Source organism: Psychrobacter sp. 1Y1, from assembly GCF_051847395.2.
Lineage (GTDB): Bacteria > Pseudomonadota > Gammaproteobacteria > Pseudomonadales > Moraxellaceae > Psychrobacter.
Window position 1 is genome coordinate 3,056,585 of sequence record NZ_JBPYDF020000001.1, and the last position, 210,818, is coordinate 3,267,402.

Consider the following 210,818-nt stretch of genomic DNA (forward strand, 5'->3'; position numbering starts at 1 on the left):
CATCTGGGTGGCGATACCCGCATGATCCGTACCTGGTTGCCACAACGTATTGTCGCCATCCATACGGTGATAACGGGTGAGCGCATCCATAATAGCGTTGTTAAAACCGTGACCCATGTGTAGCGAGCCCGTGACGTTTGGCGGTGGTAGCGCAATAGAAAACGATTCGTCTTTATCAAAAGTCGGCTGAAAATAGCCGCTTTCTTCCCAGCCTTGATACATACCTGCTTCGACATCGCTTGGATTGTAGGCGTTTTCTAATTGGCTTAAGGCAGCTTGAATCGATTGGGTCAGATTAGTTTTCGCATTGCTATCAATGCTGGTATCGGTATTAGGATTGCTCATAATAGGGTGATCTTATTGTTGATAATGAATGTGGTCAAAATGAGATAGCGCAAAACGCTATAAAAACAGGAAAAATAGTTGATAGTGTGATTTTAACGCAGATAGGCAGATTTTGTTAGATGGTAAGGCAATTTATAAAGCCTGAAGGCGATTTATTACTCAAATCGTTAATCAATTAACAACAGCAATCCGAAGAATGGGAAATATAATAGAGATTACTTATGCAGCAAAATCATTAGCCTATAACCAGCGAGCCAACCGTGTCCCAAGATACCGAGCATGACCATGATTCTCAGGCTAATCGACCAAACGATGAGCGTACAAATGCGAGTACCACTACTCCTGTGCCTGAAAGTGACGGTACGCTAGAAAAAAGCAGCAGCCCTTCCAAAGACGATGAGGTAGACAAGGAAGCAGACGACACTACAGACAGTCATGCAAACGAAACTTCAGATAGTGACGCAGACGAACCTATCAAAGCCACTGAAGACTTAGAAAGCGACGACCTGCCAGAAGAAATTAGCGACGAAGATAAAGAAACCATCAAAAAGGTCGCCAGTGACGACAATCTAAGCCAAGCGAAAAGCTACGCCAGTATCTTAGTCGAGCAAGTTATTCACGCAAAAGAAACCTTTGAGCGTTCACTTGGCTCGCTCTTTACCAGTGCCTTTACGGCTGGGCTAGAGATTGGCATCAGCTTTTTTATGATTTTATCAGCGTTTGCCCTACTTAATGATGTGATACCAAGTCGCTATGCCATGGTGCTGTCGTCACTGCTGTATCCGATCGGCTTTATTATCGTAGTGATTGGTCAGTCGTTATTATTTACGGAGCAGACTTCTCTCTTAAGCTTGCCTGTCTTAAATAAAATTGAACCGCTGCACAAACTGCTGCGGCTATGGGGCATTGTTATCGCTGGTAATATCGTTGGTGGCTGTATCTTTGCGGCACTAATGATTGGTCTAGGACTGCATATGCACCTGTTTACAGACCAGGCTATCGATGTTTATGCCGAGCATATCTTAGGTTTTGAGTGGTGGGTTATCTTTGGCAGCGCCGTGCTAGCAGGCTGGATGATGGGCGTGGCCGCATGGCTGGTGACCTCCGCACGTGACACACTTAGCCGTATCGTATTGGTGACGCTTATCACTGGTAGCATTGGGTTTTTAGGCTTGCATCATAGTATCGTGGGCAATATCGAAGTATTTTCAGCGCTGCTGTATGGCAATACCGTCAGTCTCTGGCGCTACTTGGTATTTTTAGTCGTGGTACTGGTGGGCAATACAGTCGGCGGCGTGGTATTCGTCGCGGTGCTTAAAAATCGTACGTTCTTATTTGAAATTGAAAAAGTCAAAGAGCAAGCTGCCGAGGCAAGAGCGAAAATGGACAGACGAAGATTCTAGACTTGAGATAAACTGGTTTGAGCTAAACTGATTTGAGTTAAAACGAGCACTAAACACAAAAGCCCATAACCTGCTTCATTATACAAAGCGGATTATGGGCTTTTTTTATTGCATCATACATTGTTGATTTTTGCCAAGTACTGTCTCAACGGGCGCAACAGTGCGTTACTACGGTTATTTTAAACCTCTTACATTCTACGTGCTGCCAATACACTGTTTTCTATCTCGGTTCTTTTGGCTTTATTATGCTGGGCAGTAAATACTCTGACCATGATACCAGCGGTCAAGAACATGATTAGCGTATAAATGGCTGGCGTCATCGACATCTTATAGTTAGCCAATAGCGTCAGTGCCATAAACATTGAAAGCGTACTGTTTTGTAGGCCGACTTCCATAGTAATCGAGCGTCTTTGTGCAGGATTTAGACCGAACCATTTACTGGTGTAATAACCAAGCGCCATCGTCGATACGTTCAATATCAATGCCACAGGGCCAGTAGCGATTAACGCTTCAACGATAATGTCTCGTTGCACATAACTTAAGAAAAGTACCAAGAAGCTCAAAAATATCACGCCAAAACGAGACACCATCACCTGTCCCTTGTCTGCAGCATTAGGGGCGTAGCGTTTGATCAACATACCAATACTGACGGGTAAGATAGTCAGAGCAATTAGGCTGATCATGGTCTTGACCACTGGCAGCTGGAACTCACTACCCGCACCCATAAAGTATACGAGCGAAAAACTAAGAACGATAGGAATGGTAAATACGGTAATGACACTGGCAATAGCGGTCATGGTGACCGAAAGTGCGACGTCACCTTTGGCTAAATAGGTAAATAGATTCGATGTCGTGCCACCAGGACACAGTACTAGCAACATAACCCCAACGGCATACTCTGGCTCGAGAGACATGGTGGTTGCCAAAGCAAAACCTACGAGCGGCAAAAATATTAGCTGATTGGTCAAGCCTATGGCGACTGCTTTAGGGTATTTGACGACTCTCTTAAAATCATTGGTAACTAAGGACAATCCCATCCCCATCATAATCAAAAAGATACTAATGGGAATGACTTTTGCATTTATAAACGTGACTAACTCAACACCTTCCATAACTACATCCTTGTAGATAGAGCCCTTACACGGGCAGGTTTATGACAATCTCGTCATGCTCAATCAGCCAATCCTGCTGATATCTTGGGTAAAAGCCACCGACGTTGTCAGCTCTTTATATGACACTTTTTCATACAGTCGTGTTTTTAAACCGACAATTTTTGATAAAACTGGTTACTACGAACCGAAATAATAACGGAACGGCAAAATTCAGTATATCGTTGTAAAAGTGTATGGTTTTGATTTTTCTGACTACTCGTCAGTCAATTATAGGTTTTTACACTTGATAAAAAAGTAGAAATGATTTAGGCGGGGATTTTATGATTTATAGCAGATGTAGAGTGAATATGGTTAATACTGATAACAGCTGTACCGTAGGCGATGGCTTCGACCATACTGCCTAATTGGTTGACATTGGTTACCTCAAGGCGTAACCCATAGATATGTGTGTAGCCTTTGGCTTTTGCCTCAGTCCGCATACGAACAATGGCTTCGCGGCGCGCACGATCTAGCAAAGTCTCATAGGTGGTTAAGTTTTTGCCAAAGACACTTAATACGCGAGCGATAATCATTTTGAAATAATCTTGAGCGATGACGACACTACCAAGTACCAGCTCGCCTTCACTACCCGCTGCTAACTTGGGACGGTATAGACGTTCGCTTGAGACAGTAATATCGCCCAATGCTTGCTCTGCTACTGTTAACTGTGCCAAATGCTGACGCTCATGACGCGATCCGAAGAACCAGCCAGCCGCGAATAAGAAGACAAACGGCCCATAGTTGATGAGCACTTGCGTGAGTGAATCATTCATAGCACGTTTCTCATCGTAAAAAGCATCGGTGCTTTTAGCATTATAGGATTCGGTATTGTAGTTTTTAGTATTGTAGCTTTCAGTATTATAGGACTAACCAAAAGGGTTGAAACGCGGTAAGTCATCAGGTGCGACTTGGGTCTGAGTACTCAAATTTTGACTAGAATGGTTGTAACCATCGCTTGGTGGGTTTTGATATTGCTCCTGTGATATCGGCGCGACCTTGACCGCCGTACCATAGACAAACAGCTCTGAGGCACCTTGGGCGATACTAGAAGTCGAAAAACGCAGACCGACCACCGCATCGGCACCTAACGCCTCTGCTTTGACAATCATGCGATCGATTGCTTCTTGACGTGACTCTTCTAATAGCTCGGTATAGGCCGTCAGCTCACCGCCAACGATGTTTTTTAACCCAGCAAACAAGTCTTTACCGACGTGCTTTGAACGCACGGTACTACCGTACACCACGTCTAGGCGCTCGGTAATTTGATAGTTAGGTAAGTGTTCAAGGTTAGAGAGTTGCACAGTCATAGGATGACCTTATCGGTGACTTATAAAACGTATAGTAAATCAAGACGCTGCGATACAGCATAGACAAGACAAAAACAGCACTGCTAGCAGCGCTGTTTCTTAATATTATTAATCGTTGGTATGAAACAACAAAAACAATTCAGTCAAATTGCCTTCGATGCTATTGGCCATCTGTACCATTTTATCTTCGTCTTTACGCATCTCAGACAGCTCTGGATCTTCATCATCGATACCGCTTAGTACGATCATTGGCAAAGTCAATACCGCGACGTCTTCTGCCGTTTCTTGATCTTCAAACCAGTCGCTTGCTTCATCACCATACATGGCATCGACGAAACCGATTGACCAAGCAACGATGTCTGACTCGTCAGAGAAATCAACCGCCACTTCTTCGTTGCCAGCATCTTCACCAAATGGTAATTCAATAGGCGTCTCGTTTTTTAGCTCAGCCATAATCGAATCACGCCAGCGTTTTATGCCGTCGATGACGTTGTCTGGAATCTCACTCACGTGACCTTCAAAGAGGGCATCCATCCAGTTAGGCAATGGACGACCGATGACTGTCGCCGTCAAAAAACCATGCGCTGCGACACTATCTAGCACGAACTGGCTTTCTTGATTGTCCAAATAGTCTAGTAATTCATCAAAACTTAGTTGGTTACTCATAATTTGGTTTTCCTTAGCAGATAGATGTCATCAATCGCAGTGGGCGATCGGTTAAATAAAAGAGGACGAGTACTTATTTTAAGACTAAAGGCTGCTTAGTTAATCAAACTCAAGCAACCTCCATCAGGTAGGTATTATCGAGATGAACTGGTTGCGAGCAACCCTAGAAAATTAGAAAAGTAACAAATAGCAGGCAACCAATTCGACTGGCTAAATAATTTTAGTCATTAAAATAGCCACTGCTGTCAAAGTAGCCACTAAAGCACTTTAGTCCACTGAAACGACTGATGCTGACAAATTAAAAATCGTCATCATCCCAATCATCGCCGTCTTCATCGAAGTTGTCTATGTCGTCTAGATCGTCTTTTAACTCTTTAGCCAAACGCTTTTCTTCTAGCAAATTATCGATTAGCCGACGTTTTTCAAGACTACTTAAACGTGTGCGTACGCTCGTCTCAGCTTCTTCAACCATCTTTGCATCATCATCGTCGACAAAATCATCATCAAAATCGTCGTCAATATCAGCGTCACTCATGACAAACTCCTATCATTTTTAGGCAAGGGTATTAAGAATACATCAATATATATATGCCTTATAAAGTCTCTATTGAATGTTGTCAATCCTTTTTCGCAATATGGTACATTTCAACTCTACGATTAAGATAGTCCAGTAGGCTATATAACAGACAATTGTAATATAAATGACCAAATACAGTCGGCATTAAATGTGTAGCTCATCCTCATCTTCAATCATAAGAACTGCGTTGCGCACATCGGCCAAACGCTGAATCAATGAGTCGTTAGCCCCATCAAATATCGCACACTCGCGCTCATAGACAGTGGTTGGACGCATGATGTTATGTACTTGTACATGATTGCTTATTTGCTTGAGGCCGGCATTTGGCAATAGTATTAATAGCTGCTCTTTTTTGCCGATACTCTGGAGCAGGTGAGTCATTGGCTCTGACTGCGCGTCATCACTCACGCCTGCTTTCGCTGGCAAAGCAAAACGCGACAGCTCAATATGCTTATCATGGATAATTTTGTTGAGCATTAAATATAGCTTGGCAAGCATTACGCCTGCGAGTGCCACTTTTGCATGGCTATTATCAGCCTTTAGTACCACACTTGCGCCATTATCTTCGAAGTGCGCTTCATTCATCGCACTCACGCCCAGTAGCAATGGTTGTCTTAGCAACTCAGTCACGGCTTGATTCAGCAGCTGAGTGCAGAGCGCTAGATATGGAAGACGCTGCGCAGGTGCAAGGCGTTCAAGCATATTGAACTCATCATGGAATACAATTTGAACTTTGACGCTATCAACAGACCGTGTGGCAGACAGTTTAGACGTATGGCTGGTAACTTGAGAAGCAACACCGTCTGTATCCGCTATTTCGCTACCTTCACTCGCACTCGCTAGATTGTCAGTATCGCTACCTGTCTCTTGGTTTTGCTGGGTTCTAAGATACTCGTTCACTTCGTTATGCACATTAAATTTGCGCGCATTAGTCACTTCGTCATCTGTAGCATTAGCTGTATTATCAGTCGCTACTTGACTGTCTGCTAACTGGGACGCTGACTGGCGCTCAAGTTCACGGTCATAGCCGCGTTGATCGACTGGTTTATATTGGTCACGATACAGCTCTTGGATATCTCGACTTAATGCATTGATTTGCTCTTTGGTCGGACGAGCGAGGTAACCGTAAATCAACCAAAGCAGTAAATGTAGCAGCATGGTGCCGATAACAAACGGCCATTGCATGGCGATAATTTCGCCTTTGCTAACGTCTTTTAGAGTCAGTGCAACGCTACCGATGACTGCATCGCCATTGGTAGCGATTTGACGAATGGTGTCGCCTTGCTGCATCGGCGCATTGCCTACTGGCACCAAGATATCATCGTTGTTGTCCTTAATCAGTATCCGTGTGACGTCTTGCTCGCTGGTATAGCGGTTGGCAATAACGCTTAAACTCACACGGTCTTTATTTTCTAAAGACAACCTCGCTTCATCAATCAGCTGGGCGACCATCTGCTCGCCTTTTAACGCACGACTATTGCTCAGCTGTTGGTCAGTACTAATGACCAATAACAGCGTCTGCAAACAAAAACTAACCAGAAGAATAATGGCAAACAACCCTTGCCGCGGCGCTAAATACGTCATGATATGTTAAACTTTTTTGGAGAGAAGAAATTAAAAAACGAGGCTACTGCTCATTTTTTGGCTAATTTTTAAACAATTTTAATATGTGCCAACTATGCTTCGCACATAGTTGTAAAACGATACTGATTATTAGCGACTATCGACACCATCAATATTGTTGCCAGCTTCGCTATCTTCTGCCTTGCAATCTTTTGCGAAGGCATCGTTAATAAGAAAGCACCGTCGATAAACAGCCAGCTTATCTCATCTACTATATCACCATAATAAGCCTTATAGCGTGAGCGCTTTATAAATTTATCATAATAACTTTATTGCATTTTCTATGGCTTCTTACGCCATAAAATCTGTTTTTTAGCATCATTGTTACTTTGCGCGTCATCTATAGGCGCTGCCCAGTAAAACTGTTATTATTCCTAATCTTATATGAGCATACAAGGGACAATTGAGCCATGCCAAAAAATACATCTTATTCGTTACCAAAAGACAGCAAAGCATGGCAACAAGCCGTTGATTCTATTGCGGCATTATTACCCGAAGATACCAATTTGCAAGACTTTGATGCGCTACAGTCGCTACCTGTTTTTGCGCTCATCGTCGTACTGCCGACTCAGGTATCTGCATTAGATATTCATCAGTACGTTCAGTCGTGGGTCGATGAACAGCCAAGCTGGCATCTAGTAACGGTTGCCGAAGATACTGACGCTAGCTTCGTCAATATCACGGTGTCTGATACAGAGCCTACAGCAGCATACGCACAGCGCCTACCCTTTACCCATACTCAGGTCTACCGTTATCTGCTGGTACCAGTCACTGACACACTAATGCACCCTGGCAAAAAAACCGCAGCCGCTCACATTATTGATGATCAGCTGACCGCTCGCCTGCGTCGTGACCTAACTGAAGAATATAACAATACACGCAGTGCAGATAGCACAGGCAACATAAACGTCGTAGACTGTCATATCTTGTCTGTCGGTCATATGCTACGGACGCACAAACTTGCCTGCTTCGATATGGATTCAACCTTGATCGAGCAAGAAGTCATCGTAGAGCTAGCAAAAACGGCTGGGATTGGTGAAGAAGTCGAAGCCATCACTGAAGCAGCAATGCGCGGTGAAATTGATTTTGATGAATCGTTTGCTCAGCGTGTGGCTTTGCTAAAAGGTACTTCTACTGATGTGCTGGATGATATCTGTAGCCGCTTAACGTTATCGACTGGTGCGCGCACAACGATCAGTGCGCTAAAAGCATTGGGCTATCATACGGTGCTAGTATCAGGCGGCTTCACTTATTTTGCTCGTTACATCGCTGAGCAGCTGGGTATCGATGAAGTACATGCCAATGCTTTAGATATCGAGGAAGGTGAAGTTACTGGTCATGTACAATGGCCTATTGTCAATGGTGCTAAAAAAGCTGCTATCGTTGAGCATACTGCTGAGCGCTTAGGCATTGAGATGTCACAAGTGGTCTGTGTCGGTGACGGTGCTAATGATTTACCGATGATGGCATTGGCCGATCTGGGTGTGGCCTATCATGCCAAACCAATCGTTCAAGCACGTGCTGATGCCGCTATCAACGTGACCGGGCTTGAAGGTACTCTGTACGCTCTTGGCTATCCAGCACTAGCGCCTACTGAGTAATTGCAGAACGCTTTATACCATTCGATAAGCTAGGTTAATGTTTTGTCATTAATCTGGCTTTTATGCTTTAGGATGTGGCTTAAACAAGAAAAGTAGCGTAGATAGTACCGATATATTAACTAGCTATTTGACGATGTTTGGTAAGATTTTGCTCATTTCTGGTCCACTTAGATGACTACCAAGTGAATGGAAGACACGCCCTAATACGTTACGATCATTAATAAAATCTGCTATGCACACTGATGTTTAGCTAACGCCCGTTTTTATCTAATGCTTACTTTCAGATAACACTTATTTTTAAACGATAAAGGAATACCCATGACGGCACCACAATCTCCACGGCCAACTCAGCCGTCAGCGCCAACGCCACTAGAACAAGATACGGCACCTGTACGTACCGATAGTCCAAAGCAGCTGGTAGGTATCTACGTCAGAGGTATGGCTATGGGAGCAGCTGATATCGTACCTGGTGTCTCTGGCGGCACTATTGCGCTGATTGCAGGGATTTACGAGCGCTTGATTAACGCACTTGGCAGTATCGGCCCCAATCTTTGGACGATATTTCGACAAGAAGGTGGCATCAAAGGATTCGCGGCGATTTGGCGACAAGTAGACGCGACGTTTCTATTGTGTTTGCTACTGGGTATTGCCACTAGCTTTGCAACCTTAGCCGGTATCATTAAGCATTTATTGGACAACCAACCATTGTTTATTTGGTCGTTCTTTTTTGGATTGGTCGTCGCAACGGTATTTATCTTACTTAGTGAAATTAAGCGCTGGAATATAGGACGTGTCGCACTGTTCGCGACTGGGCTTATTGCCGCCATAGTCATCAGTAGTATGCCGTTGCTTACGACCACGCCTAGCTTACCGTATTTGTTTTTTGCAGGGGCAATTGCTATTTGTGCCATGATCCTACCAGGGATATCAGGGTCGTTTATTTTGCTTTTGTTAGGTGCTTACGACGCGGTATTAGAAGCGGTCGACACGATGAATCTGAGTGCCATTTTCACAGTCATTGCGGGTATGGCGACTGGGCTATTGTTATTCACGCGCGCACTTAAGTGGCTACTGTCGCATTATTACCAAGCTACTTTGGCATTGCTGACAGGCTTTATCGCAGGCTCTCTAATAAAAGTATGGCCATGGAAAGTAGATGCGCTAGGCTCGCTCAACACTGAAGCTGTTCATAATGTCATGCCGTGGCAATACCCTACTGGCGCACAGTGGTCAACGACAGTAGGACTTATGCTACTCGGTGCCATCTTAGTTTCGTTATTATCTTGGTGGGGTAATCGTACCAATCGAGTCTAAGTATTTAGCAAACTGTCAATCCTGTTTGCTATTTTACTTTGCTAGCTAATAAACACCCTCCCGAGCAAACACAACCATTTCCATATCACTCAAAATAAGCGCCACTCCTTACGGCGCTTAGCCTAACATCTAGCCATCAAATATCGCAAAACAAGCCAAAAAAACCAAACGTCAACGGTTGTCGCAAAGTCGCCTGTACCCTCTTCAGCTTTACTCAATAACCTCTCATAATAGTCTTATTGGAATTCACCTTATGAATAGCGAGATGAATGATGTTAATGACTATATTTTCTTTTATCGGTGTAGAGGCATGGAGCGGCGCGGCATGGCTTGGTTATGGACTGCTAGCCAGTTTAGTAATGGTGCTAGCTTTGTCGTCATATCGTTGGCTACTGCTATATTTGTTTGGCGGTATGGCTTACTGGTTCACCGTTGAATTGATTCAAAATATATTAGCAGGTCGCCCTATGTTGATGGAGCTATCGTCATGGCATCGCTATATCATCGCTATGGGCATCAGTTGGTTACCGTTGGCAGCTTGGGTACTATATCGGGCATTACGCTATGATGACGTGAGTCAGACAGTTAGCCAGCAACGTGAGCTAGAAGCCGCACGTTATATCGAACACACTCCTGTCTACGATGATAACTATCAGCCACGTTTCCGTTAAAACCGTCCTATTTATACCTCTGTTTTTTATATCAACACCTTACTTACGTCAGTGACATCGAATGTTACAAGATACTTAACGCTCTCTACTTAACTCCTAAAGAGTTGATACCCTGTGATAGTTTATAATCCAGTTATATATTTGTCATAAAAACTGGTATAAAGTACGCTTTATTTTTATGCCTCATTTTTTTAGGAGTTCTGCTATGTTTACTGTTCCTGTATTAGATATCAAATCTGATCCATTAGATGCTTTATTGGCTGTTGTTGGCTATCGTTTGTCTATGTTAGCTGATAGCGATAACGAAGATGTCAAAGCATTATTCGCTGATCGTCAAGTTACGATTGAGTTTGCTAGTACTGAGTCTGATATCGCCCGTTCTTTTAGCTTTGACAATGGACAATTCAGTCAACAAAGCGGCCATGCAAAAGAAGCCGATTTGACCATCACTTTCAAAGATTCTATGACTGGCGTTAGACTGCTAACCAAAGGTAGCTTGCCTGCCTTTATGACTGCTGTACAAGAAGGTAACTTGAGCATTGAAGGCGACTATAGCTTAATGATGTGGTTCAACAAACTTGCTAAGCATATCGTTCCAGCTATCCCAGAAGAGTGCAAACCATATATTCAAAAAGCCAAACCTTACGCTTATAAAGCACAGAAACTTGCTGAGCATTGGGTTGGTATCGCCAAGCACAAACTTGGCAAATAAAAAGAATGATGCACTGAGCGATAGGCATTGGTAGAATGGATGATATAGAACTAGATAGCCAAACGTATAGTTACTATTTATATGCGCTACTGTGACAATTATACATACTGTCTAGCAGTGTTCTGATTTTCTAAAAAGGTTGCGGTATACTATACGGCAACCTTTTTTGTTACCTTATAAATGACAATAGATAAAAACATTGGTTTTATTTAATACCCTCTAATTCTTATAAAAGGACTTACCTTATGGCAGGATTGCTTAGCATCTCCGAACCTGACGCCACTCAGCCAACTGATGTAGCCACTCAGCCAGATACGATCAACAGTGATTTTTTGGCCAGTCTAGCCACAGACGCAACTCAAACTGATAGTAAAGTTGCCACCACGTATAGCCGTGAAGAAATCGCGCAACTGTTTGATTTACCTTTGATGGACTTGCTGTTACAAGCACAGACCATCCATAGAAAGCATTTTACTGCCAATGAAGTACAAATCAGCACGCTACTCTCTATCAAAACGGGCAACTGCCCCGAAGATTGCGGCTACTGCTCGCAGTCAGGTCATCATCGCGACACTACCAAACTACAAGCAGAAAAACGCATAGAAGTTGATAAAGTCATCGCAGCGGCCAAACGCGCCAAAAACAGTGGCTCATCGCGCTTCTGCATGGGTGCCGCGTGGAAACACCCAAGTGCTAAAGACATGCCTTATGTGGTTGAGCTGATCAAAGAAGTGAAAGCATTGGGACTTGAGACTTGTATGACACTGGGTATGCTTGATACCAATCAAGCAACGCAGTTGGCCGATGCAGGGTTAGATTACTACAACCATAACCTAGATACTTCGCGCAGCTACTACGAGCAAGTCGTCAGCACGCGTAGCTATGATGAGCGTTTAGATACGATAGAAAACGTGCGTAACTCTGGCATTAATGTCTGTAGTGGCAATATCGTTGGTATGGGTGAGAGCCGTGATGACCGCATCGATTGGGTACTTGAGCTACTAAAAATGCCAAAAGCGCCTGAATCAATTCCAGTCAACTTACTGGTGCCTATTGCAGGTACACCAATTGGTGACAAAGTACTGGCCGAAGGTCAACTGTCTGTACTTGAATGGATTCGTACTATTGCGGTCGCCCGTATTTGCTGCCCGACTAGCTACGTGCGTTTATCTGCTGGCCGCGAAAGCCTGTCAGATTCTGAGCAAGCGTTGGCATTTATGGCAGGTGCTAACTCATTCTTTTATGGTGACAAGCTTCTTACTACTGGTAACGCCAGCCAGTCAGGTGACGACAGACTCATGCGTGAGCTTGGCCTAACCAAACAGTTTGCCGCACCAAGAGCGCCTAAAGTACTGCCTGTAATGGATGCGATGAATGGTCATCAAACACAAGTTGTATTGGCAGATTAAGCCCACGCTAAAAAATACAAGTTAAGCAAGAGAAACTATGATGGCAGATTATTTTAACTGGATTAAAGCCGCGCACATTATCTCGATGGTCTGCTGGTTTGCAGCGATATTTTATTTGCCGCGCCTGTTCGTCTATCATGCGATGAGCGACGATAGCATCAGTCATGAGCGCTTTGCCATTATGGAGCGCAAGCTGTATCGCGGCATCATGACACCCTCGATGATAGCGACATGGGTCTTTGGTCTATGGATGTTGGGGCTGGGCTGGGATGTGTACAAAACCCAAGGTTGGCTACACGTTAAATTGCTCTTAGTCGTGCTACTCTCAGGCTATCATGGTGCTTGCGGCTTTTATCGTAAAAAGCTGATCGATAATCCACATTATAAAACGCATAAGTTTTGGCGCTGGTTTAATGAAGTGCCTGTCTTCGCCTTAGTTATTATCGTGATTCTAGTCGTGGTAAAACCGTTTTAGGTTCAGAAAAACCATCTAACCTGCAAAAAAGCGTCCGTAACTTCAATGAGTTGCGGACGCTTTTTTATTCAATTATAGAACATGTTGTCAAACTGGAAATATCAAACACTAAACACTAGGGCGCATAATTTGATAAACATTACTTAAATCGTAAACGCGGTAACGAGCTGGTTCACGGCGATTTTCGCCAGCATAGCTCAGTATCAATGCTTGCTTGGCATGCTCATCGACCCAACCGACAAACAGGCCGCTATGCTCGACGCCATTGTAGCCATGGTTAATATAATAGAGCCAGTCGCCTGCTTCAATCTCGCTGCTACTAGCATAGGGCCCTTGCGCATAAGTGCCTTTGTGTATGGTATTACGCAATACCCCTGCCCGATTAAATACAGCATTTAAATAGTCCCAGCAGCCACCCTGAATAATCGTGCGCTCGTTAAGTGCCATTTTGCGGGCGGTACTGACCACCTCACGTGCTGCCATACTACTCTGCGTCTCTGCATTGCTCAGCAGCGGTAGGTACTCGCTATCAACATTGTCATAGCTGCCTGATAAAAACGCCGGTAAGACTGTAGGCGCTTGACGTGTTACCTCAGGATAACGATAGAATGTATTCGTCGTTGATTGAGCTGATTTCTGAGCGATAAGCATACTCATACTATCTGCATGGGCTTGCCCTACCATGCCGCAGGTAAATAGTAATAAACCGCTTGACGCGGCGACTGACGGTATAGACAAACGCAGCATGACTAACTCCTTGTCAATCAGATCTCAATGACAGTGTCGATAATAGTAAGAATGAACTTTATAATCCTACTTATAAACCATTTGCGCACAAATCTGCAAGCACTATTCGCCTGCGATAGGTGATAGACGGTATAAGTATACTGATGAATGACAATATTGGGGAGATGCGCTAAGTGAAATTTAAAACGATATTCGAATTAGAAGTTTGGATAGCACAAAGATAATAGCTATGCTTTCATAAAGTATAAAATTGAGAAAAGATACTAATTACTCTTCATTTTGATATTTACATGACGTTTCGTTAGCGCCTGCCCTTCTAAGATAGCTTTCGCAGCTTTTGCTTCTTGAGCACTCTCGAAACCAGTAATATGATATTTGCGCACGTCACTGCTATCGACAATCTGTAATTGCTCGCCAATCAGCGTTATCTTATCACCATCCGTTAAATGAATATGCTCACGCTTACCTAGATTGTCATGGACCAACTCGCCAGCCCTTACCCATAATGTGCCACTGCTAATCATACCGCTCATGGCTTTTTTATGCTGTTGGCGCTTTTTATTAAAAATGAAGCTACCAATGATAAGCAGGGCAAGCGCACCGATGGCTAGACGCTCAGGCAATAGGCTCATCGCCATGGCGACTGCGACGGCCCCGACCAATAATGCAGAACCAAACCAAAACATGCCATTATCAGCAGCATTTGATTGCCCTTGTAAGGTGATTTTGGCGCCATCATCAGTCAGCTTTAGCATGTGTTGTTACCTATTAAGTAATGTACGAATATTTTCTATTAAAAAACTGCCTATTAGCAGCTAACAGGCAGTTATTGACACTAAAAACAAAGACAGTGTGTTGTATTTAAACGCTAGTCTACCAACCAAGCGCCGTCTGTTGCATTTTGATCAATTCAGCAATGCCTTTTTCAGCTAACGACAGCATAGCATCTGCTTGTTCACGAGTGAACGGCTTTTCTTCAGCAGTACCTTGTAGCTCAATGTACTCGCCTTTTTGGGTCATCACAACGTTCAAATCGGTATCGCAGCTAGAGTCTTCTTCGTAGTTCAGATCAAGATACGCTTCGCCATCTTTCATACCAACAGAAACCGCAGCAACCAGTCCGATTAGCGGATCTGCTTTGAGTTTCTTGGCTTTTTGGATACTCTCTAGCGCATCGATAAGCGCAATTGCAGCACCAGTGATACTCGCCGTACGAGTACCGCCATCCGCTTGCAACACATCGCAATCTAGATAGATGGTGTTTTCACCAAGTTTACTCAGATCAATCATGGCACGTAAGCTACGACCGATCAAACGTTGAATCTCTTGCGTACGACCTGACTGCTTACCGCGAGCCGCTTCACGCTGATTACGCGTGTTGGTCGCACGTGGCAACATACCATACTCAGCTGTGATCCAACCTTTGCCTTTACCCTTGAGCCAGCGCGGCACACCAGATTCTACACTGGCAGTACATAGTACCTTGGTATCGCCAAAACTTACCAGTACTGACCCTTCAGCATGCTTCGTATAATGGCGCTCAAAGCTGATCGAGCGAAGTTGGTCAAGCTCACGATTGTCAATACGCATAAAAATTCCTAGTACAATGTTATAAAAGCAGTGTCATAAAAATACCTATCAGTTGTCAGTAAACACATTGATAGATATGTAGTCGACTAAAATCTTAAGATATCCTAACGTGACAACGGCGCAATAGCAAGATTCGCTCCTGCCATTACGCCACCGTTATCAACAGAATGTCAGATATAAACTATTCTAACCCTTCCATCTTACGCAATTCCTTACGTAGGATTTTGCCAACGTTCGACTTTGGTAATTCGTCAACGAACTGTATATGACGTGGGCGCTTATAGCCAGTCAGTTGTTTTTTGCCATATTCTAGTAGCTCTTTTTCAGTCACGTCGCCTTTTTTAACCACAAACAGTTTTGGCTCTTCGCCGCGATCATCGTTCGGTACACCAATAGCACCGCATTCTACGACTGCTGGATGCTCACTCATCGCCTCTTCAATTTCGTTGGGATAGACGTTAAAACCAGACACCAAAATCATGTCTTTTTTGCGATCGACAATTTTGATAAAGCCTTTTTCGTCCATGATGCCGATATCGCCAGTTTTTAAGTAACCACTAGCCGTAAAGGATTCAGCAGTTTCTTTCGGACGATTCTGATAACCAATCATGACCTGTGGACCTTTTACGCAGATTTCACCGCGATCGCCCATGGCTACTATATTTTCGTCATCATCAATGAGTACGATATCGGTACTAGGCGCAGGAATACCGATTTTTCCGGTAAATTCTGCAATAGTCATCGGATTAAATGCTACGACAGGTGAGGTCTCAGACAAGCCGTAACCTTCAACGATAGGCAGACCAGTGATTTTATGCCATTCCTTCGCTACGCTAGGTAATACTGACATACCGCCGCCGATAGATGCTTTTAGATTAGAAAAGTCCAAATCAGCAAAGTTATCTTTGTGTACTAAGCCGTTAAACAAAGTATTCACGGCAGGGATAAACGCCGGCTTGTATTTAGCCATCTCTTTGATAAGCCCATCAAGATCGCGCGGATTCGGAATGAGTAGCGAGGCATAACCTTGGTACATGCTACACATACCGCAGACCATAAATGAGAATACATGATATAGCGGCAGTGCGGTCAAAATCACATCTCTACCATCTATATCATCATCAAATGCACTGTTCATCAGCGCACTGACCTGTAGCATGTTGGCGACTAGATTACCATGAGACAGCATTGCGCCTTTCGCTACTCCTGTCGTACCACCGGTATATTGCAGCAAGGCCACATCGCTTAAGTTCAACTCAGGGCGCTGGTACTTACTGGCTGACTCAGCATTTAAGGCATGCTTAAAACTCATGCTATTCGGTATGCTATAAGCAGGAATCATCTTTTTGACATGGCGAGCCACGAGGTTGACCACAGCTCCTTTAATCGTACCTAGCATATCACCAATGGTACACACGACTACATGCTCTACCTGACCTTTGTCTTCGGCATCTTGATACGTTTTGGCAAAGTTTTCAACGATAAATAGCGCTTTCGCACCACTGTCATGCAACTGATGTGACAGCTCACGGCTGGTGTATAGAGGGTTTACATTGACCAACACCATCCCTGCACGAATGATACCCAAAGCAACTACTGGATACTGCAAGACGTTGGGCATCATTACCCCAACTTTATCGCCTGCGACCAGTCCTATTGACTGCAAATAGCTAGCAATCTGTCGGCTATATAGATCTAATTGCTTAAAAGTAATCGATGAGCCCATGCAGATATAGGCAGGTTTTTGACCATAACGGCTAAAATTACGCTCGAACACATCAAGTAGAGAGGTATTGTCTTCTGGCATCTCGATAGTAGCATCGATGCTATAGCGCTCATAAGCGCTCAGCCACGGACTATCACTGTCGATGGTCGGCATAGTAGGAAACGCATTGCTTTGATAAACGTCGTTAGTAGTATTGGCTTTATCATCAGTTGCAGCGCTATTATCTGTCGTTTTTTTATTAATATTATCCGTCATAATTTTCCCTAAATGTTACTGTTAAAAACATTGAATATGCTAATGGAAACACCATTTTTTATGATTATTGCTGACAGCAGAAGCTTATGAATAAGAAATAGATAAGTATGATCGGGTTTATCATTCATAAGCTTTGCAAATTAAAGTGTGTTACTGGGTCTATGATAAATAATACTACCACTTAGCACGACCAAGTCGAAAATGATATTTACTACTATGATTTCACTAGTTGTCTTAAGTAAAACTAGTACGATTTTTTGGATAAAAACAAAAATACGTCGATGGGCACTATAGCAGTTTTAATAGATATTCTCTATTAATAGTAGCTGTCATCCGCAAATGTCAAAAGCGATAAAGACAAAAAAATGATAAGACAGCATGGTTGCAGCCTTATCATTTTTGGTTACTACTTTACTTACTACAGTATCTAATCGAGCGACACTTTCACATGTGTCTTTGGTCAATACACGCAGCTATCAAACAACTATCTAGGTGCGTGTATCAGCAAATTAACCGTGGTTTTTTTCTTCAAGTACGCGTAGATCTTTACGCAAAATCTTACCAACGTTCGATTTTGGTAGCTCATCAATAAATTCAACACGACGAGGACGTTTATAACCTGTTAGGTTCTCTTTACCGTACTCAAGAACTTCTTCGGTAGTCAGGCTAGGATCATTACGGACAACATAGATCTTAGGAATCTCACCACTTTTCTCGTCTTCGATACCGATGACGCCACATTCTAAAATCTTAGGATGTCCAGCCATGACTTCTTCGACTTCATTCGGATAGACGTTAAAACCAGACACCAAAATCATGTCTTTTTTGCGGTCAACGATGGTCACATATCCGTTGTCAGCCATGATACCGATATCACCAGTACGGAAGAATCCATCTGCTGTCATGACTTCGGCAGTAGCATCTTCGCGGTTCCAGTAACCTTTCATGACCTGTGGACCACGAACACTAATCTCACCGCGCTCACCAAGTGCTACTTCATTACCTGCATCATCTAAGATCGCCACATCGGTTGCTGGCATAGGGACACCAATAGTGCCAGTGAATGTCTTGCTGTTGCTAGGGTTAGCGGTCGCGACTGGTGATGTTTCAGACAAGCCATAACCTTGAATAATAATATTACCTGTCACTTGGCGCCATTTTTCGGCTGTTGGGCTCAGTACCGCCATGCCACCACCCATCGACTGACGCAGCTTGCTATGATCCATCGCTATAAATTCTTCGTTATTGGCAAGTGCGTTAAACAACGTGTTGACCGCTGGGAAGAACGCTGGTGGATTGGCTTTATATGCTTTTAACAAGCTATCAAGATCACGTGGGTTTGGTACTAATAGCACCACACAACCGCGATACAGACCGAACATACCACATACGGTGAATGAGAAAATATGATACATCGGCAATGCCGTCATAATCACAGGTTGCTCACCTCTTTGATCGAAATCATCAAAAGCGGTGCCCAAAAAGGTATTAGACTGAATTAAGTTTGCCACTAAGTTTTTGTGCGTTAGCATCGCACCTTTCGCCACACCTGTCGTACCACCGGTATACTGTAGGACAGCGATATCATCAAGCGTGATATTGGTTGGGCGCTTATATTTGCTAGCCGTGACTTGCTTTAATGCACTTTTGAAACTAACGCTATTAGAAATACTATAGTCTGGCACCATTTTTTTGACATGGCGGACGACCGTATTGACCATAAAGCCTTTGAGCGTACCCATCAAATCGCCCATACCCGTAATCACGACTTTATCGACCACATTGCGACCGATGTCTTGATAGGTTTTGGCAAAGTTTTCGACCATGATTAGCACTTTGGCTTCTGAATCAGTCAATTGATGCTCGAGCTCTCTGGTAGTGTACAGAGGGTTGACGTTGACTAAGGTAAAGCCTGCACGCAGTACAGCGATGACAGAGATTGGTAACTGCAAAATGTTGGGCATCATGACCGCAACTTTATCGCCTTTGACCAATCCTAATGACTGTAGATAAGCGGCCATTTGACGGCTGTATAAATCTACTTCTTGGAAGCTTAACGATGAACCCATGCAGATATAGGCAGTTTTATCAGCATTTTCAGCGAAGCTTTTTTCGAAAATATCGATAAGTGACGTATTGTCGGCTGGCAATTCAATGTCATACTCCAGACCAAGTTCTTCATACGTTTTTAGCCAAACTTTATCGTCACGACGGGTTAAGTTTCCTTGATTTTCCATAATCTTTTCTCTCCTAGTAATAATACATTACCGTCAACCCACGCCAATCACAGTGTGATAAATATACAAAACGTCAGAGTCTTGCCTATCGTTATGATAACAAGCAAGGCTGCGACATATTTGTATAGTGCTGAGCGAACAATATAGCGGTAAATAGCCCTTTGTTCATTAACATACACACTTTATACATAGTACTCAATACAAAAGATTGCTACACCAGTTCTCAAATAGGCTTGACGCTCAATATCCCTATAAATATCAATATATTAGATTAAAAATCTCAGTCGTACCATTAGAAAATATGACCATTGACTTTTGCTCCCTAATGACCATCCCGACACGATATCTGTTCACTATCGGCTGTTTTTTAGCGCACTCGCCAGCTCAGTCAACGTCACAAAGTTGCGACGAGTACCATTAGTATCGCTACTTGGTCTATCTGCGATACTACTTTTGGCAAGCTTAGTGCTATCGCTGTACTGCCAGTCATTAATATAATCGCTTTGAATCAAGCGTTGACCGAACCCTGCTACTGCCATCGCAAACTGAGTATCGATACTGGCTTTATTTAAAGCGTGGCTAGCTTTATTAATCGGTTGGCTAATCAGTTTAGAGCTACCACCTGTCGGTGCTTTATAACGAATTTTTAGATAGCCAAGCTCATTAGAGTTCTGTTTGTTATTCGAACTAATACTGGCATTGCTAGCAGCATAACGGCGATCGCTATATAACCCTTTTTGTCCTTTTGGAGTTACCTCAAACAAAGCGATAACCGCCTTACCTGCCCCAAGCTCACCTGCATCAATTTTGTCATTATTGAAATCTTCTTCAGCCAGTACGCGATTTTCATAACCAATCAAGCGCCACTCACTTACCACATCGGGATTAAACTCAACTTGGACTTTTACATCTTTAGCAACAGTGTTAAATGTCGCAGCTAACTCATCCCCAAAGACTTTTTTTGCTTCAGTTAAGCTGTCAATATAACTGTAATTACCATTGCCGTTGTCCGCCATCTGTTCCATCATGTGATCATTCAGATTACCGCGACCAAAGCCAACGGTAGACAAAGAGATACCGCGATCGCGATTGGCCTTGACCAAATCTAACATCTCATCGACGTCACTAATACCGACATTAAAATCGCCATCCGTTAACATCATGATTCGATTGATACCATTCTTTTTCAGTCCCTGCTCAGCTTGTCTATAGGCCAATTTCAGAGCATCTTCCCCATTGGTTGAGCCTGAGGCATTTAATCCCTCGATTGCAGCCAATATTTTTGCTTTTTGGTCACCATTGGTCGCAGGCAATGCCACACTAGTACTACCTGAATAGGTCACGATGCTGATACTGTCTTGGGCGCGCATTTGCTCTGTCAACAACTTAAGCGAAGACTGTGCCAATGGTAGCTTATCGCGCGACGACATAGAGCCTGACACATCTACTAAAAATACGAGATTGGCAGGTGGCATAGATTGCTTATCTGTTTTTTGCGACCAGCTACTATCAACGGCTTTGATACCAACTTTGACGATTTTATTATCCTGATCTGCTCTATCCCAAGGCGAGTCCACTACCTCAGTTGATACAACAAACGGGGCACTACCTAAGCGTTTGCCATCATCAAATTGATAGTTAAAATAATTAATCAATTCCTCTACCCGTACGGCACCAACAGGTGGTAGTTGACCCTCGTTTAGGTAGCGGCGCACATTGGCGTAGCTGCCCGTATCGGTATCGATAGACAAAGTGGATACCGCCATATCCGTAGTTCGATGTACAGGATTGGCTGCGTTTTTTTGATAGTTGTCTTTTGCCTCTGGCGTGACTATGATGCTCGGTGATGGGCGTACGATACCTGTCTGTGCCACAGAACGTACCATCATCTGTTGGCTGATGACGGATGACCTCACACTGGGTGACGCCATGATAGACTCTGACACCATTGCTGCATCTTGATTGACTGTGCTGCTTGTCTCGGCCGGTAGCGTTTTGCTCATTTGTGAAGGGCTACAGGCTGTCAATCCTAGACTGGTTATAGCAGTAATCAATAGTACATTTATAGTAGTGTTTTTCCCTAGGTGCTTACTTTCGTTTTTTAGCATTGTAGAGGCAGAAACTTGAGATAAAGGGTCACATGACATAACAGAAATTCCTTATTGTAAGATAATTCAGTAGCGACTTGTCCGTGTCAATATATGGTTAATGCTATTTAAATAGGCAAAGCAGCCGTCTTATTTAGTCTATTAGCTGTCATACTTTCAGTTGTTAATTTTGCATTAAAGCTATTCTGTACCTACTTTCTTTAGACTAATAGTAGATAAAATATCCTAAATAAAAACGATTAAATATTAAGATATTTATTAACCCTATAAAAAACAAATATTAGATTTACTATACTTAACTTGATCTATAAAAGCTATGAATCACCATACTATAAAAGGCCTTTATAAGCGCTTGTTTTAAGCACGTCACGAGATGTCGTATATTCTGACATACGTCTTTTTAATTGGTGCAATATCCTTTACGATAGCACTATCCTATTTGTATGCTTGAACCAATTATCTATACCTATTAAAACTGATAAGTGAATCCTATTTTATGTCTGATGTTATTGATCATACGATCGCCCCAATTATTCCCAATGAGCCGATGGATACTCGTTCAGTCGCAGAGTTCACTGAGCAGGCCTATCTCAACTATGCCATGTACGTCATCATGGATCGGGCGCTACCAAATATCGCCGATGGTCTAAAACCTGTCCAGCGTCGCATCGTCTATGCCATGAGCGAGCTTGGGCTAAAGTCCTCTGCCAAGGCGAAGAAATCCGCGCGTACGGTCGGTGATGTATTGGGTAAATACCATCCGCATGGTGACAGCGCTTGTTATGAAGCCATGGTACTGATGGCTCAACCGTTCAGCTATCGCTATCCACTCATCACTGGTCAAGGTAACTGGGGTAGCCCAGATGATCCGAAATCCTTTGCCGCGATGCGTTATACCGAAGCTAAAATGTCGGCTTATGCCAATACGTTGCTCGCAGAATTGGGACAAGGCACGGTCGATTGGCAAGATAACTTTGATGGCACTATGCAAGAACCAACGACCCTACCTGCCCGCCTGCCTAATATTTTATTGAACGGTACGACAGGTATCGCGGTTGGTATGGCAACCGATATTCCACCGCATAATCTTAATGAAGTGGTACGTGCGGCTATTCGATTGCTTAAAAACCCAGAGCTATCGGTTAAGCAGCTTACCCAATCGATACCTGCACCTGACCTACCGACACCAGCGGAAATCATCACTAGCAAAAAAGATTTGCAAGCGATGTATGAGACTGGACGCGGCAGTTATAAGATGCGTGCCACCTTTCATGTTGACCCTAAAGAAAAAAACCTCGTCATCATTGATGCGCTTCCTTACCAAGTGTCAGGCAACAAAATCCAAGAGCAAATAGCTAAGCTTATGACCGATAAAAAGCTGCCTTGGGTGACGGATATTCATGATGAATCAGATCACGAAAATGCCTGCCGTATCGTCCTTGAGTTGCGCTCAACGCGAGTCGATGTCGATCGTGTCATGAGTCACCTGTTTGCCAGTACTGACCTAGAAAGCAATTACCGCGTCAATATGAATATGATTGGCTTAAATGGTAAGCCGCAGGTCAAAAACTTAAAAGAAGTCTTGGAAGAATGGTTAATCTGTCGCCGCTCGGTGGTCACGCGACGCTTGCAATATCGCCTAGATAAAATCGATAAACGCTTACATATCTTGGCGGGCTTACTGATTGCTTATCTGAATATTGATGAAGTGATTCGCATCATTCGTGAAGAGGATGATCCAAAAGCGACCTTGATGCAGGATTATGACCTGACTGACATTCAAGCCAATGCTATCTTGGATATTCGTTTGCGTCAGTTGGCAAAATTAGAAGAGATTGAGCTGCGCCGCGAGCAAGATGAACTTGCTGCCGAACGTGCCATCATTCAAGAATACTTAGACAATCCAGACAGTCTAACCAATCTGATGATCGATGAGCTTACTGCCGATATGAAAGAACATGGCAATGAGCGTGTATCACCATTAGCAGAGCGTGAAGAAGCGCAAGCATTAAAAGAGTCAGACCTCGTACCAAGTGAGCCGGTCACTGCCATCTTATCGAAAGCGGGTTGGATTCGCGCAGCTAAAGGTCATGATGTCGATGCTGCTGGTATGAGTTACCGCTCAGGTGACAGCTATCAAGCGCACGTGCGCGGCAAATCAAACGAAAGGATTTACGTACTCGACAGTACAGGACGCAGCTATAGTATCGATGCGCATAATTTAGCATCTGCACGTGGTCAAGGTGATCCATTGACTAGCGTATTAAAGCCGCCAGCAGGTGCCAGCTTTGAGCAGCTACTAACGGGTGATAACGAGCAACGCATTATCCTTGCCAGCTCAGCAGGTTATGGTTTTATCAATACCATTGGTAATCTCGATAGCAACCAAAAAGCTGGTAAAAACGTTATTAACTTAGCAACTGATAGTCGCTTGCTCCCTGTTGCACGTATCGACGTACCAGTAGAGACGGCCGCTAATACAGAAGGTGAAAATAGCAATATACGCGTGACACCTGATCATGTTGCCGTTGCAACCAATGCAGGGTATCTACTGATATTTGCCCTCGATGATTTGCCTGAACAAGCTCGCGGTAAAGGGAACAAACTTATCAAACTGAAAGACGGTGAGGAAGTACTTGCTATCACACCACTTAGTCAGCAAGACAGCCTTGTCATTACTGCTGGCAAACGCCATGTGACACTCAAGCCAAATGATTTGGCTAACTATACGGGTGTTCGCGGTAATCGTGGTGGACAGCTGCCAAGAGGCTTTCAGAATGTGACGAGTGTTGAAGTTGGATAACTTAGATAAATCCTCAAACATATTAAACGTTTAGCTCGCATGTTCGTAGTGTTGCATATCATAAACTTCACCCAGCCTACGCGATATCGAATATTTTCTTAGCAAATTAAATATAAGCAGAAACCTATGAAAACAGGACGTAATGATAAGTGTTGGTGCGGTTCAGGAAAGAAATTTAAACGTTGCCACTATGGACGTGAAAACGAAACTCCTGTGAGTAAAGGCGAGGCTATTGGTCATAGTCAGAAAAATGCTTCACGAAAATATTGTTATGCCCCCGCTGATTTAAAACATGAGTGTAGTCAAAAAATCATTAATGCTCATACTGTCTCAAAAAGCAGTAGCCTAAAAGAAATTGCAGATGAAAGTAACCATGTTTTAGGGTTAAAAATAAACTTCGCAAATATAGCAAGAAACAAAGGGGAGTTAATTCCAGAAAAAATAGGAATTAATAAAGCTTCTACCTTTAAGGGTTTCTGTTCCAAACATGATAAGTCCCTTTTCTCTTGTATTGAAGATAGAGAGTTTATTGGAGATGAAGAACAGTGTTTAGCTCTAATGTGCCGTTCAGTAGCAAAAGAGATTTATGCTAAAGAAGGAGGGCTTCACACCTCTGATTTCGCTAAAAATAGTGATAAAGGTAAGAGCCTATTAGTTCAAATGTTGATTCAAAAATTTGCTGCAAATCATGAAACAGGAACTAATGCTGCTCTTGCAGAATTATCGAATCTTAAATCTCAACTTGATGACCAACTTCTAGGAAAATCAATTGGCAATTTAAGCCATCTTATTATTGATTCAACATCACCTATGCCTGTCGCTGTCTCTTCAATTATTGCCCCTATGAATGACTTTGATGGAAATTTAATCCAAGATTTAGGTGACTTAAATATTGTTGCTGAGCACTTAGTTTTTAATTCATTTTCTAGTGATGGCAAAGGGTATGTGGTTTTCAGTTGGTCTAAAAACTCTACCAAAGTATTAACCTTTATTGAATCATTATTAGCTTTAGAACCAAAGAAAATTTTTAGTGCGCTAATAAGGTTCTTTTTTGGAGTTGCTGAAAATACATTTATTTCACCTATATGGTGGGACAGTTTATCGGACGAACAAAAAGATAAAATAAATGGCCTTATCATGTCAGGGATAAGTCCGTTCGAGCCTAATAATGATAATTTACTAGTTGATGATGGTGTCAATTTTTCGGGGTGGAACATTGGTAGCATTAGGAAAATAAATTTTTAATAATAAATTCAATCGAACAAAAAGCCGTCTATACACAAGTATAGACGGCTTTCTTATGCTGGTTAGAGCAGACAGTCTTTATACTGAACGCATACTACGCATCTATAATTTCTGAATTAACCACCTTCAAATATCGCTGTCAAAAAGCTTTCAATCTGAGTACTTTTCATTAGATAAGGATTGAAGTCAAAACCTGCTGAGAAACTTTTTAAGGCATACTCCTCATCTTCGGCACTTTCCGTCAGGTGCTTGGTTGGTCGTTATATACATAAGAAAATCCATTTATATAATAGGTATATAAATTAATATACACTTTATCATAAAGTATAATCAATAAAACTCTTGAGAATTGACCAGCTTCTTATCATCCATAGCTTAAAATAACATGGCAAAAACAGGTATCACTAGGTCATTTTTAGTAGTTAAATCCTACAAGAGTCAGGTATGAATAGTCACTTATGAACATCCGCCAATATTCTGTCCAATTGCTAAGAAAACATCCTTTACCGCTACTGCTAACTTGCTTTCAACAAAAAGCCGCCTATACAAAACAAACGTATGGACGGCTTTTCTATTCTAGCTAGGGCAAGTGGCTATTACCTATTCTAAGAGGTAAATGCTTAAAAACTAAATGCTATTCATTTAAAGTTAATTAGATTCAGCATTTTCAAAAACTGCCTTCAAGAAGCTTTCAATCTGAGAGCTTTTCATTAGATAAGGATTGTAGTCGGAGCCTGCTGAGAAGTTCTTTAGAGCATGCTCTTCATCTTCAACGCTTGAGGTTAGATGTTTAACTAAAAACCCATTCCATTGGCGCGATTCTATTTCCTCTATATTCACAATATTATGGACAATAGTTGAATGCTCGTCAAGTATCTTTTCCAAGGCAGTATTGATAGCAGGTCTTGTTCCTTGAAAACTTTGAACGAAATAACCTTCACTAATGACTAAAGCTGAAACGATATCGTTTTCTTCAAAATATCTGCGCCAGTACTCAAGTGCGCGAGTCAGCTCAATCCCAGAATCTAGATCGACATTTTTGGCGATATATGTCATGTGGATAAGAATATGTTCGCCATGCCTTTTTCTATCTTCTGAAGGTTGGCTTGTCGTTATGTTCATAAGAAACCTTATTTATAAAAAATTCATTCAAATCAAGGTATACTTCAAGATAAAGTATAATTAATAACGTTTTTTACCATTTGCTATGATTTTTTTAGATTTATAACATAGAAGTTTCAATGATATAGCATACCGATATCCATAGTAGTAAAATTATACTACAAAGTTGTCACGTTCAGTATCTTGGCATTATTCCAATAGTTAACAAGCCTAATCTATATTCTCCTATAGCCCTGCCTCAACGCACTTATATGACTAAGTCATGTTTACTTATAGACTAAATTCTACAAGCATTTATCAGGGTCTTTAATGTCTGTTGAGTTAACGCATTTATAGGTATATAAAACATAACCTACCCTCAATAAACAGCCGTCTACGGCATGTATAAACAGTTTTGTATAGACGACTTTGTTGCATACTAATTGAATAGCTAACGTATCAATACCGTCCCATCTCAACTGTTGTTTCAGCAAGTACCGAGTCGCCTTGCCATGCTTGTACATCTACCGTATACAGATGGTTTTTGCCGCCAGAGCAAGGCGGCTTATATGCACCGCCCGCCTCACCTTTACGGTTACGGTATTCTGCGACCATCTCAATACCGACTGGTACTTCGTAAGTATGACCAAATACTCGTGGCACTTCTGCGCTCGTAGCACCCTCTGGTAATGCAAATTCCACGATACCATGTCCACCATGCTGCATACGTTTGTTGCTTACATCGTTGTAGACGAATACCAAGCTTTCAGCTCCTGTAGGAATGTTTGAAACAGTCATGCTAGGCGTGGCTGGACTTTTGCCATTATAATTTAGACATTGCTGACCTTCAGGTACTTTTTTGCCATCCCAAGCAGCATCATTAAATTTAACATCCATTGCAAAAGCATTAGCAGATAAAGCCACTGTTGCCAAAACTGTAACCGATTTTAAGGTAAAGAATTTCATACTTATTCCTTTAGGTAGCTGATGCATTAATAACGAGAGTCCATCTTATTTGGTAGATTGTTTTTGATAATTGAATATAACTTTATAATACATAGACACGGTTAAGTTAATCATATCGTTTAGCATTTTTGTTAATCCTCTGGACAAGCAATGAGCGGTTCTACAGGCTACATCCAAATACTGTCTCAATAAGCATACTTGTAGCATCATAGGTTACTCGATAGGTATTTATCTGATTGGGTATGTTGTAGTAGTATCTGAATCATTGTATCTACACGACTAAAAATAATAGGATCATCATGTTTATCGAAGATAAGATTGCCAAAGAAAGTATGACTACTAAGATCTCGACCCCAAAAATCATCTTTTTTGACATCGATGATACCTTGAGCCGTAACGGTGTTATCGCTGAACATAATAAAGCGACGCTTGAGCAGCTTGCAGATACCGATATTAAACTAGTGATTTCGACTGGTCGTTCTAAAGCCATATTGCCTGAAGATATTCTAGCGTTGCTTGATGCAGATATATTGGACGCCATTATTTGTATGAATGGACAATATAGTTTTGATAAAAGCGGCCGAATCAGCCACTACCCGCTAACGGCTGAACAGACAGATAAAATCGTACGCCTATGCCAGCAGAGTGATTTGATTCATAAGTTTGACTCTGCCACTCATATCGCTTGGTCAGGTGAAAATGAACGTTTGCGCGAGTTCAATGCGGTCACACCCAATTCGATCCTTGACCCTGAGTACTACAAAATAAATACCGTCTATCAATGCTCGGTATTTTTTAATAATCAGCAAGAAAAAATGCAGGATATCGACTTTGCTCAGTATGATTTAAAGTTGGTACATTGGCATCAGATTGGTGCCGATATCTTGCCAGCAGAGGCATCAAAAGCTCGCGGTATCAGAGATATGTGCGAGTACTATGCGGTAGATGCAAGCGAGTGTATGGCATTTGGTGATGGTATGAATGACTTAGAAATGTTCGACTTGGTTGGGTTTGCTGTGGCCATGGGAGATGCACAGCCAGCTTTAATAGAACGCGCTGACTTTGTCACTGGGACGATCGAAGAGTATGGTATTCAAACCGTGCTCAATCAGTTAGCAATAAAGTCGTAAGATTGTTCAGGCACATAAAGCCATTAATGTTTATTTAAAACAAGCCCTTACTAGCTGACTAGTATGGGCTTTTTGTTATGGGCTAGTTTTATATAGAAAATACAAATGAAAACTGTAGCGGTGATGATTTCATTACGTCGACGATCGTTTCTTTTCTTCTACAAATTTAATAGAACGTTAAGGCATTAGCTAAAGCCTCAATTAAGGCATGGTTAAGCCACCATCGACAGCGATAGATTGTCCAGTAATAGCCATGCTCAAATCAGATGCCATGAGCAATACTGAATTGGCAAAGTCAGCTACCGAAGTCGCTTGGCGCAGCGGCGTCGTAGTCGCGATATAGTCAAATACCTCTTCAGTGGTTAAGCTGCTTGCGTCGGTGGTTTTTAATAAGCCACCTGCTAGCAAATTAACCCGAATACCATACTGTCCAAGCTCGCTCGCTAGGTTGCGGGTCAGTCCAATCAATGCTGACTTGGCTGTGGTGTAATCGTAATAGGTCACCACTGGGTTGTAGACAAGATTGGTTGATATATTGATAATTTTGCCTACTTGCTGCGCTTTCATTTGCGGCAACACCGCTTGCACCGTATTGACTGCGCCTTTAACGATACCGTCCATTTGTTGTGAAAAATGCGACCACTTTACTGTTTCAATACTGGTGTACGCAGCGCTTGGATTGAACTGATAATTCGGCAAAGCATTATTGACCAATATATCGATACGACCATGACGAGTGATGACTTCAGCTGCCATGGCTTGTACTTGCTCAAGCTCAGTGACATCCGCCTGATAAGCAAATGCTTGACCGCCTGTCGCGATGATGTCAGCCACTACCGCCTCAGCAGCCTGTTTACTATTGAGGTAGTTGACGCAAACGATAGCGCCTGCTGCTGCCATTTGCTGTGCAATCTGTGCACCAAGCCCTCGACTGGCACCAGTGACTATGGCGACTTTATCCGTAAGCAATGCCGGTATAACTGAGTGGCTTTTATTCAAGGTGTTTTGAGTTGAGGTACTTTCGGTCATTGTGCTGTATCCTTTATTATTATGGTATGGTTGGTGTCTTAGAGCCAAAGGATGATATCTGCTTAAATGATGTTCGTCATACTTCGGCCTGCGCCAATCATAGCATGGTTATATGCTATCTTTTTTCGATTCGAGGTTAGCAGCTCGCTAGCAATTCTACTCAGAATTAGCTGTCATTCAGTTAGTCTTGCTACTCATCTCATTAGCCCAACTGGCTATTTTTATTAGTATTGTTAAGTATTACCTTAATAACAACCCTTTAAATTGTACAAATTAATGACCATAATAGTTTTATTGGCCATGTCAGGCTTTTATCTTTTTGGCTTTTTTATTGAATTTTTCTGATTTGCATTATCTTTATTTAGGAGAGATATTTTGACCCATTTATCATCGTCCCATCCAACTACTCACACCTCGGCTAGTATCGGTCGCATAGTGCCAAAAGCATTACTAGCTGTAGCTGTCGGCTTGGTGCTTGCCAGTTGTAGCAACTCTGACAATGCAGCGGATGGCAGCGCTGCGGCGAGCAATGAGACGCTGAACCTTTACAACTGGTCAGAATATATGCCGCAAGAGATTTTAGATGGTTTTGAAGAAGAGACTGGCATCTCAGTTAATTACACCACATTTGACTCTAACGAAGCGATGTATGCCAAGCTCAAACTATTGGATGATTCTAGTCAGTATGACTTAGCGATTCCATCGACTTATTACGTCGAAAAAATGGCGAAAGAAGGACTGTTGCAAGAACTAGATAAATCTAAATTGAGCAATTTCAAAAACCTTGATACCTCATTTACCAATACCAAAGTCGATCCTGACAACAAATACTCTATCCCTTATATGTGGGGCAGCACCGGTCTCGCTATTAACGGTGACAGTGTCGATCCGAAAACTGTCAATAGCTGGAATGACCTATGGGATCCTAAGTATAAAGGTCAGGTGATGCTGACTAACGACGTGCGTGAAGTATTCGGTATGGCACTGCTGACTCTTGGCTACTCAGGTAATAGTAGCAATCCTGACGAAATCGAAGCCGCTTACGATAAGCTCACCACGTTGATGCCAAACGTCAAAACTTTTAACTCTGATGCGACACGTATGCCGTATATTGAAGGTGAGACTTCGCTTGGTATGACATGGAATGGTGAAGCAGTCATGGCCAATGACGAAGGTTTGACTAGCTTGGTTTATAAGTATCCAACCGAAGGCGCTATCTTATGGATGGACAATTTTGTCATTCCAAAAAATGCTAAGCAAGTTGATGCAGCACATAAGTTTATTGATTATTTATTACGTCCTGAAAATGCAAAAATCGTCAGCGAAGAGATTGGCTACGCATCACCAAACATAGCAGCGCGTGAGCTGATGGATGAGAGCGTCCAAAACAATCCAACGATTTATCCTTCTAAAGAAGTATTAGCAAAAGCTGAGTTCCAAGAAGATGTAGGCGATGAAGCGTTGCAAGTGTATCAACAGTACTGGGATAAGCTAAAGACGGGTCGTTAATAGTTTTGATGTAGCACTTTAAAATAAAGTAGTCTTTGAAAAATAAAAACGCTGATCCTAAATGGTCAGCGTTTTTTTGCGTTATAAATGTAAATCTGTCTCGCCGCCCTGCTCTTTCATTCGGCGCTGCTCGCGGCGTTGATAGCCCAGACCAGATGCAGCAAACCAATGCGGTTTCGATGTTTGCAGTAAATCACTCAGCTGCTGCAACTGAGTTTGCAAGGTTTGGGTCAACCAAAAATAGCCCTGCCACTCAAATGCTAGGTGCTGTACGCTTGGATACTCCGAGACAGCAATACGAGTAATGGGTCGAAATACTTCATCGCTTGGACTACGTAACACCGCTGCCATATGTTGCATCGCTTGGGTTAGCTCATGCTGATAATGTACCAATAGAACGTGGTTTTCTTCATCAATTTCGATATTTGCCAAGCGCGGTGCCGCACTTAACAGTAGATCAATCGTTCCAATAATATTACGGTGGGTACGTTGAATCGTCTCTAGCGTTTCTTTTTCGATTCCTGACTCACTGGCTGTCGCCGCAATATGTGGACGCACAGCCAGTAGACGTTTATTAATCTGCTGTAACGCTGTGACCAACGCTCTATCAACGGGTACTTCCTTAACAGGAAAAGCCACGGGGTTTAATTTTTGAACAGAATCGTCCACTACTCCATCCGTTGCGTCAATATGATGGCCTACACCCGCGTAGAGGCTACTACAAGCGTCAAGGTTGCTACTCAATAAGAACCGCCACATTAACGTTGATTTGAGCGGCAAAATTAGCGTCACTGCTACCGAAACGCCTGTCCCCAGTAAGATATTTAAGGCGCGGTAGATACCATCTTGACCAATGCTATTATTGCCTAAATCAGAGACAATCATCAACATAGTGATGCCCGTTAGCAGCCCTGTATACCCAAGCTGCCTGACGGCTAAATATCCAATGATGCCGCTGAGCAGACCAATGAGCGCATAGTCCACCCACAACCATGCGCCTGCGTTCTGATTAAACCATAACACCCCAAGCGCAGTACCAATACCTAACAAAGTACCGATCACGCGCTCTTTCGCCTTAGTATAAATAGCGCCTTGGTATTGCAATAACCCTAGAATAATAAATACGGTAATAGTCGTCCATTCACCGTGCGGAAGATTGGTGATTTTATTGACCAATAGGGCCAATATCACAGCTGTGCCTAGGCGAGTGGCATGTAGGATATCTGCATGTTGGTAGCGAACATAAGGTTCGACAAATGGAGCAGTAATACGCTGATAAAGGGTGGGTTTCACGCAAGGCTACTCTTTTTGGGTGGAATGTTTAGGTGAGACATTTTAGTAAAGGATTATTAAAAATCTCAATAACTAGCGGTAAGTATAAGTTGATATTCTATCAGCAAAATGACGGGCAAAAAATAACGCCTTTTACCTATTATTCACAGGTAAAAGGCGTTATAAAAAATATCCTAGCACACTATATTGAAATCTACGCTATTGAAGATTACTTATTAAATGACTCGTCAAATTCTTCATTGAGAACTGCATCAGTATTAATGAGTAATAGTCTATTGCGCTAGCGTATTACACTTCAAGGTAGTCTAGAATACCTTCCGCAGCTTCGCGGCCTTCCCAAATCGCGGTCACAACCAAGTCAGAACCACGCACCATATCGCCACCAGCGAAGATTTTAGGATTTTGGGTCTGGAATTTGAAGGTTTGCTTTTCGGCTGCTAGTACGCGACCAGAGCTGTCCATCCCCACTTGCTGAGACTCAAACCAATCAGCAGGACTTGGTCTAAAACCAAAGGCCATGATGACTGCATCACATGGGATGATCTCTTCAGAATTGGGAATCGGTTCAGGGCGTTGACGACCGCGGTTGTCTGGTGCACCCAACTGAGTAGTAACGACTTTTACGCCGTTAACTTTACCATTTAAGCCGATGATTTCGGTTGGCTGACGATTGAATAAGAACTCGACGCCTTCCTCGCGAGCATTGACCACTTCGCGGCGTGAACCTGGCATGTTTTCTTCGTCACGGCGATAGGCACAAACTACTTTTTCGGCGCCTTGACGGATACTGGTACGGTTACAGTCCATTGCTGTATCGCCGCCACCAAGTACTACCACCTTTTTACCTTTAAAGTCGATGTACTCTTCAGCGTCTTTTTCCCAATCATTGCAACGGTTCACGTTGGCAATCAGGTAATCTAGTGCATCATAGACGCCTGTCAGCTCTTCACCAGCAAAGCCGCCGCGCATATAGGTGTATGTACCCATACCCATAAATACCGCATCATACTCAGCCAATAGCTCATCAATCGTGACGTCTGTACCAATCTCTGTCTCTAAACGGAATTCGATACCCATGTCTTCAAAGATCACACGACGATTGCGCATGACATCTTTTTCCATTTTGAACTCAGGGATACCGAATGTCAGTAAGCCACCAATTTCAGGGCGCTTATCAAAGACGACTGGTTTGACACCATTTCTGACCAAGATATCCGCACAACCTAAACCTGCTGGTCCTGCGCCAATGATAGCGACTTTTTTATCTGTCCAAACGACTTCAGACATATCTGGACGCCAACCAAGTGCAAACGCGGTATCGTTGATATATTTTTCGACATTACCAATGGTCACTGCGCCAAAACCATCATTTAACGTACAAGCGCCTTCACACAGACGATCTTGCGGGCAAACTCGTCCACATACTTCAGGTAAGGTATTGGTACGGTGACACAATTCAGCTGCCTGAAATATCTGACCTTCTGTGGCCAGTTTTAGCCAGTTAGGGATATAGTTGTGTACTGGACATTTCCACTCGCAGTACGGGTTACCACACTCAAGACAACGATGCGCTTGCTGGGCAACGGCTTCATTTTCGAAAGGTTTATAAATTTCAACAAACTCTGTTGAACGTGTTGCAATGTCTTTTTTGGTTGGATCAAATCTCGGTACATCTAAAAACTGGAAGTTATTTTCTAAGCGTTTTGCCATGGTGCTATCTCTTTTATATAAGGCTCTTTTGCAGTGGGTGGCGACAGTCAGCGATGTTTGGTTTGTCTAAAATTTAAGACATATATCGCTGCTGTCACGTACCTGCTGAAAACCTGTGAGTTAAAACGTCTCTAAAAACGGAACGCTGGCTAACCTAATCAAAGCGACTGCCGATCCATCAATACATTCTATCAATGCAATCCATTGATACGATAGGCAGTTACGTATCGGCTATTGTGGGTCGGCCATGGTAGTTTTAAGAAGGCTTGCAATGTTCGCCGCTTTTGGCTTAACCAAATAGAACTTACGAACATAGTGCTCAAAGTCATTCAGAATTGTCTGACCCCATGCACTGCCTGTTTTATCTACATGAGCTTCAATCACTTGTTGCAAATGAATGCGATGCTCTTCTGTTTGCTCGCTTGAAATACGGTTTAGATCGATTAGCTCATGGTTGCAACGGTCAAAGAAGTCGCCTTCCATATCGAGTACATACGCAAAACCACCCGTCATACCAGCACCGAAGTTAAGTCCAGTACGGCCCAGAATCGTGACGATACCGCCAGTCATATACTCACAGCAATGGTCGCCTGTGCCTTCGATGACTGCGTGTGCGCCAGAGTTACGGACGCCAAAACGCTCACCTGCTGTACCGGCAGCGTATAGCTTACCGCCAGTTGCACCATAGAGACAGGTATTACCGATGATGGCCGTTTCTTGTGCGATAAAGCCTGAATCTTTTGGCGGATAAATCACAATCTCACCGCCTGCCATACCTTTACCCACATAGTCATTGGCATCGCCTTCAAGCTCGATATTTAAGCCGCCAGCATTCCACACGCCCAAACTTTGTCCTGCGGTACCAGTTAGACGAAGCTTAATTGGCATATCGCTCATGCCAAGGTTGCCCCAGACTTGCGCAATCTCACCAGAAATACGAGCACCGATAGAGCGGTCACAGTTACCAACGAAATAGCTATAATCGCCGCCTGCCCCTTTGCGAATGTTCACAAGCATATCGCTAATCATCTGCTCAGCAAGCAAACCTTTATCAAACGGCTCATTACGCTCAACCTGACAAGTTTGTGCTTTACCTACGCTGGCTGGGTGACTAAATAGCAATGGCGTTAAATCAAGATGACGCTGCTTATCCGTATTACCTTCTAAGATATCAAGCAAGTCAGTACGACCAACCAGCTCTTCCATACTACGAACACCTAGCGCTGCCAACCATTCACGTGTTTCGGTCGCGACAAACTTAAAGAAGTTAATCAGCATTTCTGCTTCGCCAATGAAATGCTCATCACGCAGCTTGGCTTTTTGAGTAGCAACACCTGTCGGACAGTTGTTTAAATGGCAAATACGTAGGTACTTACAACCAACTGCAATCATCGGCGTGGTACCAAAGCCAAAGCTTTCTGCACCCAAGATAGCAGCTTTTACTACATCCAGTCCTGTTTTTAGACCACCGTCAGTCTGGACACGCACCTTATCACGTAACCCGTTCACTCGTAGAGACTGATGAGTCTCAGCCAAACCTAGCTCCCATGGTGAGCCTGCATGATGGATAGACGATAGCGGAGACGCTGCCGTACCACCGTCATAGCCCGAGATAGTAATCAGATCGGCGTAGGCTTTTGCAACGCCTGTCGCGATCGTACCAACACCTGGACGTGAGACCAATTTAACCGATACCAATGCATCTGGATTGACTTGTTTTAAATCAAAAATCAGCTGTGCCAAATCTTCGATAGAATAAATATCATGATGCGGCGGCGGTGAAATCAAGGTTACACCTGGCACTGAATAACGTAAGCGTGCAATCAGCGCGTTGACTTTACCACCAGGTAGCTGTCCACCTTCACCAGGCTTGGCACCTTGAGCTACTTTAATCTGCATGACTTCAGCGGAACGAAGGTAGGCAGGTGTGACCCCGAAACGACCAGAGGCAACTTGCTTGATTTTTGAGTTGCGCAATGTGCCGTAACGCGCAGGATCTTCACCGCCTTCACCAGAGTTTGAGCGACCACCGATGGTATTCATAGCCATCGCAATCGACTCATGCGCTTCAGGAGATAGCGCGCCTAGTGACATGCCAGCTGAGTCAAAACGCGTCAAGATTTCAGAGATATCTTCCACTTCATTGACATCGATACTGTTGTCAGTTTTCAGTTGCAACAAATCACGTAAGGTCGCGACCGGACGGCTATTAACTAAATCAGCATAATTACGGTAATTATCGTAATCACCAGTACGTACTGCAGTATGCAGGCTATTAATCACATCAGGATTAAAGGCATGGTACTCTTTGTTGAAGACAAATTTGAGCAGACCACCCTGATCTAGAGGGGCACGACGCTTAAACGCATTGGCAGCCAGTTGCGCTTGATCAGCAGCAAGGTCTGCAAAGGTAGCGCCTTTGATTCGACTTTGTACGCCTTTAAAGCATAAATTGACGACTTCTTCTGATAGGCCGACTGCTTCAAACAACTGCGCGCCGCGATAAGAAACAATGGTAGAGATACCCATTTTTGATAAGATTTTCAGCAAACCTTTATCTAAGCCTTTGCGGAAATTAACACGGGCTTGAATCGGATCACCGAGTAGCTCACCAGTCGCGACCAAATCATCAATGACATCGTATGCCAGATATGGATATACACAAGTTGCACCAAAACCAATCAATACCGCTATTTGATGCGAGTCACGGGCAAGACCTGTCTCAATGATTAAATTAGCATCGGTACGGATACCTTGCGCGATTAGATAATGATGCACAGCACCAGTTACCATAATGGCGTTGGCGGGTACTTTGTCTGCATCGATCTCTTTATCAGACAGTACGATCAAGGTATTGCCCGAACGGATTTTATCTGCCACTTCTTCGCAAATAGCCACGATGGCATCAGATAGTTCTAAAGTACGGTCATAGTTCAGATCAATGCGAGCCATCTTAAACGCTGGATCATCCAAAGTTTCAAGCTGCTGCATCTTGCTGGCTGACAATACTGGCGATGACAAAATAATACGATGAGCATCTCTCGCAGATGGTGCAAATACGTTAGTCTCAGCGCCTAAGCAGGTCTGCAACGACATCACGATTGATTCACGTAATGGATCGATTGGCGGATTGGTTACCTGTGCAAACTGCTGGCGGAAAAAATCACCGACATGGCGAATTTGCTGCGACAGTACAGCCATTGGCGTATCGTCACCCATTGAGCCGACTGGTTCTTGACCATTTTCAGCATTAGGGCGAATGATTTCTGTGCGCTCTTCATTGGTGATGTGATACATTTTTTGTAGCGCTTTGAGCTTATCACCACGGCACGCTTGCGTTGCCAATGTCTCTTCTAGACGCTCATCATCACGGACACGCGTCGCTTCTTCACGCAACCATTTGCGATATGGATGCGCCGTTTTTAGTAAAGTTGCAATAGCCGTCGTATCTAAAATTTGACCTGTTAACGTATCAATGACCAGCATTTGACCAGGTCCAACGCGACCTTTTGCTAATACATCTTGTGGCTCGTAATCCCAAACGCCCACTTCTGATGCAACAGTGATATAGCCATTCTTAGTGGTTACCCAACGTGACGGTCGCAGACCGTTTCTATCGAGCATACAGACCGCATAGCGTCCATCCTGAATGACTAGACCTGCTGGACCGTCCCACGCTTCCATATGCTGTGAGTAAAACTCATAAAACGCACGCAGATCCATATCCATGCTATCAACGTTCTGCCACGCTGGGGGTACCAAGATAGACATTGCATGGAATAGGTTCATACCGCCAGACATAAGCACTTCGAGCATGTTATCTAAGCTTGATGAATCTGAACCGGTACTATTTACAAGTGGTGTCAGCTCATTCAAGTTAGGCAGTTTGTCTGATTTTAGCTTTGGCGTACGGGCTTTAGACCAGTTGCGGTTACCTGTAATGGTATTTAACTCACCATTGTGCGCAAGATAACGGAATGGCTGTGCCAGTGGCCAGCGCGGTAAGGTATTGGTTGAGAAACGCTGATGGAATACTACGATATGTGACGCCAAACGCTCATCTTGCAAATCCAAGAAAAACGCTGGTAAATCTGAAGGCATTACCAAGCCTTTATAAATAATGGTCTGACAACTCAATGAACAGACATAAAATAGCTCATCATCCGTCAAACGCTGCTCTGCTTTTTTACGTGCAACAAACAGCTTACGGTTGAAATCATCAGCAGCTAGATCATCTGGCGCATTAACGAACACTTGCTTAAAGTCTGGCAATGTCTCACGACCAATCTCACCAACAATACTCAAGTCGAGTGGTACATCACGCCAGCCAGCCACTTCTAATCCTTGGGCGGCAATCTCATCGCTTAACACTTGCTGGCTATGCTTGGCTTTATCGCTATCTAAATTAACGAACACCATACCGACAGCAAAGTTGTCCGTAATGGCAAATTGCTGCTCAGCAGCAATCTGTTTAAAGAAATCGGTAGGCGTCGCTAATAATAAGCCACAACCATCACCAGTTCTACCGTCAGCAGCAACACCGCCGCGATGTGTCATACAACTTAAACTATGAATGGCAGTTTTTACCAAATCATGGCTCGCTTCACCCTCAATATGGGCAATTAGGCCAAAACCGCAATTATCAGAAAAATCATCTGGCGTGGCCAGGTGTGTTTGTGAGGAAATCATTGACATAGCTTGTCCTTTTAAGTAGACGGGCAACTTACATTTCCAATGCGGAGTATAAGTTGGTACCCGTAAGCAGAACGGGCTGATAGTGGATATTCGTGTGTTCGAATTGGCAAATAGCGCAATGCTCGATAGACATCATACTTTAAGAGAAAGTAAAACCCTTGACCCTCCTGGTCATTAGCTGATGTCTTGACATGTGGTCCGTGTATCAAAAGATAGTAAGTAGCAGCCCTTGGCAACGGGAGAATCTACGCCCTTAAATGCCAGTTACTCAATCAGTGATATCTAATGCCATTCATTTAAGCATCATTTGTTATGTTGTCATGTCTAGCATTTAAAGCTAAGCATACAATAACTTAATAACAGTGCACTTGTTTATCTTGAATATCTGACGCTCTGTATTCAAGCACTTTGTTTACCCTAAAAAGAGTGACAATAAGAGAGGTTGCGTCACTTACGATAACCTTATTATAGATAGTAAGTAACCGCGCTTGAGACAATAATATTTAGTAAAGAACTCTAAAAACTAAGAAAAAACCACTAAATAGTTGTTAAATAGACATTTTTTACGATAACTATACAGAACGTCGCCCACAGTTATATTAGTTAATGATTGTCGAAAAATCTAGTCTTTTCTATCGATTCATCAGCCATAAATTGTAAGAGGACTTATTACTATTGGTTATGAAACAAATAAAACTGCTATTAAAATTTTAATGCAAGCCATATAAATGACATTTAGCAAAAGGCTTTGATAATACTTAACAGTAGTAGCTTGCCGCTTATTATGAAGATAAACTTCTTCGTATAGTGCTAAAAAAACCCACTAAACAAATAGCTAGTGGGTTAAATTAATCAGACAAAAACTAATTACTCTTGTCTTCTATTAGCGCTTTTATACTGTCGCTATTATTTTTGGGAGGGTTAGCGTTAGCGCTTTTGCCATTAGCATTTGAATTATTGTTCGTGCTACTAGGGGGCTTAGGCGTTGGCACGACTGGTGGCTTCTTACTAGTAGAATTCTCCGCTGGTGCCGCAGGCTTTTTGTTTTCTGGCGCAGGCTTACTTGCGTTGTTTTCTTCTTTTGGCGATGTTTCAGATATTGTCTGCGTCTCACCACCAACCGTACGCTCTTCACTAACAGACAGTGTGGCAGAGGTATCTACTGACTGACGAATACTCTCTTGAGTACTGCTACTATTAGCGCTTTCTTGGTTACCTCGATTATTATTAGCACTAGCTGCTTGAGCAGCGGCGTCATCAGCTTCTTCTTGCAAACGAGCAGGCACTTCACGCTTGGTAGGTTTCAAATCGACGGCACGTGTACGTTTCGTACTCAAATCTTTTACTGGATCAGGACGCTCATAATTATCAATGATACTGACATACCGGTTAATCTCTTCTGGCAGTACACGTACATTCGTAGGTAACTTAAAGTCTATTAGCTTTGCTGCTCCTACCGCTTCTTGCGGGCTACTCATAATCCCATAAGTCAGCATATAACGGACTTGCTTTTCGTCATCAAGATAACGGAAATAAGCAAATTTATCGCGATCTTGACGGCCTTCTAGGTAACTGACAATCACATCGTTTTCAGCGACATTCATTACTTGAACAGTCCACTTGCCTTTATTAGCTAGCAGATAACGCTTGTCTTTAAACTCATCAGGATAATCGCGCAAATCTCGAATCGTTGCATCAAAATTAATCGGTTGTACATCCGTATCTAGCTCATGTAGCGACTCGACTTTTAATGGTTGCTCAAACTCTTCATTCAAAATCTCTGGCGCTGATATTGGTGCATTCTCAATTTTGGCACCCATGGCTGGCGTTTGACTAAACATCCATACTAACGCTGTGACCACCCCTAAAAGTAGGGTCACTATTAGCCAAATCAGTGCTTGACGACTGTATGATTGGCTAGCAGTACGCGTTTTTGTTTTTGATGTTGCCATGAGGCGGTCCTTGGTAAACACATGTTTTACAGCATAATATAAATGCTTATTCAAACAGAGGTACAGCTAACCAGTTGGCTATAAGTACGAGATTTTAGTATAAATATATAAACGATAATTCTTGAGACGTTACGCGCTATGTTTTGACAAAACTTCGTGCAATAACTGGCTGTCAAACTCATTAGTCATTACCGCATCGCCAATTGATTTTAACAAAATTAGGCGGATTTGTCCGTGTTTCACCTTTTTATCGTGTCCCATTAAATCTAAAGCAGTGTCTACATCGATAGCTGGTGGCGTAATAGGTAAGTTTGCCAATTCTAAAACACGCTTAATACGTACAACTTCATCATCAGTTAACCAGCCAATTTTTTGCGATAGCTCAGCTGCTTGTACCATGCCAGCCGCTACTGCTTCGCCATGTAACCAATTGCCATAGCCTTCATGTGTTTCAATCACATGACCAAAAGTATGACCAAAGTTCAATAGCGCGCGCACACCGGACTCTCTTTCGTCTTGTGCCACTACATCGGCTTTGTACTGACAGCAGCGCTTTACAGCTTCACCAAGTACTGCCAAGTCAAGCGCCATCATTGCAGGTAAGTTTGCTTCAAGCCACGTTAAAAAGGCCTCATCCATGATAAGGGCATATTTAATAATCTCAGCTACTCCAGCAGATAGCTCACGCGCAGGCAGTGTCTTAAGCGTACTCATATCAGCAAGCACCATTTGCGGCTGCCAAAAAGCACCAATCATATTTTTACCTTGCGGATGATTGATACCTGTTTTACCACCAACACTAGAATCCACTTGTGACAATAGCGTCGTTGGAATTTGAATAAAATTGACACCGCGCATAAAACTAGCAGCAGCAAAGCCAGTCATATCTCCGACTACACCACCGCCAAGGGCAATAAGTGTCACATCACGATTGAAGTGTTCTGTCATCAGTGCATCATAAATCTGATCAATACTTGCCTGATTTTTGTATTGTTCACCATCTGGCAGTACGCACACCTTTACCGTAAACTGCTCTCCTAACTCATCTTCTAATGCTTTTAAGTATAAAGGCGCCACAGTGTCATTAGTAACAATCAAAACCTGACGGCCACTGATATAAGGCGTGATTTGCTTCGCCATACTGCTATGCTCAGTCGCAGATTGTCCAGTCGCAGATTGTTCAGTAATGACAATAGGATAATCATGACTTTGCGTATGAACTATTAGGCCATCATGAAACGGCATTACCATGTGATACTCCTAAAGCATTTCTAATGAGGTAAAAGTAATTGAGTCTGCATATCAATATCGTAGTTGCCAGTCTATTACTAGTCTTCTTGGTGCGCTGATGCGTCGGTAGTGCAATCGACGAATGATTCTAACTGCTGCATCAATTGATTGACCATGTGGCGTGGGTACGTGTGACCAGTAGGCATAATAATATGGGCGACTTGGCGATAGAGTGGATCGCGAGCACTATACAAATCTTGCAATATCTTTCTAGGATTAGGCTGCTGCAATAATGGTCGAGACTTGTCTTTAGAGGTACGGGCTAGTTGCACCTCAACCGGTGCGTTAAGATAAACGACAATGCCACGCTGTTTTAGGAACTCTCTGTTTTCAGCACACATGACTGCACCGCCACCGGTCGCTAATACGATTTGAGAGTTTTGGGTCAATTCATCAATGGCACGCGTTTCACGCTCACGGAAACCTGCTTCACCTTCTTTGGCAAATATCCAAGCAATGTCGGCACCTGTCTGCGATTCAATATACCAGTCGCTGTCTACAAAGGTGCGACCTAACTGCTTGGCAAGCAGTTTTCCGATTGTCGTCTTCCCTGCTCCCATCGGACCCACTAAAAACACCGACGGTAATTCCTGCCCCATAATACTTACTCAGCTAAATTAGGTATGATACAACGTCATTGTTATTCTGGCTAGTAATGAGCCGTGATTATTGTGAGTAAAATTTAGAGCACACTATTCATCGGTACATACATAGATATTACAATACGAAAACCACTAATCTCGCGCATAAAAAAAGTAAGCACTAGGGCTTACTTTTTTTAGCAACTAGCTAACCGCTTTAGGACTAGTTCAGACGACTCGTACCATCATTAATAAGCTTTGGAGTTACGAAAATAAGTAGCTCTTCTTTGTCGTTGCTTCGTACATCTTTACGGAAAGCACGACCAATATAAGGCAAATCACCTAAGAAAGGGACCTTAGTTACTTCGTTATTGGTACGGTTTTTAAAGACGCCGCCTAGCACCACTGTCTGACCATCTTCAATAATAACATTGGTTGATATAGAATCCTCAGAGATAGCAACCTGATTATTGATGATAGTCGGCGTGCCATTGGTAATGACCAATTGCAAACCAATTTTACCATCAGGTGTGATGTTTGGTGTCGCTTCTAGACTTAATGCAGCCTCTCTAAAGCTGGTTGTTGTCGCACCACTGGCTGATGCTTCTTGATACGGAATCTGAGTACCAGAAGAGACCTTTGCTGTCTGCTTGTCAGCTGTCAAAATCTTAGGTGTAGAAATAACTTCACCACGGTTATCCGCTTGCAGTGCTGACAGCTCAAGATCTAGCATTACATCAGACATACTGAGCAAACCAAAGGCGATACTACCTGCTGGGTTGGAAACACCCAAATCAACGTTTAAGTTATCAGGACGACTAATGTCATAAGAAGGATAAGAAACGGTTTGACCATTAACGGTCGTCGTTTCTACATCAAAATCTTTCAAATCCCATAAGGTTTGATCGCTACCGCCAACCAATAAGCTACGGTTGTTGGCGGCACCATTTGACAAGATACCCCAACGAACACCAATCTCTTTACTGAAGCTATCAGTTGCACTAACGATACGTGCTTCGATCATAACTTGGCGAACAGGAATATCAATTTTGCTGATTAGTTTATGGATATTTTCGATACTGTCAGCAACGTCTTTAATAATCAAAGTATTGGTACGTTCATCAACTGTTACCGTACCACGATTGGATAATAACGTATTATTATCCTCACGATTTGATAGGCCACTATTATTACCGGTCGCGCCGCTACCTTGCGAAATAAGCGTTAAGACATCTTGAGCTTTTGCATAGCTTAAACGAATGTACTCAGTACGTAGGGGTGCGTAAGATTGGACAGCTTGCTGCGCTTCTAGTTCACGTGCTTCTTGCTCAGCGAGCTCAGTAGAAGGCGCAACCAAAATCACATTACCATTTTCACGCTTGCCTAGATTTTTACTTTTCAAAATAATATCGAGAGCTTGATCCCAAGGAACATTAATCAAACGCAAAGTAATGTTACCAGCAACAGAATCACTTGCCACGATATTCATCTCAGTAAACTGCGCCAAAATATCTAAGACACTACGAACCTCAACATCTTGGAATTCCATAGATAGCGGTTCGCCACTATAGACTCTTTCTTCCAGCGTCGGCTCACGTAACAGCTCAGGCTTTTTAATACCAATATTTAACTGGTTACCTGATTGGTAGGCTTGATACTCATAATCGTCATTCATGTTAATGGTGACGACGCCATTCTGTCCTTGGTTTTTGGTATCAATACTACCAACAAGACCACTATTAATATTCAATCGGCGTAACAAGTTTCTCGGAACCGTACTACCAGTAAAACGTACGACAAGTTTATTACCTTGGCGCTGCACATCTACTGGAATAGCTTCGTTAGCAAGTACCATGCTAACATTACCGCCACCGTCGTTACCTGCTGAAAAATTGACTGCGCTTAACCCATCATAGCTATACTGCTTGCTTACTTGTGAAGCTGCCAATTGAGGATTTAAAAGCGGATTTACTCTGACCACCATCGTATCAGCTGGCATTTCGTTCTTCACGACAACCTTGCTTGTGGTACGTACAGGTGCCACTGGTACGGTAGAACTCTCAACAATAGGCGTAACGACAGCGGTTGTTGTCATACTATTATTGTTATTAAGTACATCTTGAATCGGGTCGCTGGTAATAACTGGACGATTAGGGTCAGTGATGGTCAGCAATAAATCATTGCCTTCAATCGCTGTTGTATAATTTCCTGATTCTTTTAAACCAACAATGAGGCGCGTGGTACTGTCACTACTTAGCGTAGTAACGTCATTAATCGCACCGATATTATATTCATTAAAGCGACTAGCAAGCCCATTCTGTACTTGTTCGAAATCTAGGACTAAGCGACTAGGATTATCAAGCTGATAGGCTGCAGGCAATACTGGCAATCCTGTAAAGCCCAAACGCATTTGCGTCACTGCAGGTGCGGTCTGTACTACAGAGACATTATCGATGCGCTGTGCAGCATGAGCACTATTAGTCACAGCCACCATACTGACTGCCAGTGCTGAAATGGCAAAAGCAGAAGACATGCGGTTGCTCATCATCATTACCTTGTTATTGCGTACTGTCATTATTTATTCCTCAAAAAATCTGCCGACTTAGCTTATAGGGGATACCAGCGACTGGGGTTTTTCTACAAACCCTGCGCGGCTATCTGGCACAATTTCAATCAAGTTAACCTGGGTCGGCGTGATTTCAACAATACGGCCGTCATTCAATCCAAGATAATCGCCTACTTTAACACTCGCAACCGAACCATCGGGACGTTGTATCAATGCATATCGCTGACCTTCGGGCGAAATCACCACACCTCGGAAGACCAATTGCGACAGTTCATACTGCTCAAGCGGTTCTTTGATTCTGTTGATATCTGGTCGTACACCATCTATAGGAGTGGTCGGGCCTTGCACATTGACTAAACTCGGTGGTAAAAATGGACTACGTTGCGAGCTTGCGCTATATACAAAATCTTCTACCAGTTCGGCTTTAGGCGGCGGCTCAATAGGCTGTGCAGGCTGGTTGCGGATATCGGTCATTGCCTGCTCTGCCATACCTATACGGTCACTACACCCTGTCATAGATAAAACAGTGACACTTAAAACCAATAGCATGGGCATTCTTTGGATATTCATTAGTTGCCTCCTGCATTTGCATCAGTAGCGGCGGCGGCATCACCTTCAGGAGCCGCTTCTTTAGAGCGATAAGTCTTAGTTTGCAATACTAAATTGAGCTCTGGCAAAACATCTAATGTAGGCTGCGGGTTACTAACTTCAAAATCATGCATCGTAATAATTCGAGGCAGTGCAGCAAGACCACTGATAAAGCTACCAAACTGATGGTATTCACCCAAAGCCGCGATACGTATTGGCTGCTCAATAAAGAATTCATTTTCGATTTCAGGCTCTACTGAAATATCCTGAAAACGGATATTACTACCAACGCCTGTCATGTTTATGCCTTCTACCAATTCTGACACACGCGTATCTTTCGGCAACTGATCCAATAAAGTATTAAATTCAGTTTCCATTTGGACAACTTGTGCCTGATACGCTTTTAAATGACGTGCGCGAGATTCTTTTTCACGGTAGCTATCAAGCAAGGTCTGCTGCTGGCTTTCAGCCGCATTGATCTCATCGATTTTGCTACTGATGGGTAATGCCCATGACAATGCTGCGATAAAAGTGATGATAAGACCAATCACTGTCACCTTTACAGGTAATGGCCAACTGCCATAGTTTTCTGAATCTAGCGACTCAAAACTACGGCGAAACTCATTTAAATCGAATTGCTTTTTTGGCTTTAAAGCAGATTTTTTGGTTTTAGAGAGGCTCTTTTTGCGGATAAGCTTCATAACGCTCCTCCTAGACCAGTATCGGTGTCAGCAGCAGTCGGAGTTTCCAATTGTACTCTAGTCGTTACTACAAACTGTACGTAACTGTCTTCAGGATAAACAGGTCGCGCCTGCTCACCAGTATTAACCGTATTATTGAGGACTGGAGCAGCCTCATAAGCGCTAATATTCTGTTGAATGTTACTTACTGCTGAGTTGCCCATCCATTTACTGTTATCAAGGTTACGAATCAGGCTGGACACAATGTTTGGATTGTCCGCTAAGCCTGTCAAAGTTAGCGTATCACCTTCACGTTTAAGGTTATTTAGATAAAGTGCTGGTGGAATAGCTTTAGCGAGATCATCCCACAAGCGTACAGGTACAGGACGTCGCCCCTGTAGATCTTGAATAACTTGCATGCGTGAAATAATGTCTTCACGGCGCTGCTCTAAACTGTCAATTTCGGTCAATGCGGTGTCTAAGCGAGTGTTTTCTTGTTCGATCAATGCATTGGCATCAAGCTGCTCATCAAGTTCATTGTTGAAATAACTCCATGAAGCGAAGGCTGCTAATAGGGTCAGTAACGTCACCGCCACTATTAAAGTCATAAACTCTTTGTTACGACGTTCACGCTCTTCTTGTCGCCAAGGTAAAAGGTTAATACGAGCCATTAGTCAAAGCTCCTTAACGCAAGACCGCATGCAGCCATTAAGCTTGGCGCATCGACCGCCAATTGCTCATTATCGATATTTGGTGCAATAGTCATATTGGTAAAAGGGTTGGCAACACTGACAGTTACACCCAGCTTTTGTTGTGCCATACCAGCGAGACCTGCAATAGAACTGCTGCCCCCTGCAAGCACCACATGATCGATACTGCTATATTGACTTGATGAGAAATAAAACTGTAAAGAGCGAGTGATCTGTTGAATGGTATTTTCTATAAAAGGGGTCAGTACTTCAGGATAATAATCATCAGGTAAGGTACGTTCGCGTTTACTCAATGTCGCTTCTTCTACTGACAGGCCATAGCGGTTTTGTATTGCCTCGGTCAGCTGAGCACCACCAAATAACTGCTCACGACTATAAATAAACTCACCATTCTTGGCAATATATAATGTGGTCTGATTATGGCCAATATCTACCAACGCTACCAGTTCTGGTACATTTGGCAGACTATCTACCATCAATCCAAACGCACGCTCGATTGCATGAGATTCGATATCCATGACTTTCGTTTGTAGGCCACCAAAGGCTAGAGCATCAACACGTTGGTCAACGTTCTCTGAACGAGAAGCAGCAAGCAACACCTGAACCATATCTTCACTAACTAAAGACGGTCCTAATACCTCAAAGTCCAGATTGACGTCTTCTAATGGATAAGGCACATACTGATCAGCATCCAAACGTATTTGCGCCTCACGCTCTACATCGCTGAGTGTCATATCCATATCAATGATTTTAGTAATCACTGCAGAGCCAGAAACAGCGGTCGCAGCATTGCTACCCGCGACTTGGCAGCGTCGTGCCAAGCTCGTTATAATATTGCCGGCAGCTTCTGTATCTACTAGAATCTTATCAACCACAATACCTTCCGGTAGTCTTTCAATACCATAAGATTTTAGGTGGAACATGCCTTGCTGACGCTGTATGTCAACCAACTTTACTGAAGTGGCACAAATATCCACGCCAATCAAATGTCGACTTTTGGAAGTAAATAGCCTCACTAGCTCTATACCTTATATTAAGTGTACAATCTGGTAGTTATTTGTAATAATTCAATACAATACTTTACTTAATTGATAGATTCAAGCATTTAAAAATATATTAAGGCCAACTTACACATTTATTATGACCTGCCTATTTTGTTCAATGTATAATAATATTGTCTGCTACAAATTCTAACTAATAAGTCTTATTATGGCCAAAAAAAATGCTACCGCTCGTCTCATTCGCTTTTTGGTGGGACTCTTTATCGCTTGCCTAGCATTGGCAGTTGTTCTAGCACTTGCTGTACCTATTGGTTTTTATGGGATGGCCATGTATCTATCGCCGACCCTACCTAGTACGCAAGAAATTAAAACAGCCAAATTAGAAATGCCATTACAGATTTATAGTAGTGATGATAAATTAATCGGCCAATACGGCAATCGTTTATCATTACCAGTTAGTTTTGATGAGATTCCTGAAGATTTAACTCATGCTTTTTTAGCGGCCGAAGATGCTTCTTTCTTTCAGCATAGCGGAATCAGTATTAAAGGTCTTGGTCGCGCTGTCACCGAAGCAGTCACTGATGACGATGGTCAAACCGGTGGCTCTACCATTACGATGCAGGTCGCTAAAAACTATTTCTTAAGTCCAGAACGTACTTTAAACCGCAAACTCACAGAGTTGTTTTTGGCGCGTAAGATCGAAGACGAACTGAGTAAAAATGATATTTTGACGCTATATGTCAATAAAATCTATCTGGGCGAAGGTGCCTACGGCATTCGTGCTGCGGCCAAAAAATACTATAGTAAGTCATTAGACAACCTAACTATTGCTGAAATGGCGATGTTAGCCGGCCTACCAAAAGCCCCTTCTAAATATAATCCTGTTGCCAATCCTAGCCGTGCACTGACTCGCCGCAACTGGATCGTTGGACGCATGCATGAGCTTGGCTATATTACTAAAGCTCAGTACGATGAAGCGGTCAACTCCCCTATAGGTATCAACCTATATAAAGAAAAGCTCGATGTAAATATGCCTTATTTGGCAGAAATGACGCGCGCTTCTTTGGTCGAACGTTACGGCGATCAAGTTATGCACGGTGGCTGGCGCGTACGTCTCACAGTAGATAGTAAAGCGCAAACAGATGCCGAAGCAGCAGTAGTAACAGGATTGATTGCCTATGAGCATCGCCATGGTTGGCGCGGGGCTGAAGCAAATGATGAGCCTCTCGAAAACTTTCGACGTTACAGCAATATGTCTCCTGCCAAAGTGACTAAAGTCAATTCTCGTAGTTTTGACGCAGTCCTACAATCTGGTGAAGAAGTGACCGTTAATTGGTCTGGTATGAAGTGGGCACGTAAATATATTTCTGCTGACCGTATTGGTTATTACCCTAGCAATGCCAGTCAAGTTGTTAAGAAAAACGATATCGTTCGTGTGATACCTACTTCAAATGGCAACTGGCAATTAGGTCAAATACCTAAAATTCAAGGCAGTTTGGTCTCGTTGAATCCAGAGACTGGTGCTGTCAATGCATTAGTCGGTGGCTTTGATTTTAACCACAGTAAGTTCAACCGCGCTCTACAAGGCTGGCGTCAACCTGGCTCAACCATTAAACCACTTGTTTATACCGCTGCTTTAGAAAAAGGTTATCGCCCAGATACCATCGTTTCTGACCGAGCTATACAAGTAGGTGACTGGAAACCCAAAAACTCTGATGAACGTTTCTTAGGTGATATCACTTTACGTCGCGGTTTATATTTGTCGCGTAACCTCGTATCTATTCGCTTGTTACAAGCGATCGGTATCTCAAGTACGCGCAACCTATTAGATGAATTCGGTCTTGATAAAGAAAAGCTGCCGACAACATTATCATTAGCACTTGGAGCAGGACAAGCCACACCGTTACAAATGGCTACGGCTTATGCAACTTTCGCGAATGGTGGTCATCGTGTCCAACCTTACTTTATTGAACAAATTTACAATTATAAAAACGAGCTGTTGTTTCAGGCAAATCCACGTCAAGCGTGTGCACTATGCTTTAACGAAAAACTTGAAAAGGTTAATAGCAGCTTAATTGAGGAGTATGAGAAGTCAATTGAAGCGCTTGATGATAGCAGTCTTGATGATAGCACTAATGAAATAACTGCCAATAATTCATTATCAGAAAGCAATGATAATAGCGAAACAACAGATAAAAAGCTTGATTTAACGGTATATAACGCAGGTCCACAGTCAGACCGCCTAAAAGCGCCTGCCGTACAATATGTAAGAGCCAAACAAGCACCGCGCATACTGCAACCTAGAGTCGCTTTTGAGATGGCAGATATACTACGCGATGTAGTCCAACGCGGTACAGCGGTAAGAGCAAAGGCATTAGGTCGCAATGATATCGGTGGCAAAACTGGTACTACCAATCAGGCCAAAGATGCGTGGTTTGCTGGGTTCCATCCTACCAATGCGACAGTAGTATGGATGGGATTTGATCAACCATCTACTATGGGTCGCCGTGAATATGGTGGTGTGGCAGCGCTGCCAGTATGGATGGACTTTATGAAAGCACAGCTCAAAGACACGCCAAGCCAATGGGTATCTATCAATAACCGCTCAAAATCCAGAAAGCAACAGCAAAGCATCATAGAGATGACTGATGATGGCGTCCTAGTTAACGATGACGCTAATAAATCAGCCAAGCCAGTCAAGACTCAAACCCAGCAGCGTAAGCCTTCGGTTCCAGAGCCTACTGAAGATACTAGCACTCCAACATCAACGAAACCAAGCAGCAATCGTAGTGATGACAGCGTACCGGAAAATCCATTAACAGTGACGCCCGTTGAAAGTATGCCTCCGATGCCAGAATAACAAACAAGACTATTTTTAGTTAATAAGAAAAAGGCTTATTCAGTAATAACTGAATAAGCCTTTTTTATGCGCTGTAGACTATAGCCTACCCTACTTAATCATACTTTCAAATGATTCAATAAGTAGCGCTCAAGAATAAATTTGCTAGTTTACTTACTATTAGAACTCGACCATACCTGCACGCAGTTGTTCGATCAGCTCTAAAAGCTGATTGCGCCATTCTCGTATTGTGGTCTCATCAGGCAGCCATTGATTAGATAAAGTGACAACATTGACAATCAAGTCTGGCGATGCTGAATGACTGCTTGGCGCTTCATCGACGATAGTATCTGGCGGTACTGCATACAGACAACGCTGATAAGCACGTTCTATATTGGCTATAAAACCTTGCTGCTGTAATTGCTGCAAACGCTGAATCTCAGGAGATACTTGCGTACGCTCGTTCAATGCTTGTTCAATATCGAGCAGAGTTGGCGCCGTCATATTTAAGCTATAAAAATGACCCAACTCCTGAATAAATGCCAGCAGCGCACCATGTAAATGAAAAATAGCGGTTTCGCAATGGGCTTGATATAACTGCTTATCATTGGTACTTCCTGCAGATTGGCAAGATAAACGACAGAAATATAACTTTTGATTGGTTCGATCTGCTTGATATTTGGCGACGCGAGTTTTACCTGCCATTTGCTAATTATCCTTCTATGAATAGTGAATTAGAGCATATTTCCAGTGTACTATTTTTTTAGATGATAGCACCATGCCTTTCTCAGTTTTTTATACGCACAAAAAAGCCAGCAACTTAGGCTGGCTTTTTTATCAAATTAAGAATGAATCAAGATACTTAATACGATTAATTATCTTGATTTAACTCTTGAGCAAATGCTTCGTCGAAGCTTGCAAAGTCTTTACTATCAGTGCTTGCAGTCATATCAAACGCTGCATTCAAATCTTTATCTTGTAGCTTCTGATCTGCTTTTTCTTTACGCGCTTTATGATAAGCAAGACCAGTACCTGCAGGAATCAAGCGACCAACAACCACGTTTTCTTTCAGACCACGTAGCTCATCCACTTTACCAGTCACAGCAGCCGCAGTTAGTACACGGGTTGTTTCCTGGAAAGAAGCAGCTGAAATAAAGCTTTCAGTTGCTAGACTTGCTTTGGTGATACCTAATAATTGACGCTCAAACTGTACTGGGAATTTATCTTCCGCTTCTAGCTTCGCATTCAATGCTTTGATATCTGCATACTCGACCTGATCACCTTTGAAGTGACTTGAGTCGCCGCCGTCAGTGATTTCAACTTTACGCAACATCTGACGAATGATAACTTCGATGTGCTTGTCGTTGATTTTTACACCCTGCAAGCGATAAACGTCCTGTACTTCGTTGACGATATAATCAGCAAGTGCAGTCTGACCTTTCAAACGCAAGATATCATGTGGGTTCTGTGGACCATCAGCGATCACTTCACCACGTGCTACCGTCTCGTTTTCAAAGACGTTGATTTGACGCCATTTCGGGATTAGCTCTTCATGTACTTCACCATCTTCATTAGTAATAATGAAGCGGTTCTTACCTTTGGTCTCTTTACCAAAGCTAACCACACCAGTCATTTCTGCCATGATAGCGTGATCTTTTGGACGACGTGCTTCGAACAAGTCAGCAACACGTGGTAGACCACCGGTAATATCTTTTGTACCAGAAGACGCTTGTGGTACACGGCCTAGAATCGAACCTGCTGCTACTTTTTCACCATCGCTTACGCGGATGATAGTTTCAGCTGGTAAGAAGTAAACCACTTCTTTGCCTTCGTCAGTGTTCAAGATAATCGCAGGACGTAAGTCTTTTGCTGAGCTTGAACGGTCACGAGTGGCTAGAATCTCAAATGAGCTCATACCAGTCGCATCATCAACCTTAACTGTCGCAGTCATACCATCAGTGATGTCACTGAAGCGTGCGGTACCAGCAAATTCTGTGATGATTGGATGCGTATGCGGATCCCACTTAGCGATAGTTTGACCGCCTTCAACCTGCTCTTCGTCTTTCACAAGTACGCTTGAACCATATGGTACTTTATAGCGCTCACGCTCACGGCCAAGCTCATCGGTCAATGCGATTTCAGCTGAACGCGATACGATGACTAAGTGACCATCAGTATGCTGTACTGTTTTCATGTTTTCAAAGTGCGCTTGACCAGCATTACGTACAGAGATGCTGTTGTCTACAGAGGCTGAACTCGCTGCCCCGCCCACGTGGAACGTACGCATGGTTAACTGAGTACCCGGCTCACCAATAGACTGAGCGGCCATAACACCGACTGATTCGCCGATATTTACTTTATGACCACGTGCAAGGTCACGACCATAACACTGTGAACATACGCCATGTTCGATATCACAAGTAATTACTGAACGTACCCAGATATCATCGATTGCGTTGTTATCAAGGACGTTGACCCAGTACTCATCGATCAATGTACCAGCTGGAATCAATACTTTATCAGCATCGTCATTATAAGTAACGTCACGAGCAGTGACACGACCCAGTACTAGCTCACCTAACTTCTCAATGATTTCACCACCTTGGATATGTGGTTTCATGAGTAGGCCTTCTTCAGTACCACAATCATCGCTAGTGATAACCAAATCTTGTGCCACATCAACCAGACGACGAGTTAGGTAACCCGAGTTAGCTGTTTTCAGTGCCGTATCCGCTAGACCTTTACGTGCACCGTGAGTTGAGATGAAGTACTGTAGTACCGTCAAACCTTCACGGAAGTTAGCTTTAATCGGCGTCTCAATGATTGAGCCATCTGGCTTAGCCATCAAACCACGCATACCTGCCAACTGACGAATCTGTGCCGCACTACCACGAGCACCAGAATCTGACATGATAAAGATAGAGTTGAATGACTTCTGCTCGTCTTCTTCACCTTGTGCATTGATAACTTTATCTGTTGCTAAGTTGTCCATCATCGCCTTAGCGACTTTGTCATTGGTACGTGACCAGATATCAACTACTTTGTTATAGCGCTCACCAGCAGTTACGAAACCTTGCTCGAACTGATCTTCGATTTCGCGAACTTCGCCTTCTGCCACTTCGATGATTTGCTTCTTAAGTGGTGGAATAACCATGTCGTCGATACCGATAGACACGCCAGATAATGTTGCTTGAGCAAAACCAAGGTACATTAATTGGTCAGCAAACATAACACTTTCTTTTACGCCAACTTTACGGTAGCAAGAGTTAATCAAACGAGAGATGTTTTTCTTCGTCATCTCTTGGTTACACTCATCAAACGTCATACCTTTAGGCATGATGTTCCAGATAAGTAGACGACCAGCAACCGTATCTTTGATACTGATTTCTTTAGTCTCGTTACCGTCTTCGTCAATTTGCGTCTCAGTAACACGCACTTTGATTTTAGCGTTTACATGTAGATCGTTTGAACCAATTGCACGCAATGCTTCATTAACGGTAGCAAAAATCATGCTCTCGCCTTTGGCATTGATCGACGAGCGACTGATGTAATATAGACCTAGTACAACATCCTGAGATGGTACGATGATCGGATCACCGTTCGCAGGTGACAAGATGTTGTTGGTAGACATCATCAAGGCACGTGATTCAAGCTGCGCTTCTAGCGTCAATGGCACGTGAACGGCCATTTGGTCACCATCGAAATCGGCGTTGAATGCGGTACAAACAAGCGGATGCAACTGGATGGCTTTACCTTCGATCAATACTGGCTCAAATGCCTGTAGACCCAAACGGTGAAGTGTTGGCGCACGGTTAAGAAGTACTGGATGCTCACGGATAACCATGGCCAGCATATCCCACACTTGTGGCTCTTCACGCTCTACCATCTTTTTAGCAGCTTTAATTGTAGTCGCTAAACCATGAGACAATAGTTTGTTATAAGTAAATGGCTTGAATAATTCTAGTGCCATTTTCTTAGGTAGACCACACTGATGTAGACGTAGTGTTGGACCTACAACGATAACCGAACGACCAGAGTAATCGACACGCTTACCAAGTAAGTTCTGACGGAAACGACCTTGCTTACCTTTGATCATATCTGCCAAAGATTTCAATGGACGCTTGTTACTACCAGTGATGGCACGACCGCGACGACCGTTATCAAGCAACGCATCTACTGACTCTTGCAACATACGCTTTTCGTTACGTACGATGATGTCAGGTGCGCTTAGCTCAAGCAGACGCTTAAGACGGTTGTTACGGTTGATCACACGGCGATATAGATCGTTTAGATCTGACGTCGCAAAACGGCCGCCTTCTAGCGGTACTAGAGGACGCAAATCTGGTGGTAGTACTGGCAAGATGTTCATTACCATCCACTCAGGCTTGTTATTAGAATCACGGAATGCTTCTAATAATTTGAGACGCTTAGACATTTTCTTAAGCTTAGTCTCAGAACCTGTTTGTGGAATCGCTTCACGTAGCTCATCGATTTCAAGATCGATATCGATGTCTTTTAATAGGTCTTGAACGGCTTCAGCACCCATTTTGGCTGTGAATTCATCACCGAACTCTTCAAGCGCTTTGTAATAATCTTCATCATCAAGCAACTGGTACTTTTCTAAACTAGTTAGACCAGGCTCAGTAACGATATAGCTTTCAAAATATAGAACGCGCTCGATATCACGTAGCGTCATGTCTAGCAATAGACCGATGCGGCTTGGTAATGATTTTAGGAACCAAATATGCGCAACTGGACTGGCTAGGTCGATATGACCCATGCGATCACGACGAACTTTAGCAGTGGTAACTTCAACACCACATTTTTCACAGATAACGCCTTGGAACTTACGGCGCTTATATTTACCACATAAACATTCGAAGTCTTTTACTGGACCAAAGATTTTGGCACAAAAAAGACCATCACGCTCAGGCTTGAACGTGCGATAGTTGATGGTTTCAGGCTTTTTCACTTCGCCGTGCGACCATGACTTGATGACGTCAGGTGAGGCTAAAGTAATTTGAATGCTATCAAACTCTTGGTTACCGTTGCCGGTAGGGCTTTGCATGATATCGAGTAAATCTTTCAAGTTGCTTCTCCGTTATCTTTATAATCATCTGACAGCGTACCATTGACGCAGATAAGATGAATGAAGGCAATGAATAGGGTTGAGACAAATCACTAAAAGCAGCAGCAATAAAGCAGACTGCCTTTAGTGGACAACTAAGTTAAACAACGGGCTAGTTGCTTTGTTTTAACTCAATATTAATACCCAGTGATTTGATTTCTTTGGTCAGTACGTTAAACGACTCAGGCATGCCTGGATCCATATACTGCTCACCATCAACGATGTTTTTGTACATACGAGTACGGCCTTCAACGTCATCCGACTTCACCGTTAGCATTTCTTGCAACGTGTAAGTCGCGCCGTATGCTTCTAGTGCCCACACTTCCATCTCACCGAAGCGCTGACCACCAAACTGAGCTTTACCACCCAATGGCTGCTGCGTTACTAGAGAATAAGAACCTGTTGAACGCGCATGCATTTTGTCATCAACCAAATGGTTAAGCTTGAGCATGTACATATAGCCGACGGTTACTTTACGGTCAAACTTCTGACCTGTACGACCATCATATAACGTCTGCTGACCATCGCGATCCATACCAGCAAGCTCGAGCAAGTCTTTAACTTGGCTTTCTCTTGCGCCGTCAAATACTGCTGTGCCCATCGGTACACCGCCACGTAAGTTGTCTGCTAGCGCCATGATGTCGTCATCACTCAAACTATCAAGATCAACTTGCTCACCGCCTACTTGGTTATAGATTTTGTCCAAGAAGTCACGTAGCTCTTTGATTGCTGCTTGAGATTTGAGCATACCGTCAATCTTCTCGCCCAACCCTTTCGCTGCCATACCCAAATGCGTCTCTAGAACCTGACCGATGTTCATACGAGATGGTACACCAAGTGGGTTCAATACGATGTCAACGGTATTACCATTTTCATCATAAGGCATGTCTTCAACTGGCATGATGCGCGATACAACACCTTTGTTACCATGACGACCAGCCATCTTATCACCAGGCTGAATACGACGCTTAACCGCTAGATATACTTTAACGATTTTTTGTACGCCATGTTGCAAGTCATCACCAGCAGTCAATTTGCGTTTTTTCTCAGCAAACTTCACATCGATGTCTTTTTGCTTATCAACCAAGTAATCAGCGATTTGCGTTAGACGCTCAGAGATTTCTTCTTCTACTGGTTGGATATCAAGCAACGTCTCAAGGCTCATATCTTTCATATCAGCCAATGCCATAACTGTACCAGCTTTTAGACCAGCACCGCCGCTGACTTTTTGGCCATCTAGTAGATTACCAATACGACCACGTGCTGCTTCTTCAAAGATACGTAGCTCTTCTTTCAAATCTTTGCGATAGCTATCAAGCTGCGATTTTTCAATCGCTCTTGCGCGTGCGTCTTTTTCAACGCCATCACGGGTGAAGACCTGTACATCAATAACTGTACCTTTACTTGAAGTTGGTACGCGTAGTGAAGTGTCTTTCACGTCAGCCGCTTTTTCGCCAAAGATAGCCCGTAGTAGTTTCTCTTCTGGCGTTAGTTGCGTTTCACCTTTTGGCGTCACTTTACCAACTAGAATATCACCAGCGTCAACTTCAGCACCGATATAGACGATACCTGCTTCATCAAGACTTGATAATGCTGCTTCACCAACGTTTGGAATATCAGCAGTGATCTCTTCTGTACCTAGCTTGGTATCACGAGCCACACAAGTCAATTCTTGGATATGAATAGTAGTGAAACGATCTTCTTTAACTACTTTTTCAGATAACAAGATTGAATCTTCGAAGTTGTAACCATTCCACGGCATAAATGCGATGCGGATGTTCTGACCTAATGCTAGCTCACCAAGATCCGTTGAAGGACCATCAGCCAAGATATCACCCAAAGCAATCTCGTCACCTTGGTTAACGATGATACGTTGGTTGATACAAGTGTTTTGGTTAGAGCGCGTGTATTTGATCAAGTTATAGATATCGATACCCGCTTCACCAGCAGTCATCTCGTCTTCATTCACACGAACAACGATACGTGATGCATCAACATCTTCAATCACACCGCCACGCTTAGCGATAACACAAACACCAGAGTCACGAGCAACGTGACGCTCCATACCAGTACCTACTAACGGCTTATCAGCACGTAGTGTAGGAACAGCCTGACGCTGCATGTTCGAGCCCATCAAGGCACGGTTAGCATCATCATGCTCTAGGAACGGAATCAGACCTGCTGCAACCGATACTACCTGACTTGGTGATACATCCATATGCGTCACTTTTTCTGGCGGCATACGAACAAATTCACCATAGCTACGTACACTGACCATCTCGTCAGATAACGCGCCATCTTCAGTCATCGGAGAATCAGCCTGTGCAATGACAGTACCTACTTCTTCGATTGCTGATAGATACTCAATAACGTCAGTCACTTTACCATCAACCACACGGCGATAAGGCGTTTCTAAGAAGCCAAAGCTGTTGGTTTTAGCAAATGTCGCTAGTGAGTTGATCAGACCAATGTTTGGACCTTCAGGAGTCTCAATAGGACATACACGGCCATAATGCGTATCATGTACGTCACGTACTTCAAAGCCTGCACGTTCACGAGTTAGACCACCAGGTCCTAACGCTGATACACGGCGCTTATGGGTAACTTCAGACAACGGATTGTTCTGATCCATAAACTGTGACAACTGGCTTGAACCAAAGAATTCTTTAACCGCAGCCGCTACTGGCTTAGAGTTAATCAAATCTTGTGGTGACAAGTTGTCTGATTCTGCTGAGCTTAAACGCTCTTTTACAGCACGCTCAACACGTACTAGACCAACACGGAATTGGTTTTCTGCCATCTCGCCTACTGAACGAATGCGGCGGTTACCAAGATGGTCAATATCATCGACATCGCCGCGACCATTACGAATCTCGATAAGCTCTTTTAGAACGTTAACGATATCATCGTTAGTCAATACACTGCGTTCGCGCTGGATATCAGGATCATCAGTATTATCAAATTCTAAACCAAGACGACGGTTGAACTTCATACGACCGACGTTTGATAAGTCATAACGATCTGCATTAAAGAACATGCTTTCAAACAGTTTCTCAGCAGTTTCAACCGTTGGTGGCTCACCTGGACGCATGACTTTATAGATTTCGATCAACGCTTCTTCACGGCTTGATGTACTATCAGCACGTAGCGTATCGGCAATATAACTACCTTGGTCGATATCGTTCGTGAACAGAATGCTGAACTCTTTGATGGCACCACTGGCTTCAAATGAGTTCAATTTTACCAATAACTCGTGGTCAATTGGCGTATTTGCTTTAGCGATGATTTCATCATTAACAACGATGTCTTCTGCTAAGATACGCTCGTATAGATACTCATCAGGCACAGCAATTTTCGTCATACCGGCTTCTTCAAGCTGACGGATACGGCGTGCGTTAATGCGTTTGCCCTGCTCTACGATAACGTCACCTTCAGGTGATACGATATCGAACTGAGCCATTTCGCCACGTAGACGATCAGCAACTAGATCAATTTCAAACGTCTCTTCAGCTTTATAAACAGCGACTTTATCAAAGAATAAATCTAGGATTTCAGAAGTTGTTAGACCAAGTGCGCGTAGGATGATTGACGCAAGTAGCTTACGGCGACGGTCAATACGAGCAAATACTAAATCTTTTGCATCAAATTCAAAGTCTAACCATGAACCACGGTAAGGGATGATACGTGCGTTATAAAGCACTTTACCACTTGAATGCGACTTACCTTTATCATGGTCAAAGAACACACCAGGTGAACGATGTAGCTGAGATACGATAACACGTTCAGTACCATTGATAATAAAAGTACCGTTAGCGGTCATCAAAGGCATCTCGCCCATGTAAACGCTTTGCTCACGGATATCTTTGATCGCAGCTTTGCTATCTTTGTCTTTGCTGTCTTTGTCTTTGATGATCAAACGGATTTTGACACGCATAGGCGCAGCAAACGTTGAACCACGTAAGATACACTCACGCTCATCAAATTCAGGCGTGCCTAAATAGTACTCAACAAATTGTAGCTCTGCGTTACCAGAGTGACTCTCAATTGGGAAAATAGAGGAATACGCAGCTTGCAAACCAGTATTCTCACGAGCTTTCGGCTTTTTGTGCTCTTGCAAAAATTGCTCATAAGAATCTACTTGAATAGACAGTAAATAGGGAACGTCCATTACAGTGGGCAATTCAGCAAAACTTTTGCGAATACGCTTTTTTTCAGTATAAGAATATGCCATCGAGAGTCCTTACAGTAAACGTGGAAACAAATTAAAAGCGTGGCCAGTATGCATAAATACGATGCAAACGTGGCGACGTAAACGATAATATAAAACGGGTCTTCGTGTTCAGTTCATGTCTTTTCTGTCAATTACTACTTTACTCTTCAGTGCTTACCTAGCACACTTCACTTAATCTCGTCGTTGCTTGCTAGATTCATGGTAAGTGAATCAGTCTATATGACTGTTGCAACCAAAAAATTCAATATTATATAATCTATAACGCATTGCCTATCAGGCTTACTTTACAAATACATTGCTGGGAAATAATGTCTATTAAGATTGCATCCATACCACTTGCCATCTAGACTACTTATTACCGAACCATGTTCCCTACACATACAAGCTGTCTATGAGACTGAATATCGACAGTCATGCCACATCAAGTAGGCAACTTATGATCAACAGCTTTTTTAAGAATACCGCTTTTTTCAGGATTAATAATCGGGGTAACTATAACTTTTAGAATCAGTATAAACTATAGTGTTGATAGGAAAGCATGCAGACACAAAAAAATGCCAAACATCTACAGACGTTTAGCTCATATTAACTGATTTCAAAAACTGGCATGTGTGCTTGCATGTATATCGTCTGTCCTTTTGATGGGTATCCACCGTGATGTTGCATACGTATGTTGGCAGACACAAAAGGTCAAGCTACGAATTATAGTAAAAAAAAGCTGGCAATGCAAGGCATTACCAGCTTTTTTTTCGTACAGTGTTAAACTTATTTTAGTTCAACAGTTGCACCAGCTTCTTCAAGTTTCTTTTTCAACTCTTCAGCTTCAGCTTTAGATGCGCCTTCTTTGATTGGAGCTGGAGCGCTTTCAACCAAATCTTTCGCTTCTTTTAGGCCAAGACCAGTAGCTTCACGTACGGCTTTAATTACGCCAACTTTCTTCTCGCCAAAGCTGGCAAGAACTACGTCAAACTCGTCTTTTTCTTCAGCAGCAGCAGCAGCAGGACCAGCAGCAGCAGGTGCAGCAGCAACAGCAGCTGTTACGCCGAATTTTTCTTCCATGTCGCTGATTAACTCAACGATATCCATTACTGACATTTCAGCGATTGCATTTAACACGTCATCTTTAGATAGTGCCATGAGAACTCTCCGTTATCTGATAAAAATTAATTGATTCTAATATCGCCTTGATTGCTTGCCTAATGTGACAATAAAGTGCAACCAAAATTAGCGATGTTAAAGTTACGTTAAAACAAGCAATTAAGCAGCTTCTTTTGCGTCTTTGATTGCCGCTACAGTGCGAACGAACTTGCCAGGAACAGCGTTCATAGTCTGGACAAGCTTGGTCACTGGTGCATTCATAGTAGCCATCAAGATAGAGATTGCTTCGTCGCGAGTTGGTAGCTTCGATACGCGCTCTAGCTCTTCTGGACCATAAACTTCACCACCGACTGATACTAATTTGGTCTCTAAAGCTTTGTTATCTTTGCTGAAGTCGAAAACGACTCGAGCAGCAGATCCCAAATCTTCCATAGAGAAAGCCAAAAGTAGTGGACCAGTCATACGGTCTGACATGCTCTCAAACTTAGTGCCTTCAAAAGCGCGTTTTGCTAGTGTATTTTTTACCACTTTCAAAACCACACCTTTATCACGAGCTTGTTCGCGCAGCTTAGTAAGCTGTGCAACACCAATACCGTGATATTCGGCAGCTACTGCTGAGTAAGCATTAGCAGCAACTTCAGACACTTCAGCCACAACTTGTTGTTTTTGTTCTAGCGTTAATGCCATAAGTTGACTCCTTTAATCTTATCAATCGACTTATAATAAAAGTGCCAAAAACAAGGTTTTTATGCGCTCAAACTGTAAGCTAAGACTGACTTGATACGACACATTACCAGCGGATTCAATTAATAAAAAAAGCATCTACTGGTAACGACTGATTACGGCACCGTTATCAGAATGACGTTGAGTAATAGTTTGAAGATTATAAATAATCTTATCGCCCTATCCGCTCGTGTCTTAAACTGTGTGGGCCACCGTCTGCGTAGGACAACTAAGATTTTCATCTGTCGTCGATTAACAAAAGTGACTTATTGTCATAAACAACTATCCGAAGATCGCTAACTATGACTCTAAACTACTCTCTACCTACGGTCTTAGACAGCGTAGCAAATACTACGCTGACCTAATTCTTTAAAAACTGTTTGTGTTTATCATTCAAAATATTTGAAGATAAAAACTTTAATTATTTAGCAGTACGATAAGGAACAGCGTCGATCGTTAGACCTGGACCCATCGTGCTAGACAAGGTAATTTTCTTAATGAAAGTACCTTTAGAAGTAGCAGGCTTAGCACGCTTTAGATCAGAAAGAATCGCTTGCGCGTTTTGCTCGATTTGATCAGCAGTGAAACCAACTTGGCCGATAGTTGCATGGATGATACCAGCTTTATCAACACGGTACTGAGCCTGACCAGCTTTCGCATTAGTCACAGCTTCAGCAACGTTTGGCGTTACCGTACCAACTTTAGGGTTAGGCATTAGACCACGTGGGCCTAGGATAGTACCTAACTGACCAACAACACGCATTGCATCTGGAGCTGCGATAACAACATCAAAGTCCATGTTACCGGCTTTGATTTGCTCTGCTAGGTCTTCAAAACCAACGATGTCTGCACCAGCTTCTTTAGCGGCTTCAGCAGCAGCGCCTTGAGCGAATACAGCAACGCGTTTGGTTTTACCAGTACCAGCAGGTAGGTTAGTTGCACCACGAACTACTTGATCAGATTTACGTGGGTCAACGCCCAAGTTTACCGCGATATCGATAGACTCTTTGAATTTTAGCGCTGGCAAATCGTTTAGGATTTGAACCGCTTCTTCAATAGTGTACTGTTTTTCGTTATCAATACGGCTTTGAATTTCTTTTTGACGTTTGGTTAGCTTAGACATTATACACCCTCCACGGTAATACCCATTGAACGTGCAGTACCAGCGATGGTACGAACAGCAGCGTCAAGATCAGCAGCAGTTAAATCTGCATTCTTAGTCTTAACGATGTCTTCTAGTTGTGCACGGTCAACTTTACCAACTTTAGCAGTGTTCGGTGTACCTGAACCTTTAGCAATACCAGCAGCCTTACGTAGTAAGTATGCAGCTGGTGGTGACTTCATGATGAAGGTAAAAGATTTGTCGCTGTATACTGTGATCTCAGTTGGGATCGGTAGACCTGGCTCTTGGCCTGAGGTCGCAGCGTTAAATTCTTTACAGAACGCCATGATGTTCACGCCTTTTTGACCCAAAGCTGGACCAATAGGTGGTGAAGGATTTGCTTTGCCTGCAGGCACTTGCAGTTTGATGTAACCATCAATCTTCTTAGCCATGATACTCTCCTAAATGGGTAATAGCGCCAAATCAACGTGGTATATACCTAATTGACTAACAGCTCCCCGGTTGATGAATTTTTTGCTAATTTAGTCTAGTTTTTCAACTTTACTAAATTCAAGCTCAACCTGTGTAGGTCGATTAAATACGTTTACCGTTAGATGCAGTTTAGACTTCTCATAATCCACTTTTTCTACCAACCCTTTAAAGTCAGTAAATGGACCATCGATAACCAACAACTCTTCGCCTGGCTCAAATAGAGTCTTAGGACGTGGGTCAGTTTCAGTCTGGTTCAAACGGTTTAAAATGCGATCAGCTTCTACTTGCGTAATCGGTGCAGGCATCTCAGGCGTACCACCGATGAAGCCCATAATACGAGGACAGTCTTTCACGATATGCCAAGTATTATCGTTCATTTCCATTTGGATCAATACATATCCAGGAAAGAACTTACGCTCACTCTTACGTTTTTTGCCGTCTTTCATTTCGACGACTTCTTCAGTAGGAACCAATACATCACCGAATGACTCAGCGAAGTCACTACGGTTAATACGATCAGTTAATGAACGTTGTACTTGTTTTTCATATCCTGAAAACGCTTGGACAATATACCAACGCATATCACGCTCCTGATCATTATAAATAAGTCGTTATGAGTAAATGTCTCGCTAATAGTCACTAATACGTGCTATTAACCGATAAAGATACCAACGAACCAATTAAAAAAGTTATCCAATAACCAAATAAAGAAACCGGCAATCGCAATCACGACAATCACTTGCCATGTATATTGAAAAGTTTCGTCTTTACCTGGCCACGTCACTCGGCGAAGCTCAACGGCAGCGTCTTTTAATAATATTTTAAAAGCACGGCCTTGATGCGTTAGCGCCAAACAGACTAATGCAAATACAACAAGTGCGACAATAATACCAATACGTACCCAGACATCGTTGGCAGGTTGCCAATAGCCTGGTAAATATTGATTTACTAGAGTCGCACCGATTAATACAGCTGCGGCAAGTAGCCACAAAATCAAATCTTTTATTGAGCCAGTCTTAGCCACTTCAACAGCAGTAGTACCGCTAGCTGAAACATGCTTATTTTTAGACAGCATTCCACCAGCAACCGCCTTGGCATCAGATAACTTAGTCTCGAGGTTATCTTGATCATTGCTCATAAAGAACTCGCTTCGGAGATGGTGGGGTACAACAAAGATGTGATAAGAAGATGGCAGGCGATGTAGGACTCGAACCTACAACCCTCGGTTTTGGAGACCGATGCTCTACCAATTGAGCCAATCGCCTATGGGTGTAAAGGACAGTATTATACAATATTTAGCATAGAATGCAAGCCCTTGACGGTAAAATTATTAATTTTACCTGATTTTGCACCACTGCAGTCTAAAATAACTGCTAGCATTAAGTGCAGCGATAATATAACAAGCTATGCCGTAGATTACAATATGCTATCTAACAAATAATTATCTCTATCTCACATATCGTGAGTTATTGTTTCGCTAAAGCTATTATTCTAATTATAATAATGATTCACATTCTCCCACAAAAAAAGGCCACCCTAGATAGGATGACCTTTTTTGTGACTAATTCATAAGCTCATTGCTGAGACTTATATTAGTTCAATACGTTAGCAACAACACCAGCGCCTACAGTACGGCCGCCTTCACGAATTGCGAAGCGAAGACCTTTGTCCATAGCGATTGGGTGGATAAGCTCTACGCCCATCTCAACGTTATCACCAGGCATTACCATTTCAGTACCGTCTTGTAATTGGATTGCGCCAGTTACGTCAGTAGTACGGAAGTAGAACTGTGGACGATAGCCGTTTAGGAATGGTGTGTGACGACCACCCTCTTCTTTTGACAATACATATACTTCAGCGTCAAACTTGGTGTGAGGAGTGATTGAACCTGGCTTAGCTAGTACTTGGCCACGTTGTACGTCTTCACGCTTAGTACCACGTAGTAGTACGCCACAGTTTTCGCCTGCACGACCTTCGTCAAGCAGTTTACGGAACATCTCTACACCAGTACAGGTGGTTTTTTGAGTGTCACGGATACCAACGATTTCGATCTCGTCGCCAACTTTAACGATACCAGATTCAACACGGCCTGTTACTACGGTACCACGACCTGAGATTGAGAATACGTCTTCGATTGGCATTAGGAATGCTTTGTCGATGTCACGCTCTGGCTCTGGGATGTAGGTGTCTAGTACGTTTAGTAGTTCTACAACAGCTGGTTGGCCGTATTTTTCTTGTGAGCCTTTTAGGGCTTCAGTAGCAGAACCTTTAACGATAGGAGTGTCATCGCCTGGGAAGTCATAGTCGTTCAATAATTCACGAACTTCCATTTCTACTAGTTCTAACAATTCTTCGTCATCAACCATGTCACATTTGTTCATGAATACGATGATGTACGGTACGCCAACCTGACGTGAAAGCAAGATGTGCTCACGTGTTTGTGGCATTGGGCCGTCAGTTGCAGATACGACTAGGATTGCGCCGTCCATCTGGGCAGCACCAGTGATCATGTTTTTAACATAATCGGCGTGACCTGGGCAATCTACGTGTGCGTAGTGACGGCTGTCTGTGTCATATTCTACGTGTGAGGTGTTGATGGTGATACCACGTGCTTTTTCTTCTGGTGCTGAGTCAATAGACGCGTAGTCTTTTGCTTCGCCACCAGAGGTGATTGCAGCTACGGTTGCGATTGCAGCGGTAAGGGTTGTTTTACCATGATCAACGTGTCCGATTGTACCGACGTTGACGTGTGGCTTGTTACGTTCAAACTTGGCCTTTGCCATGGGTATTTCCTCTTTTTTTGGGGTTCAAGACTTAACTCATATAAATATGATAATTAAGACGATTTTGACCACATTAAGATAATTGTTAAAAGGTTGCACATACTAATGTGCAGATATTATAAGAAAATCGCGGCCAATAACAAGTCTTTTAACAAGTTATTGGCGTATTCTTTAGTGACAATACACAGACGTACTCTATATTGTCACTTTCAGTAAGCTTTATTTACTCGTCATCATCTTTAGAGTTGAACTTAGAGATGATTTCAGCAGCAACTGATTTTGGAATTTCAGCGTACTTTTGGAATTCCATTGAGTAAGTTGCACGGCCTTGTGACATAGAGCGCATTTGAGTGGCATAACCAAACATTTCCGCTAATGGTACTTCAGCACGAATCTGTTTAGTACCGCCAGGTAGATCTTCCATACCCTGTACCAAACCACGACGACGGTTAAGATCGCCCATGATGTCGCCCATGTAGTCTTCAGGTGTTTCAACTTCTACTTTCATTACTGGCTCAAGTAGTGCTGGATCAGCTGCTAAGAAACCTTTTCTGAAGGCCATAGAACCAGCCATCTTAAATGACAATTCATCAGAGTCAACGTCATGATAAGAACCATCATACAAGGTCGCTTTTACGCCAACTACTGGGTAGCCTGCAAGTACGCCGTTTTTCATGCGCTCTTGGATACCTTTATCAACAGCACCGTGGAATTCTTTTGGTACAGTACCACCAACAACTTCTTCAGCGAATTCATATTCAGTGTCGCCAGCTGGATCAAGTGGCTCAAGACGTAACCAAACATGACCAAACTTACCACGACCACCTGTTTGACGTACGAATTTGCCTTCTTGTTCAACAGTGTTACGAATCGTCTCACGATAAGCAACCTGAGGTGCACCGATGTTTGCTTCAACGTTGAATTCACGCTTCATACGGTCAACAAGAATCTCTAGATGTAGCTCACCCATACCACTGATGATTGTCTGACCAGATTCTTCGTCAGTGTGTACACGGAACGATGGATCTTCTTTTGCCAAACGGCCAAGAGCGATTGACATTTTTTCTTGGTCAGCTTTGGTCTTTGGCTCAACAGCTAGAGAGATAACTGGATCTGGGAATTCCATACGCTCAAGAGTGATCACGTTGTCTTCATCACATAGCGTATCACCAGTAGTCACATCTTTCATGCCGACTAGAGCTGCGATATCACCAGTACGAATCTCTGCAAGCTCTTCTTGAGAGTTTGCCATCATCTGTACGATACGGCCAACACGCTCACGCTTCATCTTAACTGGGTTATAAACACTGCTACCCTGCTTCATTACACCAGAATAAACACGTACGAAGGTTAAGTTACCAACGAATTTGTCATTCATGATTTTGAACGCTAGTGCTGAGAAAGGTGCTTCATCTGATGCTTCACGGCTGCCTTCGCTTTCGTCTTTGTCATCAAGAATACCTTTAATAGCAGGTACGTCGATTGGTGCAGGTAGATACTGAATAACGGCATCTAGCATCTTCTGTACACCTTTGTTCTTAAAGGCAGTACCACAAAGAAGCGGGATGATTTCGTTATCGATAGTTAACTGACGAATAGCACCGTGAATTTGTTCTACAGTCAATTCACCGTTTTCTAGGTATTCGTTCATCAACTCTTCGTTTGCTTCAGCAGCGTTTTCTACAAGGTGCTCGCGGTATTCTGCTGCTTTTTCTTGTAGTTCAGTTGGGATTTCGCGCTCATCATACTGCATACCTTGAGACGCTTCGTCCCAATAGATAGCTTTCATGGTCACTAGATCAACAACGCCTTCGAAGTCATCTTCTTTACCAATTGGGATAACCAATGGTACAGGGTTACCACCCAAACGAGTTTTGATCTGTTCTATAACACGATAGAAATCAGCACCAACACGATCCATTTTGTTTACAAATGCAAGACGTGGTACTTTATATTTGTTCGCCTGACGCCATACGGTCTCAGACTGTGGCTGAACGCCGCCTACTGCACAGTAAACCATGCAAGCGCCATCAAGTACACGCATAGAACGTTCAACTTCGATCGTGAAGTCAACGTGACCTGGGGTATCGATGATGTTGATACGGTGTTCGTCAAACTGTTTAGCCATACCTGACCAAAAACAAGTTGTTGCCGCTGAGGTAATAGTAATACCACGCTCTTGTTCTTGCTCCATCCAGTCCATAGTGGCTGCGCCATCATGTACTTCGCCAATTTTGTGGCTAACACCGGTATAGAATAAAACACGCTCTGTAGTGGTTGTCTTACCAGCATCGATGTGCGCTGAGATACCAATATTGCGATAGCGTTTTAGGGGAGTTTTACGAGCCATAGTGTTTTCCTAGGAAAAGTCGTGTATATAATAATGTATTGTGTCTCTACCTCATACTCTATGACAAAGCGTTCAGCTTCGTAATATTACTTACTGATTATTGAGCCTAATACGGACAAAAAAAGAGCAAATACTAAGAATAGTGCGGCATCAAATTTGGGATGCTCTCCAGCAAAAACTGTATTTGTTAAGAGAGACATCTGGATAGATGTCCGCCACCTCAGTCATCAATAAATAACATTTATATATGACCGAATGATGATGGCGGCAATCAATAGAATAAACAACAATGTAAGATTAGATGGCATGAGCCTCTAATCTCAAGCTACTATTAAAAAGTAGCTTAGAAACGGTAATGAGAGAATGCTTTGTTAGCATCTGCCATGCGGTGAACTTCGTCACGCTTTTTCATAGCAGCGCCTTTGCCATCAGCAGCATCATTCAATTCGCCAGCTAAACGCAAAGCCATTGATTTTTCAGAACGCTTAGCAGCAGCTTCAGCTAACCAACGCATAGCCAATGCAGTACGACGGGAGGGGCGTACTTCCATTGGTACTTGATAGGTTGCACCGCCAACGCGGCGAGCTTTTACTTCTACCATTGGGCGTACATTTTCTAGCACTTCTTCGAAGAAAGATACTGGATCTTCAACTTTACGCTTCTCACTTACTGTCTCAAGTGCACCGTAAACGATACGCTCAGCAGTAGATTTTTTACCATCACTCATTACATGGTTGATGAATTTTGCAACAGTTTGGCTACCAAACTTAGGATCCGGTAGGATCTCACGGGCAGCAACGACGCGACGTCTTGGCATAATAAATTTCCTTATCTTCAGGAGTGTCTAACATTCACAACATCGACTACTTACCATTAGGATATAGCAGTGAGTTATCAGTTAGCCTTACTGCATGGTGGTATGTTTTAAGAGCAAATCACAGATATATATTTATATAAAAGCGATATTACTACTGACACCAAACCCATGCACAGTTATTGGGTAGTGCAAAAAGCTTATCTAATAACGTTTAGTTATTAAACTTTAGGCTTCTTAGCACCGTACTTAGAGCGACCTTGCTTACGGTCTTTAACGCCTGCGCAATCTAATGCACCGCGAACAGTGTGATAACGTACACCTGGTAGATCTTTTACACGACCACCACGGATTAGAACAACACTGTGCTCTTGTAGGTTATGACCTTCGCCGCCGATGTAACTTGATACTTCATAGCCTGAAGTCAAACGTACACGACATACTTTACGCATGGCAGAGTTAGGTTTTTTTGGCGTGGTAGTATATACACGAGTACATACACCGCGACGCTGTGGGCACGCTTCCAACGCAGGAACTTTTGACTTTTCCTTGATGGTTTTGCGACCTTTACGAATCAATTGGTTAGTTGTTGCCATAAGGCATCCTTCTCCCGTTTGGTATAAAACAAAAAAATGGGCCAATGCACCATCTATCTGACAATAATTGCAGATTTCGGGGCACCCATTTTTAGGACAGTGTATTATAAAGAGTTGTTGCTGCTATTTCAACCACTTATGAATGGTTTCGCTTTACAACATTTGATAGATATGCATTCAGCCTCTCATTGTATCACTTTATAGATTTTTCGCCGAAAAATAGCGTAATAAATAAAGCAAACAAAGCGAGCTCAAGCATCATTAAGAAAAGATGTTTAACATTGAAATGGTACTTGATAGTAACTAAGTGGTGGTATTTATCCTAATTTTCAAGTCGTGTTGCTCAATCAAACTAAGATAAATACCATTGCGCTTATAAACCTATAACCCAACTAGCAAATAATATGTCTATTACTTGGCTTTTTTATCAGACGTTTACTTGTCTGCGTCTTTTTTACTGCTAGTTTCTTCTTTACTAGCTTCTTCTTTACTAGCTTCTTCTTTATCAGTAACTTTTTCTGAGTTACTGCTTTTTTCTTTGTGCTCTGTGTCTTTTTTCGCCTCATTAGTATCAGCCTTTTCTACTTTAGCCTCACTACTGCTGTCATCAGTAATAGCACGATTAGCCAATTTTGCTTCTGGTGCAAAGGTCGCTTGAGCAACGCCAATAACTTCGTCGATCAATTGGCTGTTATAGTGCATGCCGATCGCTACTGCGGTGACAGGAATAAAACGACGAACCCATGATAAATTAATCTGATCTAAATCAATACCTACTTGACTGGCGACTTTGTCTATTTGCTCAGCATAGAAATTTACATTTTTATTTTTCAGACCGAGATTTTTAAGTTCACTATGCAATCCGTTGCTCTGAGCATTATCGAGCAAACCTTTACCAATACCTAGACCAGCTAGTAGCGCTTGTTTTTCTTGCATCTTTCTCAGATCAGCGTTTGATAGTAGTTCGTACGCCATCTTGACGCCTTGCTTACCTGTTAGTGGCTTATTGTATACAGCAGCAATCTGATAAACCGTACGTAATGAAACCAGTAATAGCCATAATGTATCAGCGAGCAAACCTGGTAGACCTGCCAAACCCGTCAAACCACCCATCATTGCAAGCGCGCGATTTTGGTTAGCAATATCAGTAGCTAGCGCATAACGCTCTTCGTCATCTAAGGTAGCAATATTGGCAAAGCGATGTTCATTAGGTAAGTCGAGTTGACTCCAGTTCGCAGCGAGGTTGGCCACTTGGGCAAATGCGCCATCAACTGTTGATTGAAAAAAACTATTCGGCACAACTTTCTTGGCATATTTACCATAAGTAGCAAAACGTGGTCCTAAAAGTTGCTGCGTCGCCTTCAACGTTTGCTCACGAAACAAGTCTTGTTGGTAGTCTTCATCGCCTAGGTCGACGGCTTTGTATTGACGCGGTTTGCCCGTTTTAGCGTTTACGCTGTCAATCATAGCCCCTACACGCTCTAGATTGTTTCGAGTAAAAGAGCCAATGGTATTGATGCTTTTAGAAAGAGTACTACGCTTTGCCATCGTGATGTCCTTAATATGATGAGTTGGTTTTTAATATAGTTGTATTTTAATATGATAGTTAATTATTAATAATAATGAATCTATTATTTTAGCCAGTTATCGTAACTGGTGTCAGTGCGAACAATGTTATTAGAATCACAAATTTTGTATCTAAAGTATAATTTCGTCCATAGTCAGTAGCTAGTCTTACTTCTCATCTCTTTACTCAACACTCAGTCATAAATGTTATTTTGTCGTTATTTTACACTTGTCCAAAGATTTTCAGCGCTTGATACGTTATCATGTGCCATAACTGAGAGCATAATTGTACACTGAATTTATATTGCCTCTGATAGACCGTTAACAGAATTTAGTTACCTAAATCCATGCTATCGTTATCTACATAGACTATTTTTTCATTATAATGCTCGAATTAACTCATAGTTAAACATCATATATAGATTTACCACGATTATTGCAACCAACTGCTAGCAAGTCGTTACTTATAAGGAATAGCATATGCGCCGCGTCGTTATTACTGGAGCAGGGATTGTCTCTTGTATTGGACATGATTTAGATACTGTCACAACTGCCCTTAAAGAAGGTCAGTCTGGCATCACATTTAACGATTCTTATGCTGAGCACGAGTTTAAATCACACGTGAGCGGTAGTATCAATCAATCAGAACTTGATACCAGTGGTATCGATCGTAAGCTGAAACGATTCTTTAGTGACGCCAGTCTCTATGCTTATGTTAGTGCGCTAAATGCGATTGAGCACTCAGGCCTGTCACTTGATACTATCAATAACAACCCACGAGTGGGTGTAGTGGCAAGTTCGGGGGGCGCATCAACAGAAAATATCGTCAATGCTATCGATGCTATGCGCGAAAAAGGTCTACGCGGTGTCGGCGCAATGGCAGTACCAAAGACAATGGGCAGCTCAGTATCAGCTGCTTTAGCAACCGGCCTCAAAATCCAAGGCGTCTCCTACTCGCTCGCCTCTGCCTGTGCGACTTCAACACACTGTATCGGTCATGCTGCTGAGCTTATCCAATTGGGTAAAGCCGATGTGATATTGGCTGGTGGTAGTGAAGCTGAGCATTGGACACAGTCTTGTATGTTTGATGCCATGGGCGCAGTTAGTACTCAGTATAACGACACACCAAAACTTGCCTCAAGAGCCTATGACAAAGACCGTGACGGTTTTGTGATTGCTGCTGGTGGCGCGATGGTGGTTGTAGAGAGTCTAGAGCATGCTCAAGCACGCGGTGCCAATATTTTGGCTGAAATCGTTGGCTATGGTGCCAGCTCTGATGGTGCAGAAATGGTTGCGCCAAGCGGTGAAGGTGCTGTTCGCTGTATGCAACAAGCCTTGGCCGAAGCGGGTCTAGAAAGTGTCGATTACATCAATAGTCATGGTACTAGTACACCACTAGGCGATATTACTGAGCTTAAAGCGATTGCTAAAGTATTTGATAATGACGTCAGTAAAGTACCTGCTATCAGCTCAACCAAATCAATGACAGGCCATAGCTTGGGCGCTGTTGGTGCACAAGAGCTGATTTATTGTCTACTAATGCTACAGGACGGCTTTATCGCTCCGAGTATCAATGTTGATAACTTAGATCCTGCTGCTGAAGGTTTCGATATCGTCACCGAAATGCGTGCAGCAAATCTTGAAACCTTGATGAGTAATAGCTTTGGCTTTGGTGGTACTAACGCTACGCTAATTATCAAAAAGTTTGACGCTTAACCCATGCTTGTATCAAACCACAATGCAACTGAGCAGACAGATTCTGCGCCATCGCCAGCTAGCAAACCTAGCTGGCGTTTTGGTGACTTATCTGCTGCAGAGCTGATACCGCAGCTACAACGTCACTTGCTCGCTCAAGATATTAAAGCAAACTGGCAACTTGTTTGGCTTAATAATGATGGTCGACCAGTAATCGGTTTCCTCCCAAAAGTCAGCTGGTCTATTTATCTCAATGATAAGCAAGCTCTTAATAGTTTACCTAGTATTTATAAAGTGATTAAAAGTTTTCGCAATACTGACTTAAGTCACGATACTGATGTAAATAGCGATAATAATAGTTATGCTAGTACGACAGCATATATAAGCTATCTAGAGTGGCAAGAGGAGCTGATTGCTTATAGCAATGCTCAAGAAGCTAATCATAATACGTCATATATCAATAACGAAGAAATCCCAAAACCCAGTTATTATCACGGGCTAATCGGTTTTATTGGTTATGATATTGCAGCTCTCGAACTAAGTCCTGCCGATAGAATTGAATTGGCAATGCAGCCGTGTGCCTCGTTGGGACATTATGATATTTATCTAACGCCTACAGCATATGCTGATACAGGTTGGATGTTAAAGAGTCATCTAACTAACAATGATGCTTCTGAGAATACCGATCATGAGACAAACGATATTCTTATAAATACTCTTACCTCTTACCTAGATGAACTGGATCAAAAACTGTCTGATAAACACCTCAATCAGTCACAGTTTAAAAATGTATCAAACATCACCCCCCTAGTTTTAAGTCCGCGATGGAGTAAGCTTGATTATCAACAAGCATTTAATCGCACACAAGATTATCTACAGCAAGGTGACTGCTATCAGATAAACCTGACACAGAAATGGTCTGGCAGTTTAGCGCGTGAAAATAACGATGTTCAATCAGCCTTTTCGCTTATTGACTATTTGCCTGCGCTATATCGCAATACAAAAGCGCCTTTTGCAGGATATGTGAGCGTTGCTCGTAATGATGGTGATTACCTAAATAGAAGCAACAGCTTTGTCGCAGACAGCAATCATTTTGAATTGTTGAGCTGCTCACCTGAGTTGTTTTTTACATTCACTAGAGAAATCGACACTGGCAAACACTCTATTTGCACCAAACCTATCAAGGGAACCATGCCGCGAGGTGGTACTAACGAGCAAGATGAAGTGTATAAGCAGCAACTGGTCAATAGCGAAAAAGACCGTGCCGAAAATGTCATGATTGTAGATTTACTGCGTAATGATTTGGGCAAATACGCCAAAATTGGTAGTGTGAAAGTACCGCAATTATTTGCGATTGAAAGCTTTAGCAACGTGCATCATATGGTCAGTACTATTACCGCTGAGCTAAAAGTTGATGCTCATCCATTGGCTGTATTGTTTGGTAGTTTGCCTGCTGGCTCTATCACTGGCACACCAAAAAAACGCGCTGTCGAAATCATCGCTGAACTGGAATCTACGCCACGCGGTGCTTATTGCGGCACTATGGGTTATATGAACTTTGATGGTAGTGGTCAATGGAATGTTTTGATTCGTACACTGCAAGCCAACGCTTTGTCGAATGATGACTGTAATAAAGAAAGACACGTTAACCTGTGGGCAGGTGGTGGTATTACGGTCGCGTCAGATTGTGATGCTGAATACCAAGAATGCTTAGATAAAGTAGGTAATTTATTATCAGTCTTGGCTCAGAATATGTAGCCTGCCAAAGTGAAATGTCATTACTAATTTAGAATTAAAAAAGCCTGTCAACATAACGTTATCAGGCTTTATTTTTAAGACTTATCGATAGTGTTTTGCGTTCTGAATAAAGAGACTAACCTATTCATATTCTACATTAAACTATCAATACAATACTATTCAGCAACAACGCTAGCATCGACTTGCAAGGCTTTTAGCGCATCAATCAAACGGTTGTTCTGCTCTGCTGTACCGATAGTAATACGCAAGTACTCTGCAATACGCGGCTTATCAAAATGGCGAACGATAATGCCTTGCTCGCGTAACGCACTCGCGACAGCACTTGCATTGCCATCTTTTGGACGAGCGAATACGAAGTTGGCATGTGACGGTAGGACCTTATAGCCCAATGTAGTCAACTCTGCTGTCAGCGACGTACGTAAATCAATGACTTGCTGACGGGTTTGCTCAAAATACTCAATGTCTAACACACTCGCAGTCGCCCCAGCCTGAGCCAACTTATCCAATGGATAGCTGTTAAAGCTATTTTTCATCCGTGTTAGTGCTTCAATCAACGATGCATTGCCAAAGGCCATACCAACGCGCAAACCAGCAAGCGAGCGCGACTTTGAGAAGGTTTGGGTCACGATAACGTTATCACACTCATTGATTAAACTCACCGCTGAGACTGGAGCATCTCCATTGCTTTCTTCTATCTGAGCAAAATCGATATACGCTTCATCAATCACAATGACTGCATTAGAATGCTCACTCGCAAGTTTGCGAATATCAGCAAGCGACAGCAGTAAGCCTGTTGGTGCATTAGGGTTAGCAATGATGATACCACTACAAGGCTGACGATAAGCATCAGGATCAATGCTAAAATCTTCTTCTAGAGGAATCTGTACAAGCTCTACTCCAAACGTCTGCGCATATACAGGATAAAAACTGTAACCAATATCAGGTGATAGCAGCGGACGCTCTTTTAAAAAGAAGCTAGCAAAGACTAACGCCAAGACTTCATCTGAACCATTACCAACGAATACTTGATTGATATCAAGGTTGTATGACTGTGCTAATGCAGCACGTAGGTCATTAGATTCAGGAGCAGGATACAAACGTAACTCATCAGCTTGCTGTTCCAAGACCTTGGCAATAGCCTCCCCTACTTTTGGCGAGGGTGGAAACGGGTTTTCATTGGTATTTAGTTTGCATAGATTGTCGTGTTGCGGCTGCTCACCTGGAACATAAGGTGACAAGTTGCGTGCTTTAGACGACCACAGTCTGGTGTCTATCTTTGACTCACTCATAAATTATCCTACTATTAGCCAAAAAGACTATTAAAAATAAATATCAAAAGTAAAAGCTAAAAATTCAAAATCAATTACTGATAACGATAACGAGCTGAACGCGCATGGGCTTCTAAGTCCTCACGCTGCGCTAAAATATCAGCTGTCTCAGCCAAAGGCTTACTACCAGATTCACTGCAATAAATAATGGATGATTTCTTTTGAAAATCGTAAACACCTAACGGCGAAGAAAATCGAGCTGTGCCTGATGTTGGCAGTACATGATTTGGTCCTGCACAGTAGTCCCCAATAGCTTCAGGCGTATGACGGCCCATAAAGATAGCGCCGGCATGACGAATATCGTTTAACAGTACGTCAGGATTATCAACAGATAACTCTAAATGCTCAGGAGCGATACGATTGATAAGTGCCATACCTTCGCTACGATCTTTTACCAAAATCAGTGCACCGCGATTTTGCAGCGAGTCACGCGCGATATCTGCTTTTGGCAGCTCAGCCAGTGCTTTTTCTATTTCTAGCGCTACTTCGTTGAGCTGCTTTTCGCTAGTCGTCACAAAGATAGCTTGTGCAATACGATCGTGCTCAGCTTGTGACAACAGATCCATCGCTAGCCAGTCAGCTCTATCTTGTGATTCACCTTCTGCATACACCAATACTTCTGAAGGTCCAGCAATCATATCGATACCAACTTGACCAAATACCGCGCGCTTGGCTGCTGCGACATATTTGTTGCCTGGTCCTGTGATTTTGTCCACAGCTGGGATGGTTTCCGTACCGTAAGCTAAGGCTGCTACCGCTTGAGCGCCACCAATGGTAAAGACGCGATCGACTTGAGCCAGATGTGCCGCTGCCAATACTAACGGATTGAGCACGCCTTTAGGCGCTGGCACTACCATGATAACTTCAGTGACGCCAGCTACCTTAGCAGGAATAGCATTCATCAATACTGACGATGGATAAGAAGCCAAACCACCCGGCACATAAATCCCAACGCGATCAAGTGGCGTGACTTTTTGACCCAATCGGTTGCCTAGCTCATCCTCATACTGCCATGTTTCTTGCACTTGGCGCTCATGGAATGTCTGTACCCGAGTTGCGGCTGTGGTCAGCGCTGTCTTTACTTTTTCATCAAGATTGGCAAACGCTTCAGCAAGCGCTTCTTTAGACAACTCTAACTCTTGCATCGACGTTGCTGGATTCTGGTCAAACTGCTGAGTCAATGCCAACACGACGCTATCACCATCAGCACGTACTTGGGCGATGATATCATCGACGGTATGTAGTAGTTCAGCATCATTGACTGTTTCAAAGGCAAGCAACTGTGTCAATTGACTATCAAAATCGGCATTTTGGGTACTTAACTGGCGCATGACCTAATCCTATATCTGAGCATAAAGTAGTGCTAAAAATGAACGGTTTGGAACTGAGTAAAGTAGTTTTATCTTTCAAAATATTGCGACTTATTCGATGTCTTCTTGTCTGAATTTTACGGTGATTTTACATTTTCGCAAGCTAAGACAACAAAACCAGTTTAGCACGCTACGTCACTCATAGCCTGCTAAACTGGTTTAAAAATTTGTATAACCATGCTTTATATTACCAATGACTTGCACTGGATAATTAGCTATTGGCGATACTATTTTTAAAGCTATCTAAGATTGGTTCTAGTAGTGCAAATTTGCGCTTATAGCTCACTTGATTGACAATCAGACGTGATGAAACATCGCAAATATGATCGCGTGCTTCAAGCCCATTGGCGCGCAGTGTGTTACCTGTGTCGACCACATCGACGATCAAATCACCCAAGCCAACCAACGGCGCAAGCTCCATCGAACCGTAAAGTTTGATGACATCAACCTGCTGCCCTTGGCTAGCAAAATAAGCACGAGCGACATTGACATATTTGGTCGCGATACGCAGACGACGATTTGGCAGCGGTGCATCTTTCACACCCGCAGTCATCAGTTTACACTGAGCAATCTGCAAATCGAGCAATTCATAAACATGATTGGCACCATGCTCAAGCAACACATCTTTACCTGCCACCCCAAAGTCAGCAGCGCCATGTTCGACATAGGTCGGCACGTCGCTGGCACGCAAAATCAATACACGTACATTTGGATTTGAGGTTGGAAAAATAAGTTTACGTGACGCTTCAGGATCTTCTAAAAGATCAACGCCAGCTGCACGTAACAGTGGCATGGTCTCTTCTAAAATGCGGCCTTTTGATAAAGCCAAGGTTAGACCTGAAAACTCATCGTTTACTTCGTTTAATAAACCGCTGGCTGGTAAAGATTTGCTTGTCTCAGTCATAATGACATCGTGTCCATGTGCAGTCCCCTACTCAAAGGGGAGTTTTTAATTTATAACGTAATATGGGTAACAGTCGATATTGAGTCAATCAATATTAAGCGTTGGTATTAATACGCTCAATGTTCACGCCTAAGCTACGCAGCTTGTCTTCAACATGCTCATAACCACGATCGATGTGGTAAATACGGTCAATCAGGCTCTCGCCTTCAGCGGTCGCCGCTGCCATTACCAATGACATAGATGCGCGTAAATCCGTCGCCATCACTGGTGCTGCAGTAAAGTTTTCGACACCTCGTACTACGGCAGTGTGACCGTCAACCTGAATAGACGCGCCCAAACGATTGAGCTCTGGTACATGCATATAGCGGTTTTCGAAAATGTTTTCGATAAAAGTACTCGTACCGTCAGCTAAGCAGGCAATCGCCATTAGTTGAGCTTGCATATCCGTTGGAAAACCAGGATGTGGCTGGGTACGAATATCAACCGCCTTCGGACGGCCTTTCATTTGTGCGCGAATCCAGTCATCACCTGTCGTAATAACCGCACCCATGTCTTCGAACTTCTCTAGCACTGGCGTCAGCAATAGAGCAGATGTTTTTTTGGTCAATACATCACCACGTGTCATCAAGGCACCAGCAAGGTATGAGCCTGTCTCAATACGGTCAGGGACAACTGAGTACTCACAGCCGTGTAGACGCTCTACCCCTTCGATAGTCATCGTTGATGTACCGATACCGCTTATTTTGGCACCCATTGCAACCAACATATTGGCCAAATCAACCACTTCTGGCTCTAACGCACAATTGCCTAAGACGGTTGTACCTTTGGCCAATGCTGCTGCCATGATGACGTTTTCAGTACCGCCGACGGTAATCATATCAAATGAGAAATTACAGCCTAATAGCTTGCCACCTTTTGGCGCTTGGGCTTTTACATAGCCATTCTCTACACTGATTTCGGCACCCATCGCTTCAAAAGCCTTTAGATGCTGATCAACAGGACGTGAACCAATCGCACAACCACCTGGCAATGAGACTTCGGCTTCGCCGAAACGTGCCAATAACGGCCCTAGCACCAAGATTGACGCGCGCATGGTTTTTACCAAATCATACGGGGCATAAAAGTTATCGATACTCTTGGTATCGCAAGTGACCGTATCATCTTGCTTTTGGATTTTGATACCCATGCCACCGATCAATTCAATCAACGTTCGCACGTCTTGTAGTGACGGCACGTTATGCAGTGTCGTTGGAGTCTCAGCCAATATCATAGCTGCGAGTAACGGCAAAGCGGCATTCTTGGCGCCTGAGATGGTGACTTCCCCTGCGATACGACTACTACCAGTGATTAAAAATTGATCCATAAAGGTGACAACCTAGCGATGAGTATAGAAAATTATGAAAACCAGAACTACAACTCTCAACCATGCATATGGCCGATTCAGTAATATCTAGTCATATAGACAGCTATTTGATTAGCCTTTTGATTGAACGTCCCACTCAGCAGGCGTCAGCGCTTGGATATTGAGTGCGTGAATATCGCCACTCGCAATCTTGTCATTAACTAACGCATATACTGCTTGCTGACGTTGAACCTCGCGTTTGCCTTCAAAGCTGGCATCGACCACGCGTACGTCAAACTTATTACCTTGGTTGGCAGCTTGAATAAAAGCGTCTGGGAAGTGAGTCTGTAAAAATGCGATCAAATCGTCAGCGTTCATGCTCATAGAATGGTCTGCCTTAAAGTTTAGAATAGGGTATAGATTTAAAGTGATGACATTATAACAAGAGTTTGCATATCTTACAGTACTGTCTTACTCAAGTGTGTTTAAGCATTAAGACAGTGCTATCAATTAAACGGTCAAAAGTCGTCGATATGCATAGTGATAAGCTATTTGAGCGTTTTATCCAAGTAGGTCAATACTTGTGCACGCACATCATTGACCCAGCGTAGCGGCGGTGCCATCGCGCCAATACTGGTTGCATGACTGGCTCCTTCGATTTCGCCCGTTTCAACGGTTACGCCTGCTTTTTTAAACGCTTCTGTCATTTTGATTGTATTAGTCACATGTACAATTTTGTCTTTTTCTGCGGTTAATAATAAATACGGTGGCTGCGCACCTTTAATCTGGCGATCTGGCATCACCTCATCAGGTGTGGCATTGGGGTCAAACGCTGTTGCACTACTGAACTTGCGGAAGTCATAGCTATAAGGACCTGCAATCCCGATAACGGCCGCAATATCTGTCGGCTTGATGCCATAAGGTGCCAAAAAGTCTTCATTAGCAACGGCTGCAACGGCATTAAACGCGCCAGCAGAGTGCCCTATCACTGCTAGGCGTGACGGATCTGCATGGAGACTGGTCGCATTTTCAATACTCCAAGCAATTGCTTGAGCCGCATCTTTGACATAATCAGGATAGACGTGCTCAGGCGCTTTACGGTAATTAATCACTGCGGTGACATACCCTGCTTTGGCTAAGCTCTGACCGACAAATGCGTATTGTTCTTTATTGCCGCTCTCCCATGAACCACCATGGACAAATACCACCATAGGATAGCTAGTATTAATAGCACTTTGAGATTTCATTGCTTGTGCTAGCGGTTTTGGATAATAGATATCTAGGTCTTGTGAAGGCTGATCACCATATAAGATGTCCTTACTCACCCCAACGCCGCCACTAGAAGTAATCCCATTGACGATAGCCAACGGCGATAGTGCCTGTGCGTTTTGCGTGGCTAAAGCGATACTGCCCAATGCCAATATTGCCGCACCGCCAAATCTCAACGTTCGCGTTTTCTTATGAGCAGGTTTATTGTGTATGCCTATATTACCAATGACGCTTTTTTCTTTATTTGGTTGTATATTTGCCTGTGAATCCTTCATGACCAGTATCCTATTATATTTATTTATCAATCAGTAGTAACAGGCTAACAGCGATAATGGTTCATCCATTAGCCAATGAGGTGTTTGATATTAGTACCGTTGGCTAATGCACTGACTCTGCTACGTTTTACTATTGATATAGTACTCACTGGCCGAAGATTTCTCGTGCCTTTACTGTTATCACTATTTAGGCTTATTGTGATTAACGTCCTTTATTGCATGGCGAACTAAGGATGCTTACTGGTTCTGATAAAGATCAATATAAGGGCTTGAAGACGGCTGCGTAGTATTGGCCTCTTCTTCCGTTATGACAATAGGCGTTGCCGTGCTGATAGTAGTATCTTGGGCAGCTGGCGCTACTGCAGGATTGGCCAAATTATTCTCATACATGATGTCATCATTATTTATTTTGACGCCTCTATCGTCAACGACAGTTGTCAGCAATACCAACTCGGTGACTCCAACAGTACCATTGGCGATATCAATCAGATGACTCTGCTGAGTGGGTGTCATACGACCCATAATGTAGACCACGCCATTATTGGTAACGGCTTTAATTTGTGACGCACTCACGCCATCGCTGGCGGCTATTTTCGCCAGTAGCTTTGAAGTGATATAACCATCATGAACCGTTGAGCTATACCCTTTTGACGCACTCACTTCCATTTCATTATAGACACGGCGTACATCTGGCATAGAGCTAACGACTTTTTCTACTTCTGCTTTGAGCGTTTCAGTTGGCACTTCACCTGTGAGCAGCACTTCGCTATTGAAGCTATCGATACCCATACGACTGGTTTGCTGCAAGTCTTCTTTTAGCCCGTATACATTGATTTTGGCAGTATGTTCAATACTACGATCGAGCAGACGCTGCGGAATCGTGCGCTCAGTCATTGGTACACCATAAGTCCCTTCTGTACTGTTGGTCAGATAATTGGTGGCACAACCTGTACTGACAACGCAGGCAGCAATCATAATGCCAGTCGTAATACGGCGTGATGAACCAAAAATAGCAGTGCGCAAATGCATCCGTGTCATTATTTACCTCTTAAAACATGTTTGTGACAATTTTATAAATTGAACAAATCTTAATCTAGGCCGTGTCTTTATTTTAAAGAAAACATGCTCTAGTAGTGATGAGCTAAACTTAGCTGTAAGCTAATACTGTATCTGATTTATAGAAAATTGACTATAACCGCTACTTTACTTAATTTTGGCCATCAGCGGTTAGCTTTTTAGTAACGAACCTTACTTGTCAGATGCGGTTAGATGCTTCACTTGGCAGCATCTATCTTATTTACTCTATTACCATGCACTGGCTATAAAAGCATTTTGAATCCATTCTGGTTGATTGTCTAACTGCTCATTTCTTGAATTTGACTCATTCATCGTGTTGTAAGCAATGACATCAAACCGGCAGTCATAATGAGCATACCCAGGATGCTGCTGCAAAAAGGACTGCGCTGTCTTAATAACTTTACGCTGTTTGCTTGTCGTCACGCTGAGTGCTGCATCGCCATAATTCGAGAACTTGCGCTGGCGAACTTCAACAAATACTAATGTTGACCATGCTGAACCTGTCTCAATCATGACCAGATCCAGCTCACCTACTTTTGGCTGTTGCCAATTTTGCGCGACCAACCTCAACCCTTGCGCTTGTAAATACTCACATGCCTGCTGCTCAAACCGACTACCTTGGCGTTGTTTTGGTGAGGTTAAGATCAAGGGCTTATGATTTGACATAAGGTTAATTGGTCTGATTAACATTTGAGAATTATCATAGCACAACATGCTAAACTAGCCACTTCTGCGCGTTCTACTCTCAAAATCTATTGGTTCCCTCACCCATTATTTGACTGAAAAACCATAGATAACGACTGTACATACTAGCGCACTATTATTTTCTAACGTCTTTTTAACGACCCGAGGTTTTCATGTCTAATCCTACTGCGATGCCAGCTTGTCTCTATATCGTTGCCACGCCGATTGGCAATATGTCCGACATGACATCGCATGCAATTGATGTCTTAAAGCAGGTCGCCATCATTGCCTGCGAAGACACCCGCACCTCAGGTAAACTGCTGTCACATTTTGGCATCGATACCAAAGGCAGTAAGGCTGACGAGACAAAAGACTCAGAGACTCGTCCTGCCAAAAGTAGTAGCGAAAATGATGATACGACGACAAAGCAAAAAGGTCACAATAAGCTATGGGCCTATCACGAACATAATAGTGCCATTCAAACGCCCAAAATTATTGAAATGATTGAGCAAGGTCATTCGGTTGCCTTGATTAGTGATGCAGGTACACCTCTAGTCAGCGATCCAGGTTATCAACTGGTGCAAGCCGCGCATGAAGCTGGCGTGACCGTATCACCTATCGTTGGGGCTTCTGCTGCCATTGGCGCACTGTCAGTAGCAGGGTTACCATCTGATCGATTTAGCTTTATTGGGTTCTTGCCTGCCAAAACGCATGGTCGTCAAAAACAGCTGAGCGATCTAATCGCACGTACCGAAACTTTAATCTTTTATGAAGCGCCGCATCGCATCGTAGCTAGTCTAGAAGACATGGCAACGATATTTGGTACAGACCGCGCGGTGACTTTTTGCCGTGAATTGACTAAAACCTTTGAAACGGTACACAAGAGTACCCTTCGTGAATTAGTTGAGTTTGTCAAAGCAGATGACAATCAACAACGCGGCGAGATAGTCGTGGTCGTCGCTGGCGTCGGTGTGGCAAAAGATACTGACGACATCAGTACGCATGATAAATTGCTACAGCGTTTGTTGGAGGATTTGTCAGTCAAAAAAGCAGCTGCACTAGCCTCTGATATCACTGGTGTGAAGAAAAATGCGCTTTATCAGCGTCTACTAGAGTTGCAAGCAGACTAATTTTTAATAATAAGAAAGACAACTGTTTATAAATGAATTGAGGAGAGATAAGCAATGTACGATGTAATGGCAATAGGCAATGCGTTGGTTGATCACGAGTATGTGCTATCAGATGCGGCACTAGAAGAAACTGAGCTGACCAAAGGTAATATGACGCTGGCTGGTATTGAAGAGCAGCAGCAACTACTGGCTTACTTTAAACTGGCTGAGATTGAGCCATCAAAACAAGCAGGCGGCGGATCAGCAGCCAATACTATGTTTACCTTTGCCAGCTTAGGCGGTAAGCCTTTTTATGCTTGCCGCGTTGGTGATGATGATCAAGGGGCGTTTTACCTTAGAGACTTGCATGAAGCAGGTGTCGCAACCTCAGACAAATCTATTCATGCAGGCGGCGTGACCGGCTCATGTGTGGTTGCCGTTACTGAAGATGGCGAACGCACCATGCAGACTTATCTTGGCACCTCAAGTGAGATTGTCGCTGACAATGTTGATTTTGACGCATTGACGCAAGCAGATTGGCTATATATAGAAGGTTATCTAGCGATGTCTGAGAGCATCCAACCAGCGATGACTCAATTACGTCAACAAGCCGGCATTCATAATGCAAAAATTGCGGTGAGCTTTGCTGACCCTGCGGTAGTAAAATTTGCCAAAGATGGTTTGCTTAATATGCTCGGCAACAAAGTCGCAGTGATATTCTGTAATAGCGAAGAAGCCAAGCTATTCACTGATAAAAAACAAGTCAAAGCAGCGGCGCGTGCCCTGCTTGAATATTGCCAAATTGCCGTCGTCACTGATGGTGCCAATGGTGCGGTAATCGCCCACCAGCCTAATGACGAGGCAGAAGTTGAAGTCTATGACGTTGCAACGCCAGCAGTGGCCAACGTCATCGATACCAACGGTGCAGGCGATAACTACGCTGGTGCTTTCTTATATGCATTATCGCAGCAGTATAGTCTGCCAGAATGTGGTCGTCTTGCCAGCGAAATATCAGCACAAGTTATTCAGCAGTTTGGACCGCGTCTTGCCTCGCAGGATTATCGAGATATCGCACAGCGTGTACTGTCTGCTTAATCATTAAACACATCTGTGGGACGCAAAACAAAAAGCCCATATCAAATCGATATGGGCTTTTTGTTTATATTAGACTTGCTTAAACAGTTTGCTCAACTTAATAAGTGCTTGTTGTTAAGCAGAAGCTAATGCTTGCGCGAGATCGGCTTTGATATCTTCGATATGTTCGATACCAATCGATAGTCGTACCATATCCGTACTAACGCCTGCATTTTCTAGCTCTTGCTCATTTAACTGACGATGGGTCGTCGTTGCTGGATGGCATGCTAGTGACTTCGCATCACCGATGTTTACCAAACGAGTTATCAGTTGCAGCGCATCGATAAAGCGCGCACCAGCTTCTAGTCCACCTTTAACACCAAAGGTCAAAATGGCAGAAGGCGTGCCTTTCATGTATTTTTTGGCAAGCTCGTGCTCAGGATGGTCAGACAGACCTGCGTATTTCACCCAAGCAACTTTATCATGGTCACGCAGATATTCTGCGACGGCTTGTGCGTTTTGCACGTGACGCTCCATACGTAGACTTAGCGTCTCCATACCTTGCAAGATACCGAAAGCATTGAGCGGGCTGAGGGCTGCGCCAGTATTACGTAATGGCGCAACGCGGGCACGAGCAATAAAGGCTGGCGCGCCTACATCTTTGACGAAGTTCACACCGTGATAGCTGTGATCTGGCGTGTTCAACAGTGGGAAACGCTCAGGATAATCGCCCCAAGCAAACTTGCCACTATCGACAATCGCACCACCAATTGATGTACCTGTTCCACTCATATACTTGGTCAATGAGTGAATCACGATATCTGCACCGAACTCAAATGGACGGCATATCGCAGGCGTCGCCACCGTATTATCAATCACGACAGGTACGCCGTATTCGTGAGCGACATCACTGAGCGCTTGAATATCCACAATATTACCTAGTGGGTTACCGATACTCTCGGCAAATACCATTTTGGTCTTGTCATCAATCAAGTCACGAATGGCTTCTGGGTCTTTATGATCAAAGAAGCGCACTTCGATACCTTGACGCGGCAAGGCATGGGCAAACAAATTGTAAGTACCGCCATATAGCGTTGATACGGCGACGATATTGTCGCCTGCTTCACAAATGGTCTGAATTGCATAAGTGATGGCAGCCATACCAGAGGCTACGGCAAGCGCACCGATACCACCTTCTAGTGCAGCCACACGCTCTTCTAGCACCGCGTTGGTCGGATTCATGATACGAGTATAGATATTGCCTGCGACCTTTAGATCAAACAGATCTGCACCATGCTGAGTATTATCAAACGCATATGAACTGGTATGATAAATAGGCACGGCGACTGCTTTGGTCGTTGGCTCTACACTATAGCCGGCATGAATCGCTAAGGTCTCAAGACGTTGAGGAGTTTCTGATTGTTGGGCTGTCTGCTGGTCTGCTGATCCATCACTCATAGTACATTCCTTTATTTTGATAAAAGATGATTTGTTGACGACATATCGCCTAAAGTCACCTTAAAAAACTGTCTGCTAAATCATAGCAATAAAAAAAGCTGAGTTCATCATAACTCAGCTTCTTTATTAAAAGAATAGCAAAATACTCATCTCTTCATGACAAATATTCATAAGCAGCAAACCAAACAGGCATATCTATACTAGAGATATGGCCACCTTTATAGCAGCCAATTGCTTTTAACTATTTTTCATTTTATTTATAGTAAGCATTCTCTGTACGAGTATGATCAGTCTCGTCAACCACTTGGGTCAATTCTGGAATTTGCTGTTTCAGCTGTACTTCAACGCCTTGACGTAAAGTCATATCAACCGCTGAACACCCTTGGCAACCACCGCCGAATTTCAATACAGCGGTTAGACCAATGCCTTCTTCATCAATCAGTTCAAGCAACTGTACGTCACCGCCATGTGCTGCCAAGCCAGGGTTAATCTCTGACTGCAATACATAGTTGATGCGCTCTTCGACACTGGCATCAGCGCCTACTTTAGGTACTTTAGAGTTTGGCGCGCGGAAAGTCAGCTGACCACCAAAACGGTCTTTATTATAGTCGATGACCGCGTCTTCTAGATAAGGTACTGACGCCGCCTCAATAAATGCAGAGAAGTTTTCATACGTAAAACGCAAGTCAGCGCTGTCCTCTTCGCCCGGCTGATTATAAGCCATGCAGCACTCTGCGCGCGGTGTACCAGGATGCTCAACGAAAATACGCACACCGATACCATCGGTATCTTGCTTAGATAACAAATCTGCCAAGTAGCCTTGAGCTGACTCAGTGATAGTGATGTTGCTTTTCGCTTCGACTTGCTCGGTATCTAGGGCTGATTCATAGCCAGCAGTTTGGTCTAGTTGGTTATCAGCTTGGTTTTGCTCACTCATAATGTTTCCTATGCGTTATGACACAAACGCTATATCTCTTATGGCTATTGTGTCGTGAATTTGGATTTTTAAAATGTTTACGGTTTATATAAGACATGCAGACTGGCAATGATTGGTATTTATTATTGTATGACATTGGTCGACATGAGTATAAAGTTTAATCGGTCTATAGCAGTCATTATACCTGAATCACACATCAATTCCGACCACGCTACTGTGAATTGAAGAGCGACCATTGTAAATGGTCGTCATTGGTTTTTTTAATGATACTAACAGGTGGTAAAGCAACTTCATATTTAAACCATGACAGATAAACACGCTGAATGATTGTGTTGGCTGCCAAGTTATTCTCTATATAAAGACAGCGGTACCATTTATCAAGCGCACTCAGCATTTTCGATATGCCATACCGTTCACATCTAGTCCGAGCAAGTCATCTGGTTTTGACGTAGTATTGATAATTTGAATGATTGTGCGCAGTAGCGTTATAAGCATGGTAGCTTTTAATCGCCTTGTATAATTATCAGCTTGTATAAATATCGACTTGTATAAAGATTACGTATTTTTTGGATAGGATCATTTTATGATGACACGAACGTTGCACCTAGTAACTACCAAGGACGATGAGCAAATTGCCGTTTGGAAAGTAGTTGATAATTCAGAAGAAGATACGATAGCTAACACATCAGAAAACAGCCTACCTAACATCACACCGCAAAACATATTTTTGACGCATGGTACGTTTTCTGACAAGCAAACTTGCCTCAAAATCGCCGAATATTTTGCAGGGCTTGGTCATCATTGCTACATCATGGAATGGCGCGGGCATGGTAATAGCTCGCTACCGAAAGAAAAATTCAACTTTGAGACTGTCGCCACTTATGACTATGAAGCGACTTTTCGCTATTTCTTTGAAGAATTAAAGCTCAATAATCTACATTGCGTCACTCATAGTGGTGGCGGTGTTGGCCTGACCATGTTTCTTGTCCAAAACCCAAGCTATATCGATAAGGTCAATAGCATCAGTATGTTTGCCTGCCAAGCTTTTGGCGCGGCGCAAGACTCGACCAGCTACACGAAAATCCTTACAGCCAAGGTACTTACGCGATTGGTCGGCTTTATACCCGCTAAGCAGTTCAAGGTAGGCCCTTTTAACGAAAGCTACTATACGATGACCCAATGGTATGATTGGAATTTGCGTAAAAACTTTAAAAGTAGCTTTTTGAAAAAGGCTAATTTCGATAAAGGCAGGACAAATACAGAAGAAATGAACGAAAGCATTAATCAGCAGAAAAGTACTGGTGATGACTTTATCGACTATCGTCATCATATGCCACAGATTACCATTCCTGTTTATTCTATCAGTGCAAAAGGTGATGCCTTCATCTCCCCTACTCGCGGCTGTCGTTTGTTTTTTGAAGGCTTTAACAATTCAACCAATGTCTTTCGAGAGTACTCGATTAGTAACGGCGATTTAGATGACTATACACACAGTCGCATCATGATCAGTCGTAACGCAGCCACAGAGATTTGGCCAACAGTAACGGCATGGATAGAAAAGCATGCCCGTTAAAGCATATGTATCGATTGGACGGTTTCGACAATGACACACCCCTAAACATCTTTATACTTGTCAGAAAGTCATAGGCTGTGTCAGTATTAGCGTCATTAATTTTTAATCAATAAAAATAAGTCGTAGGAAGTTGGCGTCTATGAGTGAATTATCAGAGCAACGGTCAGATAAGCAAAACCTAGATCAAAAAAGCAGTAAACACTATCGTTATCTAGTCTTTATCGGTCGCTTTCAGCCGTTTCATGCTGGCCACAAAGCCGTCATCGATGAGGCACTAAAACGCTCAGACGAAGTGATTATGCTGATCGGCTCAGCCAACCTGCCACGTAGCTTACGCAATCCGTTTAGCGTCGCTGAGCGTGCCGCAATGATCAAAGGCGCCTACTCTGAAGAAGAAGCCGCACGCATTCACTGTGTTGGCTTAGATGACGCACTCTACAATGACACTCGCTGGCTACAGTATGTGCAAGCAGGTGTAAAATCTGTCACTGGTGACTTGCAGACGGATATTGGCTTGATTGGTCATTCAAAAGACAGCTCATCTTACTATCTGTCATTGTTTCCCAACTGGGACTCTGTGTCAGTGCCCAATTATCATAACTTATCAGCCACGCCGATTCGCGACAGCTATCTGATGGGTGCTACGCCGACGCCCGAGCGTACGCCTGAGTCGACGCGTAACGTCCTCGATGCATTCAAACAAACTGACGATTATCATCAGCTGCATGAAGAAGCAGACTTTATCGATAAATATAAAAGACAGTGGGAATCAGCACCATACCCGCCTACTTTTATGACAGCCGATGCATTAATTGTACAGTCGGGGCACATCCTACTGGTTGAGCGACGCAGTATGCCAGGTCGTGGACTCTGGGCGCTGCCGGGTGGATTTTTAAATCCAAAAGAGACGCTGTTTGATGCTTGTATCCGTGAGCTACGTGAAGAGACTCGCCTCAAAGTGCCTGAGCCAGTACTGCGCGGCTCTTGCCATAGCCAACATACCTTTGATGATCCATATCGCTCAGCGCGTGGTCGCACCATTACTCAAGCATTTTACTTTCAACTCAAAAATGATCCAAAAGGTCTGCCAAAAGTAAAAGGTGGTGACGATGCGACCAAAGCATTTTGGCTACCATTGGCAGAGCTTGATGCCAAAATGATGTTTGAAGATCACTACGCGATTATTACTAAAATGGTTGGCTTGTAGTTCACTGCTAATCGTTTTTTCTAGTAGCTTTCTTTAGTAGTCTTTTTTAGTAGATTTTTCTAATAACTACTTGAGCAAATTATTATCAAAACAACTATCACTAAATATCGCACTAATAACTTGATACCAACGCCGATAGACGGCAATCAACCGCCGCCACTGCTCTTTCAGTAAAGCAGCTGCGGCATTTCAAAGCAGAGGAGTTCTGTGATGTATACCAGTAATCTAAACAATTTAATCTTAAATAGCGACAGCTATAAGACTTCACATTGGGTGCAATACCCAAGCGGTAGCGAGTATCTGTCCAGTTATGTCGAAGCGCGCAAAGGCGACTACGATGTGGTGTTCTTTGGCTTGCAAGCTTTTATCAAGGAATACTTAAGCACTCCCATCACTCATCAAGATATCGACGAAGCCGAAATGGTCATTCAAGCGCATGGCTTGACTTTTAACCGTGCCGGTTGGGAGCGTTTGGTCGATAAACACGGCGGTTATATGCCGTTACGAATCGAGGCCATTCCTGAAGGCAGTATCCTACCCGTCTCAAATGTCGTCTGTCAGGTTATCAATACCGACCCTGAGTTTTATTGGCTGCCAAGTTATATCGAGACCGCCCTACTACGCGCTATTTGGTATCCATCCACCGTCGCTAGCGTCTCTCATTATTGCAAAGGCATCATTCGTAAAGCCTTAGAGAAGTCAGCGGACAATATCGATTCGCTCACTTTTCGACTGCATGATTTTGGCTCGCGCGGTGCTTCTAGCCAAGAATCCGTCGCGCTCGGTAGCTTAGCGCACTTGGTGAATTTTGCAGGTACTGATTCGATGACGGCATTGGTCGCTGCCAGTCGTTGGTATCAAATGGATAAAGACATGCCTGCATTTTCTATCCCTGCAGCTGAGCACAGCACCATGACCGCCTGGGGCCGCGATGGTGAGACAGAGGCCTTTGCCAATATGATTGAGCAGTTCGGTGGCACAGGCAAAAGCTTTTCAGTGGTGTCTGACAGCTATGACTTATGGAACGCGATTGATAATATCTGGGGCGATACCTTAAAAGAAGACGTCAAAAACATGGGTGGTACGCTCGTCATCAGGCCAGACAGTGGTGAGCCTACCAAAGTGGTACGTGAAGCCTTAGAGCGTCTAGCGGTGAAATTCGGTACGACTATAAACAGTAAGGGCTATAAAGTACTGCCCGATTACGTGCGGATTATCCAAGGGGATGGTATCAGTGCACAAAGCTTGAGCAATATCATTGATGTGATCATGAAAGCAGGCTTTAGCGCAGAAAACGTAACATTTGGCATGGGCGGTGGTCTATTGCAGCAAGTCAACCGCGACACCATGAGTTGGGCGATGAAATCTAGCGCTATCTCTATCGATGGCGCATGGAAGGATATTTACAAAGATCCCGTCACCAGCCGCTCGAAGCGCTCGAAAAAAGGACGATTGGCACTGGTAAAAGACGACAGCGGCCAGCTAACAACCGTCAAAGAAAATCAGATGAGCGACCCAACTGACAATCTATTACATGATGTCTACGTCGATGGTAAATTGTTAATTGAAGACAGTCTTACGACTATTAGGGAACGTGCAGGATGGTAGATACTAGCAAACTAACATCGGTCGCAAGAGACGTCTTACTTGCCCCTGTCTACCTCTATCAAGGTCGCAAAATCAAGCGTGATACGGTTCGCTTGCCTGAACCACATGGTGAAAGGCACGGCGTGATTGAGCTGCCTCAAGCGAATGATGAAGTATCAACGCAAGAGGCTAAGACATTTAACCTTATGGTCGTTGGCGATTCAGCAGCAGCAGGCGTGGGTAGCCAGACCCAGCAAGAAGCGTTGGTCGGTAAGCTCATTCCGATACTGGAACAAAACAAAGCTATCCAAGCAAACTTTGCTCGACTCAATTGGTCATTGCAAGCGACAACAGGTCATACCAGCTTTGATATTCTACGCAGGTTATATGTCTTACCTGCTCCTGAGCAGTCTATCGATGTGATGTTGCTAAGCGTAGGGGTCAATGATACGACGTCCAATGTCTCTGTGCATAAATGGCAACAACAAATTGAAGACATTATCAATATTGCACAGCGCAAATTTGGCGTACGAGAATTGGTTTTTTTAAGTTTGCCGCCGATGGCGCAAATGCCTGCAATACCTGCTCCGCTCAATAACTTTGTGGGTGCAAAAGCATCGGTACTGGATGGGATATTACAGCAGGTTTGTACGGCTCATGCTGGTGTCACCTATATGGCAACCGACTTTACACGGATGCTAGAAGAGCATGCAAATGGCTCGGCTATCGATATCAATGTGATGTTTGCCAGTGATGGATTTCATCCTAGCAGTCTGATGTACGGCTATTGGGCACAGCAAATCGTAGAAACCATTATTCAGTTACTAGATTCTATTCAGATATTGGACTTATCTACTACTGAGTTTGAGCGCTAAATAGCCTGTTAGCTTTATTTTTAGATCATAAAAAATTAAGCAATAAAAAACCGCTGAATAATCAGCGGTTTTTTATTGCTTAGCGAAATATATTTACACCATAAGTGTAAATTATTCAGCAGCGTCTGCAGCTTTCTTGCTACGGCCACCAAATGCGCCAAAGCGTTTGTTGAAGCTTGCAACACGACCTTCAGTAGAAGTTTTACGTTGCTCACCAGTATAGAATGGATGCGACGCACTTGAGATATCAAGTGGGTAGTATGGGTATTCTTTACCTTCGTATTCACGAGTCGCTTTAGTTTTAGCAGTTGAGCGAGTCAAAAAGAACACGTCAGCGTTAGTGTCGTGGAATAAAACTTCTTGGTAATTAGGATGGATATCTTTACGCATAATATACTCTCTAGGTCCGATGTATGTACAACGTCTAAATACAGCATCAACGATGATGTATCAAACAAATAATGACATACGTAACTGAGGCACTAAGGACATTACAAGTATGGCAACTGCGTCACTGGCTTATTCCAGCACCCAACACCACCCTTCTGTTCGCTTAGCCTTTCCCCAGCGGGAAAATTAAACCGCGATTTTAACGGTTTTTGACGTAAGACGCAAGGAGCAGTTGTGATAGAGATATGTGATAAGTTGTCAATAATAGAGAAATAGTGTTGAGATGTATGAGTTAACCCAGTACAATGTTTTGGTTAGATATATTAATCAATTACATTTTTATATGTAGTTAATCTAACCAAGTATAGGTTGGCTGCGCTATTTATTTATCGCAATTCTAGGACACATAGCTACAATATATTTACTCATTTTTTACAAAAAATGTTTTCTTCTTTGTTCATCGGCGAGCACCAATACCCTAATACTATGTAAGGACTATTCAATGAAAACCACTACAAAAGCCCTATTGATCAGCTCAATACTTTCTATCACTACCATGGCAAGCGCTGCACTGCCGACTCAGTGGCAACTAGATAACTCTCACACTCGTGTCGGTTTCTCAGTTGATCACATGGGATTTTCTACGGTCATGGGACACTTTAGCGATGTAGACGGTACCGTTAAATTTGATCTAAAGAACCCTAACCAAACCCAGCTGAACTTTGTCATTGATACAGACAGTATCGATACTGCTTGGGCTGCCCGTGACAAACATTTAAAAACGGAAGAGTTCTTTAACGTTAAAAAATACCCTACTATGAGCTTTAAATCTACTCAGGTTAATTTTGTAAATCCGCAGCAAGCAAAAGTAACTGGGGACTTTACTTTACTGGGTCAAACCAAGCCACTAACCCTAGATGTCACGTTAAACAAAATCGCTAATAGCCCTCTGACCAAAGAGCCAGTCGTTGGCTTCCGTGCTACTGGCACTATAGACCGTGCAGCTTATGGTATGACAGCCTACTCTGCTGGTATTACGACCAATGTTCCTATCCAAATCGATGGCGAGCTAGTAGAAAAAAAATCAAAGTAAGCTTATAGCTCTCTAATAGCTTTCGACAAAAACGAGAAAAGCAGCCTACCCTCATTTATAGAGGCAGGCTGCTTTTTTATTTCCTATAGATTCTTCTACGCTCTAATAATATATTCATTATTTTACATAAAAGGTTTTTATGTACTTGAAGGCTTCATAATTTGTTGTTATATTCGTATATACGGATTTAAGAATATATAACGCAACACTGAGGGAGCAGCAACGTGGATACAGTACAAGTTGATTACATAGCGATAGATGCTGAGTGGGATAAGAAGGTATCAAATCATCATTTTGATATATACCACTTATCTGGTTGGATTGCGGCCTCAGCTGTCATCGACAAGGGCAAGCCTCAAGGCATCATCGCCCACTATAAAAATAAAGAAGTATTGTTACCCATTATAATTAGAGACATTGACTCAGAGCATTGGGATGCTACTTCCACTTATGGTTACGGTGGCCCGTTGATGGACAAAACCCTCACTGATGCCGAGTTAGACATCGTACTAGATGAGATAAGGGCTTTTCTTTGCGAGAGAGGCTGCGTGTCTTTGTTTATGCGGTTGCATCCGATTATTAATAAAGAATGGATACCCACAGTTGGCAAAGCACTGACTCACGGGCTGACCTTGATGTCTGATTTAAGTAAGTCAGAAGAAGAGCATTGGAGCGAGACACAAAATCGACATCGCCGCGGTATCAAAAAAGCCATGAAAATGGATGTTGTGACAAAAACAGAGTTCTTGACCCGACAGAACGCCATGGTGTTTTCAGACATTTATAAAGAGACAATGCGACACGTCAAGGCTAGTGATTATTACTTCTTTGATGATGATTATTTCTTTAATTTGCTTGAAAACCTTCAAGAAAAAATACTGTTAATAACTGCCTATCAAGACGATAAAGCGATTGGGTCTTCTATATATACGCTCTGCCAAGAGTCTGGCATTATGCAGTTCCACCTTGGTGGCACGCTGAACGCCTATACGCACCTACAACCTTCTAAACTTATCACTCATGTCGCTCGTAATTGGGGACGAGAGAACCATTATGAAGTACTACATCTTGGTGGCGGCGTTGGCTCCAATTTAGATTCTTTATATGAGTATAAAAAAGGCTTTAGTTCGCAAGAGTTACTATTTAAGACTTATAGACTCGTCGTTAACGTAGCAAAATATACAGAGTTAGTAGCTGATATCTGGTTCACGGAAAATGATCTGCTTTCAGACTTTTTTCCTTTATATAGAAAAGAGCCTAGCAAAGAAGAAGTGCTAGAGACCATTCAGATTGAGCCTTTAGCAAATGTGACATAATATAAATTACATCTAATACTAGCGAATATACGTGCGCTGATGTTGATTACAGTAGAGAGTAACACCGAGCAAATAAAAAGCAGCCTATCCTCAATTATAGAGGCAGGCTGCTTTTTTTGTCTTAACGTTTCCGAGTTAGTTTATATCTAACACCTGTTATTTACTTGGGATAACGTGCCAAACGCCAAGTTTATCATCACCGTCTTTGTCACCAACTTTTGTGTCATTAGCATAGAAGTATAAAGGCTTACCGTTCATTGCCCACTGATATTTGCCATCTTCACGCTTAAATGCAGCGAACTGACCTGAGGCTTTAGCATCGCTAGGCGCTTTGAAAATTGGCCACACAACTTGGCAAGCTGCACCGCAATCTGACTTATTCATAGAGTCTTTATCAAACGTATACAACGTCATATGGTTGGTAGCATCTACCAACACCCCATTCTTGCTAGTGACTGGTGCTGTATTGTTGCTGGTTGCCTGTACTTCATGCGTACCTGACATATCGTTACCGACTACGTTTTTTAAAGTAGTACAGCCAGTTAGTGTTAATACACCTGTTAGTACCGATAACATCATTATATTTTTCATCATAATGAACCGCCCCGACTTTATCGGAGAGTGATTTACTTGAGTCAGGCAGCGATGCCTGACAGGGTTAAATTATCATAATACCGCTTTTCAAAATCAAAAGGTGACACATAACCAATCGTACTATGCAGTCGTGTTTTATTAAACCAGTCCACCCACTCAAGGGTTGCCAGTTCAACATCGTTCACACCAGTCCAGTTTTGCTTTAAATAATGAATCACCTCAGACTTATAAAGCCCATTGACCGTTTCAGCCAATGCGTTGTCATAAGAGTCGCCTGTTGTACCAACAGAGGCAATCACGCCAGAATCCGTCATTTTATCAGTATAGCGAATGGATAAGTACTGAACCCCTCGATCACTGTGATGAATGACATCTTTGGGATGGTTTCTATCTGCTATTGCTTGATTTAAAGCCGCCATCACCATATCGGTGTTCATACGATTAGATACCTTCCAACCAACGATAGCACGGGCAAACACATCAATAATAAAAGCGGTATAGACCCAGCCGCTTGTCGTCTTGATATAGGTAAAATCTGCAACCCACAGCTGGTTAGGACGATAAGCGCTAAAGTTACGATTGACTAAGTCATCAGCGCGCTTTTGGTCGTCACGGCTGTTGGTGGTAATCTTGCCTTTGCCACGCCAGACGCCTTGTAGGCCATACTGCTTCATTAATCGCTCTACGGTACACCGAGCAACCTTTAACCCGTCAGCTTTCATCTGCTGCCATACTTTACGCGCACCGTAACGGCATTTGCTGTCCTGCCAGATGCGTTTAATCTCGCTGAGATAGTAGTCGTCATGCTGACTGCGCAGTGAGCGTTTTTCAGGGTAGCTCTCCAAGTCTTTAGCACGGTGATAGGTTGATGGGGCAATCGGTAATACTCTACAGATCAGCTCGACCCCATAATTATTCTTATGATCGTCGATGAATTGAATCATGATTTTAGTCAGCGGTCGAGCTCCGCCTGGGCGAAAAAAGCGGCAGCCTTACGTATGATCTCATTGGCTTGCTTGAGCTCTCTGCATTCGCGTTCAAGCTCCTTGATGCGCTCTTTATCACTTTGCGCTTGCACCGATGCAGGAATAGTTTGATCGATATGTTTTTTATGCCACGACCGCAGGGTTTCAGGCGTACAGCCAATCTTAGGGGCAATGGCTTGAATCGCTGACCATGTGGAGGGATAGTCGCCCAACGCTTCTATCAGCATGCGAACGGCGCGTTCTTTAATCTCAGGAGTGTAGGTTTGTTTTTTCATTGTCGTATTCTCTCAGAATGTTGAGTCTCCGACAATCCCGGGGCGGTTCATAACTTCCTTGTAAGTTTAGTCGTATTTTTTATAGCGATGAGCTTGTTGTCGTTTACTTTATCGACTGTCCCTTTTGTTAATTTTAACATTTGGAATTTTGAACAGTTCTCAAAACAGAACCGACACTTCTTGCTAAGCAAAATGAATACAACATACGATTTTAAGTTATCTTGGCTACCAATATATACACTTACAAAAGTGGTCGAATTTTACAAAATAATAAAACGAGCTTATTTTCGATTTCACAAACTTGCCACCTCTCTCGTTTACTCTATTTTTAGACAGGCTCGTTTGTCTGAAAAACTTCACACATATAGCGACTCGTTGACAAAACTCATGCATCTTCTTACGTATTTCCCATCATATTGTCTGTAGTTCTTCGTAAAATAAACCTATAGAGATGAAGAATGGCTAAACAATAGGAAAGATGACTATTGAAGTTCAGATTTGTGTGTTGAACTTAATTACCTTCGCACGCATATCAAGAAATATAGAACATTTGATACATATACCGAGCACGGCCTAATACAGATGCTATTAAGGATACAACGACGACAATGACTCAGTCTTTTGATAAAAACTACGCTCAATCCTTTAATCGTGACGCTCATTCTGAGGTGTTATCTTATGGGGCAAAGAACATTCAACCTAAAAAGCGTGTTGGCATTTTGGGCGGCGGTACTGCGGGATCGACGATTGCAATTCGACTTGCTGCGTTAGGATTAGAGACCTATTTGTTTGAAAAGAAAAAATCACTTATTGATGGACCACCTATGTGTCATTTGCATGCAGGTGGTAACTTGTACCGTGAAATACCGGACGAAGATTGCGTAGCGCTGCTTAAGCAATGTATCGATATTTTGCGTTTGTATCCGCACACTATTGACGTCCGTCCTACTGTGTTTGCTGTACCGACACGTGACGAAGGACTGCCTGAAGATTTACTACCGCGTTTGGATATTTTGACCGATGCTTATCAAGAACTGATCGAGCAAGATGTTAATAATAAAGTATTGGGTGAGCCTAAAGATTACTATCAACTTTATAGCCATGAGCAATTGATTGAGCTGTCTGAACGTGAGCAAGTCGCTGTACCAAGTACAGTTGATGAATGGATGATTCCAGTCGCTAGATACTTGGATTTAAACAAAGTTAAATTTCCGTTAATTGTTGTCCAAGAATATGGTTGGAACATTTTTCGTTTAGCCGCTTCTGCTAAGCTTGCGCTCGAAGAGTACGACAATGCGCACGTATTTACTGAAACTGCGGTACAAAAAGTCGTGCCGGTAGATTGTGAGAACTGTACCAACGCTGACCATCATGTCACTAAATGGCGTATCGACTATCAACAAATCCATAATCAAGAACACGCCTCTCAGCCTGAGTCTATCGAAGTTGATTATTTAGTCAACGCTTGCGGATTTCGTACAGGTGTCATCGACGATATGGTTGGTGTCGAAGTAACACGTATGGTCGAGTTCAAATCGTCTTATGTGACTCATTGGGGCGATGCTGGTGGACAGATACCAGAGATCATCGTTTATGGTCAACGAGGAACGCCAGAAGGCATGGCGCAGCTTACTCCCTACCCTGGTGGATATTTTCAGATTCACGGTATGAGTAAAGCCATTACTCTGTTTGATGATGGTCTTGTCGCATCAAGTGAAGACAGTGCGCAGCCCAAACTACCGCAGCAATACGTGCATTATATTGAAGACGGTTGGGATAAAGCACCCCTACAGGCACGTAGTCAGCAAGCGATTGAGTATGTGGCGGAGTTTGTACCAACATTCAACAGCGCACGTACTGTTGGTAACGCGCTATACGGTGGGCAGCAGATTCCTGGACAGGATGATACGCTGCGAGTCGCTGACGTGAGCTTGTACTCTAATATACGCTATGCCCGTGCAGAAAACGTCAAAGCATCTTCAACCTTGATTGCCGCTGATCAAATAGTTAATGAACTAACAGATCTAGGCTTGATAGAGAACGATACACCTCTAAATCGTAGTCGCTATGCTCATGAGTGGTCGTACCTTGTCCATAATGATAGCCTCGCTGTCGATGAGGTTGCACGTGAGCTCGCTGAGCAGCGTGGATTCCCGATAGCGATGGCTCATGTCAATCATAGCATTCGTGAAGTAGCATTGGAAGATCTCACGCCTGCTGATGCCTAATAGGCATAATTCTCTGATAGGTTGTTAATACATCTAAAAAAGGAGCAGATAGCCAAGATTTGGTTGTCTGCTCCTTTTTTGCAATAGCTTTTAATATTTAAGTACTTTCTGTGTATTAATAACTATATGGCTTAACTATTACTACCTGCCATTTTCTCTGTATCCACAGCATCATCTATGGTCACTACTGTCTGTAGCATATCGATCGCTTCGCTGATGGTATTGCACACCACTAGACGATCTAAATCTTCCTGCTTCATAAAGCCTTGCTCAGTGGTATATTTTAAATGCTCAATCATACGGTCATAAAAACCATTGATATTCAAAATGATCATTGGTTTTTCGTGCTGGTACAATTGACGCCACGTGGCGATTTCCATAATCTCTTCTAATGTTCCTAACCCGCCTGGTAGCGTGATAAAGGCATCGGCATACTCTGCCATAACTGTCTTACGCGTGTGCATAGTGTCAGTCAAATGCAAGCGAGTCAGCTGCTCATGAGCGATTTCGTGCTTGAGCATAAAGGTTGGAATCACGCCCACTGCTTGCGCGCCGCCATTAATTACTTCATCCGCAACTGCGCCCATTAGTCCGATACTAGCGCCACCATATACTAGTCCCATGCCATTATTTGCTAATGCACTGCCAAGCTCACGTGCCGCCTGTTCATACACGTCACCATTGCCCAAGCGTGAACCGCAATACACAGCCACGAGCGGCATTGATAGGGCAGACTTGTCAACTGCTTTTTCAATATTGGTAATGTCTTTGCTTGTGATTACATCATAAGTATCATCGTTGATTTTCATTTGCATATAGCTTCCTTAATTACCTGTCAGTTTTTATTGAGTGCTTGTTATTAGTGAAGGCTGCATACCGACACCTATCATTTATATTGTCATGCACATGATTCATAAGACAAACTCAGCCAAGCTATACGAAACTTGGAAGTCATATTTGAGCAACTGTCTTGCCAGTATTTATCTTAACATAAGCAATGCTACCACATAGTCACAACGATTTATCACTACGCAACGACTACACTTTCAAGATGCGCAGTTATTGTTCATCATAGCCCGATATTCATTATCTACTAATAAAATACTAAGGTATACCCATGGATAATCACAATGCCTCTCCTACTGCCGAGCTATCAAGCTCTGTGGTTAATAGCAATCTCACTAGTAAAAGCAATACGAATGACGCGAGCAATATTGATACTTACTCATTAAGCATCATGACCGATCGCAACCAAGCATTGGCAGCCACGGTCTATCGCCCTAAAGATGCAACAAAAAAAGCCGTCATGATGGCACCTGCCACAGGTATTAAGCGTCACTTTTATCATAATTTTGCGACCTGCCTAGCAGAAAGCGGCTTTGGAGTGCTGACCTTTGATAATGAAGGAATCGGTGAGTCACTATCGACCGAACTGGCAAAATGTAGCGCTTCCTTAATCAGTTGGGGTCGCCACGACATGCCAGCTGTACTTGATGCCTTACAAGATGAGTTTCCTGATGCGACTTATCATCTTATCGGTCATAGCGCAGGTGGTCAGCTCATTGGCTTGATGCCCAATTATCAGGCGATTGGCTCAGTGTTCAATGTCGCTTGCTCGTCAGGGCGTATCAAAAACATGGGCATGCCATATAAACTCAAAGCTATGGGCTTTATGGATGCGTTTATTCCATTCACTAATTTAACACTAGGCTATACGCCGTCAGACAAAATCGGTATGGGTGAGCCGCTACCACGCGGAGTAGCGCGTCAATGGCGTGAATGGTGCAATGGCGAAGGCTATATCAAGACCGCATTTGGCAAAAGCATACATACGCATTTCTATGATGAGCTCAGCATGCCAGCACTGTGGCTTGGCTTTAGCGATGATGATATCGCCAACAGTGAAAACATGGACGATATGATAAGGGTATTTACAAAAATGCCTGTCGAAAAGCGTTTCTTGGACCCTGAGGATTTTGGTCTAAATCATATCGGTCATATGCGCTATTTTAGCAGTAAGACCAATATCAAAGCGCCGCAGCTATGGCAGATGGCGGTGACATGGTTGCACGACCAACCATAAGCTTAGCACCATGTCGCACCATACATGGTAGACCCTCGATAATTCAGGTTACTTTTTTGCATTTTCTGCTTCTTCCAGTTTTAAGCGTTTAGTCAGTGCCGAATACAGGGACGGCTGCATATTATGAATATTGCCTATCATCCATTTAACATAGCTGATGGGCACGTCTTTGATCGGCTTGCCTTTATGCTTACCAAACGGCATCTTGCTCACAGGGGTCGCTTTATTAGAGATAGCATGTGCTGCTGCAAAATCCGTCGGCGCAATCTCTAGACGCTCGCAGCATGCTTGATACAGCAGATAGCACATTCGAGCATCGCCAAGCGCGTCATGAGCGGCAATTGTCATTGCACTCGCTTCACCCTTGCCCAATAACTGCTCGATACACTTAGACTGACCGTAAGCGCGCCATTCTGGAAAGGCTGCTCGCGCAAGTCTCACCGTACAAATCAGCTTAGCAGAAGGACTGCCAATCACTCGCCAATCAAAACGTACGTTATGACCAATCAAGTACTCTGGTAATTCAAACTGCTCCAACTCAAAGCGCTCAAGTCCAGCCACATCATCATCGGTAATACCATGCACCTTTATGACAATGGGTGAGATAGATCGACCACTATTAAAGTATTTCATCCATTCAAAGCCAGTTGCTACATTGATAGTAGCAACTTGGATAGGTCTAGGATCACTGCCCTGATCTGTTTCGGTATCGATAACCAATGCCGTTTCGCGCGTGGCAGAAATATCAGCAGAATTAAAAGCATCATTCATAAAGTATTAACCATCAGTAGCAACTGTCTATGCTTAGCAGAAATGTTAAATAGATAAAACTATATTTGCTGTTTATATCCTTAACCATAAGAATATCTATGGGGGTAAAAACGATAGATAACAATGCGATACATACGTTATCAGACGAAGCTTTTATAATAAAATATCAAATGACATAAAATATATATGAGACATCAATGCTAGCAGATGGAAACAACCAGCCTCCCAGACCTTCTTTTTTCAGTCGTTTAATAAGCCTATTGATTAAGGCTACCGTATTGCTAGCACTGTTATCTGTCTTTGATAAACTGCTACCCAGTATCAGTCAACAGACGCAATCATTTGTGGTTGCCAAATGGCAGCAATTGAGTCTATTGCAACAAGAACTGCCGACCGAAAACAGCTTACCCAGTCCACTACCAGAACGAAACCTGACAGATACTTGGGGCGCTGCACGTAGTCAAGGCCGCTCCCACGAAGGTATTGACATCTTTGCGCCGCGCAATACTCCCGTACAGTCGACCACGCAAGGTGTGGTAAGCAAAGTTGGTGAGAACACATTGGGTGGACGCGTGGTCGTGGTGGTAGGGCCTGGTGGCGCAGGACATTACTACGCTCATCTAGAAGACTATGCTGACATCTCCCCCAATGACTGGGTCAATCAGGGCGATGTGATAGGTTATGTGGGTGATAGCGGTAACGCAAAAGGAACACCAACACATGTACATTATGGTATCTATATTAATGGCAGTGCGGTCAACCCTTATCCGCTTTTGCAAAAGGATTAACGAATACAGAAAAGTAGGGGCTGTAGTAGATAAGGATTAAATATCACACCATTTTCTCAAGGTTTTCAGCTGATTAGATGGTGAGCCATAGTTGAATCTAAACTCGCACTCTTTTAAAAACAAATGGAAGTTCTTCTTATTAATCCCATTATACTTTCTGAGTGTTCGTTTGGACTGATTCCAGAAGTTCTCAATGCCATTGATGTGATTGTTCTTACCGCAAATGAACTCTATAGAGTGATTGACTCTGAAATGTTTAAACTCACTCACATCTAATGCATTGTAACTTCGATAGCTATCCGTATAAACAAAGCTGTCAGGCTTGATTTTACGCTTAATAACAGGCATTAGGGTAGTCTGTTTGGTGTCTGCTACGACAATGGTATAAACCTTACCGTTTCGTTTTAGAATACCAAATACAGCGGTTTTACCAGCAGCCCCGCGACCTCTTTTGCCTTTGCGTACACCGCCAAAGTAACTTTCATCTAATTCGACCTCACCATCAAAAAGCTCATCAGCTTCTAATGAGAGATGGTAATCTATCACAAGTCTTATTTTATGATAAAAAAGTGCAGCAGTATTAGGCTGAATATCAAGCAAATCTGCGGCTGTTCTAGCAGTCACTTCAGCCGTAAAAAACTCTAACAGCCTTCGCTGTGCTTTTTTACTTAGTTTACAACGGGTTATCTTCATAAAAGTAGTCTAGCATAGTGCTTATCTACTACAGCCCCGAAAAGTATGTCGTTAATGCTGAGTTGAAGTAGTGCTAAGTTTGTATTAACCAAAAGATCGAAGCCGAAAAACCAACGCTAATATAGTCTAGAAATCGTATTAATTGGCAGTAACGGATCTGACATAATTTGAGGGGAATACCACACTAAATGTCGACCCTTCCCCTTCTACTGAATCGATTTGCAATTGCGCTTCGTGCTGGTGTAATACGTGTTTTACAATTGCTAATCCCAACCCTGTACCACCTGTTGCACGGCTGCGACCTTTATCGATACGATAGAAACGCTCTGTCAAACGGGTGATATGCTCTGACGCAATACCGATCCCATCATCTTCGACCGCGAAACGGCAGCCATCGGACGTCCTTGTCCAGCTGATAGTGATATTGCCACCCTTTGGCGTATATTTGATTGCATTGATTACCAAATTGGATAGCGCACTATTCAAGTACATCTCTGACCCGTACAGCCCATCGTACGTGTCTATATGCAGATGAATAATGTGTTTGTACGCTTGGTTGTACGCTTGTGCATCGTCATAGATATTGGTCAGTAGCTTAGTCATATCTATATAATGCAGCTCGTGTGACTCTTCGATTTCAATCTTAGACAGTAGCAGTAAATCGTTCACAATTCTGTTCATACGGGCAGTTTGCTGCGTCATCAGCTCAAAACCGCGACGCCATTGCGGCGGCATATCTGGCTGATCGGAGAAATTCTCTAGATAGCCCATCATTACCGTCAATGGTGTTCTAAGCTCATGCGAGACATTAGCCACAAAATCCTGACGCATTTGCTCTAAGTGCCGCAGGCGGGTCACGTCATATACAAACAGCAATTTTTCATCACCGAAAGGAGTCAGTTCGCACTTTAAGTAGCGACTAGGATCTCGCCACGATTCTATATGGACGCCATCGTTAGGTATCGTTGTACCTTCATAGTACTGGCGGAACTCAGGTACGGTAATAAAGTCAAAGATATTTTGACCTTTATCTTCTGGCTGTAGCAGCAATAAATCTTGCGCCGCCTGATTCCACCATTCTAGGCCATCATTATTATTGAGCAAAATCACTGCATCGCGCAGGGCTCGTAGTGCACTGCCGATTTTTTTGAGTTGCTCTGCTGTACTTTGAGTAGATATTTGCTCTAGTAGAGCTGATTGCTCACTTTGTACTGGCGCTATCTTGTCCATTTTTTATCCTTACCACTATCCGCGGCCTTTATATCGCTGCGGCATTATTTGTACAAGATTAACTTGGCTCAATCAGGCTAGAAAATCGGTAGCCTGTTCCACGTACCGTCTGTATCAATGTATCACAGTCATAAGGTCGCAGTAATTTACGTAGACGTTTGATATGCACATCGATGGTTCGGTCTTCGATATATACATTGCCGCCCCATACCTGATCGAGCAGCTGCGTTCGTGTATAGGCACGCTCAGGGTGACTCATAAAAAATGCCAATAGGCGATATTCTGTAGGCCCAACATCAACGATTTTACCGGCAGCTGTCACGCGCTGACTCTTGGTATCTAGACTTAACTGTCCAATTTCGATAGGTTTATCGCTGCTCATCGCGCTACTGCGGCGTAGTACGGCTTTGATTCTAGAAATCAGCTCACGAGTCGAAAAAGGCTTGGTCATATAATCATCTGCGCCTGCATCTAAACCATGAACTTTACTGTCTTCTTCACTTTTTGCCGTTAGCATAATGACTGGTATTTCAGAGAGCAGCTCGTCGTTTTTGAGCATACGACAAAAATCCACACCGCTCTTGTCACCCGGCAACATCCAGTCTAATAGTATCAGTGATGGTCTATGATCGACCACTTGCTGATGCGCCTCTGACACATCTGCCGCTTGCAAGCTATCAAACCCAGCCATCTCTAGCGTCATGACAACCATTTCACGAATCGCAGGCTCATCTTCAACAATCAAAATTTGCTCATTATACATAGGACATTCTCGGTGTTAGAGGACAAAATCTAGCATGTAAAAAGGCGATATATACTCACCAGTCTCTACCTATTAAACGGATTAATTATGACAGCTTGATGACACTCTAAAATCAGATTTCTAGTAAAAAATTGAGCGGCCCATCATTGACGCTCGACACTTGCATATCAGCACCAAACTGACCAGTTGCCACGTTCGGGTGCTTGGTTTTGGCATAATCGACCAGTTGTTCAAATAACGCTTGTGCCGCAGCAGGTGCCATCGCACCACCAAAGTCTGGTCGGCGACCTTTGTCTGTTTTTGCCATCAAGGTGAATTGTGAAACTAATAATAGCCCACCACCGACCTGCTGAACGTTTTTATCCAGTTTACCAAATTTGGCAGGATCATCGTCATTTTCAAAAATGCGATAGGTCAATATTTTGTCAATCATACGCTGGGCAGCGGCAAAATCATCTTCATGCCCCAAGCCAATATATGCTAATACCCCATGCTCAATTTTACCAATACACTGCTGATCGACGATCACACTAGCCTGCTTCACCCGTTGTATGAGTGCTTTCATTTACTAATTCCTTAACAGATTATGGCCATACAATAATATGCTGTCCATGATAAAATACCGTCATTAACTTAACTATTATTAAGGCGTGTTCGATATTCACAAATAGGTACTGCGGATCGCTAAAACTGTTCCAGACAAGGCGTCAAACGACGATAATGCTCATGCCTTATCTAGATTTACAACGTAGTATGGCGCAATTTTAGCCACTGTCAGTGCCATGGTCGAATTTCAAACACGCCCCTATTACATTACACCTTATTTTGGTAGCCTTATTATGAATGTATTTACCACCTTACAACAGCTTGTGCCGCAGCAAAAGCTTAGTAAAGTCGCTGGACGTTTGGCCGCCAGTCGCCACCCTTATGTCAAACGCACCTTTATCCGTAGCTTTGCCAAAGCTTATAATATCAGCTTAGACGAGTACGAACGCCAAAGCCTCAACGCTTATGAAAGTTTTAATGACTTTTTTACTCGTGAGTTAAAAGAAGACGCTCGTACCATCGACACCACTGCAAACGGTATCGTGAGTCCTGCGGACGGTATTATCTCTCAGCTAGGACAAATCGAAGACCATAAACTATTACAGGCAAAAGGTCGTCACTATGATGTTGGCCAACTGCTTGCTGACAGTGAAGACGGCAGTTATTTCGCTGATGGTAGTTTTGCAACTATCTACTTAGCACCTAGTAATTATCACCGTGTGCATATGCCGTTTACTGGCACATTGACCAAGACTCGCTATGTACCTGGTACACTGTTTTCGGTCAACAATACTACGGCGGCTAACGTGCCGGACTTGTTTGCACGTAATGAACGTCTGGTCTGTATGTTTGATACCAAGTACGGCAAAGCATCTGTCGTGATGGTTGGTGCTATGATAGTCGCTGGTATTGAAACTGTCGCCACTGGCAAAATTGCTCGTACTGACGACATATTCGAGTCTGATCATGATATGCAGTTTGCAGCAGGCGAAGAGCTTGGACGCTTTTATTTGGGCTCAACGGCTATCGTAGTATTACCAAAAGCAGCGAAGGCTGACTGGCTAGATAGTATGCAAGCCAACAGCGTTGTGCAAATGGGTCAATTGCTAGGAATGGCAAACGCTTAATAACACGCCTGTATAAGAGTACTGAAAATATCAGCCCAGTTAAGCGTAGATCATAATGCTTAGTTGGGCTTTTTTTATGCCTTTTACTTATGCAGACTTACGCGTCAATCAGCCAACCTTGCTGAGTTGCGTATGCAATATTATGTGAGAGCCAATCATGGATAGGAGGAAAGCTGTCTTTGATAAATGCATGCGCACCTGCCACCTGTGAGCGCGTAACACCAAGCTCAATCCACGTTTTACCATTGGTATTTAGGTTGAGTAAAAACGGCAATAAGCGATCAACGACTCTGAGCAACTGACTCTCTTTGCTACTTCCTGTTTCCTGCGCTTCCCAAACCTCACTCAAATCACTAATGCCATTGCCTCGCTCACGTTGCAATCTGGCAATGCCTGCACGCTCTTCGACGTGTGCATCAGTACGCGTATCGGCATACAAAAAAGTATCACCCGCATCAATCTCACCCAAATCATGAACCAACGCCATCTTCAGCAATTTTTCATGATTGACATCTAGTGCAAATAATTCAGCAATCGACCAACATGCCATCGCTAAATGCCAAGAATGTTCGGCGGAGTTTTCTTTGCGAGTGGTCTGTGTCACATAGCTGCGGCGATTCACGCGTTTGAGCGCATCTAACTCCAATAAGAAATGAGTGACATCATCGATATGTGAAGTAGATTCGGAGTTAGTGAGTGATATAGAGCTGGCTTGCGACATTGATTTTCTCTGGCTTTCTCTAGTTATTGGTTTTAATGCTTATAATTTCTGGCGATTCTAAGTTTCATTACTCAAGATATTATAGTTAGTTTGATATCAAACAATGGTTAAAAGACTATTACCGTTATCAAAAAAATAGCGCTTATTTTACCAAGCGCTATCTATTATAAATCAGAAGATAAATGGTTAAATTGAAACTCTATTTATCCAAGTTCTTAAGCAACTAAAGCTTAAACCACCTACTTAATCAAATTAATAATGGTTTTGAACGCAGGATCTTCGCTGCTACGGCACAGTTCAAATAAGATTGATTCGACAGTACTAATCACCCCACCTGCACGGCGAATACGGCGAATTGCTTGCTTTTTATCATAAGGAAAACGAGAACCCACCGCGTCACCAATAATGACAGGCTGCATACCATTATCCAATAAATCCAGTGCCGTCTGCATAATACAAACATGAGCTTCAGCACCAAAAAGCAACACGGTACTACGATTCTGCTGCGCTAGATGGTGCCATGAATCGTTGTTATCACAGGCACTAAAGGTGACCTTTTCAAAGCTCTTGGCATTGTCTCCTTCGAGTACATCGCGCAGCTCTGGCAAGGTATCGCCCAATCCTTTTTTATATTGTTCATTAAGCATGATTGGAATATTGAGCGCCTGTAACCCTTTAATTAAAGTAACGGTTTTTTTGACGATATTTTCGTGATCGTAGATATGCGGCGTTAAGCGCTCTTGCACATCGACAATCATTGCTTGGGTATTCTCACGAGCGATTCGATAGGTGCGATCATTAATCATAGTAGACATAGTACACTCCTTGTACGGCTGACAGTTGCAACTAAAAACTATTTTAGAATTATCATAAACAGTGCCATGGTTCATCTTTCTCTTATTTAGTCATAGTTTCATGAATGCGTCAATGGAGATAATTTTTAATCGCCGTAATACTCTATTTTTCGACTCCATGATTTATTAGCTTACCAAACATTAATTTGATCCATAAAAAAACCTCCAGCCGTTATGACTAGAGGTTCTTCGTTAGCGAGTAGCTACTTATTGAGTGTTCAAATAATCTTGTTTATATAAATAAGATTAAACACGCTCAATAATAGTAGCGATACCTTGGCCAAGACCAATACACATTGTCGCTAGGCCGATTTCAGTATCTGACTGCTCCATCGCGTTTAGCAATGTCACTGTGATACGAGCACCTGAACATCCTAGTGGATGACCTAGAGCAATGGCACCACCGTTGATGTTAACGATGTCTTGCTTGTCAGATAGGTTCAGGCCTTTCAATACTGATAGACCTTGAGCAGCAAATGCTTCGTTTAGCTCGATGGTTTGCATGTCATCGATGCTCATGCCAGCACGCTTCAATGCTTTTTGGGTAGCAGGTACAGGACCATAGCCCATGATAGCGGCATCACAACCAGCCACAGCCATACTACGGATACGGGCACGTGGCTTTAGACCTAGATCTTTGGCTTTTTGTGCGCTCATTACTAGCATCGCTGACGCACCGTCAGATAATGCAGATGAGGTTGCCGCTGTTACTGTACCGCCTTTTGGATCAAACGCTGGACGTAGCTTTTGCATTTGCTCCATCGTTGCGTCTGGACGAATCACTTCATCAACCGTACATAGTTGTAGACGACCAGCAGCATCATGACCTTCGATACCGATGATTTCATTGTCAAAACGACCTTCAGTGGTTGCAGCCCATGCGCGGCGATGTGACTCAAGACCAAACGCGTCTTGCTCTTCGCGCGTGATGTTGTTCATACGACCTAGCATTTCAGCAGTCAAGCCCATCATGTTTGACGCTTTTGCATAATGCTTAGAAGCAGCAGGGTTCAAATCAACACCGTGCATCATGCCGACGTGACCCATGTGCTCAACACCACCGATGATGAACACATCACCTTGGTTGGTCATGATTTGTGCAGCAGCAGTATGTAGCGCCTGCATAGAAGAACCACACAGACGGTTAACCGTTTGGCCACCAGCAGTCTTTGGGATACCAGCTAGCAAACCGATGTTACGACCGATGTTCAAACCTTGCTCTAGCGTCTGGTTGACGCAACCCCAGATAATGTCTTCGATATCATTGGTATCAAAGTCATTACGTTCTACCAAAGCACGTACCAGTTCAGCTGAAATACTGTCAGCACGTACATGGCGGAACATACCGTTTTTGGTTTTGCCCATTGCCGAGCGTACGCCATCTACGATGACCACATCTTTTGGACTTAAAGTTGTCATACTATCTTCCTTTTCAATTTTTATTGTCAGTGTAGGCAGTTCACTTCAGCGCTATGGTTTACTGGTCTTGCACAAAGCACCGTATGCTATGTACGTCGATGATTAATCTCATCTATCAGTTCTGAAGTAAATCTACTAAAACAGTACGTCTGCAATCAAAGAGTATTAATAAATCCATTGTTATCTCTCTTTTGCCAGACGTACCACACTTATCCTAATACGGTATGTTCATTAAGCGACCGAGTAAAAAGTCTCGCCAGCTGCTGCCATATCGCGAATCTTTTGCGGCGCTTCATAGGCTTTGCCAAGGTGTGCATACTTTTCACACAGTGCCAAATAGTTATCTAGACCCATTTGGTCAACATAACGGCAAGGGCCACCGCGGAACGGTGGGAAACCGACGCCCATAATCATTGCCATGTCGGCCTCGGCAGGCGTGCTTACGATGTTGTCTTCTAGGCAGCGAACCGTTTCGTTGCAGAATGCAATCATAGTACGGTCGATGATCGCTTGATCATCAAATTCTTGCTTGTCGCTGTCAGTCGTGGTTTTGAGTAACTCGTAAGTAGCTTCGTCAGCAACTTTCTTTGGCTTACCGCGCTTGTCAGTTTCATACTTGTAGAAACCAATGCCGTTTTTCTGACCCAGACGCTCGTTCTCATATAGATGCTGGATGGCACCTTTGTAGTCAGGCTTCATACGATCAGGGAAACCGTCCGCCATTACTGCTGCGCCATGTACACCTGTGTCTAGACCGACAACGTCGATTAGGTATGCAGGACCCATTGGCCAGCCGAATTTTTCCATGACTTTATCGACATGAGCAAAATCAGCACCTTGCTTGAGTAGTAAGTCAAAAGCGCCAAAGTATGGGAACAAGACACGGTTTACAAGGAAACCTGGGCAGTCATTGACTACAACAGGCACTTTACCCATTTTAGAGGCTAGTGCAACAGTCGTCGCCACGGCTTCCTCAGATGATTTCTCACCGCGGATAACTTCTACCAGTGGCATACGATGTACTGGGTTAAAGAAATGCATACCCACGAAGTTTTCTGGACGCTCAAGCGCTTCTGCTAGATAAGTAATAGAGATCGTCGAGGTGTTTGACGCTAGGATGCAATCGTCTTTTACCAGGCCTTCTACTTCTTTTAGTACCGCACGTTTTACGTTTGGATTTTCTACGACCGCTTCGATTACGATATCAGTCTCAGAAAAGTCACCATAGTTCAAAGTAGGACGGATACGGCTCAACGTTTCACCCATTTTCGCTGGGGTCATTTTGCCGCGATCGACCATTTTACCAAGTAACTTGCTGGCTTCGCCCATACCAAGATCTAATTGCTCAGACTTGATATCTTTCATGATGATTGGCAGGCCTTTGCTGGCTGCTTGATAGGCAATACCGCCACCCATGATGCCAGCGCCTAGTACGGCTGCTTCATTGATTTCATGTGCTTTTTTGCTGTGTTGCTTCGCTAACTTCTTAACCAATTGATCGTTTAAGAATAGACCAACCAAGCTCTCTGCTTGTGGGGTTTTAGCCGCTTTCGCAAAACCAGCCGCTTCTACTTCGATTGCTTTGTCACGTGATAAATTAACGTGCTTTTCAATGGCTTCGATTGCTAGCGCTGGTGCTGGGTATTGCTTAGGATTGGCTTTAGCGAAAATAGCACCTTTGGCACTGTTGAATGCCATCGCTTGCTCAAGCTGGTTTAGCTTAACTGGAGCCAGTTTTTCTTCACGTTTTGCTTTCCAATCAAGCTCACCTGAGATACATTTTTTGACTAGGTCAATTGCGGCATCTTGCAAGTCATCAGCAGGCACAGTCGCATCAACCAAGCCTAGCTTCAATGCTGCCAATGCTTTCTTTGGGCTACCAGTCGCGATCAGCTCAAGTGCGTTATCGATACCGATGATACGCGTACTACGAACTGTACCGCCGAAACCTGGGAAGATACCTAGCTGAGTTTCTGGCAGACCGATGATTGCTTTGTCACTCATGACACGGTATTCACAAACCAAAGTCATTTCACAACCGCCGCCCATTGCCGCGCCATTGATAGCCGCAACTTTCGGGAATGGTAGGTCTTCAAAACGATTGAAAGCGTCATTAACATGAACGACCCAATCTTTGATCTCGCTTTCTGATTTTTTGAAAGAACCGACGAATTCTGTGATATCAGCACCAGCGATAAACACGCCTTTGGCTGAAGTAACGATAAGACCTTTTACGTTGTCGGCTTTTTCTAACGCACTAACTGCTTCACCAAACTGCTTGTTGGTTTCAGCATCAAATTTGTTCACGCTCTCATTTTCGGCGTTGTACTGCATGTTGGCGATGCCATCCTCTAGCATTGTCACCGTGATGCGATTTCCTTGGTATACCATTTGAAACTCCTTTCTATATAACGAAAGCTACGTTTTGAATTAAAATAAATAGCCAGTTACTGTTAGTAAAATGGGTAATAGCACTGTGCGCTTGTCATGTTATAAAGACAAACATATAACCAGCTCACAAGTGAAGATGTCTTTATTATCCAGCGTTCATCATGATGCACGTATTTTGCGTCTCTTGCATGACATCATATGACGCTTCATTTATATACTGCTGTTGCAGGTACTGATGTTCAAAATATTGACTGAGACATGATCTAACACTGACAATTGCTGAAGTAATACGCTCAGTAAAAACCCATTACGGTCAACATCAGACCATTTTCACGTCAATTAGTGTAGGGGATTATGCCCCCAACTGTCACAAGCTAATGCCATACTCGCAAGTCACTCTTAAATCACCTGTAGGCATTTACCTTATGCGCAAAGTGTTTTAGTGAATACTTGTATACTGAGCTGCTATTTTGAATGTATTCGGTCTTGCTCGTCTTTACGGTCTACCACCTCAAGGGTGATAAACCGTTGGTGTAGCCCAATTAATATAACTTACTTAGCTTGCGCTTTTATCAAAACATATTCAACCAGCAAGTGACATCAGCGATGCGTAACCAAGACTTGTTGTAAGATTACGATTGTACTGCCTCGTTTTTGGATAAATCAGAGCTATAAAATGCAAAAAACAAACGATTGATACCGTGTCTCACACGAGCAATATGGCCTATCATGCTACACTAATACCGTTTTTACCTTGTCCTTAATAGGTTTTACTGTATCCCTGATAAATGGTTGGATTATGACGGTTTCCCTTACTTCTAGCGCTATCTCTTCTGGCTTTGCCCCTTTTAACGCTGTCTCTTTTCAAAGCACTGAGCAATTTCATGGCGCTGTGCGCGCGCAACTGGCGCAAGATATTGAGGTCTTGTTTGCTTATGCCAAGCTGCCTAGTCCACTGGTAGATGCCTGTCGTTATGTCATGACTGGACAAGGTAAATTGGTGCGCCCATTGATGGTTGCCAGTGCTTTTGCCAGTATTAATAGCGGTAATAGTGAACGTACAGACGAGCGCAATGACGACATCGACATGCTCAATGCTGATCTAGACTCATTGCTAGAAAATGACTCAGACTATGATATGTCGCGCCGTGCTGCATTGGCCGTAGAGCTACTACATACCTATTCGTTGGTGCATGATGATTTGCCATGTATGGATGATGACGAGCTGCGCCGTGGGCAACCGACTGCTCATATTGCCTTTGATGAAGCGACGGCACTGCTAGCAGGAGATGTATTGCAGACGCTCGCGTTTGAAGTATTGACCGCGGAAATGCCAACCTTTGCGCCATTCGATGCGCATATTGCAAGTCAGCTATTGGCCATATTTGCCCCGCGCGCACGTCGCATGGTATCTGGGCAAATGCTGGATCTCAATGCCGAAGCCAGTACTGATATTGTGCAAAACGATTTAGAAGCCATCCATCGTGACAAGACAGGTGCACTGATTGAAGCGGCCATGCTCATGGGCGGCGTCTGTGCTGGCGCAACGGCTCCGCAGCGTATGGCATTGCAAGAGTGCGCCCAACATATCGGTCTTGCCTTTCAAGTCCAAGACGACGTGCTAGACGTCACGATGACGACTGATGCCCTTGGTAAGCCTGCGGGTAGCGATGAAAAATTGGACAAATCTACCTATGTAAAACTGATGGGTGTCGATGACGCGACCAGCTATGCGCAATCACTATTTAACGACGGACGCGCAGCCATTTCTAATGAACTACATAGTCGTGATCTTGGTGCTAGCATCGATGGCGTTGGTACAGATAATGATGCGCTACTGGCATTGATTGAATGGCTCTGGTCACGTAAAAAGTAGCTTGTCGAATAGCAGCTGAAAACAAATATCGTAGTAAATTTCATTACCCAAAACGGCAGTGAGTGGTCAACATGGACAGTTCCCCTACCCCGCGAATTTATCTTGGCACTGGTGGCTATAGCGATACCGACTTGCTCGGTACGCTGTATCCTACTGGCACCAAAAAGACCGATTTCTTACGTGAATACGCCAAACAGTACGGCGCAGTCGAAATTAACAGCACCTTTTATGCGCCCATCGGACAAAAAGCCTTTGCTGGGATGGTTGATAAAGCTTATGTACAAGCTGAAAGCGAGTTGAAGTTCGCCGTCAAATTACATCAAGACTTTACTCATGCACGCAAAGGCACTGCTGAGCACGCACAAGCATTTCTAAATACCTTATCACCGCTTATCGAAGCAAATGCTTTAGCGCCATTATTGCTTCAGTTCCCACATGGCTTTGACCGTACTCGTGAGCATCGCCTCTATCTGGCCAATCTCGTCAGTTGGTTTCAGGACTATCCACTCGCCATTGAGTTTCGTCATAATGGCTGGCACACGCCGCAAGTGGTCGATAGTTTCCAGCAGCAAGGACTAATTTGGTGTAGCGTTGATTATCCCAAAGTCAGCGGATTACCACCATCACGATTGATATTTACTGAGCGCACTGGCTATCTACGTATGCATGGCAATAATCTAAATTGGTGGGATGCGATGAGCGCAGCTGACCGTCATGATTATCGTTATAGCGAGGCGGAGATGCAAGACTGGGCACAAGCGATTGCCAACCAGCGTCAGCATTTCGATACGCTCTATATTTTCTTTCAGAACACCGTCAATGCACATGCTTATTATAATATTGCAATGTTGCGTGAAGCGTTGGGCAAGTTTGGGTTTGAGGTGTTATAGGCCTAATAATACAATAATATATAGTTGAAACATTAGTCTAAGGATTGAGAAAAAATGCCCCATTTACATGATATGGAAGAATTGATAAGTAGCATCGAAGACAATCAAGTTAAAGACTACATGAAAGAAGCTATGTCTTGTTATATGGCTAACGCATATAGAGCTTGTATTGTACTAACATATTTAGCTCTTTTTGATGATATTGTTAAGAAACTCGGTGAGCTTGGTAAAGTAAATAAAAAAGCGAAAAAAATATATGATGAAGCTCAAAATAAAATTAATGAACAAGATGTTTATGAGAATTATTTAATTGAGCAGTTAGCTTCAAACTCGCTAATTCCGAAGCTTGACACTAATTTTCTTGATATTCTTCGTCAACTTAGGAATAAGTCAGCCCATCCTTCTGGACACCGAGCTTCAGCAGAAGAAGCTAGATTTATATTTTACGAATCCATAAATCGTTTTTTATCTAAACCAATTCTTACTACTACTCAGTTGGTAGACGATATTTTAGCTCGCTTAAATGATCAGCATTTCTTTCCGTCAAGTAGTATAAATAAAATAGCTGATATCGTAAAAAAGGAAATACTAAATATTCATCATGAAACATTTCCATACCTTATTAACAAAGTTTTAGAAAAATATTTGAACTCTAACTCCGATCTTAAGAGAAATTCTGGATTTTTCTTAAATGGACTCGCTCATCTAAAAGATGATCAACTGTCAATCTGCTTAAAAAAATATGTTATAGATATAAAATGTTCAGACTCAAAATGCTCAAGCATAATATTACAAATAATATCAGCTAATGGTTCTCTATTATCAAACTTAGAACCCGTTACCTTTGATAGATTAAAAGCTGTTATTTCAGATAGCATAGAAAACGTCAAACCATCTGACGATGATTCAGCATTTTCTCACCCATCAGCAGTTTTAAATTCCATTTTGCAAGATTGTGGGGAAGACTTGATAGTTAGTCAGTTTAAAGAGCAATTAATACAGTTGTTCCGAAAAAATATATTTAGCATTAGTTTCATCTCACGTATGTCTGGCAACGAAAAAGTAATAAAACTCTATCTGGAAGAAGCATATAGAAAAGCTGGCTCAAACGATTTCAACACAGCAAATAACTTCTCAGAAAATATAACAGGTGTTGATAACTATCTGTTTGAATCGTTAACAGGAGAACAGGCATCTGAACTTATCATTAATATATACAAAGCAGCGGAATATGGTGCATGGCGAGCCGAATCATTAAAAAGTTCAGAGTTTTCTTCAATTCCTAAGATTAAAGGTATTGCTATAGGATATATGCGATCTAATAAAGTGGATGTTAGATCTAAATTTGAACAAGTGGATGGTAATGGTGAGTATTTTGACAATCTAATTAAGAGTGAATCACTTAATGCTATATCTTAAAATGGAATACAGAATCGCTCTACTTATTCGTTTTGCACACTGGTAACTTATCTCCTACTAATCAAGAGACATCAGTCGAAAAGTAATATAAGCGTACTAATATTCACTCATAATATTGGAGAAAGTATCGATGACAACACTAAAAAATAAAGTCGCGATTGTAACCGGTTCATCAAAAGGTATCGGCGCGCAAATAGCCTTATCGCTCGCAAAATCAGGGGCTAAAACCGTCATTAATTATGCAAATGATGACGTAGCAGCCAATGATATCGTAAGCCAAATTAAAGCAGCAGGTGGTGAAGCCATTGCCGTTCAAGCTGATGTCAGCAATACCAAGCAAGTCGAAGCAATGTTTGATGCCACTATCAGCGCGTTTGGTAAGCCAGATATTCTGGTCAATAGCGCAGGCATAATGATTAATAAACCCATTGCCGAGACCACCGACGAAGACTTTGACCGTATATTTGCTATCAATGTAAAAGGCACGTTCAATACATTGCGTGAGGCTGCGACTAAACTCAATGACGGTGGTCGTGTCGTAAATCTCTCAAGTACGACCACTCGTATGCTGCTACCTAGTTACGGCACCTACTGTGCGACCAAAGGCGCGGTCGATCAGCTGACCCGTATATTTGCCAAAGAAGTTGGCGCGCTCAATATCACGGTCAATGCAGTATCTCCCGGCCCTACTGACACTGAGCTATTTCATCAAGGTAAGACAGATGACACGGTAGAGAGACTTGCTAGCATGTCACCGTTTAATCGTATCGGTGAACCAGTCGATATTGCTCATGTGGTAGCATTTTTGGTCAGTGAAGAAGCGGCTTGGGTTACTGGACAAAATATCGGCGCAAACGGCGGTATTGCCTAATAACATAATGGCACTACTCTATCAAAAATATGTTTTGACCAGATATCGAAATAGAAAGCTATATAAAAAGTTATCACAAAAAAAAGGACACCTTGCGGTGTCCTTTTTTTCAATCAAATACTTAGTTGTTAAAGATTACTCTTCAACGCCAGCATCTTGACCTTTATATTTTGCATTTGCGTAGTCCCAGTTCACTAGCTTGTCTAGGAACGTGTCAACATAGTCAGGACGACGGTTACGGTAATCTACATAGTACGCGTGTTCCCATACGTCACAAGTTAATACCGCTACTTGGTCATGTGCAAGTGGGGTGTCAGCGTTAGCAGTTTTAGCGATTGACAATTTGCCACCGATTTTATCAGCAACTAGCCATGCCCAACCTGAACCAAACTGAGTCAATGCTGCATTTTTGAACTCTTCACGGAACTTGTCGTAGCTACCGAAATCTTCTTCGATTTTTGCTTTTAAATCGCCAGTAGGTTCGCCGCCGCCGTTTGTTGGCGTCATGCAGTTCCAGTAGAACGTGTGGTTCCATACTTGAGCTGCTTGGTTGAACATACCTTGCTTGCTGTCATCTTTAGCAGTCGCTACGATGATTTCTGGCAATGTTTTGTCTTCTAGACCAGAACCTGGCAACATGTCTTTTAGCTTGTTTACGTAAGCAGCATGATGCTTGTCATGATGATACTCTAGCGTTTCGGCACTGATATGTGGCTCTAGTGCATCTTTTGCATATGGTAGGTCTGGTAAAGTAATGTTTGACATAATTATTTTATCCTTGCTGTTTAGCCGTTAGTTTATAAAAACTTGCTTATAGAAACTGAATTTTACGCTATTTTTACACCGCAAAAAACACTATAAAATAGCGGACTAAATTGGCTGAGTTTATTATTTAAAATGAACTTTATCGCTTGATACACGGTACTGCTCAATACAATATCACGTATCATTATGAATCCAAAATTAACCTAGCGGTTACTTATTGCTATTATTCTTCGCCAAAAAGCCAAGTCTCTGACTTTATAGACTTTTATTAACTTAATATTCACAAGCTATAAGATATAATTCACTGTAGCTTGGTATCTATTATAGCAATAGTGACCAATAATATCAGTTACTAAATGTTATAGCCCGTACAATCTGTATAGCGATTGGTTATTTATTAAGCAGTAACTGCGCCCACTCCAAACTCATACGTTATCATAATTAGTATAACTACTTTAATCGACAAATAATTTATCGGTTAACGCTATAAAAGATAAATAAAGCCTACTCGAATAATAATTTTTCACCATTTTCATATAACGGACTGACTCTATGAGCACCACTGATACCTCGTTAACTGCTACCCATCCGACATCTGGCAACCAATGGGTACTGGCTAGTAACAATAAAGGCAAATTGGCTGAGTTTAAACGACTATTTGCCGAAGCGAACTTGGACGTGACGATTGTCCCGCAAGGTCAGCTCGATATCGAAGACGCCGTCGAGGATGGTTTAAGCTTTGTAGAAAACGCCATTATCAAAGCCCGTCATGCGAGCCGTCTCAGTGGACTGCCTGCTATCGCTGATGATTCAGGACTGTGTGTGCCTGCACTAGGTAATGCGCCAGGTATCTACTCTGCTCGCTACGCTGGTGAGCATGGTAATGATAGTAAAAACAACGCCAAGCTAATCGCTGACTTGCAGCCTATCCGCGCAGCGAAGCCAAATGTTCCGATCAAAGGTATGTTTGTATGCGTACTGGCAATGGTGCGTCATGCTGACGATCCGCTACCGATTGTCGCCCAAGGATTATGGCATGGCGAAATTTTGGATACGCTACATGGTGACGGCGGTTTTGGCTATGATCCATTGTTTTGGTTACCTGACTTGCAAGCCAGTGCGGCTAGTCTGAGCGCGGCTGATAAAAACAGCATCAGTCATCGTGGTCAGGCAATCCAGCAGCTATTGGCGCAGCTACCTTTATAAGTACTTTATAGCTGTTCTATTCATAACTATCCGTAAGCGCGCTCAATGCTCATAATGCGTTTACAACCTTATCGCTGTTTTTTATCCGTTATCTTATTTATTGATTATGAGCATGGTCAAATCTTTATATAAAATTAAGCCATACAAGAGCAAGCAACATAAGGAAACATGCCATCAAAGAGATAATTTTTACTTTAATAAACAGATAGATTATACTGTTCTACTTTTAAAATTTTGTTGAAATCCGTTATTTGGCTGTATAATTCACCAAAAAGCGTTATTATGCGGTGCATTAACGGTTTATTATCGATATTTGATAGCATGGACAACCTCAGCAGGTTCACCTTTTGGTATCAGCGGCGATTGCTACTGGCACTGAATTTGACGTTGTGCGCTATCGCTATCCCCTATTTATTTCAACGGCAGCCCGTCGTACATGCCCGTAATTTGAGGCGCGGTCTGTCTATTACAATTTAACCCTAAGTACTATTTCATTAATCAAACGTACTACTTAATCCTAAAGGTGTAATTAACATGGCTACAGATTTACAAGTCACAACCAACAAGCTATCTAATAAAGAAACCCAGCTAACGGTTAAAGTGCCCGTTGAAAAAATTCAAAACAAAGTTGAAGGCCGTATTCGCCAAGTTGCGAAAACTGCCAAGATTGACGGTTTCCGTAAAGGTAACGTCCCTATGTCACACATCCGTTCTCAGTACGGTGCTGGCATTCAACAAGAAGTTATCAACGATGTAATCCGTGATACTGTATTTGAAGCAATCAAATCTGAAGACATCCGCGCTGTTGGCATGCCTAACATCGACGACGTAAAACTTGAAGACGATTTCTTGGTATATCAAGCCACTGTTGAAATCTTCCCAGAAGTTGACGTACAAGGTATCGATGAGATCGAAGTTGAGCGTCACACTGCACAAGTGAGTGAAGAAGACGTTGACACTATGATCGAAAACCTACAAAAGCAACGTGAAGAGTTCGTTGAGAAAAAGGGCATGGCTGCGAAAGACAACCAAGTGACTTTTGACTTTGAAGGCTCTATCGACGGCGAAAAATTCGAAGGCGGCTCTGCTGAAGACTTTAAACTAGTTATCGGTAGCAACCAAATGATTCCAGGTTTTGAAGCTGGTATCAAAGGCATGAAAGCTGGCGAAGAGAAAACTATCGACGTGACTTTCCCAGAAGATTACCAAGCTGAAAACCTAGCTGGTAAAGAAGCTCAGTTCAAAATCAACGTAAAATTGGTTGAAAAATCTAAGCTACCTGAAATCAACGAAGAGTTCCTTGAGCTATTCGGCGTAAAAGAAGGCGGCGTTGAGAAGTTGAAAGAAGACGTACGCAAAAACATGGAACGCGAAATCAAAAACGCTGCGCGTAGCCAAGTTAAACAAGCGACTTTTGACGCATTGCTAGAAAAGAACGAGTTTGATGTACCAAACGCGATGCTAGAGCAAGAAATCGAGCGTCAACGCAACATGATGATGCAACGTTTTTCTCAGCAGTTCGGCGCGAATGCTGATAGCTTCGATAAAGACATGCTGCCAAATGAGCTATTTGAAGAGCAAGCGCTACGTGCTGCCCGTCTTGGCATCATCGTTGCCCGTGTTATCGATACCAAAGGCTTAGAAGTAGATCAAGAGCGTGTAGAAACCTTCATCAAAGAAGCCGCTGAAAACTACGAAGATCCAGCAGAAGTAATCGAGTACTACACCAATGACAAGCAGCAGCGCGCTAACATTGAGTCTGTTGTGCTAGAAGACCAAGTAGTAGATTACTTGATCGCACAAGGTAAAGTAACTGACAAAGAAGTTAGCTACCAAGACTTGCTAGCTGCTCAGCAACAACAGCAGCAAGCAATGTAATTGATACGACCAGCTGTCTTTTTAGATATGCTGTAGTCGGTTATCAAAACTAAAATGCGCCCCCGACCTTTTGATCGGGGGCGCATTTTTTATGATGTTCGCTAGCTAGATAAAATCAGCCACAAACATCGTACTTGTACTATAAAGCGCGCTTTACACTAAAACAGGCGCAAATACGGCGCTCAATCCTAGTAGCACTAGCCCGCGCTGTAGCCACAAACTATCACTAAAGCGTTGCTGCAACTGCTGACTAACCAGCGTACCAACTGCATATAGCGCTAGCATCGTAATCATCATCCCTGCATAAAATCCTAGCTGACCGCTCACACCGACATTCGCTGGTACTTCCATCGCGTGTGCCATGCCATGAAACACTGCCAGACCACCAAAGCCAAACAATGACAACTGCTGAATACTTGGCGTGTGCGCTGTATGGGTCTGAGCAGAGAATGCCTCTTGTCTGCTTTTTTGGCTCATCAAGACCATAGCCAATACGACTACCGACAGTGATATTGCCACTTCAATTAGCCTAGATGATGCAGCAAACGCGATACCGCCAATTAGCACGCCAGCCGTGCCCAATATCGCGCCTAATGACAACCCTGCCGTCAACGACATCATGCCTAAGCGCTGCTTTTGTAGACCATAAAACAACATGCCCATGCCTACTGCCAAAAACAGATGATCAAGGCCAGTTACTGGATGCATCAGTCCTGCTTGCAACGTACCCAAAAACGATGGCGCTTGCGTAGTAGTCGAATGAATATGCCCTGAATGCGCCTGCGCCAATGACGGTAGCATTAGTGATGTCATCATCACAGCCGAACCAGACACGATATGACGAGCTGAGAGCACTTGTGAAAAACGAGATTTTTCGATGTGAATACCTTTTGTACACTGTGTCATGCGGTTTTTCCTTATTCTTTATATTTTAATGGTAAAAGCTCACCTGCTCTTTAGGCAAGCATGCCATGTTCTTTAATAAAGGCGATAATCTCGTCTAGTCCATCACCTGTTTTCATATTGCTAAAAACAAAAGGTTTGTCGCCACGCATTTTTTTGGCATCGCGTTCCATCACTTCAAGCGAAGCACCAACCATTGGTGCAAGGTCAGTCTTATTAATAATCAACAAATCAGACTTGGTAATGCCGGGGCCACCTTTACGAGGTATCTTATCGCCTGCAGAGACATCAATGACGTACAAGGTCAAGTCAGACAACTCTGGGCTAAATGTCGCAGCTAGATTGTCGCCACCTGACTCAATGATAATCAACTCCAACCCTTCAAAAGTCGCTTGTAGCTCAGCAATCGCAGTCAGATTAATAGAAGCATCTTCGCGGATAGCCGTATGCGGACAGCCGCCCGTCTCTACGCCGCGGATACGCTCAGCGGGCATGGCATCATTGCGGGTCAAAAACTCTGAATCTTCTTTGGTATAGATGTCATTGGTCACCACTGCCATATTGACCGTATCACGCAGGTTTTGGCATAGCCTTAAAGTCAAAGCAGTTTTACCACTACCAACAGGCCCGCCAATACCAAGGCGTAAGCACGATAAGGCAGAAGATGGTTTCTGGCTGTCGCTATCAGTCTGTACGTCTGATGCAGTGTGAGAATTTTTTGATTTGAGCGGAGTTAGAGACATATTAATTTCCTAAAACAGTTTATATATTAATAAGTATAAATAGAAATCAAGGTACAGTTATGAGCGGAACAACCGACTGTATTGCTCTTCGTGCATACTTGAGAGAATAGCCAAACTGGGCAAGTTATTAGAGATATTAAGCGATTCATAGAGGTCTTGGCATAGCTGCTGACAGTCCGACTCTTCACTATCACCTAAAGTATTGGCCGTGTTTGTCGACATGACTAAGGCACCAAAGGCCTGTTGCACATCATCGCTTAGAGCATCGACCTGAGCACCTAGATCGCTTTGCAATTGCCAAAGAATACGCTGACCCGCCATCTGTCCTAACGGCACTGTCTTAACAGCAGCGAGCACCATGTTCTCTAATTGAGCAAATCCATAAGTCGTCATCGACTGCGCTAGTGGCAGCTGCCAATGCTGAGCAATATGAGCAAATAGCGGCAAAAAGCCATCATCAGGTATCTCAGAAGGTATACCAAGACTCAATACTTCATTAAGCCAAGATACCATCGCCTGTGCCAACTGCTGCGACTCCAGTACAAACTCTTTACTCTCGAGACCAGCATGATAGTCATGTGCCAGATTTGCCGCTAGCGCTTCATGACCTTGGCTGAGCGCGCACATTATCAGCCCTAATACAGGCAGCTCATAGCCAATCACCGCAAGCGCTAGATAGTCTTGCATAAATGTAAGCGTACTGGCTTCATCAGAGACAACCCCTGACTCAATCGCTGACTCCACACCTTGCGAATAGGTATAGCTACCAATTGGCAAATTGCTCGATGCCAGCATCAGTAGCTGTCCAAGTTGGACTGAATCAGTAGGCTGGACACTGGTATTAACCATCATTTGAACGACCTACAGGCGCATCATGATGACTATGGCTATGACTTTTCTTATGACTATGAGAGTCACTATGCGAGTGTGCATGGGAGTGAGAGTGACTATGCGAATGCTGGCCCGTTTGATAAGCACCCGTCTCAGGCTCGAATGGCACGGACGTAGACTCAGTATGTAACCCCAAGTTTTCTAGCATTTGTGCCAGCACATGATCGTTTTCAAAGTACAGCGCATAGCCTGTGTCACTGTGCTCAAACATCAATGGCACATGACGATTGCCCAAATGATAAGCGCCCTTCATTAGTAGAAAGTCATCTGCAGCAGTCACTTTGGTCACTGCTTGCGGTTTGGCGATTACTTGCATCAGCTCACCTGCTGCATTGATAAGAACGTCATCTCCTTTTAAGACGCCCGTACGAGGTAGGTCAATACCGACCGCCTCACCTGAAACAGTGATGGCTCTAAAGCGCGAATGCTGACGAGTATCAAAGTCTAATAGCAGGTAATCGTCGGCTTGATACTGTTCTGCTAATTGTGCTTTTTGGGTATCGCTAAGCGCACTTAAACGGGTATTAAATATTTTCATTATTATTCTCTGGCTGTTGTTGCTCAAACTATTGGTCAATAGTATTGAAGGTAAAAGTATTGGAAATAAAGATACGATATCACTCAAAAAACCAACTGGCTGTTGGTATACATGGTTTATTGCTCACTGTTCTAGAGTTTCTATAAACGTGCATCATAAGCTCTAAAATAAAAAGTAACGCTGTGCCATGGGTAGTACATCAGCAGGCTCACAGGTGAGTGTTTTACCATCCGCACGTACTTCATAGGTCTCAGGATTGATGTCCATATCTGGGCAGTAGCTGTTAAAGCGCATATCGCTTTTACGAATTTTACGGATGCCATGTACTGGCTGAATGACTTTGGTCAATCCAAGCTGCTTATCTACTTGTTTATCGATAGCCGCTTGCGACATAAAGGTAATGCTGGTTTGAGCAATCGATTTTGGATAAGTAGCAAACATAGGACGATAATGTACAGGCTGAGGAGTAGGTATAGAGGCATTAATATCGCCCATCGGTACCGCAGCGATGAGTCCACCTTTGATAATGCACTCAGGTTTTACCCCAAAAAATTTGGGCGACCATAGCACCATATCTGCCCATTTACCCACTTCGATGGAGCCGACCATATCGCTAATACCGTGAGTAATCGCAGGGTTTATTGTATATTTTGCGATATAGCGTTTGATACGGAAGTTATCGTTGTCCGTGCTTTGGTCATAATCTGTCAAATTGATGTACTGTTGCTCATCTTCAATAGTCGCTGTTGCATCTGGCGCTAGATGGCCACGTTGAACTTTCATTTTGTGTGCGGTTTGCCATGTACGAATGACCACTTCACCCACCCGCCCCATCGCTTGCGAATCACTACTCATCATCGAAATCGCACCTAAGTCATGCAAGATGTCTTCTGCGGCGATGGTTTCTTGACGAATACGGCTCTCAGCAAAGGCGACATCTTCAGCGATAGCAGGGCTCAAGTGATGACAGACCATCAGCATATCGAGATGCTCATCAATAGTATTGACGGTATATGGTCGCGTTGGGTTTGTTGAAGATGGCAAAACATGCGATTCGCCAATAGCTTTTAGAATATCAGGCGCATGGCCACCACCTGCCCCTTCAGTATGAAAAGTATGGATACAGCGGTTTTTAAAAGCAGCTAGTGTACTTTCGAGATAGCCACTTTCATTTAAAGTATCGGTATGAATGGCCACTTGCACATCATAGTCGTCAGCGACGCTCAAGCAGTTATCGATGGCTTGCGGCGTTGTACCCCAATCTTCATGTAGCTTTAGCCCCACGGCACCTGCTTCGATTTGTTCAGCAATGGGTTCCGGCACACTTACGTTACCTTTACCTAGCAGTCCAATATTCATAGGGATACTGTCGGTAGATTTTAGCATTGAGGCAATATGATATGCCCCTGGTGTACAGGTGGTGGCGAGCGTTCCTTGAGCTGGCCCTGTGCCGCCGCCCAGCATCGTCGTTACCCCTGACATAAGCGCCGTCTCGCATTGCTGAGGTGCGATAAAATGAATATGACTGTCGACACCACCTGCTGTGAGAATTTTGCCTTCGCCAGAGATGATTTCGGTAGCACCGCCAATAGGAATATCAATAGCAGGCTGGATATCAGGATTGCCCGCTTTTCCAATAGCACTGATACGACCATCTTTGATACCGATATCCGCTTTATAGATGCCTGTATAGTCAACGACCAATGCATTGGTAATAACTGTATCGGCAACTTCCGCACCCAGCAATTGTCCTTGTCCCATACCATCACGGATGACTTTACCACCGCCAAATTTAACTTCTTCACCTTTGATTTCGACAGATTCTCTGCTACTTCCATCACTTTGCGACGTATCTGCTTGATCAACAGCTGTATCTTTATGACTGGTTAAATCTGCTTCAACCTGTAGCCAAAGCTCGGTATCGGCTAAGCGGACTTTATCGCCTGTTGTCGGACCAAAATGCTCAGCATAAATACGACGACTGACTCGCTTCTGCGAAGTAGCAGTTGCCTTTTTATCAGTAACACTCTCTGATGCTTCGTCTGGATGAGCGGCGCCCATGACGCGCCCAGCAAAACCATATACATCTTGCTTGCCAGCGTATGCTACCAATTCGACTTCCCGCGATTGACCAGGCTCAAAACGTACAGCGGTTCCAGAGATAATATTGAGACGAAAACCTCGAGTCTGCTCTCTCTCAAAACTCAAGGCATCATTGACTTCATAAAAGTGATAATGCGAGCCGATTTGGATAGGTCTATCACCAGTATTGCTGACACTGATGGTCTGCACCTGTCGACCTTGGTTTAAGATAATATCGCCATCTTGGATATGGTATTCGCCTGCTTGCATGGTAGCCGCCTTATTTTATAGTGAGCATTTTAGTGCTATAACAATGGTATACAGCGTTACACGATGGGATTATGTACCGTGACCAGTTTGGTGCCATCAGGAAAAGTCGCCTCGATTTGCACTTCATCTACCATCTCTGCGACACCTTCCATGACATCGTCAGCCGACAGATAAGTGGCGCCCTCACTCATTAATTCGGCAACTCTTTTGCCATCTCTAGCCCCTTCCATCAGCAGCATACTGATATAAGCGATCGCTTCGGGATAGTTAAGCTTAACACCGCGATTTTTGCGACGCTCAGCCACCATACCAGCCGTAAATAGCATGAGTTTATCTTTTTCTGTTGGGGTCAGGTGCATGACAATTCCTTGTTGTACTTATCATTATATTTATAGCAGATTAGGGGTTTTCAAAGCATTTGATATCGATTAAAAACAGTCGCAATATATCTTAGTTTCATTATTAAAAGTGGCCGTATTAGGTGTCCCAAATACGTGGACGACAAGGCTCAAGTTGCCACCAATGATCTCGCAAGACTTCTCTCAGCTGATAAAACGCTTCAAAACAACCACGTACATCTGAGCCGATGTAGCGGATATTGATCGCTTGGCAATTATGCGTGCAGTAGACAGGCAGTTGTGCTTGAGCAATGACTTGGCGCAATGCTGCTACAGTATTGTCTAGATAGCGGGTTAATGATTGCTTGATAGTTGCTTGGGCTGTTTCGGTCGATTGCGTGGTTTGTGACGCGGAGAGTGCAAGATTGTCATGGACATCGCTTAAGCTTGGTACTGCCCAAAACGATCCATAAATGTGCTGGTTCGCTAATCCTAAATTTGAGGTAAACCAGCGATTTTGTGCTGCCTGCGCCACTCGCTCAGCAACGATAACCTTACCATCTCGGTAGATATTCAATCCAGTATGATAACGCCCTTGCAAAAACTGCTCGTCGTAAGCTTGCCGTCCAAATACACTAATCTCCCATGTCAGTAGACTAGAGGAATCCGTCAAATCGAAGCGGCTCGCTGCATGCATATTGGCTTCGTTATAAATGATACTCTCTTGCGGTAGCCATTCTAAACGGGTATGTGCTGCGAGTTTGGCCTGTACATGTTGACTAGCATAATCAGCTATTTCATTTTGATCCATACCTTGGTGAGTATCGTTGGCGCCCAACGGAGCTTTATGTTTTTGGCTAACGCTGTCCTTGCCGTACCACTTACCTGCCCCTGGTGTGGTGATAACAGCGTGGCTACCACTATCTAAGTTTAGGTCTATGGTCAACGTATCGCCACCTGCGATACCGGCTGGCGGGTACAACATCAGTATGTGACAAATACCCTGCTGTACGCTTGGCTCAGGATACAGAGCACGCTGTACCATCAAGGCACCCGTGTGCTTACGATGATAAAGCCGCGTTTTTGAGTTATCAGCCGTACCCTCTTTGGCCGTACTTGTACTGCTAACAGTGTCAAAGCTTAATGCTAAAGAAGAGGCCCAACTCATTTTGTATACTCATTTACCAATTAAATATGTTTCAGTATTTTGTATGACAGCTATCATTTGCTATGTGTTAAGAACTCTATTGCCAATCGTTAACTACAGTTCATTAGCGACAGTAATATCAGAATAGTAACGGAGGAATACAGCGTACATCATTTATCGTGCCCAGCGCACCATGATAAATCAAAGCGTCAATGTTTTTATTGATACAAGCATTGTGCCAACCCTTGATAGCAGATAATCAAATAGACAACCTTACCGACTCAAAACTTTGATTTGTCTGCGCTTTTTCTTTTTTGGATTAGACGATAAAAACAATCGTATATTTCCAGCTATTTTCTAAACGTTTTTTGAGCCTTATCTATTTATAAAATCAGCAGATATTTGCACCAAAATAGTACATTTTGTCCATAACAGTGCATTTTTTAGCGTTATTGTTAGCTCAATACCCTCTAAGGACGTTAGATAAGCAAAAATACTAAACGCATAACTATTTGCAGGCTCAGTCAGTAAGATAGGTGGATTATAGGGCTATTAATCAGGTATTCTATGTTAAAAAGTCAGGTCAGACATGATTTACGCTATTTGTATCGATACAGATACTGTCGATACAGGTACTATCAATATCTGTATGACTTGATAATAGATAAGATAGTATTTATCTACTTTTAGACGTATTTTTAGTATAAGTTTCAATATAAGCAATGAGTCCTAGCAATATCGTAGGGTCAGTTTTTCACCTATTTTATGCACAAACCCATTTTATAGGCTTGAATAGTGAGCGCAGCCCCCTTATAAACAACCCATTAGTCAAAAACTACTAGACAATAAAATCATTCAATCCATTTTTATTTTATACATTTATCGATAGGACTTTTCTATGACAGATTATGATCGCATCACTGCCAACCCGCATTTTGATATGCTGATGAGTGCGCACAAAGAAGTACAGACCACACAAGCGGCTTTAGTACCTATGGTGGTTGAACAGTCCTCACGCGGTGAACGCTCGTTTGATATTTTTTCACGCCTATTACGTGAGCGCGTTATCTTTTTGACCGGTCAGGTCGAAGACAACATGGCTAACCTTATCGTCGCCCAGTTACTATTCTTAGAAGCTGAAAACCCTGACAAAGATATCCATTTGTATATCAACTCACCAGGCGGCTCAGTAAGCGCTGGCTTGGCTATTTTTGATACCATGAACTTCATCAAACCTGAAGTATCTACTATCTGTATGGGCGGTGCTTATAGTATGGGTTCATTCCTATTGGCTGCTGGTCAAAAAGGCAAGCGCTACTCACTTGCTAATGCTCGCGTTATGATTCACCAGCCTTCAGGCGGCGCGCAGGGTCAAGCAACCGATATCGAAATTAATGCTCGTGAAATTCTTAAAACTCGTGCACGTCTAAATAGTATCTTAGCTGAGCGCACTGGTCAGCCAGTAGAGAAAATCGAAAAAGACGTTGAGCGTGATTATTGGTTAGATGCTCAAGAAGCCAAAGAGTATGGTTTGGTTGACGAAGTATTAGAGCGTCGTCCTGAATCTTTGTAATCTAAGCATTAACGTGATGCCTCTTCATTGAGAGTGCAGTCATAAGACCTTTTATAGTTTATTTGCCGTACAGTAAACCGTTATCAATGTCATACCCGACTATTAGAGGGTATGACCATTGAATGAGTACGATAGTTGACATACTACAAATAAACTAACCAGTTTTAAATTTTAGGAGCGCCTTTTATGGCAGAAGATAATACCCCGCAGTGTTCGTTTTGCGGTAAAGCCAAAAGCGATGTACAGCAATTGATTGCTGCTGACGATGCCAATATCTGCAATGAATGTATCGAGCTATGTACTGACTTAATCGCAGACAGCGCAGAGCACGGTGATGATGATAGCGAAGTAGACACTTCTTGGGTCAATAAAAAACTACCAACGCCAAAAGAGCTGCGTGCCAAGCTTGATGAATATGTCATCGGTCAGGACGCTGCCAAAAAAGCATTGGCTGTGGCCGTCTATAACCATTACAAACGTCTAAAAGTTAGCCAGACGCTAGCAAACGACAGCAAAAAAGCCAAGATCGGCGCTGACGATGCAATGGTAGAATTGGCTAAGAGTAATATCCTGCTAATCGGTCCGACTGGTTCTGGTAAGACATTGCTTGCGCAAACTTTGGCTCGTCTGCTAGATGTACCTTTTGCGATGGCTGATGCCACGACCTTAACCGAAGCTGGTTATGTTGGTGAAGACGTTGAAAACATCGTACAAAAGCTACTCCAAGCTTCTGACTATGATGTGGCCAAAGCTGAGCAAGGTATCATCTATATTGATGAAATCGACAAAATCAGTAAAAAAGGCGACAATCCATCTATCACGCGTGATGTTTCAGGTGAAGGCGTACAGCAAGCATTGCTAAAGCTAATCGAAGGTACTGTGGCTGCTATCCCGCCGCACGGTGGTCGTAAGCATCCACAGCAAGAGCTGATCCAAGTGGATACCAGCAATATCCTAATCATCGTTGGTGGTGCATTTGCTGGACTGGATAAAGTCATTCAGCAGCGTACTGAAAAAGGTGGTATTGGCTTTAACGCTGATGTCAGCTCAAAAGATGACAGCCGTCGCAGCTCAGACTTGCTACAAGAAGTCGAGCCAGAAGATTTGATCAAGTTTGGTCTGATTCCTGAGCTAATCGGTCGTCTACCTGTACTTGCGGCACTGCAAGAGCTAGATGAAGCGGCCCTAGTACAAATCCTGACCGAACCTAAGAACGCACTGGTAAAACAGTACAAGTACTTGTTTGACATGGAAGGTGCTGAAATTAGCTTTACTCAAGAAGCACTAGATGCCATTGCTAAAAAAGCCATGGAGCGCAAGACTGGTGCTCGTGGTCTACGTTCTATCGTAGAAAACGCCCTGCTTGAGACTATGTATGAGCTACCTTCTATGGAAAATGCTAAAACTGTAATGGTTGATGCGGACGTTATCAATGAAGGTAAAGTGCCTAAAATTGCTTAATTTATAACTGATATAAATAGTCCGTTATCATTAACGGACTACTAAAAAAGCGTCTGGCTAAATTAGTTCAGGCGCTTTTTTTATGTCTATTATTTAACCAGTTTGTCTGTTAGATAGTTTGTCTGTTAGATAGCTTGCCCGTTAGATAACTTGATACTATATAACTTGCATACTGAAAATTGGCGACTTTCATTACTTCTGTCCTGAAATGACAGCAGCGTTTATCAATCGCGAGTAAACGTCAGTGCAAACCATGCTAATGTAGATAGACTGTTTTGACCTTTATACTTTATTTCTATATACCGCAAGATATATCCCGTACAACCCATATGATTAATAAGACAAAGGATTGTTTATTATGCTCAACCATGTGACTGCTATGGCGACTTCATTGCGCCAACATCTACCGTTTTCTTCTAACCATACTTCATTGGATGACTCAGACGTTGCATCCTACTATCGCAACCATGTCGCTGCCATTACAGGCGCAGGCTCTGGTATGGGACGTGAGCTGGCCATTCATTTAGCAAAAATGGGCTGTCATGTTGCACTATCGGACATCAATCCTGAACAGCTAGCAGCGACCAAACAGTTACTTGCCAATTATGATGTCAACGTCACTATGACCGTACTCGATGTATCAGACAATAAAGCCGTGGAAGCATGGGCTGATAACGTAATGGTAGAGCATGGCAAAGTAAATTTCATCTTTAACAATGCAGGTGTCGCACTCTACTCTACCGTCGAAGGCAGTAGTATTAGTGAGCTTGAATGGGTAATGAACATTAATTTTTGGGGCGTGGTTTACGGCACTAAGGCATTTTTACCGTTAATCAAAAACAGCGTTAAAAAGAGCCAATTTGGCGAGCATGGACATATTATTAATATCTCAAGTCTGTTTGGTTTGACCGCTCAGCCATCACAGTCGGCCTACAACTCTAGCAAATTTGCCGTACGCGGCTTCACAGAGAGCTTACGCCAAGAGCTAAACATCCAGAACTGCGGGGTATCAGCGACTTGTATCCATCCGGGCGGGATCAAAACCAATATCGCCAATAGCGCGCGCGGTAATGAAAGCATCCATGATATTGGCATGAGTACTGGGCCCAAAGCCATCAGAAGTTTTAATAAATTCTTAAAACTCGATGCCAATGAAGCGGCTTGGATTATCCTACAGGCAGCAGCGACCAACCAGCAGCGCTGCTTGATTGGTAACGATGCAAAGATAGTCGATGCCATCCAACGTGTATTTCCATCACACTATAGCCAAGTGCTGAACGACTTCCATCAACTGTCCCGCAAACTAAAACCACGTCGTCATAAGAAGCTAAAGACCGTTAAATAGTATGTTATCAACATTCCCTCTATCATGAGAAATTGATGAATTTATATATAAAAAGCCCAGCTATAGTCGTAGCCGGGCTTTTTGAAAGTTGCCATTATTGATGAAGGATAAGACTGAATTTTGAGACTGGTGATGATATTTTAGCTCAACCTTCTAAGCATTAAGGCAGCTTCATATCACCAGCGACCAACCAACCCATACGGCGCATAATATAAGCCACTAACCCTGCAATCATCGCAGGCAATACAAACATCAATAGAATAATCGCTGTCCACAGCTGACCAGTGCTCATAATCTCTTGTGACGCTTCAATCACTCCAAACACACCGACCAAACCAGCGGTACCCATACCCGCACCTGTCGCCGTACAAGCCAATCCAAAACCAACAGTAGCGATAGGCCCAACGATAGCACTAGCAATGACAGCAGGCAGCAGAGTGATGGGTTTTTTAAGCACGTTAGGGATCTGCAGCATACTGGTACCCAAGCCCTGAGAGATGACACCACTAACGCCATTGTCTTTAAAACTTGCAACAGCAAAACCAATCATATGCGCAGCACAGCCTACCACTGCTGCCCCGCCCGCCAATCCACCAAGCCCAATGGCAATACAAATGGCTGCACTCGACGTTGGTAGGGTCAATAAAATACCAACCACTACGGCGATGACGATGCCCATTAGCAGTGGCTGTAATTCAGTAGCAGCATGAATACCCTGACCGATAGCTGCGACCCCTGCTACGATAGGCGGATTGAGCAGCGCACAAACCAATAGCGCGACTCCGCACACTACTAAAGGCACCAATAAAATATCTAGCTTCGTCTTACCAGCGACCCAAGTGCCAGCACGATAAGCAAACACAGAAGTCAGATAAGCACCGATTGGATTGCCCGGCAGTGCTACAAAGGTTGCGGGCCCACCCACTTGCGGCGTAAAGAGAGTGCCTGCCATTAGTGCTTCAGAATGGGCACCAAGCATACCTGCCACAAGACAGCTAAGCATAACTAACGTTGGTGCTTTGAGATAATAAGCGATACCTACGCCGATACCAGCACCCATTAATATCGAGGCAAGTTTCCCGACCGCGACCAATGCCGGCAAACCTAACCAGCCACCGATTTGCGAGATAATCAGACCTGCGATCAACGTGACAAATAGCCCTAAAGCCATACCAGTAAAAGCATCGATAAAGTATTTTTGAAAGAACGCTTTAATGATGCTTGCTTGCGGTGTTACTGAGTTAGATACGGTCATAACCATACTCTTAATGGATGTTTAATAGGGTAAAACAGCTAGAAAGCTTTTGATAAAATAAAGAGATAAAAAAAGCGTCATTACGACGCTTTTTTAATAAATACAATAACTGTAAACGACTCAACCTAGCGACGCTGTTCAACGATAATAGAATCTATACCATTGTTCTGTAGGCGCTGCTGTGCCGTCGTTACTGCTTGACGGTTATTCAAAGGGCGTGAGATGACTTGATAAATTGGCAAGCCATTGCCCGTCGTGTTTTTGACCACGCGAGCATCGACACCCGCCATCAGTACTTGCGCACGGCGACGATCCGCTTCATCTGCATCACTAAAGCTATTGATCTGCAAGATGTAGGTCGCCGCAGGTTTGGCAGCTTGGATGCTGGCCGTACCTGCTGCTGTATTATTGTTGCGGGTTGTAGCGTTGCTAGTAGCAGGCGGCGTACCATCATAGGTTGCATCTTCTTCAACGACAACTATATCCTCACTCGACCCAGCATTATTACTACCAGCAGGTTCGACAGTCGCATTTTCCGAACCACCAAAGCTACCCGTACTTTCTGTACTGCCTGTATCGCTCTCTGGTTGAGTCACAACGACGTCTGGTTCAAACGCACCGATATCACCTATTTGATCATTATCAATGTCAGCGATATCTTCATCAGGGATGGTTGCCATCTCTTGATTTGGTAAAATATCGTAGAACTCATAATCGCCATTGTCGGTATCAGTATCCACACGTGGCTGTACTTGGCGATCAGGATCGTTCTCAGCACTACCTTCAGCGGGGCTGAAATTGAATAATGGTGAGAGGTAGATAAACACCCCGATCATAAGGGTCAATACGGCCCCAACAAACATCCACAATAAGCCTGATACGCTACTTGATTTGCGCTTTTCTGTCGCGCCTTTAGGTTTTTTGGCTAGCATGGATCTCGTTCTCCCTACTGGATTTAACTATCATCATCGAATTAATGCTATCAGCTGTCTATACTTATTTCACATATTAGAAAAGTACTACATGCTAGACGGTGCAGACAAGCCTAGCAGACTAAGCCCATTTGCCAGTACCTGTCTAACGGCTTTTGACAAGCGCAAACGTGCTTGCATTAAGTCTAGCTCATCCTGACTTGGCGTTTCACCTGATGTCAGGCTCATCGGCAAGATACGATTGGTGTCATACCAACCATGGAACAAGGCCGCTAGCTCTTTTAGGTAGTTGGTCAAGACGTGCGGCTCATAACCAGTCGCTGCGCGAAGTAACGTCGCTGGATATCCTGCTAACAGTTTAATCAGCTCGTCTTCATTGGGCGCACTTAGCAAGTCCTGATGTGCCAAACCAACAGCATCATCTACGGTCAAATCGTAAGTTGCCAATTTTTCCAAAACACGGCAAACGCGCGCATGAGCATACTGGATATAATACACTTGATTGTCTTTGCTTTGTGATTTGGCAAGTTCTAAGTCAAAATCAACATGCACTTCAGGCTTACGCGCTACATAGTAGAATCGTGCAGCATCGTTACCGACTTCTGCACGTAGCTCACGCAAAGTCACAAACTGACCAGAACGCGAAGACATTTGTACTTTTTCACTACCGCGCCATAACGCGACAAACTGTACAAGTACCACGTCAAGGCGTTCTGCATCGATACCAAGAGCCAGTAGCGCTGCTTTTACGCGTGGGACATAACCATGATGGTCTGCGCCCCAAACGTTAATGACTTTATCAAAGCCGCGATCGAACTTATTTTTATGATAAGCGATATCAGAGGCAAAATACGTCGACTGGCCATTGGCACGGCGTACAACACGGTCTTTTTCATCGCCGAAATCAGTCGATTTAAACCAGATATTGCCATCTTTTTCGTATAGGTAGCCTTTGTCATCTAGTATCTGTAGGACAGGCTCAATCTCGCTATCGATAGATCTTTCGCTAAACCAGCACTCGTAGCTCACACCAAAGTCGTTTAAGTCATCTTTGATATCTGCCAAAATGCTGCTCAATGCTGCGTTTAAAAATAACGCGTAGCTGTCACCTAGCAAAGACTTACTATTGGCAATCAAGCCATCAATGTGTGCTTCTTTATCACCTGAGATAACGGTTTTTTCGCCATCAGCATTAATCTCAAACTGAGCATCTTCTGGCACATCTTTGGCAACGTCTGCAAAACTATGTACGTAGCTATCGCCATGCTGTGTTTTTAGCGTCTGTGCGATGTCACTGACATAATCACCTTGATAGGCGTTAACTGGGAAAGTTATCTCTTCACCATTTAGCTGTAGATAGCGCAAATATGTACTGGTTGCTAAGATGTCCATTTGACGACCAGCGTCATTGACATAATATTCACGTGTGACGTCATAGCCAATAGCTTCTAACAAGTTAGCGACGCTCATGCCAAATGCAGCACCGCGACCGTGACCGACGTGCAGACTTGACGTTGGATTAGCAGAGACGAATTCAACTTGGACTTTTTGACCGTCAAACTGATTACTCAAGCCAAAGCGATCTTGCAATGTAAAGATATCGTCCAATACGGAAAACTTAGCTTCCGAGTTTAAGAATACGTTGATAAACCCTGGTCCTGCGATTTCTACTTGGCGAATGTCTTGATTGTCAGGCAATGCGCTGACGATTTTTTCAGCAAGTTGACGCGGATTGGCTTTAGCCGCTTTCGCTGCCGTTAGCGCGATATTACTGGCAAAATCACCGTGACTTAAATCTTTTGTACGGGTGATTTGACTGTTGTTTTGCCAATCGCTTGGTAGCGTACCATCTGCTTGTAGGGTTTGAATTGCATCGTTAAACAGGGATGCAAGCGTATCAATTTGGGCTTGTGACATAGGAATTTGAACTCAATTAAATAAACAACAAAAACGGTGCGAATGCGAGCAATCGATAACTGCTTATTATAATAGCGACCGACATTGCAGGGATAGAATAATGTAAAAAGATAAGTAACCTGTAAATATAACAATCTTTGCGCTTTATTGCACCATTTGCGCCAAAATTAGCACTAAAATCTTACCGTTATCAAGATTTGGGCTGACTAATATCAATGATGCAAAACTGATAAATAACTCATAACGTGAATTGTAGCGTTACTGTTGCTCAATACTGGGCAGTCGTTTATACCTGACTACTTCCACGTTATAATATTGGTTTGTACGGCTCTTCTAAAATATAGAAGACGCGTTACTACTCTATTATAGGATTACGCCATGTTTGCCATTGCCGCCAGTACTGTCACCAGTTGGGGACTGTACGTCTTGTTGCCGATATTCATCGCTTTCTTGTTTTTTATTATGTGGGATATCTCTAAAACGTCTGAAGCTGGGCGCGCTGGTACTTTTTGGATATTCTTAGCACTAGGCGCAGGTTCTGTTGGTTTTATCCTTAAGATAGTCATGGAAGTCGCTTTCAAAAAATGGTTAATCTAATTGGCCATTTTTATCACTATTCTTTGATATCGCTTAAAACATGAGTAGCAAAACTAAAAACGTAATATACAGCCTATGACTGCTGCGCTTGATAAGGTGTCAGTCATTTGAATCAGGGCCTTTTAAATCAAGGCTTCTTAGATCAAAACCTTTTAAATAAAATAAGCTACTGAGCCCTAGCATCATTTCTTATAACCTGACTCACATACGTTGGTAGGTCCCACGCTCCACCAGCAAAACCTCGGCACATGCCCGTACTAGACTCTTCGCTCTTAGCAAACGTTTCACCATTCCACGTCCATGCAGTACGATTCCAGCAGTCACCGATACCTCGGTCTTTGTGAGTAGCGGAAATCTCACCATCAAAATAATCATTTCCTGCTGTCGTGATAAGCGTAGGTTTGCTAGGTTTTGCATTATCAATGAGCCAATAGCCATTACTAGAATTGTAAGCACCTAGCCAGCAACTATGCGCGGCTAACGTATAGCGATCATCAACCGGTATAAAGTCCCAATCAAGCATCGTAGAGCCATACTCTGACATCCGCTGATATGTTTCAGTTTTTGGGTTGATTAGCTCACAGTCGCCCATTATGTCTTTGGACCCTATAAGCTGCTCATCGTTAATATCAACCCAGTTATCAACATTTCTCTGAAAATACGCCAGCTTTGATGGAGCAAGTGTTTTGTTGTCTTTTGCTGAATATGCAAATGCTTTTTGAATAATTGGTTTTGGCAAAGCTGCTTTAGGACGTTGACGATTTGGATTATTCTTACTGACCAATGCTATCGGCGTCCCTACCCGACCTTGCTCATCGTCCAGCTTGAGCAATACTGCCGACATGCCTTTATCGCTAATCTGCCAGAGGTTATCGCCCGCTCTAATTTCTATCTTGGTCGCGATACGAGCATGATCAAGCAGCGCCTGCGTCTGCTTGGCTGACAAGTCGTATAGTAGACTGTCTTCTTTATTGGGCTGTATCACACCATAGTTTTTGTTATTCAGCCAAAGCTCAACAGGCTTCAGCTCATCTAGCGGCACTTCTGAGATAAACTGAATTTGCACTTTTGGCAGAGCTACTTTTGGCAACGCTGTGAGCAATATTGAAGCAGGCGTATCTGCTTCACTTGCGTATCCAGCAGCTCGACAAGTCCGCGTATTATCACAAACCACCTGCCAGTCATCTTGTACAAAGCCCCAGCCTTCCGATACAGTTCCATAACCTGCCATAGCAGGTAGCGATAGCAAGCTGATGGTAGCTACAATAAAAGTCTTCAATGTCTTCATAATGCTTTCCTTATGTTAGCTACCACCATCAATGCTATTTTTTGGCAATCAAAGTCGCACGCATGGGAGCAGGATATCCTTCGACGGTCTTAGTAAAATCATTAGGATCTAAAAAATCTGCTAACGAATGATAGGTCATCCATTCGGTTTGTCGTTGTTCCTTAGTCGAGGTTACTGCTACATCGGCGCAGCGCACGTCTGAAAATCCTGCTTTCTCTAACCAGCCAATTAATGCCGCCACCGATGGTAAGAAATAGACGTTATTCATCTGCGCATAGCGGTCGTGTGGTACTAGTACAGTATTGGCATCACCTTCAATCACCAACGTCTCAAGTACCAGCTCACCACCTTTGACCAACTGTCCTTTAAGCTGTTGTAAATGCTCAAACGGTGACTGGCGATGATATAGCACACCCATGCTAAATACGGTGTCAAACAGCTGACTGTGCTCAGGTAACGCTTCGAGCGGTACAGGGATGTAATGCGTCCGATAGTTGCCTATATCACTAACGTCTGCGGCACCCACAAAGTGACGAATCGCCATAAACTGATGATAAAACAAACATGACGGATCAATAATAATAACGGTATCCGCGCCAGCCCCTGCCATGCGCCAGCCGTGATAACCAGAGCCACCGCCCACATCCAATACGCGGCGACCGTCCAATCTACTCAAATGCGGCGCAACACGTTTCCATTTCCAATCACTATGCCACTCGGTATCAATCTTAATACCTGACTCATTATCGCCTATTTGACCACCAATTTGAAATGGGCCTTTACGCCACGGCATCAGCTGCTTTAATAACGCCGTTGTTTGTTTGCGCTGAGATTCATTTAGATCGGCCTCAATCGTCAATGTATCACTGTTTAGATCGACATGATTGACAGCTAAGTTTGGCAAACGAGCGACTGACGCTTGGTAGGCAGGCGCGTGCGCATAGTTAGCTTTGTCTTTTATATCACCTAACCACGTTGGTAATCGTTTAAGCCACTCATAAGCGCTTGGCTGCTGCTGTGCCAGCTCTAGTAGGGTTAGATATAGTTCACGTTCGGCGTTGATGATAGTGTCGTTGAGCATAAAAGCAGGTTACCGTATTGATTAAGAAATAACTGTGTTAAAAGTAAGGATTATTTAAACGCCACAATAGAGACAAAGTTCAAAAACTGAAACCATGTCAGATGACGCGCAAACCCAACATCACTCAACCGTGCATGATGCTCATCTAATGTGTCAGTAATCAGCACATTTTCTAACGCATTACGCTTACCGCTAATCTCCATTTCGGTGTAGCCATTGGCACGTTTAAAGTCATAATAACGCTCTACCAACCACGCATCATACTGCTCATCAAAGGCATGAGTTTTTTCAGTCAGTACCAATATGCCGCCTTCGCTCAATGCCGCATAAATTTTCTCTAATACTGCTACCCTATCAGCAGCTGGCAAAAACTGTAGCGTCAAGTTCAAAATCACCATATCACACGGCTCAAACTCAATATCGCGGATATCTGCTGTGATCACTTCGATATCGTGCTCAGGATAGTTGTCACTCAATAACGTCGTGGCTTCGGTCGTCATCGCAGGCGAAATATCAATTGCTTTAATCTGTAAGTCTTGTGAGTCGAACTCACCAGCTAGCGTCATGCTGGCTGCACCCAGTGAGCAGCCCAAGTCATAAACACGACTAACACGCTGACCACTATCGCTCTGCTGACGATACTTGCAATGACGACGGGCGAATATAGGCAGCATCGCCAGTACCTGACCATAACCGGGTACACTGCGGCGAATCATGTCAGGGAAACAAGCCACCACTTGCTCATCAAATGAAAAGCGTGCAGCCTTATCCAGTGGCGTGGTAAACGGTTTATCAAATAGGGTGTCATGTTTGATAGCAGGCTGGGATTGGCTCATGGGACGACTCGTTTTTAGAATAGAACTGAAATTAAGAATTACTTGGTGAATTTTGCTTGGTAGTTTTTGCTTGTCATTATCAGTTGATAAAGAAGTAAGATAGCAAAAGCCCATTATAACATTACTGTTTGTTACTTATCGCCTTTGGCTTGCCTGCTAAGCTGAATAAATAGTGCCAAGGGTAATGAGACGTTTGAAAGAAGCATTGAAAAACGAGAGCATCACTACCAAATATAGCGCTTAACCCATATTTATAATAATAGGAAAAAATTATGCAAACGATCGTATTAGGTGGCGGCTGCTTCTGGTGCACCGAGTCTGTATTTTTATCAGTGAAAGGGGTGCAATCTGTCGTCTCAGGCTACATGGGCGGCGATGCTGTTTCTGCCAATTATGAAGCTGTCTGTAGTGGTACGACTGGTCATGTCGAAGTCATCAAAGTCGAATTTGATGAGTCTATTGTCCCGTTAGAAGTAATACTCGATGTCTTTTTTGCCACGCATGATCCCACCACGATGGATCGTCAAGGCAATGACGTCGGTAGTCAGTATCGCAGCGTGGTCTTTTACACCGAAGATAGTCAAAAACCGACCGTTGACCGTACCATCAATAAGTTACGCGATATGGGTGTCGATGTAGTGACGGAAGTACATCCTGCCGTTGAGTTCTATCAGGCAGAAGACTCACATCAAGATTTCTTCAACAGAAACCCAGGACAAGCTTATTGCAACTTTGCAATACCGCCAAAGCTTGCCAAACTGCGCAAAGAATTTAGCAAATATATGGTTAGCTGAATTGAATAAGACATTATTTATTCAAAAAATTTCTTAGCCTAATGTTGGATACTAGCCAAACACTTATACTATAGGTGTTTGGCTTTTTATTAGTTACTCCTTTGATATATCAGATCAATATTAGAACCGTATACATAAAAACTTGCAGATAGAGGATTGCATTATGAACCCTGAGTTTTGGCAAAAACGTTGGCAAGAAGGTCGCATTGGATTCAATCAATCTATGGTCAATCCATTGCTGATTAAATATTTCAACAGCCTCAATCTAACTGCTGGTAGCCGCGTCTTCGTTCCGCTTTGTGGCAAATCTATCGATATGGTTTGGCTAGCGACGCAAGGCTATGACGTGGTGGGCGTTGAGTTGGTCGAAACAGCCGTACAAGAGTTTTTTGCTGAGCAAAACATCGAACCTATTATCTATCAACAGGCAGACAATCCAACGATAAAATACTATCAAGGCCAGTTGTCGGGACAAACCATCACTTTATGGGTTGCTGATATCTTTGCACTGACTTTTGAAGATATTGGCTCTATTGATGCAGTATATGATAAAGCGGCATTAATCGCCCTACCAGACGATATGCGTGTGAGATATAGTGAGCAAGTGCGGAAACTTAGTAGCGATACCAGTAAAGTTAATGGTGCTAACAATGAAATAACACCGCAGCTTTTACTCACGCTAAATTACGATCAGCGTAAAAAGAATGGACCACCCTTCTCTATTAATAACGAACAACTAGAGCAGTATTATAGCGCTCACTACCAAATCTATGAGCTAGCAAGCGTGCCTTCTTCTATAGGTTCTGCACCGTATATCACCGTCACAGAACACGTTTGGCTATTAAGCAGTAAATAAAAAACTCATATAACCTTTAACAAGCTGCTAAATCGCAACGGAGAAAATGAATGAAAATGATAGTCGGTCTAATGAGTGTAACTGCTATTCTGCTGGTTGCTCTGGCAGGCCCATTGTATAAGTTTGGCGTTGTAGAGTTAGGCACTGCATTTACGGGGTTTAAATTTGGGTTATTTGCTGGTATCGCAGCATTGGTATTGTTAGCTATTCAGCTATTATTTAAACGCAATACAGCCAGTATTGAGAGCGCACTAGCCTCAGCCGTACTTGCTCTCGCTGCAATCGCTGTCCCGCTCGGCATGATGAATACGGCCAAAAATGTACCACCTATTCACGATATTTCTACCGATTTGGTAAATCCGCCTGAGTTTGTTGCGATTGCTCCACTACGTGCAGATGCGCCAAATCCCGTAGAGTACGCAGGTGCAGAAGCGGCTGAACAACAACGTACTGCCTACCCTGATTTGCAAACATTGACCTATGCTCAATCGAAGCCTGAATTGGTTGAAGCATCCAAACAAGCTATAGAAAGTTTAGGATGGGAGCTTGTAAATACTGATGCCGATAAAGGCATCATCGAAGCAACAGAGACGACTGCTTGGTTTGGTTTCAAAGATGATATCATCATTCGTGTGACTGACAACGATAGCGAGCGCTTAGTTGATATCCGCAGTAAGTCACGAGTTGGACAGAGTGATTTGGGCAAAAATGCGGCGCGGATTCATAGATTTATAGAAGAACTAGATAGTGTGTTAGCTAAATAAACAGGTTATATCTCCTAAAGATAGTCCTCGCGATAAAGTACTGTTTAACGCTTTGCATTTTCAGCTCTATGAAATCCTCTTCTAATCTCACGGCAGCGTCAATTTATCGTAACCATTTATAACCTTGGTACTGCGACAGCTTTTCTTTACTGTTTAGATTGGTTACTCTACGTTAATATCATTTTTTGCCTTTCGATAACTATTTTAACGTTTATAGGATATTTTCATGCGTTTGACTCCTTTCTCTACTTTGTCGCTGCTTAGTGTTGCTGTCGGCATCAGCCTTGCTACCACTGCTCAAGCCGCGCAGCCGCCAGCACCTGATTTATCCAATAGTGAGTTTCAGCAGTGCTTGGACAATCTAAAAAACTCTAGCAAGTTTAGCGGTGTTGATGGTTATACCTTTAATAACTATCGCCCAAGCCAGCCTGATCCTAGTGTCATTCAGTCACTGAATTATCAACCAGAGTTTCAAAAAGACGTCTGGGACTATTTATCAGCATTGGTAGACAAAGAGCGTGTCGAGGACGGTATCCGAGCCAAGCGTCAATGGGGCTCGACCCTACGTCAAATCGAATCGCGTTATGGCGTAAAAGCTGAACACGTGCTCGGTGTCTGGGGCGTAGAATCAAACTTTGGTCAAACGCTAGGTAAAAAACCATTATTTGAGTCTTTAGCGACCTTATCTTGTTTCGATCGTCGTCAAAGCTATTTCCAAGGTGAGTACGCCAATGCGCTAAAAATCGTGCAAAACGGTGATATCGCACCAAATGATATGACAGGATCATGGGCAGGTGCCTTTGGACAGACACAGTTTATGCCGAGTACTTTCTTAGAGTTGGCAGTCGATTTCGATGGTGATGGACGTCGTGATTTGGTCAATAGCGTACCTGATGCACTCGCTTCTACCGCAAACTTCTTGGATAATCGTGGCTATCGTACTGGCGAGCCTTGGGGCTATGAAGTCAAACTACCTGATGGATTTTGGGCCGCATCTAATCGTAAAGACAAAAAGTCGATAAGCCACTGGCGCGACCAAGGTCTAACGTTGGCTAATGGCAGTCCGCTACCGTATGACTTGAGCAGTGCAGGCTTATTATTACCTGCTGGTATAGAAGGCCCTGCTTTCTTGGTGGGCAAAAATTTCGACACTTTCTACTCTTATAACGCCTCAGAAAACTACGCACTGGCTATCGCACACTTATCAGATCTAATCACTCGCGAAGACAGCAGCAAAACAGACTTTATCACTGCGTGGCCGACAGACGATCCTGGTATCAGCCGCCAGCAGGCCAAAGATATTCAGCAAGCTTTGCTAAATGCCGGTTATGACATTGGCGGTGTAGATGGCATCATCGGAGACAATACTCGTACCGCTATCCAGCAATATCAGACTAGTCGCGGTATTTTCCCAGCTGACGGACGCGCAGGCCAGAAGTTCTATCGCGCCATCATTGGTAATGCAGCGCCGAGTCAAACTCAATACGGCCAGCCTGCAAACAGCCAGCCCCTGAATCCTGCACCTGCCGATCGCATGGGGCAATTAATTCAACAGCAAACGACTGCTCCTAGTAGCTACTCATCTCAGCCATCAGTGAGCTCCTCAACTTCTAGCAATACACGTTATCGCCGCGTTACTGACGCCGATGGCACTATCAAGCTTGTTCGTATAGACCAAGGTTCGTAGTAGCAATATAAATAACGCTATTTAGACGCATCAAAAAAGCCACGCTAACGATAGCGTGGCTTTTTTATTTATAAATAGTTATTAATAGAACTTATCTAATTGACTCAAAATACGTATCTAAACAATAGGCGGTGGCTTAGGCTGACCATTATCACCATTCCAGTTTTCGCGAGCTTTATCGTCTAAATCGGCTGCCGTTTTTGGCTCCCACTTACCATTCTCTTTCCAAGTCGCATCGCCCCAATCTTCATCTTCGGCTTTACTGTCTAAATCTTTGTAGGCCTTGCTAGGATCTATACCGCGACGTTTCATATCTGCTACTTGCTCTTCTAACGTATGAAACTGATCAGCATCATGCATAGACTTTTCTAGACCATCAATCTCTCTTTTTAACTCGTCATTTTTAGCATTGCTCATCGTACGCTCTCCCTAATTATTAATATTATAGTTGTCATTCTCAAACAGCTAACGTTGTTAGCATAGTTAACTGACTGACTTCATTATTACGGGTCTGAGAAATATTCACAAGCATTGCACGTATGCTTTGTATTACAAAACGTAGTCGTGATGCCAAAATGGACGTTTTAGATGGCTATTTTTGAACGCGCTAGCGAATAATTACTAGTCTTGTTTATTCGTATTTGAGGTATGATTTTGCAGTAGGTTTTTTGCGTAGAAGGTAAGCTTCCATAGCTCTTGTGATACCCGCGTGCCATAAGTCATCAGTTGTATCCAGTTTGCACCGACTAGCTTACGTTGCAAATTATTGATATCAGCTTGAGAGATTTGGCAGCGTGAGACAGCATGAACGTTTGGCATCTCTTTTTTGATGTCTACTTCCGCTTTAGCGGTAATCAAACGATTAATGGCATTTTGCAAGCCATAGCTCGAAAAAGTAGATGGTATTCTCATGAGTGTCATGAGTATCTCATGCCACGAGAGTGTTAGCGATCGGGTTACGTCCGTTAGATTGCCGCCCTCATAAGCTTGGGCACTATATTGAATCTCAAAAAACTCCGTTAACTCAATTGGCTCACTAACCTTATCCGATATAAAATCTTCGTCATCAGGACTGTTGTTCTCTACCTCGGTAGTACTAGGTAATATATCGACTGGCTTCTCATACACGACCTTTTTACTAGTCGTATTCTCTTCGTCATTCGCTCTGACCCAGCCACCTACCATATTGTTATTGGCGACGGCATTATAATGAGCCTGTACTAGCAATGGCTCAATATCTTCTTCCGTATCATAGTAATGTAGCTGGTTGTCTTGCTTGGTGACTAACTTAATAAACTCTTGAAGTTGTCGGCTGATAACAGCGTCTGGAGAGTGATTTTTGACCAGAACAATTAGCGGCTTAAGCTTCGCTTTGGCATTTAGATAACTCAAATGCATCTGGCTGACGCCGTTTTTTTGCACAGTCCCGTAGCTGTCGCCAACGATCATGACTGCGTAATCACAAGAGTCAATACACTGACGCCCATAAAAAGAAGCTTTAGATAATTTACTAGAAACATCATAGGTCAGAAATGCGCGCGCCTGAAAAAATATCGCTAAGCTGTCTAGAACCAACAACTGGTCGTTGTCAGCGCATATAATATGAATATGATAGCGACGATTCGGCACAATTACCTCTAAGCGTAGGTCGTGACATAAAAAGGATAAGGTGTGAGATAGAACACAAAAATCTTGTCTTGTTCAGCCTAGCATACTCTTAGCTTGAAAAGATGCACTCAATTTATTTTAACTGAGTCAGCGTTGCATACAGCGTATTGATATCACTAACTTTGATAATAACTAGAGAGAGTAGTATTGCAATGCCATTTCTGTACCGAGTAAGCGCTCAACTAAAGCGCATAGTCTATCACTATATTTAGTGGCGTGAAAAGTTAATGGCGGTCTAGTAATGGCATTTTTATTACTGGTTTTTTGTGTCAGATTTTCTCGTTTTTCACTCATCAATGATGCAGACAAGTTGTTTGCAATCAATAGCTGTCTAACCCGTTCAGCAATCGCTTGACCAGAATCAATAACTTGTATTGACAGCTGCTGCTGTGCAATCTCATCCAATAAAAATGTCTTAAAAAACGGATAATGCGTACATCCCAGCACCAACTGATCGACACCTTCATTAGCAAATATTCGTACCTGTTGACGTAATCTTTGGGCTGTCTCGTCTTGTTCTGACATACCTGCTTCTACCCAAGGTACCAGTTGCGGATCAAAATACTTAGTGACTACTGTGTTATTAGGTTGAGCAAAATTGGCAATGACATCGTTTAGCAAGGTGCCATTCAGCGTCGCTTTGGTTGCCAGCACCGCTACATGACCACTCTTACTCGCCAGTACCGCAGGCTTTAATGCAGGGACAAGACCCACAATAGGTATATGTGGATAACAGCGTCGGGCGGTATCTAGCGCATATGCTGAAGCACTGTTGCAAGCAATAACAATCAGCTTACAGCCTTGCTTATGTAACCACTCTACGGCTTTTAGTGTTAATGCTTCAATATCTTCGCTGTCGCGATTGCCATAAGGCACATTTAGCGTATCGGCATAATATACATAACGCTCAGTAGGCAGCTGCTGTGCTAAATGCAAATAAACAGACAAACCGCCAACACCAGAATCAAACACGCCAATGGGCGCGCTACGGTTTTTATCGCTTACAACTGTGTTACCAGCATGTTTATTGGCATCTACTAGATCCATAGCTTTGAGACTCTGGTCAACAGATATATCGACACACGGTCTGAGCTTTCCGACTGTCTGGTTTTTGATATCCATATTTATGCTAATGCCATTATCATATTATTCATCAATTTCATTACTCAGTTAAATGCTTAAATGCGCTATATATGTTGCGTGTATGACGTTACTCTACGTCGGCTCTATATCGACTACCTTTATACGGTAATGATTTTTTAAACCAATAGATAATAAGGCGACATTATAAAATTATAGCACTCATCGGCATACAGCAATTAGTAGATAAACATACTACCTAATCAGTAGGCATCGATAATGAGTAAGACTGGCCACCACTCTGCAGCGTCAATATCGTCTTACCATTGTCTTCTGATAATGCTCCAATTTCAGTCAGGTGATAAAAAGTATTGCGGCCAATAAGCGCAGTCAATCCATTTCTGACCATCATGTAAGGGCGTACCTGCTCTGTAGACGCTAATTCCTGAGAATCTGCAACATCGTCAGCGGTACTCACTTGATTTGCTTGATTCGCTTTATCACTGTTATTAGAGTCGCTGTCATTAGAATCGCTCTTATTAGAATTATACGCCTTTAATACGATCGAATGCTCATCGTCTAAACGAACCACATCTCCTGTCGTCGTTGTAAACTCCAACCAACTCATATTATCTTCATGGACAATACCAACATCATTGATCAGAAGTGGTGCATCTTCAACTTGGATACGGATTTTCTGTACAGGGGTCTTTAGAAAGTACTCAGTATTGCCGTTATTTTCTTCTTTCCATAGTATCGTGGCAAACAAGCTGACCAGTGACTCACGGGTCATTTGCCCGCCTTCATGCCACCACTCTCCGTTTGCCTTGATAGTCAGATCCATATCAGCAATATCTTCAGGATGCCATTTTTCAAGCGGTGGTATTGCACGCCCTTCGCGAGTGCCTTTCGTAGACTTAATATACTGGCTTAATGCATCCAAATTATCTAAGTTATCTAAGCTAGAAGTCTTACTGGTCGGGGCTTTGGTCAGTTTCTCATGGCTGTCTTCAGTACTATTATTATCGTTATTCATTATTAATTCCTTTATTTAGTATTCAAAGTTTGGCTTATCTATTATTACTATAAATTTTTGTTTCAGGTATGATGAAACTTTATCGTTATAACAACCTCATTTTCTTAACATTACCTTAGCATCGATACTCATAAATGCGTATCGTGTTTGTAGGACTTTTCTTTTATAATGAGTAACGATTTTTTATTGAAATGGTCAAGTGGGTGTTGTATTGATGACACATCTTACGTTATGCATTGATATCCTTAGATAAATTGGTATCAACCATGACGAGTCAATTGATGCCGCAAAAACAGTTTTATCGGGCAGCCATATGTCTGAGTGACGTTAGCGCCGCAAGTCTATTATTCAGTTGTTAAGCTAATGATGCCCTGAGATAAGCCACTAAAAGTTTAGGAGTAGGTATGCAAGAGCAAGACAATCAAACGCCAGTTATCGATGGTAATACTGTGAATGCTGACGCACCAGTAGCAACAGAGACCGCAACGCTAGATAAAGCAGAACCAGTCGTAGCGCCAGTTGCCGCGGAACCTGAAGTCGAACGCGAATCAATGGAGTTCGATGTCATCATCGTTGGTGGTGGACCTGCAGGTCTGTCTGCTGCCATCCGTTTGCGCCAGCTCGCTATTGAAGCTGGTAATGATGAGTTTATGGTTTGTGTGGTCGAGAAAGGCTCTGAGTTTGGTGCCCATACGTTGTCTGGTGCAGTCATCGAGCCACGCGCTCTAAATGAGCTAATCCCTGACTGGAAAGAAAAAGGCGCACCGCTTAACGTGCCAGCGACAGAAGATCGTTTCTATTACTTGAACTCTGCCACACGCTCAACTAAAGTGCCTGACTCTTTGATTCCAGGTCCGATGCACAACGATGGCAACTATATTGTCTCGCTAGGTAATGTCGTTCGTTGGTTAGCCGTACAGGCAGAAGAGCTTGAAGTTATGATGTTCCCAGGCTTCCCTGCCGATGACATCTTATACAACGACGACGGTTCGGTCCGAGGCGTGTTAACGGGTGATATGGGTGTGGCGGCCAATGGTGAAGCCAAGCCAAGCTTTGAGCCTGGTTATGAGCTCCTTGCCAAATACACTATTTTTGCCGAAGGTAGCCGTGGGCATTTAGGCAAACGCTTAATCAGCCGCTTCGATCTAGATAAAGATTCTGATCCTCAGCATTATGGTATCGGTCTAAAAGAGCTATGGGAAGTTGAACCTGAAAAGCATGAGCAAGGCGTTGTCATGCATGGTCTTGGCTGGCCATTGACTGAAACTGGCTCTACTGGTGGCTGGTGGTTATACTTTGATGAAAACAACCAAGTAAGCTTTGGTCTTGTAGCAGATCTGTCTTACCACAACCCTTACGTGTCTCCATTTGATGAAATGCAGCGCTTAAAAACACACCCTGTTATTAAAAATGTTTTAGAAGGCGGTAAGCGTATTTCTTACGGCGCACGTGCGTTGACCAAAGGTGGTCTAAACTCATTACCGAAGTTCACCTTCCCCGGTGGCGTGTTGGTAGGTGATGACGCTGGTTTCTTAAACCCAGCAAAAATCAAAGGCACACACACGTCTATGAAGTCAGGCATGCTAGCAGCCGAAGCTATTTTTGAGGCGCTGCAAGCTGACCGTCAGCACGATGAAGTGGTTGCTTATAGCACAATGTACAAAGAGTCATGGTTGTATCAAGATAACTATGAGTCGCGCAACTTCTCACCTGCAATTCACCGTATGGGTCTGTTCATGGGCGGCGCTTTCACCTTTATCGAGCACAACTTGCTAAAAGGTAAAATGCCATTTACTTTACATGACAATATCCCAGATTACGATCAGTTGGAGCGTGCTAACCATGCTTATCAGCCAACTTATCTTAAGCCTGATGGTAAGTTGGTATTTGACAAATTATCGTCAGTATTTATCTCTAATACCAACCATGCAGAAGATCAGCCAACGCATCTAAAACTTACTGATCCAACGGTACCTATCTCAATCAACCTACCGTTGTACGCTGAGCCTGCACGTTTATACTGCCCAGCTGGTGTGTATGAAGTGGTCAAAGACGCTGAAGGTGCTAAGTTTGTCATCAATGCGCAGAACTGTGTGCATTGTAAGACCTGTGATATCAAAGACCCTTCACAGAACATCACCTGGGTAACGCCAGAAGGTGGCGGTGGTCCTAACTATCCAAACATGTAAATCAGGATAATTCTGATTTGAGCTGGTACAGTTAATATCGTTAAAACTGTACTCCAATAAAAACCGCCCTTCTCTGCATAAGAGTCGGGCGGTTTTTTAATGCTTAGAACAAGCAGTATTACCAATCAATGCTACTTAATCTGTCCACGCATCACGGTTGGCTTCATTTTTGAGTTTTACAAAGTTATCAGGGTTAAATTTAATCTGATCCCCTGTCTTACCTTCTTTTACCTGACGCTCATAGTCACGTAGTATTCTTAGCGCTACAGGAGACAACAGCAAGATTGCCACTAAGTTAACCAAGGCCATCAGACCCATAGACAAGTCAGCGAAGTTCCATATAGCAGGTAGGCTAGCAACAGAGCCAATAAACACCATACCTAATACTAGGAAGCGGAAAACCATGATCATCACTTTGGCATTTTTGGCACCAGAGATAAATTCAAGATTTGACTCACCGTAGCTGTAGTTGGCGATGATAGACGTAAATGAGAAGAAAAAAATCGCAATCGCCACGAACACCACGCCTAGGTCACCCACATACTGTGATAGGGCTAGCTGAGTTAACTGAATACCTTCTTGCTCGACATTAGGATCGATCACACCAGACAAGATAATAATCGACGCCGTCGCGGTACAAATGATAAGGGTATCCATGAATACGCCTAGCATCTGCATAAAACCCTGCACTGCTGGATGATCAGGATGACTTTTTGCCGTTGCTGCAGCATTCGGCGCTGAACCCATACCTGCTTCGTTGGAAAACAAGCCGCGTTTAATACCGTTAATCATTGCCTGCGCAATACCATAACCGATGACACCGCCTGCCGCCTGCTCAAAGCCAAATGCTGATTTTACAATCAACGCGATCGCTGCTGGGAATTGACTGAAGTTAGTCACGATAATGAATAGCGCTAGCAAGATGTACAAGATGGCCATCACTGGTACAATCTTACCCGCGATACGAGCTACTGAGCGCAAACCACCGAATACCACTGGTGCTACCAGTACTACCAGTACCAAACCTGTCATCCACGTTGGCACACCAAAAGCTTCATTGGTCGCTTGAGCGATAGTGTTGGATTGTACGCCATTGAATGCCAAACCAAAGGCCACTAACAAACATAATGAGAAAAACACGGCAAGCCAGCGTTTGCCTAGACCTTTTTCGATGTAATAAGCAGGGCCACCGCGGTACACATTATCGTTGTGCGGTACTTTATATGCCTGTGCTAAGGTTGACTCGATAAAGCTGGTCGACATACCGACCAGTGCCGTCATCCACATCCAGAATACAGCACCTGGTCCACCCAAATAGATGGCAATTGCCACACCTGCCAAGTTACCAGTACCAACACGGGCTGCCAGTGACGTCATCAATGCTTCAAATGAGCTAATACCACCATCTTTGCGTCCTTGGTTGGACACGCGTAGCAACTTCCACATATGACCAAAATGACGAAACTGAATAAAACGTGTCACGACGGTGAAGTAAAGACCCGCACCAATTAGTAAGAACATCAGTAATCCATACCAAGGGTTACTAGCAATCAGCCAGTCATTGTTACCCCAGATAATACCGACACCATAATTTACGATGTTATTAAACCAACCTACTATCCCTTCGTTCATATGGGCTCCTTATTCATTCTTTATACGCGTTACTTAAGTTTCATATCGATATCATATTTTGATTGCCATAGACTATATAAGCCTCTGCACAAAATACCTGATACCAAAAAGACACGTGCATGATATAGATATTGAGCGACATGTGACCATCACGTTTATTTATCGATTTCGTATAATTATTTTTAAAATAAATAATGCTTATGTTTCAGCTTATATAGAATAGATTAAGTGATAATTTAATCGCACAAATTACACGGTTGCCGTACCGTTTCCGTAACGTTAGGTTTTTTAATGAATGCCAAACAAACTAATTGTTAGTAATTTAATTATTATTCATGCGCAGTAGTTTGCAATTATATTTATTAAACCGTGCTAATATAAATTCTATATCCGTTTAGACTGTTTTACGGTTATCGAAACTATTAAGCAGTACAACAGGTTAGCGCGTTAAAAAGATTAAAACTCTTGTTAGGAAGACGAGACTGTTAAAAAGACACTGGATAGTCCACCCTTCTGTCTTCCTCAAGAAACGTTATTTTGCCATTCGATGGTTTAAGTCAATGCGATGCTTAAATAGTTAACTACTTTTATTTGAAGTAAAGAACTACCGAGCATTCAACGTACTATCACGCATCATCGTTTTCACTATATAAAGCAATACCTGACTATTTTTTATCCTTATTATGGTAAGAAATAATCTCAGTTCTTTTTATATTGTTGGTATTTTTTAGGGAAGACAAAAGGAGTTGTCCTATGAAAGATCATAACGATCCATCCGGTTATTGGCGTGCCAATGTCCGTCTCATCTTAGGTAGCCTAGTAGTTTGGGCACTATGTTCTTATGGTTTTGCTATTTTATTGCGTCCTCTTTTGGCCGGCATCAAAGTCGGCGGCACTGACTTGGGCTTTTGGTTCGCTCAGCAAGGCTCCATCGGGGTGTTTATCATTTTAATTTTCTTCTACGCATGGCGTATGAATAAGTTAGATAAACAATATGGCGTAGATGAGGAATAGACCATGAGTCAGTATTTAGTTAATATTATTTTCGTAGGCCTATCTTTCGCTCTGTATTTTGGTATTGCGATTTGGGCTCGGGCTGGGACAACCAGTGAATTCTATGTGGCGGGCGGCGGTGTACATCCAGTAGTTAACGGTATGGCGACAGCTGCTGACTGGATGAGTGCGGCATCTTTTATTTCTATGGCAGGTTTGCTTGCTGCTGGCGGTTATGGCGCATCAACCTATTTGATGGGTTGGACAGGTGGTTATGTGCTACTAGCTATGCTACTGGCGCCTTACTTACGTAAATTTGGCAAGTTTACGGTGCCTGATTTTATTGGGGATCGCTTTTATTCCAAAACGGCGGCAATGATTGCCGTGGTTTGTTTGATTATTGCCTCTACCACGTACGTTATCGGTCAGATGACAGGTGCTGGTGTCGCATTTTCACGCTTCTTAGAAGTAGATAACAACACAGGTCTTATTATTGCTGCGGTTGTTGTATTCTTTTATGCAGTTCTTGGCGGTATGAAAGGGATTACCTACACGCAGGTTGCGCAGTATGTGGTTCTAATGATTGCTTATACCATTCCTGCTGTCTTTATCTCACTTGAATTAACCGGCAATCCAATTCCAGGTTTGGGCTTGTTTTCAAACCATATCGAATCTGGTGTTCCTATCCTAACCAAGCTGGATCAAGTCGTGACCGATTTGGGATTCACAGCATATACAGCTGACGTACCTAACAAGCTAAACATGGTACTATTTACCTTATCACTCATGATTGGTACCGCTGGTCTACCTCACGTTATTATTCGCTTTTTCACCGTTCCTAAAGTTGCCGATGCACGTTGGACTGCTGGTTGGACATTAGTATTTATCTCGTTATTGTACTTTACAGCACCTGCTGTTGGCGCAATGGCACGTTTAAACCTGATTGATACTATCTATCCACAAGGTGTTGCAGAGCCTGCTATCGACTATGACCAACGTCCAGACTGGATGAGAACTTGGGAAGATACTGGCCTGATCAAATATACTGACCTCAATAACGATGGTCGTATCCAGATGTATAACGATAGTGGACTGGGCGCTGCAGAGGTTGCTCTAACCAATGCACAGACTGAAGGCGGTGATGTAGGCGCTGCGACGACTGCGGTTGAAACAGCACGTGCTGCACATGACCTAGAACTTGATGGCCGCTTTGCAGATGCAGGCTGGGCGGGTAACGAGCTCGACGTCAATGCTGATATCTTAGTATTGGCTAACCCAGAGATTGCACAACTGCCATCTTGGGTAATTGGTTTGATCGCCGCAGGTGGTCTCGCTGCTGCACTATCAACTGCTGCTGGCCTATTGCTCGCTATCTCGTCAGCGATTAGTCATGACTTAATCAAACGAAACCTCAATCCAAACATTACTGACAAAGGAGAGCTCAAGGTCGCACGTATTACGATGGGTATTGCGATTGTGGTTGCTACTTACTTAGGTATGAATCCACCAGGGTTTGCAGCACAGGTAGTTGCATTGGCATTTGGTATCGCTGGTGCGTCCCTCTTCCCTGCACTAATGATGGGTATCTTCTCAAAACGTATCAACAACCTTGGCGCTATCGCTGGTATGTTGACAGGTTTGATCAGTATCTTGGTTTACATCTTCGTCTTCAAAGGTTGGTTCTTCATCAGCGGTACTGCCAACTTCCCTGATACAGCGGAGTACTGGCTATTTGGTATCTCACCACTATCATTCGGTGTGATTGGGGCACTGCTTAACTTTATCGTTGCATTCATCGTTTCTTATGCAACCAAAGCGCCACCGCTACATATTCAAGAATTGGTTGAAAGCGTTCGCTCACCACGCGGCGCAGGCGGTGCAGTCGACCATTAACCTAACGAATGATGATATGTCTTCTGTTACTATACATCACTCACTGGCAGCCACTGCTGGTGAGTGATTTTTTATCTAATACTTATTAAAATAATAGTTAGATGATGGTTTTGCTTTGTCCAATTGAACATACCTGACTAAAAGTGCCTAGCGCATTAAGGAATATTTTATGCTTTTTGAGTTTATCGCTACCATAGCTGCCGCATTTGGCATGGCTGGATTGGCACTGATCATAACTCACCTCTGTAAACTGTCAGGTAAACGCGCGCCAAAGTGGCTGATTCCCTTATTTGCTGCGATTGGTATTTTTGGGTTTCAGGTACATCAAGAATATAACTGGTACGGTCAGCAAGTCCGTCAGCTGCCGGATGGTGTTGAGGTCGTGAAAACTGCCGAAAGTACAGAATGGTTTCGTCCGTGGTCTTATATCAAACCACAAGTCTTACGCTTTATTGCGGCAGATACGGGCAATGCTAGCATGCATGCTGACAATCCAGACATGCACTTAGTTAATTTATATTTGTTTGAAAGACGCAGAAGCGTGCAAAAGATTTTACAGGTAATAGACTGTACTACACCTGCACGAGCGGACTACGTAATACCAGAAAAAGGTAGCACACTGACGGTGGATGAACATGTTAAACAGACCACTGCATGGCGAGAGCTAACTACAGATGATCCTTTATTTATCAAAATCTGTACTGATACAAGCGTCTGATCCAATAATGCTTAGTACGGTTATGATTATGCTGGTTCATTGAACGCTGATATCCAGTTGCTTTTAATAGCGTTGAGAAGCTGCTGGATAAGTATGCTTTGAATTGGCGCCTAGCAATAGCCCAGCACACAAGCCACCAAAATGTGCCGCAAACGAGATACCTTGTTGCGGCATCAATCCTTGCTTAATGGTCAGCCAATAACCAGTTCCCATGACGATACAAGCAATCAGATAACCCCAGCGCCGCGCAAATATAGCCCCGCCTATCATATAACCTAACATTGCAAAACAAAGCCCTGATGCGCCAATATGGATAGAAGATGGCGACCCGATAACCCAAGTGACCAGTCCTGAAGCAACCACCAGTTTAATCACCGTGCGATAAGCATTTTTCTCAAACAGCCCAAATAAAAAAAGAATTTGTAATAGCGTCACCGTATTACCAGTCAAATGCGACAAATTGCCATGCATGGTCCATGAAGCGAACACCCCTATCATACTACCTACATCTAAAGCACGCGGCACGATACCAAAGATATTCCACATACCAAATAAGGCTACTTTATTTAGAAAAAACATGCCCCACATCGGTATAAGTACAAAAGCATAAAGTCCGATGACCTGCTTTATCCGTACGACAATTAAGTGAAGCAACTGCTGCCAATTCATATACTATCCTATCCTTCTTACCTAAATTTTTTATACCTATTTAATGATTTACAGCAAATAGTGGGTGCATAGCAGGTTTGAATGATAACAATGATGCGTCCTCATCAGCAGTGAGATAGTTATCACCATGCAATAATGACGTCGAATGATACGGAACCAAGGCCGTAGGAATAAAACGACGTGCCGCATCAATGTGCTTGATTGAATCATCAAAGAAGATATGCGGCGCAAATGTTCTGAGTACCGCTGTTTTCTCTAGTCCTCCCAAAAAAAACGCCATATCAACATTCACGCCCCACTCTCGTAGTGTCTTGATAGCACGCAAGTCAGCTGGTGCATTGCGCGCGGTCACCAGCGCAATTTTTATTGGTGAGTATTTTAGACCAGCAGGTAGGCGCTCTTGCAAATTTGATAATTTAATCAACAATTCAGCATAAGGACCTTTTTCAATTGGCAAATCACGCATTTGTACTTCACGATCATGAAAGGCTCGCAGCCCTTTTTGTTTGTATAGCAGTTCACCTGAATCATCAAAAAGCACCGCATCCCCATCAAAGGCAATGCGCAGCTGCTCAGTATCCAATTCATAAGTATTGACAGGCGTCGCATCTAATATGGCACAGGCACAGATATTGGCATCCGCAACTTGCTGGGCATCTTCGCGATTGGTGGTCAAGAACAGATCAACATTAAAGTCTTTGATATAAGGCGCAACAGGGCTACCTGAAATAAAAGCAGAACGGGAGATATTGATATCATGTTCTAGAATTGCATTAAGCACCTGAATACCAGTGTCTGGGCTGCTTTTTGAGACAATCACGACTTCGACCAATGGTGTTTCAATGTCTGAATCTCGTCCATCACTATTATCAGAATACTTATTTAGGTTTAGTAACGCTTTAATCAGCGGATAACCTGCACCGATATTCAAGGGATCATTTTCACGCTCGGTCATGTACTCCCTAAACTCTTTTATAGCACTTGTAGGTCGTTGCTCTAGCAGCTCTAGCAAATAGTTTTCTGACTCAGTCAAATCAAAAAGTGCCGTCGCAGAAATTGCGACGATAAGCGTATTACTAAAATCGACAGCCATGACTATCTCTACTTATAAAATTATATAGGAAAATGAATGAAAACCAGTTTACTACATTCATAAGCCTTTATAACACTAAGAAAAGTTACCATCACGCAGCATCGCAAATTATAAGTTTGTAAAATGTTCCTCTCTTAATTCTTAGTCAAAATATCAGCCAATAAAAAAGCCACACTGCTTTATTAGCAATATGGCTGTATACAATAACTTATAAGCTATGGTTTTAGTTTAGGTTCAGCCTACCCGAGCAGCACAAGCGAGATCGCAGGGAACATCACCAAGATAACCAAACGGATTACATCAGAGACAATGAATGGTGCCACCCCTCGGAACATATCACTCAGCTTAATGTGCGGTGCCATCGCCTTAATCACAAAGATATTCATCCCCATTGGCGGCGTAATCAAACCAAGCTCCACCGTCAATACCGCAATGATGCCAAACCAGACTGGATCAAATCCTAACGCTAGAATGATGGGATATACCACAGGTATGGTGATTACTAGCATCGCTAAGGCATCCATGAACAGCCCTAATAGGAAGTACATGAACAGGATACAGATCAAGACAATCATTGGACTGACCGCTAGCCCACCGATCCAAGATGCCAAAGTATAAGACAAGCGTGAGACTGAGATAAAATACCCCAATGCCTCTGCACCTAATAGCATAAAGAACACCACTGCAGAGAGGGCTAGTGTCTCAATCAATGACTGCTTAAGACCATCTAAACGCATGCCTTTAGCAAAGGCATAAGCCCATGAGACAAACGCCCCGACTGCGGCGCCTTCTGTTGGGGTAAATAGACCAAAGAAGATACCAGCAATAATCACAATAAAGATAAAGCTAAATGGTATCAGACCAGTCAGCGACAGTAGTTTGGCTTTCCACGTGGTTTTCTCACCGCGCTTTGCTAAGTGCGGTTTCCAGCGTACCATCACCATGACGGTAAGTGAGTACATCACCATACCGAGCATACCAGGTAGGAACCCAGCGATGAACATGTCACCTACTGACTGCTGGGTTAAGATGGCATAGACCAGTAGAGCAATACTGGGCGGAATCATAATACCAAGCGTACCACCAGCGGCTAAAATACCGCAGGCAAAGCCTGGCTGATAGCCGTACTTCTCCATTTGCGGTAAGGCCACTTTGGTCATGGTAGAGGCAGTGGCGAGTGATGAACCTGAGATAGAGGCAAAGATACCGGATGAACCAATACCTGCAATACCAAGACTACCCCTTACACCGCCAAATATGGTTCGGGTGGCTTCAAAGAGTTTACCTGCCATGCCTGAGTGAGTCGCAAACACGCCCATCAGAATAAATAAGGGAATGGCACTAAAGTCATACTTTGCTAAGACATCGACTGGGATGTCTTTGAGCATTTGCAGAGCACCACTAGGCGCGGTAACCGCACCAAAACCGACTAAGCCTACCCCTAACATGGCAAGTGCGACGGGTACGCGTAAGACGACAAGCAAGATCATGACAACTAGGCCAATCGCACCGATAATTTCTGGACTCATGCGCCTGTCTCCTCGGCGTCAAAGAATTCGCCTGTCTTAAAGATGTTGATGGATTCGATCAATGAGCGAATGGCGAGCAGGATGCTTAAGAATGCACTAACCATATAAATAGGCATCATAGATATTCGAAGATCTTGGGTGACTTTGCCATACTCTAAGGCATCAATGGCGCTCTCGTAGAGCCCCCATGAGAAGACGATGCCGATGACAAAGAAGCCCATCATAAAGATACCCATAAGGTAGCCCTTGATAGATTGGGGCATTTTCTGGGTGAAGACATCGACGATGATTTGTGAGCGTTCAACGAAGGCAGCAAAGGCAGCGAGTAATGCAAATAGCATAAAATAGGAGACAATCTCTACACTGCCTTTGACGGTAAAGCCAAACTCACCGCCGGTGAGTTTGAATATGTAGCGCGCGCTGACGTCGAGCATGGTGGTTAGTACGATGATGATGAGACTGATCCCACCAATGAACTGGCATAATCTAGAGATTAAGACGCTGAGCTTGACTAAAAATGCCATGTGACACCTCCAATTAGGTTAGACCTTACAGGCAGCACTGGCAGCTTTTGCTTTTTCATAGACACTATCAGCATCCAAACCCAAAGCATTAACATCCTTTAGATATTTTTGTGTTCCTCTTTCAAGTGGCCCTTTCCAGTCTGGATCATTTAATGGATCAGGAATTTCGATAATTTCATCACCTTTATCTTTAGCAGCTTGAATTGCCATTTGGTCATGTTTATCAAACACTTCACCGACCTTATTAGCTAATGCCATCCCTGAGTTTTTATCCAAAACTTGTTTTAGATCATCAGGTAAGTTGTCATATTTGTCCTTATTCATCGTGACCATAAGCGCTGAACTATAGAAAGGAATATTGGTATGATACTTGGTAATCTCATCAATTTTAAACGCTGTTACTGCTTCCCAAGGGAAACTCAAACCATCAACAACGCCGCGCTGTAACGAGGTATACATATCATTAGCAGGTAAACCTACTGGCGAGGCACCAGCGCTTTCAATAATATCACCAGCAACAGCTGAAGGACGGCGAATACGCATACCTTTCATGTCTTCAGGTGTTCGAATTAGCTTATCAGTTGTATGAAGCGCCCCAGGTCCAGCCCCGTACATAAATAATAAATGTGAGTCTTCGTATTCACCTGCTAAAGTACCGTCATCATATAAGGTCTGTAGCATACAGCCCATTTGAGTTGCTGAATTTGATAAACCTGGAAGTTCAGTAATCTGAGTCAAAGGAAAGCGACCGTTGGTATAACCGTGCGCTTGTGAACCGATATCGATCGTACCTTTAGCAGCAGATTCATAAGTAACGTCTGCTTTAGCAAGACCCGCTGATGGATAAAGCTCCACTTTTAGACGACCATTAGAATCTGTTTCTATCTGTTTTGCCCAAGGCTCGAAGACTTCTTTACTGATAGATGAGGTTGCTGGCCAAAAATGTGAAAACCGTAGTACGGTAGTTTCTTGAGAAGTAGCTGATGAACCATCAGTCGTATCAGCAGACTGGTTAGAACAGCCAAGAAGACTAATAGCGGCTAAAGCACCAATTGAAAAAAGAGGAGCTAACTTCATTATCAATTCCTTTTGATAATTATGAGAATAGGAGTAAGGTATTACGAGCAGACAATCTGATTCATCCTAGATTAAATTGTCTACAAGGTTTAGATATATTTTTTACATACCTGTAATAAAAGTACTGTTTAAAATTAGCAGCTATAATGATAGAAGTCAAATCATTTTGAGCAGCTTATGAAGGATATATTCATATTATAGATATATTTTTAATACTTGAATTGTCTACATAAATAATAATAAAAAGTAAGCAGACTAAAATAATTTCTCATAAAAAAGCTCTCAGCCTGTTATCCAGTTGAGAGCTTTTTTGTGTAAATATTTTATGAGCTTATAGAAGCTGCTCTAGGCAGTTATACAAATAATAATAGTGATAAAGCGTTATTCTTCCATCTGCCATTTATCATCTACCCATACAGCATCGTTATCATCTAGATGCACATGCCATTCTGCATCAGTTACCACAAGGCGAATCTCGGTCAGACACTGTAGCCAATGCTCTAGGGTATACATAAGATTTTCTACATCCATACTAGCAGGCAGCTTTGTAGCTCCTGCTAATATGACCTCTGACTCACTGTCATCATATGCATAGAGATCAAAAGTCTCCGCATCATCTGCATGCTCGAATTTGTCATTATATTCATTAACTATTGACGCAACCTTTTCTTGCTCCTGTTGAGTCAAGAGAGTAGAACGTTCAGCAGTATAGTAGAGTGAAACGCCCATAATGTGCTCCAAAATAAATGAGAGATTGTAGATTCTAGAAGTGAATAAATAATATCACATTGAATTGGTTAGTAGGAAAGTTTGAATTCTTGACCAAAGCATCTAGCACCAAACTTTCCAGCATCAAGCACTGGCACCAAACCGAGCACAAAGAAAATCCCCCGACAAGCTAATGTCGGGGGATTTATCTAGAATAGAGAGCTGACGATGACCTACTCTCACATGGGCGAACCACACTACCATTGGCGCTACGATGTTTCACTTCTGAGTTCGGGAAGGGATCAGGTGGGGCCATCGCGCTATTGTCGTCAGCAAAGGGGGTTAGATATGAGTCTGTTGTTGTTATTGTTGACTTCAAGTTTAAGCTTGTTGTCGATCAACTTGTAACCTAACTGAATCAAGGTTAAAGGTGATATCGAAATATTCTTTCTTTATTCTATAAGCCACTACAGCTTATACAAGATAGATTAATTAGACTTGTATACAAACCACTTGGGTGTTGTATGGTCAAGCCAAACGAGCAATTAGTACAGGTTAGCTACACGCATCGCTGCGCTTCCACACCCTGCCTATCAACGTCCTAGTCTTGAACGGCTCTTTAGGGAAATCTAATCTTGAGGTGGGCTTCCCGCTTAGATGCTTTCAGCGGTTATCCCATCCGAACGTAGCTACCGGGCAATGCCACTGGCGTGACAACCCGAACACCAGAGGTTCGTCCACTCTGGTCCTCTCGTACTAGGAGCAGATCCTCTCAAATTTCCAACGCCCACGGTAGATAGGGACCGAACTGTCTCACGACGTTCTAAACCCAGCTCGCGTACCTCTTTAAATGGCGAACAGCCATACCCTTAGGACCTGCTTCAGCCCTAGGATGAGATGAGCCGACATCGAGGTGCCAAACACCGCCGTCGATATGAACTCTTGGGCGGTATCAGCCTGTTATCCCCAGAGTACCTTTTATCCGTTGAGCGATGGCCCTTCCATACAGAACCACCGGATCACTAAGACCTACTTTCGTACCTGCTCGACTTGTGGGTCTCGCAGTTAAGCGCGCTTTTGCCTTTATACTCTTCGACCGATTTCCGACCGGTCTGAGCGCACCTTCGTACTCCTCCGTTACTCTTTAGGAGGAGACCGCCCCAGTCAAACTACCCACCATACATTGTCCTCGGTATTGTTATACCTGAGTTAGAACCCCAACATGACCAGGGTGGTATTTCAAGATTGGCTCCACCAAGACTAGCGTCTCGGCTTCAAAGCCTCCCACCTATCCTGCACAAGTCAGGTCAAAGTTCAATGTAAAGCTGTAGTAAAGGTTCACGGGGTCTTTCCGTCTAGCCGCGGGTACACAGCATCTTCACTGCGATTTCGATTTCACTGAGTCTCTGCTGGAGACAGCGCTGCCATCATTATGTCATTCGTGCAGGTCGGAACTTACCCGACAAGGAATTTCGCTACCTTAGGACCGTTATAGTTACGGCCGCCGTTTACTGGGGCTTCGATCAAGAGCTTCGCTTACGCTAACCCCATCAATTAACCTTCCAGCACCGGGCAGACATCACACCCTATACGTCCACTTTCGTGTTTGCAGAGTGCTGTGTTTTTAATAAACAGTTGCAGCAGCCTGGTATCTGCGACTGCCAACAGCTCAAGGAGCAAGTCCTATCACCATCAACAGCGTACCTTCTCCCGAAGTTACGGTACCATTTTGCCTAGTTCCTTCAGCAGAGTTCTCTCAAGCGCCTTGGTATTCTCTACCTGATCACCTGTGTCGGTTTAGGGTACGATTCGTTTATAACTATTGCTTAGAAGCTTTTCCTGGAAGCATGGTATTTGCCACTTCGCTGTACAAGTACAGCTTGCTATCAGATCTCGGTATAGAATAGCCCGGATTTACCTAAGCTATAAACCTACATCCTTTCACCTGGACAACCAACGCCAGGCTGACATAACCTTCTCCGTCCCTCCATCGCATTATAAACAAGTATCGGAATATTAACCGATTTCCCATCGACTACGCCTTTCGGCCTCGCCTTAGGGGTCGACTCACCCAGCCCCGATTAACGTTGGACTGGAACCCTTGATCTTCCGGCGTGCGAGCTTTTCACTCGCATTATCGTTACTCACGTCAGCATTCGCTCTTGTGATACCTCCAGCATGCTTTACAACACACCTTCACAGGCTTACACAACGCTCCCCTACCACTTGAAAACAAATTCAAATCCGCAGCTTCGGCTCCTAGTTTGAGCCCCGTTACATCTTCCGCGCGGGCCGACTCGACTAGTGAGCTATTACGCTTTCTTTAAAGGATGGCTGCTTCTAAGCCAACCTCCTAGCTGTCTATGCCTTCCCACCTCGTTTCCCACTTAACTAGGAATTTGGGGCCTTAGCTGGCGGTCTGGGTTGTTTCCCTCTCCACGATGGACGTTAGCACCCACCGTGTGTCTCCCGGATATCACTCATCGGTATTCGGAGTTTGCATCGGTTTGGTAAGTCGGTATGACCCCCTAGCCGAAACAGTGCTCTACCCCCAATGGTGTTCGTCCGAGGCGCTACCTAAATAGCTTTCGGGGAGAACCAGCTATCACCGAGTTTGATTAGCCTTTCACCCCTATCCACAAGTCATCCCCTGGCTTTTCAACGACAGTGGGTTCGGTCCTCCGGTGCCTGTTACGGCACTTTCAACCTGCTCATGGATAGATCACTCGGTTTCGGGTCTATACCCTGCAACTAAACGCCCTATTAAGACTCGGTTTCCCTACGGCTCCCCTAAACGGTTAACCTTGCTACAGAATATAAGTCGCTGACCCATTATACAAAAGGTACGCGGTCACCCAACAAGTGGGCTCCCACTGCTTGTACGCACACGGTTTCAGGTTCTATTTCACTCCCCTCACAGGGGTTCTTTTCGCCTTTCCCTCACGGTACTGGTTCACTATCGGTCAGTCAGGAGTATTTAGCCTTGGAGGATGGTCCCCCCATCTTCAAACAGGATTTCTCGTGCCCCGCTCTACTTAATATGTTAACGCTAATGTTTCGAATACAGGACTATCACCTACTACGGTCAGCTTTCCCACGCTGTTCTTCTACATTAGCATTAATCGGCTTCTCCCCGTTCGCTCGCCGCTACTAGGGGAATCTCAATTGATGTCTATTCCTAAGGGTACTGAGATGTTTCACTTCCCCTCGTTCGCTTCCTAATAAATTAGGATACCTACCTTATGGTAAGTGGGTTTCCCCATTCAGAAATCTCCGGATCACAGGATATTGCCGCCTCCCCGAAGCTTATCGCAGGCTGTCACGTCTTTCATCGCCTCTGACTGCCAAGGCATCCACCATGTGCGCTTCATTACTTGACCATACAACCCCAAGTAGTCTTTCGACTTCTAAGTGTCATACAATCTAATTATGATAACGATATCACCTATGTTTATACGCTTGATTCAGTTCTCTTTACTTTTTTTAGTAATCAACCCCTGGGATAACAACTGATGTCGTTAAGAGGTTAATTACTAAGGTTAAGAAGTGCGCGTGAACACGCTCTTCTTAACCCAGACTCATATCTATGTTTTTAAATAGTCTCTATGCTCTCGTCGAGTCACAGATTCTGTATAAAACAGAAAGAAGTAATCAATCACAATCACTTGTTTCTATTTGATACCTATTTTATTTATTAGCATCTAAAGCTTACTTAACCGTCTTAGTAGTGGTGGAGCCAAACGGAGTCGAACCGTTGACCTCCTGCGTGCAAGGCAGGCGCTCTACCAACTGAGCTATGGCCCCATTGTAAAATGGTGGGTCTAGGTGGACTTGAACCACCGACCCCCGCGTTATCAACACGGTGCTCTAACCAGCTGAGCTACAGACCCTAATACGTTTGTTAAAAACGTAAGCTTAAACTAAAGAACAACTTGTTGTGAATTCTTGCTGACCGAATGCGTCTATAAGGAGGTGATCCAGCCGCAGGTTCCCCTACGGCTACCTTGTTACGACTTCACCCCAGTCATCAACCACACCGTGGTGAACGCCTCCCCGAAGGTTAAGCTATCCACTTCTGGTGCAATCAACTCCCATGGTGTGACGGGCGGTGTGTACAAGGCCCGGGAACGTATTCACCGCGGCATTCTGATCCGCGATTACTAGCGATTCCTACTTCATGGAGTCGAGTTGCAGACTCCAATCTGGACTACGATAGGCTTTTTGAGATTCGCATCACATCGCTGTGTAGCTGCCCTCTGTACCTACCATTGTAGCACGTGTGTAGCCCTGGTCGTAAGGGCCATGATGACTTGACGTCGTCCCCGCCTTCCTCCAGTTTGTCACTGGCAGTATCCTTAGAGTTCCCGGCTTAACCCGCTGGTAACTAAGGACAAGGGTTGCGCTCGTTGCGGGACTTAACCCAACATCTCACGACACGAGCTGACGACAGCCATGCAGCACCTGTATTCTAATTCCCGAAGGCACTCCCGCATCTCTGCAGGATTCTAGATATGTCAAGACCAGGTAAGGTTCTTCGCGTTGCATCGAATTAAACCACATGCTCCACCGCTTGTGCGGGCCCCCGTCAATTCATTTGAGTTTTAACCTTGCGGCCGTACTCCCCAGGCGGTCTACTTATTGCGTTAGCTGCGTCACTAAGTCCTCAAGGGACCCAACGACTAGTAGACATCGTTTACGGCGTGGACTACCAGGGTATCTAATCCTGTTTGCTACCCACGCTTTCGAGCCTCAGTGTCAGTATGATGCCAGGAAGCTGCCTTCGCCATCGGTATTCCTTCAGATCTCTACGCATTTCACCGCTACACCTGAAATTCTACTTCCCTCTCACCTACTCTAGCCTAACAGTTTCAGATGCAGTTCCCAGGTTAAGCCCGGGGATTTCACATCTGACTTATCAAGCCACCTACGCTCGCTTTACGCCCAGTAATTCCGATTAACGCTTGCACCCTCTGTATTACCGCGGCTGCTGGCACAGAGTTAGCCGGTGCTTATTCTGCAGCTAATGTCATCGTCCGTGGGTATTAATCACGGAGTCTTCTTCACTGCTTAAAGTGCTTTACAACCAAAAGGCCTTCTTCACACACGCGGCATGGCTGGATCAGGGTTTCCCCCATTGTCCAATATTCCCCACTGCTGCCTCCCGTAGGAGTCCGGGCCGTGTCTCAGTCCCGGTGTGGCTGATCATCCTCTCAGACCAGCTACAGATCGTCGCCATGGTAGGCCTTTACCCCACCATCTAGCTAATCCGACTTAGGCTCATCTAATAGCGAGAGCAGTAAACTGCCCCCTTTCTCCCGTAGGTCGTATGCGGTATTAATACGAGTTTCCCCGTGCTATCCCCCACTACTAGGTAGATTCCTAAGTGTTACTCACCCGTCCGCCGCTCGACGCCTGGTAGCAAGCTACCATCGTTTCCGCTCGACTTGCATGTGTTAAGCCTGCCGCCAGCGTTCAATCTGAGCCATGATCAAACTCTTCAGTTTAATCTTGCTATGAAGCTCTTTAAAGAAGCTTCTAAACTTGGCTCATTTAATCTGGCAAAATCGCTAAAAATTATGTTCGTAATGAATTAACTTTGAGTTTTTCTGCTGTCTTAAATGATAATTTTTATAGTTAATAATCTTCCCGAAAAGAAAAGATAGTCAACTTTATTTTTTAGCATTCTGAATCAGCAAAAATCCACACAAGTTGTTCTTTAGTTATGCTTTTAAATAATGTCTGACACTGTCGTCCAGTGCTAGTATTTCAAACTAAGTAAGTCAGCCAATGTGGCTTATCCTATTTAGCGAGCTGACCATCATATCATGTTTTAATAGTCTGTCAACTTCTTTTTTTAATTTGTTTCAACAAGTTAACTGGGTTATTAATGTGTAATCTACACATCTCTCACTGCCAGTCCGTCTGATGAGGGCGTATTATAGAGGGTTTAACTTTTGTGTCAACCTGTTTTATTAATGTTTTTGGACTTATTTTAGCAGAATATAAAAATGGTAGTTTTTTCAATGGGTTGGAGTTGGTTATTTTTGATGCACTAGAGATGAGTAGATATGTGCTCTTGATTATGTTTTATCCTAGCAAAAATATTTAGTTCCAGTAGATAGATGCGTTTTACTACCTTTTAGCTTCATTCTATATTGGAACAGTCCTCTCTATAGTTATACTTTATAACTTACCCATCCTCTCAAAAAACGCCTTATATGCAGCGACTTTCTTATCCAACGATAGCGGATAAGCGCGCGAGGTCGAAGGCAGCCTATATAAAGTTAAGTCATTAACCATATTGGTTTGGTTGCTGTCTTGCCACTGATAAGGGTAATCCATACTTTGATTGGTTTTTGGATGTTTTGATTTGGCAATTGGCTCATCTAATAACCCAAGTAGCACTTCGGTCGCCTTGCCTCCTGTCGTGAACAATGTCGCTACCTTTGGCACTTGCGGCAAGATACTATCCAAATCAACTGGCGTCACCACGGTTAGGTTTTTATCCGAAGCATTGCCAGTCTCTCGAATAGCCTGCTTGACTGTCGGGCAAGACGCTATACCACGTTCAAACATAAAATTGCGTATGCGCTCAGGATCAAAGCGCTTCTCATCGCCGACTCTAAAATAGTCAGCATCATCAAAAAATACCCGGCCATAGATACGCCACATATCATTATAAAAATTGGGATAATGAAAGCTCATTGCCCATTTATCGCTAGTCGGCGGAAACGTACCCATCATCATGATAGTCGCATTTGGTGGTAAAACAGGCGCAAAAGGATGATTTTCAATTTCTCCTGATGAACTCTCGGTTGCTACTATCTCGTTATTAGCCTTGTTGTTAGCGTCTTCTTGGGTGTTTGATGGTTTTATAGTCATGATATTCTTCATCAGAAAAGCGGTTTTTTTGGTATCATAGCAAGTCTAAACACTACCTCACTTATAATCACGTTATATAGTCAAACTTAGTCGGTTCAATCGGTTGACTTAAGATAGCGTGATATCATTTTACTTAGCCTGAATTGCTTAGGCTTTGATGGCAGCTGTGAACGCAAATATTGTCATTGCGATAAATAAGCACTGTCGTAAAGTAGTTAATTAGCTTGATTGTGAAGGGTTTAACTTTACTATTTATGAGCTAAGAATATGGTTAAAGTGCGGTAAGTGTTTGTATCTTTTATACTAATAGCAACCGCAGTAACTGCGCAAGCATCAGACAAGAAACCAAGAGAGTACTTATGAGTGACTTAAACAGCGATTTAAAAATTACGGTAATCGATCATCCACTAGTCCGTCATAAACTCAGCCTTATGCGCGAAAAAGACTGTAGTACTTATAAATTTCGTACATTGACCAAAGAGCTTGCGCGCTTGATGGCTTATGAAGCGAGCCGTGATTTTGAAATTGAAACTTTTCCAATGGAAGGCTGGTGTGGCGAAATTACTGGTGAGCAAATCATCGGTAAGACGGCGACGATCGTACCGATTTTGCGCGCAGGTATTGGCATGCTTGATGGGGTGCTCGACTTGATCCCTACTGCTAAGATTTCTGTGGTCGGTCTACAACGTGATGAAGAAACGTTGCAGCCAGTCCCTTTCTTTGAAAAATTCGTGAGCCACATGGACAAACGTCCTGCGCTGATCATTGATCCAATGCTAGCCACGGGCGGCTCAATGGTTGCGACCATCGAGATGCTAAAGAAAAATGGCTGTACTAATATTAAAGCCTTGGTATTGGTGGCTGCACCTGAAGGCGTACGCTTGGTAAATGAAGCGCATCCTGATGTGACTATCTATACCGCTGCATTAGATAGCCATTTGGATGAGCACGGTTACATCATCCCAGGTCTAGGCGATGCTGGTGATAAGATTTTTGGTAAGCAGTTATCTAATAGATAAGTCTTATTAGGGTAAATAAAGCCGTCATCAAAGTTATGATAAAAGCAGACAACATCAATAATAAGGATAGATCATGAACGTATTGATTACAGGAGCGAGCGCGGGTTTTGGTAAAGCGTTGGCAGAGCGTTTGGTTGCTAACGGCCATCGCGTGATTGGTTGCGCCAGACGCCTTGATAAACTGAATGCTTTGGCAGAGACTTTAGGTGAGGCTTTTTTACCCGTCGTTATGGATGTGAGTGATACAGCTTCTATCCCGAAAATCATTGCTGACTTGCCTGACGGTTTTAACCAAATCGATGTCTTGGTCAATAATGCAGGATTGGCACTGGGTACAGAGCCTGCTCACAAAGCCAGTCTTGATGACTGGATGCGTATGACTGATACTAATATTAAAGGCTTGATGGCGTTGACTCATGCGGTCTTGCCAGCGATGGTTGAGCGTGACAGTGGCTATGTCATCAATGTCGGTTCGATTGCTGGTAGCTGGCCTTACTTTGGTGGCAACGTTTACGGCGCAACTAAAGCGTTTGTAAAACAGTTCAGCTTAAACTTGCGAGCAGATCTGATTGGTACCCAAGTGCGTGTGACCAATCTTGAACCTGGTAATGTGGCTGGCACTGAGTTTTCAAACGTGCGCTATCACGGTGACGATGACAAAGCTGCCAAGGTGTATGATGGCTTTAAAACCATGACAGGTGAAGATATCGGTGATATTTTATTATGGCTAATTGAGTCACCTGCTCATATTAACGTCAATCGCCTCGAAGTAATGCCAGTCGCCCAGACCTATAATGGGCTAACGATTGCCAAGCAAGCCTAATATTAACTGCTCGGCTAGTTTTAGTATCAATGTTGATTATCAATATAACACTTATCAACACCGAACCTGTTAGCGTATCTCATAAGATCGAAGCAATATAGAGTCATCTATATTGCTTTTTTTTATGTCTTCAATAGCTTGCTCATTGACCAAACGCAAATCCTGAAAGTCCAAAATCAGCACTTCGTTACGCAGACGTTCGCTAGTGCGCTTATTATGACGTATCGCAAACCCTAAAACTTGCTTACCAGTGATAGTTATCTGATTAATAATTAACTTTGAAGTATTCACGGTCAGCTTTTGTGCCAGATTATGAGACATTTTCTGAGCATTTATTATTGCCGTTGCTGGATTCACCGTAGTGGTTAACGTCTTATTCTGTCGTACACTTTTGGGCATATCTCCTGCAAAAAACAATACCTGATTGAGCGGTAAATACTGCGCATGCCGTACTAATTCTTGTCGGAACAATGCAGGCATATCTGTATTAAAACTGTCTTCTGTCTGCTGATAAAACGCGGTAAAGTTACGATGAAGATAACGCCCGAACACCGTAGTATTAATCCATTCTTGATAGACATCGTCTGCCAATAACTGCTTGGTAAAAGCACTGGCATCAATTGTGATATCCCTACTCAAAGTAGCAGACAACATCGATAGCAAAAGCGCTTGCGGACTGTTAAATGTCTGCTGCTGCCACACTTGTGGATATAGGCTACTATCGAGTAATGGCAATGTTGATCTGCTCATGCTCTTATATCCTCAACGATCATTTTCAGTCCCTAAATAGCGTTGGTATAGTCTCACTGTTGACTTCTACCCTTAGCCAAATTCTATGCTATGGTCAGGTGACAACTTTACTTTAATATAGCAGTCTTTTATTCGCGGTATCACGACTTTTACAGTGGTGTATCCTACCGCAACACACCTGTAGCTAAATTGACCGAGACAGCTTAAAAAATCAAAGAGATATCATTCTATGAAAAAAGACCTCATACTCTTTCTTCCTCCCTACCAGCTAAAGACTATTACTGTTCAAACAGCTGATGGAACGCTGCTGCCCGTCTCTGTCATTGGCAAAGGTAAACCTGTCCTATTAATGCACGCTTTTGGTATGGATGCGAGGCAATTTTTGCCATTTATTTTACCGCTCATTCAGCACTACTGCTTTTACTTGCCGCATTTTAGAGGGTTTGGTTTGGCCAGTCATCTAACGTTGCCAACGTTTGATTTTATTGAGCAATATGCACAAGATACCCAAGATGTGTTTGAATACGTGAGCAAAGAAACTGGCTTTGAGGCTTTCCCTGTTGCCGCGATATCGATGGGAGCATTGGTCATGTGGGCGTATTTTCAGCGCTTTGGTACTCAGCGCGTGAGCCATTATCTGAACATTGACCAAGCACCGATTATTCATAATCAGCCAGACTGGCAAGGTGGCGGTGTATTTGGTACACGACAAACCGAATTGTTTGCGCAATTTACACGGTTGATTACCGACACAGCTCCTTATCTACAAGCCGAGCAAATGGTTGACTTCCGTCACCTGCCCTATCGATTAAAAGTAAATCTATTAGACATGGAACGCTCTTTTTCTCTGCTCTCTGTCAGTCGAAAACCTTCGCAATTATTGATAAAAGCCCTCAGTTATCGGGCACCGCAGAAAATCTCACTAATGGAACACGCGACTTGGCAACATAAACTGCGTTGCCTATCTGCTTATGTTGCACTGCCCTACGATTATCGAGACGTTTTGCCCACTGTCAATATTCCGACTACCTTACTGATTGGTGCGCGCTCGCAGTTATATAATGCAGAATGGCAACAGCGTTTGACCACTCTGCTGCCCAATGCGCACAGTATTATTTTGCCAACATCGGGCCATGCCGTGCCGATGGATGCACCTGTAGCATTTTATAAAGTATTGAAAGAATTTCTGAATGCTTAATTGTAAGTTTGCGATAATGCACAAAAAAAACGACCTCAACGGGTCGCTTTCTTGTGCGCTAAATTCAATCTAAATCATTGGCTAAGTATTAATCATTTAATGGTTTAATCAATTCAAAGCGTGGTATTTCCTTACCATCAACCGTAACTGTTTCAGCGAACATAGCAAGCGCACGAACCCACACGCCATATTCACCATATAAGCAACGATATACCACTAGCGATTCCTCGGTTTCTGAATGCTGCGCCGTATGCAATACTTGATACAAGCTGCCTTTATAATGGCGGTAAATGCCTTGGGGAACAGATTGGTTCATAAGTATCCTCTTAAAGAATTTTGCTCATATCAACATTATAACCTGATGCTATCATTTCTTTAACAAGACTTAACCTCCAACCTTCTGACTCATCCAGAGAAATATAAACTACACCTGATATGTCGTTTGGTCTTTCGATATCACCTTTCACAAGTGCGACAACATTTGCTCGACCAATTTTACCAATCAAGAGTCCATGCTCAAAAATTACGTTTTGTCTTGCTCGTGGTTTTAAGTCATTTGGTTGAGATTTTACAGCACCAACATCACATTCAGTATAGAGAACTATCCCAAAGCCTACATCGGAATACCTTATAATTTTCTCTATAATTGTATCTCCAGAGCTACTTTGTTCATGGAGAATAATAGCTTCAAAGCCAAGATTTCCGACGAATCTTGCTATTTTATCTACAGCGCCATCATCATGCCCATGCACTATGAATACTTTCGAACATTTACTCTGGTTTTCATCAGCGGACATAATTTGTTCCCCTGTTATTTGTTTGGAAATATTAACATCATAAACTAGAGTATTGACTAGATTTTCCAACTTCTCTTTACCTTCTTGCCACCTTATTTCTTTGTCAGATCCAATCGTACTACAGTTAATACCTTTTAAAAGGTATCTGATCGCATAAAGCTCATTTATATATTTCACTTTAGAGTCAAAAAATTTCTCAACTATAACACTGACTCTAGAATACAGTTTATCAGCTCTTCTAGAGTCATCGTACTGCAACTCTATAATTTCTTTGCTTATCTCTTCAAGGATTGTAATCTTATCCATGTTAACCAACAGTCACTTTTGCATAAGCTTTTTTGCCTGCTTGAATTACGACCGTCTGACCTGAGGTTAGACTAAAGCCACCATCAACGACTTCGCCATCTACTTTGACCGCGCCACGTTTTACCATGTCTTTGGCAGCTGAGTTGTTTTTAGCGAGCTTAGCTTGGTTCAGGATTTGAGTGATAAATAACGCATCTTGCCCTTCCAGATCTAACATTATTTCTGGCAAGTCAACCGGTAGTTCGCCATCTGCCAAGACGTTACCGGCAGATTTGTGCGCATTGGCAGCGGCATCAGTATCATGGAAACGCTCGATTAATTCTTCGGCTAAGATACGTTTGATTTCTTGTGGGTTACGGCCACCTTCCATGTCTGCCATTAAGCTTTCCACTTCTTCCATTGGCTTAAAGCTTAAAAATTCAAAGTAACGATGGATAAGTGTGTCCGGCATCGACAGGATTTTTTGATACATGGTGCCTGGTGCATCATAGATAGCGACATAGTTGCCCAGTGATTTGGACATTTTATTGACACCATCTAGCCCTTCTAAGATTGGCACAGTGATACAAACTTGCGGCTCTTGACCATAGCGTCCTTGCAACGTGCGACCCATTAGCAAGTTAAAAGTCTGATCGGTACCGCCAAGCTCAACGTCTGCTTTTAGGGCGATAGAATCGTAGCCTTGTACTAACGGGTAGAGAAATTCGTGAATTGAGATAGGCGTTTGTGATGCATAGCGTTTTGAGAAGTCATCACGCTCTAGCATACGCGAGACGGTTTGCTGACTGGCAAGCTGAATCATGTCAGCGGCGCTCATGTCATTGAACCACTCAGAGTTAAAGACCACGCGAGTTTTTTCTTTGTCCAAGATTTTAAATACTTGCTCAGCATAAGTCGTGGCGTTGGCTTTGATTTGCTCATCAGTCAACGGTGGACGCGTGCTGTTTTTGCCAGAAGGGTCACCAATCTTGGCGGTATAGTCGCCGATTAGAAAATAAATCTCATGACCCAAATCTTGAAAATGCTTAAGTTTATTGATCAGTACTGTATGACCCAAATGCAGATCTGGTGCAGTAGGATCAAAGCCTGCCTTGATACGTAGTGGACGATTGAGCTTTAGCTTAGCCACTAAGTCATCTTCAGATAATATCTCTTGCGTACCGCGCTGAATAAGGGCCAGTTGTTCTTCTAGGGTGTAAGTTTGATTGGTCATGATGCTCTCTATATATCACTTTAATTGGGATTTTTATGAATGACGGTTACTGGCTCAACACCTTAGGAAGTTTAGAACCTCAAAAGGTCAGGAAAAATGCTAGAATTTGACGGATATACTAGCGTTTTTTAAGGTAAATTGCCATGACCAACCCCGCATCGATTGCTGATACTGACCATAATACCCTCGCAGACTTGCTTATGAATAGTGGTTTAGATAACAGTTTGGACGATGGTGATGATTCAGACTATGATAGTTCGAACTATGCCACCCTAACTGATGCACTTGAGCAAACGGTGTTTGAAAGCTTCGATGATGGCTTATATATCGGCATGATGTCTGGCACCAGTTTGGATGGTATGGATGCGATTCTTTGTCAGTTTAATCTTGGGATGAGCAACGAAGACAACACTCAACCGCCGATGCGCCTGCTTGCGACTTATAGCCAAGATTTTCCGCCACGTCTGCGTGAAGTGCTACTGGCATTGTGTCAGCCGAATGGTGTGAATCAACTGGTACCAGAGACCGATGAACCAAACAGTGAGTTGGATTGGTTCGGCTGGGCAAGTCGTGCATATGCTGAATTTGCGAGTGAAGTGGTCAATACTTTATTGCAGCAATCAAATACCGATCCTGAGTCAGTACTGGCGATTGGCTGTCATGGACAAACCGTACGCCATCGCCCGCAGATGGGATTCACGTTGCAACTGGTCGATGCCAATATCATCGCTGAGCGCACAGGCATCAGCGTGGTCAGTGATTTCCGACGTCGTGACATGGCAGTTGGTGGTCAAGGCGCACCGTTAGTACCTGCGTTTCATCAGGCACTATTTGCCAACCCTGATAGTACCCGTGTGCTATTAAACTTAGGCGGTATTGCTAATATAACCGTCTTGCCAGCCAGTGAAGAAATTCAAGTTGTGGGTTACGATACGGGTCCTGCCAACTTATTATTGGATGCGTGGATATCTTTGCATACCGACAATACTTATGATGCAGGTGGTGCTTGGGCGCAGTCTGGCACCATCATTGAGTTATTATTACAGCAACTTTTGGCACATCCGTTTTTTGCTCAGTCTCATCCAAAAAGTACAGGCCGTGAGGACTTTAATTTAACTTGGTTGCAAAATGAGCTACAAGCTTTTGAGCAAGCCAATGCCAACATCAGTTATTCAGCAGCCGATGTGCAAGCAACCTTGACTGAGCTAACGGCTACCAGTGCCAGTACGCAAATCAATATGTTTGTCAGCCCGGCCAAAAACAGCTCGGTTTATGTTTGCGGCGGCGGCGCTTTGAATGACTATTTAATGACACGCTTGCAAGCACATCTACCCCATTGCACAGTAAAAACCACTGAATATTTAGGACTTGCGCCAACGTGGGTCGAGGCCGTTGCTTTTGCATGGTTGGCTAGACAAACATTGATGGGTGAAACTGGTAATTTACCAGCGGTGACTGGTGCAAATAAAGGCGTGGTATTGGGTCAAGTATGTTTTGCCTGACCAGTTAAATTTTAGTTTACATACGTGCACTTATGTGTTTTATAATGACTTTTGAAACGCCATCCTCTTAGGACCTGTAAGTATAGGATATATCGCATGAGCCAGAATAGTAGTTCACCTATCGACCAAGCCACCACTGATGACACAAATAATATGACTGCAGCACCTGTACATAAATCGCGTCAAAAACCACCTCACTACGAGCGTTCTGATGATACGCGTGTGGTAGTCACAGGTATGGGCGCTATTACGCCGCTCGGTCTAGACGTCGATAGCTCATGGACCAAATTGCTCAATGGCGAGAGTGGTATCTCACCGATTACGCATTTCGATGCCACCGGCTACCGTGCGCAAATCGCAGGCGTGATCAAAGATTTTGATGCCAAGCAATATATGAATGCCAAAGATGCGCGTCGCTATGATGAGTTCATGCATTATGGGGTTGCCGCTTCTGCCATGGCCCTAAAGCATGCTGGTTTTATCGATGAAATCAGTGCTGCTGATGCACCTGTGCAAGGCGTTGACCAAGATCGCTTTGGTATTATTTTAGGTTCAGGTATTGGCGGTATTCAAACGATTGAAAACAGCCGTGATACCCTACACGAAAAAGGCGCGGGCAAAGTCTCACCTTTTATTATCCCAGGCTCTATTGTTAATATGGCCGCTGGACTGGTAGCGATTAAGCATAAGTTAAAAGGCCCAAACCTTGCGACATCGACGGCTTGTACCACGGCGACTCATGCCATGGGGCTTGCCGCTCGTTTGATCGCTTATGGTGATGCCGATGTCATGCTGGCAGGCGGTAGTGAAAAAGGCTCTAGCCCACTTGGTATAGCTGGCTTCAGTGCTATGCACGCACTCTCTACTCACAACGATGAGCCAACTAAAGCCTCACGTCCGTTTGATAAAGGTCGTGACGGTTTTGTCCTTGGTGATGGTGCTGGAGTAGTGGTATTAGAAAGCCTTGCCCATGCCAAAGCGCGCGGTGCAACGATATTGGCAGAGCTAGTCGGTTTCGGTATGAGCGATGACGCCAGTCATATTACTGCGCCACCAGAAGACGGTAGCGGTGCGGCAAGAGCGATGCAAAATGCACTAAACGATGCTGGTATTAAGTCATCAAGCGTCGGTTATGTTAACGCTCATGGTACCAGTACACCTGCAGGTGACGTCGCCGAATCAATTGCTATCGAAACGGTATTTTCGCCAGTGAAAGACAGCATTTTGGTGAGTTCAACCAAGTCAATGACCGGACACCTACTAGGTGCAGCTGGCGGTGTAGAAGCCATATTTACCGTACTCGCCCTACAAAATCAGCACGTACCCCCAACGATTAATCTTGAAAATGTAGAAGATAACTGCAATCTCGATTACGTGGCTAATAAATCGCGTAAAGTCAATAATCTACAATATGCTGCATCCAACAGCTTTGGCTTTGGCGGTACCAATGGCTCCTTGATATTTGCTCGCTGGCCTGTCAATCAATAACACTTGAGCGCTTACAGCACGATATATTGTAACGTTGTTGTCAGGTTTGCTACGTTTGTCCACTTGCAGCCCCTTATCGTACTTGCGTATGATAAGGGGTAATTTTTGGAACATTTATGGAAGATACCATGTCAAGCTACTCATTTTCCCATCAGTTTTATCAACGCTGGACGTGTGCGCCTGAGCCAGTACGCGCAGCGATTACCCAAGAACTAAAAGACATTACTACCCTGCTGCAATCTGACACCTCATTTGAAGACTTCACTTTTAATACTCATGATTTAGATGCGCATGTAGACGAGCTATATGACAACTACAATGCAGAACAAGCCATTGCTAAAGCAATTACGGACAAACAAGAGCAAGAAGACGCAGCAGCTGCAAAACAAAAGCTAGAAGCCGAACAGAAGCAAAAAGAAGCAGAAGAAGCCGCACGCAAGGCAGAAGCGACTCGAAAAGAACAAGAAAAAAATACGCAGTCAGCGTTAGAGCAAGACAATATCGACAAAGAACTGGCTGCTAGCGACGTAGCTAAATCAAACACAGATAAAGTCGTGGCAGATAGCGCTGTTACTGACGATTTTGTTACTGATAATTCTAGTGCAAAGACTGAAAAAGACGCACCAAAAGTCGTAAATACTGAAGGCAATACTAACGATAATAAAAATGCTGATAACAGAAACATTGGCGAACAGGCACATACGCTTAGCGATAACCATATTAAAGATATTAATAATAAAGCCAGTGCAGCGATTAATTTGGCATTAAAAGACGCGAAGCTAGATGCAACACACCAACAGCTAATCCGCGAGCTAGAAACACAGGTCGATGACTATCTAAGTGAGCAAATGATGCTAATGTCTGAAAACCTAAAGTCTTGGCTACGTGCTGAGGTCACTCAACACTTTAGCGAACAAAACGACTCAACTACTAATAATGAAGCTGCTAAGAAAAGCATCCACTAATAGTGATTATTTTTCAATGTTAGACGTATATTTAGAAACAGCTGCTCAGTAGTAAGTATTAAATAACGAACACTAAAAAGCCCCGTAAATTATTTACGGGGCTTTTTAGTACTTTTAGTTAATGTTTTGAGCTTGGTATTAAATGGCTTTGGTACGTTCAGTCAACCATTCAAGCGCTGCACCTTCAACACGATCTTTTAGCTCTGCGAAGACTTGGCTATGATAGCTATTTAGCCAATCTATCTCGGTTTGCTCCAACAACGATGGCTCAATCAGACGCGTGTCGATTGGACAGTAAGTGATGGTCTCAAAGTTCAAGAAATCACCAAACTCTGTCTCAGTAGGTTTAGCAACTGGCGTATTCACTACCAAGTTCTCGATACGAATGCCCCATTTGCCTTCGCGGTATAGACCTGGCTCATTACTAGAAATCATACCGACTTTCATCGCACGCTCTTTTGGTGTGCTAGCGCTATAGGCAATGACTTGTGGGCCTTCGTGTACGTTTAAGAAATAACCAACGCCGTGACCCGTACCATGACCATAGTCCATCTGTGCTTGCCACAATGGCGCACGGCAAATAGCATCGATCAACGGTGAGGCGATACCATCAGGGAAATGCGCGCGAGCCAGCGCAATGTGGGCTTTTAACACAATAGTAAAGTCACGTTTATGTTCGGCGGTGACTTGTCCAATACCGACTACGCGAGTGATATCAGTCGTACCGTTTTGATATTGTGCACCTGAGTCAATCAATAGTAATCCACCTTCGCCCTCGACCACATCAAGGTAGCTGAATTTTTCTGGCGTCGCACGGTAATGTGGCAATGCGCCATTTTCGTTAAAGCCTGCGATGGTTGGGAAGCTTGGCGAGACATAATGCGGCTGACGACTGCGCACGTCTATCAGCATGCTATCAACATCTAGCTCACTTAAACGCTCGCCGTTTGCTAGACGCTGCTCAAATGTCGCAAAAAACTCAGCTAAGGCAGCACCATCTTGACGCATCGCTTCACGCACATGATCGATATCTGCATCAGATTTTACAGATTTGAGTAATGTACTAGGCGCCATTTGCTCAATAAAACCAACATCGTCTGCCATTTTTGAGAGTGTGCCTACTGCGACTTTGCTCGGATCTAACAATAATAAATCGTCTGGCGTCAATGCGCTCAATGCATCTTGCACAGCAGAATAATCAGCCAATGTGATACCGCTGTCTTTTAGACTCTGTGCGATATCTTCGCTTACTTTATCAGTATCAACAAATAACGTTGCTTTGTCTGCGTCAATCAACATATGTGACAAGAATACCGGATTATAATCAACATCAGCGCCGCGCAAGTTCGTCAACCAAGCGATATCGTCTAAGCTTGAAAGTAAATGATGGGTCGCACCTGCTTCTGCCATGCCTTCGCGTACTGCTGCAAGTTTTGAGGTGGCAGACTGAGCAAGGAACTGCTCATCATGAGCGTATAATTTGGCCGCTGGTAGTGCTGGGCGATCTGTCCAAATCTCTGTCAGCACATCACGCTCAGTAATCAAAGTAATGTCATTGGCATCAAAGGCATTTAGCAGGCGATCTTGCTCAGCGATAGATAAAACATTACCGTCCACTGCTACGCTATCCCCTTCTTGCAAATGATCGGCTAGCCAATCGATATGATTTGGCTGACCTGGCGCAAGCTTTTCTAAAGTAATACCTGTACCTTCTAACTGGTCAGCAGCATGTACCCAATAACGGCTATCCGTCCATAGACCTGCAAAATCAGCAGTCACGACCAGCGTACCGACAGAACCGGTAAACCCTGATAGCCATAAGCGTGCTTGCCAGTACTCTGGTAGATATTCAGATAAATGTGGATCAGCAGAGGGTACGATGATGGCGGTGAGATCTTGCGCGGCTAAGGTGCTGCGTAAATTAGCAATACGTTCGTGAATGGCTTGTTTATTCATTGAATGTGTCCTTATAGAAATTATAAAAATATGATGATGGCGCGATTATTTACAATCGTCTTGTTCTAATAGTCGTCTGGTTTGAGTTGTTGATACTGCTTTAGTTGTAATAAAATATTTATTATCGATAGTAATTATTCAAGCAAACAGTCTACTTATTTAGCTATCTAACTATATTTGCTTTGATAATTACTTCTACTTATTGAGAATAAAAAATTGAGATTAATATTGCGTCACTGGGGTTCACAGTGCCCTATCATTAGATGTTTGGGCAAATAGGAAGCTTTCAATGGCTTGTGCCAAATATCTCACTAACTAAAACAATAAAACGTGCTACCAGTAATGGTAACACGTCTCATCATATGTCACTTGTGCTGTTGTTATTCACAAATGTACATCAGATTATCTTATTGCTTGGCCAATTGTTTCTCACGCTCACTTTCTTTAAGCATCTTATTAATAGGTTTTGCTAGTATCAATAGTAGTACAGCGGTCACTACCAAGAAGATGGTCATGGTAGTAAATAGACCTGGTAAGCCTTCGATTTTGTCAGCAGATACATGCCCACCGAAGAAGGCAGCAACCAAGTTACCCATAGCGATAGAAGCGAAGAACAGCCCCATCATTTGACCCTGCATACCCTCTGGCGCCAATTTAGTCATTGCAGACAAACCAACTGGGCTTAATGCTAACTCACCTAGCGTCAATAATAATAAACTACCAACCAACCATAGTGGCGATGCCAAGCCAGCACCAGGCGCTAAAATGCTTTTAGAGGCAAAAATCATCAAGGCAAAACCTGCGGCTGCCAGTAGCATACCGAGTGCAAACTTAGCCATACTGCTAGGCTCAAGACCGCGGTTACCAAGCTTGACCCAGATAATACTAACGATAGGTGCCAATATTAAAATAAATAGCGGGTTCAATGACTGGAACCAAATACTTGGTATCTCAAACCCTAAAACATTCAGATCGGTATAACGATCAGCAAATAAGTTAAAAGACGTTGGCTGCTGCTCAAAACTTGACCAAAACAGCGTCGAGCCAATGATTAAGACAAAGCAAATTAACAAGCGTAACTTATCAGTCTTATCCAATCGCGGTGAGATAAACATAATAGCGAAATACAAGATGACGACCGCAGCAATGATATACGTCATATACTCTGCAACCATCTCAGGATTGAACGATATCATGCCAGTAGACACTAGTAGCACTGCGGCTACTAGCAACGCAACGAAACCACCAACCCAGCGACCGATGTTTTTGTAATGGTCGTTAGATTTTTCCCACTCAGCAGAAATACCTTTGACGCGTGCATAACGCGTTAAGTTCTTTTGCGCGACAAAACGATAAATCAGTAATGAGACCAGCATACCCAATCCACCAACGCCAAAGCCGACATGCCACATGCCTTTTTCTTTGAATACGCCGACGATAAGTGCTGCCAATAACGCACCGATGTTAATACCCATATAAAACAAGGTAAAACCGCCATCACGGCGAGAGTCGCCTTTGGGGTATAAGGCGCCAACCATCACTGAGATACAGGTCTTAAATAACCCTGAGCCCAAGACAATACAGATTAAACCAACGAAGAAAAGCGTCATACCAAACATCGCTGAAAGCGCGATACACAAGTGACCAAGGGCAATAATGATACTACCCCACCACAGCGCACGCTCTTGACCTAGCCAGTTATCTGCTAACCAGCCACCTGGTACTGCTGCTAAGTATAACGAACCAGCGAAAATACCATAAATAGCAGAAGCGGTGACTTCACTAAAGCCAAAACCGCCACTGCTCACTGTTGCCACCATAAATAAAACCAATAGTGGACGAATACTATAATAGGAGAACCGCTCCCACATTTCGGTAAAAAACAATGAGCGTAAGGGCGCAGGATGTCCCATAAAGCCATTGTCTAGAGCTTCTAACTCTGCTGCACTAGCCCCCGAATTTGTTTCTGTGCCCATAACTTTATTCCTTTAAAGATCATATTTGTAATGACCAAACCCCTGATTATCCAGATGGACGGTCATATAGGCGGAACATTGTTTCACTTGGTTATAATCAAGTAAAGAAAAAGTTGGTCAAAAGTTACACAAATACTCATAAAAAAAAGCCCGCTCTCAATGGTTGAGAACGGGCTCTTTTTATGACTATTTAGAACTGTATCATTATGCTTATAGCACTGTTGATAGAGACTTCATAATAAGACTCATTTTATAATTAAGTAGCACTATTTTAGATCATTTACACAGTCATACTACAGCTTACTGTGCTGCGGTCTCTTCAGTAGCTTCACCAGCCTCTAAGTCACCATCCGCTTGCTCAGCTGTCAAATCAGCATCAGCAACAGCGGCTTGGTTTACAGTGCCAGAGGCAGTCGCTGTACCTGCTTCCGCAGTAACGACTGCACTATCTGCATCTGCCGCTGGTGTTGCATCTGCTGCAGTTTCAGGCGCTGTAGCATCTGACGCTTCTGCTGTTGTTGCAGCTTCTGCATCGGTTGGAGCCGCTTCTTCTTCAGTAGCAGTGGCTTCTGCTTCATCTGCCGCAGCCGACGCTTCAGTCGTCTCAGCAGTGATATGCTCGCCTGCTGGACGCAAAAGTGCAGAAACACCAATAAGTAAGACAATACCTAGGAACATGGCAATGCCACCTAAAGCGAATAACAGCTCTTTTTTTGGATTGTTATTGACGATACCTTCTGACATACCTTATCCACCTTGCACAAAATATTTGAAATATTGACCTATTATATCGCAATTTATACTGATTTGTGAAAACCCTTAAGTATTTAAAGGGTTTATTATCCACAATTTTAACATCTGTTTTTGGCACTTGTGACAGCTAACCACTTAATCAGTTATCTATTATTCGCTATCGACACATCTTACTTAATAATACTACTTAACCAAACGTACTGGAGACTTAGTACGTTTACCCAAATAGCTGAGTATCAGCAACAGTGCCATGATAAACAAAATAGGATATTGACCAAAACGCATGAATGGCGTGTTGCCAACTCGTGCCTGAATATCGCCGCGCAATACAGTACGCTCAAACTGCGGTGCACGCTCTACGATACGACCTTTATGGTCGATAATAGCTGTCACACCTGTGTTGGTCGCACGCATAAACCAGCGACCATTTTCTAACGCACGCATCTGTACCATTTGTAGATGCTGTAGCGGGCCTGCCGACGTACCAAACCACGCATCGTTTGAAATGGTTAATAGGAAATCTGTGCCAATCGCGTTTTTACGCGTGGTATCTGGGTACGCTACTTCGTAGCAGATGGCTGCACCTAGGTTGTGCCCTCGAACACGCAGCGGCGACTGCTGATCACTGCCGCGACTATAGCTCATGATATCTTGGCTACCTGCTAGATTAGGCAAAATATCGAGCACGCCTTGGAATGGAATATATTCCCCAAATGGCACCAGACGTTGCTTTTTATACAGCCCCTCTGCCTGTGCCCCTAGCGCTACCACGCTATTGTAGAACGGCGGATATTTATCTGTACTGGCATCAAACGCTGCTTCATCCTTATAAGGAATACCTGTCACCCATGTCGTGTCAGTCTCTTTGGCCATCGCGACCATTTCACTGATAAAACCCACAGCTTCTGTCTGAAACATAGGAATCGAAGATTCAGGCCACAGCACGATGTCACGTCCCCACTCGTCACGAGTCAACGTTGCATAGATTTTTAACGTTTCAATCTGATACTCGGTGAGCCATTTTAGGTCTTGTGGGATATTACCCTGAATCAAAGATATTGATAAATCAGGGGTTCCTTTTGGCTTGGTCCACTGCGGATTGATCAACCATAGCGTGCTACTAATGATTAGCAATGCTATCGATGGAATCATGTAGCCACCGCGGCGACGCAATAGCTCAACGATACTGGCAGCCAATAATACCGCTACGAAAGAAACTGCAAAGACACCAGCCACAGGCGCGAGCGAAGACAGCCAGTACTGCTCAGTAAACGCATAACCAACGAATAGCCAAGGAAAACCAGTAAATAGCCACGTTTTCATCCACTCTTGGAGTATCCATAAGGCAGCAAAAGATAACGGCTGCTTGCCGACCACACGATTAAAGATGAGCGCCAAAAAGCCATGGAACAAGCCCATGCCTAGACCCATGAGCGCAATCATAATCAGCGCAAGCCATGCGGGCGTATCACCATAAACGTGTATCGAGGTATATAGCCAAAACGCGCCAACACACCATAGCCCTGTACCGTACGCCTGACCGATTAGAAAGGCGCGGCGACCTGTCATCGTTGGTACCAGTAACGCATATAAGATGGCAGGTGATACCAAGGCAATTGGCCAAATACCATAAGGCGCGAGCGCGAGTATAAAAGCTGCCCCTGCCAGCCAAGCTATTAGTACCGTCAATCCCATGTGTAAACCTTTTGGCTTATCGGGATTCAGACGTTTTTGTAAATCAACAGTAGACAGACGCATAGCAGTTATCCAAAACCATATTTACTAAAATTTCTCAGCTAAGCGATGAGATAACACTCACGCCAAACCTGACTGCATAATGCTTTATGCAGGGCCACAAATAAAACCCACCCATGATACCAGTCAAAACCTACAAGTGGGTAAATTTGCGTAGCTAAAACCTCATTCTAAAGTTCAAAAGGCAGAAAGCAAAAAACACGATTTTTCATCGTGTTTTTTATTGAATTTGCTAACAAGTTTTATTCATTGACCAAGTATCGTGACACTATAAGCAAGCTAGTGGCTGCCTATCAATATCTGTTGCTCGGCATTGGTTTTGGTCAGCTCTAGATTTTGGATAAATCGACCTTCTACATCGGTAATGGTAATTTTCCAATCATCTATCACGACGCTCTCGCCTTCTAAATCACCAACGAAGCCAAGTGCTTGCATGACCAAACCACCCATCGTATCGACATCGGTATCGTCAAAACGGCTACCCAGCTCATCATTACAGTCTTCAATTACTGTAGACGCTTGGACACGCCATGTATTTGGCTTTTCTGGATCAGGGACAATGTTGTTGATATCGCTGTCTTCATCAAAGTCATCATGCTCATCCACGATATCGCCAACGATTTCTTCCAACAAATCTTCCATGGTGACCACACCACCGAAGTTACCAAACTCATCCACGACAATCGCCATATGTACTTGGGTGCGCTGCAATGAGCGCAACAAGGTATCAGAACGAGCCGTTTCACTGATATATAACGGCTGACGCACCAAGTCTCTAAGACGCTTACTGTCAATTTTGTCTTCTTGATTGCGAACCATGTGTACCAGAATCGGAATCAAGTCTTTTGCCAATAAGATACCGATGACGGCATCATCATCTTGACTGTCAAAAACAGGATAGCGCGAGTGGGTGGTCTCAAGAATGATATCCATCACTTCGGCAAGGCTGGTGCTCTCGTGCAGACCAATCACTTGCGGACGCGGCGTCATGATTTCGCGAACTTGTGTCGCAGGCAAATCGAGCACGCCTTCTAACATATCGACCGTATCAGGCTCTAAAAACTGGCGCGAGTCTTGTACCAGACGAATCAATTCATCACGGGTTTCGGGGGCGGTCGATAGCCAGCGTTTTAAGCCGCGCATCGACCAACTACTCGGGCTGGGAGTGTCGTCAGACATGGTGGTGTGATTTAACCTCTTTAGTTAATAAAAATTAGAATAGTATTCAATAGAAAAACGAACAATACTCAATAAAAAAACAAGTAGAGCCTAGATGGGGATAAAAGTAGCAAATAAAACAGCTAGTTTGTTATTAATTACTGGATGAATAACAAATTTGCTAGTACAAATTAGCTTCACTTTATCGCAAGGCTCACCGACATTCAACGACAAATTCACTCAAATTGTATTGTCAGCGTGTTATAAACTTTGCTATGGTCAAAGCCTTTATTTATCAAAGCAAACCCTATGTCGCTACGTTCCGTTTTTTCTCGCTTACTCTCGTCGCGTTCACGCAGTCGACAGTCAAACAGTCGTGGCTTAGAGAGTCTTGACTTAAAACGCGGAACATCAAAAAACAGCCCATCAGATAGCAAACAGCCAAAGCCTACATGGCACCAGCGTCTTGTAACTTTTTTAATTGCTGTTACGTTGTTGTTATCAGCGCTATGGTTATTACTCGCGATTTGGTATCAGTATGGCGTCAGCTCAGTATTGACTTGGCTTGCGACAATAGCGATTGTAGGTATATTAGCTGCGCTGCTAAGTACACGTTATTGGGATGCCGTCACAAGAGTATTACGCAGTGACTCACTATCTAATAAAAAGTCAGTTAGCAAAAGCACAGCAATCAAGTTGCTTATCGGCGTATATGGCGCTGTTTGGCTTGTAGGTCTAGGTTGGTTTTTTTCTATCGAACCGAAACAAGATCGAGAATGGATGGCTGAAGTCGACCAGCGAGTCTCCTATGAGCGCGATGCGACTAACCCTGATTTGATTACTTTAACCAATGTTCGTAACTTTGATTGGCAAACTGAAGAAGACGCCACCGAGCACTGGGATACCCGTACGATTGATCTGTCTAAATTATCTGGCGTTGATGTGACCAACTCTTATTGGATGGGTCCGCTAATCGCTCATACCTTGGTTAGCTTTCGATTCGAAGATGATAGACCACTTGCCTTCTCATTTGAGATACGTAAAGAAGACGGCGAGTCTTTTTCAGCGCTGGCTGGGTTTTTTCGACGTTATGAGCTGAGCCTGATTGCCGCAGAAGAGCGCGACATTATCTATACCCGTAGCAATGCGCGCGGCGAGCAGGTTTATCTGTTTCCTATTAGCAATTTGCAACAGCATGAAGTGAGGTCGCTATTTGAATCTTATCTGACTGCGGCTGATGATTTGAACGCTAAACCTGCTTGGTACAATACATTGATTAGCAACTGTACCAATATTATCTTTTATATGGCGCGTATTGTTAGTGGCGATCGCTTGCCATGGGATTATCGAATTTGGGTCTCTGGTTGGTTACCGAACTATCTATATGATGTAGGCATGTTGGATGCGGCGCCAGAAAAGGGCAACCAACCTTGGTCAATGAATACGTGGTATGAGCGCACTCATATCAACCCAAAGGCAAAAGGCTTTGATAATCAGGCTAACCAACTAACTAGCGTTAGTAGAGATAAAAACAGCCGTAACTTTTCACAGCAGATTCGTCAAGATATTCCGATACCAGCATTGGCTAACTCGCAAGCCAGTGCTGAAGCGAAGGCTAGATCTACTGCTCAGGCATCTAACTAACTGTAGACTAAGGATTGACCCAGTTAACCACCCGTGTCTCCATTTCTTCATCAGACATACCGATTTCCGTGACACAGCGACCAGCGACGCCCACGTTGGCCGCTCGCATCTGTTGTTGTGTCAACACAGCATCCCCAGTCAATAATAAATGCCAACTTGGTAAGTCCTGCCCTTTATACAGACGTTTGTAGGCGCAGTGCGATGGTAGCCACATCATCTTGGGCAAGTTGTCCATAGTCAGCTGAATACAGTCTGGCACGTGCTCCTGACGCGTTGCATAGTGACTGCAATATCCCGTCGCGCAGTCCATCAACTGGCAGGTGACATCGGTATATTCGACCATCTCCTCATCCACATTGCCACTTTCATCTTCATCGATATACTTAATCAAGCAACAACTGCCGCAACCATCACACAGTGCTTCCCACTCGCTATGGTTTAGTTCTGTTAACGCAAATCGCGACCAAAACTGCGGACGTAGTGGCTCAGACTCATACTTAGAGTCAGAATCAGCATTAGAATCGACAACAGTACTATCAGGGAACAAACTCACCGATTGCGCAGGCTTGGCCGCTGCATCGAGACCTAAGTTCAAGTCTGATTGGTCATTATTTTTGTTTAACAAATTTATAGTCATAAAGTCGCAGTAGCATTTTGATAAAGAGCGTTACAGTATTATAGCTGTTTTTGCTAGACATGGGCGTTAAGGTAGTACGAGTTAGAAAAACGAACCATCACAATGACGAATAATTAAAACTCACAACATAAAAAAGGACAATAATATGTCAATTAAGACGTTTGAATTAATCAGTACTACCGAGAATGGTGTAGAACTTATCAGTTATGTAGCACTACCAGAAAACGCTTCAGATGAAAATCCAGCAGCAGGTATCTTGGTTGCACCAGAATGGTGGGGCGTGGTCGATCATCCAAAATCAGTGGTTGAGCGTTTGGCAGAAGCGGGCTATGCAGCAGTCGCTATGGACGTTTACGGTGAAGGCAAACTAACTACTGATGCAGCGCAGGCAAACATGTGGATGGAGCAAGTACTGGCTGATCAAGACATGCTGATGGCACGCTGCCGCTTAATTCTTAATGACTTCAGCGATCAGTTATCTGTCGATGGTGACAACCTAGGCGCAATCGGTTACTGCTTCGGTGGTAAAGTTGTACTAGATATGGCTCGCGAAGGCATGCCGCTAAAAGCGGTCGCCACGTTCCATGGTAACCCAACGCCAAAACAGCCAGCAGACAAAAACTTTGCAGCAAAAGTGTTGGTCGCTCATGGCCGTGATGACTCAATGGTATCAATGGATGCTATCGAAGGTCTAAAATCAGAGCTAGACGCAGCCGATGTTGATTACACTATCGACGTTTATGACAACGCTAAGCATGGCTTTACTAATCCGCATGCCGATGAGCGCGCAGCCAAAAATGAAGTAGATCTTGGCTACAATGAAGCCGCTGCTAAACAAAGCTGGGAAAACATGCTTGAGTTTATGAAAGCCAATTTAGCATAAGAAACGATTTGGTATAAAGATCATTAAAAAAGGGTAGCTTAATTATTAAGCTGCCCTTTTATTTTGAGTGTCATTCTAGCATTTGTCTTTTAGCCCAGTAATCAGAGTAGTCTTGTGCTTCTTATTAAATCACGTCATTATCACTTTACTATAAACTGGATTGAGTGACGAAGATGTTGTATCTAATGGTGACCCAGTTGGGCTGGCTGGCTTTTACGATTTTATTGATCGTAGTGGTCGCGTTATATACTAGGATAGCTCGAAAAATCGAGCATCTACGCCGTGATGTAACGACGCTGCAAGCTGAGCTTGAGCAGCAAAGACATCGTATTATGTCGCCTCCATCTGCACCTTTGATCGATAAAAGCAATTACGCACGCAACACTACTACTAACGATAATGATCTTAAAGACAATATTCCTAAAGACCATGTTCCTAAAGACAGTAACACTAAAGACCATGATGCTAACGAAATAGCTTTTGACTCACAACACTCTTCTCCAGATAATCAGCTGCCTGTATCACCACCACCGCTTCCTACCGTTGCTTCAAACTCGACCATACATGCAGCATCAAACATCTATGACGATAAATCTATAGACGATAACGCCTCGATAAATACGAAAAACACGGCGTCTACCGCACCGATTGAGCCAGATGAACGCTCACTACCTATTGTGACCTCACTCATTCACTCAATCAAAAACTGGTTTTTCGGTGGCAATTTAGTCGTGCGAGTCGGCGTACTGGTGCTGTTGGTAGGTGTGGTGCTCCTGCTTCGCTTATTAAGCGAATATATCGAGATTTCAATTGCCACGAAGTTGATAGCAGTTGGCGTTACAGGGTTAGCATTGGCAGCGCTTGGGTTAAAGCTGACGGCAAAACGCTTCTCATATGGGATTACGCTACAAGGTGCAGGTTTAGCAATTGCGTATCTAAGTACCTTTTTTGCTTACAGTGTTTATGAAATCATTCCTAGTGTCCCAAGCTTTATCGGACTTGGGTTATTGTCTGCCATTACCATTGCCCTCGCCGTACGTCAGAACGCCTTCCCATTGGCATTACTGGCATTATCGGGTGGGGTTTTTGCACCGATTTTGACCAGTGACGATACTGGCAGCTTGGTCACCTTATTCAGCTATTATCTACTGCTAAACGTCACCATTGCTATTATTGCTCATTATCGACCGTGGAAAATACTGAATCTATTCGGTGTGACTGTGACATTTGGCCTAGCATACTATTGGGGTATCAGCGAAAACCTAAGCGCCGTCATTGAAACGCAGCGCTGGTCATTGGTAGCATTAGTAACCTTACACTGGCTGCTTTACTTATTTGTCGTCATTCGTTATGCGCAACAAATCATTACCTATAATGCCCTAAACGAAAAAGACCTCAGTCATGCTGATAATGTAGATGACACAAAACACTTGGACAGAGCTAATGTAGGCAGCTCCTATGTATTCCCCATTGATACGGGTTTACTGTTTTCAGTACCGCTACTGGCCTTTGGCTTATTTTCTGCCTTACTAAACGACATCTCTAATGCCCTCACGATTACCAGTGCCATTTTGGCTGCGGTTTATCTTGGGGTGGGCTGGTTGTTCATCCAGCGCAGTAGACGCTATGCTTTAATCACCGAAGGTATGCTGGCGTTAGGATTAGGATTTTTTGCACTCGTTATTCCGCTGGCGCTAGATGCTGAATGGATTGCTTTTGGTTGGTCTGTACAAGGATTGGCGCTAGTATGGTTTGGACGCCGCTCGCTGCGATCGTGGTCGGTGTTATTCGGCTTACTATTACAGATCGTCAGTATTGGTATGCTAGTGACGACAGCGATATTCTCTATCGAAGACTATCCCGTTTTGGCCTTTAGTATTTCAGCGCTCAGTTATCTAGCGACCGTCTTTATATTACGCGCTAGCAACTCCCCTGCCGCGCTGATTAATACGTTAGACGGTAGTAATAACCTTAATAGCCTTAACAATAAAGGCCCTACAACATCCTCGGTCATACAATCACAACCCTCAGTAACACAATCACAATCACAATCACAATCACAATCACTGGACAGTACATCAGATGCATCAGCCAGCTATGCCCATGCGCTGGGTGTCAGTATGCAAGCTGCGCATCAATGGCTGACCTCTATCAATAGTCAGAGCCGCGTATTCAAATTCGTTTGGCACAGCCCTAGATTCATCAAATTTTTGACATTGACCGCGATGGCTTGGATGCTACAAGTACTGATGCTTGATTTGCATCATTGGTTTGATATCTGGCAATCAAGCACGACGGTAATTGCACTGGCAGCACTTATGAGCTTGATCGCTTATTGGATCGTCAATCGCTATCGTCCGTGGGCGGAAATTAGACAGCTTAGTCATGGATTATTAGCCTTGTTCTACTTCATGCTAGTACTGCAACTACCGCAAAAGTTTGAGCGAAATTTAACATGGTCAACAACGGAATGGTTGGTGTTTGTAGGGTTAATAATCGGCTGGTTAGTCATGGGGCAGCTATGGCTAAAAACATGGTCTGATAATAACAATGCCTCACGTTATACTGCTGCAAGTTGGCTAGGTACGGGTATCTTACTTATTGCTGCCGCTGCGCATTATGGCCTACCAGACTCTGATGGCGTAATGGCTTTCTTGTTTTCAGCGGTACTTATATTATTTGGACTATGGTTCAATCGTCGTTATCTCAGTCAAAATGCAGAAAACACATCAACTAATAAAGTTTCAAAACAAGGTCTGCTGTACTGGTTTGATTGGCAACAGGCACTATCAGGATGCGCTGCCATCTTTGCTCCCATTGCTTTACTGTGGGTTGTTCTTACCAATTGGTCTTATGACGGTGTGATTTGGGGACTGTCTTATTTTCCATTGTTTAATCTATATGACATCACATCTTGGCTGACGCTATCAGTTGGCTTTAGTCTGTACTACATCAGCCAACGCCGACACAATGAAACCATTACCGAGCCGAGTGCAGCTGCCAAATCTAAGCGCGTATTCACCACTGAGAATTTGCTAATTATATTGGGACTGATCAGTTTTTGGTTAATCTCCAGCATGTTGATCAGAACGCTACACGCCTTTATTGGTACGCCACTTTGGAATGACTATCAAGGCGGCGCATGGCAAAGCGAGCAAGTACAAACTGGACTGACAATTTTATGGACGCTCTTAGCCTTGGTCGCCACTATCCTTGCCAGCCGCTATTGGCAGCGCGCGCTTTGGTTTATGGGTATTGGATTATTAGGTATTGTCGTTCTCAAGCTGGTCTTGGTAGATTTGTCACAGACTGAGGCAATTTGGCGAGTCATATCCTTCCTTGGCGCAGGCAGTTTAATACTATTAATTGGTTACCTTGCCCCATTACCACCCGCGCACGAGGAAACAGAAAACCAAAATCAGGCGTAATGACAAAGCTGGTTGGGTGAAATTGTGCCGTGAGCAAGGTGGTTCTGTAGTAAACTGGACACCATTAGAAAGTAAACGTTAATTGTTTTACTTTTAGCATTTTTTATAAAAGGTTATGAAAGCAGATGGATAAGAGAGCAAGTATTCAGTGGTTCCCTGGGCATATGAACAAAGCCCGTAACGAAATCAAAGAAGTCATGCCGCAGATGGATTTGGTCATCGAGGTCATCGATGCGCGTATTCCATATAGTAGTGAAAACCCAATGGTCGCAGCACTACGCGGTGAAAAACCTGTTATCAAAATCCTGAACAAAGCTGACCTTGCCGATCCTGAGTTGACTCAAGCATGGATGGATTATCTCGAGCAGCAAGATGGGGTCAAAGCCATTGCTTGCGATACTGAAAAAGCCAATGATGTAAAACGTATTATCGCTATCTGTAAGCATCTCGTACCCAATAAAGTCGGGACTGGTCGCCAAATCAAAGCGATGATTATGGGTATTCCAAACGTTGGTAAATCAACGCTGATCAATACGCTAGCAGGACGCGCTGTGGCGAAGACAGGCGATGAGCCAGCCGTGACCAAATCGCAGCAGCTAATTAAGCTCGACGATGACATCATGCTCTATGACACACCTGGTATGCTATGGCCAAAAGTTGAAAACGAAAACTCTGGTTATCGTTTAGCAGCGACAGGCGGTATTCGTGATACTGCTTTTGACTTCGCTGATGTAGCCAGCTATACCGCTGAGTACTTGATGCAAGCCTATCCTGAGCTGCTAAAAACTCGCTACAAAATTGAAGAGCTGCCAAAGACTGATTGGGAGTTCTTTGAAGTCGCTGGACGTAATCGCGGCTGTGTACGCGCTGGCAATCAAGTCGATACGTACCGTATGTCTGAGATTCTGATTAACGAGCTGCGTAGCGCAAAGATTGGTCGCATCACGCTAGAAACACCAGCGATGACTGAAGCGGAAGAAATCGTCGTCGCTGAACAACGACTCGCTGCTGAAGAGAAGAAAAAGGCGAAAGAGGAAGAAAAGCGCTTGCGTCGTCTAAAAACGCGGAAGAATCGTAAGTAGATTCTCCAATAATATAAGTTACTATGAATCCATTAATACCATCGGCTAAAACCATTCAAATTTATCTGCCAAAAGGTAACCCTCGTGGGTTGCGTTTGGCAGAGATGACTACTCGCACAGTAAGATTGATTGAAATTCCCCGTATCCACATTGACGATTTTTTTGCGATGCCCGATGCCAATCAAGTTGGTTTGTATTTTTTGATTGGTGATACCGATAGTGTAGAGAAGCCGTTACTCTATGTTGGACAAACTGGTGATCTTAAAAGACGTCTTAACCAACACGATGACAAAGAGTTCTGGACACGGGCTTTTGTCATGCTCTCAACCAATAACTCTATGACACAAACCCATGCGCTATATATGGAACATAAGGCTATCGCAACTGCCATTGAGGTGGGACGTTACGAACTAAAAAATGGAAATAATGGTAATAAACCGCATACACCTGACCCATTAAAGGCTGATTGCGAGGAATTATTCCACACTCTTGATGTTTTACTATCCACTTTAGGACAGCCTATTTTCGAGTCCTTGGCTATTCATGATAGCCTTTATAGCAACGAGACTTATAAAAGCAAATCGACTGATTCCACCATTGCTAAAGTTGCTCAAATAATCGATGAAGCTCCATCGAAACCTATTCCATCTCTGTTTTACTATAAGGTAAAAGATGGTGATGCTAAAGGATACTATGACGACGATGGCTTTGTAATATTAGCAGGTTCTCTAATTAGGCAATCGCAAGTAATATCTGCGCCACCATTTGTGACTAAATTAAAAGAGAGTCTGCTCAGTAGCGGCAAACTCGTAGCCGTAAACGATAAAAGCTATAAACTCACTAAAAACCATTTATTTAAAACACCCAGTGGAGCCAGTGCTCTAGTATCAGGACGTTCGACCAACGGATGGATTGAGTGGAAAAATGAATTGGGTGAGACTTTAGACAGTGTTTATCGATAAACTCGTACTTCTCTATAGTGATACTATCTATCCCCTTTATTTATAAACAATTAAGCCTCATATATTGGTAAATAATTTTATCTATTTACCTTCTCGCTTGCCAACTATAAATCCAAATCCTATATATCCCTGTTCAACTTACAAGGAATACTCTTGCCTACTCAATTTTCTCAGTCATCTACTGCTCTAAACTCCTTTGCCCCGCGCCTACTCGATTGGTTTGCCGAAAACGGTCGTCATGACTTACCATGGCAACAGCACCAAACCGATACGCCCAACCCTTATATTGTTTGGTTATCAGAAGTCATGCTTCAGCAAACGCAGGTGACCACTGTACTGCCCTACTTTGCACGCTTTATGGAGTCATTTCCGACTGTGCAGGACTTGGCCGCAGCAGAATGGGATACCGTAGCAGAGCATTGGGCAGGGCTTGGCTACTATGCACGTGCACGTAATTTGCATAAAGGTGCTAAGCAGTTGGTAGAGATCATCGATGAAACGGGCGAGTTTCCGCAGACCCTAGCAGGATGGGAGGCGATTTCGGGCGTTGGGCCATCGACTGCTGGTGCGATTATGGCGATGGGATTACATCATTATGGCGTTATCTGCGATGGCAATGTCAAACGAGTGCTGACACGTTGGGCCGCTATTGACGGCGACATCACTAAATCTGCTACCACCAAAGAGCTGTGGGCATTGGCAGAGCGCCTAACACCAACTAAGAATTCAGGACTATTTGCGCAAGCAATGATGGATATGGGTGCGACATTATGTACTCGTAGCAAGCCTGCCTGCCTGTTATGCCCATTAAAAGAAGACTGCCTAGCCCATGCTGAGGGGCGCGAGACTGATTATCCCGTCAAAGCCAGAAAGCAGCCCAAACCTAGTAAATTTAGTAATGCATTGCTAATCGAAAGTGTCGACGATGACATACTATGGCTACAGCGCCCTGACAACGGAATCTGGGGTGGATTGTGGAGTTTGCCATTACAGTTCATGGAAAAAATTGATGGTAAAACGAATAGTAAGACTATCGTTAAAAAGACGCTAGCTAATGACGATAAGCCATCAAACACAGTAAACGATATCCGTAGTAATGAAAAAGTATACGAAGCAGAGTTTACCACTGCTGAGCAAATCATTAATGAATGGCTCATAAAAAATGAACTGGTCACAAAATCAGTTAGCAATACCTTGCTCGATGACGTCCCTATCAAGCATTCGCTGACGCATTTTCACTGGTATTTGACCCCGCGTAAATTGACGATTGACGCGACGCAGGTAACTGAGCTAAATCAAAAATTAGCAGCGGCTGAAATTGACTTTAAATGGTTAACCGAACAAAAAGCGCAAGACAGCCTAGGACTGCCTCGCGCGATGGTTAAAATCTTAGAGTAAAAAGTTGGAATAAAAAAAAGCGACTCATTATTAATAACGAGTCGCTTTTTTATAATGACAATCTAAAGGCAGCTGAGCCTACAGCACTCTAAGACTTTGGCACACGCAAGCGCATCAGACCTTCTTGTTGCACGGTAGCGACCAGTTTGCCATCTTGCCAAAACTGGCCATGGTTTAACCCTTTCGCATTAGACGTGGTATCGCTCCACATGTCATACAGCATCCATTTATTCAAATCAAAATCGCGATGGAAATGCATCGAGTGATCGATACTGGCAGCTTGCAGACCACTGGTCATAAAGCTAACACCATGAGACATCAGCCCTGTGCCAACCAAATAAAAGTCTGACGAAAATGCCAATAACGCTTGCTGAATAGCCACTGGCTGATTGCCCAATTCACGAATGCGTAGCCAGTTTGCTTGCTTAGGTTTCATTGGTTCTGGGCTAATCGGATTACGCGGCTTCACTGGCTTAATCTCGACATGACGGCGGCGCATAAATCTTGCTTTTAGCGCTTCTGGCACTTTTCCGACATTTTCTTCTTTTAATTCTTGCTCTGTTAGCAAGTCTTCTGGCGGTGGATAGACAGGCATGTCTTCTTGATACTCAAGCCCATCTTCCATCGGTGAGAACGAAGCAATCATTGAAAATATCACTTGCTCAACAGGCGGCTTACCGCGTACTTCTTTGTACTGAATAGCCGTGACTTCACGTGCAGACAAGCTACGACCATCACGCAATCGACGGACTTGGTATATCACCGGTTGGTTGATATCGCCACCACGCAAAAAATATCCATGCAGTGAGTGACAAGGTTTGTCTTTATCTAATGTATGCGCCGCTGCCATAATCGCTTGAGCGAGCACTTGCCCACCAAATATACGACTGCCCACATAGTCATGGCTTTTACCCTCAAACACATCAGGGGTAACTTCAATAAGCGCGATAGTAGCCAGCAGCTCATCAATCAGTTGTAGATTATCGGACATGACGATATGTTTCCTTATTTTTATCAAAAACGCTCAGCATCTGATGATATTGATGCCATATAGCCATCATATTTGAATGTAAAATAATGCGAGATCACTTGTTAAGATCTGTCGAAGGAGACCTTAAAATAAACATACAGACATCGTTAGCGATGTTATCACCGAATATTTATTTTCTATAGAAAAGGTAAACATCTTACCCAATATTGGTGGCTTTGACTAGTTGCTGTCGGCTTACTCATAAGTATTGCTTGTCTATTTTTGCCAGACAAATCGCAACTAAGGAGCAAAACAAGTAATCTCAACCATAAAAAAACGAGATGTATAACAACACCTCGTTTTTGACAAATACGTCGATGTTTATGGCTTAACTGCTACGAGTACACGAATAGAATCCGGCACTAGCGATAAGTTACCAAGTGCTTGCTCACCTTGAGCTTTAAGCTGCTCTAAACGCTCAATCTCTTCAGGACGCACGTTTGGATTGATCGTCTGTAGATGTTTTAGACGCTTGATTTCACGTGACCACTGCTGGCTAAAGCGGCTACTTGCTTGCTCCCCAATCTCAGCAATCTGCTGACGAGCAATGTCTTCAGCTTCGTAATAACGCTGCTCAATCACATTGCCGCGTACTTTAATGACTTGGCGGGCACGGTTTTTATCCAATCGCTCGACATGCGGCATAATCATCTCAGCACTGATACGAGCCGATAAATCACTACCCTGCTCACTGATAAAGACACGGATATTTTGCGTGGACAAAGTCGCTGGCAGATTGAGCACTTTTGGCGCGATTGCTTCAACACGGAAGTTCACCTCTAGCAGTACCATACCTTGCGGAACAGCGGCACTTTTTAGCATGGCAACTGTCGTATTACCGAAAGTGCTGGTGCTCGCTAGCTCATAAATTGCCCGCATCAATGGATGCTCATGAGTGATGAATTCGATATCTTCACGCTGAAGCGCTTGCTCACGCTCGAAGGTCAACGTCATACCGTCTTCATCACCAAGTGGCAAACCATCAATATAGTCACTGATCTCGGTGCTATCGATAGGTGCGATCACCCACGAGCCATCACGTTGAATGTTGTGATCGATATTGGCAGAGGCAAAGAAACGCTCAATAAAGTGCGGCAGCAAATTATTACCATCGAAGTCACGCATAGCATCGGCGATACGACCTGCGACACGCGGACGACATGAGTTGTACTCTAACAGACGATCACGACCAGCTTGTAGCTGTGCTTCTAGTCCCAAACGTGTCTGTAGCGCCTCGTCAATAATGTCTTGCAAGATGACATTGTTTTCAGCGGTATCAGCACCCTCAAGCATTGGCTTGAGCTCTTGGATATATTGCTCTTGCACGCTTTGTGCCGTTGGCGATATCTGATTGAACATGTTCAGCGCATCGTTATACCACTGATACAGACGCTCTTGCGCTGTACCTTGCACATAAGGCACATGTAGCATGATTTGCTGCGTCTGACCGATACGATCTAGACGACCGATACGCTGCTCCAAGGTATCTGGATTGGCGGGTAAATCCCATAGTATCAGCTGGCTGGCAAACTGGAAATTACGACCTTCTGAGCCAATCTCCGAACACAATAATATCTGTGCGCCTTCACTGTCTGCGAAGAATGCGGCTGCTTGGTCTCGCTCAAGCAAAGTCATCTGCTCAGTAAAGATAGCCGTCTTAATGCCTGCATGCAGACGTAATACCGCCTCCAAGCTTTCAACGGTCGCGCCACTACGGGCAATCAATAGCACTTTTTTATGCTTAAGCTCACCGCGCAAAATATCAATCAACCAAGGCACACGTGGGTCGTCTTCTAGCCAGCCGCCGTCAGGTTGGTTTTCTTCGCCCCATAGCTGCTCGCGCAATTTACCATTGGTTTGATAGCTGTCTTTCCATGCCTCAGGAAGTGGCAATGGATATGGCTGACTACTACGGCCATAGAATCCTTTGACACTCTCACGAGTATTACGGAATAAAATACGACCCGTACCGTGACGATCTAGTAGCTCATTTAGTGCATGCGTTCGTAGTTTTTCATCTTCATTGATTGAGGATAGCTCTTCAATACTAATGTCTAATAAGCTACTTAAAGCAGCGATTTGGCCTTCATTCAATGGCTTTTCTTCTATCAAGACACCAGCAACTGCTGCTGTCTCTGCAAAGGCTTCTTGCCCATCGATAAACTCATCCAAATCATCAAAACGATCTGGATCAAGCAGACGCAAACGGGCAAAGTGACTTTGCGCACCAAGCTGCTCTGGCGTCGCTGTCAATAGCATCACGCCCGGCGTTTCTTCGGCGAAATCCGCAATTAGGTCATACTTATCATTGCCGCCCTGTGCTTCATCCCAATGCAGATGATGCGCTTCATCAACAACCAATAAATCAAACCCTGCATCCATAGCTTGATCATATAAGTCTGGGTGATCGAGTAACAAATCCATACCACCAATAATACATTGCTCAGTGGCAAAAACGTTTTGTTCAGGATCGTGTTCTTTAATAGCCGCAGTACGCACTAGATCAAACAAGGCAAAGTTTAGGTTAAAGCGGCGACGCAGCTCAATCATCCATTGATACTGCAAACTATCGGGCACTAAAATCAATACACGCTCAGCTTTGCCCGTTAGCAACTGCTGATGAATAATCATGCCCGCTTCGATAGTCTTACCAAGGCCAACTTCATCAGCCAGTAGTACACGCGGTGCAATACGCTTACCGACTTCATGTGCGATATACAGCTGATGCTCGATGATATCGACACGTGCACCCATTAGGCCTTTTAGTGGATGACCTGCCAGCGCTGACTGCATGCGCAAAATGTCTTGGCGCAGCTCATACCAGTCACCGCGCTCAATACGGCCAGCAAGCAAACGCTCAAGCGGCTTGGCCAATGTGATATTGGCAGCAAGGCGGGTTTCCATGATGCCGCGCTCGTGCTCATCGACGCCATATTTAAGTACACCCATCACTTCATCAACGGCATTGACCGTATAGCTTTTGCCATCTTGGTCGTAGATGCTATCGCCCACTTTAAACACCACGCGCGATAATGGCGCAGAGTTTTTTGCGTAGACGCGTGTCTCTTCACTTTGCGGAAATAAAATATGCACACATCGGTCGTCAACATCGATGACCACACCTAAGCCAAGCTCAGACTCCGTATCAGATAAATAACGTTGACCAACGGCGAATTCAGTACTGTGCAATGAAGCAATAGAGATAGTCATAAGGCGATGTCTTTTGTACTCAGATAATGAAATTTAGATAGATAGCTTAGAAAACAGCAATGGCGGCTAACAATAGCTAAATAAGGTTGTTCACACCATAAAATGTCAAAAAGACATAGAAGAAGTGCCACAACACCAATCAAGCCAATCGTTAAGCCCAACCATTATATAACGTTAGCGGGTAGATGAGTGCGTTAAGTTGACTTTTCAAGAGGCAGCTTGCGATAGCTATGATTTTATCAGCTATTTAATCGATACTATGTTAGACAAATACACGATTGTTAAATAATACAGATTATCCTATTTTATCAGCAGCTTATATCTGTTCAATCGATATTTGGTTGATTCGTTTTTGACTAAAAATACCAACGTGCTACATTAAGCCGATAAGGATTCATGCGATAACCATTTATTCGCTGATTATCTATAAGACAACAATAAGTAAGGACTAGCCATGCAAGCCGTTTTTTTAGACAAAGGTACTTTTTCTGAAGGTATTGACCTGCCTGCACCAAGGGGTGTGAGCGACTACATCACTTATAACGACACGCCAAAAGACACGGCTGTCATCATTGAACGTTGCAAAGATGCTGACATTATTATTACCAATAAAGTCCAGATTGGTGCAGAGGTGATAGAGCAATTGCCGAAACTTAAGCTGATCCAACTGACTGCCACTGGCATGAATAACGTCGATCAAGCCGCTTGCGATAAGCACGGTGTCGCGCTTTTTAATGTCGCTGGTTACGCGGTCAAAAGCGTGCCCGAGCATACCTTTATGTTAATGTTAAATGCAATGCGCGCAGGTATCCATTACCATCAAAAAGTCGCTGATGGCACGTGGGCGGCAAACGGTAATTTTTGTCTGCTGGATATTCCGTTGATTGATTTGGAAGATAAGACGTTAGGTATTATCGGTATTGGCACCATCGGCAAGCGCGTAACCGAAATCGCTCGTGCCTTTGGCATGACTGTATTGTGGGCAGAGCACCAAGGACGTGAACCACGCAGCGACAACTATACCGCGTTTGATGAAGTGCTAGCGCGTGCGGATGTGATCAGTCTGCACTGTCCATTGAATGAACAAACTGAGCATCTTATTAATAAAGACACTCTGGCTAAAATGGACAAACAACCGCTCATCGTCAACGTCGCACGTGGCGGCATTGTTGATAGCCAAGCATTAACTGACGCGGTTAATAATGAGCAAATCATCGGCTATGCTAGCGATGTGTTTGAACAAGAACCGATCGCTGATAATGACCCACTGCTCAGTATCAGCGACCATCCGCGTGTTATCTTTAGTCCGCACAATGCATGGGGCAGCAAAAGCGCCCAGGAGACCTTGTGGCAGATGTTAAGCAAGCAAGTGGCTGATTTCATCGACAACCATCATCAATAATTACCAAGACGCTAACGACTAAATCGTAACCAGTCATCTTTTATCTTGCGATACTTAAGCATAATTCGATCGCTTAGATAGTTATTGGTCACAAACCAAGGATAGCGATCGCCTTGCTTAGGTAGCTCGTCTTTGCCGCGTCTAACATAACCAGACGATAGCGAACCCATCACGGTATCTGCTTGAGCGCAGGCTGTCATATCCGCAGTCTGTGCTTGTGGCATTGCGACTTGATAGCGGTTTTTATGCATATATCCCAGTAGCCTCACTACATACTGACAGGCCAAGTCAATTTTAAGCGTCCATGAGGCATTGGTATAGCCAAACAGTGCTGCCAGATTGGGTACGCCTTCTATCATGACCGCTTTGTAGGTCATACAGGTGCCAATATCGACAGCTTGACCGTCGATATATACCGCAGCCCCGCCCAGCATCTGTAGCTTTAAGCCAGTCGCGGTAACAATGATATCAGCATCGAGGTGCTGACCAGATTGCAGCATAACTCCTGTCTCAGTAAAGTGGCTGATTTGATCGGTCACCACTGTTGCACGTTTGTCCTGCAAGGCTTTGAATAAATCACCGTCAGGTACCGCGCATACTCGTTGATCCCACGGATTATAGTCAGGCATAAAATGGTTGCTATCAACGCCGCTACCCTTTAACTCTTTTTTTACTCCATTTTTTAAGACTGCTTTCATCACCTTGGGTGCATGAGTCGCAACTTTGTACAGGCCTTGTTGCCGTAACACGTTGCGCACGCGTAGTGCCGTATAAGCCTGCTCTTTTGATAATGGTGAAAACTTGCCTGATAGCCAGTCCATAGCATGGTCATCACCCGGCACGCTCGCCACATAGGTCGGCGTACGCTGTAGCATCGTGACATGACGTGCACACTGATTACTGTCTTTATCTACTAGCGCAGGTAGCAACGTCATCGCTGTGGCACCGCTACCAATAACGACGACTTTTTTATCATTATAGTCTAGATTATTCCAGTGCTGTGGATGGACGATTTGACCGTGGAAATTCTCTTCTCCTTCAAAACGAGGGCGATAGCCTTGCTCATAATCATAATAACCAGTGGCACCTACGATAAACTTAGCAGTCTTAACAAAAATCTCACCGCTTGCATGGTTTTTAATGGTCGCTGACCACTGTTGATCCTCACTAGACCATGATATCTCCTGAACTTCATGCTGATAGTGGATATGTTCGGTCACACCAAACTCGCGTGCCGTATCGGCGATATAGCGCTTGATATCATCGCCTGCTGCAAGCATTCTATAATCAAGCCACGGCCTAAAGTTATAGCCAAAGGTCAAGGCGTCAGAGTCAGAGCGAATCCCTGGATAGGTAAATAAATCCCATGTACCACCCAAATCAGTACGCTTTTCTAATATAGCAAAGCGCTGTAGAGGTTTTTGCTTATGAGTCGGTTTTGCCTGCTTTTGCTTTTTGGGAGCTTTATGACCGAATAGGCCTTTATGCTGCTGTTGCTGTAAACGGCAAGCCATACCAATACCTGCAATACCCGCACCGATGATCAATACTTCATAGTCGGCTACTTTATCTGTCTTTGACTTGTTACCTTTAAAGCGGTTTTTGATAGCCTGTTTGGTCGTGGTGATATCAAGCATACTTTCATCCTTGTACTTACATGACTGGCATTTTATAGCTGGCTTTAGAGCCGCTGTTTATCGCATCTATTAACAGTAAGCGGCAAAATCTACTTCTTAAAATGGGCAAGGACTCTCCCAGTCCATCCAAGCACCCAGTACTGGATGCTTTAAACGCAATTGCTGTGCATGTAAGTTGAGCCTCAGGGCTATCTCTAATGCCGCACCTTCAGCATAAATCGGATCGCCAATCATCACATGATCGACGTGCACCATATGTACGCGTAGCTGATGACTGCGTCCCGTGACTGGCTTTAGCATGACCCGAGTAACTGCCTCGCCATTACAGGTTTCATGAGCCACCACTTCATATAACGTCAGTGCATGCTTTGACCAGTCGTGATCGACGATATGGCGCGGTTTAGTACTTGGCTCATAACGCACTGGCACTGATATCTCACCAGTTGCGCCGACCTGCTCCCATTTACCAAAAACACGTGCTTGGTATTTCTTTTGCGGTAGACGCTCGATGAATTGCTTACTGATATTGGTTTGCGCTGCTGCATTTTTTGCAAAAATAAGCAGTCCCGACGTGTCCATATCTAAACGGTGAATCAATTTGACAGCTGGATTGGCACGCTCAAGACGAGCAAGCAGACTGACTTTGAGTGTTTTACCATCGACGCTCAATAGGCCTGCAGGTTTATCAACCACCCAAATGTCATCGTCTTCGTAAACCGTAATTTCTTGCGCAAAATTTTTAAAAAACTCAAGCGGATAAGCACTTTCTTGGGCATTGAGGGCATTAACTTCTTCATCGGTAAAAGGCATAAATTTAACTACTTATGTAAATTGGTTTTAAGATAAGGATTTTTGGTGGCTAATCTTTTGGACACGATAGCTATATTTGCCACGATAGCCATTTTAAGAACAATGGTTATTTGGACAAAAGAGCAAAAATTTGGCTGATTTTTAACGTTATTAATATCGCTAGCTACTAATCAATAACTACTATATAAACGAGGTAAACATAAAACTTCTATCGCACTGAGATACATACTTTGATAAGGATAATCGTATTAAATAACAGATTAGACACGCTTGTGCTGCACCGTTTCGATTTATTGTGCTAATACTAGTTGTTAAACAATTTAACCAGCCTGTATCTGTCAAATTAGGGCAAACATGTTAATATAATGGCACATTTTCACCCCTTCTAAACAATTCTTTGACCACCAACTGATTTATTATTAAACCAATATATAGGTTGATGAGTGGTGATAGAAGTAATAAAACAAGAGAGATAAAATTATGTCAGACCTTATTGTACATACTACCGACACAGACTTTGATCAAGACGTTCTACAATCAGACGTACCTGTATTAGTAGACTTCTGGGCGCCATGGTGTGGTCCTTGTAAAGCCATCGCTCCTATTTTAGAAGATCTAGCGACTGAGTACCAAGGTAAAGTTAAAATCGTTAAAGTAGACGTAGACAACAACCCACAAGCGGCTAGCCGTTTTGGTATTCGTAACATCCCAACGCTATTTGTATTCAAAGACGGCGAAAAAGTTGACTCAGTAATGGGCCTACAGCCAAAAGCTGAATTGGCTAAAGTACTAGACAAGCATTTATAAGTTACATTTGCCAGCTCTAGACTATCTTGAGTTGGTAAAACAGAATAACCGAGAAAGCCATTATCTGACCAAGATAGTGGCTTTTTTGCTTGTTTTTTGTGCAAAAAACTCGATAATATGACTTTTTTGGCAAAATTTATTGACAACGCTATTGTGAAGACCGTATAGTCTGCTGACAAGAGAAAACCAACTGTTTTCCTAAGTATCTTGTCGCTATTCTCCTCGTGTTTATCAACAAAAACACAATCGTCATTATAAACACCATTGCTGAACAAAATGACTAAACGCAATTACTGATATTGAGTTTTTGACGCAGACTCTTATGTAGCCTTTTTTATCCTTATTTCTTATTACCTTGCCTCCAATGATGGCAATGCGTACATAAGCAGACATATAAAACCAAAACTACATAAACTACAGCGCTGTGCACACACCCATATCATCATATTACCGTTATTTTAATCACTGTCGTGACTTGTGCTGCTAATGGCATCTCTCATCTGATCAATTGCTAATGACCTATCTATGAATCTTACTGAATTAAAGAAAAAATCAATCGCTGAGCTATTGGCTATCGCCAAAGAAATGGGTCTTGATAATATGGCGCGTAGCCGTAAACAGGACATTATCTTTGCTATTCTAAAAACCCATGCGCGTAACGGCGAAGCCATTTATGGTGACGGCGTACTTGAGGTTCTTCCTGATGGTTTTGGATTTTTGCGCTCATCAGAAGGCTCATATTTAGCCGGTCCTGATGATATTTATGTCAGCCCTAGCCAAATTCGACGTTTCAGTCTAAAAACTGGTGACAGTATCGCTGGTACGATTCGTCCACCAAAAGATTCTGAGCGTTATTTTGCATTATTAAAAGTTGGCGAGATTAACTTTGATACGCCAGATCGCTCACGTCATAAGCTTATCTTTGAGAACCTGACGCCTCTATTCCCAACTGAGCATTTAAAACTTGAGCTTGGTAACGGAACCACTGAAGATTTGACTGGTCGTATCATCGATCTAATCGCTCCGATTGGTAAAGGTCAGCGTTCTATCATCGTCGCACCGCCAAAAGCGGGTAAAACGATGTTGCTACAAACCATCGCGCAATCAATCACTCGTAATAACCCTGAATGCTATTTGATCGTACTATTGATTGATGAGCGTCCAGAAGAAGTGACCGAGATGGTACGTACGGTACGCGGTGAAGTGGTCGCTTCTACCTTTGATGAGCCGCCACAGCGTCACGTACAGGTTGCTGAAATGGTCATCGAAAAGGCCAAACGTTTGGTTGAACACAAGCAAGACGTAGTGATTTTACTTGATTCGATTACGCGTCTAGCACGTGCTTATAACACGGTTATCCCATCATCAGGTAAAGTATTGACGGGTGGTCTAGATGCCAATGCCCTAGAACGTCCAAAACGCTTCTTTGGTGCGGCGCGTAACGTGGAAGAAGGTGGTAGTTTGACCATTATTGCCAGTGCTCTTATCGATACTGGTAGTAAGATGGACAGCGTTATTTTTGAAGAATTTAAGGGAACGGGTAACCAAGAGATCACGCTTGAGCGTGACTTGGCTGAAAAACGTGTATTCCCTGCGATTAATATCAAAAAATCTGGTACACGCCGCGAAGAGCGTCTATTGGACGAAGACAAGCTGCGTAAAGTATGGATTTTACGCAAACTGCTTCAACCGATGGATGGCGTACAAGCCACTGAGTTCTTGTTGGACCGTCTAAAAGAAGCGAAAACCAATGATGAATTCTTCGAGCAAATGAAGCGTAAATCACAAAACTAATTCTTAGTTAGTTTGCTAGACTTATTCAGCTTTGATTCAATATTAAGACTACCTATAGGTAGTCTTTTTTATAGCAGTATCAAAGTATTAATAGTTAAACCCATTAGAACGTAATCCGCTCTGTCGTTCACAGCCATTGCCGATGATACAGTACGGCAACATCGCTTACATCTCGTTTGCAAAGTTTAGCGTTTTTACTACGACTATATTATTAGTAACCGACTATTATGACAGACAGTAGGAATATACTTGAAAATATCATGGACACAGTATTTTAAAGGTATTGTATTTTAAACCTGATGACTTAATAGGTGATAATATGAAATTTGCTAAAACGATCGCAATGACTGCAATTACTAGCTCAGCACTAATCATGACTGGTTGTAACTCTTATAGCGGTATGAGCAACACTGCTAAAGGTGCTACTGCTGGCGCAGCAGCTGGTGCTCTTATTAGAAGCAAAGGCGACAGCAAAGATATCGCTCGTGGCGCATTGGCTGGTGCAGCGATTGGCGGTGCTGGTGGTTATGTTCTTGATAACAACTAAATCTTTCTACGCTAATATTATTTGACAATTGATTGAGTAATATTAGATAAAAGATGATAAAAAGCCTGCAATTCGTTGCAGGCTTTTCTATGTCTTAATTTTGATTATAAGTCCATGTGCTAGACTTATAATCAAAAGCGTTAGTATGAAAAAACATCATTAGTCAAATACACGATTATTAATATGTATGGGCATTAAAGTGCACCACTGAACGTATCGCAAGATTGGACATTACCGCTTTCTAGACCACGGGTGAACCATTCGACACGTTGTTGACTGGTACCATGAGTAAAGTTATCAGGCACTACTGCACCACCACTCGCTTTCGCTAGACGATCATCACCGATTTGACTAGCTGCATTCACCGCTTCATCAAGATCACCAGCTTCTAAAAACTGTACGCGCTCTTGATTGCGCTGTGCCCATACACCAGCAAAACAATCCGCTTGCAACTCTTGCAATACTGATAGCTTATTAGACTGTGCTTGGGTCACTTGCTGACGAGCTTCATTAACCTGTTGGCTAATGCCCAGTAGCGTCTGTACATGGTGACCTACCTCATGCGCTATCACGTAGGCCTGTGCGAAATCGCCAGCCTTGCCTTGGTTCTCTTCACCACCGGAGCCTTGCTGATCGCCTGAAATACCAAGATTCTGACGCATCTCTACAAAGAATGACGTATCCAAATAAACAGTCTGATCCCCTGGACAATAAAATGGACCCGTTGCAGAGCTAGCACTACCACATGCAGAGCTAACCTGACCATTAAACAAAATCAATGACGGTTCTTGATAAGTACTACCAGCTTCATTAAAGATTTGATGCCAGACTTCTTCTGTATCTGCTAGTACAACTTTCACAAACTGCGTGTCTCGGTCTGTGCTGGTTGCCAGCTCGGTAGATGATTCACTACTACCACCTGTAACCGCTTGACCTGTCTGTAATGCGGTCATTGGGTTTACGCCAAATACCAACCACAAAATGCCAGCGATGATAATACCACCAATACCACCGCCGATCATCTTACCGCCACCTGTGCTAGAGCGCACATTCGAGCTGCCTCGTCTACCTTGCCATTTCATAATTCTCTTCCTCAAATATAGATTGATTCATTATTTCTATTAATCACTATCTCTATTAGCCACTACTTTTATTACTCATTACTTATGTTATATATTATTTAGCCAGTCAATTTACGCTATGACCTAGTCTACTATCCTGAATGCAAGTAGAAACCTATAAAATTGCTAACTTAACTAGGATTTATGTAATATAGGACCATAATCGGACTATTTAATTCAATTCTTACCCATAAAAACGGGGTTAATATCAACAATTCGAGACAAAAAATGAGAACTAAAAAAGGTCTTAATTCCTCTGATGTCATTGATTATACGTCGATTAATTTGGCTTCTTGTATTAAAAAGTATATCGGATAGCCAAAGTAAAATATTATTTTAAATTTTATTGTTACTTAATTGTACAGGCTATTTCTATTTACTTAGAAAACCTATAGAATGCGTGGAAGCTGAGTAGCTGTGACTAAGACTAGTTGAATTCTGAGAAATCTCGGATTTCGACCTTTGTTGCTGCTACTGCTCATTTCATTTTTCCGGAGAAAACCATATGAAACTTAAATTACTTGCTCTAGCTGGTATCATGACTGCAACTATGGGCCTTACTGCCTGTGATAGCAGCAAAGAAAACGCTGCTGAA

The 210,818-nt window shown here is 43.4% G+C and carries 165 protein-coding genes, 3 tRNA genes, 3 rRNA genes and 1 other annotated feature (1 of these 172 cut by a window edge); of the genes, 60 read left to right on the forward strand and 111 right to left on the reverse strand.

The window, feature by feature from the left end; genetic code table 11:
- Positions 1–345: the 5' end (the start) of a valine--tRNA ligase gene (locus ACS8FA_RS26835; RefSeq protein ID WP_439266573.1), read on the reverse strand. 2,625 nt of this gene lie to the left of the window's left edge; only the first 345 of its 2,970 coding nucleotides appear in the window; the start codon lies at positions 343–345; its stop codon lies off the left edge, out of view.
- Between the two features lie 260 nt (positions 346–605).
- On the opposite strand from ACS8FA_RS26835, the gene ACS8FA_RS26840 reads away from it, so the two are divergent.
- Entirely contained in the window at positions 606–1,748 is a 1,143-nt protein-coding gene (locus ACS8FA_RS26840; RefSeq protein ID WP_439266571.1) for a formate/nitrite transporter family protein, read from the forward strand.
- Positions 1,749–1,936: 188 nt separating this feature from the next.
- Here the strand turns inward: ACS8FA_RS26840 and ACS8FA_RS26845 are convergent, their stop codons facing one another.
- The 6 genes from ACS8FA_RS26845 to ACS8FA_RS26870 form a co-directional block, all read right to left on the reverse strand.
- Complete coding sequence (locus tag ACS8FA_RS26845) at positions 1,937–2,860, reverse strand: bile acid:sodium symporter family protein (protein ID WP_179799341.1); 924 nt, start codon at positions 2,858–2,860, stop codon at positions 1,937–1,939.
- Between the two features lie 305 nt (positions 2,861–3,165).
- A complete protein-coding gene (locus tag ACS8FA_RS26850; RefSeq protein WP_102090473.1) occupies positions 3,166–3,672 on the reverse strand; it encodes a YbjQ family protein in 507 nt (168 codons plus the stop codon).
- A gap of 93 nt (positions 3,673–3,765) precedes the next feature.
- Positions 3,766–4,206 (reverse strand): YbjQ family protein, encoded by a 441-nt coding sequence (locus ACS8FA_RS26855; RefSeq protein WP_227673332.1) that lies wholly within the window; start codon positions 4,204–4,206, stop codon positions 3,766–3,768.
- Positions 4,207–4,314: 108 nt separating this feature from the next.
- Complete coding sequence (locus ACS8FA_RS26860) at positions 4,315–4,872, reverse strand: UPF0149 family protein (RefSeq protein ID WP_101206057.1); 558 nt, start codon at positions 4,870–4,872, stop codon at positions 4,315–4,317.
- A gap of 298 nt (positions 4,873–5,170) precedes the next feature.
- On the reverse strand, positions 5,171–5,407 hold the full coding sequence (locus ACS8FA_RS26865) for a PA3496 family putative envelope integrity protein (protein ID WP_057761656.1): 237 nt from the start codon (positions 5,405–5,407) through the stop codon (positions 5,171–5,173).
- A 186-nt stretch (positions 5,408–5,593) separates the two neighbouring features.
- Positions 5,594–7,033 carry a hypothetical protein gene (locus tag ACS8FA_RS26870; RefSeq protein ID WP_201572735.1) on the reverse strand — a complete coding sequence of 480 codons (1,440 nt, stop codon included), beginning with the start codon at positions 7,031–7,033 and terminating at the stop codon, positions 5,594–5,596.
- Positions 7,034–7,482: 449 nt separating this feature from the next.
- Here ACS8FA_RS26870 and serB point away from each other — a divergent pair, with 449 nt between their 5' ends.
- The 6 genes from serB to hemJ all read left to right on the forward strand — a co-directional run bounded on the left by serB (position 7,483) and on the right by hemJ (position 13,254).
- The gene (serB, locus tag ACS8FA_RS26875; RefSeq protein WP_414559762.1) at positions 7,483–8,673 is read left to right on the forward strand and encodes a phosphoserine phosphatase SerB; all 1,191 of its coding nucleotides are present in this window, start codon (positions 7,483–7,485) and stop codon (positions 8,671–8,673) included.
- Positions 8,674–8,991: 318 nt separating this feature from the next.
- Positions 8,992–9,987, forward strand: a complete 996-nt coding sequence (locus ACS8FA_RS26880; RefSeq protein ID WP_201572731.1) for a DUF368 domain-containing protein — start codon at positions 8,992–8,994, stop codon at positions 9,985–9,987.
- Between the two features lie 278 nt (positions 9,988–10,265).
- Entirely contained in the window at positions 10,266–10,658 is a 393-nt protein-coding gene (aciT, locus tag ACS8FA_RS26885) for an AciT family ciprofloxacin tolerance protein (RefSeq protein ID WP_227522969.1), read from the forward strand.
- Between the two features lie 205 nt (positions 10,659–10,863).
- On the forward strand, positions 10,864–11,370 hold the full coding sequence (locus tag ACS8FA_RS26890) for an SCP2 sterol-binding domain-containing protein (RefSeq protein WP_165597886.1): 507 nt from the start codon (positions 10,864–10,866) through the stop codon (positions 11,368–11,370).
- A 245-nt stretch (positions 11,371–11,615) separates the two neighbouring features.
- Positions 11,616–12,779, forward strand: coding sequence for a biotin synthase BioB (gene bioB, locus ACS8FA_RS26895; protein ID WP_439266565.1), 1,164 nt, complete (start codon positions 11,616–11,618; stop codon positions 12,777–12,779).
- 40 nt (positions 12,780–12,819) lie between these two features.
- Positions 12,820–13,254, forward strand: a complete 435-nt coding sequence (hemJ, locus tag ACS8FA_RS26900) for a protoporphyrinogen oxidase HemJ (protein WP_102090486.1) — start codon at positions 12,820–12,822, stop codon at positions 13,252–13,254.
- A 108-nt stretch (positions 13,255–13,362) separates the two neighbouring features.
- Here hemJ and ACS8FA_RS26905 read toward each other — a convergent pair whose 3' ends face one another.
- From ACS8FA_RS26905 to ACS8FA_RS26930, 6 genes are all read right to left on the reverse strand, one after another.
- On the reverse strand, positions 13,363–14,001 hold the full coding sequence (locus ACS8FA_RS26905) for a hypothetical protein (protein ID WP_102090480.1): 639 nt from the start codon (positions 13,999–14,001) through the stop codon (positions 13,363–13,365).
- 263 nt (positions 14,002–14,264) lie between these two features.
- Positions 14,265–14,756 (reverse strand): hypothetical protein, encoded by a 492-nt coding sequence (locus tag ACS8FA_RS26910; RefSeq protein WP_101206065.1) that lies wholly within the window; start codon positions 14,754–14,756, stop codon positions 14,265–14,267.
- A gap of 118 nt (positions 14,757–14,874) precedes the next feature.
- The gene (gene rph, locus ACS8FA_RS26915) at positions 14,875–15,591 is read right to left on the reverse strand and encodes a ribonuclease PH (RefSeq protein ID WP_101206066.1); all 717 of its coding nucleotides are present in this window, start codon (positions 15,589–15,591) and stop codon (positions 14,875–14,877) included.
- A gap of 181 nt (positions 15,592–15,772) precedes the next feature.
- The gene (locus ACS8FA_RS26920; RefSeq protein WP_102090482.1) at positions 15,773–17,572 is read right to left on the reverse strand and encodes an AMP-binding protein; all 1,800 of its coding nucleotides are present in this window, start codon (positions 17,570–17,572) and stop codon (positions 15,773–15,775) included.
- A gap of 509 nt (positions 17,573–18,081) precedes the next feature.
- Positions 18,082–19,809, reverse strand: a complete 1,728-nt coding sequence (locus ACS8FA_RS26925; RefSeq protein WP_201572724.1) for an AMP-binding protein — start codon at positions 19,807–19,809, stop codon at positions 18,082–18,084.
- Positions 19,810–20,162: 353 nt separating this feature from the next.
- The gene (locus ACS8FA_RS26930) at positions 20,163–21,956 is read right to left on the reverse strand and encodes a vWA domain-containing protein (RefSeq protein ID WP_414559759.1); all 1,794 of its coding nucleotides are present in this window, start codon (positions 21,954–21,956) and stop codon (positions 20,163–20,165) included.
- 457 nt (positions 21,957–22,413) lie between these two features.
- On the opposite strand from ACS8FA_RS26930, the gene parC reads away from it, so the two are divergent.
- The gene (gene parC / locus ACS8FA_RS26935; RefSeq protein ID WP_439266561.1) at positions 22,414–24,720 is read left to right on the forward strand and encodes a DNA topoisomerase IV subunit A; all 2,307 of its coding nucleotides are present in this window, start codon (positions 22,414–22,416) and stop codon (positions 24,718–24,720) included.
- Positions 24,721–24,846: 126 nt separating this feature from the next.
- The gene (locus tag ACS8FA_RS26940; protein WP_439266560.1) at positions 24,847–25,965 is read left to right on the forward strand and encodes a YecA family protein; all 1,119 of its coding nucleotides are present in this window, start codon (positions 24,847–24,849) and stop codon (positions 25,963–25,965) included.
- A 648-nt stretch (positions 25,966–26,613) separates the two neighbouring features.
- On the opposite strand, the gene ACS8FA_RS26945 is transcribed toward ACS8FA_RS26940, so the two are convergent.
- Both ACS8FA_RS26945 and ACS8FA_RS26950 read right to left on the reverse strand, forming a co-directional pair.
- Positions 26,614–27,087 carry a BLUF domain-containing protein gene (locus tag ACS8FA_RS26945; RefSeq protein ID WP_439266558.1) on the reverse strand — a complete coding sequence of 158 codons (474 nt, stop codon included), beginning with the start codon at positions 27,085–27,087 and terminating at the stop codon, positions 26,614–26,616.
- Positions 27,088–27,525: 438 nt separating this feature from the next.
- Complete coding sequence (locus ACS8FA_RS26950) at positions 27,526–28,032, reverse strand: hypothetical protein (protein ID WP_439266556.1); 507 nt, start codon at positions 28,030–28,032, stop codon at positions 27,526–27,528.
- A gap of 299 nt (positions 28,033–28,331) precedes the next feature.
- Between ACS8FA_RS26950 and ACS8FA_RS26955 the strand changes: the two genes are divergently transcribed.
- Positions 28,332–29,162: an HAD family hydrolase gene (locus tag ACS8FA_RS26955; protein WP_439266554.1), complete on the forward strand. Its 831-nt coding sequence runs from the start codon at positions 28,332–28,334 to the stop codon at positions 29,160–29,162.
- A 201-nt stretch (positions 29,163–29,363) separates the two neighbouring features.
- Here ACS8FA_RS26955 and ACS8FA_RS26960 read toward each other — a convergent pair whose 3' ends face one another.
- The gene (locus ACS8FA_RS26960; protein WP_439266552.1) at positions 29,364–30,191 is read right to left on the reverse strand and encodes a 3-oxoacyl-ACP reductase; all 828 of its coding nucleotides are present in this window, start codon (positions 30,189–30,191) and stop codon (positions 29,364–29,366) included.
- A gap of 375 nt (positions 30,192–30,566) precedes the next feature.
- Here ACS8FA_RS26960 and ACS8FA_RS26965 point away from each other — a divergent pair, with 375 nt between their 5' ends.
- Positions 30,567–31,700 (forward strand): ABC transporter substrate-binding protein, encoded by a 1,134-nt coding sequence (locus ACS8FA_RS26965; protein WP_439266550.1) that lies wholly within the window; start codon positions 30,567–30,569, stop codon positions 31,698–31,700.
- Between the two features lie 81 nt (positions 31,701–31,781).
- Here the strand turns inward: ACS8FA_RS26965 and ACS8FA_RS26970 are convergent, their stop codons facing one another.
- From ACS8FA_RS26970 to pilM, 11 genes are all read right to left on the reverse strand, one after another.
- Positions 31,782–32,993, reverse strand: coding sequence for an FUSC family protein (locus tag ACS8FA_RS26970; protein ID WP_201568655.1), 1,212 nt, complete (start codon positions 32,991–32,993; stop codon positions 31,782–31,784).
- A gap of 288 nt (positions 32,994–33,281) precedes the next feature.
- Entirely contained in the window at positions 33,282–34,703 is a 1,422-nt protein-coding gene (locus ACS8FA_RS26975; RefSeq protein WP_102090376.1) for a glutamate synthase subunit beta, read from the reverse strand.
- 231 nt (positions 34,704–34,934) lie between these two features.
- On the reverse strand, positions 34,935–39,398 hold the full coding sequence (gene gltB / locus ACS8FA_RS26980) for a glutamate synthase large subunit (protein ID WP_439266548.1): 4,464 nt from the start codon (positions 39,396–39,398) through the stop codon (positions 34,935–34,937).
- 863 nt (positions 39,399–40,261) lie between these two features.
- Entirely contained in the window at positions 40,262–41,350 is a 1,089-nt protein-coding gene (locus tag ACS8FA_RS26985; RefSeq protein WP_439266546.1) for a hypothetical protein, read from the reverse strand.
- A gap of 129 nt (positions 41,351–41,479) precedes the next feature.
- Entirely contained in the window at positions 41,480–42,601 is a 1,122-nt protein-coding gene (gene aroB / locus ACS8FA_RS26990; RefSeq protein ID WP_439266544.1) for a 3-dehydroquinate synthase, read from the reverse strand.
- Between the two features lie 77 nt (positions 42,602–42,678).
- Positions 42,679–43,239 carry a shikimate kinase AroK gene (gene aroK / locus ACS8FA_RS26995; protein ID WP_102093188.1) on the reverse strand — a complete coding sequence of 187 codons (561 nt, stop codon included), beginning with the start codon at positions 43,237–43,239 and terminating at the stop codon, positions 42,679–42,681.
- 205 nt (positions 43,240–43,444) lie between these two features.
- The gene (locus ACS8FA_RS27000) at positions 43,445–45,796 is read right to left on the reverse strand and encodes a type IV pilus secretin PilQ (protein ID WP_439266541.1); all 2,352 of its coding nucleotides are present in this window, start codon (positions 45,794–45,796) and stop codon (positions 43,445–43,447) included.
- A gap of 27 nt (positions 45,797–45,823) precedes the next feature.
- Positions 45,824–46,357, reverse strand: a complete 534-nt coding sequence (locus ACS8FA_RS27005) for a pilus assembly protein PilP (protein ID WP_165598124.1) — start codon at positions 46,355–46,357, stop codon at positions 45,824–45,826.
- A complete protein-coding gene (pilO, locus tag ACS8FA_RS27010; protein WP_179799317.1) occupies positions 46,357–47,076 on the reverse strand; it encodes a type IV pilus inner membrane component PilO in 720 nt (239 codons plus the stop codon). Before pilO ends, ACS8FA_RS27005 begins: the two co-directional genes overlap by 1 nt.
- Complete coding sequence (locus ACS8FA_RS27015) at positions 47,073–47,726, reverse strand: PilN domain-containing protein (RefSeq protein ID WP_439266539.1); 654 nt, start codon at positions 47,724–47,726, stop codon at positions 47,073–47,075. Before ACS8FA_RS27015 ends, pilO begins: the two co-directional genes overlap by 4 nt.
- Positions 47,726–48,781 carry a type IV pilus assembly protein PilM gene (gene pilM / locus ACS8FA_RS27020; RefSeq protein WP_439266537.1) on the reverse strand — a complete coding sequence of 352 codons (1,056 nt, stop codon included), beginning with the start codon at positions 48,779–48,781 and terminating at the stop codon, positions 47,726–47,728. Before pilM ends, ACS8FA_RS27015 begins: the two co-directional genes overlap by 1 nt.
- 193 nt (positions 48,782–48,974) lie before the next feature.
- On the opposite strand from pilM, the gene ACS8FA_RS27025 reads away from it, so the two are divergent.
- The gene (locus tag ACS8FA_RS27025) at positions 48,975–51,626 is read left to right on the forward strand and encodes a penicillin-binding protein 1A (RefSeq protein WP_439266535.1); all 2,652 of its coding nucleotides are present in this window, start codon (positions 48,975–48,977) and stop codon (positions 51,624–51,626) included.
- Positions 51,627–51,785: 159 nt separating this feature from the next.
- On the opposite strand, the gene ACS8FA_RS27030 is transcribed toward ACS8FA_RS27025, so the two are convergent.
- The 15 genes from ACS8FA_RS27030 to ACS8FA_RS27100 form a co-directional block, all read right to left on the reverse strand.
- Complete coding sequence (locus ACS8FA_RS27030; RefSeq protein WP_439266533.1) at positions 51,786–52,310, reverse strand: DUF6586 family protein; 525 nt, start codon at positions 52,308–52,310, stop codon at positions 51,786–51,788.
- Between the two features lie 166 nt (positions 52,311–52,476).
- Positions 52,477–56,694, reverse strand: coding sequence for a DNA-directed RNA polymerase subunit beta' (gene rpoC / locus ACS8FA_RS27035; protein WP_057761718.1), 4,218 nt, complete (start codon positions 56,692–56,694; stop codon positions 52,477–52,479).
- Between the two features lie 151 nt (positions 56,695–56,845).
- On the reverse strand, positions 56,846–60,964 hold the full coding sequence (gene rpoB / locus ACS8FA_RS27040) for a DNA-directed RNA polymerase subunit beta (RefSeq protein ID WP_102093198.1): 4,119 nt from the start codon (positions 60,962–60,964) through the stop codon (positions 56,846–56,848).
- Between the two features lie 765 nt (positions 60,965–61,729).
- Entirely contained in the window at positions 61,730–62,101 is a 372-nt protein-coding gene (rplL, locus tag ACS8FA_RS27045; RefSeq protein ID WP_057761722.1) for a 50S ribosomal protein L7/L12, read from the reverse strand.
- A gap of 120 nt (positions 62,102–62,221) precedes the next feature.
- Positions 62,222–62,749, reverse strand: coding sequence for a 50S ribosomal protein L10 (gene rplJ, locus ACS8FA_RS27050; protein ID WP_057761724.1), 528 nt, complete (start codon positions 62,747–62,749; stop codon positions 62,222–62,224).
- A 457-nt stretch (positions 62,750–63,206) separates the two neighbouring features.
- A complete protein-coding gene (rplA, locus tag ACS8FA_RS27055) occupies positions 63,207–63,908 on the reverse strand; it encodes a 50S ribosomal protein L1 (protein WP_057761725.1) in 702 nt (233 codons plus the stop codon).
- On the reverse strand, positions 63,908–64,339 hold the full coding sequence (gene rplK, locus ACS8FA_RS27060) for a 50S ribosomal protein L11 (protein ID WP_057761727.1): 432 nt from the start codon (positions 64,337–64,339) through the stop codon (positions 63,908–63,910). Before rplK ends, rplA begins: the two co-directional genes overlap by 1 nt.
- A gap of 90 nt (positions 64,340–64,429) precedes the next feature.
- Positions 64,430–64,960, reverse strand: a complete 531-nt coding sequence (gene nusG, locus ACS8FA_RS27065; RefSeq protein WP_057761729.1) for a transcription termination/antitermination protein NusG — start codon at positions 64,958–64,960, stop codon at positions 64,430–64,432.
- Between the two features lie 71 nt (positions 64,961–65,031).
- A complete protein-coding gene (gene secE / locus ACS8FA_RS27070; RefSeq protein WP_057761731.1) occupies positions 65,032–65,517 on the reverse strand; it encodes a preprotein translocase subunit SecE in 486 nt (161 codons plus the stop codon).
- A gap of 51 nt (positions 65,518–65,568) precedes the next feature.
- Positions 65,569–65,644 (reverse strand) — tRNA-Trp (locus tag ACS8FA_RS27075).
- 327 nt (positions 65,645–65,971) lie between these two features.
- Positions 65,972–67,162 carry an elongation factor Tu gene (tuf, locus tag ACS8FA_RS27080; protein ID WP_114701991.1) on the reverse strand — a complete coding sequence of 397 codons (1,191 nt, stop codon included), beginning with the start codon at positions 67,160–67,162 and terminating at the stop codon, positions 65,972–65,974.
- Between the two features lie 223 nt (positions 67,163–67,385).
- The gene (gene fusA, locus ACS8FA_RS27085; RefSeq protein WP_101205359.1) at positions 67,386–69,512 is read right to left on the reverse strand and encodes an elongation factor G; all 2,127 of its coding nucleotides are present in this window, start codon (positions 69,510–69,512) and stop codon (positions 67,386–67,388) included.
- Positions 69,513–69,855: 343 nt separating this feature from the next.
- The gene (gene rpsG, locus ACS8FA_RS27090) at positions 69,856–70,329 is read right to left on the reverse strand and encodes a 30S ribosomal protein S7 (RefSeq protein ID WP_057761735.1); all 474 of its coding nucleotides are present in this window, start codon (positions 70,327–70,329) and stop codon (positions 69,856–69,858) included.
- A 218-nt stretch (positions 70,330–70,547) separates the two neighbouring features.
- Entirely contained in the window at positions 70,548–70,922 is a 375-nt protein-coding gene (gene rpsL / locus ACS8FA_RS27095) for a 30S ribosomal protein S12 (protein ID WP_011281154.1), read from the reverse strand.
- A gap of 435 nt (positions 70,923–71,357) precedes the next feature.
- Positions 71,358–72,470: a DNA-directed RNA polymerase I subunit RPA34 gene (locus ACS8FA_RS27100; protein WP_439267174.1), complete on the reverse strand. Its 1,113-nt coding sequence runs from the start codon at positions 72,468–72,470 to the stop codon at positions 71,358–71,360.
- Between the two features lie 498 nt (positions 72,471–72,968).
- Between ACS8FA_RS27100 and ACS8FA_RS27105 the strand changes: the two genes are divergently transcribed.
- Both ACS8FA_RS27105 and ACS8FA_RS27110 read left to right on the forward strand, forming a co-directional pair.
- Positions 72,969–74,204 (forward strand): beta-ketoacyl-ACP synthase II, encoded by a 1,236-nt coding sequence (locus ACS8FA_RS27105; RefSeq protein ID WP_439267172.1) that lies wholly within the window; start codon positions 72,969–72,971, stop codon positions 74,202–74,204.
- Between the two features lie 3 nt (positions 74,205–74,207).
- Positions 74,208–75,941, forward strand: coding sequence for an anthranilate synthase component I family protein (locus ACS8FA_RS27110; protein WP_439267170.1), 1,734 nt, complete (start codon positions 74,208–74,210; stop codon positions 75,939–75,941).
- A 155-nt stretch (positions 75,942–76,096) separates the two neighbouring features.
- Here ACS8FA_RS27110 and hisC read toward each other — a convergent pair whose 3' ends face one another.
- From hisC to ACS8FA_RS27150, 8 genes are all read right to left on the reverse strand, one after another.
- Complete coding sequence (gene hisC, locus ACS8FA_RS27115; protein ID WP_439267168.1) at positions 76,097–77,230, reverse strand: histidinol-phosphate transaminase; 1,134 nt, start codon at positions 77,228–77,230, stop codon at positions 76,097–76,099.
- 74 nt (positions 77,231–77,304) lie between these two features.
- Positions 77,305–78,600 carry a histidinol dehydrogenase gene (hisD, locus tag ACS8FA_RS27120; RefSeq protein ID WP_439267167.1) on the reverse strand — a complete coding sequence of 432 codons (1,296 nt, stop codon included), beginning with the start codon at positions 78,598–78,600 and terminating at the stop codon, positions 77,305–77,307.
- A gap of 250 nt (positions 78,601–78,850) precedes the next feature.
- On the reverse strand, positions 78,851–79,543 hold the full coding sequence (gene hisG / locus ACS8FA_RS27125) for an ATP phosphoribosyltransferase (protein WP_101205353.1): 693 nt from the start codon (positions 79,541–79,543) through the stop codon (positions 78,851–78,853).
- A 94-nt stretch (positions 79,544–79,637) separates the two neighbouring features.
- On the reverse strand, positions 79,638–80,906 hold the full coding sequence (gene murA / locus ACS8FA_RS27130; protein ID WP_101205352.1) for a UDP-N-acetylglucosamine 1-carboxyvinyltransferase: 1,269 nt from the start codon (positions 80,904–80,906) through the stop codon (positions 79,638–79,640).
- Between the two features lie 111 nt (positions 80,907–81,017).
- Positions 81,018–81,269, reverse strand: coding sequence for a BolA/IbaG family iron-sulfur metabolism protein (locus ACS8FA_RS27135; protein WP_522902003.1), 252 nt, complete (start codon positions 81,267–81,269; stop codon positions 81,018–81,020).
- Between the two features lie 164 nt (positions 81,270–81,433).
- Positions 81,434–82,429 (reverse strand): alpha/beta hydrolase, encoded by a 996-nt coding sequence (locus ACS8FA_RS27140; RefSeq protein WP_439267164.1) that lies wholly within the window; start codon positions 82,427–82,429, stop codon positions 81,434–81,436.
- Positions 82,430–82,666: 237 nt separating this feature from the next.
- Positions 82,667–83,467 carry a BON domain-containing protein gene (locus ACS8FA_RS27145; RefSeq protein WP_114701834.1) on the reverse strand — a complete coding sequence of 267 codons (801 nt, stop codon included), beginning with the start codon at positions 83,465–83,467 and terminating at the stop codon, positions 82,667–82,669.
- Between the two features lie 267 nt (positions 83,468–83,734).
- A complete protein-coding gene (locus ACS8FA_RS27150; RefSeq protein ID WP_439267162.1) occupies positions 83,735–84,220 on the reverse strand; it encodes a YraN family protein in 486 nt (161 codons plus the stop codon).
- A gap of 143 nt (positions 84,221–84,363) precedes the next feature.
- On the opposite strand from ACS8FA_RS27150, the gene rsmI reads away from it, so the two are divergent.
- Complete coding sequence (gene rsmI, locus ACS8FA_RS27155; protein WP_439267160.1) at positions 84,364–85,320, forward strand: 16S rRNA (cytidine(1402)-2'-O)-methyltransferase; 957 nt, start codon at positions 84,364–84,366, stop codon at positions 85,318–85,320.
- Positions 85,321–85,374: 54 nt separating this feature from the next.
- Positions 85,375–86,394 carry an adenosine kinase gene (locus tag ACS8FA_RS27160; RefSeq protein ID WP_341610592.1) on the forward strand — a complete coding sequence of 340 codons (1,020 nt, stop codon included), beginning with the start codon at positions 85,375–85,377 and terminating at the stop codon, positions 86,392–86,394.
- 114 nt (positions 86,395–86,508) lie between these two features.
- Here the strand turns inward: ACS8FA_RS27160 and ACS8FA_RS27165 are convergent, their stop codons facing one another.
- Positions 86,509–87,831, reverse strand: a complete 1,323-nt coding sequence (locus ACS8FA_RS27165; protein WP_201579851.1) for an O-acetylhomoserine aminocarboxypropyltransferase/cysteine synthase family protein — start codon at positions 87,829–87,831, stop codon at positions 86,509–86,511.
- Between the two features lie 253 nt (positions 87,832–88,084).
- On the reverse strand, positions 88,085–88,768 hold the full coding sequence (gene nfuA / locus ACS8FA_RS27170; RefSeq protein ID WP_057761762.1) for a Fe-S biogenesis protein NfuA: 684 nt from the start codon (positions 88,766–88,768) through the stop codon (positions 88,085–88,087).
- Between the two features lie 583 nt (positions 88,769–89,351).
- On the opposite strand from nfuA, the gene ACS8FA_RS27175 reads away from it, so the two are divergent.
- The 4 genes from ACS8FA_RS27175 (at position 89,352) to ACS8FA_RS27190 (ending at position 94,010) form a co-directional block, all read left to right on the forward strand.
- Positions 89,352–90,341, forward strand: coding sequence for an alpha/beta hydrolase (locus ACS8FA_RS27175; protein WP_439267157.1), 990 nt, complete (start codon positions 89,352–89,354; stop codon positions 90,339–90,341).
- 139 nt (positions 90,342–90,480) lie between these two features.
- The gene (locus ACS8FA_RS27180; protein ID WP_439267155.1) at positions 90,481–91,548 is read left to right on the forward strand and encodes a bifunctional nicotinamide-nucleotide adenylyltransferase/Nudix hydroxylase; all 1,068 of its coding nucleotides are present in this window, start codon (positions 90,481–90,483) and stop codon (positions 91,546–91,548) included.
- A 210-nt stretch (positions 91,549–91,758) separates the two neighbouring features.
- Positions 91,759–93,156, forward strand: a complete 1,398-nt coding sequence (locus tag ACS8FA_RS27185; protein ID WP_439267153.1) for a nicotinate phosphoribosyltransferase — start codon at positions 91,759–91,761, stop codon at positions 93,154–93,156.
- A complete protein-coding gene (locus tag ACS8FA_RS27190; protein WP_439267151.1) occupies positions 93,150–94,010 on the forward strand; it encodes an SGNH/GDSL hydrolase family protein in 861 nt (286 codons plus the stop codon). Before ACS8FA_RS27185 ends, ACS8FA_RS27190 begins: the two co-directional genes overlap by 7 nt.
- Before the next feature lie 111 nt (positions 94,011–94,121).
- On the opposite strand, the gene ACS8FA_RS27195 is transcribed toward ACS8FA_RS27190, so the two are convergent.
- Positions 94,122–94,400 (reverse strand): type B 50S ribosomal protein L31, encoded by a 279-nt coding sequence (locus ACS8FA_RS27195; protein WP_057761772.1) that lies wholly within the window; start codon positions 94,398–94,400, stop codon positions 94,122–94,124.
- Positions 94,401–94,902: 502 nt separating this feature from the next.
- Here ACS8FA_RS27195 and ACS8FA_RS27200 point away from each other — a divergent pair.
- Both ACS8FA_RS27200 and ACS8FA_RS27205 read left to right on the forward strand, forming a co-directional pair.
- Positions 94,903–95,493, forward strand: a complete 591-nt coding sequence (locus tag ACS8FA_RS27200) for a YceI family protein (RefSeq protein ID WP_102091599.1) — start codon at positions 94,903–94,905, stop codon at positions 95,491–95,493.
- A gap of 224 nt (positions 95,494–95,717) precedes the next feature.
- A complete protein-coding gene (locus ACS8FA_RS27205) occupies positions 95,718–96,809 on the forward strand; it encodes a GNAT family N-acetyltransferase (RefSeq protein WP_165597899.1) in 1,092 nt (363 codons plus the stop codon).
- Positions 96,810–96,965: 156 nt separating this feature from the next.
- Here the strand turns inward: ACS8FA_RS27205 and ACS8FA_RS27210 are convergent, their stop codons facing one another.
- Together ACS8FA_RS27210 and ACS8FA_RS27215 are read right to left on the reverse strand one after the other, a co-directional pair.
- The gene (locus ACS8FA_RS27210; RefSeq protein WP_439267148.1) at positions 96,966–97,403 is read right to left on the reverse strand and encodes a COG4315 family predicted lipoprotein; all 438 of its coding nucleotides are present in this window, start codon (positions 97,401–97,403) and stop codon (positions 96,966–96,968) included.
- A 41-nt stretch (positions 97,404–97,444) separates the two neighbouring features.
- Positions 97,445–98,664 (reverse strand): IS3 family transposase gene (locus ACS8FA_RS27215; protein WP_406947480.1). Its coding sequence is split into 2 segments (ribosomal slippage): positions 97,445–98,388 and positions 98,388–98,664, totalling 1,221 coding nucleotides; the frame shifts between segments, so codons are not numbered across the junction.
- Positions 98,273–98,389: a sequence feature (AL1L pseudoknot), on the reverse strand. (Overlaps the previous gene by 117 nt.)
- 608 nt (positions 98,665–99,272) lie before the next feature.
- On the opposite strand from ACS8FA_RS27215, the gene ACS8FA_RS27220 reads away from it, so the two are divergent.
- Positions 99,273–100,892, forward strand: a complete 1,620-nt coding sequence (locus ACS8FA_RS27220) for an FAD-dependent oxidoreductase (RefSeq protein WP_439267146.1) — start codon at positions 99,273–99,275, stop codon at positions 100,890–100,892.
- A gap of 131 nt (positions 100,893–101,023) precedes the next feature.
- On the opposite strand, the gene ACS8FA_RS27225 is transcribed toward ACS8FA_RS27220, so the two are convergent.
- Positions 101,024–101,707: an LOG family protein gene (locus ACS8FA_RS27225; protein WP_057761780.1), complete on the reverse strand. Its 684-nt coding sequence runs from the start codon at positions 101,705–101,707 to the stop codon at positions 101,024–101,026.
- 422 nt (positions 101,708–102,129) lie between these two features.
- Here ACS8FA_RS27225 and ACS8FA_RS27230 point away from each other — a divergent pair, with 422 nt between their 5' ends.
- The gene (locus ACS8FA_RS27230) at positions 102,130–102,975 is read left to right on the forward strand and encodes an alpha/beta hydrolase family protein (protein ID WP_439267179.1); all 846 of its coding nucleotides are present in this window, start codon (positions 102,130–102,132) and stop codon (positions 102,973–102,975) included.
- A gap of 48 nt (positions 102,976–103,023) precedes the next feature.
- On the opposite strand, the gene ACS8FA_RS27235 is transcribed toward ACS8FA_RS27230, so the two are convergent.
- On the reverse strand, positions 103,024–103,746 hold the full coding sequence (locus tag ACS8FA_RS27235; protein ID WP_439267144.1) for a 3'-5' exonuclease: 723 nt from the start codon (positions 103,744–103,746) through the stop codon (positions 103,024–103,026).
- 197 nt (positions 103,747–103,943) lie between these two features.
- Here ACS8FA_RS27235 and ACS8FA_RS27240 point away from each other — a divergent pair, with 197 nt between their 5' ends.
- The gene (locus ACS8FA_RS27240; protein WP_439267142.1) at positions 103,944–104,534 is read left to right on the forward strand and encodes a M23 family metallopeptidase; all 591 of its coding nucleotides are present in this window, start codon (positions 103,944–103,946) and stop codon (positions 104,532–104,534) included.
- A 36-nt stretch (positions 104,535–104,570) separates the two neighbouring features.
- Here the strand turns inward: ACS8FA_RS27240 and ACS8FA_RS27245 are convergent, their stop codons facing one another.
- From ACS8FA_RS27245 to dtd, 4 genes are all read right to left on the reverse strand, one after another.
- Positions 104,571–105,227, reverse strand: coding sequence for an IS1595 family transposase (locus ACS8FA_RS27245; protein ID WP_045455674.1), 657 nt, complete (start codon positions 105,225–105,227; stop codon positions 104,571–104,573).
- Between the two features lie 138 nt (positions 105,228–105,365).
- Positions 105,366–106,457 (reverse strand): phosphate regulon sensor histidine kinase PhoR, encoded by a 1,092-nt coding sequence (phoR, locus tag ACS8FA_RS27250; RefSeq protein WP_439266868.1) that lies wholly within the window; start codon positions 106,455–106,457, stop codon positions 105,366–105,368.
- Positions 106,458–106,515: 58 nt separating this feature from the next.
- Positions 106,516–107,220 (reverse strand): phosphate regulon transcriptional regulator PhoB, encoded by a 705-nt coding sequence (gene phoB / locus ACS8FA_RS27255; RefSeq protein WP_057761786.1) that lies wholly within the window; start codon positions 107,218–107,220, stop codon positions 106,516–106,518.
- Between the two features lie 112 nt (positions 107,221–107,332).
- The gene (gene dtd, locus ACS8FA_RS27260; protein WP_439266871.1) at positions 107,333–107,785 is read right to left on the reverse strand and encodes a D-aminoacyl-tRNA deacylase; all 453 of its coding nucleotides are present in this window, start codon (positions 107,783–107,785) and stop codon (positions 107,333–107,335) included.
- Between the two features lie 274 nt (positions 107,786–108,059).
- Between dtd and asd the strand changes: the two genes are divergently transcribed.
- On the forward strand, positions 108,060–108,893 hold the full coding sequence (gene asd, locus ACS8FA_RS27265; RefSeq protein WP_439266873.1) for an archaetidylserine decarboxylase: 834 nt from the start codon (positions 108,060–108,062) through the stop codon (positions 108,891–108,893).
- A gap of 97 nt (positions 108,894–108,990) precedes the next feature.
- Here asd and ACS8FA_RS27270 read toward each other — a convergent pair whose 3' ends face one another.
- The 4 genes from ACS8FA_RS27270 to fadB all read right to left on the reverse strand — a co-directional run bounded on the left by ACS8FA_RS27270 (position 108,991) and on the right by fadB (position 114,278).
- Positions 108,991–109,614: an HD domain-containing protein gene (locus ACS8FA_RS27270; RefSeq protein WP_439266875.1), complete on the reverse strand. Its 624-nt coding sequence runs from the start codon at positions 109,612–109,614 to the stop codon at positions 108,991–108,993.
- 239 nt (positions 109,615–109,853) lie between these two features.
- The gene (locus ACS8FA_RS27275) at positions 109,854–110,429 is read right to left on the reverse strand and encodes an isochorismatase family protein (RefSeq protein ID WP_101205330.1); all 576 of its coding nucleotides are present in this window, start codon (positions 110,427–110,429) and stop codon (positions 109,854–109,856) included.
- A 285-nt stretch (positions 110,430–110,714) separates the two neighbouring features.
- Positions 110,715–111,887, reverse strand: a complete 1,173-nt coding sequence (gene fadA, locus ACS8FA_RS27280; RefSeq protein ID WP_439266878.1) for an acetyl-CoA C-acyltransferase FadA — start codon at positions 111,885–111,887, stop codon at positions 110,715–110,717.
- A gap of 231 nt (positions 111,888–112,118) precedes the next feature.
- Positions 112,119–114,278, reverse strand: coding sequence for a fatty acid oxidation complex subunit alpha FadB (gene fadB, locus ACS8FA_RS27285; protein ID WP_439266880.1), 2,160 nt, complete (start codon positions 114,276–114,278; stop codon positions 112,119–112,121).
- Positions 114,279–115,077: 799 nt separating this feature from the next.
- On the opposite strand from fadB, the gene ACS8FA_RS27290 reads away from it, so the two are divergent.
- From ACS8FA_RS27290 to ACS8FA_RS27305, 4 genes are all read left to right on the forward strand, one after another.
- On the forward strand, positions 115,078–116,154 hold the full coding sequence (locus tag ACS8FA_RS27290) for a polyprenyl synthetase family protein (protein WP_439266881.1): 1,077 nt from the start codon (positions 115,078–115,080) through the stop codon (positions 116,152–116,154).
- Between the two features lie 71 nt (positions 116,155–116,225).
- A complete protein-coding gene (locus ACS8FA_RS27295; protein ID WP_439266883.1) occupies positions 116,226–117,044 on the forward strand; it encodes a DUF72 domain-containing protein in 819 nt (272 codons plus the stop codon).
- 54 nt (positions 117,045–117,098) lie between these two features.
- On the forward strand, positions 117,099–118,463 hold the full coding sequence (locus ACS8FA_RS27300) for a hypothetical protein (RefSeq protein WP_439266885.1): 1,365 nt from the start codon (positions 117,099–117,101) through the stop codon (positions 118,461–118,463).
- Between the two features lie 130 nt (positions 118,464–118,593).
- Complete coding sequence (locus tag ACS8FA_RS27305; protein ID WP_439266887.1) at positions 118,594–119,334, forward strand: SDR family oxidoreductase; 741 nt, start codon at positions 118,594–118,596, stop codon at positions 119,332–119,334.
- 135 nt (positions 119,335–119,469) lie between these two features.
- On the opposite strand, the gene sodB is transcribed toward ACS8FA_RS27305, so the two are convergent.
- A complete protein-coding gene (sodB, locus tag ACS8FA_RS27310) occupies positions 119,470–120,099 on the reverse strand; it encodes a superoxide dismutase SodB (protein ID WP_439266889.1) in 630 nt (209 codons plus the stop codon).
- Positions 120,100–120,651: 552 nt separating this feature from the next.
- Between sodB and rdgB the strand changes: the two genes are divergently transcribed.
- Together rdgB and tig are read left to right on the forward strand one after the other, a co-directional pair.
- Positions 120,652–121,305: an RdgB/HAM1 family non-canonical purine NTP pyrophosphatase gene (gene rdgB, locus ACS8FA_RS27315; RefSeq protein ID WP_439266890.1), complete on the forward strand. Its 654-nt coding sequence runs from the start codon at positions 120,652–120,654 to the stop codon at positions 121,303–121,305.
- A gap of 534 nt (positions 121,306–121,839) precedes the next feature.
- Positions 121,840–123,183 (forward strand): trigger factor, encoded by a 1,344-nt coding sequence (gene tig / locus ACS8FA_RS27320; protein WP_102091742.1) that lies wholly within the window; start codon positions 121,840–121,842, stop codon positions 123,181–123,183.
- Positions 123,184–123,336: 153 nt separating this feature from the next.
- Here the strand turns inward: tig and ACS8FA_RS27325 are convergent, their stop codons facing one another.
- From ACS8FA_RS27325 to ACS8FA_RS27355, 7 genes are all read right to left on the reverse strand, one after another.
- The gene (locus ACS8FA_RS27325; RefSeq protein ID WP_165597609.1) at positions 123,337–124,089 is read right to left on the reverse strand and encodes a HupE/UreJ family protein; all 753 of its coding nucleotides are present in this window, start codon (positions 124,087–124,089) and stop codon (positions 123,337–123,339) included.
- Positions 124,090–124,139: 50 nt separating this feature from the next.
- Positions 124,140–124,829 carry an urease accessory protein UreG gene (gene ureG, locus ACS8FA_RS27330; RefSeq protein ID WP_165597608.1) on the reverse strand — a complete coding sequence of 230 codons (690 nt, stop codon included), beginning with the start codon at positions 124,827–124,829 and terminating at the stop codon, positions 124,140–124,142.
- Between the two features lie 57 nt (positions 124,830–124,886).
- Positions 124,887–125,681: an urease accessory protein UreF gene (locus ACS8FA_RS27335; protein ID WP_439266893.1), complete on the reverse strand. Its 795-nt coding sequence runs from the start codon at positions 125,679–125,681 to the stop codon at positions 124,887–124,889.
- Positions 125,671–126,258: an urease accessory protein UreE gene (gene ureE / locus ACS8FA_RS27340; protein ID WP_439266895.1), complete on the reverse strand. Its 588-nt coding sequence runs from the start codon at positions 126,256–126,258 to the stop codon at positions 125,671–125,673. Before ureE ends, ACS8FA_RS27335 begins: the two co-directional genes overlap by 11 nt.
- Positions 126,259–126,420: 162 nt before the next feature.
- Complete coding sequence (ureC, locus tag ACS8FA_RS27345; protein WP_439266897.1) at positions 126,421–128,610, reverse strand: urease subunit alpha; 2,190 nt, start codon at positions 128,608–128,610, stop codon at positions 126,421–126,423.
- 56 nt (positions 128,611–128,666) lie between these two features.
- A complete protein-coding gene (gene ureA / locus ACS8FA_RS27350; protein WP_057761815.1) occupies positions 128,667–128,969 on the reverse strand; it encodes an urease subunit gamma in 303 nt (100 codons plus the stop codon).
- Between the two features lie 118 nt (positions 128,970–129,087).
- On the reverse strand, positions 129,088–130,116 hold the full coding sequence (locus ACS8FA_RS27355; protein WP_439266899.1) for an urease accessory protein UreD: 1,029 nt from the start codon (positions 130,114–130,116) through the stop codon (positions 129,088–129,090).
- A 925-nt stretch (positions 130,117–131,041) separates the two neighbouring features.
- On the opposite strand from ACS8FA_RS27355, the gene clpP reads away from it, so the two are divergent.
- The 3 genes from clpP (at position 131,042) to ACS8FA_RS27370 (ending at position 134,474) form a co-directional block, all read left to right on the forward strand.
- Complete coding sequence (clpP, locus tag ACS8FA_RS27360) at positions 131,042–131,668, forward strand: ATP-dependent Clp endopeptidase proteolytic subunit ClpP (RefSeq protein WP_197411852.1); 627 nt, start codon at positions 131,042–131,044, stop codon at positions 131,666–131,668.
- 186 nt (positions 131,669–131,854) lie between these two features.
- On the forward strand, positions 131,855–133,129 hold the full coding sequence (gene clpX / locus ACS8FA_RS27365; RefSeq protein ID WP_057761822.1) for an ATP-dependent protease ATP-binding subunit ClpX: 1,275 nt from the start codon (positions 131,855–131,857) through the stop codon (positions 133,127–133,129).
- 358 nt (positions 133,130–133,487) lie between these two features.
- Positions 133,488–134,474 (forward strand): SDR family NAD(P)-dependent oxidoreductase, encoded by a 987-nt coding sequence (locus ACS8FA_RS27370; RefSeq protein ID WP_439266901.1) that lies wholly within the window; start codon positions 133,488–133,490, stop codon positions 134,472–134,474.
- A gap of 160 nt (positions 134,475–134,634) precedes the next feature.
- Here ACS8FA_RS27370 and ACS8FA_RS27375 read toward each other — a convergent pair whose 3' ends face one another.
- From ACS8FA_RS27375 to argS, 3 genes are all read right to left on the reverse strand, one after another.
- A complete protein-coding gene (locus tag ACS8FA_RS27375) occupies positions 134,635–135,729 on the reverse strand; it encodes a PTS sugar transporter subunit IIC (RefSeq protein WP_439266903.1) in 1,095 nt (364 codons plus the stop codon).
- Positions 135,730–135,854: 125 nt separating this feature from the next.
- Positions 135,855–136,661 (reverse strand): SPOR domain-containing protein, encoded by an 807-nt coding sequence (locus ACS8FA_RS27380; RefSeq protein ID WP_102093451.1) that lies wholly within the window; start codon positions 136,659–136,661, stop codon positions 135,855–135,857.
- An 87-nt stretch (positions 136,662–136,748) separates the two neighbouring features.
- A complete protein-coding gene (gene argS / locus ACS8FA_RS27385) occupies positions 136,749–138,578 on the reverse strand; it encodes an arginine--tRNA ligase (RefSeq protein ID WP_439266906.1) in 1,830 nt (609 codons plus the stop codon).
- A 378-nt stretch (positions 138,579–138,956) separates the two neighbouring features.
- Between argS and ACS8FA_RS27390 the strand changes: the two genes are divergently transcribed.
- Positions 138,957–139,175, forward strand: a complete 219-nt coding sequence (locus ACS8FA_RS27390; protein WP_101205310.1) for a DUF2788 domain-containing protein — start codon at positions 138,957–138,959, stop codon at positions 139,173–139,175.
- A gap of 166 nt (positions 139,176–139,341) precedes the next feature.
- Here the strand turns inward: ACS8FA_RS27390 and ACS8FA_RS27395 are convergent, their stop codons facing one another.
- From ACS8FA_RS27395 to cmoA, 3 genes are read right to left on the reverse strand one after another with little or no spacing between them, the layout of a single operon-like run.
- Positions 139,342–140,463 carry a DUF1176 domain-containing protein gene (locus ACS8FA_RS27395; RefSeq protein ID WP_439266908.1) on the reverse strand — a complete coding sequence of 374 codons (1,122 nt, stop codon included), beginning with the start codon at positions 140,461–140,463 and terminating at the stop codon, positions 139,342–139,344.
- Between the two features lie 34 nt (positions 140,464–140,497).
- The gene (gene cmoB, locus ACS8FA_RS27400) at positions 140,498–141,544 is read right to left on the reverse strand and encodes a tRNA 5-methoxyuridine(34)/uridine 5-oxyacetic acid(34) synthase CmoB (RefSeq protein ID WP_439266909.1); all 1,047 of its coding nucleotides are present in this window, start codon (positions 141,542–141,544) and stop codon (positions 140,498–140,500) included.
- Between the two features lie 50 nt (positions 141,545–141,594).
- Positions 141,595–142,380, reverse strand: coding sequence for a carboxy-S-adenosyl-L-methionine synthase CmoA (gene cmoA, locus ACS8FA_RS27405; RefSeq protein ID WP_439266911.1), 786 nt, complete (start codon positions 142,378–142,380; stop codon positions 141,595–141,597).
- Positions 142,381–142,652: 272 nt separating this feature from the next.
- Here cmoA and msrA point away from each other — a divergent pair, with 272 nt between their 5' ends.
- The 4 genes from msrA to ACS8FA_RS27425 all read left to right on the forward strand — a co-directional run bounded on the left by msrA (position 142,653) and on the right by ACS8FA_RS27425 (position 146,481).
- On the forward strand, positions 142,653–143,174 hold the full coding sequence (msrA, locus tag ACS8FA_RS27410; protein WP_160023314.1) for a peptide-methionine (S)-S-oxide reductase MsrA: 522 nt from the start codon (positions 142,653–142,655) through the stop codon (positions 143,172–143,174).
- A 163-nt stretch (positions 143,175–143,337) separates the two neighbouring features.
- Entirely contained in the window at positions 143,338–144,030 is a 693-nt protein-coding gene (gene tmpT, locus ACS8FA_RS27415; protein ID WP_439266914.1) for a thiopurine S-methyltransferase, read from the forward strand.
- Between the two features lie 50 nt (positions 144,031–144,080).
- On the forward strand, positions 144,081–144,794 hold the full coding sequence (locus tag ACS8FA_RS27420; RefSeq protein WP_439266916.1) for a DUF1499 domain-containing protein: 714 nt from the start codon (positions 144,081–144,083) through the stop codon (positions 144,792–144,794).
- 226 nt (positions 144,795–145,020) lie between these two features.
- The gene (locus tag ACS8FA_RS27425; RefSeq protein ID WP_439266918.1) at positions 145,021–146,481 is read left to right on the forward strand and encodes a lytic murein transglycosylase; all 1,461 of its coding nucleotides are present in this window, start codon (positions 145,021–145,023) and stop codon (positions 146,479–146,481) included.
- 117 nt (positions 146,482–146,598) lie between these two features.
- Here ACS8FA_RS27425 and ACS8FA_RS27430 read toward each other — a convergent pair whose 3' ends face one another.
- The 4 genes from ACS8FA_RS27430 to ACS8FA_RS27445 form a co-directional block, all read right to left on the reverse strand.
- A complete protein-coding gene (locus ACS8FA_RS27430) occupies positions 146,599–146,898 on the reverse strand; it encodes a hypothetical protein (protein WP_057761845.1) in 300 nt (99 codons plus the stop codon).
- A gap of 204 nt (positions 146,899–147,102) precedes the next feature.
- The gene (locus tag ACS8FA_RS27435; RefSeq protein ID WP_439266920.1) at positions 147,103–148,110 is read right to left on the reverse strand and encodes a DUF4062 domain-containing protein; all 1,008 of its coding nucleotides are present in this window, start codon (positions 148,108–148,110) and stop codon (positions 147,103–147,105) included.
- Between the two features lie 171 nt (positions 148,111–148,281).
- On the reverse strand, positions 148,282–149,196 hold the full coding sequence (murI, locus tag ACS8FA_RS27440; RefSeq protein WP_439266937.1) for a glutamate racemase: 915 nt from the start codon (positions 149,194–149,196) through the stop codon (positions 148,282–148,284).
- Positions 149,197–149,488: 292 nt separating this feature from the next.
- Entirely contained in the window at positions 149,489–150,265 is a 777-nt protein-coding gene (locus ACS8FA_RS27445; RefSeq protein WP_439266922.1) for a DUF1285 domain-containing protein, read from the reverse strand.
- A 551-nt stretch (positions 150,266–150,816) separates the two neighbouring features.
- On the opposite strand from ACS8FA_RS27445, the gene ACS8FA_RS27450 reads away from it, so the two are divergent.
- A complete protein-coding gene (locus ACS8FA_RS27450; protein ID WP_201549271.1) occupies positions 150,817–152,454 on the forward strand; it encodes an electron transfer flavoprotein-ubiquinone oxidoreductase in 1,638 nt (545 codons plus the stop codon).
- A 135-nt stretch (positions 152,455–152,589) separates the two neighbouring features.
- Here ACS8FA_RS27450 and ACS8FA_RS27455 read toward each other — a convergent pair whose 3' ends face one another.
- Positions 152,590–154,086: an alanine/glycine:cation symporter family protein gene (locus ACS8FA_RS27455; protein ID WP_439266924.1), complete on the reverse strand. Its 1,497-nt coding sequence runs from the start codon at positions 154,084–154,086 to the stop codon at positions 152,590–152,592.
- A gap of 753 nt (positions 154,087–154,839) precedes the next feature.
- On the opposite strand from ACS8FA_RS27455, the gene ACS8FA_RS27460 reads away from it, so the two are divergent.
- The 3 genes from ACS8FA_RS27460 to ACS8FA_RS27470 all read left to right on the forward strand — a co-directional run bounded on the left by ACS8FA_RS27460 (position 154,840) and on the right by ACS8FA_RS27470 (position 157,690).
- On the forward strand, positions 154,840–155,100 hold the full coding sequence (locus tag ACS8FA_RS27460) for a DUF4212 domain-containing protein (protein ID WP_057761855.1): 261 nt from the start codon (positions 154,840–154,842) through the stop codon (positions 155,098–155,100).
- Positions 155,101–155,103: 3 nt separating this feature from the next.
- A complete protein-coding gene (locus ACS8FA_RS27465; protein ID WP_057761858.1) occupies positions 155,104–156,972 on the forward strand; it encodes a sodium:solute symporter family protein in 1,869 nt (622 codons plus the stop codon).
- Between the two features lie 169 nt (positions 156,973–157,141).
- A complete protein-coding gene (locus tag ACS8FA_RS27470; protein ID WP_439266927.1) occupies positions 157,142–157,690 on the forward strand; it encodes a hypothetical protein in 549 nt (182 codons plus the stop codon).
- Positions 157,691–157,753: 63 nt separating this feature from the next.
- Here ACS8FA_RS27470 and ACS8FA_RS27475 read toward each other — a convergent pair whose 3' ends face one another.
- The 12 genes from ACS8FA_RS27475 to ACS8FA_RS27530 form a co-directional block, all read right to left on the reverse strand.
- A complete protein-coding gene (locus tag ACS8FA_RS27475) occupies positions 157,754–158,359 on the reverse strand; it encodes a rhomboid family intramembrane serine protease (RefSeq protein WP_439266929.1) in 606 nt (201 codons plus the stop codon).
- A 40-nt stretch (positions 158,360–158,399) separates the two neighbouring features.
- Positions 158,400–159,452: a 5'-nucleotidase gene (locus ACS8FA_RS27480; RefSeq protein WP_439266931.1), complete on the reverse strand. Its 1,053-nt coding sequence runs from the start codon at positions 159,450–159,452 to the stop codon at positions 158,400–158,402.
- Between the two features lie 239 nt (positions 159,453–159,691).
- Positions 159,692–160,981: a TRAP transporter large permease gene (locus tag ACS8FA_RS27485; RefSeq protein ID WP_101204395.1), complete on the reverse strand. Its 1,290-nt coding sequence runs from the start codon at positions 160,979–160,981 to the stop codon at positions 159,692–159,694.
- The gene (locus ACS8FA_RS27490) at positions 160,978–161,505 is read right to left on the reverse strand and encodes a TRAP transporter small permease (protein WP_439266933.1); all 528 of its coding nucleotides are present in this window, start codon (positions 161,503–161,505) and stop codon (positions 160,978–160,980) included. The genes ACS8FA_RS27485 and ACS8FA_RS27490 overlap by 4 nt, the downstream gene beginning before the upstream one ends.
- An 18-nt stretch (positions 161,506–161,523) precedes the next feature.
- Positions 161,524–162,582 carry a TRAP transporter substrate-binding protein gene (locus ACS8FA_RS27495; RefSeq protein WP_114701987.1) on the reverse strand — a complete coding sequence of 353 codons (1,059 nt, stop codon included), beginning with the start codon at positions 162,580–162,582 and terminating at the stop codon, positions 161,524–161,526.
- Positions 162,583–162,963: 381 nt separating this feature from the next.
- Positions 162,964–163,311, reverse strand: a complete 348-nt coding sequence (locus tag ACS8FA_RS27500; RefSeq protein WP_439266935.1) for a hypothetical protein — start codon at positions 163,309–163,311, stop codon at positions 162,964–162,966.
- A gap of 199 nt (positions 163,312–163,510) precedes the next feature.
- Positions 163,511–163,624, reverse strand: a 5S ribosomal RNA gene (gene rrf / locus ACS8FA_RS27505).
- Positions 163,625–163,814: 190 nt separating this feature from the next.
- Positions 163,815–166,670: ribosomal RNA gene (locus ACS8FA_RS27510) — 23S ribosomal RNA — on the reverse strand.
- A gap of 348 nt (positions 166,671–167,018) precedes the next feature.
- Positions 167,019–167,094 (reverse strand) — tRNA-Ala (locus ACS8FA_RS27515).
- A gap of 9 nt (positions 167,095–167,103) precedes the next feature.
- A tRNA-Ile gene (locus ACS8FA_RS27520) sits at positions 167,104–167,180 on the reverse strand.
- Between the two features lie 75 nt (positions 167,181–167,255).
- Positions 167,256–168,794: ribosomal RNA gene (locus ACS8FA_RS27525) — 16S ribosomal RNA — on the reverse strand.
- The 16S, 23S and 5S rRNA genes sit together here with 2 tRNA genes alongside, the layout of an rRNA operon.
- A gap of 679 nt (positions 168,795–169,473) precedes the next feature.
- The gene (locus ACS8FA_RS27530; RefSeq protein WP_439264512.1) at positions 169,474–170,172 is read right to left on the reverse strand and encodes a uracil-DNA glycosylase family protein; all 699 of its coding nucleotides are present in this window, start codon (positions 170,170–170,172) and stop codon (positions 169,474–169,476) included.
- Between the two features lie 359 nt (positions 170,173–170,531).
- Between ACS8FA_RS27530 and upp the strand changes: the two genes are divergently transcribed.
- Together upp and ACS8FA_RS27540 are read left to right on the forward strand one after the other, a co-directional pair.
- Positions 170,532–171,191 carry a uracil phosphoribosyltransferase gene (upp, locus tag ACS8FA_RS27535; protein WP_057761878.1) on the forward strand — a complete coding sequence of 220 codons (660 nt, stop codon included), beginning with the start codon at positions 170,532–170,534 and terminating at the stop codon, positions 171,189–171,191.
- Between the two features lie 73 nt (positions 171,192–171,264).
- Positions 171,265–172,014 carry an SDR family NAD(P)-dependent oxidoreductase gene (locus ACS8FA_RS27540; RefSeq protein WP_439264509.1) on the forward strand — a complete coding sequence of 250 codons (750 nt, stop codon included), beginning with the start codon at positions 171,265–171,267 and terminating at the stop codon, positions 172,012–172,014.
- A 69-nt stretch (positions 172,015–172,083) separates the two neighbouring features.
- Here ACS8FA_RS27540 and ACS8FA_RS27545 read toward each other — a convergent pair whose 3' ends face one another.
- On the reverse strand, positions 172,084–172,764 hold the full coding sequence (locus ACS8FA_RS27545; RefSeq protein WP_439264507.1) for a hypothetical protein: 681 nt from the start codon (positions 172,762–172,764) through the stop codon (positions 172,084–172,086).
- 229 nt (positions 172,765–172,993) lie between these two features.
- Between ACS8FA_RS27545 and ACS8FA_RS27550 the strand changes: the two genes are divergently transcribed.
- Positions 172,994–173,962 carry an alpha/beta fold hydrolase gene (locus tag ACS8FA_RS27550; RefSeq protein ID WP_439264505.1) on the forward strand — a complete coding sequence of 323 codons (969 nt, stop codon included), beginning with the start codon at positions 172,994–172,996 and terminating at the stop codon, positions 173,960–173,962.
- Between the two features lie 88 nt (positions 173,963–174,050).
- Here the strand turns inward: ACS8FA_RS27550 and ACS8FA_RS27555 are convergent, their stop codons facing one another.
- The 3 genes from ACS8FA_RS27555 to tyrS are packed head-to-tail and all read right to left on the reverse strand — an operon-like array spanning position 174,051 to position 176,278.
- Positions 174,051–174,278, reverse strand: a complete 228-nt coding sequence (locus tag ACS8FA_RS27555; RefSeq protein WP_439264503.1) for a DUF1653 domain-containing protein — start codon at positions 174,276–174,278, stop codon at positions 174,051–174,053.
- 10 nt (positions 174,279–174,288) lie between these two features.
- Positions 174,289–175,065, reverse strand: coding sequence for a TIR domain-containing protein (locus ACS8FA_RS27560; RefSeq protein ID WP_439264501.1), 777 nt, complete (start codon positions 175,063–175,065; stop codon positions 174,289–174,291).
- Between the two features lies 1 nt (position 175,066).
- A complete protein-coding gene (tyrS, locus tag ACS8FA_RS27565; RefSeq protein ID WP_439264499.1) occupies positions 175,067–176,278 on the reverse strand; it encodes a tyrosine--tRNA ligase in 1,212 nt (403 codons plus the stop codon).
- A 143-nt stretch (positions 176,279–176,421) separates the two neighbouring features.
- Here tyrS and ACS8FA_RS27570 point away from each other — a divergent pair, with 143 nt between their 5' ends.
- From ACS8FA_RS27570 to ACS8FA_RS27580, 3 genes are all read left to right on the forward strand, one after another.
- A complete protein-coding gene (locus ACS8FA_RS27570; protein WP_439264497.1) occupies positions 176,422–177,780 on the forward strand; it encodes an anhydro-N-acetylmuramic acid kinase in 1,359 nt (452 codons plus the stop codon).
- Positions 177,781–177,933: 153 nt separating this feature from the next.
- Positions 177,934–179,268 (forward strand): beta-ketoacyl-ACP synthase II, encoded by a 1,335-nt coding sequence (gene fabF, locus ACS8FA_RS27575; RefSeq protein WP_439264520.1) that lies wholly within the window; start codon positions 177,934–177,936, stop codon positions 179,266–179,268.
- A gap of 116 nt (positions 179,269–179,384) precedes the next feature.
- Positions 179,385–180,233, forward strand: a complete 849-nt coding sequence (locus ACS8FA_RS27580; protein ID WP_439264495.1) for a hypothetical protein — start codon at positions 179,385–179,387, stop codon at positions 180,231–180,233.
- A gap of 138 nt (positions 180,234–180,371) precedes the next feature.
- Here ACS8FA_RS27580 and ACS8FA_RS27585 read toward each other — a convergent pair whose 3' ends face one another.
- The 5 genes from ACS8FA_RS27585 to ACS8FA_RS27605 all read right to left on the reverse strand — a co-directional run bounded on the left by ACS8FA_RS27585 (position 180,372) and on the right by ACS8FA_RS27605 (position 187,852).
- Entirely contained in the window at positions 180,372–182,189 is a 1,818-nt protein-coding gene (locus ACS8FA_RS27585) for an aminopeptidase P family protein (RefSeq protein ID WP_439264493.1), read from the reverse strand.
- 407 nt (positions 182,190–182,596) lie between these two features.
- Positions 182,597–184,165 (reverse strand): peptide MFS transporter, encoded by a 1,569-nt coding sequence (locus tag ACS8FA_RS27590; RefSeq protein ID WP_439264491.1) that lies wholly within the window; start codon positions 184,163–184,165, stop codon positions 182,597–182,599.
- A 300-nt stretch (positions 184,166–184,465) separates the two neighbouring features.
- Complete coding sequence (locus ACS8FA_RS27595) at positions 184,466–184,909, reverse strand: hypothetical protein (protein ID WP_439264489.1); 444 nt, start codon at positions 184,907–184,909, stop codon at positions 184,466–184,468.
- 192 nt (positions 184,910–185,101) lie between these two features.
- A complete protein-coding gene (gene lnt / locus ACS8FA_RS27600; protein WP_439264487.1) occupies positions 185,102–186,676 on the reverse strand; it encodes an apolipoprotein N-acyltransferase in 1,575 nt (524 codons plus the stop codon).
- A 276-nt stretch (positions 186,677–186,952) separates the two neighbouring features.
- Entirely contained in the window at positions 186,953–187,852 is a 900-nt protein-coding gene (locus ACS8FA_RS27605; RefSeq protein ID WP_057761902.1) for a CBS domain-containing protein, read from the reverse strand.
- Positions 187,853–188,140: 288 nt separating this feature from the next.
- On the opposite strand from ACS8FA_RS27605, the gene ACS8FA_RS27610 reads away from it, so the two are divergent.
- Positions 188,141–189,475, forward strand: coding sequence for an Lnb N-terminal periplasmic domain-containing protein (locus ACS8FA_RS27610; RefSeq protein ID WP_439264484.1), 1,335 nt, complete (start codon positions 188,141–188,143; stop codon positions 189,473–189,475).
- Between the two features lie 7 nt (positions 189,476–189,482).
- Here the strand turns inward: ACS8FA_RS27610 and ACS8FA_RS27615 are convergent, their stop codons facing one another.
- Positions 189,483–190,022 (reverse strand): YcgN family cysteine cluster protein, encoded by a 540-nt coding sequence (locus ACS8FA_RS27615; protein ID WP_371548117.1) that lies wholly within the window; start codon positions 190,020–190,022, stop codon positions 189,483–189,485.
- Positions 190,023–190,257: 235 nt separating this feature from the next.
- Between ACS8FA_RS27615 and ACS8FA_RS27620 the strand changes: the two genes are divergently transcribed.
- The 5 genes from ACS8FA_RS27620 (at position 190,258) to mutY (ending at position 197,865) form a co-directional block, all read left to right on the forward strand.
- Positions 190,258–190,995 carry a dienelactone hydrolase family protein gene (locus ACS8FA_RS27620; protein ID WP_102078159.1) on the forward strand — a complete coding sequence of 246 codons (738 nt, stop codon included), beginning with the start codon at positions 190,258–190,260 and terminating at the stop codon, positions 190,993–190,995.
- Positions 190,996–191,168: 173 nt separating this feature from the next.
- A complete protein-coding gene (locus tag ACS8FA_RS27625; RefSeq protein WP_439264482.1) occupies positions 191,169–194,423 on the forward strand; it encodes a DUF2339 domain-containing protein in 3,255 nt (1,084 codons plus the stop codon).
- Positions 194,424–194,548: 125 nt separating this feature from the next.
- Positions 194,549–195,505 carry a ribosome biogenesis GTPase YlqF gene (gene ylqF / locus ACS8FA_RS27630; RefSeq protein WP_057761911.1) on the forward strand — a complete coding sequence of 319 codons (957 nt, stop codon included), beginning with the start codon at positions 194,549–194,551 and terminating at the stop codon, positions 195,503–195,505.
- Between the two features lie 23 nt (positions 195,506–195,528).
- Complete coding sequence (locus ACS8FA_RS27635; RefSeq protein WP_439264479.1) at positions 195,529–196,467, forward strand: GIY-YIG nuclease family protein; 939 nt, start codon at positions 195,529–195,531, stop codon at positions 196,465–196,467.
- 153 nt (positions 196,468–196,620) lie between these two features.
- Positions 196,621–197,865 carry an A/G-specific adenine glycosylase gene (gene mutY, locus ACS8FA_RS27640; protein ID WP_439264477.1) on the forward strand — a complete coding sequence of 415 codons (1,245 nt, stop codon included), beginning with the start codon at positions 196,621–196,623 and terminating at the stop codon, positions 197,863–197,865.
- A gap of 88 nt (positions 197,866–197,953) precedes the next feature.
- Here the strand turns inward: mutY and ACS8FA_RS27645 are convergent, their stop codons facing one another.
- Together ACS8FA_RS27645 and rapA are read right to left on the reverse strand one after the other, a co-directional pair.
- Positions 197,954–198,856 carry an acyl-CoA thioesterase gene (locus ACS8FA_RS27645; protein WP_424505762.1) on the reverse strand — a complete coding sequence of 301 codons (903 nt, stop codon included), beginning with the start codon at positions 198,854–198,856 and terminating at the stop codon, positions 197,954–197,956.
- Between the two features lie 360 nt (positions 198,857–199,216).
- Positions 199,217–202,105, reverse strand: a complete 2,889-nt coding sequence (gene rapA / locus ACS8FA_RS27650) for an RNA polymerase-associated protein RapA (RefSeq protein WP_439264475.1) — start codon at positions 202,103–202,105, stop codon at positions 199,217–199,219.
- A 454-nt stretch (positions 202,106–202,559) separates the two neighbouring features.
- Between rapA and ACS8FA_RS27655 the strand changes: the two genes are divergently transcribed.
- Complete coding sequence (locus ACS8FA_RS27655) at positions 202,560–203,507, forward strand: D-2-hydroxyacid dehydrogenase (protein ID WP_439264473.1); 948 nt, start codon at positions 202,560–202,562, stop codon at positions 203,505–203,507.
- A gap of 11 nt (positions 203,508–203,518) precedes the next feature.
- Here ACS8FA_RS27655 and ACS8FA_RS27660 read toward each other — a convergent pair whose 3' ends face one another.
- Both ACS8FA_RS27660 and ACS8FA_RS27665 read right to left on the reverse strand, forming a co-directional pair.
- On the reverse strand, positions 203,519–205,144 hold the full coding sequence (locus tag ACS8FA_RS27660) for a flavin-containing monooxygenase (protein WP_439264471.1): 1,626 nt from the start codon (positions 205,142–205,144) through the stop codon (positions 203,519–203,521).
- A 96-nt stretch (positions 205,145–205,240) separates the two neighbouring features.
- Positions 205,241–205,954, reverse strand: a complete 714-nt coding sequence (locus tag ACS8FA_RS27665) for an RluA family pseudouridine synthase (RefSeq protein WP_439264469.1) — start codon at positions 205,952–205,954, stop codon at positions 205,241–205,243.
- Positions 205,955–206,434: 480 nt separating this feature from the next.
- On the opposite strand from ACS8FA_RS27665, the gene trxA reads away from it, so the two are divergent.
- From trxA to ACS8FA_RS27680, 3 genes are all read left to right on the forward strand, one after another.
- Positions 206,435–206,761 (forward strand): thioredoxin, encoded by a 327-nt coding sequence (trxA, locus tag ACS8FA_RS27670; protein WP_057761928.1) that lies wholly within the window; start codon positions 206,435–206,437, stop codon positions 206,759–206,761.
- A gap of 525 nt (positions 206,762–207,286) precedes the next feature.
- Positions 207,287–208,555 (forward strand): transcription termination factor Rho, encoded by a 1,269-nt coding sequence (gene rho / locus ACS8FA_RS27675; RefSeq protein WP_055125334.1) that lies wholly within the window; start codon positions 207,287–207,289, stop codon positions 208,553–208,555.
- A 319-nt stretch (positions 208,556–208,874) separates the two neighbouring features.
- Positions 208,875–209,102, forward strand: a complete 228-nt coding sequence (locus ACS8FA_RS27680) for a YMGG-like glycine zipper-containing protein (RefSeq protein ID WP_101204904.1) — start codon at positions 208,875–208,877, stop codon at positions 209,100–209,102.
- A gap of 194 nt (positions 209,103–209,296) precedes the next feature.
- On the opposite strand, the gene ypfJ is transcribed toward ACS8FA_RS27680, so the two are convergent.
- Positions 209,297–210,184: a KPN_02809 family neutral zinc metallopeptidase gene (ypfJ, locus tag ACS8FA_RS27685; protein ID WP_101204903.1), complete on the reverse strand. Its 888-nt coding sequence runs from the start codon at positions 210,182–210,184 to the stop codon at positions 209,297–209,299.
- Positions 210,185–210,818: the final 634 nt, after the last annotated feature.

What these genes read in the sequence shown, in the direction of transcription:
- ureC (WP_439266897.1), bottom strand. Translation starts at nt 128,610, where the DNA reads ATGCAAGCAGGCGAATACCATATCCAAGATGGCGATATTATCTTAAAC.
- cmoB (WP_439266909.1), bottom strand. Translation starts at nt 141,544, where the DNA reads ATGCTCAACGACACTATCATCAACGCCGAACGTGAACTATATCTAACC.
- ACS8FA_RS27290 (WP_439266881.1), top strand. Translation starts at nt 115,078, where the DNA reads ATGACGGTTTCCCTTACTTCTAGCGCTATCTCTTCTGGCTTTGCCCCT.
- ACS8FA_RS27500 (WP_439266935.1), bottom strand. Translation starts at nt 163,311, where the DNA reads ATGGGCGTTTCACTCTACTATACTGCTGAACGTTCTACTCTCTTGACT.
- ACS8FA_RS27540 (WP_439264509.1), top strand. Translation starts at nt 171,265, where the DNA reads ATGAACGTATTGATTACAGGAGCGAGCGCGGGTTTTGGTAAAGCGTTG.
- ACS8FA_RS27135 (WP_522902003.1), bottom strand. Translation starts at nt 81,269, where the DNA reads ATGAGCATGAACGCTGACGATTTGATCGCATTTTTACAGACTCACTTC.
- ACS8FA_RS26955 (WP_439266554.1), top strand. Translation starts at nt 28,332, where the DNA reads ATGTTTATCGAAGATAAGATTGCCAAAGAAAGTATGACTACTAAGATC.
- ACS8FA_RS26880 (WP_201572731.1), top strand. Translation starts at nt 8,992, where the DNA reads ATGACGGCACCACAATCTCCACGGCCAACTCAGCCGTCAGCGCCAACG.
- fadB (WP_439266880.1), bottom strand. Translation starts at nt 114,278, where the DNA reads ATGGTATACCAAGGAAATCGCATCACGGTGACAATGCTAGAGGATGGC.
- ureA (WP_057761815.1), bottom strand. Translation starts at nt 128,969, where the DNA reads ATGCACCTGACCCCAACAGAAAAAGATAAACTCATGCTATTTACGGCT.
- pilO (WP_179799317.1), bottom strand. Translation starts at nt 47,076, where the DNA reads ATGAAGCTTATCCGCAAAAAGAGCCTCTCTAAAACCAAAAAATCTGCT.
- rplL (WP_057761722.1), bottom strand. Translation starts at nt 62,101, where the DNA reads ATGGCACTATCTAAAGATGACGTGTTAAATGCAATCGCTGAAATGTCA.
- hisD (WP_439267167.1), bottom strand. Translation starts at nt 78,600, where the DNA reads ATGCGCCAGTTAAGTACCCAAAATGCCGATTTTGATAGTCAATTGACA.
- ACS8FA_RS27580 (WP_439264495.1), top strand. Translation starts at nt 179,385, where the DNA reads ATGGAAGATACCATGTCAAGCTACTCATTTTCCCATCAGTTTTATCAA.
- rdgB (WP_439266890.1), top strand. Translation starts at nt 120,652, where the DNA reads ATGAGCACCACTGATACCTCGTTAACTGCTACCCATCCGACATCTGGC.
- ACS8FA_RS27395 (WP_439266908.1), bottom strand. Translation starts at nt 140,463, where the DNA reads ATGAAGACATTGAAGACTTTTATTGTAGCTACCATCAGCTTGCTATCG.
- rpsG (WP_057761735.1), bottom strand. Translation starts at nt 70,329, where the DNA reads ATGCCAAGACGTCGCGTCGTTGCTGCCCGTGAGATCCTACCGGATCCT.
- ACS8FA_RS27225 (WP_057761780.1), bottom strand. Translation starts at nt 101,707, where the DNA reads ATGCAAATGAAAATCAACGATGATACTTATGATGTAATCACAAGCAAA.
- ACS8FA_RS27245 (WP_045455674.1), bottom strand. Translation starts at nt 105,227, where the DNA reads ATGAAGATAACCCGTTGTAAACTAAGTAAAAAAGCACAGCGAAGGCTG.
- ACS8FA_RS27485 (WP_101204395.1), bottom strand. Translation starts at nt 160,981, where the DNA reads ATGAGTCCAGAAATTATCGGTGCGATTGGCCTAGTTGTCATGATCTTG.
- tmpT (WP_439266914.1), top strand. Translation starts at nt 143,338, where the DNA reads ATGAACCCTGAGTTTTGGCAAAAACGTTGGCAAGAAGGTCGCATTGGA.
- ACS8FA_RS27380 (WP_102093451.1), bottom strand. Translation starts at nt 136,661, where the DNA reads ATGCTAGCCAAAAAACCTAAAGGCGCGACAGAAAAGCGCAAATCAAGT.
- ACS8FA_RS27190 (WP_439267151.1), top strand. Translation starts at nt 93,150, where the DNA reads ATGGTAGATACTAGCAAACTAACATCGGTCGCAAGAGACGTCTTACTT.
- ACS8FA_RS27145 (WP_114701834.1), bottom strand. Translation starts at nt 83,467, where the DNA reads ATGACACGGATGCATTTGCGCACTGCTATTTTTGGTTCATCACGCCGT.
- ACS8FA_RS27625 (WP_439264482.1), top strand. Translation starts at nt 191,169, where the DNA reads ATGTTGTATCTAATGGTGACCCAGTTGGGCTGGCTGGCTTTTACGATT.
- ACS8FA_RS27550 (WP_439264505.1), top strand. Translation starts at nt 172,994, where the DNA reads ATGAAAAAAGACCTCATACTCTTTCTTCCTCCCTACCAGCTAAAGACT.
- ACS8FA_RS27240 (WP_439267142.1), top strand. Translation starts at nt 103,944, where the DNA reads ATGCTAGCAGATGGAAACAACCAGCCTCCCAGACCTTCTTTTTTCAGT.
- argS (WP_439266906.1), bottom strand. Translation starts at nt 138,578, where the DNA reads ATGTCACAAGCCCAAATTGATACGCTTGCATCCCTGTTTAACGATGCA.
- ACS8FA_RS27150 (WP_439267162.1), bottom strand. Translation starts at nt 84,220, where the DNA reads ATGTTGTGCTATGATAATTCTCAAATGTTAATCAGACCAATTAACCTT.
- ACS8FA_RS27305 (WP_439266887.1), top strand. Translation starts at nt 118,594, where the DNA reads ATGACAACACTAAAAAATAAAGTCGCGATTGTAACCGGTTCATCAAAA.
- ACS8FA_RS27235 (WP_439267144.1), bottom strand. Translation starts at nt 103,746, where the DNA reads ATGAATGATGCTTTTAATTCTGCTGATATTTCTGCCACGCGCGAAACG.
- ACS8FA_RS27530 (WP_439264512.1), bottom strand. Translation starts at nt 170,172, where the DNA reads ATGACTATAAAACCATCAAACACCCAAGAAGACGCTAACAACAAGGCT.
- ACS8FA_RS27030 (WP_439266533.1), bottom strand. Translation starts at nt 52,310, where the DNA reads ATGGCAGGTAAAACTCGCGTCGCCAAATATCAAGCAGATCGAACCAAT.
- sodB (WP_439266889.1), bottom strand. Translation starts at nt 120,099, where the DNA reads ATGTCAAACATTACTTTACCAGACCTACCATATGCAAAAGATGCACTA.
- ACS8FA_RS27015 (WP_439266539.1), bottom strand. Translation starts at nt 47,726, where the DNA reads ATGGCTCGTATTAACCTTTTACCTTGGCGACAAGAAGAGCGTGAACGT.
- ACS8FA_RS26930 (WP_414559759.1), bottom strand. Translation starts at nt 21,956, where the DNA reads ATGTCATGTGACCCTTTATCTCAAGTTTCTGCCTCTACAATGCTAAAA.
- ACS8FA_RS26940 (WP_439266560.1), top strand. Translation starts at nt 24,847, where the DNA reads ATGAAAACAGGACGTAATGATAAGTGTTGGTGCGGTTCAGGAAAGAAA.
- ACS8FA_RS26905 (WP_102090480.1), bottom strand. Translation starts at nt 14,001, where the DNA reads ATGCTGCGTTTGTCTATACCGTCAGTCGCCGCGTCAAGCGGTTTATTA.
- aciT (WP_227522969.1), top strand. Translation starts at nt 10,266, where the DNA reads ATGACTATATTTTCTTTTATCGGTGTAGAGGCATGGAGCGGCGCGGCA.
- ACS8FA_RS27590 (WP_439264491.1), bottom strand. Translation starts at nt 184,165, where the DNA reads ATGGGCACAGAAACAAATTCGGGGGCTAGTGCAGCAGAGTTAGAAGCT.
- aroK (WP_102093188.1), bottom strand. Translation starts at nt 43,239, where the DNA reads ATGGGGCAGGAATTACCGTCGGTGTTTTTAGTGGGTCCGATGGGAGCA.
- tig (WP_102091742.1), top strand. Translation starts at nt 121,840, where the DNA reads ATGGCTACAGATTTACAAGTCACAACCAACAAGCTATCTAATAAAGAA.
- fadA (WP_439266878.1), bottom strand. Translation starts at nt 111,887, where the DNA reads ATGACAACTTTAAGTCCAAAAGATGTGGTCATCGTAGATGGCGTACGC.
- serB (WP_414559762.1), top strand. Translation starts at nt 7,483, where the DNA reads ATGCCAAAAAATACATCTTATTCGTTACCAAAAGACAGCAAAGCATGG.
- ACS8FA_RS27195 (WP_057761772.1), bottom strand. Translation starts at nt 94,400, where the DNA reads ATGCGTAAAGATATCCATCCTAATTACCAAGAAGTTTTATTCCACGAC.
- tyrS (WP_439264499.1), bottom strand. Translation starts at nt 176,278, where the DNA reads ATGACCAATCAAACTTACACCCTAGAAGAACAACTGGCCCTTATTCAG.
- phoR (WP_439266868.1), bottom strand. Translation starts at nt 106,457, where the DNA reads ATGGACAAGATAGCGCCAGTACAAAGTGAGCAATCAGCTCTACTAGAG.
- rho (WP_055125334.1), top strand. Translation starts at nt 207,287, where the DNA reads ATGAATCTTACTGAATTAAAGAAAAAATCAATCGCTGAGCTATTGGCT.
- ACS8FA_RS27430 (WP_057761845.1), bottom strand. Translation starts at nt 146,898, where the DNA reads ATGAGCAATGCTAAAAATGACGAGTTAAAAAGAGAGATTGATGGTCTA.
- ACS8FA_RS27390 (WP_101205310.1), top strand. Translation starts at nt 138,957, where the DNA reads ATGTTTGCCATTGCCGCCAGTACTGTCACCAGTTGGGGACTGTACGTC.
- ACS8FA_RS27270 (WP_439266875.1), bottom strand. Translation starts at nt 109,614, where the DNA reads ATGTCGCAAGCCAGCTCTATATCACTCACTAACTCCGAATCTACTTCA.
- ACS8FA_RS27480 (WP_439266931.1), bottom strand. Translation starts at nt 159,452, where the DNA reads ATGGCTGTCGATTTTAGTAATACGCTTATCGTCGCAATTTCTGCGACG.
- murI (WP_439266937.1), bottom strand. Translation starts at nt 149,196, where the DNA reads ATGGATCTAGTAGATGCCAATAAACATGCTGGTAACACAGTTGTAAGC.
- fusA (WP_101205359.1), bottom strand. Translation starts at nt 69,512, where the DNA reads ATGGCTCGTAAAACTCCCCTAAAACGCTATCGCAATATTGGTATCTCA.
- rplK (WP_057761727.1), bottom strand. Translation starts at nt 64,339, where the DNA reads ATGGCTAAGAAGATTGATGGTTACATCAAACTGCAAGTGCCTGCAGGC.
- ACS8FA_RS27605 (WP_057761902.1), bottom strand. Translation starts at nt 187,852, where the DNA reads ATGTCTGACGACACTCCCAGCCCGAGTAGTTGGTCGATGCGCGGCTTA.
- ACS8FA_RS27180 (WP_439267155.1), top strand. Translation starts at nt 90,481, where the DNA reads ATGAGTGAATTATCAGAGCAACGGTCAGATAAGCAAAACCTAGATCAA.
- ACS8FA_RS27325 (WP_165597609.1), bottom strand. Translation starts at nt 124,089, where the DNA reads ATGACACAGTGTACAAAAGGTATTCACATCGAAAAATCTCGTTTTTCA.
- ACS8FA_RS27025 (WP_439266535.1), top strand. Translation starts at nt 48,975, where the DNA reads ATGGCCAAAAAAAATGCTACCGCTCGTCTCATTCGCTTTTTGGTGGGA.
- ACS8FA_RS27165 (WP_201579851.1), bottom strand. Translation starts at nt 87,831, where the DNA reads ATGAGTGATGGATCAGCAGACCAGCAGACAGCCCAACAATCAGAAACT.
- rph (WP_101206066.1), bottom strand. Translation starts at nt 15,591, where the DNA reads ATGCGTATTGACAATCGTGAGCTTGACCAACTTCGCTCGATCAGCTTT.
- ACS8FA_RS27335 (WP_439266893.1), bottom strand. Translation starts at nt 125,681, where the DNA reads ATGATGGTTAATACCAGTGTCCAGCCTACTGATTCAGTCCAACTTGGA.
- ACS8FA_RS26920 (WP_102090482.1), bottom strand. Translation starts at nt 17,572, where the DNA reads ATGACGGATAATATTAATAAAAAAACGACAGATAATAGCGCTGCAACT.
- ACS8FA_RS27100 (WP_439267174.1), bottom strand. Translation starts at nt 72,470, where the DNA reads ATGGCAAAGCGTAGTACTCTTTCTAAAAGCATCAATACCATTGGCTCT.
- ACS8FA_RS27375 (WP_439266903.1), bottom strand. Translation starts at nt 135,729, where the DNA reads ATGACCGTATCTAACTCAGTAACACCGCAAGCAAGCATCATTAAAGCG.
- ylqF (WP_057761911.1), top strand. Translation starts at nt 194,549, where the DNA reads ATGGATAAGAGAGCAAGTATTCAGTGGTTCCCTGGGCATATGAACAAA.
- ACS8FA_RS27355 (WP_439266899.1), bottom strand. Translation starts at nt 130,116, where the DNA reads ATGAGTTGGGCCTCTTCTTTAGCATTAAGCTTTGACACTGTTAGCAGT.
- ACS8FA_RS27230 (WP_439267179.1), top strand. Translation starts at nt 102,130, where the DNA reads ATGACCGATCGCAACCAAGCATTGGCAGCCACGGTCTATCGCCCTAAA.
- ACS8FA_RS27000 (WP_439266541.1), bottom strand. Translation starts at nt 45,796, where the DNA reads ATGACAGTACGCAATAACAAGGTAATGATGATGAGCAACCGCATGTCT.
- ACS8FA_RS27660 (WP_439264471.1), bottom strand. Translation starts at nt 205,144, where the DNA reads ATGCTTGATATCACCACGACCAAACAGGCTATCAAAAACCGCTTTAAA.
- ACS8FA_RS27200 (WP_102091599.1), top strand. Translation starts at nt 94,903, where the DNA reads ATGAAAACCACTACAAAAGCCCTATTGATCAGCTCAATACTTTCTATC.
- ACS8FA_RS27680 (WP_101204904.1), top strand. Translation starts at nt 208,875, where the DNA reads ATGAAATTTGCTAAAACGATCGCAATGACTGCAATTACTAGCTCAGCA.
- hemJ (WP_102090486.1), top strand. Translation starts at nt 12,820, where the DNA reads ATGGCAGATTATTTTAACTGGATTAAAGCCGCGCACATTATCTCGATG.
- ACS8FA_RS27175 (WP_439267157.1), top strand. Translation starts at nt 89,352, where the DNA reads ATGATGACACGAACGTTGCACCTAGTAACTACCAAGGACGATGAGCAA.
- ACS8FA_RS27005 (WP_165598124.1), bottom strand. Translation starts at nt 46,357, where the DNA reads ATGAATATCCAAAGAATGCCCATGCTATTGGTTTTAAGTGTCACTGTT.
- rpoB (WP_102093198.1), bottom strand. Translation starts at nt 60,964, where the DNA reads ATGGCATATTCTTATACTGAAAAAAAGCGTATTCGCAAAAGTTTTGCT.
- clpX (WP_057761822.1), top strand. Translation starts at nt 131,855, where the DNA reads ATGGCAGAAGATAATACCCCGCAGTGTTCGTTTTGCGGTAAAGCCAAA.
- lnt (WP_439264487.1), bottom strand. Translation starts at nt 186,676, where the DNA reads ATGCGTCTGTCTACTGTTGATTTACAAAAACGTCTGAATCCCGATAAG.
- ACS8FA_RS27295 (WP_439266883.1), top strand. Translation starts at nt 116,226, where the DNA reads ATGGACAGTTCCCCTACCCCGCGAATTTATCTTGGCACTGGTGGCTAT.
- rapA (WP_439264475.1), bottom strand. Translation starts at nt 202,105, where the DNA reads ATGACTATCTCTATTGCTTCATTGCACAGTACTGAATTCGCCGTTGGT.
- ACS8FA_RS26860 (WP_101206057.1), bottom strand. Translation starts at nt 4,872, where the DNA reads ATGAGTAACCAACTAAGTTTTGATGAATTACTAGACTATTTGGACAAT.
- trxA (WP_057761928.1), top strand. Translation starts at nt 206,435, where the DNA reads ATGTCAGACCTTATTGTACATACTACCGACACAGACTTTGATCAAGAC.
- ACS8FA_RS27445 (WP_439266922.1), bottom strand. Translation starts at nt 150,265, where the DNA reads ATGAATAACGATAATAATAGTACTGAAGACAGCCATGAGAAACTGACC.
- phoB (WP_057761786.1), bottom strand. Translation starts at nt 107,220, where the DNA reads ATGTATAATGAGCAAATTTTGATTGTTGAAGATGAGCCTGCGATTCGT.
- ACS8FA_RS26855 (WP_227673332.1), bottom strand. Translation starts at nt 4,206, where the DNA reads ATGACTGTGCAACTCTCTAACCTTGAACACTTACCTAACTATCAAATT.
- ACS8FA_RS27470 (WP_439266927.1), top strand. Translation starts at nt 157,142, where the DNA reads ATGCTTTTTGAGTTTATCGCTACCATAGCTGCCGCATTTGGCATGGCT.
- ACS8FA_RS26985 (WP_439266546.1), bottom strand. Translation starts at nt 41,350, where the DNA reads ATGGCAACATCAAAAACAAAAACGCGTACTGCTAGCCAATCATACAGT.
- ACS8FA_RS27595 (WP_439264489.1), bottom strand. Translation starts at nt 184,909, where the DNA reads ATGTCAGAAGGTATCGTCAATAACAATCCAAAAAAAGAGCTGTTATTC.
- ACS8FA_RS27420 (WP_439266916.1), top strand. Translation starts at nt 144,081, where the DNA reads ATGAAAATGATAGTCGGTCTAATGAGTGTAACTGCTATTCTGCTGGTT.
- ACS8FA_RS26850 (WP_102090473.1), bottom strand. Translation starts at nt 3,672, where the DNA reads ATGAATGATTCACTCACGCAAGTGCTCATCAACTATGGGCCGTTTGTC.
- ACS8FA_RS27140 (WP_439267164.1), bottom strand. Translation starts at nt 82,429, where the DNA reads ATGAAGGATTCACAGGCAAATATACAACCAAATAAAGAAAAAAGCGTC.
- bioB (WP_439266565.1), top strand. Translation starts at nt 11,616, where the DNA reads ATGGCAGGATTGCTTAGCATCTCCGAACCTGACGCCACTCAGCCAACT.
- ACS8FA_RS27460 (WP_057761855.1), top strand. Translation starts at nt 154,840, where the DNA reads ATGAAAGATCATAACGATCCATCCGGTTATTGGCGTGCCAATGTCCGT.
- rpsL (WP_011281154.1), bottom strand. Translation starts at nt 70,922, where the DNA reads ATGGCAACAACTAACCAATTGATTCGTAAAGGTCGCAAAACCATCAAG.
- ACS8FA_RS27545 (WP_439264507.1), bottom strand. Translation starts at nt 172,764, where the DNA reads ATGAGCAGATCAACATTGCCATTACTCGATAGTAGCCTATATCCACAA.
- ACS8FA_RS27220 (WP_439267146.1), top strand. Translation starts at nt 99,273, where the DNA reads ATGACTCAGTCTTTTGATAAAAACTACGCTCAATCCTTTAATCGTGAC.
- dtd (WP_439266871.1), bottom strand. Translation starts at nt 107,785, where the DNA reads ATGAAAGCACTCATACAACGGGTGAAGCAGGCTAGTGTGATCGTCGAT.
- ACS8FA_RS27160 (WP_341610592.1), top strand. Translation starts at nt 85,375, where the DNA reads ATGTACGATGTAATGGCAATAGGCAATGCGTTGGTTGATCACGAGTAT.
- ACS8FA_RS26890 (WP_165597886.1), top strand. Translation starts at nt 10,864, where the DNA reads ATGTTTACTGTTCCTGTATTAGATATCAAATCTGATCCATTAGATGCT.
- ACS8FA_RS26870 (WP_201572735.1), bottom strand. Translation starts at nt 7,033, where the DNA reads ATGACGTATTTAGCGCCGCGGCAAGGGTTGTTTGCCATTATTCTTCTG.
- ureG (WP_165597608.1), bottom strand. Translation starts at nt 124,829, where the DNA reads ATGTCTCTAACTCCGCTCAAATCAAAAAATTCTCACACTGCATCAGAC.
- ACS8FA_RS27570 (WP_439264497.1), top strand. Translation starts at nt 176,422, where the DNA reads ATGACCAACCCCGCATCGATTGCTGATACTGACCATAATACCCTCGCA.
- ACS8FA_RS27495 (WP_114701987.1), bottom strand. Translation starts at nt 162,582, where the DNA reads ATGAAGTTAGCTCCTCTTTTTTCAATTGGTGCTTTAGCCGCTATTAGT.
- tuf (WP_114701991.1), bottom strand. Translation starts at nt 67,162, where the DNA reads ATGGCAAAGGCCAAGTTTGAACGTAACAAGCCACACGTCAACGTCGGT.
- rplA (WP_057761725.1), bottom strand. Translation starts at nt 63,908, where the DNA reads ATGTCTAAGCTAACCAAACGTCAAAAAGAAATTCAAAGCCGTATTGAT.
- nusG (WP_057761729.1), bottom strand. Translation starts at nt 64,960, where the DNA reads ATGCGTTGGTATATTGTCCAAGCGTTTTCAGGATATGAAAAACAAGTA.
- ACS8FA_RS26910 (WP_101206065.1), bottom strand. Translation starts at nt 14,756, where the DNA reads ATGCTAAAGCTGACTGATGATGGCGCCAAAATCACCTTACAAGGGCAA.
- ACS8FA_RS27560 (WP_439264501.1), bottom strand. Translation starts at nt 175,065, where the DNA reads ATGGATAAGATTACAATCCTTGAAGAGATAAGCAAAGAAATTATAGAG.
- fabF (WP_439264520.1), top strand. Translation starts at nt 177,934, where the DNA reads ATGACTGCAGCACCTGTACATAAATCGCGTCAAAAACCACCTCACTAC.
- ACS8FA_RS27185 (WP_439267153.1), top strand. Translation starts at nt 91,759, where the DNA reads ATGTATACCAGTAATCTAAACAATTTAATCTTAAATAGCGACAGCTAT.
- ACS8FA_RS27105 (WP_439267172.1), top strand. Translation starts at nt 72,969, where the DNA reads ATGCGCCGCGTCGTTATTACTGGAGCAGGGATTGTCTCTTGTATTGGA.
- cmoA (WP_439266911.1), bottom strand. Translation starts at nt 142,380, where the DNA reads ATGAGCCAATCCCAGCCTGCTATCAAACATGACACCCTATTTGATAAA.
- hisG (WP_101205353.1), bottom strand. Translation starts at nt 79,543, where the DNA reads ATGACTGAGACAAGCAAATCTTTACCAGCCAGCGGTTTATTAAACGAA.
- ACS8FA_RS27475 (WP_439266929.1), bottom strand. Translation starts at nt 158,359, where the DNA reads ATGAATTGGCAGCAGTTGCTTCACTTAATTGTCGTACGGATAAAGCAG.
- ACS8FA_RS26865 (WP_057761656.1), bottom strand. Translation starts at nt 5,407, where the DNA reads ATGAGTGACGCTGATATTGACGACGATTTTGATGATGATTTTGTCGAC.
- ACS8FA_RS26925 (WP_201572724.1), bottom strand. Translation starts at nt 19,809, where the DNA reads ATGGAAAATCAAGGAAACTTAACCCGTCGTGACGATAAAGTTTGGCTA.
- rsmI (WP_439267160.1), top strand. Translation starts at nt 84,364, where the DNA reads ATGTCTAATCCTACTGCGATGCCAGCTTGTCTCTATATCGTTGCCACG.
- ypfJ (WP_101204903.1), bottom strand. Translation starts at nt 210,184, where the DNA reads ATGAAATGGCAAGGTAGACGAGGCAGCTCGAATGTGCGCTCTAGCACA.
- ACS8FA_RS27275 (WP_101205330.1), bottom strand. Translation starts at nt 110,429, where the DNA reads ATGTCTACTATGATTAATGATCGCACCTATCGAATCGCTCGTGAGAAT.
- ACS8FA_RS27465 (WP_057761858.1), top strand. Translation starts at nt 155,104, where the DNA reads ATGAGTCAGTATTTAGTTAATATTATTTTCGTAGGCCTATCTTTCGCT.
- ACS8FA_RS26960 (WP_439266552.1), bottom strand. Translation starts at nt 30,191, where the DNA reads ATGACCGAAAGTACCTCAACTCAAAACACCTTGAATAAAAGCCACTCA.
- ACS8FA_RS27210 (WP_439267148.1), bottom strand. Translation starts at nt 97,403, where the DNA reads ATGATGAAAAATATAATGATGTTATCGGTACTAACAGGTGTATTAACA.
- ACS8FA_RS26950 (WP_439266556.1), bottom strand. Translation starts at nt 28,032, where the DNA reads ATGAAATTCTTTACCTTAAAATCGGTTACAGTTTTGGCAACAGTGGCT.
- ACS8FA_RS27490 (WP_439266933.1), bottom strand. Translation starts at nt 161,505, where the DNA reads ATGGCATTTTTAGTCAAGCTCAGCGTCTTAATCTCTAGATTATGCCAG.
- upp (WP_057761878.1), top strand. Translation starts at nt 170,532, where the DNA reads ATGAGTGACTTAAACAGCGATTTAAAAATTACGGTAATCGATCATCCA.
- ACS8FA_RS27585 (WP_439264493.1), bottom strand. Translation starts at nt 182,189, where the DNA reads ATGAATAAACAAGCCATTCACGAACGTATTGCTAATTTACGCAGCACC.
- ACS8FA_RS26945 (WP_439266558.1), bottom strand. Translation starts at nt 27,087, where the DNA reads ATGAACATAACGACAAGCCAACCTTCAGAAGATAGAAAAAGGCATGGC.
- ACS8FA_RS27455 (WP_439266924.1), bottom strand. Translation starts at nt 154,086, where the DNA reads ATGAACGAAGGGATAGTAGGTTGGTTTAATAACATCGTAAATTATGGT.
- ACS8FA_RS27635 (WP_439264479.1), top strand. Translation starts at nt 195,529, where the DNA reads ATGAATCCATTAATACCATCGGCTAAAACCATTCAAATTTATCTGCCA.
- secE (WP_057761731.1), bottom strand. Translation starts at nt 65,517, where the DNA reads ATGAGCAATGATCAAGATAACCTCGAGACTAAGTTATCTGATGCCAAG.
- msrA (WP_160023314.1), top strand. Translation starts at nt 142,653, where the DNA reads ATGCAAACGATCGTATTAGGTGGCGGCTGCTTCTGGTGCACCGAGTCT.
- ACS8FA_RS26845 (WP_179799341.1), bottom strand. Translation starts at nt 2,860, where the DNA reads ATGGAAGGTGTTGAGTTAGTCACGTTTATAAATGCAAAAGTCATTCCC.
- ACS8FA_RS27300 (WP_439266885.1), top strand. Translation starts at nt 117,099, where the DNA reads ATGCCCCATTTACATGATATGGAAGAATTGATAAGTAGCATCGAAGAC.
- clpP (WP_197411852.1), top strand. Translation starts at nt 131,042, where the DNA reads ATGAGTGCGCACAAAGAAGTACAGACCACACAAGCGGCTTTAGTACCT.
- ACS8FA_RS27655 (WP_439264473.1), top strand. Translation starts at nt 202,560, where the DNA reads ATGCAAGCCGTTTTTTTAGACAAAGGTACTTTTTCTGAAGGTATTGAC.
- murA (WP_101205352.1), bottom strand. Translation starts at nt 80,906, where the DNA reads ATGGATCAATTTTTAATCACTGGTAGTAGTCGTATCGCAGGGGAAGTC.
- ACS8FA_RS27110 (WP_439267170.1), top strand. Translation starts at nt 74,208, where the DNA reads ATGCTTGTATCAAACCACAATGCAACTGAGCAGACAGATTCTGCGCCA.
- parC (WP_439266561.1), top strand. Translation starts at nt 22,414, where the DNA reads ATGTCTGATGTTATTGATCATACGATCGCCCCAATTATTCCCAATGAG.
- ACS8FA_RS27555 (WP_439264503.1), bottom strand. Translation starts at nt 174,278, where the DNA reads ATGAACCAATCTGTTCCCCAAGGCATTTACCGCCATTATAAAGGCAGC.
- aroB (WP_439266544.1), bottom strand. Translation starts at nt 42,601, where the DNA reads ATGGTAATGCCGTTTCATGATGGCCTAATAGTTCATACGCAAAGTCAT.
- nfuA (WP_057761762.1), bottom strand. Translation starts at nt 88,768, where the DNA reads ATGAGTGAGCAAAACCAAGCTGATAACCAACTAGACCAAACTGCTGGC.
- ACS8FA_RS26975 (WP_102090376.1), bottom strand. Translation starts at nt 34,703, where the DNA reads ATGGCAAAACGCTTAGAAAATAACTTCCAGTTTTTAGATGTACCGAGA.
- ACS8FA_RS27425 (WP_439266918.1), top strand. Translation starts at nt 145,021, where the DNA reads ATGCGTTTGACTCCTTTCTCTACTTTGTCGCTGCTTAGTGTTGCTGTC.
- ureE (WP_439266895.1), bottom strand. Translation starts at nt 126,258, where the DNA reads ATGAAAATATTTAATACCCGTTTAAGTGCGCTTAGCGATACCCAAAAA.
- gltB (WP_439266548.1), bottom strand. Translation starts at nt 39,398, where the DNA reads ATGTCAATGATTTCCTCACAAACACACCTGGCCACGCCAGATGATTTT.
- ACS8FA_RS27610 (WP_439264484.1), top strand. Translation starts at nt 188,141, where the DNA reads ATGTCGCTACGTTCCGTTTTTTCTCGCTTACTCTCGTCGCGTTCACGC.
- ACS8FA_RS27370 (WP_439266901.1), top strand. Translation starts at nt 133,488, where the DNA reads ATGCTCAACCATGTGACTGCTATGGCGACTTCATTGCGCCAACATCTA.
- rplJ (WP_057761724.1), bottom strand. Translation starts at nt 62,749, where the DNA reads ATGGCATTAACGCTAGAACAAAAACAACAAGTTGTGGCTGAAGTGTCT.
- hisC (WP_439267168.1), bottom strand. Translation starts at nt 77,230, where the DNA reads ATGAGTGAGTCAAAGATAGACACCAGACTGTGGTCGTCTAAAGCACGC.
- ACS8FA_RS27645 (WP_424505762.1), bottom strand. Translation starts at nt 198,856, where the DNA reads ATGTCCGATAATCTACAACTGATTGATGAGCTGCTGGCTACTATCGCG.
- asd (WP_439266873.1), top strand. Translation starts at nt 108,060, where the DNA reads ATGAATGTATTTACCACCTTACAACAGCTTGTGCCGCAGCAAAAGCTT.
- ACS8FA_RS27450 (WP_201549271.1), top strand. Translation starts at nt 150,817, where the DNA reads ATGGAGTTCGATGTCATCATCGTTGGTGGTGGACCTGCAGGTCTGTCT.
- ACS8FA_RS27620 (WP_102078159.1), top strand. Translation starts at nt 190,258, where the DNA reads ATGTCAATTAAGACGTTTGAATTAATCAGTACTACCGAGAATGGTGTA.
- ACS8FA_RS27665 (WP_439264469.1), bottom strand. Translation starts at nt 205,954, where the DNA reads ATGCCTTTTACCGATGAAGAAGTTAATGCCCTCAATGCCCAAGAAAGT.